The sequence below is a fragment of the Myxococcus sp. NMCA1 genome (assembly GCF_026810205.1).
GTDB lineage: Bacteria > Myxococcota > Myxococcia > Myxococcales > Myxococcaceae > Myxococcus > Myxococcus xanthus_A.
Window position 1 is genome coordinate 7,064,361 of sequence record NZ_CP113950.1, and the last position, 227,142, is coordinate 7,291,502.

General features: G+C 69.5%; 208 protein-coding genes and 2 pseudogenes (2 of these 210 running past the window's edge). 72 read left to right on the forward strand and 138 right to left on the reverse strand.

Going from position 1 to position 227,142, the window contains the following annotated elements; translation table 11 throughout:
* A protein-coding gene (locus tag OZ403_RS29060) for a hypothetical protein (RefSeq protein WP_140794564.1) crosses the window boundary here: on the reverse strand, positions 1–1,220 show its 5' portion. Its footprint begins 418 nt before the window's first position; 1,220 of the gene's 1,638 nt are visible here — the first part of the coding sequence; the start codon lies at positions 1,218–1,220; its stop codon lies off the left edge, out of view.
* A gap of 219 nt (positions 1,221–1,439) precedes the next feature.
* Here OZ403_RS29060 and OZ403_RS29065 point away from each other — a divergent pair, with 219 nt between their 5' ends.
* On the forward strand, positions 1,440–2,450 hold the full coding sequence (locus OZ403_RS29065) for a ChaN family lipoprotein (RefSeq protein ID WP_268784911.1): 1,011 nt from the start codon (positions 1,440–1,442) through the stop codon (positions 2,448–2,450).
* A gap of 62 nt (positions 2,451–2,512) precedes the next feature.
* The gene (locus OZ403_RS29070; protein WP_268782309.1) at positions 2,513–3,943 is read left to right on the forward strand and encodes a hypothetical protein; all 1,431 of its coding nucleotides are present in this window, start codon (positions 2,513–2,515) and stop codon (positions 3,941–3,943) included.
* A gap of 33 nt (positions 3,944–3,976) precedes the next feature.
* On the opposite strand, the pseudogene OZ403_RS29075 reads toward OZ403_RS29070, so the two are convergent.
* Positions 3,977–4,896: pseudogene (locus tag OZ403_RS29075) on the reverse strand (RluA family pseudouridine synthase).
* 353 nt (positions 4,897–5,249) lie between these two features.
* Between OZ403_RS29075 and OZ403_RS29080 the strand changes: the two are divergent.
* On the forward strand, positions 5,250–5,945 hold the full coding sequence (locus tag OZ403_RS29080) for a serine/threonine-protein kinase (RefSeq protein ID WP_237077526.1): 696 nt from the start codon (positions 5,250–5,252) through the stop codon (positions 5,943–5,945).
* Positions 5,946–5,956: 11 nt separating this feature from the next.
* On the opposite strand, the gene OZ403_RS29085 is transcribed toward OZ403_RS29080, so the two are convergent.
* On the reverse strand, positions 5,957–6,295 hold the full coding sequence (locus tag OZ403_RS29085; protein ID WP_228559395.1) for a hypothetical protein: 339 nt from the start codon (positions 6,293–6,295) through the stop codon (positions 5,957–5,959).
* A gap of 202 nt (positions 6,296–6,497) precedes the next feature.
* Between OZ403_RS29085 and OZ403_RS29090 the strand changes: the two genes are divergently transcribed.
* A complete protein-coding gene (locus OZ403_RS29090) occupies positions 6,498–7,571 on the forward strand; it encodes a serine hydrolase domain-containing protein (protein ID WP_174258917.1) in 1,074 nt (357 codons plus the stop codon).
* Positions 7,572–7,788: 217 nt separating this feature from the next.
* Here the strand turns inward: OZ403_RS29090 and OZ403_RS29095 are convergent, their stop codons facing one another.
* Positions 7,789–8,151: a DoxX family protein gene (locus OZ403_RS29095; protein ID WP_140796638.1), complete on the reverse strand. Its 363-nt coding sequence runs from the start codon at positions 8,149–8,151 to the stop codon at positions 7,789–7,791.
* Between the two features lie 236 nt (positions 8,152–8,387).
* On the opposite strand from OZ403_RS29095, the gene OZ403_RS29100 reads away from it, so the two are divergent.
* Positions 8,388–9,026 carry a hypothetical protein gene (locus tag OZ403_RS29100; protein WP_237077528.1) on the forward strand — a complete coding sequence of 213 codons (639 nt, stop codon included), beginning with the start codon at positions 8,388–8,390 and terminating at the stop codon, positions 9,024–9,026.
* A 12-nt stretch (positions 9,027–9,038) separates the two neighbouring features.
* Here OZ403_RS29100 and OZ403_RS29105 read toward each other — a convergent pair whose 3' ends face one another.
* Both OZ403_RS29105 and OZ403_RS29110 read right to left on the reverse strand, forming a co-directional pair.
* Positions 9,039–9,560: a DUF5872 domain-containing protein gene (locus tag OZ403_RS29105; protein WP_268782311.1), complete on the reverse strand. Its 522-nt coding sequence runs from the start codon at positions 9,558–9,560 to the stop codon at positions 9,039–9,041.
* 81 nt (positions 9,561–9,641) lie between these two features.
* The gene (locus OZ403_RS29110; protein WP_268782312.1) at positions 9,642–9,794 is read right to left on the reverse strand and encodes a hypothetical protein; all 153 of its coding nucleotides are present in this window, start codon (positions 9,792–9,794) and stop codon (positions 9,642–9,644) included.
* A gap of 410 nt (positions 9,795–10,204) precedes the next feature.
* Here OZ403_RS29110 and OZ403_RS29115 point away from each other — a divergent pair, with 410 nt between their 5' ends.
* Positions 10,205–11,131: a lipase family alpha/beta hydrolase gene (locus OZ403_RS29115; protein ID WP_174258918.1), complete on the forward strand. Its 927-nt coding sequence runs from the start codon at positions 10,205–10,207 to the stop codon at positions 11,129–11,131.
* Between the two features lie 23 nt (positions 11,132–11,154).
* Positions 11,155–12,207: a lipase secretion chaperone gene (locus tag OZ403_RS29120; protein ID WP_268782313.1), complete on the forward strand. Its 1,053-nt coding sequence runs from the start codon at positions 11,155–11,157 to the stop codon at positions 12,205–12,207.
* A 3-nt stretch (positions 12,208–12,210) separates the two neighbouring features.
* Here OZ403_RS29120 and OZ403_RS29125 read toward each other — a convergent pair whose 3' ends face one another.
* Positions 12,211–13,263, reverse strand: a complete 1,053-nt coding sequence (locus OZ403_RS29125; protein WP_268782314.1) for an alkene reductase — start codon at positions 13,261–13,263, stop codon at positions 12,211–12,213.
* A gap of 88 nt (positions 13,264–13,351) precedes the next feature.
* On the opposite strand from OZ403_RS29125, the gene OZ403_RS29130 reads away from it, so the two are divergent.
* Positions 13,352–14,269 (forward strand): LysR family transcriptional regulator, encoded by a 918-nt coding sequence (locus OZ403_RS29130; protein WP_140794573.1) that lies wholly within the window; start codon positions 13,352–13,354, stop codon positions 14,267–14,269.
* A gap of 11 nt (positions 14,270–14,280) precedes the next feature.
* On the opposite strand, the gene OZ403_RS29135 is transcribed toward OZ403_RS29130, so the two are convergent.
* Together OZ403_RS29135 and OZ403_RS29140 are read right to left on the reverse strand one after the other, a co-directional pair.
* Positions 14,281–14,679 (reverse strand): GFA family protein, encoded by a 399-nt coding sequence (locus OZ403_RS29135; RefSeq protein WP_090490125.1) that lies wholly within the window; start codon positions 14,677–14,679, stop codon positions 14,281–14,283.
* A 55-nt stretch (positions 14,680–14,734) separates the two neighbouring features.
* A complete protein-coding gene (locus OZ403_RS29140; protein ID WP_237077530.1) occupies positions 14,735–15,184 on the reverse strand; it encodes a hypothetical protein in 450 nt (149 codons plus the stop codon).
* Positions 15,185–15,489: 305 nt separating this feature from the next.
* Here OZ403_RS29140 and OZ403_RS29145 point away from each other — a divergent pair, with 305 nt between their 5' ends.
* The 3 genes from OZ403_RS29145 to OZ403_RS29155 all read left to right on the forward strand — a co-directional run bounded on the left by OZ403_RS29145 (position 15,490) and on the right by OZ403_RS29155 (position 16,805).
* Positions 15,490–15,756, forward strand: coding sequence for a hypothetical protein (locus OZ403_RS29145; RefSeq protein ID WP_268782315.1), 267 nt, complete (start codon positions 15,490–15,492; stop codon positions 15,754–15,756).
* Between the two features lie 33 nt (positions 15,757–15,789).
* Complete coding sequence (locus tag OZ403_RS29150; protein WP_140794574.1) at positions 15,790–16,251, forward strand: YaiI/YqxD family protein; 462 nt, start codon at positions 15,790–15,792, stop codon at positions 16,249–16,251.
* 71 nt (positions 16,252–16,322) lie between these two features.
* A complete protein-coding gene (locus OZ403_RS29155) occupies positions 16,323–16,805 on the forward strand; it encodes a VOC family protein (RefSeq protein WP_140794575.1) in 483 nt (160 codons plus the stop codon).
* A gap of 9 nt (positions 16,806–16,814) precedes the next feature.
* Here OZ403_RS29155 and OZ403_RS29160 read toward each other — a convergent pair whose 3' ends face one another.
* Positions 16,815–18,083 carry a DNA glycosylase AlkZ-like family protein gene (locus tag OZ403_RS29160; protein ID WP_140799608.1) on the reverse strand — a complete coding sequence of 423 codons (1,269 nt, stop codon included), beginning with the start codon at positions 18,081–18,083 and terminating at the stop codon, positions 16,815–16,817.
* Between the two features lie 169 nt (positions 18,084–18,252).
* Between OZ403_RS29160 and OZ403_RS29165 the strand changes: the two genes are divergently transcribed.
* Together OZ403_RS29165 and OZ403_RS29170 are read left to right on the forward strand one after the other, a co-directional pair.
* Positions 18,253–18,861, forward strand: a complete 609-nt coding sequence (locus tag OZ403_RS29165) for a 2,3-bisphosphoglycerate-dependent phosphoglycerate mutase (protein ID WP_140794577.1) — start codon at positions 18,253–18,255, stop codon at positions 18,859–18,861.
* 195 nt (positions 18,862–19,056) lie between these two features.
* Positions 19,057–19,725, forward strand: a complete 669-nt coding sequence (locus OZ403_RS29170; protein ID WP_140794578.1) for a DUF4476 domain-containing protein — start codon at positions 19,057–19,059, stop codon at positions 19,723–19,725.
* Between the two features lie 73 nt (positions 19,726–19,798).
* Here the strand turns inward: OZ403_RS29170 and OZ403_RS29175 are convergent, their stop codons facing one another.
* The 8 genes from OZ403_RS29175 to OZ403_RS29210 all read right to left on the reverse strand — a co-directional run bounded on the left by OZ403_RS29175 (position 19,799) and on the right by OZ403_RS29210 (position 29,178).
* Positions 19,799–20,377 (reverse strand): hemerythrin domain-containing protein, encoded by a 579-nt coding sequence (locus tag OZ403_RS29175; protein WP_174258919.1) that lies wholly within the window; start codon positions 20,375–20,377, stop codon positions 19,799–19,801.
* An 11-nt stretch (positions 20,378–20,388) separates the two neighbouring features.
* Entirely contained in the window at positions 20,389–21,762 is a 1,374-nt protein-coding gene (gene hemN, locus OZ403_RS29180) for an oxygen-independent coproporphyrinogen III oxidase (RefSeq protein ID WP_140856489.1), read from the reverse strand.
* 139 nt (positions 21,763–21,901) lie between these two features.
* The gene (gene ccoG / locus OZ403_RS29185; protein WP_140799611.1) at positions 21,902–23,320 is read right to left on the reverse strand and encodes a cytochrome c oxidase accessory protein CcoG; all 1,419 of its coding nucleotides are present in this window, start codon (positions 23,318–23,320) and stop codon (positions 21,902–21,904) included.
* 20 nt (positions 23,321–23,340) lie between these two features.
* Positions 23,341–23,892, reverse strand: coding sequence for a c-type cytochrome (locus OZ403_RS29190; protein ID WP_140876800.1), 552 nt, complete (start codon positions 23,890–23,892; stop codon positions 23,341–23,343).
* A complete protein-coding gene (locus OZ403_RS29195; protein ID WP_140794583.1) occupies positions 23,882–24,064 on the reverse strand; it encodes a cbb3-type cytochrome oxidase subunit 3 in 183 nt (60 codons plus the stop codon). Before OZ403_RS29195 ends, OZ403_RS29190 begins: the two co-directional genes overlap by 11 nt.
* Positions 24,064–26,451, reverse strand: coding sequence for a cytochrome-c oxidase, cbb3-type subunit I (gene ccoN, locus OZ403_RS29200; RefSeq protein WP_268782316.1), 2,388 nt, complete (start codon positions 26,449–26,451; stop codon positions 24,064–24,066). Before ccoN ends, OZ403_RS29195 begins: the two co-directional genes overlap by 1 nt.
* 4 nt (positions 26,452–26,455) lie before the next feature.
* The gene (locus OZ403_RS29205; protein ID WP_140794585.1) at positions 26,456–26,647 is read right to left on the reverse strand and encodes a cytochrome oxidase; all 192 of its coding nucleotides are present in this window, start codon (positions 26,645–26,647) and stop codon (positions 26,456–26,458) included.
* Positions 26,644–29,178 carry a heavy metal translocating P-type ATPase gene (locus OZ403_RS29210; protein ID WP_268782317.1) on the reverse strand — a complete coding sequence of 845 codons (2,535 nt, stop codon included), beginning with the start codon at positions 29,176–29,178 and terminating at the stop codon, positions 26,644–26,646. Before OZ403_RS29210 ends, OZ403_RS29205 begins: the two co-directional genes overlap by 4 nt.
* 49 nt (positions 29,179–29,227) lie before the next feature.
* On the opposite strand from OZ403_RS29210, the gene OZ403_RS29215 reads away from it, so the two are divergent.
* Positions 29,228–29,941, forward strand: a complete 714-nt coding sequence (locus tag OZ403_RS29215; RefSeq protein ID WP_268782318.1) for a sulfite exporter TauE/SafE family protein — start codon at positions 29,228–29,230, stop codon at positions 29,939–29,941.
* Between the two features lie 40 nt (positions 29,942–29,981).
* Here OZ403_RS29215 and OZ403_RS29220 read toward each other — a convergent pair whose 3' ends face one another.
* Positions 29,982–30,623, reverse strand: a complete 642-nt coding sequence (locus OZ403_RS29220; RefSeq protein WP_228559401.1) for a TetR/AcrR family transcriptional regulator — start codon at positions 30,621–30,623, stop codon at positions 29,982–29,984.
* A gap of 195 nt (positions 30,624–30,818) precedes the next feature.
* Here OZ403_RS29220 and trhA point away from each other — a divergent pair, with 195 nt between their 5' ends.
* From trhA to OZ403_RS29240, 4 genes are all read left to right on the forward strand, one after another.
* The gene (trhA, locus tag OZ403_RS29225) at positions 30,819–31,442 is read left to right on the forward strand and encodes a PAQR family membrane homeostasis protein TrhA (RefSeq protein WP_237078467.1); all 624 of its coding nucleotides are present in this window, start codon (positions 30,819–30,821) and stop codon (positions 31,440–31,442) included.
* A gap of 99 nt (positions 31,443–31,541) precedes the next feature.
* Complete coding sequence (locus OZ403_RS29230; RefSeq protein ID WP_140856495.1) at positions 31,542–32,165, forward strand: TetR/AcrR family transcriptional regulator; 624 nt, start codon at positions 31,542–31,544, stop codon at positions 32,163–32,165.
* Positions 32,165–33,055, forward strand: coding sequence for an alpha/beta hydrolase family protein (locus OZ403_RS29235; protein WP_140856497.1), 891 nt, complete (start codon positions 32,165–32,167; stop codon positions 33,053–33,055). Before OZ403_RS29230 ends, OZ403_RS29235 begins: the two co-directional genes overlap by 1 nt.
* A 23-nt stretch (positions 33,056–33,078) precedes the next feature.
* Positions 33,079–33,858 carry a crotonase/enoyl-CoA hydratase family protein gene (locus OZ403_RS29240; RefSeq protein WP_268782319.1) on the forward strand — a complete coding sequence of 260 codons (780 nt, stop codon included), beginning with the start codon at positions 33,079–33,081 and terminating at the stop codon, positions 33,856–33,858.
* Positions 33,859–34,019: 161 nt separating this feature from the next.
* Here the strand turns inward: OZ403_RS29240 and OZ403_RS29245 are convergent, their stop codons facing one another.
* The 13 genes from OZ403_RS29245 to OZ403_RS29305 form a co-directional block, all read right to left on the reverse strand.
* The gene (locus OZ403_RS29245; RefSeq protein WP_268782320.1) at positions 34,020–35,315 is read right to left on the reverse strand and encodes a YecA family protein; all 1,296 of its coding nucleotides are present in this window, start codon (positions 35,313–35,315) and stop codon (positions 34,020–34,022) included.
* Between the two features lie 77 nt (positions 35,316–35,392).
* Complete coding sequence (locus tag OZ403_RS29250; RefSeq protein ID WP_140794594.1) at positions 35,393–36,460, reverse strand: oxidoreductase; 1,068 nt, start codon at positions 36,458–36,460, stop codon at positions 35,393–35,395.
* Between the two features lie 128 nt (positions 36,461–36,588).
* Positions 36,589–37,785: a hypothetical protein gene (locus OZ403_RS29255; protein ID WP_268782321.1), complete on the reverse strand. Its 1,197-nt coding sequence runs from the start codon at positions 37,783–37,785 to the stop codon at positions 36,589–36,591.
* Positions 37,782–38,351 carry a c-type cytochrome gene (locus OZ403_RS29260; protein ID WP_140794596.1) on the reverse strand — a complete coding sequence of 190 codons (570 nt, stop codon included), beginning with the start codon at positions 38,349–38,351 and terminating at the stop codon, positions 37,782–37,784. The genes OZ403_RS29255 and OZ403_RS29260 overlap by 4 nt, the downstream gene beginning before the upstream one ends.
* Positions 38,348–38,872 (reverse strand): DUF3341 domain-containing protein, encoded by a 525-nt coding sequence (locus OZ403_RS29265; RefSeq protein WP_140799622.1) that lies wholly within the window; start codon positions 38,870–38,872, stop codon positions 38,348–38,350. Before OZ403_RS29265 ends, OZ403_RS29260 begins: the two co-directional genes overlap by 4 nt.
* Positions 38,869–40,347 carry an NrfD/PsrC family molybdoenzyme membrane anchor subunit gene (nrfD, locus tag OZ403_RS29270; protein ID WP_268782322.1) on the reverse strand — a complete coding sequence of 493 codons (1,479 nt, stop codon included), beginning with the start codon at positions 40,345–40,347 and terminating at the stop codon, positions 38,869–38,871. The genes OZ403_RS29265 and nrfD overlap by 4 nt, the downstream gene beginning before the upstream one ends.
* On the reverse strand, positions 40,344–43,322 hold the full coding sequence (locus OZ403_RS29275) for a TAT-variant-translocated molybdopterin oxidoreductase (RefSeq protein ID WP_268782323.1): 2,979 nt from the start codon (positions 43,320–43,322) through the stop codon (positions 40,344–40,346). The genes nrfD and OZ403_RS29275 overlap by 4 nt, the downstream gene beginning before the upstream one ends.
* Before the next feature lie 12 nt (positions 43,323–43,334).
* On the reverse strand, positions 43,335–43,964 hold the full coding sequence (locus tag OZ403_RS29280; RefSeq protein ID WP_140794600.1) for a cytochrome c3 family protein: 630 nt from the start codon (positions 43,962–43,964) through the stop codon (positions 43,335–43,337).
* A gap of 18 nt (positions 43,965–43,982) precedes the next feature.
* Positions 43,983–44,600 (reverse strand): respiratory nitrate reductase subunit gamma, encoded by a 618-nt coding sequence (locus OZ403_RS29285; protein ID WP_268782324.1) that lies wholly within the window; start codon positions 44,598–44,600, stop codon positions 43,983–43,985.
* Positions 44,597–45,406, reverse strand: a complete 810-nt coding sequence (locus OZ403_RS29290; protein ID WP_268782325.1) for a c-type cytochrome — start codon at positions 45,404–45,406, stop codon at positions 44,597–44,599. Before OZ403_RS29290 ends, OZ403_RS29285 begins: the two co-directional genes overlap by 4 nt.
* Before the next feature lie 216 nt (positions 45,407–45,622).
* Entirely contained in the window at positions 45,623–46,021 is a 399-nt protein-coding gene (locus tag OZ403_RS29295; protein WP_090490155.1) for a hypothetical protein, read from the reverse strand.
* Positions 46,022–46,062: 41 nt separating this feature from the next.
* Positions 46,063–47,172, reverse strand: coding sequence for a cytochrome-c peroxidase (locus OZ403_RS29300; RefSeq protein WP_268782326.1), 1,110 nt, complete (start codon positions 47,170–47,172; stop codon positions 46,063–46,065).
* Positions 47,173–47,407: 235 nt separating this feature from the next.
* Positions 47,408–48,220 (reverse strand): hypothetical protein, encoded by an 813-nt coding sequence (locus OZ403_RS29305; RefSeq protein WP_268782327.1) that lies wholly within the window; start codon positions 48,218–48,220, stop codon positions 47,408–47,410.
* A 71-nt stretch (positions 48,221–48,291) separates the two neighbouring features.
* Here OZ403_RS29305 and OZ403_RS29310 point away from each other — a divergent pair, with 71 nt between their 5' ends.
* Entirely contained in the window at positions 48,292–49,440 is a 1,149-nt protein-coding gene (locus OZ403_RS29310; RefSeq protein WP_268782328.1) for an acyltransferase family protein, read from the forward strand.
* A gap of 15 nt (positions 49,441–49,455) precedes the next feature.
* On the opposite strand, the gene OZ403_RS29315 is transcribed toward OZ403_RS29310, so the two are convergent.
* Positions 49,456–50,034, reverse strand: coding sequence for an FxsA family protein (locus tag OZ403_RS29315; RefSeq protein ID WP_268782329.1), 579 nt, complete (start codon positions 50,032–50,034; stop codon positions 49,456–49,458).
* Between the two features lie 48 nt (positions 50,035–50,082).
* The gene (locus tag OZ403_RS29320) at positions 50,083–50,613 is read right to left on the reverse strand and encodes a hypothetical protein (RefSeq protein ID WP_140856520.1); all 531 of its coding nucleotides are present in this window, start codon (positions 50,611–50,613) and stop codon (positions 50,083–50,085) included.
* Between the two features lie 29 nt (positions 50,614–50,642).
* On the opposite strand from OZ403_RS29320, the gene OZ403_RS29325 reads away from it, so the two are divergent.
* The 3 genes from OZ403_RS29325 (at position 50,643) to OZ403_RS29335 (ending at position 53,782) form a co-directional block, all read left to right on the forward strand.
* Complete coding sequence (locus tag OZ403_RS29325) at positions 50,643–51,953, forward strand: class I SAM-dependent rRNA methyltransferase (RefSeq protein ID WP_171410265.1); 1,311 nt, start codon at positions 50,643–50,645, stop codon at positions 51,951–51,953.
* Between the two features lie 10 nt (positions 51,954–51,963).
* Positions 51,964–52,452, forward strand: a complete 489-nt coding sequence (locus tag OZ403_RS29330) for a YkgJ family cysteine cluster protein (protein WP_268782330.1) — start codon at positions 51,964–51,966, stop codon at positions 52,450–52,452.
* A gap of 214 nt (positions 52,453–52,666) precedes the next feature.
* Positions 52,667–53,782, forward strand: coding sequence for a glycerate kinase (locus tag OZ403_RS29335; RefSeq protein ID WP_268782331.1), 1,116 nt, complete (start codon positions 52,667–52,669; stop codon positions 53,780–53,782).
* Positions 53,783–53,791: 9 nt separating this feature from the next.
* Here the strand turns inward: OZ403_RS29335 and OZ403_RS29340 are convergent, their stop codons facing one another.
* The 5 genes from OZ403_RS29340 to OZ403_RS29360 form a co-directional block, all read right to left on the reverse strand.
* Positions 53,792–54,943, reverse strand: coding sequence for a hypothetical protein (locus OZ403_RS29340; RefSeq protein ID WP_268782332.1), 1,152 nt, complete (start codon positions 54,941–54,943; stop codon positions 53,792–53,794).
* Between the two features lie 11 nt (positions 54,944–54,954).
* Positions 54,955–56,964 carry a LysM domain-containing protein gene (locus OZ403_RS29345; protein ID WP_140799628.1) on the reverse strand — a complete coding sequence of 670 codons (2,010 nt, stop codon included), beginning with the start codon at positions 56,962–56,964 and terminating at the stop codon, positions 54,955–54,957.
* Between the two features lie 48 nt (positions 56,965–57,012).
* Positions 57,013–59,514, reverse strand: a complete 2,502-nt coding sequence (gene tssI, locus OZ403_RS29350; protein WP_140794612.1) for a type VI secretion system Vgr family protein — start codon at positions 59,512–59,514, stop codon at positions 57,013–57,015.
* Positions 59,515–59,619: 105 nt separating this feature from the next.
* Positions 59,620–60,591, reverse strand: a complete 972-nt coding sequence (locus tag OZ403_RS29355) for a nicotinamidase (protein ID WP_140799629.1) — start codon at positions 60,589–60,591, stop codon at positions 59,620–59,622.
* Positions 60,592–60,598: 7 nt separating this feature from the next.
* Positions 60,599–62,044, reverse strand: coding sequence for a nicotinate phosphoribosyltransferase (locus OZ403_RS29360; RefSeq protein ID WP_268782333.1), 1,446 nt, complete (start codon positions 62,042–62,044; stop codon positions 60,599–60,601).
* Positions 62,045–62,680: 636 nt separating this feature from the next.
* Here OZ403_RS29360 and OZ403_RS29365 point away from each other — a divergent pair.
* Positions 62,681–63,676 (forward strand): energy transducer TonB family protein, encoded by a 996-nt coding sequence (locus OZ403_RS29365; RefSeq protein ID WP_268782334.1) that lies wholly within the window; start codon positions 62,681–62,683, stop codon positions 63,674–63,676.
* Between the two features lie 6 nt (positions 63,677–63,682).
* On the opposite strand, the gene OZ403_RS29370 is transcribed toward OZ403_RS29365, so the two are convergent.
* Genes OZ403_RS29370 through epmA form a run of 3 tightly spaced genes read right to left on the reverse strand, consistent with a single transcriptional unit; the run spans position 63,683 to position 66,155 of the window.
* On the reverse strand, positions 63,683–64,420 hold the full coding sequence (locus OZ403_RS29370; RefSeq protein WP_140794615.1) for an inorganic pyrophosphatase: 738 nt from the start codon (positions 64,418–64,420) through the stop codon (positions 63,683–63,685).
* Positions 64,417–65,154: a lysophospholipid acyltransferase family protein gene (locus OZ403_RS29375; RefSeq protein ID WP_140794616.1), complete on the reverse strand. Its 738-nt coding sequence runs from the start codon at positions 65,152–65,154 to the stop codon at positions 64,417–64,419. The genes OZ403_RS29370 and OZ403_RS29375 overlap by 4 nt, the downstream gene beginning before the upstream one ends.
* A complete protein-coding gene (epmA, locus tag OZ403_RS29380; RefSeq protein WP_140799632.1) occupies positions 65,151–66,155 on the reverse strand; it encodes an EF-P lysine aminoacylase EpmA in 1,005 nt (334 codons plus the stop codon). Before epmA ends, OZ403_RS29375 begins: the two co-directional genes overlap by 4 nt.
* A 30-nt stretch (positions 66,156–66,185) precedes the next feature.
* On the opposite strand from epmA, the gene OZ403_RS29385 reads away from it, so the two are divergent.
* Positions 66,186–67,922: a chromosome segregation protein SMC gene (locus OZ403_RS29385; RefSeq protein WP_268782335.1), complete on the forward strand. Its 1,737-nt coding sequence runs from the start codon at positions 66,186–66,188 to the stop codon at positions 67,920–67,922.
* Here the strand turns inward: OZ403_RS29385 and OZ403_RS29390 are convergent.
* From OZ403_RS29390 to OZ403_RS29415, 6 genes are all read right to left on the reverse strand, one after another.
* Entirely contained in the window at positions 67,919–69,121 is a 1,203-nt protein-coding gene (locus tag OZ403_RS29390; RefSeq protein WP_328285554.1) for a CotH kinase family protein, read from the reverse strand. The genes OZ403_RS29385 and OZ403_RS29390 overlap by 4 nt on opposite strands.
* On the reverse strand, positions 69,121–69,840 hold the full coding sequence (locus tag OZ403_RS29395) for a chitobiase/beta-hexosaminidase C-terminal domain-containing protein (RefSeq protein ID WP_268782336.1): 720 nt from the start codon (positions 69,838–69,840) through the stop codon (positions 69,121–69,123). The genes OZ403_RS29390 and OZ403_RS29395 overlap by 1 nt, the downstream gene beginning before the upstream one ends.
* Before the next feature lie 297 nt (positions 69,841–70,137).
* Positions 70,138–71,187, reverse strand: coding sequence for an SPFH domain-containing protein (locus OZ403_RS29400; RefSeq protein ID WP_140856542.1), 1,050 nt, complete (start codon positions 71,185–71,187; stop codon positions 70,138–70,140).
* 198 nt (positions 71,188–71,385) lie between these two features.
* Positions 71,386–72,186 carry an ABC transporter permease subunit gene (locus tag OZ403_RS29405; protein ID WP_268782338.1) on the reverse strand — a complete coding sequence of 267 codons (801 nt, stop codon included), beginning with the start codon at positions 72,184–72,186 and terminating at the stop codon, positions 71,386–71,388.
* A 3-nt stretch (positions 72,187–72,189) separates the two neighbouring features.
* Positions 72,190–73,107: an ABC transporter ATP-binding protein gene (locus OZ403_RS29410; protein ID WP_268782339.1), complete on the reverse strand. Its 918-nt coding sequence runs from the start codon at positions 73,105–73,107 to the stop codon at positions 72,190–72,192.
* Entirely contained in the window at positions 73,104–75,407 is a 2,304-nt protein-coding gene (locus OZ403_RS29415; protein ID WP_268782340.1) for an ArnT family glycosyltransferase, read from the reverse strand. Before OZ403_RS29415 ends, OZ403_RS29410 begins: the two co-directional genes overlap by 4 nt.
* Before the next feature lie 266 nt (positions 75,408–75,673).
* On the opposite strand from OZ403_RS29415, the gene OZ403_RS29420 reads away from it, so the two are divergent.
* The 3 genes from OZ403_RS29420 (at position 75,674) to OZ403_RS29430 (ending at position 78,850) form a co-directional block, all read left to right on the forward strand.
* Positions 75,674–76,885 (forward strand): hypothetical protein, encoded by a 1,212-nt coding sequence (locus tag OZ403_RS29420; protein ID WP_140794623.1) that lies wholly within the window; start codon positions 75,674–75,676, stop codon positions 76,883–76,885.
* Between the two features lie 6 nt (positions 76,886–76,891).
* The gene (locus tag OZ403_RS29425) at positions 76,892–77,770 is read left to right on the forward strand and encodes a hypothetical protein (protein ID WP_268782341.1); all 879 of its coding nucleotides are present in this window, start codon (positions 76,892–76,894) and stop codon (positions 77,768–77,770) included.
* Positions 77,771–77,851: 81 nt separating this feature from the next.
* Complete coding sequence (locus tag OZ403_RS29430; RefSeq protein ID WP_268782342.1) at positions 77,852–78,850, forward strand: RNA ligase (ATP); 999 nt, start codon at positions 77,852–77,854, stop codon at positions 78,848–78,850.
* A gap of 45 nt (positions 78,851–78,895) precedes the next feature.
* On the opposite strand, the gene OZ403_RS29435 is transcribed toward OZ403_RS29430, so the two are convergent.
* Both OZ403_RS29435 and OZ403_RS29440 read right to left on the reverse strand, forming a co-directional pair.
* Positions 78,896–79,216 (reverse strand): hypothetical protein, encoded by a 321-nt coding sequence (locus OZ403_RS29435; protein ID WP_237080668.1) that lies wholly within the window; start codon positions 79,214–79,216, stop codon positions 78,896–78,898.
* A 43-nt stretch (positions 79,217–79,259) separates the two neighbouring features.
* Positions 79,260–80,786, reverse strand: a complete 1,527-nt coding sequence (locus OZ403_RS29440; protein WP_268782343.1) for a rhomboid family intramembrane serine protease — start codon at positions 80,784–80,786, stop codon at positions 79,260–79,262.
* A gap of 135 nt (positions 80,787–80,921) precedes the next feature.
* On the opposite strand from OZ403_RS29440, the gene OZ403_RS29445 reads away from it, so the two are divergent.
* Together OZ403_RS29445 and OZ403_RS29450 are read left to right on the forward strand one after the other, a co-directional pair.
* The gene (locus tag OZ403_RS29445) at positions 80,922–82,643 is read left to right on the forward strand and encodes an FHA domain-containing protein (protein WP_140794627.1); all 1,722 of its coding nucleotides are present in this window, start codon (positions 80,922–80,924) and stop codon (positions 82,641–82,643) included.
* 74 nt (positions 82,644–82,717) lie between these two features.
* Entirely contained in the window at positions 82,718–83,311 is a 594-nt protein-coding gene (locus OZ403_RS29450; RefSeq protein ID WP_002634367.1) for a response regulator, read from the forward strand.
* 34 nt (positions 83,312–83,345) lie between these two features.
* Here OZ403_RS29450 and OZ403_RS29455 read toward each other — a convergent pair whose 3' ends face one another.
* Genes OZ403_RS29455 through OZ403_RS29465 form a run of 3 tightly spaced genes read right to left on the reverse strand, consistent with a single transcriptional unit; the run spans position 83,346 to position 85,741 of the window.
* Entirely contained in the window at positions 83,346–84,128 is a 783-nt protein-coding gene (locus OZ403_RS29455) for an enoyl-CoA hydratase/isomerase family protein (protein WP_140794628.1), read from the reverse strand.
* 2 nt (positions 84,129–84,130) lie between these two features.
* Positions 84,131–84,343 carry a biotin/lipoyl-binding carrier protein gene (locus OZ403_RS29460; protein ID WP_011555548.1) on the reverse strand — a complete coding sequence of 71 codons (213 nt, stop codon included), beginning with the start codon at positions 84,341–84,343 and terminating at the stop codon, positions 84,131–84,133.
* A gap of 45 nt (positions 84,344–84,388) precedes the next feature.
* Positions 84,389–85,741 (reverse strand): acetyl-CoA carboxylase biotin carboxylase subunit, encoded by a 1,353-nt coding sequence (locus tag OZ403_RS29465; RefSeq protein WP_140856551.1) that lies wholly within the window; start codon positions 85,739–85,741, stop codon positions 84,389–84,391.
* A gap of 137 nt (positions 85,742–85,878) precedes the next feature.
* On the opposite strand from OZ403_RS29465, the gene OZ403_RS29470 reads away from it, so the two are divergent.
* Positions 85,879–86,268 (forward strand): hypothetical protein, encoded by a 390-nt coding sequence (locus OZ403_RS29470; RefSeq protein WP_140794630.1) that lies wholly within the window; start codon positions 85,879–85,881, stop codon positions 86,266–86,268.
* 21 nt (positions 86,269–86,289) lie between these two features.
* On the opposite strand, the gene ftsZ is transcribed toward OZ403_RS29470, so the two are convergent.
* The 4 genes from ftsZ to OZ403_RS29490 all read right to left on the reverse strand — a co-directional run bounded on the left by ftsZ (position 86,290) and on the right by OZ403_RS29490 (position 98,329).
* A complete protein-coding gene (gene ftsZ, locus OZ403_RS29475; protein ID WP_140794631.1) occupies positions 86,290–87,507 on the reverse strand; it encodes a cell division protein FtsZ in 1,218 nt (405 codons plus the stop codon).
* Positions 87,508–87,840: 333 nt separating this feature from the next.
* Entirely contained in the window at positions 87,841–95,862 is an 8,022-nt protein-coding gene (gene agmC / locus OZ403_RS29480) for an adventurous gliding motility protein AgmC (RefSeq protein WP_442929636.1), read from the reverse strand.
* A 333-nt stretch (positions 95,863–96,195) separates the two neighbouring features.
* Positions 96,196–97,428, reverse strand: coding sequence for a cell division protein FtsA (gene ftsA, locus OZ403_RS29485; RefSeq protein ID WP_002634374.1), 1,233 nt, complete (start codon positions 97,426–97,428; stop codon positions 96,196–96,198).
* Between the two features lie 46 nt (positions 97,429–97,474).
* A complete protein-coding gene (locus OZ403_RS29490; RefSeq protein WP_174260097.1) occupies positions 97,475–98,329 on the reverse strand; it encodes a cell division protein FtsQ/DivIB in 855 nt (284 codons plus the stop codon).
* A gap of 500 nt (positions 98,330–98,829) precedes the next feature.
* On the opposite strand from OZ403_RS29490, the gene OZ403_RS29495 reads away from it, so the two are divergent.
* The gene (locus OZ403_RS29495; RefSeq protein ID WP_268782345.1) at positions 98,830–100,488 is read left to right on the forward strand and encodes a hypothetical protein; all 1,659 of its coding nucleotides are present in this window, start codon (positions 98,830–98,832) and stop codon (positions 100,486–100,488) included.
* Positions 100,489–100,611: 123 nt separating this feature from the next.
* On the opposite strand, the gene OZ403_RS29500 is transcribed toward OZ403_RS29495, so the two are convergent.
* The 14 genes and pseudogenes from OZ403_RS29500 to mraZ form a co-directional block, all read right to left on the reverse strand.
* A complete protein-coding gene (locus tag OZ403_RS29500; protein WP_237078468.1) occupies positions 100,612–101,496 on the reverse strand; it encodes a D-alanine--D-alanine ligase in 885 nt (294 codons plus the stop codon).
* A gap of 68 nt (positions 101,497–101,564) precedes the next feature.
* Entirely contained in the window at positions 101,565–102,497 is a 933-nt protein-coding gene (gene murB / locus OZ403_RS29505) for a UDP-N-acetylmuramate dehydrogenase (RefSeq protein ID WP_140794635.1), read from the reverse strand.
* Positions 102,498–102,501: 4 nt separating this feature from the next.
* Complete coding sequence (murC, locus tag OZ403_RS29510; RefSeq protein ID WP_140876840.1) at positions 102,502–103,920, reverse strand: UDP-N-acetylmuramate--L-alanine ligase; 1,419 nt, start codon at positions 103,918–103,920, stop codon at positions 102,502–102,504.
* Positions 103,917–105,068, reverse strand: a complete 1,152-nt coding sequence (gene murG, locus OZ403_RS29515; RefSeq protein WP_268782346.1) for an undecaprenyldiphospho-muramoylpentapeptide beta-N-acetylglucosaminyltransferase — start codon at positions 105,066–105,068, stop codon at positions 103,917–103,919. The genes murC and murG overlap by 4 nt, the downstream gene beginning before the upstream one ends.
* Positions 105,065–106,231 carry a putative lipid II flippase FtsW gene (ftsW, locus tag OZ403_RS29520; protein ID WP_140794638.1) on the reverse strand — a complete coding sequence of 389 codons (1,167 nt, stop codon included), beginning with the start codon at positions 106,229–106,231 and terminating at the stop codon, positions 105,065–105,067. The genes murG and ftsW overlap by 4 nt, the downstream gene beginning before the upstream one ends.
* Before the next feature lie 4 nt (positions 106,232–106,235).
* Positions 106,236–107,603, reverse strand: a complete 1,368-nt coding sequence (gene murD, locus OZ403_RS29525; RefSeq protein WP_268782347.1) for a UDP-N-acetylmuramoyl-L-alanine--D-glutamate ligase — start codon at positions 107,601–107,603, stop codon at positions 106,236–106,238.
* Positions 107,604–107,622: 19 nt separating this feature from the next.
* Positions 107,623–108,801, reverse strand: a complete 1,179-nt coding sequence (gene mraY, locus OZ403_RS29530; protein WP_140794640.1) for a phospho-N-acetylmuramoyl-pentapeptide-transferase — start codon at positions 108,799–108,801, stop codon at positions 107,623–107,625.
* The gene (locus OZ403_RS29535; protein ID WP_268782348.1) at positions 108,801–110,201 is read right to left on the reverse strand and encodes a UDP-N-acetylmuramoyl-tripeptide--D-alanyl-D-alanine ligase; all 1,401 of its coding nucleotides are present in this window, start codon (positions 110,199–110,201) and stop codon (positions 108,801–108,803) included. The genes mraY and OZ403_RS29535 overlap by 1 nt, the downstream gene beginning before the upstream one ends.
* 38 nt (positions 110,202–110,239) lie before the next feature.
* The gene (locus OZ403_RS29540; protein WP_140794642.1) at positions 110,240–111,763 is read right to left on the reverse strand and encodes a UDP-N-acetylmuramoyl-L-alanyl-D-glutamate--2,6-diaminopimelate ligase; all 1,524 of its coding nucleotides are present in this window, start codon (positions 111,761–111,763) and stop codon (positions 110,240–110,242) included.
* 51 nt (positions 111,764–111,814) lie between these two features.
* Positions 111,815–113,832 (reverse strand): annotated as a pseudogene (locus tag OZ403_RS29545) (penicillin-binding protein).
* Positions 113,829–114,248, reverse strand: a complete 420-nt coding sequence (gene ftsL / locus OZ403_RS29550; protein ID WP_140794644.1) for a cell division protein FtsL — start codon at positions 114,246–114,248, stop codon at positions 113,829–113,831. The pseudogene OZ403_RS29545 and the gene ftsL overlap by 4 nt, the downstream one beginning before the upstream one ends.
* Positions 114,245–115,159, reverse strand: coding sequence for a 16S rRNA (cytosine(1402)-N(4))-methyltransferase RsmH (gene rsmH / locus OZ403_RS29555; protein ID WP_140794645.1), 915 nt, complete (start codon positions 115,157–115,159; stop codon positions 114,245–114,247). Before rsmH ends, ftsL begins: the two co-directional genes overlap by 4 nt.
* 6 nt (positions 115,160–115,165) lie before the next feature.
* Complete coding sequence (locus OZ403_RS29560) at positions 115,166–115,552, reverse strand: STAS domain-containing protein (RefSeq protein ID WP_011555567.1); 387 nt, start codon at positions 115,550–115,552, stop codon at positions 115,166–115,168.
* 46 nt (positions 115,553–115,598) lie between these two features.
* Positions 115,599–116,051, reverse strand: a complete 453-nt coding sequence (mraZ, locus tag OZ403_RS29565; protein WP_140794646.1) for a division/cell wall cluster transcriptional repressor MraZ — start codon at positions 116,049–116,051, stop codon at positions 115,599–115,601.
* Between the two features lie 264 nt (positions 116,052–116,315).
* Here mraZ and OZ403_RS29570 point away from each other — a divergent pair, with 264 nt between their 5' ends.
* Entirely contained in the window at positions 116,316–117,026 is a 711-nt protein-coding gene (locus OZ403_RS29570; protein WP_268782350.1) for a PilZ domain-containing protein, read from the forward strand.
* A 20-nt stretch (positions 117,027–117,046) separates the two neighbouring features.
* Here the strand turns inward: OZ403_RS29570 and OZ403_RS29575 are convergent, their stop codons facing one another.
* The 4 genes from OZ403_RS29575 to OZ403_RS29590 all read right to left on the reverse strand — a co-directional run bounded on the left by OZ403_RS29575 (position 117,047) and on the right by OZ403_RS29590 (position 121,089).
* Positions 117,047–118,852 carry an acyl-CoA dehydrogenase family protein gene (locus tag OZ403_RS29575; RefSeq protein WP_140876848.1) on the reverse strand — a complete coding sequence of 602 codons (1,806 nt, stop codon included), beginning with the start codon at positions 118,850–118,852 and terminating at the stop codon, positions 117,047–117,049.
* A 224-nt stretch (positions 118,853–119,076) separates the two neighbouring features.
* Positions 119,077–119,430: an ArsR/SmtB family transcription factor gene (locus OZ403_RS29580; RefSeq protein WP_140794649.1), complete on the reverse strand. Its 354-nt coding sequence runs from the start codon at positions 119,428–119,430 to the stop codon at positions 119,077–119,079.
* Positions 119,431–119,438: 8 nt separating this feature from the next.
* Positions 119,439–120,098: an SRPBCC family protein gene (locus OZ403_RS29585; protein ID WP_140799635.1), complete on the reverse strand. Its 660-nt coding sequence runs from the start codon at positions 120,096–120,098 to the stop codon at positions 119,439–119,441.
* 166 nt (positions 120,099–120,264) lie between these two features.
* The gene (locus OZ403_RS29590; protein WP_268784913.1) at positions 120,265–121,089 is read right to left on the reverse strand and encodes a hypothetical protein; all 825 of its coding nucleotides are present in this window, start codon (positions 121,087–121,089) and stop codon (positions 120,265–120,267) included.
* A gap of 324 nt (positions 121,090–121,413) precedes the next feature.
* Here OZ403_RS29590 and OZ403_RS29595 point away from each other — a divergent pair, with 324 nt between their 5' ends.
* The 6 genes from OZ403_RS29595 to OZ403_RS29620 all read left to right on the forward strand — a co-directional run bounded on the left by OZ403_RS29595 (position 121,414) and on the right by OZ403_RS29620 (position 128,433).
* On the forward strand, positions 121,414–123,750 hold the full coding sequence (locus OZ403_RS29595; RefSeq protein WP_140794651.1) for a serine/threonine-protein kinase: 2,337 nt from the start codon (positions 121,414–121,416) through the stop codon (positions 123,748–123,750).
* A gap of 88 nt (positions 123,751–123,838) precedes the next feature.
* A complete protein-coding gene (locus tag OZ403_RS29600) occupies positions 123,839–124,045 on the forward strand; it encodes a hypothetical protein (protein WP_011555575.1) in 207 nt (68 codons plus the stop codon).
* Between the two features lie 82 nt (positions 124,046–124,127).
* Positions 124,128–125,078 (forward strand): CarD family transcriptional regulator, encoded by a 951-nt coding sequence (locus OZ403_RS29605; protein WP_140794652.1) that lies wholly within the window; start codon positions 124,128–124,130, stop codon positions 125,076–125,078.
* A gap of 58 nt (positions 125,079–125,136) precedes the next feature.
* Positions 125,137–125,649, forward strand: a complete 513-nt coding sequence (locus OZ403_RS29610) for a hypothetical protein (protein WP_140794653.1) — start codon at positions 125,137–125,139, stop codon at positions 125,647–125,649.
* A complete protein-coding gene (locus tag OZ403_RS29615) occupies positions 125,636–126,586 on the forward strand; it encodes a hypothetical protein (protein WP_268782351.1) in 951 nt (316 codons plus the stop codon). Before OZ403_RS29610 ends, OZ403_RS29615 begins: the two co-directional genes overlap by 14 nt.
* Complete coding sequence (locus OZ403_RS29620; protein WP_268782352.1) at positions 126,583–128,433, forward strand: ArnT family glycosyltransferase; 1,851 nt, start codon at positions 126,583–126,585, stop codon at positions 128,431–128,433. The genes OZ403_RS29615 and OZ403_RS29620 overlap by 4 nt, the downstream gene beginning before the upstream one ends.
* Before the next feature lie 36 nt (positions 128,434–128,469).
* Here the strand turns inward: OZ403_RS29620 and OZ403_RS29625 are convergent, their stop codons facing one another.
* A complete protein-coding gene (locus OZ403_RS29625; RefSeq protein WP_268782353.1) occupies positions 128,470–129,408 on the reverse strand; it encodes a hypothetical protein in 939 nt (312 codons plus the stop codon).
* A gap of 189 nt (positions 129,409–129,597) precedes the next feature.
* Between OZ403_RS29625 and OZ403_RS29630 the strand changes: the two genes are divergently transcribed.
* Complete coding sequence (locus OZ403_RS29630) at positions 129,598–130,476, forward strand: hypothetical protein (protein WP_268782354.1); 879 nt, start codon at positions 129,598–129,600, stop codon at positions 130,474–130,476.
* A gap of 202 nt (positions 130,477–130,678) precedes the next feature.
* Complete coding sequence (locus OZ403_RS29635) at positions 130,679–131,254, forward strand: hypothetical protein (protein ID WP_140794657.1); 576 nt, start codon at positions 130,679–130,681, stop codon at positions 131,252–131,254.
* Between the two features lie 49 nt (positions 131,255–131,303).
* Here the strand turns inward: OZ403_RS29635 and OZ403_RS29640 are convergent, their stop codons facing one another.
* Entirely contained in the window at positions 131,304–132,488 is a 1,185-nt protein-coding gene (locus OZ403_RS29640; protein WP_268782355.1) for an iron-containing alcohol dehydrogenase, read from the reverse strand.
* A gap of 23 nt (positions 132,489–132,511) precedes the next feature.
* Positions 132,512–133,975, reverse strand: coding sequence for a glutamine synthetase family protein (locus OZ403_RS29645; protein WP_268782356.1), 1,464 nt, complete (start codon positions 133,973–133,975; stop codon positions 132,512–132,514).
* Positions 133,976–134,178: 203 nt separating this feature from the next.
* Between OZ403_RS29645 and OZ403_RS29650 the strand changes: the two genes are divergently transcribed.
* From OZ403_RS29650 to OZ403_RS29665, 4 genes are all read left to right on the forward strand, one after another.
* Complete coding sequence (locus OZ403_RS29650) at positions 134,179–134,934, forward strand: glutamine amidotransferase (protein WP_140794659.1); 756 nt, start codon at positions 134,179–134,181, stop codon at positions 134,932–134,934.
* A 17-nt stretch (positions 134,935–134,951) separates the two neighbouring features.
* Complete coding sequence (locus OZ403_RS29655) at positions 134,952–135,440, forward strand: hypothetical protein (RefSeq protein WP_140876855.1); 489 nt, start codon at positions 134,952–134,954, stop codon at positions 135,438–135,440.
* Positions 135,441–135,455: 15 nt separating this feature from the next.
* On the forward strand, positions 135,456–135,914 hold the full coding sequence (locus tag OZ403_RS29660; RefSeq protein WP_140794661.1) for a hypothetical protein: 459 nt from the start codon (positions 135,456–135,458) through the stop codon (positions 135,912–135,914).
* Positions 135,915–136,032: 118 nt separating this feature from the next.
* A complete protein-coding gene (locus OZ403_RS29665) occupies positions 136,033–137,259 on the forward strand; it encodes an AI-2E family transporter (RefSeq protein ID WP_140856580.1) in 1,227 nt (408 codons plus the stop codon).
* Between the two features lie 3 nt (positions 137,260–137,262).
* Here OZ403_RS29665 and OZ403_RS29670 read toward each other — a convergent pair whose 3' ends face one another.
* Together OZ403_RS29670 and rho are read right to left on the reverse strand one after the other, a co-directional pair.
* Positions 137,263–137,577, reverse strand: a complete 315-nt coding sequence (locus tag OZ403_RS29670) for a hypothetical protein (RefSeq protein WP_140794663.1) — start codon at positions 137,575–137,577, stop codon at positions 137,263–137,265.
* 25 nt (positions 137,578–137,602) lie between these two features.
* Positions 137,603–139,231: a transcription termination factor Rho gene (gene rho, locus OZ403_RS29675; protein WP_268782357.1), complete on the reverse strand. Its 1,629-nt coding sequence runs from the start codon at positions 139,229–139,231 to the stop codon at positions 137,603–137,605.
* 529 nt (positions 139,232–139,760) lie between these two features.
* Here rho and ligA point away from each other — a divergent pair.
* From ligA to OZ403_RS29705, 6 genes are all read left to right on the forward strand, one after another.
* The gene (ligA, locus tag OZ403_RS29680) at positions 139,761–141,779 is read left to right on the forward strand and encodes an NAD-dependent DNA ligase LigA (protein ID WP_268782358.1); all 2,019 of its coding nucleotides are present in this window, start codon (positions 139,761–139,763) and stop codon (positions 141,777–141,779) included.
* A gap of 3 nt (positions 141,780–141,782) precedes the next feature.
* Positions 141,783–142,082, forward strand: a complete 300-nt coding sequence (locus OZ403_RS29685; protein WP_268782359.1) for an acylphosphatase — start codon at positions 141,783–141,785, stop codon at positions 142,080–142,082.
* Entirely contained in the window at positions 142,079–142,522 is a 444-nt protein-coding gene (locus OZ403_RS29690) for a DUF3052 family protein (protein WP_140794666.1), read from the forward strand. Before OZ403_RS29685 ends, OZ403_RS29690 begins: the two co-directional genes overlap by 4 nt.
* 551 nt (positions 142,523–143,073) lie before the next feature.
* Entirely contained in the window at positions 143,074–145,848 is a 2,775-nt protein-coding gene (locus OZ403_RS29695; protein WP_268782360.1) for an Rne/Rng family ribonuclease, read from the forward strand.
* Positions 145,849–146,236: 388 nt separating this feature from the next.
* The gene (locus OZ403_RS29700; protein ID WP_268782361.1) at positions 146,237–147,622 is read left to right on the forward strand and encodes a YhjD/YihY/BrkB family envelope integrity protein; all 1,386 of its coding nucleotides are present in this window, start codon (positions 146,237–146,239) and stop codon (positions 147,620–147,622) included.
* 125 nt (positions 147,623–147,747) lie between these two features.
* A complete protein-coding gene (locus tag OZ403_RS29705; protein WP_011555596.1) occupies positions 147,748–148,101 on the forward strand; it encodes an HU family DNA-binding protein in 354 nt (117 codons plus the stop codon).
* 11 nt (positions 148,102–148,112) lie between these two features.
* On the opposite strand, the gene OZ403_RS29710 is transcribed toward OZ403_RS29705, so the two are convergent.
* From OZ403_RS29710 to OZ403_RS29760, 11 genes are all read right to left on the reverse strand, one after another.
* A complete protein-coding gene (locus OZ403_RS29710) occupies positions 148,113–150,179 on the reverse strand; it encodes a flagellar biosynthesis protein FlhA (protein ID WP_268782362.1) in 2,067 nt (688 codons plus the stop codon).
* The gene (locus OZ403_RS29715; RefSeq protein WP_268782363.1) at positions 150,176–151,225 is read right to left on the reverse strand and encodes an EscU/YscU/HrcU family type III secretion system export apparatus switch protein; all 1,050 of its coding nucleotides are present in this window, start codon (positions 151,223–151,225) and stop codon (positions 150,176–150,178) included. The genes OZ403_RS29710 and OZ403_RS29715 overlap by 4 nt, the downstream gene beginning before the upstream one ends.
* Positions 151,222–152,016 (reverse strand): EscT/YscT/HrcT family type III secretion system export apparatus protein, encoded by a 795-nt coding sequence (locus tag OZ403_RS29720; RefSeq protein WP_268782365.1) that lies wholly within the window; start codon positions 152,014–152,016, stop codon positions 151,222–151,224. The genes OZ403_RS29715 and OZ403_RS29720 overlap by 4 nt, the downstream gene beginning before the upstream one ends.
* Positions 152,013–152,282, reverse strand: coding sequence for a flagellar biosynthetic protein FliQ (locus tag OZ403_RS29725; protein ID WP_268782366.1), 270 nt, complete (start codon positions 152,280–152,282; stop codon positions 152,013–152,015). Before OZ403_RS29725 ends, OZ403_RS29720 begins: the two co-directional genes overlap by 4 nt.
* A gap of 4 nt (positions 152,283–152,286) precedes the next feature.
* Positions 152,287–153,018: a type III secretion system export apparatus subunit SctR gene (sctR, locus tag OZ403_RS29730; protein WP_140794672.1), complete on the reverse strand. Its 732-nt coding sequence runs from the start codon at positions 153,016–153,018 to the stop codon at positions 152,287–152,289.
* Positions 153,015–153,437, reverse strand: coding sequence for a flagellar biosynthetic protein FliO (locus tag OZ403_RS29735; RefSeq protein WP_268782367.1), 423 nt, complete (start codon positions 153,435–153,437; stop codon positions 153,015–153,017). The genes sctR and OZ403_RS29735 overlap by 4 nt, the downstream gene beginning before the upstream one ends.
* Positions 153,438–153,445: 8 nt before the next feature.
* Positions 153,446–154,591: a type III secretion system cytoplasmic ring protein SctQ gene (gene sctQ / locus OZ403_RS29740; RefSeq protein WP_268782368.1), complete on the reverse strand. Its 1,146-nt coding sequence runs from the start codon at positions 154,589–154,591 to the stop codon at positions 153,446–153,448.
* A 147-nt stretch (positions 154,592–154,738) separates the two neighbouring features.
* The gene (locus OZ403_RS29745) at positions 154,739–155,122 is read right to left on the reverse strand and encodes a hypothetical protein (RefSeq protein WP_268782369.1); all 384 of its coding nucleotides are present in this window, start codon (positions 155,120–155,122) and stop codon (positions 154,739–154,741) included.
* A gap of 115 nt (positions 155,123–155,237) precedes the next feature.
* On the reverse strand, positions 155,238–156,041 hold the full coding sequence (locus tag OZ403_RS29750; protein ID WP_268782370.1) for a flagellar M-ring protein FliF: 804 nt from the start codon (positions 156,039–156,041) through the stop codon (positions 155,238–155,240).
* 10 nt (positions 156,042–156,051) lie between these two features.
* Positions 156,052–156,537 carry an ATP-dependent helicase HrpB gene (locus tag OZ403_RS29755; RefSeq protein WP_140794676.1) on the reverse strand — a complete coding sequence of 162 codons (486 nt, stop codon included), beginning with the start codon at positions 156,535–156,537 and terminating at the stop codon, positions 156,052–156,054.
* 15 nt (positions 156,538–156,552) lie between these two features.
* The gene (locus OZ403_RS29760) at positions 156,553–157,020 is read right to left on the reverse strand and encodes a hypothetical protein (protein ID WP_140794677.1); all 468 of its coding nucleotides are present in this window, start codon (positions 157,018–157,020) and stop codon (positions 156,553–156,555) included.
* A 224-nt stretch (positions 157,021–157,244) separates the two neighbouring features.
* Here OZ403_RS29760 and OZ403_RS29765 point away from each other — a divergent pair, with 224 nt between their 5' ends.
* A complete protein-coding gene (locus tag OZ403_RS29765; RefSeq protein WP_174258925.1) occupies positions 157,245–157,571 on the forward strand; it encodes a PilZ domain-containing protein in 327 nt (108 codons plus the stop codon).
* A 12-nt stretch (positions 157,572–157,583) separates the two neighbouring features.
* Here OZ403_RS29765 and OZ403_RS29770 read toward each other — a convergent pair whose 3' ends face one another.
* Positions 157,584–157,991: a response regulator gene (locus OZ403_RS29770; RefSeq protein ID WP_140794679.1), complete on the reverse strand. Its 408-nt coding sequence runs from the start codon at positions 157,989–157,991 to the stop codon at positions 157,584–157,586.
* A gap of 241 nt (positions 157,992–158,232) precedes the next feature.
* Between OZ403_RS29770 and OZ403_RS29775 the strand changes: the two genes are divergently transcribed.
* Complete coding sequence (locus OZ403_RS29775; protein ID WP_268782371.1) at positions 158,233–159,183, forward strand: tetratricopeptide repeat protein; 951 nt, start codon at positions 158,233–158,235, stop codon at positions 159,181–159,183.
* An 18-nt stretch (positions 159,184–159,201) separates the two neighbouring features.
* Here OZ403_RS29775 and OZ403_RS29780 read toward each other — a convergent pair whose 3' ends face one another.
* The 9 genes from OZ403_RS29780 to OZ403_RS29820 form a co-directional block, all read right to left on the reverse strand.
* Positions 159,202–159,570, reverse strand: coding sequence for a hypothetical protein (locus OZ403_RS29780; protein WP_237077545.1), 369 nt, complete (start codon positions 159,568–159,570; stop codon positions 159,202–159,204).
* A gap of 104 nt (positions 159,571–159,674) precedes the next feature.
* Positions 159,675–160,385 carry an SH3 domain-containing protein gene (locus OZ403_RS29785; RefSeq protein WP_140794681.1) on the reverse strand — a complete coding sequence of 237 codons (711 nt, stop codon included), beginning with the start codon at positions 160,383–160,385 and terminating at the stop codon, positions 159,675–159,677.
* Positions 160,382–162,271: a BatD family protein gene (locus tag OZ403_RS29790; RefSeq protein WP_268782372.1), complete on the reverse strand. Its 1,890-nt coding sequence runs from the start codon at positions 162,269–162,271 to the stop codon at positions 160,382–160,384. Before OZ403_RS29790 ends, OZ403_RS29785 begins: the two co-directional genes overlap by 4 nt.
* Positions 162,255–163,265 carry a tetratricopeptide repeat protein gene (locus OZ403_RS29795; RefSeq protein WP_140794683.1) on the reverse strand — a complete coding sequence of 337 codons (1,011 nt, stop codon included), beginning with the start codon at positions 163,263–163,265 and terminating at the stop codon, positions 162,255–162,257. Before OZ403_RS29795 ends, OZ403_RS29790 begins: the two co-directional genes overlap by 17 nt.
* Positions 163,262–164,323 (reverse strand): VWA domain-containing protein, encoded by a 1,062-nt coding sequence (locus tag OZ403_RS29800; protein ID WP_090490234.1) that lies wholly within the window; start codon positions 164,321–164,323, stop codon positions 163,262–163,264. Before OZ403_RS29800 ends, OZ403_RS29795 begins: the two co-directional genes overlap by 4 nt.
* Positions 164,320–165,330, reverse strand: a complete 1,011-nt coding sequence (locus tag OZ403_RS29805; RefSeq protein WP_140794684.1) for a vWA domain-containing protein — start codon at positions 165,328–165,330, stop codon at positions 164,320–164,322. Before OZ403_RS29805 ends, OZ403_RS29800 begins: the two co-directional genes overlap by 4 nt.
* Positions 165,305–166,294, reverse strand: coding sequence for a hypothetical protein (locus tag OZ403_RS29810; protein WP_140856604.1), 990 nt, complete (start codon positions 166,292–166,294; stop codon positions 165,305–165,307). The genes OZ403_RS29805 and OZ403_RS29810 overlap by 26 nt, the downstream gene beginning before the upstream one ends.
* The gene (locus tag OZ403_RS29815; RefSeq protein WP_140794686.1) at positions 166,291–167,172 is read right to left on the reverse strand and encodes a DUF58 domain-containing protein; all 882 of its coding nucleotides are present in this window, start codon (positions 167,170–167,172) and stop codon (positions 166,291–166,293) included. Before OZ403_RS29815 ends, OZ403_RS29810 begins: the two co-directional genes overlap by 4 nt.
* A gap of 30 nt (positions 167,173–167,202) precedes the next feature.
* Complete coding sequence (locus tag OZ403_RS29820) at positions 167,203–168,192, reverse strand: AAA family ATPase (RefSeq protein WP_140794687.1); 990 nt, start codon at positions 168,190–168,192, stop codon at positions 167,203–167,205.
* Between the two features lie 195 nt (positions 168,193–168,387).
* On the opposite strand from OZ403_RS29820, the gene OZ403_RS29825 reads away from it, so the two are divergent.
* On the forward strand, positions 168,388–169,278 hold the full coding sequence (locus tag OZ403_RS29825) for an alpha/beta fold hydrolase (RefSeq protein WP_268782373.1): 891 nt from the start codon (positions 168,388–168,390) through the stop codon (positions 169,276–169,278).
* A 219-nt stretch (positions 169,279–169,497) separates the two neighbouring features.
* On the opposite strand, the gene OZ403_RS29830 is transcribed toward OZ403_RS29825, so the two are convergent.
* Both OZ403_RS29830 and OZ403_RS29835 read right to left on the reverse strand, forming a co-directional pair.
* Positions 169,498–170,187 (reverse strand): helix-turn-helix transcriptional regulator, encoded by a 690-nt coding sequence (locus OZ403_RS29830; RefSeq protein ID WP_140794689.1) that lies wholly within the window; start codon positions 170,185–170,187, stop codon positions 169,498–169,500.
* Positions 170,188–170,199: 12 nt separating this feature from the next.
* On the reverse strand, positions 170,200–170,610 hold the full coding sequence (locus tag OZ403_RS29835; protein ID WP_140799652.1) for a DUF1761 domain-containing protein: 411 nt from the start codon (positions 170,608–170,610) through the stop codon (positions 170,200–170,202).
* A 298-nt stretch (positions 170,611–170,908) separates the two neighbouring features.
* On the opposite strand from OZ403_RS29835, the gene OZ403_RS29840 reads away from it, so the two are divergent.
* A complete protein-coding gene (locus OZ403_RS29840) occupies positions 170,909–171,256 on the forward strand; it encodes a hypothetical protein (RefSeq protein ID WP_026113776.1) in 348 nt (115 codons plus the stop codon).
* Between the two features lie 73 nt (positions 171,257–171,329).
* On the opposite strand, the gene trxA is transcribed toward OZ403_RS29840, so the two are convergent.
* The 3 genes from trxA to OZ403_RS29855 form a co-directional block, all read right to left on the reverse strand.
* On the reverse strand, positions 171,330–171,716 hold the full coding sequence (gene trxA / locus OZ403_RS29845; protein WP_268782374.1) for a thioredoxin: 387 nt from the start codon (positions 171,714–171,716) through the stop codon (positions 171,330–171,332).
* 144 nt (positions 171,717–171,860) lie between these two features.
* On the reverse strand, positions 171,861–172,223 hold the full coding sequence (locus OZ403_RS29850) for a hypothetical protein (protein WP_140876883.1): 363 nt from the start codon (positions 172,221–172,223) through the stop codon (positions 171,861–171,863).
* Entirely contained in the window at positions 172,157–172,837 is a 681-nt protein-coding gene (locus OZ403_RS29855) for a hypothetical protein (RefSeq protein ID WP_268782375.1), read from the reverse strand. The genes OZ403_RS29850 and OZ403_RS29855 overlap by 67 nt, the downstream gene beginning before the upstream one ends.
* 463 nt (positions 172,838–173,300) lie before the next feature.
* Between OZ403_RS29855 and OZ403_RS29860 the strand changes: the two genes are divergently transcribed.
* Both OZ403_RS29860 and OZ403_RS29865 read left to right on the forward strand, forming a co-directional pair.
* On the forward strand, positions 173,301–174,650 hold the full coding sequence (locus tag OZ403_RS29860) for a sigma 54-interacting transcriptional regulator (RefSeq protein ID WP_140796649.1): 1,350 nt from the start codon (positions 173,301–173,303) through the stop codon (positions 174,648–174,650).
* Between the two features lie 12 nt (positions 174,651–174,662).
* Positions 174,663–175,169: an ureidoglycolate lyase gene (locus OZ403_RS29865; protein ID WP_140794694.1), complete on the forward strand. Its 507-nt coding sequence runs from the start codon at positions 174,663–174,665 to the stop codon at positions 175,167–175,169.
* Between the two features lie 17 nt (positions 175,170–175,186).
* On the opposite strand, the gene OZ403_RS29870 is transcribed toward OZ403_RS29865, so the two are convergent.
* The 3 genes from OZ403_RS29870 to OZ403_RS29880 form a co-directional block, all read right to left on the reverse strand.
* Complete coding sequence (locus tag OZ403_RS29870) at positions 175,187–175,870, reverse strand: fimbrial protein (protein ID WP_268782376.1); 684 nt, start codon at positions 175,868–175,870, stop codon at positions 175,187–175,189.
* A 293-nt stretch (positions 175,871–176,163) separates the two neighbouring features.
* Positions 176,164–177,315: a hypothetical protein gene (locus OZ403_RS29875; RefSeq protein ID WP_268782377.1), complete on the reverse strand. Its 1,152-nt coding sequence runs from the start codon at positions 177,313–177,315 to the stop codon at positions 176,164–176,166.
* A gap of 169 nt (positions 177,316–177,484) precedes the next feature.
* On the reverse strand, positions 177,485–178,177 hold the full coding sequence (locus OZ403_RS29880) for a type IV pilin protein (RefSeq protein ID WP_268782378.1): 693 nt from the start codon (positions 178,175–178,177) through the stop codon (positions 177,485–177,487).
* A 136-nt stretch (positions 178,178–178,313) separates the two neighbouring features.
* Here OZ403_RS29880 and OZ403_RS29885 point away from each other — a divergent pair, with 136 nt between their 5' ends.
* The 5 genes from OZ403_RS29885 (at position 178,314) to OZ403_RS29905 (ending at position 182,108) form a co-directional block, all read left to right on the forward strand.
* Positions 178,314–179,327 carry a DUF2157 domain-containing protein gene (locus tag OZ403_RS29885; RefSeq protein WP_140794695.1) on the forward strand — a complete coding sequence of 338 codons (1,014 nt, stop codon included), beginning with the start codon at positions 178,314–178,316 and terminating at the stop codon, positions 179,325–179,327.
* Between the two features lies 1 nt (position 179,328).
* Positions 179,329–180,426, forward strand: a complete 1,098-nt coding sequence (locus tag OZ403_RS29890; RefSeq protein WP_140794696.1) for a DUF4401 domain-containing protein — start codon at positions 179,329–179,331, stop codon at positions 180,424–180,426.
* Positions 180,426–180,914: a GDYXXLXY domain-containing protein gene (locus tag OZ403_RS29895; protein ID WP_174260100.1), complete on the forward strand. Its 489-nt coding sequence runs from the start codon at positions 180,426–180,428 to the stop codon at positions 180,912–180,914. Before OZ403_RS29890 ends, OZ403_RS29895 begins: the two co-directional genes overlap by 1 nt.
* A gap of 139 nt (positions 180,915–181,053) precedes the next feature.
* Positions 181,054–181,308, forward strand: a complete 255-nt coding sequence (locus tag OZ403_RS29900) for a hypothetical protein (RefSeq protein ID WP_174258927.1) — start codon at positions 181,054–181,056, stop codon at positions 181,306–181,308.
* On the forward strand, positions 181,305–182,108 hold the full coding sequence (locus OZ403_RS29905) for a biliverdin-producing heme oxygenase (protein ID WP_268782379.1): 804 nt from the start codon (positions 181,305–181,307) through the stop codon (positions 182,106–182,108). Before OZ403_RS29900 ends, OZ403_RS29905 begins: the two co-directional genes overlap by 4 nt.
* Positions 182,109–182,128: 20 nt before the next feature.
* Here the strand turns inward: OZ403_RS29905 and OZ403_RS29910 are convergent, their stop codons facing one another.
* From OZ403_RS29910 to OZ403_RS29945, 8 genes are all read right to left on the reverse strand, one after another.
* The gene (locus OZ403_RS29910) at positions 182,129–183,856 is read right to left on the reverse strand and encodes a sigma-54-dependent transcriptional regulator (RefSeq protein ID WP_268782380.1); all 1,728 of its coding nucleotides are present in this window, start codon (positions 183,854–183,856) and stop codon (positions 182,129–182,131) included.
* A 339-nt stretch (positions 183,857–184,195) separates the two neighbouring features.
* On the reverse strand, positions 184,196–185,080 hold the full coding sequence (locus OZ403_RS29915; RefSeq protein ID WP_140794700.1) for a class I SAM-dependent methyltransferase: 885 nt from the start codon (positions 185,078–185,080) through the stop codon (positions 184,196–184,198).
* A gap of 9 nt (positions 185,081–185,089) precedes the next feature.
* Complete coding sequence (locus OZ403_RS29920; RefSeq protein WP_140794701.1) at positions 185,090–185,878, reverse strand: ZIP family metal transporter; 789 nt, start codon at positions 185,876–185,878, stop codon at positions 185,090–185,092.
* A 30-nt stretch (positions 185,879–185,908) separates the two neighbouring features.
* The gene (locus OZ403_RS29925) at positions 185,909–187,165 is read right to left on the reverse strand and encodes a COG3014 family protein (protein ID WP_140794702.1); all 1,257 of its coding nucleotides are present in this window, start codon (positions 187,163–187,165) and stop codon (positions 185,909–185,911) included.
* A 15-nt stretch (positions 187,166–187,180) separates the two neighbouring features.
* Positions 187,181–187,789, reverse strand: coding sequence for a penicillin-binding protein activator LpoB (gene lpoB / locus OZ403_RS29930; protein ID WP_090490447.1), 609 nt, complete (start codon positions 187,787–187,789; stop codon positions 187,181–187,183).
* A 14-nt stretch (positions 187,790–187,803) separates the two neighbouring features.
* Positions 187,804–188,631 carry a hypothetical protein gene (locus OZ403_RS29935; RefSeq protein ID WP_140794703.1) on the reverse strand — a complete coding sequence of 276 codons (828 nt, stop codon included), beginning with the start codon at positions 188,629–188,631 and terminating at the stop codon, positions 187,804–187,806.
* Between the two features lie 15 nt (positions 188,632–188,646).
* Positions 188,647–189,213 (reverse strand): hypothetical protein, encoded by a 567-nt coding sequence (locus tag OZ403_RS29940; RefSeq protein ID WP_140794704.1) that lies wholly within the window; start codon positions 189,211–189,213, stop codon positions 188,647–188,649.
* Positions 189,214–189,334: 121 nt separating this feature from the next.
* Positions 189,335–190,984, reverse strand: a complete 1,650-nt coding sequence (locus tag OZ403_RS29945; protein ID WP_140799659.1) for a mechanosensitive ion channel family protein — start codon at positions 190,982–190,984, stop codon at positions 189,335–189,337.
* A 180-nt stretch (positions 190,985–191,164) separates the two neighbouring features.
* Here OZ403_RS29945 and OZ403_RS29950 point away from each other — a divergent pair, with 180 nt between their 5' ends.
* The 3 genes from OZ403_RS29950 to OZ403_RS29960 all read left to right on the forward strand — a co-directional run bounded on the left by OZ403_RS29950 (position 191,165) and on the right by OZ403_RS29960 (position 195,373).
* Positions 191,165–191,548 carry a response regulator gene (locus tag OZ403_RS29950; protein ID WP_002634498.1) on the forward strand — a complete coding sequence of 128 codons (384 nt, stop codon included), beginning with the start codon at positions 191,165–191,167 and terminating at the stop codon, positions 191,546–191,548.
* A gap of 5 nt (positions 191,549–191,553) precedes the next feature.
* Entirely contained in the window at positions 191,554–193,107 is a 1,554-nt protein-coding gene (locus tag OZ403_RS29955) for a multiheme c-type cytochrome (protein ID WP_268782381.1), read from the forward strand.
* A gap of 151 nt (positions 193,108–193,258) precedes the next feature.
* Positions 193,259–195,373 (forward strand): LysM peptidoglycan-binding domain-containing protein, encoded by a 2,115-nt coding sequence (locus tag OZ403_RS29960; RefSeq protein WP_140799661.1) that lies wholly within the window; start codon positions 193,259–193,261, stop codon positions 195,371–195,373.
* Here OZ403_RS29960 and OZ403_RS29965 read toward each other — a convergent pair.
* Positions 195,360–195,749 (reverse strand): hypothetical protein, encoded by a 390-nt coding sequence (locus OZ403_RS29965; protein ID WP_237077549.1) that lies wholly within the window; start codon positions 195,747–195,749, stop codon positions 195,360–195,362. The genes OZ403_RS29960 and OZ403_RS29965 overlap by 14 nt on opposite strands.
* A gap of 52 nt (positions 195,750–195,801) precedes the next feature.
* Between OZ403_RS29965 and OZ403_RS29970 the strand changes: the two genes are divergently transcribed.
* A complete protein-coding gene (locus tag OZ403_RS29970; protein ID WP_268782382.1) occupies positions 195,802–196,794 on the forward strand; it encodes a L,D-transpeptidase family protein in 993 nt (330 codons plus the stop codon).
* Positions 196,795–196,853: 59 nt separating this feature from the next.
* Here the strand turns inward: OZ403_RS29970 and OZ403_RS29975 are convergent, their stop codons facing one another.
* The 11 genes from OZ403_RS29975 to OZ403_RS30025 form a co-directional block, all read right to left on the reverse strand.
* Complete coding sequence (locus OZ403_RS29975) at positions 196,854–198,305, reverse strand: DNA/RNA non-specific endonuclease (RefSeq protein WP_328285474.1); 1,452 nt, start codon at positions 198,303–198,305, stop codon at positions 196,854–196,856.
* Positions 198,306–198,374: 69 nt separating this feature from the next.
* Complete coding sequence (locus tag OZ403_RS29980; RefSeq protein WP_174260101.1) at positions 198,375–198,932, reverse strand: gamma-glutamylcyclotransferase; 558 nt, start codon at positions 198,930–198,932, stop codon at positions 198,375–198,377.
* A gap of 60 nt (positions 198,933–198,992) precedes the next feature.
* Positions 198,993–200,750 (reverse strand): ATP-binding protein, encoded by a 1,758-nt coding sequence (locus OZ403_RS29985; RefSeq protein ID WP_140794712.1) that lies wholly within the window; start codon positions 200,748–200,750, stop codon positions 198,993–198,995.
* Positions 200,751–200,825: 75 nt separating this feature from the next.
* A complete protein-coding gene (locus OZ403_RS29990; protein ID WP_268782384.1) occupies positions 200,826–203,351 on the reverse strand; it encodes a serine/threonine-protein kinase in 2,526 nt (841 codons plus the stop codon).
* Between the two features lie 100 nt (positions 203,352–203,451).
* Positions 203,452–204,231, reverse strand: coding sequence for a hypothetical protein (locus OZ403_RS29995; RefSeq protein WP_140794714.1), 780 nt, complete (start codon positions 204,229–204,231; stop codon positions 203,452–203,454).
* A complete protein-coding gene (locus tag OZ403_RS30000; RefSeq protein ID WP_140794715.1) occupies positions 204,228–205,511 on the reverse strand; it encodes an FtsX-like permease family protein in 1,284 nt (427 codons plus the stop codon). The genes OZ403_RS29995 and OZ403_RS30000 overlap by 4 nt, the downstream gene beginning before the upstream one ends.
* The gene (locus tag OZ403_RS30005) at positions 205,508–206,209 is read right to left on the reverse strand and encodes an ABC transporter ATP-binding protein (protein WP_140794716.1); all 702 of its coding nucleotides are present in this window, start codon (positions 206,207–206,209) and stop codon (positions 205,508–205,510) included. Before OZ403_RS30005 ends, OZ403_RS30000 begins: the two co-directional genes overlap by 4 nt.
* Complete coding sequence (locus tag OZ403_RS30010) at positions 206,206–207,861, reverse strand: hypothetical protein (RefSeq protein WP_140856631.1); 1,656 nt, start codon at positions 207,859–207,861, stop codon at positions 206,206–206,208. The genes OZ403_RS30005 and OZ403_RS30010 overlap by 4 nt, the downstream gene beginning before the upstream one ends.
* A gap of 120 nt (positions 207,862–207,981) precedes the next feature.
* The gene (locus OZ403_RS30015) at positions 207,982–208,785 is read right to left on the reverse strand and encodes a hypothetical protein (protein WP_140794718.1); all 804 of its coding nucleotides are present in this window, start codon (positions 208,783–208,785) and stop codon (positions 207,982–207,984) included.
* Positions 208,786–208,800: 15 nt separating this feature from the next.
* Positions 208,801–209,988 carry an ABC transporter substrate-binding protein gene (locus OZ403_RS30020; RefSeq protein ID WP_140856633.1) on the reverse strand — a complete coding sequence of 396 codons (1,188 nt, stop codon included), beginning with the start codon at positions 209,986–209,988 and terminating at the stop codon, positions 208,801–208,803.
* A gap of 10 nt (positions 209,989–209,998) precedes the next feature.
* A complete protein-coding gene (locus OZ403_RS30025; RefSeq protein ID WP_140794720.1) occupies positions 209,999–210,736 on the reverse strand; it encodes a PspA/IM30 family protein in 738 nt (245 codons plus the stop codon).
* Between the two features lie 261 nt (positions 210,737–210,997).
* On the opposite strand from OZ403_RS30025, the gene OZ403_RS30030 reads away from it, so the two are divergent.
* On the forward strand, positions 210,998–212,365 hold the full coding sequence (locus tag OZ403_RS30030) for a sensor histidine kinase (protein WP_140794721.1): 1,368 nt from the start codon (positions 210,998–211,000) through the stop codon (positions 212,363–212,365).
* 3 nt (positions 212,366–212,368) lie between these two features.
* Here OZ403_RS30030 and OZ403_RS30035 read toward each other — a convergent pair whose 3' ends face one another.
* From OZ403_RS30035 to OZ403_RS30050, 4 genes are all read right to left on the reverse strand, one after another.
* The gene (locus OZ403_RS30035) at positions 212,369–213,715 is read right to left on the reverse strand and encodes a 5'-deoxyadenosine deaminase (protein WP_140794722.1); all 1,347 of its coding nucleotides are present in this window, start codon (positions 213,713–213,715) and stop codon (positions 212,369–212,371) included.
* A gap of 20 nt (positions 213,716–213,735) precedes the next feature.
* Positions 213,736–214,140 carry a cytidine deaminase gene (locus OZ403_RS30040; RefSeq protein ID WP_140794723.1) on the reverse strand — a complete coding sequence of 135 codons (405 nt, stop codon included), beginning with the start codon at positions 214,138–214,140 and terminating at the stop codon, positions 213,736–213,738.
* Positions 214,141–214,174: 34 nt separating this feature from the next.
* Positions 214,175–214,540, reverse strand: a complete 366-nt coding sequence (locus OZ403_RS30045; RefSeq protein ID WP_237077551.1) for a TIGR02266 family protein — start codon at positions 214,538–214,540, stop codon at positions 214,175–214,177.
* A gap of 298 nt (positions 214,541–214,838) precedes the next feature.
* Positions 214,839–215,249, reverse strand: a complete 411-nt coding sequence (locus tag OZ403_RS30050) for an SET domain-containing protein-lysine N-methyltransferase (protein WP_140794725.1) — start codon at positions 215,247–215,249, stop codon at positions 214,839–214,841.
* A gap of 225 nt (positions 215,250–215,474) precedes the next feature.
* Between OZ403_RS30050 and OZ403_RS30055 the strand changes: the two genes are divergently transcribed.
* On the forward strand, positions 215,475–216,269 hold the full coding sequence (locus OZ403_RS30055; RefSeq protein WP_268782385.1) for a DUF4328 domain-containing protein: 795 nt from the start codon (positions 215,475–215,477) through the stop codon (positions 216,267–216,269).
* Between the two features lie 81 nt (positions 216,270–216,350).
* On the opposite strand, the gene OZ403_RS30060 is transcribed toward OZ403_RS30055, so the two are convergent.
* A complete protein-coding gene (locus tag OZ403_RS30060; RefSeq protein WP_268782386.1) occupies positions 216,351–217,655 on the reverse strand; it encodes a thymidine phosphorylase in 1,305 nt (434 codons plus the stop codon).
* A 75-nt stretch (positions 217,656–217,730) separates the two neighbouring features.
* On the opposite strand from OZ403_RS30060, the gene OZ403_RS30065 reads away from it, so the two are divergent.
* The 5 genes from OZ403_RS30065 (at position 217,731) to OZ403_RS30085 (ending at position 223,995) form a co-directional block, all read left to right on the forward strand.
* On the forward strand, positions 217,731–218,921 hold the full coding sequence (locus tag OZ403_RS30065) for a BMP family lipoprotein (RefSeq protein WP_268782387.1): 1,191 nt from the start codon (positions 217,731–217,733) through the stop codon (positions 218,919–218,921).
* Positions 218,922–218,986: 65 nt separating this feature from the next.
* Positions 218,987–220,444 carry an ABC transporter ATP-binding protein gene (locus OZ403_RS30070; RefSeq protein ID WP_268782388.1) on the forward strand — a complete coding sequence of 486 codons (1,458 nt, stop codon included), beginning with the start codon at positions 218,987–218,989 and terminating at the stop codon, positions 220,442–220,444.
* Entirely contained in the window at positions 220,437–221,552 is a 1,116-nt protein-coding gene (locus OZ403_RS30075) for an ABC transporter permease (protein WP_140794730.1), read from the forward strand. The genes OZ403_RS30070 and OZ403_RS30075 overlap by 8 nt, the downstream gene beginning before the upstream one ends.
* Complete coding sequence (locus tag OZ403_RS30080) at positions 221,545–222,474, forward strand: ABC transporter permease (protein ID WP_090490275.1); 930 nt, start codon at positions 221,545–221,547, stop codon at positions 222,472–222,474. Before OZ403_RS30075 ends, OZ403_RS30080 begins: the two co-directional genes overlap by 8 nt.
* Positions 222,475–222,831: 357 nt before the next feature.
* Positions 222,832–223,995, forward strand: coding sequence for a sensor histidine kinase (locus OZ403_RS30085; RefSeq protein WP_140794731.1), 1,164 nt, complete (start codon positions 222,832–222,834; stop codon positions 223,993–223,995).
* Here OZ403_RS30085 and OZ403_RS30090 read toward each other — a convergent pair whose 3' ends face one another.
* The 4 genes from OZ403_RS30090 to deoC all read right to left on the reverse strand — a co-directional run.
* Positions 223,996–224,640 (reverse strand): hypothetical protein, encoded by a 645-nt coding sequence (locus tag OZ403_RS30090; protein ID WP_237077553.1) that lies wholly within the window; start codon positions 224,638–224,640, stop codon positions 223,996–223,998.
* A gap of 65 nt (positions 224,641–224,705) precedes the next feature.
* Positions 224,706–226,433, reverse strand: coding sequence for a phospho-sugar mutase (locus OZ403_RS30095; protein WP_140856645.1), 1,728 nt, complete (start codon positions 226,431–226,433; stop codon positions 224,706–224,708).
* Positions 226,434–226,497: 64 nt separating this feature from the next.
* Positions 226,498–226,890 (reverse strand): TraR/DksA family transcriptional regulator, encoded by a 393-nt coding sequence (locus tag OZ403_RS30100; protein ID WP_140794734.1) that lies wholly within the window; start codon positions 226,888–226,890, stop codon positions 226,498–226,500.
* A gap of 15 nt (positions 226,891–226,905) precedes the next feature.
* A protein-coding gene (deoC, locus tag OZ403_RS30105) for a deoxyribose-phosphate aldolase (RefSeq protein WP_268782389.1) crosses the window boundary here: on the reverse strand, positions 226,906–227,142 show its final stretch. The gene runs 585 nt beyond the window's last position; only the last 237 of its 822 coding nucleotides appear in the window; its start codon lies beyond the right edge, outside the window; the stop codon is at positions 226,906–226,908.

Consider the following 227,142-nt stretch of genomic DNA (forward strand, 5'->3'; position numbering starts at 1 on the left):
TGCGGGCCGAATTCGTCCGTGCCTGTCGTCGTGCCCGCGTAGGTGACGAGGAACTTGTGGTCTCCGGCCGCCACGGCGGGCGCGATCTCCTGCTGGAAGTCCCCCGTGGAGATGGTGAAGCCCGACTTCGAGCCCAGGATGCTTCCGTTGTCCCCCACCCGGACACCGCGTACGCGGTGGATACCCTGCCGGGTGGCATCCCAGACGACGAGCGACTTGTTGCCACTGGGCGCCACCCGAGGCCCCGTCTGCTCGCCCTCGCCCGTGGCGATTCCGAAGGCCGCGGGCCCGTCCAACGCGAGGTTCTTTCGGAAACGGGCGCCGTAGACATCGGCGGTATCGTTCTTGTCGTCCTGCCACACGACGAAGAAGTGGTTGCCCGTCCACGTCACGTCGGGGACGGTTTGAGCGCCCTCACGGACGACGAGCGGGACACCGCCAGCCCCATCCAGCCGGATGCCGTCTTTCGTCACCCGGTTCCCAAAGATGTCCGGTGTGAGGACTCCACCGCGCTGGTCGCTCCAGACGACCAGGAACTGCTTGCCATCCCAGGCCACCGCCGGCTTGATGGCCATGTTGGATTCGGAAACGGAGAGCTGCGTGCGCTCGGACACGTCTCCGTCGGACGTCACACGGATGGCGTTGATGATGCTCTCCACATCGCCGATGAAGGGGAAGGCGAGCAGACACAGCTTATGCGCGCAGGCGATGCCTGGAGGCCCTCCCACCTCATCGGAGCCGAAGACGACGAACCGGCGGCGCACATCCCCGTCGCGCTCCACATGGGCGGCCACCAGACCGGAAGCGCTGACCCAGGTGACCAGGAAGAACTTTCCGTCCCAGGCCACTCGAGGCTGCCCGCCATCCAACCCGCTGCCCGCGTTGATGGGAAAGCCCCCCGGGTCCAGCACCTTCCCCTTGGGTGTCACCCGCGCGCCGAAGACGCCCCCCTCGCGTTCGTCCTGCCAGACGACCAGGAACTGTTTTCCATCAAAGGCCACGCCTTCTCCCGGCCGCCCCGTGGGCTGCTTCTTCCACACGGGCTTGCTCTCATCGGACGCGTTGGACGTTTCGGCACGACGGGCCAGCGCATCCAGGACCGCCTCTGGCACGGCTTCGGGCACTTCCTCCATCGCCCCACCGCAGGCAGACAGCAGCATTCCCAGAAACACGCCACCCCACCGCGCCGCCCGCGCGGGCTTCCACTTCCCCTGACGCATACGTTGCTCCCCTTTGGTTCGACAGGTGGCAACGTCATGCGCGGGAGGTGGCGCAACAATCCTCCCGGTGGGGAGGGAAACGCATCCGTCACGGCGCCCTATCCATCCCGTCGGGTCCCTCCCGGGGCGTCCCTCGCTCCAGCGGCTGTCACCGGTCCACCACCTCGCCAACCCGGGAGTAGTCCACGAGGCCTGCCTTGTGGATGAATGGCGCGCGTGATGCGCACGCTCCTCATCGCCTCCGTCCTGCTGGTCGCCACCGCCTGCTCGCGCGCCAGCGCCACGCGTCCTGATTCCACCGTGGAGCAGCTTGGCGTCCAGGCGCCGCTTCCCAACGAGTGGTCCTCCCCTCTGCACCGAGAGCATCCGCTCACGGGCCGCATCTGGGACGTGAAGGCGGCCCGATTCGTGGACGCGGACACCCTGCGCCGCTCGCTCGCCCAGGCCCGCTTCGTGGTGCTGGGAGAGCGGCATGACCAGCCCGACCACCACCAACTCCAGGCGTGGCTCGTCCAGGCTCTGACCGAGGGAGGCCGGAAGCCCGCGCTGGCCTTCGAGATGCTCGACGTGGGGCAACAAGCAGCGGTGGACGCCTCACTGGCCCAGGCCCCGCGGGACGCGGAGGCGCTCGCGCTCGCGGTCAACTGGGCGGGCAGTGGCTGGCCGGACTGGGCCCTGTATCGGCCCGTGTTCGCGGCCGGGCTGGAGGCGGGGCTTCCCATCGTCGCCGCCAACCTGCCGCGCTCGCAGGTGCGCGAACTGGTGATGCGCGGTCCGGAGGCCCTGGCTCCCGAGTTGCGCCAGCGCCTGTCCTTGGACACGCCGCTGCCCGAGCCGGTGGAGCAGGCGATGCGCCAGGAGCAGGACGAGGCGCACTGCGGTCATCTGCCCAAGGAGATGCTCGGCCCCATGGTGCAGGCCCAGCGTGCGCGGGACGCGCACCTGGCGGACCGGCTGTCGAACGCGGACACCGGCCAGGGCGGCGTGCTTATCACAGGCAACGGCCATGCACGGACGGACCGAGGCGTTCCCGCGCAGCTCGCGGCCCGTGCGCCCGGCAAGGACGTGCGCTCCGTGGGATTGCTGGAGGTCGACCCGAAGCTGCCCGAGCCGGCGGACTACGCGGCCTCTTTCGGCGCGCAATCCCTGCCCTTCGACTATGTCTGGTTCACGCCGGCGATGCCCATGGAGGACCCGTGCGCGGCGCTCCTCAAGCGCCCCAAAAAGTAACTCCCGGGGCGCGTGGCGTGACATAGCCAATATGTCAGCAATTGGGCTATGTCGGCGCGCCCATGACGTCCTCGCTCCTCGCCGCCTCGCTCATCATCGCTCTGGGACAGAGCCCGGAGTCCGTCTCCACGGAGCCCGCTGCGCCAGAAGGCTCCTTCCTCCAGACGCGCCTGTCCTTCCTCGCGGGAGACACCGACTTCGGCGCCCCTGATGCCACCACGCGGTTCCACGTCGCGCTGGACGCGCGCACGGCGGAGCTGGCGTCCGGCCTGCGTGCCGAAGCAGGACTGTCGTTGTTCCTCAATCCGGTCGCCGTCGCCGGCACCACGCTTCAGGACAACGCCAGCTTCTTCGGCCTCCGGTACCGGCCTTCCTCCTGGGCACCCGATGAGCGTCTGGCAATGACGGTGTTCCCGGTGAGAGCCAACCGGCTGTACATGGGCTACGAGAACCCGGTGGCCTGGGCACGCATTTCGACCATGACACGCACGGGCCTTGGCGGCGAACCGGGCATGGAGCTGCGCCTGTCGCGGCGGCGATGGGACGCCTTTGTCGCCGCCAAGATCCCCAGCCTGCAGAACGGCGTGACCACGGAGCGGGAGCGGCGCCTCATGCTCCTGGCGGGTGCCGGGGTAAACCTCTCCCAAGCCTTCCGGATGGAAGCCGCTGCGGCCAACCTCGACCTGGGCCCCGCGAGCGTGCCCTACGCGGATGCCCGGGAGCGCGACATCTACACGCGCGGCGTGTCCGGGCGGATGATGTGGCGCCATGGCGTCCCCGTCGGAGCGAACGTCGACCTGGAGCTCTACGAGGGAGACCCGACCTTCTTCGAGCACTTCTTCGCCCCCGACGTCTACCCCGGTGGCTTTGGAGCCCACGTCGCGCTGGAAGGGAGCTACGTCACCCAGCAACTCCTCGACAGTGAGTCGACCGTGTTGGAGGCCACGCGAAAGCAGGCCGCGCACGCCGCGGCGCTGGTGACCCGGGTCAAGTGGAACCAGCTCCGGCTTCACGCGCTCGCGTACTACAGGACGCCCTCGTTCATGGTGCTTTCGCAACCGGGCTTCTTCCCGGCGGAAAGCGCCCTGTTCGAACAGACGGAGGCGCTTGCCGAGCTGTCCGCGACGGTGGGGGCGGACTACTTCCTCCAGGACTGGGGGCTCACGCCCGGCTTCCTCGTCCGCGTCACCGCCCCGGCCACACTGAAGTCGCCGGTTCCGCGGCCGATGTGGCCGCTCATCACCCCCCTCATCGTTCGGGGCAACAATGGGTATTCCGCGCTGCCCGTGGGCGAAGAGCGGAGCCCCATCCTCACCGCGAAGGCCACGGCGCGGTGGGACCTGGGCGAGGTCGCGGGCGTCCTGGCCGAGCTCTTCTACACACGCGACCCGAACCGGACCACCTATGCCAACGACGACACGGGCGTGGCCACGGTCGTCTGGGATTCGCCGGACATCGTGGGCGGCAACCTGTTGCTCCAGGTGCGCTTCTAGGAACGGAGCCCCGGTAACGCGGCCCCGTGCGCGTCACCCGCCGCGCAGCGTCACCAGTGCTCGCTGGAAGTCCTCGGGCAATGGCGCCTCGACGCGGACGGGCTGGCCGGTAGCGGGGCTTGGCAGTTCCAAGGTGAAGGCATGCAGCGCCTGCCGTCCCAGCGCCCGCGCCGCGGCATGCGCGCGTGCCTCCGGGGGACCGTAGAGTGAATCCGCCAGCACGGGGAAGCCAGCCTCGGAGAGCTGCACACGAATCTGGTGCGTGCGGCCCGTGTCCAGGTCGACCTCCAACAAGGCGGCATCCGCGAAGCGCTCGCGGACCTCGAAGGAGAGCGCCGCGCGACGCGCGGATGGAACGCGGGTGGTGAAGCGCCGAGGGTCCGCCGGATCTCTGGAATAGGGCCCCTCCAGGCGCCCCTGTGAGGGAGGCTGCCCCAGCACCAGCGTCCAGTAGCGCTTGTCCACGCGCTTCTCCTGGAAGGCGCGCAGCAGCGCGGCGGCGGCCGTATCCGTGCGCGCGAAGGCCAGACAGCCACTCGTCTCCCGGTCCAGGCGGTGCACCACGCCGGGCTGAGCCAGGCCCTCCACGTCGAAGGGCGGACGCTGGGCGGCGAGCAGCCCCACCACCGAGGCCGCGCGCCCTTCCGGCTCCACCACGATGCCCGGGGGCTTGTTCACGATGACCAGGGCCGCATCGTCATGAAGCACCGGCAGCACCGCCCTTCAGCAGAGGCCACCGGCGCGGCGCGAGGCTCAGGCCTTTCGAGCTCAATCTCCTCACCGCCCCACAGCTTGCGCGTGGGCTGGCACTTCTTGCCCCGGATGCGAACCGCTCCCGAATCAATCAGGGCACGGGCCCGCTCCAGGTTGAGGCCTGGGACCTGCTTCGACAGGAAGCGGTCGAGCCGCTCACCGGCGGCCTCACGAGGAACCTGGACCTTCTGCTGTGCCATGCGCTTCCCGTCCCTCAACGCGGGGGGCGAGTCAACGTCCTTGGGCGGCGTCCCCGCCACGCCACACGGGAGCATGGCTTGCGGACGACGAGGACGACCCGGAAGATGGCGAAGAATCGACCCGGCCCGGCCCCGTGAATCCGACCTGCCCCACATGTCATACGCCCCACCCTGGTGCCGAGGCAGGTCCGCGACGCACCTGCGCCGCCTGCGGTGCGGACCTCACGCACGGCGCACAGACGCGAAGCACACCGCCGGAGCCGGACCTCACGGGTGAATCCCTGGCGGGCTTCCAGCTGAACTCCCGCCTGGGCACCGACGCCACGGGCCGGCTGTACGCAGCGGAAGGCCATGTGGGTCCATGCGTGGTGAAGGTGATGTCTCCCTCGGTGACAGCGGATGCGGAGGCGCGGGCGCGCTTCCACCGGGAGGCGGAGACACTGCGGAGCCTCCGCCACCCGGACATCGTCCGCGTCCTGGCGGTGGGCGAGGAGCGCGGCCACTGCTGGTACGCCCTGGAGCCCGTGATTGCGCCCGGCCTGGAGACGCGGCTGGACCGGGTGAACGCCCTGCCCTTCCAAGAGGTGGAGCAACTGGCGCTGCGATTGCTCGATGCGCTCGGCGCCGCGCACGACGCGGGCCTCGTCCACGGAGACGTGCGGCCCCAGAACATCCTGCTCGCGAAGGACGGCGCGATGCTGACGAACTTCGGCCTGTCGCTCGTGCCTCCTGGTGCCCATGGCTACCAGGCCCCCGAGCAACGACAGCGGGGCCGCGCCATCCCGCAGTCAGACCTGCATGCGCTGGGACGCGTCCTGCACGAGGCGCTCACGGGAGGCTTGCCGGAGACTCAGCCACTCCCCCGGGGCGTGCCCCGGCACCTGCGTCGGTTGCTGAAATGCCTGCTCTCGGAGGCCATCCAGGACCGCCCCGACAGCGCCATCTCCGCGCGGCGACTGCTGACCCAGCGTGCGCCGCTGGGCCCCTTGGCCGTGGGCATCGCGGCGCTGCTGGCGATGCTGATGTTCCTGCTGCTGCGCGCGGCGTGAGCGACCCCCGCTCAGATCCGCTGGAGCTGGTCGCTGGACATGCGGTGCTTGGGCTTGCGGCGGATGAAGCGGTTCGCATCGCCGCGCCGGTAGCAGGTGATGAGGCGCTCCTCGTCATTGAGCAGGACAATCCACCCACGCGCCTGCCGCGCCACATCCAGGCTCCGCCATGCACGAGGCAGCTCCCGCTCCAGCACCGTGACGTGCGTCATACCGGTCGCCCGGGTCCGGATGCCAAACTCCAGGATGAAGTCGAGCACATCGTCACGAAGCTGCCGAAGCGAGCTGCGCTCGACGAAGTGACGCGTGGCGGAAAACCCAGGGGATACGGGCGGACGGCAAACGGTCATGGCGTGGACCTCCTGTTGCCGGGAAGCCATTACACATGCCGTTCCAACGCTTCATTCCCAAGATTCCGCGCACTTGGTCGGCTCCGGCACGGCGGACGAATGACATTCCGTCAATTTCCGTGCAGGCGTGTGACAGCAAGGCGCGGACACCCGGCGCCGGCCCTCCCTGGCCGCTCCGGACACATGGTGTAGAAGGCCCGCCATGCGTTCCGTGCCGAAGCCGCCCCCCGGTGAATTGCTCCAGGATGCCACCCGCGCCTACGTGCGCGGATATCGCACGGCGTCCCTCTGCGCCGGCATCACCCAGGGAGGCGTGCATCACGTCGAGACGCTGCGGAGCAAGGGTGCGCCGCCCTCTGAAAGCGCCATCTTCGCGCTGGGCGAGCTGACCCCGGTCTTCACGGGGGCCCTCCTCGCGTTGCTCGTGGACCAGGGCAAGGCACGGCTCGACATGCCCCTGTCCGAGGTGATTCCCCGGTCGCTGCTCGCGGATGCCACGGCGGGCCGCATCACCCTCGAGCAGTTGGCGACACACACGTCGGGCATGCCCCACCTGCCTCCCAACCTGGAGCAGAGCGCCCAGATGATGGAGGACCCCTTCGGCCATTACGACGCGAGACACTTCGGAGAATTCCTCCAGACCTATCAGCCGGAATGGCCGCCGCCGCGCCGCCACGCGCCCTCCATCCTGGGCATGGGTGTGCTGGGCCACGCCCTCTCTCGGCGCGCGGGACTCAACTACGGACACGCGTTGAGGGACCTGCTCTTCAAGCCCCTGGGCATGGCCGACACCACGCTGCGCTTGTCCGAGGAACAGGAGCCGCGCCTGACGGCCGGCCACACGGCGCGAGGCAAACCGGTCCCCCAATGGACCTTCCCCGCCCTGCCGGGAGCGGGCGCCGCCTACTCCACCGCGCCCGACCTGCTCCGCTTCCTCGACGCGAACCTCGGCCGGGGCGACGCGGGCGTCGTGCGTGCCCTGCAGATGACACATGTGCCGCGCGCGGAGGCGAACCTTGGGAAGGTGGGGCTCGGGTGGAGCGTGACGCAGGTGCGCGGTCAGCCGGTGGTGTGGCGCTCCTCCGTCATCCGGGGCTACACCGGCTTCATGGGCTTCGCCGCCGGGGCGGACGCGGGCGTGGTGCTGCTGGCGAACCATGGCTGGTCCTTCTTCTCCGCGCTCCGTGGGCGCATCCCCCTGCAAGCCCCAGGGCTCGAGCTGCTTTCCCGTCTCCTCCCGACGGAGGCACAGGTTCGGCGCCCGATGCCGGGGTGAGTCCGCCACACGCGATTGTCTTTCTCTCGTCGGACGCGGCGAAGCTGAACGCGGTGCTGGACTTCGTGGGTTCTCGCGACACGCGTGCGTTCGTCATCCTCCATGAAGGATGACCAGAAGGTCTACGTGGCCCCAGAAGCCGGCGGGCGCCCGGAAAATGAGCGCCCGCCCTCAGACAACGAAAGCCTGCCTCCAGGAGAGGAACCGTTGCGCGTGCTCAGGGCAAGCGGCGCAGGGGCAGCAAGGCCCGGAGACGTGCGTCCCGCAGGAAAAGCCCCGCCCAGGCGAAAACGGCCACGAGGATGGGGGCGATGAACGGCTCGGACAGGCGCACGTGCGTCGAGGTGGCGCCGCCGAGGTAGCCCGTGACGAGGATGGCGCCCAATACGGCCGTCTGCGGCACCGCGTAGATCACCAGGCAGATGAGCTCGGCGATTCCAATGGCCAGCAACACCGAGCCAGGGTAGCCAGACTTCTCGATTCCCTGGATGGCTTCGGGTGACTGACCCAGCTTCATCGACGCGCTGAAGGCCAGCGTGGCGACGACGAGTCCGGTGAAGATGCGTCCCAGCCAGAGCATCCATCCCTTGGTGGCAGGGGCGGACTGCGTGGAGGCCGGAGAGACGGCGGAGGAAGTGCTCGACATGAGAGAGACGCCCTAGGTGGAAGTGGGACCTGGAAGCCTCGCCGATCTAACGGCCCCCCACACTTCTCGACAAGGGAGAGGGCGCAGCGAACAGGCCCATTCGGGGATGGATGCGCTGTTGACGGAGAGGTTGGCCGCGCGCTCCAATGGCCGTCACCGGGGGTTGTTCCATGACGGTGCTGTACGAATTGCGCCAGCGCATTGACTCACGCTTTCCACTCACCGCCTATGCGGACCCAGCGCCACGCGCATTCCAGCCCGCCGCCCTGCTGGCGTTCGCCACCCGGGTGACGGATGCCTATGCGGCCGACGCCCGGCACCTCGATGAGGGATGCAGCGGCTCCTGGCGAGCCCTGCTGGCCCACGCCTTCGACGTCTACGAAGCCGTCCGGCCCTGCCTGTCCATCCGCTATTCGACGCGCACCGTCTACTCCGGCCCGGAGGACATCGTCGCGGACCTGGAGCGGGGACAGCTCGAAATCAACACCGAGCACTGCGAGCATCCCTTGTGGACGCCAGAGGAGAACTGCGTCTTCCGCATCGTCCATGACGTGATTCCCCATGCCATGTACGCACGGCCCTTCTCGCTGGAGGGAGAAGTGCTCGCCTTCCATGACCACGTCCGCCGGGCCCCCGCGGAGGCGAAGCTGGCGCTGTTCACGGAAATCTTCGGCTATGCCGCCATCCGCTACTCCACCGGCGTGTATCCTGAAACGCAGAAGTGCATTGCCTTCCCGGAGCTGCTCGCGGACTACGAAGCGGGCTTCCTCCCGCCCGCGGGCAATCCCTCCACGCATCCCGGGACGTAAGCCCTTCAAACGTCAGCGGCGGGTCGTCTTCTTGCGCGCGGTCCGCGCCGCCGCCGTGTTGCGCACGAACTGCTTGCCGCGCCGGGTCCCTTCGCGCTTCTTGCGTTCCGTCGCGTGCTTCTGCGCGGGGCTCAGCTGCGCCCAGGCTTTCTTCGGCAGATAGCGGGACGTGGTGCCGCCTTTGCGCGCACGAGCGTCACCTTCTTGTGTCTGCCATTCCTCCTGCGTCCAGGACGTGAGCGACTTCTGCGTTCCGCCACGGCCGCCCCGGTAGCCCCCACCGGCCTTCTTGTATTCGGCCGCCACGAGCTGCGCCTTGCGAGCACTCCACTCCCCTGCCTCCCCACCCTTGCTGCCCCGGAGGATGCGCGCCTTGATGCGCTCGCGCAGCTCCGGCTCCGTGTACCGGCCGCGGGAAGCGGCCTTCCGAGCGGTGGAACGGGAGGCGGTCCCCGCCTTGCGGGTGGTACGGCCACGCAATGACGAGCGAGCCAGCTTCGCGGCAGGGGTGCGTGAGCGCTTCCGGGTGGCCATGTCGTCCTCCTCGCGGTCCGAATACCCGCTCAGGGTGGGAGCGGCACGAGCCATCCGCAAGCGCGCCGGCCCTCTGCCCCCTCAGCGCGGCAACGCCACCATGTCCTCTGGATTCACCGGGACGCCCAGCCGTGAGTACGAGAACACCAGGGACGTCTCGATGCGGCTCACCTCGGGACGGCTGGTGAAGGACGGGATGGTCAGCCGCCGGAGGTGTTCGGTATCGCGACACAAAGGCCGCCGCGCGCCTGCATCAGCACATCCTCTCCGTGGGAAACACCGTGGACCCTTACGAGGGCTACCGAGCCTTTCGCGGCCAGAACGCGGACGCCCGCGCGTTGATGCGTGAGTGTGCCTTTCCGTTGAGCATGGATTCCACAGCCAATGAGTCACCCGTGACACAGTGACTCAAGATTTCACCCCGCAGGAGCGACCAACGCACTGCGACACAGAGGCTCACGACGTAAAATCAGCGCACTGCGTCGTGAGCCCTTGACGCAATACGGCAAGAACATGTGACGACTGGCCTCACTCGTTTTGCCGATAATGCAGGAGGCGCCTTGATTCTGGTCTGTGATTGGCCTACGCGTTGATTCGCGGGTCAATCCGCAGTGGACCCGTCCCCCGAACAGGAGCCCCTCCTCATGCGAAACGCTGTCCGGACACTGGTTCTGGCTGTCGCGGCACTTGGCTTGTGGGCGCACCCCGCGCTCGCGAATACCCAAACACAGACCCGCTATCCCATCGTGCTGGCGCACGGCATGGCGGGCTTCGACTCGCTGTTTGGCGTCTACGACTACTTCTACGGCATTGGCTCCGACCTGCGCTCGGGCGGGGCGACGGTGTACGTGACGAGCGTTCCGCAGTTCAACACCACGGAGCAGCGTGGCGAGGCGCTGCTGGCGCAGGTGAAGGACATCGTCGCGCGCTCGGGCAAGGGCAAGGTGAACCTCATTGGCCACAGCCACGGCGGCCTGGACGTGCGCTACGTGGCGGCGGTGCGCCCGGACCTGGTGGCGTCCGTGACGACGGTGGGCTCTCCGCACAAGGGCGCGGACCTGGCGGACTACCTGCGCGGCAACCTCCGGGGCGGCTCCTTCACGGAGAGCGTGCTGGCCTACTTCGCCAACAACCTGGGCACTGTCCTGGGGCTGCTGTCGGGGAAGACGAACCCGCAGGACGCCATTGGCGCGCTGGCGGCGCTCAGCAAGTCTGGCACGGCGGCGTTCAACCAGAAGTACCCGGCGGGCATCCCCTCCAGCAGCTGTGGCCAGGGCGCCGCGACGGGCACGCAGGGCCAGCGCTACTACTCCTGGTCCGGCACGGACCCCTTCACCAACCTGCTCGACGTGTCCGACTACCCGATGAAGCTGAGCTCGTTCTTCTACAGCGAGGCGAACGACGGCCTGGTCGGCAAGTGCAGCTCGCACTTCGGCACGGTGCTGCGTGACAACTACGACATGAACCACCTGGACGAGGTGAACCAGGTGCTGGGCCTCACCGCCTTCTTCACCAACCCGAAGACGGTGTTCCGCAACCACGCCAACCGCCTGAAGGGGCTCGGCCTATAGACGGCCGCGCGCGAAGGACCGCCATGAAGAACCGCGCCGTCATTCCCGTAGCCGCGCTGTGCGCCCTGCTGGGTGCGGGCGTGTTCTCATGGTGGAAGGCCCAGGCGACGCCCACGCCGCCTGGGCCCGCTGTCGCCGCTGTCTCAGCGCCGGTGCCCTCCGCGCCGCGCGTGGGCACACCGGCGCCGCAACGTGCCGTGCCCACCGCGTCGCCCGCGGACACGACGTCCGCCGCGCCCGCCCTGCCCCCCATGCCGGGCTCGCTCCAGGACACGGAGGAGGATGGCTCGGTGCAGGTGGATGCGTCGGGTCACCTGGTGGTGTCGGCGGACCTGCGGCGCCTGTTCGACTACTACCTTTCCGCGATGGGCGAGGAAGGGCTGCCCGTCATCCGCGAGCGCATCCTCGCCTCGCTGCGGGCCAAGAATCTGCCAGCCGCGGCGATGGAGGAAGCCGTGCGCGTGCTGGATGACTACCTGGCGTATCGCGACGCGGCGCGCACCTTCGCGGCGAACCAGCGGGGCGCGGCGCTGGACGTGGGCGCGCGGTTGGAGTCCCTGCGCGAGCTGCGCCGCGAGCACCTGGGCCCCTGGGCGGAGGGACTCTTCGGTGACGAGGAGCGGGTGGATGCGGTGTCGGTGGAGCGGATGAAGCTCCAGCAGGACACCACGCTGTCGCCCGAGGAGCGCGAGCGCCGCATCGCCGCGCTGGATGAACAACTCCCCGCGGAATACCGCGCCAGCCGCGACGAGGCGCTGCGCCCCCTGCGGCAGCAGGCGGTGGAACGGGAGCTGGTGGAATCCGGTGCGTCGGCCGAGGACCTGCGCCAGCACCGGCTGGCCACCGTGGGCCCGGAGGTCACCGAGCGACTGGAGGCCATGGACCGCGAGGAGGCCGAGTGGAAGCGGCGACTGGCGGAGTTCCGTTCCCGCCGGGAGGCGCTGGGCCAGTCCGAGCCGAACCCCGCCGCGCGTCAGGCCGCCGTGCAGCGGCTGCTGTTCGACTCCTTCACCCCGGAGGAGCGCTTGCGGGTGGAGGCCCTGGACGCCATCGACGCGGCGGCCAAAGCTCCCTGAGCCTCACAGCGCCGGGTAGTCCACGTAGCCCTGCGGGCCCGGCGTGTAGAAGCTCTGGAATTGAGGCGCCGTGAGGTCGGCGCCCTTCCGCATGCGCGACACCAGGTCCGGGTTGGAGATGAAGGGCCGGCCGAAGGAGACCAGGTCGGCCTGCCCCGCGTCGACCGCCGTCTGCGCGCTTTCGCGTGAGAAGCCTCCGTTGACGATGATGGGCCCGCCGAACCCTTCCCGGATGGCCCGCGCCGTCGCCTCGAAGCCTTCGTGGGGATTGGACACCAGGTGCACATAGAGCAGCCCCTTCAGTGACTGGGCCAGTGTCGCGTACTGCTCCGCCACCGCGTCATGTGGCGGGAGGTCGTTGAACGTGTTGTAGGGCGACAACCGGATGCCCACGCGCTCGGCGCCAATAGCATCCGCGCTGGCCCGCGCCACCTCCGCGACGAAACGCGCCCGGTTCTCGGCGCTGCCCCCATAGGCATCCGTGCGCCGGTTGGTGTGCGGATGGAGGAACTGCTCCAGGAGGTAGCCATTCGCGCCGTGCAGCTCGATGGCGTCGAAGCCCGCCTCCACGGCGTTGCGTGCGGCCTGGACAAGCTCCTCGCGCGTGGCGCGCAGGTCCGCGTCCGTCATCGCCTCCGGCACCGGATACGGCTGCAGCCCTTCCGGGTCCGTGTACATCTGCCCTTCGGGACGGACGGCACTGGGCGCGACGATGCGGGCGCCCGCTGGCAGGTTGAGGGGGTGCGCGATGCGGCCCACGTGCATGAACTGGGCGACGATGCGGCCCCCCGCGGCGTGGACGCTCCGGGTGATGCCGCGCCAGCCTTCGACCTGCTCCGCCGAGAAGATTCCCGGGATGCGCGCGTAGCCCAGCCCATTGGGAGAGGGCGCGATGCCTTCGGTGATGATGAGTCCCGCGGACGCGCGCTGCGTGTAGTACTCCCGCATCAAGTCGTTGGGTACGCCGCCCACCGCGCGGCTCCGCGTCATGGGCGCCATCACGATGCGGTTCGACAGGGCGATATTTCCGAGCCGGTAGGAAGAAAAAAGGGCCATGGGGTTGCTCCGCGGAATGGGGACACCGACAATCTGCGCCCGCCAAGGCTGTTGGCCAATGTCATGATTCCGGAAGTACTGTCCGGTCATGCGGACAATGCGCCAGGCAGACCCCAACGCTGTCATCGCCTTCGTCGAGGTCGCCGACCGGAAGAGCTTTCGCGCCGCGGCGCTCGCCCTGGGAGTGCCGAAGTCCACGCTGAGCCAGCGCGTGGCGGCGCTCGAAACGCACCTGGGCGTCCGGCTCTTCTCACGCACCACGCGCAGCGTGACGCTCACCGACATCGGCGCCAGCTACCTGCACGAAGTCGCACCTGCCATCACCGCGCTGCGGGACGCCGAGGCCCTGGTCGGGAAGCTCCAGTCCCACCCGAGCGGACGCTTGCGGATGACCACGCCCTTCGAACTGGGACAAAGCGTGCTCGGCGAGGTGCTCTCCACCTACGCATCCCGCTATCCCGAGGTGCGAATCGAGGCCGACTGCACGGACCGCCGGGTGAACCTGGTAGAGGAGGGCTATGACCTCGCGGTACGCATCGGCCCCATGGATGACTCACGCCTCATCGCGCGCAAGCTCGGGGAGCCTCACCGGCTGGGGGTGTTCGCGAGCCGAGCCTATCTCCAGCGCATGGGCGTTCCTGGCAAGCCGCGCGACCTGGTGAAGCACCGCTGCCTGGCGATGACGGGCTCCCTCACGCCCACCACCTGGAACTTTCGCGGAGACACGCGCGCGACCTCCGTGGGCATCGTCCCCAGCCTGTCCGTCAACAGCTTCCGGGTGCTGGTGGCACTGGCGGAGGCGGACCAGGGACTCGTCCGCCTGTCGAGGATTCACGCCTCCTCCGCCGTCGCCGAGGGCAGGCTCGTCGAGGTGCTCCAGCGGTTCGCGCCGCCGCCCTTGCCCCTCTTCGCCATCTACCCAAGCGCCCGCAACGTCTCACCCGCGGTTCGCGCCATGCTCCAGGTGCTCACGGACTACTTCAAGCAGCCCCCCTGGTCAGAGTAGCGAGCCAGCGCTCACTTCCCAGGGAAGGTGTCGTACTCCACGAGGCCCGGAGTGATGTCGTAGTAGTCCCCCTTGCTGCCCAGGTAGATGTGCGCCTTCTCGCGAATGCCGGTGGGCGACTCCAACGTCCCGGCGCAAATCGACATCTTCGCGGAAGGCGCTTCATCGAACAGCACACTGGAGCCGCACTCGACGCAGAAGCCGCGCCGCACCGTGGGCGAGACGGTGTGCCATTTGAGGCCGTGCTCCTCCGTGAGCCGGAAGCCATCCCGGTCCACGGCCGCGTAGGCCCCGACGTGCCCATGCCATTTTCGGCACTTCGAGCAGTGGCAGTACGTCACCGCCGTCAGCGGCGCGCTCACCTCATACCGCACCGCTCCGCAAAAGCAGCCACCCGTGTTCTTGTTCATGCACTCGTTCTACGACACACGCCACGAGCGAGCGCGTGCAATCCATGAGTCGGGTTCAATCGTCATCATCATCGTCATCGTAGTCCCCGCCCAAGAAGCCAGCGGCCCGCTCCGGCGACGGCACGTTGAAGGTGCAAGTCAGCTCACTGCCATCCCTGTAACGATAGACGTAGCGGCCCGCGGCGAAGTCATCATTCACCGCGTCCAGGGTCACCGAGCCCGCCACCGGCGCGCCCGTCGTTTCGGGAAAGCCCGTCGTCGAGCGTGTCGCCACGCTGGCGAGCCAGTCCACCACCAGCGAGTCCGCCGCCGGCACCAGCCGCCGCCCGTCCTCGTTGGCCAACGCCACCGTCACCGGCCCGCCGCTGACGACGGCTCCACTCACGAGCCGGATGTCCACGCCGAACTGCGTCATGCCCACGGCGCCCTTGGGGTCGTAGCTCAGGTCAATCCAGGTGCCGTGCTGCCCATTCCCGCCGGAGCCATTGCGGATCCACCGGGACATTTCTCCATCGATGGGCCATTTCACACGGGTGCCCAGGAGAGTGCCTTGGCATTCCCCCGTGGCTTCGGTACCGCAAGCCGTGGTGAGCAGGGTGATGGCAATGATTGGAATGACGACACGCATTGAAAATAGAGGCATGGGCGCCATCATAGATGCGACCGCCAGTCCTTCCGAAAAGCGGCCCCCAGCCGCCGTCTTCCATCCGGGATGACGCATTGCATCCTGACGACCGCAAGGGATTGCCTCTCACGGTTTGTCCCCGTCGGCGTGCAAGGCATCCCTGTCGCCCGGTAGCCTTTCACGCCATGCACGAGCAGGAACCCGCAAGGCCCACCGAGGTCGCGCCCCTTCCAGCGTGGGCCGTGTGGCTGGGCGCCACCGGATGGTGGCTGGCGGACGCCCTCTTCTCCGTGAGCCAGGTGCAGCTCCTGCAACGCATTGGCGAGGCGGAGGTCTCCGGGGGCGAGCTGTGGCGCATGTCCCTGGCCAGCGCGCTGCTGCTGGTCGTGGGGGGCCGTGCCACCTTCGTGGTGCTGACCCAGGACCTCATCGGCTCGGCGCGCCGTGGGTGAGTCCGCGCGCGAATCCTGAGATAGTCGTCCCGTATGAAAATCTGGGTCGATGCCGACGCCTGCCCGGGCCCTGTCCGGGACATCATCCTGCGTGCTGGCCAGCGCGTGAAGGTCCACACCGTCTTCGTAGCCAACCGCGCGCTCTCCCTGCCACGGCTGGCCTATGTCTCCAGCGTGCAGGTGGGCGCGGGCCTCGACGTCGCGGACCAGCACATCGCCCAGCAGGCACAGCCGGGAGACCTGGCCGTCACCCAGGACATTCCGCTCGCCGCGCTGCTGGTGCCCAAGGGCGTCGTGGTGCTGGACCCGCGCGGAGAGGTCTTCACCGAGGAGAACGTCGCCGAGCGGCTCTCCGTCCGGAACTTCATGCAGGAGCTTCGGGAGAGCGGCGTGACGACCGGCGGCCCTGACGGCTACTCGGCCCAGGACCGGCAGCAGTTCGCCGCCGCCCTGGACCGCGAGCTGACCCGGCTGGTGAAAGCGGTGCCCAAGTAAAATTCATCCAACCCCTCCGAGCGCGGCGGAGGCATCCTCCTGGCATCCACACCCACCCAGAAAGGTGCTCGATGAACGACAAGAACCCGTCCGCCTCCGCAGCCGCGACGCTCCCCGAGGGCCCCCGCCTCTCCCTGGCCCTGGTGACGAAGGACGCGCCCGCCGCGCTCGACTTCTACACACGGGCCTTCGGCGCCCGGGAGAAGTACCGACTCACCGAGCCGAGCGGGCGCGTGGGCCACGCGGAGATGGACCTGGGCGGCGTGACGCTGATGCTCGCGGACGAATACCCGGAGTACGACATCCTGAGCCCCCAGAGCCGCGGGGGCACGACGTGCTCGCTGAACCTCCGGGTGGATGACGTGGACGCCGCCGCCCAGCGCGCCATCGACGCGGGCGCCACCCTGGAGCGCCCCATCCAGAACGAGTTCTACGGCGAACGCTCGGCGCACCTGAGAGATCCGTTCGGCCATCGCTGGGCCCTCAACGCCCGCATCGAGGATGTCTCCCCCGAGGAGATACAGCGCCGCTTCACGCAGATGCTCCAGGGCTGAGGCGCCGGCCTACTTCCCCAGCGACTTCACGAAGTCCGCGCGCTTCTGCACGGAGTCCTCGTTGTCCAGGCTGAAGCTGCGCGCGAGGCTGAAGTCCTCTCGAAGGAACGTGGCCGTGTCCTCGGCCAGGGCCAGCACGGCCTTGCGCCGCTTGGGCGCCAGCGGCTCGAAGGTGTGGAACACCACGTCGTCCGCCTTCGGGTCGAACTCCCACAGCCCCACCAGCCGCTCCGCGTCCAGCACGGGGCGGACGAAGATGTGGGCGGCCTCGCCCAGGGTGCCGCCCTTCGCGGAGCCCCACGTTGGAACCTCGATGCCATGGTGCTTGGGGTCCGTCACCCAGGCGGGCCCGCCATGCGACGAGACATACAGGTCATGCGCGGGCAGCAGGGACACGGACGTGGCCGCGGGGACCTTCTCTCGCAAGGCAGCCAGGACGTCCTCGGGCACATAGGCCGCCTCCGAGTACCCCTCCACGGCCACCCGCACCAGCCCCGCCCGCGCCACGGCCGCCTTCGCGTCCCGCTGCGAGAAGGCCGACCACGCCGCGAAGTCCTCCACCGTCGCCGGACCGAACTGGCGGAAGAAGATGGCCGCCAGCCGCGCGTTGCGCTCCTCCGCCGCGGCGGGCACCTTGGCCCCGGTGAAGGGGTTGCGAGCCGTCAGCCGCCAGAGGTAGCGCTCCGTGTCCAGCCGCCCCCCCTCCGTGCGGCGCTCCACCTTGCCCTCGAACTCCAGGTGGCGCAGCGCGGGCGGCAGCGTCGAGGACAGGCCCACCTTCTTGCCCACCTCGCCCAGGCTGCGCACCACGCCCGCGGGCATCGCCTTGCGCAGCGCGTCCGTGGACAGCGGCCCCTTGCGCAGCGCCACCAGCGCGGCCTCGGCCACGTCCGCCAGCTCCTTCGCGTCCAGGCCCACCTTCTCGTGCTCGCGGTCGGCCCGCTTGCGGTACGCCTCCTCGGCCACGCGCAGCACCAGGGGCACGTGGGCGCGAGGCACCAGGTAGATGCAGCCACGCACCGCGGGAACCACCTGGAGCTGGGACGCCTCCGCCGCCGCGTCCAGGTCCGCCCGCCGCAGCCCCGGCGCTCGGGCCCTCACCGCCAGGTACACGTCCACGCCACCCAGCGTCCGCACCCAGCCGGTCGCGGCGACCACCTCCTCCAGGCTCCCCTTCAGCGGCTCCGCGAGCCCCTGCGTCCGCAGCCAGTGCGCACGGGCGCGGGCCAGGGTGATGCTCAGAGCGGAATCAGCGGATGCGGCGGCCTTGCGAGCCATGGTGTCTCCTCCTCCGTCCCCTCTAGTGCGATGGGCCCCGGCTCCACCAGGGGCACCGCGTGCGAAACCAGCCTGAACGGAGCGCGAGACTGTAGAGCCAGGAACGCCCGGCCCCGGGTGAACGCGTACACCCCTGGCCGCCCTAGGGCTTCCGGATTACCTGGAGGCCATGCCTACCCTCGTCCTCGTCCGACACGGTCAGTCGCTGTGGAATCAAGAGAACCGCTTCACCGGCTTCGTCGACGTCCCCCTCACCGACCAGGGGCGCCAGGAGGCCCGGCGCGCGGCGGAGGCGCTGAAAGGGATGGAGTTCGACGTCGCCTATACGTCAGCGCTCATCCGGGCGCAGGAGACGCTGTCCATCCTCCTGGACTCGTTGGGACAGCAGGTACCCACCATCCGGGACGCCGCCCTCAACGAGCGCAATTACGGCGACCTGCAGGGACTCAACAAGGCGGACGCCGCGAAGCGTTGGGGGGACGCGCAAATCAAGAAGTGGCGCCGCTCCTTCGACGTGCCGCCCCCCAACGGCGAGTCCCTGGAGATGACGGCGAAGCGCGTGTTGCCCTTCTATGAGCGCGCCATCGCCGGGGACCTGCGCCAGGGAAAGAACGTGCTGGTGGTGGCCCACGGCAACTCCAACCGTTCCCTGGTGATGAAGCTGGACAACCTCACGGGGGAGCAGGTGGTGGGGCTGGAGCTGGCCACCGGGGTGCCGCTCGTCTACGAGATGTCGCCGGACGGAGAGGTGCTATCCAAGCGCACCGCGTCCCCCTGACTCAGGTGAAGGCACAGGGGGGCTACCCATCCCCCCTGGAGTCATGGGATACGCACGGCGGCGCGAGGACGGCTCAGGCCGCTCCAGGGGGAACTTCCGTGGTCCGGAGGCAGGCTGCACGCCCTACCGCGTCCGGTTGAATGTAACCGGCCCCGGCGCGTCAGATGCTCCGAGCACATGAAAGGACGCTCCCCCATGAAGGCCCTGATCACCTCCCTCGCTCTCCTCTTCGCCCTTCCCTCCCTTGATGCCCACGCCCAGGCGGAGATGCGCCGTCCGCACGGTCCGCCGCCGGGCCAGCCCATGCCGCAGCCGCACCATCCGAACCAGCCCAGCTACCCGCCGCAGCACTCCGGCAGCCAGGTGGTGGTGGACCGGCGGGAGTTGAACGAGCGCCTGGACCGGCTGGAGAAGCTGCTGAAGGAAGCCGAGCAGCGGATGAACCGGCAGGAGCGCAACAAGTTCCGCAACGCCAAGGAGACGCTGAACTCCGTGCAGGACCTGGTGAACAGGGCGCCGCTGCTGGCCACCGTCCTCCCGCCGCCGCCGCCCATGCCGCCCCCGCAGCCGGCGGTGCGGCCCATCTCGGACAGCGAGCTGCGCCGCATCCACTCTTCCATCTCCCTGCAGACCTTCGCCGAGGACAAGATGCGCGTGCTCGTCTCGGCGGCCCAGCACCACTACTTCCTGGTCTCCCAGGTGGGCCAGCTCCTGGGCAACTTCCAGTTCACCCAGGACAAGCTGGCGGTGGTGCGCGAGCTGAAGCCGTACATCCTGGACCCGCAGAACAGCCACATGCTCTACAGCCACTTCTCCTTCTCCAGCGACAAGAAGCGGCTGGACGAGATTCTCTCGCAGCGCTGAGCCGCGCGGGCCGACACGTAGACAGCAGGACTCCGGGCGTCGCGGGAAGTGCTCCCGCGGCGCCCGTCGCGTTCTAGAATGAGCACACCGGTCCGCGCGGGAAGAGACGTCCCGCCGGGACGGGCGTGAAGGCGCGCTCCATGGCCTCCGCGGCCTCCGCCAGCGAGCCATGCGACGCCTCGATTCGGGCGAAGCGCGTCCGCATCCGGTCCAGGATTCCCGCGGGCAGCAGCCGCCGCGCCATGGGGAACACCTGCGCCTCCTCCACCCCGGTGTGCCCCCGGTACAACCGCAGCCAGTCGTCGGCCGCGTCGAGCATGCGCGAGGGGTCCGTCTCCCCGCCACGCAGCATCGTCTCCGCCGCGCAGAGCATGGCCACCGCGTGCTCGCTGCCGGTGCCGTGCTCGCCGGACACCTGGGCCAGCAGCCCGGGCGCCAGCGGCAGCCGGTGCGCCACCATCGTCTGGAAGAGCACCATCTCCTTCGCGTGGTGGCTGCCATCAACGAAGGTGAGGAAGAAGTTCGCGGCGCGCAGGAAGAGCGAGGCCGAGACGAACTCCCCATCGCGGCCCTTCGCCACCGCCCGCTCCAGGACCTCCAGCACGCGCTGGATATGGCGGTGCTCCTGGTTCAACACGTCCAATGCATCCATGACCGACCCCTTCACACCGTGCGGGAAAAGCGGGGGCGCTCCGTCCCCGCGAGATACGCGTCGAACACCATGGCCACGTTGCGGACGAAGAGCCGCCCCATGGGCGTCAGCTCCAGCTGCGAGCCCGTGCGCGTCACCAAGCCGTCGTCCTCGAACGCGCGCAGCCGAGCCAGCTCCGGCGCGAAGTAGTCGGCGCCGTCCGGCCCCAAATCCACCCAGAAGTTGCACATGAGCCGGGTGATGACCGCGCGGCGGCGCTGGTCGTCCGCTGTCAGCGACAGGCCGCGCTCCGTGGCCAGGCAGCCCTGGGAGACGCGCTCGTAGTAGCGCGGCAGCGCGCGGACGTTCTGCGCATATGCGCCGTCCACGTCGCTGATGCCAGTGCTGCCAATGGCCACCACGTCCAAGGCGGCCTTGATGGTGTAGCCCTGGAAGTTGCGGCCCAGCCGGCGCTCGGCCTGCGCGCGCGCCAGCTCGTCCTCTGGCACCGCGAAGTGGTCCATGCCAATGGGCCGGTAGCCCGCGGAGACGAACGCCGCGTAGGCGGAGCGGAACAACTCCAGCTTGGCGCGCCCGCTTGGAATGGCCTCCGCGGGCATGCGCCGCTGGTGCTTCAGCACGTCGGGCATGAACGCGAAGGAGTAGACGGCCAGCCGGTCCGGCCGCATCGACAACACCGTGTCCAGCGTGCGGGCCCACCCTTCGGCGTCCTGGTGCGGCAGGCCGTAGATGAGGTCGAAGTTCACGCCCTTGAAGCCCAGCAGCCGCGCGTGCTCCAGCAGCGCCCGCGTCTCTTCCGGGGACTGGATGCGGTTGGTGACCTCCTGCACGCGCGCGTCGAAGTCCTGCAGGCCCATGGACACGCGGTTGAAGCCCAGGCTCCGAAGCAGCGTGAGCTGGCCGGGCGTCGTCACGGCCGGGTGGATTTCGATGGCCACCTCCGCGTCCTGCGCGATGCGGAAGCGGCGGGTGAGCGCCGTCCACAGCCGTTCGAGCTGCCGCTCATCCAGGAAGGTGGGCGTGCCTCCGCCCCAGTGAATCTGGGACAGGGAGCGCCGCCAGCCGAGCCGCTGCACCACCAGGTCCAGCTCCATCTCCAGATGGTCGATGTACTGGTCCGCCGCAGCCCGGTCACGGCTGATGACGACGTTGCAGCCGCAGTACCAGCAGAGGCTGCGGCAGAAGGGCAAGTGCACGTAGAGCGACAGCGGCTCGGCGCGCTCCCGGTTGCCTGCATGCTCGAGCCGCTCCACCAGATGCTCCGGACCGAAGTCCTTCCGCCACTCGGGCGCCGTGGGGTAGCTGGTGTAACGAGGGCCGGAGACGTCGTACCGGCTCAGCAGGGCTTCGGGCGGCGTGGGGACTTCCTGGCGGGGGGGCTCCATCTCACCGCGTCACCACTCCAAGCCTCGTGCCAGGATCATCCAAGGCGGGGGGGAGGAGGAAGTCGCGCAGGCCTTGCGGCCCCATCCACCCACGGCGCAACGCCTGCGCCGTGGCGCCCCTGAGCGGGGGCACCTTGCCCTAACCTCCCGTGGGGGCAGGTCCCAGGAAACGGGCTTCCATGCGCTTCACTTCACCGGAGGCCGAGTCCGCCACCTCGACGGTGAAGTGGAATGGAAGCTCCGTTCCGCTGCGGTCCACGGTGATGAACAGCGGCACCCGGAAGCTCTCCAGCGAGGCGAGCGTCACCTGCGCCTGTGGCACCACCACCTTCGCGGGCACGGGACTGTCCACGCGGATGGTGAGCACCGTCTCGGAGGGGTTCTTGTTCACCAGGTGCAGCTCGAACTGGTTGCGCACCGTGCCCTGCTCGACGACGTAGGGCATGCCCTGGAAGCGCAGCAGGTTCGCCTCGAAGGGCACGCGCCGCACGAGGCTCAGCGTGAGGCCCACCACCGCCACCAGCATCAACGCGCCGTAGATGAACAAGCGGGGCCGGAGCACCCGCCGTGGCTGCCCGTCCAATCCGTTGAGCGAGTCATAGCGGATGAGCCCACGCGGCCGGCCCAGCTTGTCCATGACGCCGTCGCACGCATCCACGCACTGCGCGCACGCAAGGCAGTCCATCTGCAAGCCATTGCGGATGTCGATGCCCGTGGGGCACACGGCCACGCACTTGAAGCAGTCCACGCAGTCGCCGCGCGGAGGTGCTGCCGCACCAGGAGGCACCTTGAGCAGCCGCCCCCGAGGCTCACCGCGCCGCGTGTCGTAGCCGACGATGAGCGAGTCCCGGTCCTGCATCGCGGACTGGAGGCGGCCATAGGGGCACACCACCACGCAGAGCTGCTCACGAAACCACGCGAAGTTGAAGTACAGCGAGCCCGTCACGGCCATGGCCCAGGTGAAGGCCACCGGCGAAGCCACCGGGCCATCGGCCACCATCGCGACGAGCCCTCCCGCCGAGACGAAGAGGCTCAACGCCGCGTGGGAGATGAGCAGCGACACCGCGACGTACGCGCCATGCTTGAGCACCGCCCGCGCCACGCGCACGGGCGTCCACGGCTCCTTCGCGGCCTTCAGCCGGCGCTCCCGGGGCCCATCGAAGAACCGCTCGATGGGGCGATAGAGCGCCTCCAGGAACACCGTCTGGGGACACGCCCAGCCGCACCACACGCGCCCCAGCCATGCGGTGAAGAACAGCAGGCCGAAGCCCACCGACGTCAGCAGGAACAGGACGCGCCAGAAGTCCTGCGCGTTGTACGTGCCACCGAAGAGGTAGAAGCGGCGCGCCGCCACGTCCAGGTGCACCGCCGGGTGGCCCCCCACCTCCACGAGTGGCAGGGCCAGGTAGATGGCGATGAGGACCGCGAAGCCCACCCGCCGCCGGGTGATGAACCGGCCGCGCACGTCCGCCGGGTGGAGCGCCAGCCGCGAACCATCCGCGTGGATGGACGTGAGCTGGTCGATGCGCGGGCCATCCCGCTGCGGTGCCGCCGACATGACTGCATCCTCTCCGTGAGCTATGGCTGCTCGGGCTCGCCCTGCGGCTCCTTGCCGCCGGGCGCATTGGTACCTTTGAGCGTGAGCAGGTAGGCAGTGACGGCCTTGACGCGCTCGGCGCCCAGGGTGCGCTCCCACGCGGGCATGCCCTTGGCCACCACGCCGTCCGCCACGACCTTGTGGATGGCCATGGGCCCACCACCGTGCATCCAGTACGCGTCCGTCAGGTTGGGACCGATGGAGCCCTGTCCCTGCGCGCCGTGACAGGCCGCGCAGTTCGCCTGGAACACCTGCTTGCCGCTGTCCAGGGAGGCCGGGTCCTTGGCCAGCGCGAGCAGCGTGTCGTCGGACGCCGGGGTGTTCCCGGACGCGCGCTTCGCCACCTCCGCGGACTCGGCGGCGTACTCACCGAGCTGCCCGGGCCCCGCCTCTGCGATGTGGTACCAGAACCAGTACCCCGCGCTGAAGATGATGGACGTCCAGAGGATGAACAGCCACCAGTTGGGCAGGTGGTTGTCGTGTTCCTCGATGCCGTCATAGACGGAGTGCAACAGCGGCTTGTCACTGCTCATGGCCGCCCTCCCCCTTCTCGCTCAGCGGCATCCGCGCGAGCGTGTCGAAGTCCCCGCTGCGCCGCGCCACGAACACCCAGGCGACGACGCCGAGGAACACCGCGATGAACAGGACCAAGGCGAAGAGGGGCAGCTCGGTGAGCGACATCCCCTGATAGAATTGCTTGTACATCAGCGGCCCTCCTCACTGGCGATGGTGGCGGCAGGCAGACGGTCCGGCGGCCCGGGCGACTTCTCCGGCGGCGCGGGCAGGTCCTGCGGCCCACGTCCCAGGCGCTGGAGGTAGGAGATGATGGCCACCATCTCCGAATCCCACGCCACCTGGACGCCCTGCGCCGCCAGGTCCGCGGTGATGCCCTCCGCCTGTGTCTTCTGTCGCGCCTCGGCGCTGTCCACGTCCGCGTTGCTGTACGGCACGCCCAGCCGCTGCATCAGCGCGAGCTTCTTCGGCGCGTCCTTCACGACGATGCGCTGCTCGGCCAGCCACGGGTACGGCGGCATGTTGGAGCCGGGGCTCGTCGCCCGAGGGTCCATCATGTGCGTGTAGTGCCAGAGGTTCGGGTACTTGCCGCCCAGCCGGTGCAGGTCCGGGCCGGTGCGCTTGCTGCCCCACTGGAAGGGGTGGTCGTAGATGAACTCCTCCGCGCGGGACACGTCGCCGTAGCGCTGCGTCTCCGCCACGAAGGGGCGAATCATTTGCGAGTGGCAGGTGTAGCAACCCTCGCGGACGTAGAGGTCACGCCCCTGGAGTTCCAGCGGCGAATACGGCTCCTGCGCCTGGCCGTGCGCCGGCACGGCCTGCTTGAGCATGATGGTGGGCAGCAGCTCCGCCACACCGCCAATCAGGATGGCGATGAGCGTGAGCACCGTGAACGCCAGCGGCTTGCCCTCGATGAGGCCAAACCACGACGGACGGCCTGCTTCACGGTCCCTGCGGGTGACAATCCAGGCGAACTCGCCCAACGCGATGATGGCGCCCATCAGCACCACCGCGCGCACTGGCTTCGCCCAGCCGAGGAACATCGTCACGGTGAGGATGGCGATGGCGAACACCAGCGGCCGGCCGGTGACGACCTGCACCCAGCCGGGCGTCGGGGCCTTGGCGGGGACGGGCTCGGCGACGGGCGTGGGCGCGGGCGGCTCCACGACGACGGTGGTCTCCCCGTCCACGGCCTTGCCAGCGCGGGCCGTCTTCCACAGGTTCCACGCCATCATGATGAAGCCCACCAGGTACATGGACCCGCCGACGAAGCGGACGATGTACATGGGCCGGATGGCCAGCAGCGTCTCCACGAAGTTCGGGTAGAGCAGCGTGCCGTCGGGGTTCGCCGCGCGCCACATGAGGCCCTGCGTGACGCCGCTGATCCACATGGAGACCATGTAGAGGAGGATGCCCACCGTCCCGAGCCAGAAGTGCGCGTCCGCCGCCTTGGGCGAGTGCAGCTTCGTGCCGTACAGCCTGGGCACCAGCCAGTAGAACATGCCGGCCGCCATGAAGCCGTTCCAGCCCAGCGCGCCGCTGTGGACGTGGCCGACAATCCAGTCCGTGTAGTGGCCCAGCGCGCTCACCGACTTGATGGACAGCAGCGGCCCTTCGAAGGTGGCCATGCCGTAGAAGGTGACGCCCGCGATGAGGAACTTGAGGACGGGGTCCTCGCGCAGCTTGTACCAGGCGCCCTTCAGCGTGAGCAGGCCGTTGAGCATGCCGCCCCACGACGGCGCCCACAGCATGACGCTGAAAATCATGCCCAGCGACTGCGCCCAGTCCGGCAGCGCCGTGTAGAGCAGGTGGTGCGGACCGGCCCAGATGTAGATGAAGACCAGGGCCCAGAAGTGGATGATGGACAGCCGGTACGAATACACCGGCCGCTCCGCCGCCTTGGGCAGGAAGTAATACATGATGCCCAGGATGGGCGTGGTGAGGAAGAAGGCGACGGCGTTGTGGCCGTACCACCACTGCACCAGCGCGTCCTGGACACCCGCGAAGACGGAGTAGCTCTTCAGCCCCGACAGCGGCAGCGCCAGGCTGTTGACGATGTGCAGCACCGCCACCGTGACGATGGTCGCGATGTAGAACCAGATGGCGACGTAGAGGTTCTTCTCGTGGCGCTTCGCCAGCGTCCAGAAGAAGTTGATGGCGAAGACGACCCAGATGACGGCGATGGCCACGTCGATGGGCCACTCCAGCTCCGCGTACTCCTTGGAGGTGGTGAAGCCCAGGGGCAGCGAAATCGCCGCCGCGACGATGATGAGCTGCCAGCCCCAGAAGTGGATTTTCGAGAGCAGGTCCGACGCCATGCGCGTCTTCAACAGACGCTGCGTGGAGTAGTAGATGCCCGCGAACATCATGTTGCCCACGAAGGCGAAGATGACCGCGTTCGTGTGCAGCGGGCGCAGGCGGGAGTAGGTCGTGTAGGGGATGCCCAGGTTCGCCTGCCACCAGGCGAGCTGACTGGCCACCAGCGCCCCTACCGCCATTCCCACGATGCCGAACAGCACCGACGCGATGATGAAGCGCCGGACCGTGGTGTCGTCATAGATGATTCGTTGCTGATGCACGGCTTCACTCCTGGGAAGCGGAGGGCGGAGGCTCGGGAGCGCCAGGCGCCGGAGCGGCGCTGTCGTCTTCGAGCGGGAAGAGCGAGAGCCGGTCGGCGTGCTCATGGTCGCGGTGGCGCACGCTGTAGACGAACAGCAGCACCGAACTGGCGACGAGCATCAGGCTCACGAAGACCTGGAGGACGAGGACGTTCATGCCGGCACCTCCCGGAGCGGCGGCGTGGGCGTGGCGGCGGCGCGCTCGCGTGAGGCGGACAGCCACCACACCGTGAAGAGCACGGTGGCCAGACTGGTGGCGGGCATGGCCACGGCGGCGCGCAGGGGCGTCATCCAACCCGCGAGGCACACGGCGACGGCCACCACGTTGTAACCCACCGCCAAGGCCAGCAGCCGGCGCACCACCTGGCGCAACCGGGCCGACAACCGCAGTGCCTCGCGGATGGCGCCCAGGCCTTCGCCCAGGAGGAAGAAGTCGCTCTTGCCCGGCATCACCGGCCGGTCGATGGCGGGTGTACCCGCGCAGAGGGCTCGCTCGAAGGCGAGGCTGTCGTTGACGCCGTCGCCCAGGTACAGCGTGTCCGCCGCGTCCAGCTTCGCGACGGCCTCGGCCTTCTCCTCTGGACGCTGACCACTCAGGGTGTGCTGGGTGGGAATGCCCAGCGCGGCTGCCATGTCATTCACGCGCCCCTGGCTGTCCCCCGAGATGAGCCACACCTCGCGGCCTTCATCCTGGAGCGCCTGGACCTCGCGGCGCGCGTCGGGACGTACCGACTCCCGGAGCTGGAAGAAGGCCACCGGCACGCCGTCCCGCGTGAGGACCGGGCCCGCCGCGAGGCCCGAGCCGGAGAGGAGTACCTCCACACGCGCGCTCGGCCTGGGGGGGCGGCTCGAGGCATTGCCCCACTCCCCCAACACGCCCTCCGTGGGCTCGCGCTCCGGCAGCCATGTGTCCACCGTACGCGCCTCGGTGGCCCAGTCCGCGCGGCCCAGCCGCCAGCGCACGCCGTCTCGATTCAGCTCCAGCCCCTGGCCCGCGAGCTCCGACACACGCGCCTCCGAGTTGAAGCGCGCGCCTTCCCGAGCCAGCGCGGCCGCGAGGCAGCGACTGGCGGGGTGGTTGCTGCGCGACACCAGGTCGAAGGCGATGTCGCGCGACGCGGGCGTCAACCCCGCCACGGCGGCGCGGTCCACCAACTCCAGCCGCCCCAGCGTCAGCGTCCCCGTCTTGTCGAAGAGCACCTTTCGCACGCGGGGCAGCCGGTCCAGCAGGTCCGTGCTCCGGATGAAGAAGCCGCCACGGCGCAGGCGCGCCTGGACCAACTCGTAGGCCAGCGGCGTGGCGATGCCGATGGCGCACGGGCACGTCACCACCAGCAGCGCCACCGCCACCTCCAGCGCCTTGTCCGGCCCAGCGGGCCACCACAGCGCGAGCCCCAACGCGGAGACGAAGAGCACCGTGACGACCCAGCGGCGCGACACGCGGTCCCAGAAGCGGGTGTGCAGCGCGGGGCCTCCCGCCTCGGTGGGCGCCCGGCGAAGCAACGCCACCAGCGGCGAGTCGGTGAAGGCCTGCTTCGCCTGGACACGCACGGCCTCGCGCCCGGCGTTGAACGCGCCGGCGGGCAGCGCACCACCCTGCCCCACCGCGCGCTCACCGGGCTCGCCCGTAATCCAATCCGTGGACACTCGGGCGCCCGAATCGAGAAGCAGCGCGTCCACCGGCACCAGGTCCCCCGGCGCAATCACCAGCACGTCGCCGTCGGCCACCTCGGCGGCGCGCACGGTGGCGAGCCGTGTGCCCTCCTCCCTGCGCACGAAGAGCCCTTCCGCCCCGTCGTCATCCAGCAGGAAGCGTCGGTTGCGCTCCAACACGCGCTGCTGGAGCCACCGCCCCACCAGCATCAAAGTGACGAAGGTATTGAGCGTGTCGAAGTACGCCAGGTCGCCGCGCCCTCCGCGCGCCTGCGCCAGCGACATGCCGAACACCAGCAGGATGCCCAGGGCAATGGGCAGGTCCAGGTGGAGCACGCCGCGCCGGAGTCCCTGGAGCGCGGAGCGGAAGAAGGGCCAGCCGCCCACCACCACGACGGCGGACGACAGCCACAGGCTCAGCCGCGTGAAGAGGCGGAAGACATCACCATCCTCCGGCGTGAGCCCCACGTAGAAGCTCACCGAGAACAGCATCACGTTCATCGACAGCGCGGCGCAGATGCCCAGACGGATGGGCAGGTCCAGGCTCGTGCGTTCCGGGCGCTTGCGGCTGGGTCCGAAGAGGTAGCCAAAGCCCTCCACGCCGCGAAGGAACTCCGCCACGTCGAAGGCGCCGCGCCGCCACAGCATTCGCACCTTGCCCAGGGCCGGGTCCACCGTCAGGCCTGCCCCGCCCTGTTGCCGGCGGAACAGCTCGTTCATCAGCCACACGCATGCGGCGCAGTGGATGCCCTGCACGTCCAACTCGAGCGCACACAGTGGACCGGGAATGGCCTCGGCGCGGCTGATGAGCGGCTCCAGCCACGCGAACGCGCGTTCCTTGCGCGGCTCAGGCGCCGGCGCCGTCTTTCCTTGCGCGAGCTGGTAGTAGCGCGTGAGCCCCTGCCCCACGAGCAGACCGTGCACGGCTTCGCACCCCACACAGCAGAAGTCGCGCGCCGCGCTCCCAGAAGGAACGGGACTGCCGCAGTGGAGACAGGCGGCCGGAGCAGGCTCCGATGGCGTGGAGGCAGGCATTCACGATGTCACCTTGCGAACGGCATGCCTGTTGCGATGCACCGCGTTCATGTCGCCCGAACCGGCCGCACTCGCCTCGCTGCTGCACACCACCGCCCCCACCGTCATCGCCGGCGCACTGGGCGCCTTCGTGGTGGGGCTCACGGGAAGCGTGCATTGCCTCCTCATGTGCGGACCGCTGGCCTGCGCGGGCCTGCCCGGTGTTCCAGGCCCGGAGCGGCGCCGGGCCGTCGTCGCCTACCAGGGAGCGCGCCTGGGCGCCTATGCCCTCGTGGGCGGCGCACTGGGCCTGCTGGGCGGAGGCGTCACCCAGGCCCTGGCGGTCTCCACGCGCCCCTACCTTCCCTGGCTGATGGCGGTGGCGCTGGTCGCGTCCGCGCTGGAGCTGGGCAAGCGCCTGCGCCCGCTGCCAGGCATGGCGAACCTCGCGCGGCATGTGACGCGCTGGGGCGCAAAGTTTTCGTGGACGGGCCGCGCGAGCGCAATGGGTGCGGTCACACCGCTGCTGCCCTGCGGCCTCCTCTATGGCGTCTTCGCGGTGGCGCTGGCGACGGGTTCCTTTGGAGGTGGAGCGCTGGTGCTCGCCGCGTTCGCGCTCGGCGGCCTGCCCGCCCTGCTGGGGGCGCAGCTTCAGGCGGCCCTGTGGAAGCACCGCCCGAAGTGGATGTCGCTGCTGCTCCAACGGGCGGTGCCCCTGGCCGCGGCCGCGGTGCTCATCTACCGCGCCGTGGGCACCACCAGCGGCGACCCGAGCTGCCATTGAGCGCCCTGCCACGGTCCCGCGCGCCACACCACGGCCGGTCTCAACCGCCGCGTCGCTTCGAGCCGCGCCGCCCACTCGAAGCAGCCGGCTCCTTCGGCAGGTGCCGCAATCCCATCCACCCGAGCGCCGCGACGTGGCGCGCGACGTGGTCAATGGTGAAGGAGCGCCCGTCCTCCGCCCACCACTGCCCCACCTGCGTCACCATGCCCACCAGCGCGTTCGCATAGATGGGCGCGACCTTGGGGTTGTAGCCGGCGTGCTCGAACTCGCTCTTGAAGATGTCCGCGACCCGCAGCGCGAGGTCGTCGATGACGCGCGTCAGGCCTCGCCGTCCAGCCGCGAGCGGTGAATCGCGCGTCATCACCGCGAAGCCCGCGGGCTCCTCCTTCGCGTACGTCATGAAGGCCAGCACCGCCCGTTCGAACCGTTCGCGAGGCGTACCCGTGGCGATGCTCTCCGACACGCGCGTCACCAGGTCATCCATCTCCCGGTCCACGATGGCCGCGTAGAGCCCCTCCTTCGCACCGAAGTGCTCGTAGACGATGGGCTTCGACACGCCCGCCTGGTGGGCGACCTCCTCGATGGAGGTCGCTTCGTAACCCTTCGAGGCGAACACACCTCGTCCCACCGCCATCAACTGGACCCGGCGGTCGGCACCCGACAGTCGCTTCTTCGTCGCCACGTTGACCTCTAACCTACCCAACAGTAACTTACTCAACCGGAACCTACCAACTGGTAACTCTCCGGTGGAGTTGGAGCCCCTCATGTATCCCGTCTCTCGCCGAGCCGTCTTGCCCGACGCAGCCGAGTTCAACGTCCTCGCCGTCCTCGAATCGCAGGTCCGGTCCTGAGCGCCCAGGTCGCGGAGAAGCCGAAGCTGCGGGGTGTCCTCCATCAGTTCGCCGCCACGGGGGCGCTTGGAGCGGGCCTGGTGCTGGTCTCGATGGCCCCGACCGACCGGGCCGCGACAGCCGCCGCCGTGTTCGCCGTCAGCCTGGTGGTGTTGTTCGCGGTCAGCGCGACCTACCACCGGGTGAACTGGTCCACGCGCGGGAGGACGTGGATGCGGCGCATGGACCATGCCTCCATCTTCATCCTCATCGCGGGCACCTATACGCCCGTCGCGCTGCTGGGCATCTCCGGGGCCGCGGGCAACCGCCTGCTGCTCCTCATCTGGGCGGGCGCGCTCGCCGGCGTCCTTCAGTCGCTGTTCTGGATACAGGCCCCCAAGGTGGTGACGGCGGCGTTGGCCGTCGCGGTCGGCTGGACGCTGGTGCCGTACTTCGATGAAGCACGGCAAGCCCTCACGGGCAGCAACCTGACGCTCATCCTCGCGGGAGGCGTCGCCTACACGGCAGGCGCCCTCGCCTATGCCCTGAAGCGGCCGAACCTCCGGCCCGGCGTCTTCGGCTACCACGAGATGTTCCACGCGTTGACACTGGTCGGTGCCGCGCTCCACTTCACGGTCGTCCTGCGGCTCGTCCGCGCCGCGACCCTGTAGACAGAGGAATGTCGAGGCCAGGGCGCTGGTCACCAGACAACTCGAGCCGGCTCGTCCGGCCGCTTGACTAGAATCTGGCTCTAGAATCAGATTCTAGTCATGGAGCGAAAACGTCGCAGCGCGACCGGCGAACAGAGCCGTCGTGCCATCCTGGATGCCGCGCTGGATTGCTTCTCCCGGCTTGGCTGGGCGGCGACGACCATCGAGGACATCCGCAAGGTCAGCGGCGCCAGCGTGGGCAGCGTCTACCACCACTTCGGTGCGAAGGAAGGCATCGCGGTGGCGCTCTATATCGACTGCCTGCGCCTCCATCAGGAGTCGTTGCGGGCTCGGCTGGAGCGGAAGCACGACGCGGAAGCCTTCGTGCGCACCATCGTCACCCACCACATCGCCTGGTCCCGGGAGCACCCAGAGGCCGCCCGCTATCTCCTGCGCATGCGCCGTGAGGAAGCCGTGGCCGCGGCCGAACAGGAGATTCAATCCGCGACGGGCGACTTCATCCGGGAAGGCTTCAGCCGGCTGAAGACCTACGCACAGTCGGGCGAGCTGCTGCCACTGCCTCCGGCCGTCTACTTGCCGCTGATGCTTGGCCCCGCCCAGGAGCTGCTACGTGCCTGGGCCAACGGCCACGTGGAGCTCAAGGCAGGCATCGAGAAGGTCCTCGCCGATGCCGCCTGGCGATGCCTGCGTCCGGAGACAGCCCCCTCCAGGAAGGTGCCGTGATGCAGGATGACGCCCTGCCCTCTCCCGTCACGACGTCCTCACCGGAGGTCGTCCAGATTCCCGCCCGGGATGGGCTTCCCCTCGCCGCGACGGTGTACCAGGGGCGCCAGGACAATGGCGTCGTCGTCCAGATCAATCCCGCGACGGCCGTGCCACGCAGGTACTACGACGCCTTCGCCCGGTTCCTCGCGGGCCGTGGCTTCACGGTCGTCACGTATGACTACCGGACCATGGGGGACTCGGTCGTCGACGCGTCCCTGCGCAACCAGGCCCGCTTCCAGGACTGGGGCGAGTTGGATACGCCAGCCGTCGTAGACTGGGTGACAGCCCGGTTTCCCGCGCACCGGCTCGCCGTCGTGGGCCATTCGGCGGGCGGACAGATGCTGGGGCTTGCGGAGAATGCCTCGCGCATCCAGGCCGTGTTGCTGATTGGCTCACAGCACGGCTGGTGGCGGCACTGGCCTCTCCACCAGGCGCTGCCCCTGGCGGCCATCTGGTACGTCGCGCTGCCCGTCTCCGTCGCGGTGCTGGGCTACTTCCCGGGCCGCGCCGTGGGCTCGCAGGACGTTCCGGGAGGCATCGCCAAACAGTGGGCGCGCTGGTGCCGCAACCCGAACTACGTCTCCGACGACAATGGCGCGCCGCTGCGGCCGTACAACGACCGAGTCCGGGCACGGATACGGCTCTACAGCTTCTCCGACGACGCCATCGCGCCGGAGACAGCCGCGCGTGCGTTGCTCGACTACTACCCGAACGCGACACGCGAGCACCTGCACCGCACGCCCGCGGAGCTCGGAATGAGGCGAATCGGCCACTTTGGCTGGTTCCGCGCCAGCACGCCCGAGGCCGTCTGGGTGGAAGCGGCGGATTGGCTTGAACAGACGAAGTGACTCCACCACCCAATGAGGGACTCATGAGCAACTTCATCACGGAAGAGACCGAAGGGTTCGTGCGGAAGATTGGACTGAACCGCCCTGAGAAGCGGAACGCGATGAACATCGCGCTCATCGAGCAACTCTCAGGTGCGCTGGGGCGGGCCGAGGCCGACGAGAACATTCGCGTGTGCGTGCTCTTCGCTCACGGCACCGTATTCACGGCGGGGCTGGACCTCATGGATGTGTTTCCCAGGCTCGGTGACGCCCAGACGCTGTTCAGCGCGGCGGGCATCGACCCATGGGCGACGCATGGCCCCGCGAGAACGAAGCCACTCATCGTCGCGGTGCATGGCAAGTGTCTCACGCTCGGCATCGAGTTGATGCTCGCGGCCGACATCACGGTGGCTTCCGAGGACGCCTCCTTCGAGCAGATTGAAATCGACCGAGGCATCTTCCCCTTCGGCGGGGGCACGGCCCGCTGGGTGCGGACCATGGGTTGGGGCAACGCGATGCAGTACCTGCTGACGGGCGATGCGCTCGACGCGCGTGAAGCGCACCGGTTGGGGCTCGTGCAGCGTGTCGTCTCGCGCGAGGCGCTGATGGAGACGGCGATGGGCATCGCGGCCCGCATCGCGTCGAAGCCACCGCTCGCCATCAAGGCGACCATCGAAAGCGCGAGGACGGCCGTCCTCGAAGGGGAGCGCGCCGCGGCGGCGAAGCTCCTGCCGGCCATCCAGCAGCTCGCGACGACCGAGGACGTACAGGAGGCGCTCTCCGCCCACTTCGAACGCCGGCCCGCGACCTTCCGAGGCCGATGACTCTCTCAGGAGGCCCGGAGCATGCCAGCGCATCCAGCGCCTCATCACGGGGAGCCCACCTCGCTCCGCGCGTCCGACGGATTCTCGCTCGGCGCGAGCCGCTTTGCCGCCACAGCGCCCCTTCGCGGGCGCGGCCGGCGTTCCACAGACCTTCTCCCGCCTCAGGCCTGCTCGGTGCGCAGCGTCACCGGATGCTCCTTGAGCCACGCCTGGCAGCGCTCGATGCGCGCGGCGGCGGCAGGCAGGCCCATGCTCAGCAGCAGTTCGCGATAGGGCTCGAAGGCTTCCGGCGTCCACGCGGTGAGCGCCTTGAGGTCGGCCAGCGCCACCATCTCCTCGGGCGTGCGCCCCTCCGCTTCCTTCCGCGCCGTGAGCAGCGCGGCGAGCGTCATCCGCGCGGGCTCCGCCTCGAAAGCGATGGCGGCATCCATGTACGCCGTGCGGCTGGCGTCATCCGCCGCCGCATCCTTCGCCTTCTCCCGCAGCCGGTCGAGCAGCCCCACGAGGAAGTCCTCGTCGAGCGCGTCCTTCACCGCCCGCATCAGCCCCGTCACTGCTTCCCGCCGCACCGCGGGCTCCGTGCCCGTGGGCAGGGACTTCAGCGCCTGCATCGGGTCCCAAAGCGCGCAGGTGAGCCACAGCTCCTCTTCGGGAGAGAAGACGGCCGGCGTCGTCGAGGCCCGCAGCCACGCCTCCACGCGGGCGGCGCGCTCCTTGGCCTCGCGGGCGATGCGCTCGGCCAGCTCCGGGTCCTCCTGCACGTACTTGAGCAACGCGCCCACGTCGCCGCCGCGCGCCTGCTGCAGGGCGGCCTTCGCCTCGTCGGAGAGGGACTCCTCCTCCAGCCCCTTCACCAGCGCCTCGTACTTCTGGGACAGCTCCTTGTGCCTGGCGCTCCACTCGCGGAACTGCACGTCGAACACGACGTCCAGCACGGGGATGTCCTCCGGCCGGGCCTTGCCCATCCGCTTGGACGCGGAGGCCAGCAGCGTGCCCACGCCAATCGCCCTCCGGTCCTCGGCGGACAGTCCAGGCGTGGACATCTTGGACATCAGCGCGGCGCCGAGCGCCTCCAGGAACGCGGGCGTGCCCAGCGCGCGCACCGTTCCCACCAGCAGCTCGCGCCGGGCGCTGGAGGCGTCCTGGTCCGCGTTCTCGGACAGCCGGGCCAGTTCCTTCCCCACGTGCTCGGAGAAGTCCTTCACGTCGAAGCGCAGGCCGGGCACCGGGCCCCAGCCCGTCATCAGGTCCGCCAGCCGCTCCAGGGCACCGGACAGCTTGGACACATCGGGGTCGCCCAGCACTTCCATCGCCGCTTCCAGGTCGGCCCTCAGGGGCGCGGCGGGGGCGGCGGGCGGCGAGGCCCGGGCCCGGTCCTCGGAGGCATGGCAGACCTTGTACTTCTTGCCACTGCCACAGGGACACGGGTCGTTACGGCCGGGCTTCTTCGAGCTCAAGGGGTCCTCAGGGGGTCGCGTGTGCGACAAGGAGAGTCCACGACGACGCTAGGAGTAGGCATCCCACCGGGCGGGAATCAAGCAGCGCCTGCGTCGAAGGCGACACGCTCCGCCTCCGTAAGCCCCAAACCCTGTGAGCAGCCACGCTCCTTCGCGCGGATGCCCGCTTCCAGCACGGCCTGGACGGCGACGGCCTGGATGGGCGTCACGGGGTTGCGCGCCCCTCCCAGCAGGGCATCCCGAATGCCCGCGTAGTACTGACGGTAGTCTCCTGCTGAAGCGACGGTGGGGGCGCCATCCCGCCCAGGAGCCTCACCCCACGCCGAGCCTTCCGGGGACTCACCCGTCACCAGACGCGGCACCTGCGGCTCCCTACCCAACGTGAGCCACGACCCCCGTGAGCCATGCACGGCGAAGCGAGGCATCGTGGCCGCGATGAGCATGGACGCCTGGAGCACCACCTGCCGCCGTGGATAGACGAGCGTGTACTGGAACCAGTCATCCACGAAAGCGCCCTCTCGCAGCGTCTCGCGCGTACCCGACACGGACTCCGGCAATCCAAACAGTTGCAGCGCCTGGTCAACGAGGTGCGGCCCCAGGTCGAACCACACGCCCGCCCCAGGACCTATCTGTTCCCGCCACTGGCTGCGAACCTCGGGACGGAACCGGTCGAAGCGTGACTCGACGTGCGCCACGTGTCCCAGGGTGCCTTCCGCTAGCAGTGCCCTCAATGCCAGGAAGTCGGTGTCCCAACGCCGGTTGTGGAACACCGAGAGCAGCAGGCCGCGCGACTCCGCCAGGGCGCGCAGCGCGCGGGCTTCCTCCAGGGTGATGGTGAAGGGCTTGTCGACGACGACGTGCTTCCCTGCCCGGAGCGCGGCCTCCGCCAGTGGCACGTGGAGTTCATTCGCCGTGGCGATGACGACCAGGTCCACATCGGGGTGCGTCGCCCCGGCTTCATGGGAGCCGCAGAAGGTGACGTTCGGCAGCGTGGAGCGCACCGCCTCTTCCTGGCGTGAGGCGACGACCTGGAGCACCAGCCCGTCCACACCTTGAATCAGCGGGGTGTGGATGTACCTGCCCGCGATGCCGAAGCCCAGCAAGGCCACTCGGAGAGGTGCTCGTCCAGGAGAGGAATCGGCCATGGCGCACCCTACCCTGGAAAGGGCAACGCCGCCCGTCGAGGAGGACGGGCGGCGTCGCGGTGGGGGAGCGGGCTTCCGGGGAGGCCTCGGCGCCGAGGCTTCCACCGCTCCCTTTCTCTGGAACAGGCTCAGGTGTGGTGGTGCAGGCTCTCCACCAGGTACGGGTCACCCACCGGCACCATGGGCGTGGAGCGCACGGTGCGCGTCACCGCCAGCGTGAAGAGCGCGGCCATGCCCACGAAGCCGGCCAGCTCGAACACGCCCAGGGCCACGCCGTCCGGCTGCAGGCCGGGCACCACCATCAGGTACAAGTCCAACCAGCGTCCCACCAGGAGGATGGCCGCCACGCGCAGCAGATGCGACGGATTGCGCTTCGCCGGCCGGGGCAGCAGCAGCACGAAGGGCAACGCCCAGTTGAGCGCCACGTTCACATAGAAAGCCACGGCCCAGGTGCCGTGCAGCCGCGTGACGAAGTAGACCGTCTCCTCCGGGATGTTCGCGTACCAGATGAGCAGGAATTGCGAGAACCACAGATAAGCCCACAGCGTGGCGAAGCCGAACATCAGCTTGCCCAAGTCGTGCAGGTGGCTGGTGTTGAGCTGCGGCAGCGCACCCGCGCGGTGGAGCAGAATCGCCGTCACGGTGATGGCACACACGCTGGAGCTGAGCAGGCCCGCCACGTTGTAGAGCGCGTAGATGGTGCTGAACCAGTGCGGCTCCAACGTCATCAGCCAGTCGAACGCGGCCAGACAGAAGGTCAGCGCGAAGAGCACCAGGAACACCGCCGACACCGTCACGTTGCGCCCGGCCAGCTCCGGGGAGCGCTCCGCGTCCTGCCGCAGGGAGATACGCCGCAGCATCCACGTGAAGCCCACCCACAGCGCCAGCATCACCACCATGCGCACCGCGAAGAAGGGCACGTTGAGGAAGGCGGCCTTCTCGTGCAGCAGGTGGTCCGTCTCCATGACGCCCGGCCTGGCCCACGGGTACAGCGAGGACACGAAGGGCAGCAGCGCCAGAATCGTCACCGCGCCCCAAGGCACGTAGGCCGCGAAGGCCTCGGGGATGCGCTTGAACACGGTGAACCAGCCCGCGTTGGCCACGTACATCAGCGCCAGGAACACCGCCCCGCCCAGGCCCAGGCAGAGGAAGTAGAAGCCGCTGGTGAGCAGGCTCGTCAGGGCACGCTCACGCGCGATGGCCAACCCCGCCACCAGGATGCCCAGGCCCACGCCGGCCAACACCTGCGCCGCGCGGTGCACGGCGGGAGGAACCTCGAAGCCGCGGGTCGAAACAGCGGCCTCCTCATGCGTCGAAGCACTCATGGCACGTCCTTCCGCGCCGTCCGCGCGGGGTCCTGCAAGGTCCGGACGTAGTGGACAATCTTCCACCGGTCCTCCGGAGCCACCTGCGAGCCATGGGCCGGCATCAGCCCCTGCCCGTGGGTGATGATGTGAAACATCTGTCCGTCAGGAAGCTGCTTCGCGTGCTCCGCCAGCAGCGACGGCGGCATGGGGAAGCGCGCGGTGACGAGCCCGTCTCCCAGGCCCTCCGTGCCGTGGCACGGCCCGCAGTAGCGCGAGAAGGTCACCTTCCCCCGCGCCAGCACCTCCGGCGATGCCGGGTACGGATTCTGGAGCTCCCGCCCCGCGCGTGCCGCCTCCTCGGTGCCCGCGGCCAGGTGCAGCGGCTGATGCCCACGCGGCACCGTCCCCTTCACCGGCGCCAGCAGCGTCTTGCCGTCCACGGTGACGGGGTTGGCCGAGAAGGTGTCGAACGGCACGGACGACACCATGTCCGGCGCGTATTCGAAGTTGGGCCGCGTCTCGTCCTGCTCGCAGCCCGCGACGGTCAGACTCAGGACCACCACGCCCAGGTGCAGCCTTCTCACGACGCCACCTCCTCCAGCAGGTCCGTCGCCACCGCGCCATGGCGGCGCATCAGGTCCTCGGCCGCGTCCAGCTCCGAGGGTGCCTCGCGCGGCGCCACCGCGATGGCGAACCGGTCATCCGTGACACGCGGGAGCACCGCGCGGCGGCTCCCCGGGAAGAGCTTCGCCCGCGCCAGGAAGGCCGCCACCGTCGCCAGCGCCGCGAACAGCACCGTCAGCTCGAAGGTCACCGGGATGAACGCGGGGAACGAGTTGAAGGGCTTTCCGCCCACGTTGAGCGGCCAGCTCACCACGCTGGTGTAGTACTGGAGCGACAGCGCCAGCGTGCAGCCCAGCAAGCCCGCGCCGAAGCACACCCACGTGAGGCGGCTGGGCTTGAGGCCCATCGCGTCGTCCAGGCCGTGCACCGCGTACGGTGTGTACACGTCGTGGAGGACGAAGCCCGCCTCGCGCACCGCGCGGGTGGCGTCGAGCACCTGCGCCTCACTGTCGAAGTAGCCGATGAGAACCGGGGCACTCATACAGGTGCATCCTTTCGGGTGGCGATGGCCAGCGGCACCGGCGACACGGGCCGGTGGGCCACGGGGTGCGGCTCCTCGGCGACCGGCTTCGCGGGCGGGCGCGGCTGCGTTTCATGACCTTCGCGAGCGAAGCCCAGCACGCTCTTCACCTCGCCGATGGAGATGATGGGCAGCACGCGGACGAAGAGCAGGAACAGCGTGAAGAAGAGGCCGAAGGTGCCGATGAAGGTCCCCACCTCCACCATCGTCGGCGTGTACATGGCCCAGCTCGACGGCAGGAAGTCGCGGTGGAGGCTGGTGACGATGATGACGAAGCGCTCGAACCACATGCCCACGTTGATGACCAGCGACAGGACGAAGATGGCTGCGGGCGAGGTGCGTATCTTCTTGAACCAGAAGAGGTGCGGCGACACCACGTTGCACGTCACCATGATCCAGTACGCCCAGGCGTTGGGGCCGAAGGCGCGGTTCATGAAGGCGAAGCGCTCGTAGGGGTTGCCCGAGTACCAGGCGATGAAGAACTCCGTCGCGTACGCCAGCGACACCAGGCCACCCGTGACGATGATGATCTTCGTCATGTTCTCCAGGTGGCGCAGGGTGATGAGGTGCTCGTAGCCCAGCACCACGCGGGTGATGATCATCAGCGTCAGCACCATGGCGAAGCCGCTGAACACCGCGCCCGCGACGAAGTACGGCGGGAAGATGGTGGTGTGCCAGCCAGGGATGACCGACGTGGCGAAGTCCATGGAGACGATGGTGTGCACGCTGAGCACCAGCGGCGTCGCCAGGCCCGCCAGCAGCAGGTACACCGTCTCGTAGCGGCTCCACGTCCGGTTCGAGCCCGTCCACCCCAGCGACATCACCTTGAAGACGGCCTTGCGAATCCCCGCCTTCGCCCTGTCGCGCACCGTGGCCAGGTCCGGAATCAGGCCCACGTACCAGAACACCGCCGACACGGTGAAGTACGTGGAGATGGCGAACACGTCCCACAAGAGCGGCGAGCGGAAGTTCACCCACAGGCTGCCGCGGTCGTTCGGATACGGCATCACCCAGAAGGCCAGCCACGGCCGGCCCATGTGGATGAGGGGGAAGAGCGCCGCGCACATGACGGCGAACAGCGTCATCGCCTCCGCCGCGCGGTTGATGCTGGTGCGCCACTTCTGCCGGAAGAGGAAGAGGATGGCGGAGATGAGCGTGCCGGCGTGGCCGATGCCCACCCAGAACACGAAGTTGGTGATGTCGAAGGCCCAGCCAATCGTCTTGTTGAGGCCCCACACTCCGATGCCCGTCGCCACCTGGTAGCCGACGATGCCGGCGCCCGTGCCGAGCACGGACACCGCGATGCCGAAGGCCACCCACCACTTCCACGTGGGGGCCCGCTCCATGGGGGCGCAGATCTCCTCGGTGAGCTGGCCCAGGGAGCGCGGCTCGGTGACGAGCGGTTCGCGCAGCGGGGACAGATGCTGGTTGCTCATGTGCCGCTTCCCGACCCGGTGTTCCGGATCTTCGTGAGGTAGGTGATGGACGACCCGATGTTCAGCTCCTCCAGCAGCCGGAACGCGCGCCCGTCCTTCGCCAGTCGCGCCACCTGGCTGTCCGGGTCGTTCACGTCACCGAAGTGGATGGCCTTCGCGGGGCAGCTCTGCTGGCACGCCGTCTGGATGTCCCCGTCACGCAGCGGGCGGCCTTCCCGGTTCGCGGCGGCCTTGGACTCCTGGATGCGCTGCACGCACATCGAGCACTTCTCCATGACGCCCCGGCTGCGCACCACGACGTCCGGGTTGAGCACCATCCGCTCCAACGGCTCGGCGTGCTCGTAGTCGAACCAGTTGAAGCGGCGGACCTTCGTGGGGCAGTTGTTGGCGCAGTACCGGGTCCCCACACAGCGGTTGTAGACCTGCTGATTGAGGCCCTCGCTGGAGTGCACCGTGGCCAGAGCCGGGCACACCGTCTCGCACGGCGCATTCTCACAGTGCTGGCACATCATCGGCTGGTGGACGACCTGGGGATTGGCTTCGTCACCCTGGTAGTACCGGTCGATGCGCATCCAGTGCATGTCCCGCCGGCGCAGCACCTCCTCGCGCCCCACGCTGGGGATGTTGTTCTCCGCCTGGCACGACACCACGCAGGCCGAGCACCCCGTGCAGGCGCTCAGGTCCACCGCCAGCGCCCACCGGTGCCCCTTGTACTCGTGGCCGGACCACAGGGAGAGCGAGTGCCCTCCCCCGCCGTGCCCCGCCTGCACCTCGTTGCCCGCGCGCGGGTTGGCCAGGAAGGCGGCCAGCTCCGCCTCGCGCACGTGCGGCCGTCCCTCCAGCCGGTGGTGCGTCTGCGTCAGCGCCAGGGGCTGCTGCTCGCCCGTGGCCTGCACCGTGACGCCGGGCACCGTGCGCCGCGCGCGCCCGTCCACCACCGCCGACAGCGGGTAGCCGTTGACGCCGATGCCGTCCGCGACGCGCCCGGCCTGCGTGCGGCCGTAGCCCACCGCCACCGCGATGACGGAGGGGTGCGTTCCCGCCTGCACCAGCACTGGCAGCGACAGCGTCGTGCTCCCCGCTCGGACCTGGACGACGTCGCCGTCCTTCAACCCCAGCGCCTTCGCGCGGGCCGGGGCGATGCACGCCGGGTTGCCCCACGTCACCTTGGTGATGGGGTCCGCCACCTCCTGGAGCCAGGCGTTGTTCGCGGGCGCGCCATCACGCAGCGCCACCGTGGGATACAGCACCAGCTCCCACTCCGCGGCATGACGGGCCACGCCGGCCAGCGCCTTCGCCAGCCCTTCCTCGCGGAAGGCGGGTGCTTCCGGCGCAGCGGCGCCGAGCGTCACCACTCCCCGGCGGAGGGCATCGTCCCAGAAGGCTATGAAGCCCTGCCCCAGGCCGCTGGCCCGGGGGAAGACCTCCGCCTCCCAGCGCGCGCGGAGGAAGTCGTAGTGCGGCTGGGGCGCTCCCGCCCACTGGAGCAGCGACTCCACGCCGCTGCGCGTCTCGTGTAGCGGCGCCACCGCGGGCTGGCGCAGTGACACGACGCCCCGGCGCACCTCCGCGTCGCCCCACGACTCCAGCGCGGTGGACTCCGGTGCATGGAGGCCCACGTGCACGGCCGTCTCGTCCCGCCGGTCGCTGGTGGACAGCGTGAGCGGCACGTCCTTCAGCAGCGCGGCCAGCTCCGCGCCGCGCGGGTCGCTGTAGACGGGATTGACGCCCATGAAGAGCACCGCGCCCACGCTGCCGGCGCGCAGCTCGGTCAGCAGCGTTCCCAAGGACAGCGCGTCCGCGTCCAGCGCCGTGCCGTCCGCCAGCGACACCGTGTGGCCCTCGTTGCCCAGCAGCGCGTTGGCGGTGTTGGCCAGCACCTGCGTGGCCACGTCATCACCGCCCGCCACCACCAGGGCGTCCTGGCGCTGGACCCACAGCGAGTCCGCGAGCTCCACCCTCGCGGCTTCGTCCAGCGCGGGCGGCGGCAGCGACGGCAGTCCGGGCACCTCGCGGCCCGACTTCACCGCCAGCCGCCGCACCAGGTCCGCCAGCACCAGCGCCACATCGGAAGGCGCCACCACGAAGCGGCGGTCCGCGGCGGCACCGGTGAGCGTCATCACCGGCTCCACCTGGAAGTGCCGCGACATCGTCCGGCGCCGGGCCGCGTCGCGCGACTCCGCGTACTGCCGGGTGAAGGCCACGGGCGACACCCACGTCCCCAGGAAGTCCGCGCCGAAGCTGGCGATGACGGCGGCCTTGTCGAAGCGGTAATCCGGCACGGCGCGCACGCCGTGCGTGACGCGGTGGGCGTCGGCGATGGCGGCCAGCTCGCCCAGGGCTTCATCGCGCACGGTGCGCGCGGTGGGGAACGCGGTCAGGAAGCGCTTCACGGCCGCCTCCGCCGTGGGCCCCAGGTGCCAGGGCAACACCACACGGATGCCCTTCCCCGCCTCGGTGGCCTTGCGCAGGGCCTGCGTGACGTCCGCGTCCAGGTCCGTCCAGGACACGCGCGTGGCGCCGCGAGTGGGGTAACGGGCGCGGCTCGCGTCGTAGAGCGACAGCACCGACGCCTGGCCCACCGAGCACACACCGCCACGCGACACGGGGTGCTCGTCGTTGCCCTCCACCTTGATGGGGCGGCCATCGCGCGTCTTCAGCAGCAGGCCGCACCGGGCGCTGCACCCGTTGCAGGTGGACGCGTACCAGAGCGCCAGCCCCGGCGTGACTTCATCCGGGCGCGCCACGTAGGGAATGATTTGCTGCACCGGCGCGCGCTGGCAGGCCACCATGGCCGCCGCGGCGCTCAGGCCCATCAGCTTGAAGAAGTCACGGCGGCTGTTCGCATCCGGAGGCGTGGCGGCGACGCCCACCGGGAGCGGCTCCGCGAATTCATCCTGCGTCTGTGCGAGAGCGCCAAGGTCGCCAGCGCGCTCCGCCAGGCTCTGCCAGTACTTGGGAAGTGGGTCGGACATGGATGGGACTCCTCAGCGGTGGCAGCTCGAGCAGTCCGTGGGGGGCTGCAGGATTCGAGGGGCCTTCAACGGCTCCGGCGCGGGCGCACCGGACGACAAGGCCAACAGCTCTCCAGCGCGGGGCGCGGAAGGCGGCGGCGCGGACACCTGCTTCGCCGCCGTGTCGCGGTGGCAGTCCAGGCACCAGCCCATCGTCATGGGCTCCTTCTGCTCCACGCGCACCATCTCCTGCACGGGCCCGTGGCACGTCTGGCAGTCCAGGCCCGCGCTCACGTGGCTGGCATGGTTGAAGTACGCGTGGTCTGGCAGACGGTGGATGCGAACCCACGCCAGCGGCTTGTTCTCCGCCACCGCGGCCGCGACCTTCTTGATTTCGGGCGAGTCCGTCTTCACCTGCGTGTGGCAGTTCATGCACACGCTGGTGGAGGGCACGCCGGCGTGGCGGCTCTTCTCCGCGCCCACGTGGCAGTACTGACAATCCAGGCCGTACTGCCCGGCGTGGACGGCGTGGGAGAAGGCCACGGGCTGCTCGGGCATGTAGCCCTGCTGGTTGTTCACCGGGCCGCTGCATGCCGTCAGGGACAGGGCCAGCCAGCCAGCGGTCAGGGCACGACAAGGGAAGCGAGTCGAGGCGTCTTTCATGACGGGTGTGCCGCCGCGTCAGCGGGCGGTCTCCTCCCGAGGCGTGACGAGCAGGGGCGCGGTGATGGGCTCGGGCCGCGCGCGGATGAAGAGAGCCAGCGCCAGCACCACCATCCCAAACAGGGTGTGGAACTGGACGATGAAGGGCGCCTGCGCCAGCAGCGACGCGTCCGGCTGGAAGGCCAGCACCGAGCGCAGGTACGGCACCACCACGTGGACGTACCAGGCAGAGCCCCAGCGCACCGCCACCGCCAGGTAGATGCCGGAGAGGGACTGCGCGAACAGCAACCCCAGCAGCGCGGCGGTGCTCCACTGCCCTTCCCGGACGCGGCGCACCGTCAGGCCCGCCAGGCCCCAGGCGAGCAGCAGCGCGCCGATGAGGCTCACCGCCTCCAGCGTGAAGAGGCGGCCCGGCGACGCATTGAAGGCCTGCATCACGCGCGGCGCCAGCAGCCCCAGCAGATGGTTCAGGCCCACGATGGCGCCCCCCGCCAGCACGGCCCGCCCAGAGAGCGTCCAGGGCGTGGGAGCGCTGGGGGCACTCGCGGGTGCGCGTGCCATCAGCCGGCGCGCAACTCCCGCCACGGCCGCGCCCGCCGCCACGTAGGGGATGGCGGAGAAGAGGGCTTCACTCACGGCTGACCTCGCTTGGTGTGCGCGTTGAAGGCAACGCCCATGAACCCGAGCACCGCGAGCATTCCGACGAGGCCCAGGTAGAAGAAATCCCTGTCCGTGCGAGGCTTGCTGCCATCGCTCGACACGTCCGCGAGGTACGACTTGAGGGCGTATTGCTCCTCCTCCTCCAGCGGGGCCTTCGCGTACAGCGCGGCCATCATCGGCGTGTCCAGCTTCGCCAGCAGAGGCCGCATTCCGCGCTCGCCCATGCGCGCGAAGGCGAAGGTGAGGTTGGGCCCCAGCGTGCCGCCGCCCGCCACGCCCAGCCCGCGCACGTCATGACAGCCGAAGCAGGCGGGACCGCCCTTCGCCAGGGCTTCCGTGCCCTCGAAGAGCCGACGGCCGCGCGCAATCTCTTCCGAGGTCGCGTCCGTGCCCATCTTCGCCGCGGGCGATGGCTTGCAGCCGCCCATCCCCTTCTGCGTGCAGTCGCGGAAGAAGGCGTAGAGGGCGCCGCGCTCCTCGGGGGAGAGCTGCTGGTCCGGCATGCGGATGCCGTTGAACTGCTTCAGCAGCGCGGTGGCCACCGGGTCGCCCTCGTCGATGACGGCGCCGGGGCTGGTGATGAAGCGGGTGACCCATGCCTCGTCGCGCCGCTCCATCACCCCGTGCAGGTCCGGCCCCACGCGGTCGCCCTCGCCCACCGTGTGACAGGTGGCGCAGCGCTGCGTGAAGAGCGTGGCCCCTTGCGAGGCGCTCTGCGCTCCCGCCACTGGCGCCGCCACCAGGGCCAGAAGCTGAATGACGGGGACGAGCCCCCGCGCCATGCGCGGTCGTCCTTCCTGGGCATGTGTCCGCATCGCCGCGTGCCCCTCCTCGAAGGGAGGCCGGGCTCACTGCCCGGCACGCACGACACGAATTGCAATGCGAGGGCCAGAATGACGAAAGGCCAACACCCAGGCGAACATGCGTGGGGGTTGGCCTGATGCGCGCAGCATTTGCGCCGCGCGCCGTGATTCAGCGCAGCATTTACCCGGCGCGGCTCACATCGCCGTCGTGGTGAACACGCCACGGCCAATGGCCATGATGCCGCCGATGATGAAGACGATGGACACCACCACGCCCACCAGCGGCAGCACGAAGGCCGGCTGCGGCTTGCGGCGGTTGATGGACAGCGTCGCCTGCGCCACACCGGCGGCGAGCACCATCATCACGATGTGCCCGATGAGCGCCGGGTAATAGAAGCGCGTCACCAGCACGCCGACGCCCAGCAGTACCTGGAGCTGGAGCAGCCCGGAGTAGGCCGAGCCCAGGATGCGCCCCAGCTTGTCGAAGGGCTTCCGGGTGGCGAGCCCGTAGGCGAAGTACGCGAGGGCCAGGATGCCAGCCAGCAGCACCAGATAACGGAGCCCGGAGTGGGCGTAGAAGAGCATTCGGTCCATGGACCTTGCTGCTTAGCAACGCGCGGGGCGCCGCGCACCTTTCAAGACGGGTCCGGCTTGGGCGTCTTCGCGGTACTGGGCGGCAGTTGGGGCGGAGCGATGAACTCCGCGGGGGGCAGCTCCCCCGTGAGGCTCTTGAGGAAGGCGACCAGGTCGTCCACCTCGGGGTCCGTCAGCGTGCGCGCCAGTTGGTGCTTCGCCATCAGCCGCACCATCTGCGGCAACTCCACCACGCTGCCGTCGTGCAGGTACGGCCCCGTCTTGTCCACGTTGAGGAGCGTGGGCACGCGGAACTTGCCCCGGTCATCCTCGTTCTTCGTGGCGTCGAAGCGGCCCGCGTCCTTCAGGCCCGGGTAGTCCTCGATGAGGCCCAGCTTCTGGAAGGAGGTACCGCCCACGGCGGGGCCGTTGTGGCAGGTGGTGCACCCGGTGGTGGCGAAGAGCTGCAGGCCCCGCTGCTCCTGCTCCGTCAGCGCGTCGTGCTTGCCGCCCACGAAGGAATCGAAGCGCGAGGTGGTGACCAGCTTGCGCTCGAAGGCGGCGATGGCGCGCGCGGCGTTGGCCATGGTCACCGGCTTCTTGTCGCCCGGAAAGGCCTCGCGGAAGCGCTTCGTGTACTCCGGGATGGAGGTCAGCGTGGCCACCACGCGCTTCTCATCCGGCATGGCCATCTCCACCGGATTGAGGATGGGGCCGGTGGCCTGCGCCTCCAGCGTGTCCACGCGCCCGTCCCAGAACTGCGCGATGTGCCCGCCCGCGTTGTAGACGGTGGGCGAGTTGCGCGTCCCCTTCAGCCCCTTGTGGCCGTCCGACAACGCCTTGTTGTCCACGCCGAAGGTCGTCAGGCCGTGGCAGGTGTTGCAGGACACGTCGTGGTTCTTCGACAGGCGCGGCTCGAAGTAGAGCATCCGCCCCAGCGTCACCTGGGCGTCGGTGTCCTCGGGGGGAGGCGGCGCGTCCTTGCGCATGGGCAGCGGCTTGAAGAAGTGCGCGAGCTGCTCGGCCGTCATCGGCTTGGGCGCCGGCAGCTTCTGGGCTTCCGGCGCGGCCACGGGCGCCTCAGCGGACGGCGGCGTCCGCTCACACCCCGTGAGCGCACTGACGCCCAGGGCGGACAGCGACAGCAGCGAGACCCACCGGTTCTGAATCATGGAAGCCCTCCATGGCCACTTCGATAGCGCGGCGCAACCTAGCAGCAAGCAGCCTGGGAGGAATGCCGCGTCGTGACATCCCTGCACGTCCGCTTTCAGGACCCATCAGCCACCGGGCTGCCTTCCCGCTCTGGAAGCACTCGAACAACCAGGGCGGCCTGCGGGATTCCTGACAGCGCGCTACCTCCCAGTCTCAGGCCGCCGTGCGTGCTTCGGCCAACAGGGCCCCTGTGCTTCAGGGCCGGGCGCGTGGCGCATCGAGCGGCATCGACGAGACGACGGAGGACGGATGCGGGACGACAGCGGCGGTGGACCGGTGGAGGACGTGGAGGTGCTCGTCTGCCGGAAGTGCCTGATGAAGGGCGGCGCGCGTGCCGGAGGACTGGACCTGCCGCGCTGGCTCCAAGGCACGCTCACCGAACGCGGCCTGGGGGAACAGGTCCGCGTGCTCCCCTCCGGCTGCATGAACCAGTGCCCGCGCGGCAAGGTCACCGTGCTCGTCTCCAGCGCCTCCGGCCGCGGCGGCGCCCTGGTGACGGTGGACCCGAGGCTGCATCGAGAGGAGCTGGTACAGCTCGTCGAACGCCATGTGCGTGGCGAGCCCGCTCGGGAGGCCCCCGTCCCCAGCGACGCGGAGGCGGAGCGCGACGGGGCGACGTAGCCGCGCCCGGCGGGCCACCTCGGATGGCGTGTCGTCACGGCGGAAGACGAGCCGGTCCACCACGTACGACACCGCGAGCCCGGACGCCGTGCCCACCGCGTCCCACGCCAGGTCCTTCATCGAGAACGTCGTCCCGCGCCCCAAGTCATAGAGCTCCTTGCCCACTCCCGCGCCCATCGCGAGCCCCGCGCCGGTGAGCCAGCGCGCGTGGGGATTGTCGAAGAGCAGCGCGCCACCGGCGTACCCCGCGCCCGCGAACATGAAACACGCCGCGAAGTGCTTGGGCTTGTCCGGCCCCAGCCACTCATCACCCGACGCGGCGCGCGCACCGAGAGGAGCCAGGAGGACAAGCAGCAGCAAGCTGGGAAGCAGGGCGTGCAGGCGCATGTCCTTCCCTGTAGCACCACACGACCCGTCAGGGCGCCCTGTCTCTCCGTGAAGTGGGGGCTGGCGGGTTCATGCGTTTTCGAGACGTGGCCCGAGTCACGGCCTATGCTGGGGACCTCGTGAGTCAACTCGGCCCTACCTTCACCTTCCAGAAACGAGACACCCGGCACCCCGGGCTCGACTGCGCGCGCGGGCTCGCGGTGATGGCGATGGTCATTGGCCACACGCTGGACGCGGTGTTGTCGCCGGCCGTGCGTGCGGACGTGTGGGTCCAACATTACTGGGCCTGCCGAGGCATCACCGCCCCGCTGTTCCTGATGGTCGCCGGGTGGGCCGTGGTCGCGGCGCTGGGTTCGAAACCCACGGCGGCCCGGGACACCTACGGTAAACGGGTGCGGCGCGCGCTGTTGCTCATCTTCCTGGGCTACCTCGTCCACTGGCCCGGGTGGTCCACGGTCATCCAGATGGGGCTGACCGAACAGATGCTGTCCAAGGTGCTCGTCTTCGACGCGCTCCAGTGCATCGGCTTCGCCCTCCTGGCGGGCGCCACCCTGCTGGCGGTGACGCCGGGACGCTGGGGACGCACGGTGATGCTGGCGGTGGTCGCGGTGGGCTTGCCGCTGGTGAGCGCGACCATGTGGACCCTGGGCGAAGGGTTGCCCGGGCCGCTGACCCAGCTCATCGGCAGTGGCGGCGCCAGCCGCTTCCCCTTCTTCCCGTGGGCCAGCTACTTCTTCGCGGGCGCCCTGGCCGCGAGCCTGCTGGGCACCCTGCGCCCCGGCGTGCCCCAGGGGCTGGCGCTGCTGATTCTGGGCGGCGGCCTCTTCTGGTTCATGCGCGGGCAGAACCAGGACTGGGGCACCGCCAGCGCGTGGCTGGTGGCCTACCGCGTGGCCCAGGGAATGATGGTGCTGGGCGTGGTCAACCTGCTGCCGCGGAAGGTCAGCGGCCTGCTGGCGCCCCTGGGCCGCCTGTCGCTGTGGGTCTACGTGATGCACCTGCCCATCGTGTACGGCTGGTCCAGCTACGCGGGCCTGTCCAGCCGCGTGGGTCCCACCCTGACGCTCCCGGAGGGACTGGGCATTGGCGTGTCGCTGCTGGTGGCCTGCGCCCTGCTGGCCCGCATCGGGACGTGGCTGAGGGACCAGGCCCGGCCGTGGCGCACCGGCTCCACCACGCTGGAAGCCAGCGTGGGCAGCCTGGGCTCGCGCGGGAGCTGACGTCCGGGCGGCGCGTCAGCTCCGCCGGGGCTCCTCCTCGGTGAACTCGGCGTCCACCTCCGACTGCGAGCCCTGAGGCCTACGGGCCACGGTGCCGCCGGCGTCCGGCTCCAGGACACCGGTTTGCGGCGAACGCGGCACGGGGCCTCCAGGAAAGGGGCTTCCCACGGAGGCGTGGAAGCCGCCACCAAACGCCCCGCCACCGAAGGTCGTGACGTGCATCGAGCCATCACGCACCTTGCGCTCCAGGGTGCGGCGCACGCGCGCGGAGATGAGGCGCCGCACGGGCGGCAGCAGGAGCAGCAGCCCCACGACGTCGGTGATGATGCCGGGGATGACGAGCAGCACGCCGCCGGCCAGCACCAGCACGCCACTGAGGATGCCTTCCTCGGGCACCTGGCCGCGCGCCATGGACTCACGCCAGTGGCGCAGCACCCGCCTGCCCTCCCGCCGGGAGAGCGCGGTGCCCACCAGGCCGGACACCAGCACCCAGGCAAGCGTGGGCATGGGCCCTATCTGCCGGCCAATGGCCAGGAGCAGGTAGAGCTCGAGGAAGGGCACCACGATGAGGGCGAGGAGGAGGTAGCGGAACACGCTCCCAAGGTAACTCTTCGAGGGGGGCCGTGCTCGTCTTCCGCCGCGTCAGCGCCCGCCGAGCTGCCCCACCAGGGAGTCCACCACCAGGTACAGGGCCACGAAGATGCCAATGGCGATGAGGACCATGCGCGTGGAGAGCTGGAAGCCGCGGGAGCCCTCTGTCTCCAGCGCGTAGCTGCCCGCGCCCATCGCCTCGGGCACGCCGGCAACCTCGCCCGCGTAGCGCGCCGTGCGGACGTATTGCTCCATCACTCCGGCGTCGTCATTGCCGGTCAGCGAGCGGCCCAGCTGCGGGTCCACCAGCCGGACACCGGCCTCGGAGGCCAGGGCCGCCGCGGCCTCCACGGCCTCGCGCATCAGGTCGGGGCGGTCCGACAGCGGCACGCGCAGCTCGGTGGCCACCACCTGGCCGCCCTCGCGCAGCTCGCCGATGTCGACGTCGCCGTTCTTGAAGGACCACCTGCGCACGCCGTCCGGCCGAGCGACCACACCCCGCTCGGAAAGGAGGGCATCCACCCGCGCCGCCTCATAAGGCGAACCCGGCGTCATCGTCTGGAGGAGCAACTCGTATCTCACGCGGGTTGCGAGTATACGCCGCGAACGCCATGTCCACCTCTTCCAAGCCCCCCTACCCGCGCCGAAGCGGAAACCGGCCCTCGGGCCCCTCCTCTCAGCAGCAGGGCCGGGGCCGCCCCCACGCCCGCCCCGAGAAGCCCGCCCCGGACCGAACCTCGCCCGAGCTGGGCCCGGACGGCCTTCCCCAGGTGTCGCTGCTGCGCCGCGGCGTGGAGCGCTGGCAGGGCGGCCACCCGTGGATCTACCGCGCGGACCTGAATGGCGACCCCGGGCTGCCCGGCGGCGAGGTGGTGCGCGTGACGGACACCCGGGGATGGTTCCTGGGCAAGGCCTTCTATTCGAAGCACTCGAAGATTTCCCTGCGCTGGCTCTCCTTCGACGACGTCGCGGTGGACGCGGACTTCTTCCGGGAGCGGCTCCTGGCCGCGGAGCGGCTGCGCCAGCTGGCGCTCCCGGGGGAGAAGACGTACCGGCTGGTGCATGGCGAGGCGGACGGCCTGCCCGGGCTCGTGGTGGACCGCTACGGCGACTTCCTCAGCGCGCAGTTCCTGGTCCCCGCCATGGAGCAGCGCAAGGCGCTCATCGCCGACCTGCTCCAGGCGCAGTTCAACCCGCGCGGCATCATCAACCGCTCCGACGTGGGCGTGCGCAACCTGGAGGGCCTCACCCCGGAGAAGGGCGTGCTGCGCGGTGAACACCCCGGACCGGTGTCCTTCGACGAAGGACTGGTGAAGATGCGCGCGGACCTGCTGGAGGGCCAGAAGACGGGCGCCTTCCTGGACCAGCGCGAGAATCACGTCATGGCCGCGCACTACGCCCACGGCGAGGCGCTGGACTGCTTCTCCTACGTCGGCGGCTTCGCGCTCCAGCTCGCCACGCGGGCCAGGCACGTCACGGCGATTGAAATCTCCGAAGCGGCCTCCGCGCAGCTGCGGGAGAACGCCGCGGCCAACAAGCTGAGCAACCTGGACGTGGTGGTGGCCAACGCCTTCGACTTCCTCCGCGACGCGGTGGACGACGGCAAGCGCTTCGACACCATCGTCCTGGACCCGCCATCCTTCGCGAAGAACAAGGACGCCATCCCCGCCGCGGTGCGCGGGTACAAGGAAATCAACCTCCGCGCCATGCAGCTGTTGCGGCCCGGCGGCATCCTCATCTCCGCCAGTTGCACGTACCACGTGGACGAGCAGGCCTTCGAGGACATGCTCGCCTCCGCCGCCGCGGACGCCCGCCGCCGCGTGCAAATCATCGAGCGCCGCGGCGCCAGCCGGGACCACCCCGTGCTGCTCAACCTGCGCGAGACGCGCTACCTGAAGTGCTTCGTGCTCCGGGTGCTCTGAGGACACGCCCATGCGGACGCGGGACTGGGACGACGAGGAGGACGACGCGCCCCTGGGTGGCACCCGCGAACGGGAGCGCGCGCTGAAGGAAGTGCGCGCTGTCTACCGCCAGGCGGACGCGGCCTACGCCCCCTACTCCTGCCCGGCCAGCGGCGAGTGCTGCCAACTGGCCATCACGAAGCGCCAGCCCTGGCTGTGGCAGCCCGAATGGGAGCTGCTGTCCCGAGGACGCCCGCTGCCGCCACCTCGCCCGGACGGCGGCTGTCCCTACCTGGACGCCACGGGCCTGCGCTGCTCGGTGTACGCGGACCGGCCCTTCGGCTGCCGGACCTTCTTCTGCCAGCGCATCCAAGGCCCCTCACGCCAACCAGCGGAGACGGTGGCCACGCTGCTGGAGCGGCTGGAGCGTGTGTCTCAGCGCGTGGCCCCTTCACTGAAGGCTCCGCGCCCTTTGCTGGACTGGCATGCGGAGACCTGGCGCGCGGCAACGAAAGCTTGAATTGCCACTTTTCAATTCAAGTCTTTGTAGGAATTCGCGGCGCCAACGTCCGGTTGATACACAGAAGTGATGAAACACGCATCACCCCAGGAGTGGGAATGACGCTGGGAGTGGTATGCCAGGGGTGGGGGCTCTCGCAGGTGGAGGACGCGGTACAGGTCCCCTGGCCTTCTGGAGTTCCCTGGACACCTCAGAAAGCGCCAAGCCCTTCACCGTGATTTCTCCTCGCTGGCTCGTCGCACCGCAAGAATTCAAGGGAACGCTGTCCGCCGCGGAAGCGGCTGAAGCCATGGCTCGCGGCCTCCGCGAGTCCTCGCCGGAAGTGGTGCTGGACGTGGCGCCGCTCGCGGATGGCGGGCCTGGGACCGTGGAAGCGCTGCTGACGGGCCTGCGCGGCGAGCGTCGTCAGCAGGTGGTGCGTGGACCGCTGGGCGCGCCCGTGGAAGCGCACTGGGCCCTGGTGGAGGACGGACGCACCGCAGTGGTGGAGATGGCCGCCGCGTCCGGACTGTCGCTGCTGGCGCCCGAGGCTCGCGATGCGTTGAAGGCATCCACCTATGGCACCGGCGAGCTGATGCACGCGGCGCTGGAGTCGGGCTGCGAACGCCTCATCGTCTGCCTGGGTGGCAGCGCCACCACGGACGCGGGCACCGGCGCGCTCAGCGCCCTGGGCTTCCGCTTCCTGGACGCGCGGGGACAGCCGCTTCCCCCAGGAGGCGCGGCGCTGGCCCAGCTCGCCCGCGTGGACGCGAGCGGCCGACATCCCCGTCTGGGCGCCGTGGAGCTGCTGGGTGCCACGGACGTCACCTCGCCCCTGTTGGGGCCGGACGGAGCCGCGCGGCTCTTCGGTCCGCAGAAGGGCGCGGACGCGGCCGGCGTGGAAGCATTGGAGGCGGCGTTGGCACACGCGGCAACGGTGCTGGGGGATACGTCCGCGGGCTGGCCCGGCGCGGGGGCGGCGGGAGGCTTCGGCTTTGGCCTGCTGGCCCTCGCTGGCGCGCGACTGGTGCCCGGCTACGAGTTGGTGTCACGCGCGCTGGGCCTGGAGCGGCGCGTGCTGATGGCGGACGTGGTGCTTACCGGTGAGGGGCGCTTCGACCGTCAGACGGCGCTGGGCAAAGGCCCGGGCGGCATCGCGAGGCTGGCCCGCGAGCACGGCACGCCGGTGGTGCTCTTCGCCGGACAGGTGCAGCGGGACGAAGGCCTGGCGCTGGACCTCTTCCACGAGGTGGTGGAGCTGAGCGCCCACGCCCAGCCAGGCGAAGCGGCCTCGAAGGTGCTGTGCGAAGCCGCCGCGCGGTGGGCGGCCCAGCGCCTCAAGGGACGCTGAGCCGGGCCGTCACTTCCCGTCTGGCTTGGGCGGCGACGCGGGAGGCTTCGCCGGTGCCGCCGCGCCCGCCAGCTTCCAGTGAACCAGCGCGTCCTTCGTCCCGTCATACATGACGAGCGACGGCGCCCCGCCCGTCCACAGCAGCGCCGCGCCCTTCTCCGGGACAGCCCCCAGTGACAGGGGCGGCTTGAAGGCCGCGCCCACCTGCTGCACGTAGAGGTGCGGGTTGCGGCCCGCGCTGTTCAGGACGCGGTAGTAGAGCCAGTCACCCTCGGGCGACAGCGAGCCCAGCGTCACCGACTCCCCGGAGGCATGACGCGCCACCCGCACCGTCACCGCGGGCGCGCCTTCCCACGACACGCGCCAGATGCCAGGGTCCTCGGGCTTCTCCTTCCCCTCCTCCCGCTTCGGCGCCACGTCACGGCCCAGGGCCACGAGCGCCACCGGCAACGAGGGATGCAAACGCAGCGACTGCAACGTGAGGCCATCCACCGCCAGCTTGCGCAGCGCGAGCGCCAGCGGGTGCTCCGGCTGGGGCCTGGCCAGGTCAGGTCCGTAGAGTTCCAGCGGCACGCCGGGCTTCTGCACCGCGACCAGCCCCGCCCCCGCGTCCCACTTCACCGCGCCGACGACGGAGCCCAGCTCCAGGGAGCCCAACTTCGCGCGCTTTTCGCCCTCCAGCCGCCAGGTGCGCAGTCGGAAGGAGATGCGGGAGGTGCGGGCATAATTCGTGGTGTCCTCCAGTTCCGCCGCCACCACCAGCGGGGCGTGAGAAATCCACGCGCCGCGGATGGCGACCTCCTCCAGTCGCTCGACCATGAACCACGTCTTGGCCAGTTGCCACTTGAGGTCGTACATCACCAGGCTTCGAGTCTGGAGGTACGCCAGGTGCGTGGGTGACGGAGGCAGCATCCCTTGCAGTTCGCCTCCTGAGACCTGCTCCAGGTACTCGTCATCCACCTCGATGCGGCGCACCTCGGAGCCGGACAGCTCCAGCCGCCAGAGCTTGTCGTTCAGCGTGAGCACCGACACCGAATCCGGCGCCGGCGATGGAAACACGAGCGCCACCTGATTCCAGGGGAACGGCGAGGGATGGCGCACGGGCGCCGCGGCCGCGGGCAGTTGAGGCGTCAGCAGGAAGGGGTCCTTGTTGGGCTCCATGGGCGGGGCTCCTACTTCGCCTTCGTCGTCGCGGTGAACAACATGGGACCGCTGGCCAGGCCGCCCGCCTTGTCAATCTGTTCCAGCGGGTGCTGCAGCCGCATCAGCGTCGTGAAGTTGTCCTCGAGCTTGTCCACCGCGGCGCCCGTCACGTTGAGGTCCGTTTGAAGCTTCTTGAGGCCCTCCTTCATCTTCGGGGCGACCTCCATCATGCGGTAGTAGCGCATGGGATTGACGATGGCGAACTGGGTGAAGAGGTTCACCTGCGTCGGCAGCTCCTTCTGGATGAACTCCAGCCCGCGGATGGTGCGGCTGTACCAGGCCGCGTACGCCACGGGCTCGGCGGTAATCATGTACCAGTCGGTGCCGAACATGACCTTCTTCAACATCCACGGACTGGACTTGAGGATTTCAGCCAGCAGCTTCCACTTCTGCTTCTCCATCAGGTCCAGATAGGAGATGTCCGTGTAGAAGTTGGGGAACTCGTTGCACAGCTCGACAATGGAGCCAATCCAGCTCTTGTCGTACTGAACCTTCTGGCCATCCTCCTTGACGGTGAGCCCCTTGCGGAAGTTCCAGAAGGTGCCGTCGCTGGCGAAGTGCGCCAGGCACAAGCGCAGCTTCGGATTGTCATTGAGCACCGGGCGCCACGCTTCTGGGTGCACGTAATTCTCATAGAAGTAACGCATCCGGCCCGGGTTCAGCAGCTTCTCCTTGGCCTCGATGGCGTCCTCCACGCCATTGCGCGCGCGGCGGAGCACGAGCGGGATGTGGCTCTTCCAGCTCGCCTCCAGCTCCGTCACGTGGTCGCGCGCCTTGGTGATGTTCGCGTCCGCGGTGGCGATGGATTCCTTCGAGGGCCAGTACTTCGGGTCGTTGCGGATGGCCTCGTCCGGCTCATGGTCCAGGTAGAAGCGCCGCTCGTGCGTGTAGAAGCCCGACGGCGTGCAGTGGGTCATCAGCGGGATGTCGTTCGCCGCGCACTCGGAGAAGAACCAGCTCAGGATGTCCTTCACCGGCGCATGGCGCTCCTTGGGCATGTAGCCCTGGGGCGTGTACATCTTGAAGCCGATGTAGGGAGCCGCCTTGGAGGCCGTCACCACCTTCTCGAAGGGGAACGACTTGTCCTCGTTCTTGATGAAGCGGCGCGGTTCGAAGTGATACATGGGCAGCAGCCGGAAGGGATTCTCCGCGACCACCTGCTCGGTGTGCCGGAGCTGCCGGTCCCACGTCTCGTGGAGCCGGATCTCATCGGACTTCGCTTCAATCAGCTCGCCAGGGTCGTCGGACTTCGTGCGCCAGCGGTAGGTGAAGCGGGGCTCGGCCCCATCAAAATCCGAGCTGTAGATAGGGTCCCCCTGGTAGCCAGCCAGGTGGCAGTAATCCATGTCCATGGTGAGGACGATGGACATGCCCATGTAGGAAGCGCTGGCCTCCGCGTGGCCCTGCGTGGACGCATAGGCTCGCAGGGGCGCGGGGATGGTGTACTCCTCCACGTTGCCCATTCCATCCGCGGCGTATCCCGTCCGGTCCTGGGCGAGGCTGTCATTGGAGCGCACGGCCTCTTCGCCAATGCGGTGCGTGTCGCGGTGGGACACATCACCAATGTCGGGCGCGAACGGGATTTTCGCCGCCCAGAAGCCCAGGCGGTTGATCTTCGTGCGGCTGGTGCCCGTGCCGATGAGAAAGCCCAGGCCCTTGTCCTTCATCATCTGCACCAGCGCGGGCATCGGCGTGCAGTTGCCGCTCATGATGTGCATGTGCGCGTCGAAGTGGACGGGCGGCAAGGTGAGCGGCGTTCCCGGCGTGGCGATGAGGTTCTGCGGCCCGCCGGCGGACACCTGGTTCTCAGGCAGGTCCGGGATGATGACCCGGTCATCGGCCTTCACTTCGTTGGCGCTACGCGTGGCGCGCAAGCCACCGTTGTCCGGATGTTCGTAGATGAGCTTCCATTCCTTGAACCCGTACTTCTGCGCGATTGAGTCGGGGGAGTCCCCGTCCTTGACGACGTACGTTTCCATCGCTGGCCTATCCGAAATGGCGCGTGTGCCCGCGCGGGCGGGTACGGCTCAAGAACCCTTGTTGATGCGGCCTGACATCTCCGGGAAGACGACGCGGTAGTCGCCGGGCGGAACCTTCTCCACCACGCCCTTCCCGCTCCCGTCCACGCGGCCCTTCTTGATGGTGCCGTCGGGCATGTGCAGCTCGAAGGGCTGGTCCTTGATGGGCTTGCCGTCCATGCCCTTGAGGTTGAACTCGACGTTGACGGGGTCTGGGTCCTTGAAGTGCTCCAGCTCCTTCGCCTTGCGCGAGTCGCTCTTGAGCGAACCGGCCGCCTCCATCTTCACCTTGCCGCCCTTGATCTTCACGTCCTTGCCATCGACGGTGAGCGTCTTGAGGGCGAAGGTCACCTTGCCGGACTTCTCCATCTTCAGGATGAGGTTGTCACCGACGAGCAGCGAGAAGGTGTCTGCCTTCAGCTCGAACTTCTTGGCCAGACCCGCCATGGCCTCGGTGATGTAGAGGCTGGTGGTCTTCCCGATGTCCTCTTCCCAGTCCTTGCCCACGGTCAGCGTGAGCTGGCCCTTGGTGCGCAAGTCCCAGTCCAAACCGACGTCCACCGACTTGTCCTTGCCGACCGTCTCCTGCCGCATGCCCAGCACGTGCTCGGTGTGCGCGCCGGCGACCTGGAGGGCGCGCGCGCCGCCGGTGGCCTCGTTGTAGGCCAGCGCCACGTTGACGCTGTAGGCGCCGCCAATGGTGGTGGCCTTCGCGGCCCCCACGTTCTCCATGGCGCCCTGGAGCACCAGCGCGGTGAGGTTGCCGCCCACCGTCATCGTCTGGTTGCCCTCCACTTCCTCGTCGTGGGACAGCGTCGTCCGAGTGGAGCGGTTGCCCTGCACCAGCAACGTCTGGTTCTGCTCGACGACGCCCACGTCGTCCAAGCCCACGCGCAGCTCCTGGTTGCCCTCCACCGTGCGCTTGCGGTCCTTCTTCACCAGCAGGTCCTCGAAGCCCGTCACCTGCTGGTCCTTGTCGTTCTCCGTGAGCAGGTCCTCGTCCTTCTGCGCGTGGGTGAAGACCTCCTCCTGGCCGGTCGCGTCCTCGATGCGGACCTCGTTGAAGCCGTCACTGCCCAGGCTGGAGGCGCTCTTGCGCGTGGACTTCGTCTTCTCCCCCGGCAGGCCATACGGCACCGTGTTGGTGCCGTTGTAGACGGCCCCCGCCACCAGCGGCCGGTCCGGGTCGCCTTCCAGGAAGCGCACCACCACCTCCTGGCCGATGCGCGGCAGCCACACGTCACCCCAGGCCGGGCCGCCCCACGGCTGGCCCACGCGCACCCAGCACGAGGCCTTCTCGTCGCGCTTGCCCTCGCGGTCCCAGTGGAACTGCACCTTGATGCGCCCGTGCTCGTCGGTGTGAATCTCCTCGCCCGCGGGCCCCACCACCGTGGCCGTCTGAGGGCCCGCCAGCTGCGGCAGGGGCGTCAGGCGCCGGGGCCGGAAGGGAATGGCCTTGGGCAGCAACTGGTACTGGTTGCGGTACAGGCCCTGAATCGCCTCGCTGCCCGCGCTGACGTCCGGCTGCGTGCCCGAATGCACCACCTCCGTCACCAGGTATTCGCCCGCGAAGGTGCCGTCCTCCGGGGACATCACCTCCAACAGGTACCCGGGCGTCAGGCGCGGCGCCACGCCCTGCCCCATCAGCGTGCGCCCGCCCATGCTGGCCGCTTCCGTGCGAACGTTGGTCGCGGCCTTGCCCACGCCCGGCGCCACGTAGCCCGCCGGATAGTCGTAGAGCTCCAGCTCCGTGACACCTTCGGGCGCCTGCGCCTTGCCGGAGATGTCCAGGCCGGGCTTCTCGAAGTCGAAGTCCTTCAGGTGCACGGCGCCGGGGCGCAGCCGGTGCACCACTTCCAGCGCGGAGAGGTACTCGCCCTCCACGGCCTCCTTGCCCAGGCTGGGACGCAGCGGGAGCTGCAGCCCCTGCGGCAGGGGCGCGTGCGCGCTGGGCTTGTCTCCCAGCACCAGGGTGTGCCCGTCCTCGGTGTGCTCGAAGAAGTAGAAGATGCCTTCCCACTCCATGAGGCGGCTGAGGAAGGCGAAGTCGCTCTCCCGGTACTGCACGCAGTACTCGCGGGGGGCATAGCTGCCGGACAGGGCCAGCCGCGTCTTCACGCCCGCCGCGTCCAGGACGTCCTTGAGGATGTCCGGCACGGACTTCTGCTGGAAGATGCGGCTGCGGTGGTGTTGGGTGAGCCGCCACAGCCGGGGCACCACGTGCGCCCGGTAGCGGCGGCGCCCCGTCTTCATGCCCAGCGATTCCACCTCGCGGACCCAGCCATGCACGTAGCGGGGCGCGCTGTCGCGGATGGAGAGGGTGAGCAACGCGTCCTGCTCCAGCAGCTCGCTGGTGGCGATGGGGTTGCCATCCTTGGCGAAGAAATCCACCCGGAAGTCGTACAGGTGGCTCAACGCCTCGGTGCCGGAAATGCTCGAGACACTCAGCGCTTCCGCGCCGTGTGAGCCGACCTGCACCGTGAACGCAGGCGGATTGAATTGAGCGGCCATGACTCCCCCTTCACCGACGCGGAGGTCCCCAGCCTCGCCGGGAACGAACGGGAGATTCTACCACACGCGGGGTACGTGGGCGCACTCGCTCGGAATGCCGCCCGGCTACCCTTCCATCGGGTCCGAGGTCCGAACCACCCGCATGCCGGCCGCCTGGAAGTCCCGGAGGGCCTCCTTCGCCAGCCGGGGGAAGTCCAGCGAGGCGGGCAGCGGCTCCAGGGGGGGCGCCGGCACCGGACTCATGGCGTCCTCCAGGATGTGGATGCGGCCCATCTTCGACGGGTCCGTCCGCTCGATGTGACGCCGCAGGTCCAGCAGCGTGTTCAGCACGCAGTGCGAGCTGGCCTGGCCGAACACGTAGACGCGGTCGAAGGACATCAGGTGCTCGAAGAGGCGCGTATTGAAGGCCCCTACCTGCTGCCCCTTCACCTCCGTCACCTCGGGTGAGAGCACGGAGTAGTTCTCCGTGAGCGGGTGCTCCCCCTTCAGCTCGAAGTGCGTGGGCACGTCGCGCACCAGGGCGTGGAAGAGGCTCGCCTCGAAGACGGACGGCACCAGCGCGTGACTCAGGCCGCCCAGCATCGCGTGGAAGGGCCAGACGGTGAGCACGTACCGGCCGCTGGCCTCCAGTTGCTCGCAGTAGGCCAGGCTCTCCTCGTGGAAGCGCGTGGCCCGCCAGCGGCCGGAGCGCACCTCCGCCGCGGTGATGGCCGTCAATGGCGGCGGCGGCCGGCCTTCCGCGTCACGCCACCAGGACGGATGGAACACGTGGTACGCGCGGTGGGTGTCCAGCGAGAACACCAGCTCCGTCACCCGGTCCAGGTTCGCGTAGAGCCAGCGCAGCGTGCGCTGGGTGTCCTCCACCGCGCCGGGCACGAAGAGGCTGGCGCCCGGCGTGCAGAAGGCCACCTGCACGTCGATGCCAAAGGCGGCGATGCGCGTCGCGTCCTCACGCGCGGGGCGGATGCGGTGCTCCGCTACGTAGCGGAGGGCCTCCTCAGCGACCTCCGCGCCACGCTCCAGGTAGAGCTGGCTGACGCGGGCGTCCTCGTGGAAGCGGGGAATGGGTAAGGGCATGTCGGACTCAGCGGTGCTGCTGGGGGAAGTGACGGCGGTGCAGCGCATCCACCAGCGCCTGCGTCGCGGCGGTGTAGGCGACACGCGCCTCGGCCGCCGCCTCCTGCGCGCCCACCAGCGATGGGGCTTCCGGCGCGCTCTCCATGAGCGGGAAGTAGCCGTCCGGGACGGACTCTCCCACCTGGCCGACCAGTCCGATGGGACCCGAGCCATGGCGGCGGCGGAAGAGGACGGGCTCGCCGGGGATGCTCTTCTTGCCCTCCGCCAGCTCGTTGCCGAACTTCATCACCGGCGTGTTGCCCGTGCGCGACAGCTTGTAGATGGCGGCGACTTTGTCCCGGGTGAGCGGGCAGTCCATGGTCCGCGCGATGATGTGGCCGCCGTAGCCGTAGAACTGGGCCGACGGCTCCCAGCCCACCTGCCGCCGCAGCTCCTCGAACTCCCGCGTGGCCTCCGCGTCCAGTCCGTCCTCCAGGATGTTGACGGGCCGAATCCCCAGGTCCCGCGCCCGCGTCACCGCGTAGAGGTACTGGAGCTTCTTGTTGCCGGAGTCGAAGCGGATGGAGTCGTTGTTGCCGGGCTCCTCCTGGATGAGCTGGAAGGCCGCGGGGATTCCGGACGTGAGCGTGTCGAAGGTGTCCAGCAGGTAGCTGGAGCGCTGCGGCCGGCGCTCGCGCATGGCCCGGAACGCGGCCTCATCCGAGCCATAGCGCTGGATGTGCTCGTGCCCCATGGTGCCCACGGGGACCATTCCCAGCTTCGCCGCCCCGGCTACGTTGGAGGTGCGCGTGACGCCCGCGTCCTTGCAGCTTCGCAGCGCCAGCTCGTGCTGCTCCAGACAGGTGGCGGCGCGCAGGCCCACCTCGAAGATGCGGGACGGGTCCTCGACGATGTCCACCAGCTCCTTGACGGTGGCGAAGACGCGCTTGGCGTAGCCCTCCGCGTCCACGGTGATGGGCACCGCCTTCACGCCCACCGAGTCGAGCGTCTCCAGCGCGATGGCCTTCTGCTCGTCGCACGTCACGGTGGCCAGCGCGCGGGCCAGCGCGTCCCGGTCCGACAGCGCCAGGGTGGCGACCTGGATGCGGAAGTTGAGCTGGAGCAGCAGCGGCTCCACCCAGGACACCAGGGCGGACGGGCCTGTCAGCGTGAGGATGGGCTCGCGCGGATAGAAGAGCGCGCCCTTGGGGATGGCGCGGATGCTGAGTTTCTCACGGCGGAGGATGGCCGCCTTGAACCCCACGCCCATCTCATAGTCGTACCGGCTGAGGTAGTCGTAGTCCTCCGCCTTGGGCTCCGGGATGAGCGACTTGACGAAGGCCGCCACGTCGAGCGGCATCACCTGGAGACCACCCCGCCGGTGCGAGTAGTAGAACGTTTCCCGACGAAGCGGCCAGCCGGCCTCCGCCATGCTGAACTTGTAGCCATCCGTCGCGAGCAGCGAGGTCGACATCTTGGGGTCCTTCCTCCGATGTCGCGAAGAGTAAACGCGTCAGGGTTGCGTTTCCTATCCTCCCCTCGCGGATTCCCAGGGCATGACGTGAAAGCGGGGTTAAATGGAGGCGGCATGCCCCGGGAGCCCACCAGACGCCTGCTGCCAGCGCTCGCCGCCAGCATGGGCGTGCATGGGCTCTTGTGGCTGGCCCTGGAGCGCGGGGAGCCGGTCGCGAGGCCCCCTCCGGCGACCTCGCCGCCTGCCCTGGAATGGGTCGATGTGGAGGTGGCGGAGGCCCGTGTATCGAGGGACACGCTGATACTGGACGAGGGCTCGGTCGCCGAAGCCGCCCAGCGGGTGTCGCCGACGCCTTCGGACAGCGCCCATGCGCCCCCTGTGCATGAAACGGCTGCGAAGCACCGGTCTCCGTCGGGGCAGGCAGCGCCTGATGACACGACACGCGTCCCTGGTATTTCCCAGACACCGTCACCTCGGCGTTCCCAGGAGGCACTCCCCTCGACGCCGGCTGTGCCGTCTTCAGGGACGCCGCCAGCTCGGGCTGAAACAACGCCCCCCGAGGCCCCGGACCGACGTATCGCGGAGGCACCGCCGGCGCTGGCTTCTGAGTCCCCGACGGAACCAGCCTCGCCGCCCATGGCCGCCGGCACCACGCCGCCTGAGCGCGACGCCGCGCCCGCCCACGACACGCAAGTCGCCCAAGCGGACGCGCGGCCTGAACGTCACGCGGAGGTCCTGGACTCGGCTCCGGCGATCCCCCGCTTCGCGGACGCGCCCCTGGCGGGGACACCACCCACGGACATGCCCCGCGCGGAGCACGGCGCCAACGCCGTCCCGGGCTCGCGGCTGTTGCCCGCGGCCCGTCAGGTCACCGCGCTTTCAGGAACGCATCGCGGTGTGGCGGCGGAGCTCGACGGCGGCGCCGTGGACCCGCATGCGCCTCCGTCAGCCCAGGGCCTGGTGGAAGAGCTGGTATCCGAAAGCGTGGGCCGAGGCCGGGTGGAACGCGGGCTGGTGCACCCGTATTACGGCCAGCTCGGCAAGGCGTTGATGAAGGCGTGGGACGCCGACCGCTCCGTGAAGGAGCACGGCCTCCAGGGCTACTTCGACATGGGCATGGAGCGCGGCCGCGCGTACTCCCGCATCTGGATGGAGCGCGCGGCGGACTACGGCGCGTCAGGCTCGTTCGCCGCGAAGAACGGCCCGGGCGAGGACCGGCGCAGGCCGCTCAGCACCGCCGGAGACCCCACGCTCAATGCCCGCCGCGAGATGCGCCAGCAGATGCGTCAGGAGTTCCGCACCACGCGCCGCGCCCTCATCCGCGTCGTCCAGGACGCACAGGGCCAGCTCGTGGACGTTCAGCTCCTGGAGCCCAGCCATCAGCCCGAGGTCGACAAGGAGGCCCTCAAGGACGTGCGCGCCATGGCGGAGAAGCTGCCCCCGCCGCCGGATGAGGCCGTGGGCGGCCGCTCGCGGCTCTCCAGTGTCTGGGAGTTCGAGCTGCTCATCTCCATCAGCCCGCCCATCCCCACCTTCAGCTTCGAGTTCGACGAAGCGCTCGGCTTCATCGACACCCGCCTGCCGCTGGACCGCCGCATCTACAAGCGCGTGCGGCTGGTCGAGGTCCGCTGAGCCGGCTCAGGACGCGCGCGACTTGCGCGCCGCCTTCGTCTTGGCCTTCGCGGGCTTGGCGATCTTCGCCTCCACCGCCGCGCCACGCGCGCGGCCGGAGCGCGCCGTCGTGGTGACCTGCGGGCCGTAGATGCGCTCGTAGTCCTTCATGCTGCGCTTGATGACCTCGAGCGCCTCCGGCTGGTCGTAGACCTCGGCGATCTCCACGCTGCGCTTCCCCTCACCGGGAATCTGCTTGTAGGTGAGGAAGTAGTGCTTGAGGCGGTCGAGCAGCGCGCGCGGAAGCTGCGCGAGGTGCTGCAGCTCGCCGTACACCAGGTCGGACTCCAGCACCGCGATGATCTTGTCGTCGGCCTCGTCGCCGTCGACCATCCGGAAGCCACCGATGGGAATCGCGCGCACCAGCAGGTTGCCGCTGGAGATGACCTTCTCCGTCAGCACGCAGATGTCGATGGGGTCGCCGTCGCCCTTGATGTCCTTCAGGCCCGTGCGCTCGGCGCAGCGCTTCGCCACCAGCTCGTCGCAGTACGTCTGCGGAATGAAGCCGTAGAGCGTGGGGCACTGGCTGCTGAAGCGCTGCGGACGGTCCAGCTTGAGGATGCCGGATTCCTTGTCCAGTTCGTACTTCACCGCATCGGTGGGGACGATTTCGATGTACGCGGTGACGATTTCGGGGGCGTCCTCACCCGGGGTGATGCCGTGCCACGGGTGCGCCTGGGATGTGGTCTGGATTGGCTTCTTCATGGCGTGTCTCCCGAGCGCTTGCAGGCCTCGGCATAGAGTTCTGCGACCGCGTCCTCCAGTTGGCGCGTGAGCGCGTCGCGGTCCTTCATCGTCAGTCCCTGGGTGGGGATGGGCTTTCCCACCACCAGCGCCACGCGCTGTCCCCACCGCACGGCACGGCCCCCCTTGGGAAGAATGAGGCGCGTCCCTGACACGGCCAGGGGCACCACCGGAACGCCCGCCTGGATGGCCAGCGTCGCGGCTCCCTTCTTGAACGGCCGCAGCCGCCCATCCGTGCTGCGCGTGCCTTCCGCGAAGAAGAGCACGCTCACCCGTTCCCGCAGCGCCGTGACGGCTTCCGACAGGCGGGCCCTGTCTCCCCCACCACCGGTGCGCTCCACCGGGATGTTGCCCGCGCGCCGGAGCGCGGGCCCGAAGACGGGGATGCGGAACAGCTCCGCCTTCGCCACGTAACGCGTGTGCTTGCGGATGTGGGCGAAGTTCACCAGCGCGTCGTAGTGCGACTGGTGGTTGCTCACGAAGACGACGTGGGTGTCGGTCGGGACGTTCTCGACGCCCACCGCCTCGTGCCGCACCCCCGCGGACGCCAGCAGCGAGCGCGCCCACAGCACCAGCACGCCGTCCGCGTCCTTGGCGTCTCGCAGCGACAGCGCCGACACCACGGGAGACAGCACACCGGTGATGCCCACCGCCGCCGTTCCAGCAAAGACCGTCTGCAGGAGCTTGCGAATCAAACGAACTCGTGGGCGGGGAAAAGGAGCACGTCCGAGATGCGCTGGACCCCGAGCAGCAGCATCAGGATTCTATCGAGCCCGACGGCGATGCCCGCCGAGGGTGGCATTCGCCCTACCGCGTCAAGGAACCGCTCGTCCAGAGGATACACGGCCCGGCCCAGTTGGCGCCTGAGCTCCTGTTCTTCTGTCAATCGTGCACGCTGTTCCACGGGGTCCGTCAGCTCGGAAAACCCGTTCGCCAGCTCCAAACCCTTGGCGTACAACTCCACCCGCTCCGCCACCGTCGCGTCACCGGGCTTCAGCCGGGACAGCGCCGCCATGGACGCCGGGTACTCGATGAGGAAGGTGGGCCGCTCGTGGCCCAAGCCGGTCTCCACCTTCTGGAGGAAGAGGTGGAAGAAGACGTCGTCGAACGTCTCCGCGTTCCCGGTGCGCACCCCGGCCGCCTCCGCTGCCCGCTTCAATGACGGGCCGTCCGAATGCTGGCGGATGTCCACGCCGGTGGCGCGCAGCACCGCGTCACGCACCGTCAGCCGCTCGTAGGGGGTGCGTGTGAAGAAGGCCGGGTCCGCCCCAGGCTCCCCTTCCGTCGCGCCGCGGCCGGCCTCCGCCAGCGCCCCTTCCAGGTCATCCATGATGGCGTGGTAGTCCGCGTGGGGCCGGTAGAACTCCAGCATCGTGAATTCCGGATTGTGGGTCGGGGAGACCTCCCCATTCCGGAACACCTTGCACAGCTGGAACAACGGCCCGGCCCCGTCCGCGAGCAGCCGCTTCATGGCGTACTCGGGGCTGGTGTGCAGGTAGAGCGTCCGCGCGGAGCCCACATCGGTCTCCGGGATGAAGCCGGCCTCGAACGCGTTGATGTGCGGCTCCATCCCCGGAGTGGGGATGAGCAGCGGCGTCTCCACTTCCAGGTAGCCGTGGGCGGCGAAGAAACGTCGCAGGGCGGAGTAGAGGGACTGGCGTCCCCGGGCGGCCCGCCATTGAGAAAGATTGGGCATGGGCAGCGCGCAAGTAACATGAGGAGCCACATGCACCCAAGGATTCCCCTGCTGCTGGCCTTCGCCTGCTGCCTCACCGCCTGCCCCAAGGGCCCGCCCGCCGATGGCCGGCAGGTCCTTTCTGAAAAGCAGCAGCTCGAGGCGGATGTCAGCGCCATGTCCTCGAAGGCTGAAACCCTCCTCGAAGCCCAGAGCCGCCTGGTGTGGGACTTCTGGACGGAGGGCCGCCACGTGGACGTCGCCGCCACCTACGCCGGCCAGGAGGCGCTCTTCACCATCGAGAACATCCGCAGAATCGACCGGCTGCGACAGCTCACGGACGACGCCCGCGAGGTGCGCGCCCTCACCGCGCTGCACTCGCACTTCGCCGGCGAGTACCTGTCCCACGCGCTGGCCGAGTTCAACGACGCGGCCGCCAATCTGGAAGCGTCCCTCACCTTCCCCGTGGACGGGAAGGACGTGCGCTACCGGGACCTGGAGCGGCTGCTCGCCAACGAACGCACGGTGGCGCGACGCCGGGCCCTGTACACCGCGGCCACGCCCGCGATTGAACGCCTCAACCAGACGCTGCGCCGCCGCGAGGAGCGCGCGGACGAACTGGTGCGGGAGCTGGGCTTCGCCTCCTACGAGGCCTTCGGCAGCGAGCTGCGGCAGTCGGACCTGGGACGGCTGAGCGTGCTGGCGGAGGAAATCCTCCAGGCCACGCAGGCCCCCTACCGCGTGGTGATGGAGCGGCTGAGCCAGCGCGAGCTGGGCATGCCCTTCAAGGACATCACCCGCGCGGACATCCCCCGCCTGTTCCGCTCGCGAGAGGTGGAGGACGCCTTCCCCAAGGGAGAATCCCTGCTCAAGGCCCATGGCACGCTGGCGGGCATGGGCCTGGACCTGGGGGAGTTGACCCACGTCACCATCGACGCGCGGGACGTAAAGGGCAAGAGTTCACGTCCCCTGGCGCTGGCGGTGCGCGTCCCCTCCGACGTGCGCATCTCCTTCAAGCCGGGCACGGGCGTGCTGCACCAGGCACGCGTGCTCCACGAGTTCGGCCACGCGCTGCACGCGGCCTTCACCACGGAGACGCGCTTCGAACTGGCGCGCCTGGGAAATCCCACCGTGGGCGAGGCCTACTCCGCCCTCTTCGAGGACCTGGCCGAGGACCCGGTGTGGCTGGAGGAGCACGCGGGCGTCAGCGGCGAGCAGCGCGCGCAGTACCTGGCCGCGTCCAGCGCGCACAAGCTGTTCCTCATCCGCCATGCCGCGGGCCGGCTGCTCTACCAGTTGGAGCTGCACCGCCGCGTCGAGGCCGACCCGAAGGCGCTGTACCGCGAAATCATGTCGCGCACCGACGACATCCCGATGACGGACGAGGACACCGAGCGCTACCTCGTGGACCAGGAGGACTTCTTCCAATCCGCGGACAGCTTCCGCGCATGGTTCCTGGCGGGTCAGCTGCAGGCGCAGCTCAAGGCGCGCTTCGGCCCCGCGTGGTGGCGCACGTCGCAGGCGGGCGAGTTCCTCAAGACGCTGTGGGCCAAGGGCAACGCGATGTCCGCGCGTGAGGTGGCCCAGGCCATTGGTGAGAAGGGCATCGAGCCGGACGTGCTGCTGCTGCGGCTGGGCACCACGCTCCAGGTGCCCATGAAGCTCAACCTCGAAGGCGTGGAGGACGCCATCCTCCCCGCCGCGCCGGGGCTGGAGGACTTCACCCAGCCCCCGCCCGCGCCGGGGCTGGAGGACTTCAGCACGCCCCCCACCCCGCCCGCGCCCTAGAAAGGACCGAAGCTCGCTTCCAGGTGCTGGCGCACGTGCGTGGGCCGCTGCGTGGCGAAGTCACGCATCGCGTCCACGTAGTAGCGCCACGACTCCACGGACACCGGATAGCCCCAACGCTCGATGTGCGCGGGAATCTCCGCGGCGACCAGGTCGGCCAGCGACTCCAGCTGCGCCGTCACGCGCTCCTCGCGGAAGGTGTTGTCCAGGTGCCACTGGAAGCGCGACACGAAGCGGCTCTTGAAGTCCGCGTTCGTCATCAGCTGGCGGATGAGCAGCACGGACCACTCCGGAAGTGCCTCGTCCGTCATCACCCGGGCCAGCGAGTCGTAGCCCGGGTCACCGAGGAAGGCGTTGTCCAGGTCGTAGAGCAGCCAGCGCCAGCGGCCGTCCTTCGCCGTGGCTCCGCCAGACTCCGGCTGGACGTAGCGCCAGAACTTGACGTTGTTGTGGGGCCAGTCCGTGTTCGCGAAGAAGATCTCCGCGATTTGATAGTCGATGAAGTCGTCCACATCCATCATCGACTCCACGTGGGCCAGGTTCTCCGGCAACGAGAGGTCGTTGTTCCGGACGAAGTCCAGCAGCGCCAGGTAGTGCGACTCGTCGCCTTCCGCGCCCGTGTCGAGCACCCCGTCCAGCTCCAGGATGGCCACCTTCTTGCGGTCGATGCCGTGGCGCGACGCGAGGTAGTACTCGTCATACCGCTCGCGCAGCTCGTGCAGGCCCCAGTACTCACCGTTGAGGTACAAGACGGTGGGGCGGCAGGCCTGCACGTTCAGCGCCGTCTCCCGCAGCAGTCCCTGGAGCGCACAGTCGCGAATCTTGGAGTACAGCAGGTCCTGGCCCGACGTGCGGACGATGAGCCGCGTGTACTCGTCCAGCGCCTGGTCGGGGAACACCGCCGCGCGGAACGTCTTCGGCCCGTAGTCCTCCTTCGCGTACAGGCGCAGGCTCTTGTGCGGCAGCGCCGCGCTGCCCGAGCCGTGGATGCGCACGCCCGCCCCCTGCGAAATCACCGGCTGGCCTTCCACTTCGAACCACTCCACGTGGAGGGGGCGCTCCCAGTCCTTGCCACTCTGGTGATAGTTGCCGTTGCCCCACATCCAATCCGGCAAGGGGTCCTCCGCGTGAATGCGCCCGGGGACGTAGATGCCGTGCTCGAAGCCAAAGAAGTGCTCCGCGTCCACCGTCAGGGACATCACCGGCAACGAACCATGTGACTTGTCGATGAGATAACTCCGCGTGCCGGAGGCTCCCACGGGCGTGGCGTCCTGGAATTGCTGGAACCGCACCACGGCGGCGCGACCACCGGCCCGCGAGGCGGCAGCCACCGCCACTCCTCCGGCGCCTCCGGCGGATTCGTGGGGATGAGGGACAGAGGCGCGGGCTCGCCCTGTGAACGCATCAGGACCAACGGCGAGGTGTAGATGGGCGAGTCGGCCGTCGGCGTCGAGCCATCCAGCGTGTAGCGCGTCGTCGCGGACTCGCTCGTGGGCAGCGTCAGCAGGGACGGGGGCTGGTAGAGCGCGTGCTGCGTGTCGAAGTCCAATGGCTGGAGCGCCAGCGACGCGCGGGCCGGAGTGCCGGAGCCGTCATGCGCCACCACCTCGATGGAGTGCATTCTCGCGCCTGGCTGCCATTGGATGCTCCACTGGTCACCATGCACCTCGGCCCAGCCGAGCAGCACGCCGTCCACGTGGACTTCCACGGCCCTGATGTCGCCCTGCCCCTGGATGGTCCCCCGCAGGAAGCCGGACGCGTTGTCCATGCCATCGATGGACACGTACGGAACGGACTGCTCTTCCCGCGGGTCGTCAATGGGTGGAACGACCGGAGCCGGCGGAACATCCTCACGGCAGGCGGACAGTGAAAGGGTGAGCCACAACAACGCCGAGCGGGACTTGAAACGAAGGGGCATCAACGCCTGTCTCCCTGGGAACGAGCGGCCAGCGCATGGCTGGCACGGGGACGTCCGGCCCGCAGGATTACGAACCTCCTGCGACACGTCCCACACGCGCCCGTGCACGGCGCACGCCATCTGAGTCCCCAGGAGGGGCGCCCTGAAACGCACACCGAATGACGACCGCGGCGACCCCTATGTAGCGCAGGGAACGTTTGAGGTCCATCCAACCCCAGTGCATGTCAGGGAAAGCACGAGAGCCCCCGCCCGGTGTCGGACGGAGGCTCTGGGTACCGCAGGGGTACACGAAGGGAACTACAGGAGCTTCATCAGCTCCGCGCGCTTCGCATTGTACTCCTCGTCACTGAGGACACCCGCGTCCTTCAGCTCCTTGATTTCCTTCAGGCGCTGCGCGGGGCTGCGCGTATCCGCCGGGGGCGCCGCGGGCGCGGGCTCCGGGGGCCGCTGCTGGTGCTGCTGCTGGTTCATGAACTGCTGGGCCATGCCGAAGCCCATGCCCATGCCCATGCCGCCCAGCGCGTTGCCCGCGCCGCCGCCGCCGTCACCGCCCTTGGCCATGCCCTCGGCCGCGCCGAGCATCGCCTGGCCCTGGGCGTACTGCTGGAAGCCACCGGCCAGACGCGAGTACGCCACGTCCTTGCCCAGCTTCTTCAGCGTCGCCTCGTCCTCCTCCTTGATGGAGACGTGGAAGTTCCCCATCCGCACCACGGTGAGGCCGTAGCCGTCCACGTGGGGCTTGAGCCCGGAGATGACCTCGGTCTCGATCTCCTCGGTGTACGCGCCGCTCGTCACGTCGAGCAGCGGCCAGCGCTTCTTGACGAGCAGCTCCGCGATGCGGTCGCGCGTCACCTTCAGCACCTGGTTCTTGAACCAGCCGAGCAGTTCCTCGTTGCCGGTGCGGCCCATGCCCACCAGGCCCACCACCAGGCGCTCCGGGTCCGTCACGCGGATGGAGAAGTCGCCGTACACCATGGTGCCGATGCCCAGGCCCGTCTCCGGGTCGCGCACGTCACCGATGGGGCCGCCGAACTTCACGCCGGCGAACTCCCGGGTGGAGACGAAGAAGATTTCAGAGATGAAGAGGTTGCCGCCCGTGAAGCCTTCGATGAGGCGGGACAGAAATGGGATGTTGTTCGTGTCCAGCGAGTGACGGCCGGGCCCCAGCTTGCCCTCCACCTTGCCGTCCTTGACGAAGAGGGCGACCTCGTCCGCATCGACGGTGAGCTGGGTCAGCATCCGGACGTTGTTCTCCGGATACTTGTAGATGATGTCGCCCTTCGCCGAGTCCGCCCGGGCGATGAAGTTGCGCTTCGTCTCACCCTTGATGCTGTCGAAGATACCCATTGCCGTCAGCGCCTCCGTGGCCGCGTTGGCAGCCGGTCAACCCGCGCCGCCACCCCAACCCTTTTAAGAGCATGGCATCCCGGACGAAAGCGCGCGCGCTCGCGTACCGGCACCTGCTCGCAACATGCCAGTTTCACTGGCGAAAGCCTAGCCGCTCGGCAGGCTGGATGCCCTGGAAAGCGACGGCCGGCGTCCGCGCTAGCCCCAACGGCTCACCAGCCGCTCGCGGTCCAACAAGCGGATACTGGCCCACAGCAGGAGGGCGTCCAGCACCAGCACCACCGCGCCCTGGAGCAGGTAGTAGCCGAAGCCCGCCTTGAGCACGCCCGCCACCTGTCCACCCACCATGCCCACGATGGGCAGCACCACCAGCGCGGACAGCTGCTGGGCCATGCGCGCCTCGCTTACCCGGGCGGAGATGAGCACCGCCACCCCGTTGCCGAAGAAGGCGAACAGTGGCGCGATGACGAACACGCCGAAGGTCCACAGCGCATTGGGCATCAGCGGCATCTTCACCAGCGGCCACGCGACGATGTCCACGCCCACACAGAACAGGACGAAGGCCGTCCACGTAATCGCCACGGAGGGCACCAGCGCCGCCAGGCTCTTGCCCGTCACCAGCTCCGCCGCCGTCACGGGCGAGGCCAGGAGCGGCTCCAGCGTGCGCCGCTCCTTCTCCCCCGCCACGCTCTGGGACGCGATGAGGATGGGCACGAACACCGGCATCACCAGGAACATGCCGAACCAGTCGGTGAGCGTCTTGTCGATGAGGAAGCGCGCGGCGCTGGCGCTCAGCGGCAGCGTGGGGTCGTAGAAGAGCGCCACGCTGCGCAGGTCCGCGTGGTCCGGCGTGCGCACGTACGTCCACACCACGCCAATGGGCACCAGCACCATGACGGCCGGGAGCACCATCATGGACACCAGCAGGCCCACGTTCTTTCGCAGGTCCAGGAAGTCCTTCCAGAACACCGCCAGGGCCCGCTTCGGACGGAACGCCATGGGCTACCCCCTCCCCTCGCGCAGCAGCTCCAGATAGACCTCTTCCAGGGGACGCTGCGTGGGCACCGCGCTGTGCACGCGCGCGCCCGCTCCCACCAGGCACGCCACCACGTCGGGCGCCTGCGCATCGTCCGCCAGCATCACGCGCAGCTTCGGCCCTTCGGCCAGCACGTTGGGCGCGAAGGGGAGCTGGGCCAGCGCGACACGAAAGCGCTCCGCCTCCCCTTCCACGCGCACCTCCAGCGCCTGCCCCGCGTGCCGCAGCTCGCGGACCGGGCCCATGGCCAGCAGGCGGCGCTTCACCACCGCCACGCGCTCACACAGGCGCTCCACCTCCGCCAGGTTGTGCGAGCACAGGACGATGGTGCGCCCCTCCGACGCCAGCTCCGCCACGGCGTCGCGCACGGTGCGCGCGGACTCCGGATCCAGGCCGCTGGTGGGCTCGTCCAGGAAGATGACCTTCGGGTCGTGCACCAGCGTCCGGACGATGGCCAGCTTCTGCCGCATCCCCTTGGAGAAGCTGCCCACCGGCTCCTCCTCGCGCCCACCCAACCCGAAACGCTCCAGGTAGTGCCGGGCCCGAGGCCAGGCCGCGGCTTCATCCAACTCATGCAGCTTCATGAAGAAGCGCAGGTTCTCCCGCGCGGTGAGCCTGTCGTAGAGGCCGGGCTGCTCGGTGAGCAAACCCACCACCTTGCGCAGCGGCTCGCCGTCGCGGTCCACCCGGTGGCCCCACACGGTGGCCTCGCCCTCGGTGGGCTGAAGCAGCCCCGTGAGCATGCGCACCGTGGTCGTCTTCCCCGCGCCGTTGGGCCCCAGCAGGCCGAATACCTCGCCGGGCCGCACGTGGAAGGACAACGCCTCCACGGCCACCCGGTCTCCGAAGCGCTTGCCCAGGTCCTGGACGTGGATGCCGCTCAATCGATGGTCACCAGGAGGAACTTGTTGTTGATGTCGCGGTCCACCGGCGTCACGACCTTGTCCGAGCCCACCGCGGTGCGCAGCAGGTTGAGCCGGTTGTGCTCCACCAGTGCCCACTCACGCCCCGGCCGCTGCGCCAGGGCGCGCATGCGCGCGTTCGCGTCCGACACGCGGTACTGCTCCACCGTGTTCTGCGAGTAGAGCGTCTCGCCGCGCCAGTTCATCATGTACGCGACGATGGGCTCGCCCGCCTGACGCTGCGCGTAGTAGCGCCAGAAGAGGTCGCGCTGCGTCCATTGGTGGGACAGGTCCACCCAGTGGCTCCAGTTGAACCAGAGGGCCATGCCCGCCGCGAGCACCCAGAAGGTGCCGAACAGCATCGCCCGCGCCCGCATCAGCGACGCCACCACCGCCATGCCGCCCGCCACCGCGAAGGTGAAGCCTAGCGTCTTCTTGATGTTGACGGGCTCCGACAGCGCCTTGAGCAGCGAGTCCTCCGCCGCCGGCTGGCGGAAGCCCCGCACCGCGAACGCGATGCCCACCACCGCCAACACGCCGGCCAGTGTCTGGAGCGACGCGCGGCCTTCCGCGCCCGGCCGCATGGACTCCCACGCCAGGTAGCCAGCCACCGCCAACACCGCCACGCCCACCAGCGCCTTGGCGGACACCTGGGCCTGGGCGCTCACCGCGCCCAGCGTCGCCACGCCGCCCAGGAGCAGCATCAGCGCCACGGCGCGCGCGCTCGGCGTCGTCCGGGCCCGCCCCTTCGCGGAGAAGGCGTCGAAGGACAGGTAGACGCCGAAGGCCAGCAGCACCAGCGTCACCAAATCTCCCGTCCACAGCGGACGCGAGGTGAAGAACGCGATGGGCTTCGTCACCAGGTCCTGCGGATAGGCTCGGTCGTAGTTGTAGACGAACAGGTCGGTGAAGATCTTCGGATTCTCCGCGATGTTCTTCCCCACCAGGACGAAGAGCATGAGCCCGAAGATGAGGCTCACCGCGTGCGCGGAGATGCCCTCCTCCCACAGCCGGTCGATGAAGAGCGCCAGGAGGACGGCCACGCCCGGCAGCACCGGGAAGACGTAGTGGTGGAACTTGGTGGCGCTGGACGACAGCAGCCAGAAGGAGAAGGCCACCCACAGCACCGCGATGATGGCCAGGTGGTCCGCCGCCTTCTCCGAGCGCAGCTTCAGCCGCGCCACCACCGAGAAGGCGCCAGGCAGCAGCGCTACCCAGGGGAAGATGGCGAAGCCACCCTGCTCGATGAAGTAGATGAACGTGCCGCCCGGCGTGGTGGTGTGCACGCCCGCCGTGAGGCGGTTGAGGTGGTCGTGGACGAAGAAGCGGTACCAGAAGAGCTTGCCCTCATCGTCCACGGAGCCGAAGAGGGACAGCGTCAGGTACCAGGGGCCCGCCACCGCGAAGAACACCAGGATGCCCGTGCCCAGGTGCATCTTGAACATCTGCCCCCACAGCACGGGCATGGGCTGACGGCCCTCGCGCACGTCCTTGCGGAAACGGGCCTGCGTGAGCCACTTCAGGTGCGCGTCCAGGCTGTCGCTGTCCCAAGGGATGACGGACAGGGCCGCGTACAGCACCAGGATGACGGCGGGCAGCCCCACGCCCAACAGGCCCTTGGCCAGCGCGGACAGGCCGGCGAAGAAATAGAAGCCGTACCACCAGGCGGCGCGGTGCTTCGTCGTCGCATCCAGCTGACCGATGAGCGCGCACGCCATGGCGCAGATGAAGGTGGTGACGAAGGGCGTGTCCGTCACCGTCTGCCGCGTGAGCAGGAAGTACAGCGGCATGGTGGCCAGCACGAAGCCGGTGGCCAACCCCGCGCGCCGGGACACCACGCGCGCCACCGTCAGTGACAACAGCGCCACCGCGGTGATGCTCAGGAGCGCGAAGGGCATCCGCATGCCCCACTCCGTGTAGAGGCCCAGCATCCCACCCGGATTCGCCGCACCCACCACGTTCATCCCCAGCGCCTGCATCCACATCGTGAGCGGCGGCTTGGAGAAGAACCACGAGCCTTCCCAGAAGGGATACACGTAGTCCTGGCGGACAACCATCATCCGCGCGACTTCGCCGTAGTGCGTCTCCCAGGGGTCCCAGAGCCCCACCGCGCCCAGGTAAGGAATGAAGAGCAGGGCCGCGAAGCCCGCCGTGGCCGTCACGACGCGCAGACTGAAGGACAGCTCCAGCCACCGCTTCGCCCACTTCGCCTGGAAGAAGTCCTTGCCGAGGATGGCCTCGGTGAAGGTCTGCTCCCGCTGCTGTTCGACTTCGCTCTCCACGGACTGAAGCTCCTTGAGTCGTTCCGGGCGGTGGGCGGCCCACCCTCGGCAGGACGCGGCGTTATATCCCCGCGGCCCCCTCCGGTCGACCACCGCCGCCGGCCTCTGCCGTGAGCCTGACTGCGCGTCGCTGTGCAGGGGGATGTACACGGCGGGGCCGCCAACCCCGCGAAAGCACGGCTCCTTGGCAGAGGCACGGCGCTTGAAACGCCCGGGCCCGGCGGTGCTTCCCGAGGCCGACGGGAAGTGGCCGCCGAGGAGACATCATGCTCGCCCCCGCAGTGTCCCTGGCTTGCGCCTTCTTGCTCGCACAGCCAGGAAACGAGGCCCCCGTCCTTCAGCCGCCCACCACCCCGCTTCCTTCCCAGACCTGGCACGCCCCCACGGTGTGCTTGCGGCTGCCACCAACGAAGGATGTTCCCTCCGGCGAGTGGCGAGCCCAGTGTGACGACACCGCCCAGGTGTGCCGGGTGTCCCCGCTGCGGGAGTTGGACGACGAGGGCGTGGAGACGGACCGGCAGCAAGCGCGGGTGACGACCTGCTCCATCGCGTTCGACGAGGAGATGGCGGAGCGGGTGAAGGGTTATCGAATGGAGCCGGCCCGCGCGGCGGCCCCACCCGGCTGGTACCGGGACGAGCGCGGGAGGGTGATGCAGTTCAACTTCGACCTGAACCGGCGCGTCTGGCTCGGCGGCGCGTGGGCTCCACTGTGGCAGGACGGCCAGGTGCAGGGCCGCATGCGCGCTGACTTCGGCATCGCGGTGGAGGCACCATCCAGCCAGGGGAAGCGGCTGCACCGGCTCCGATTCCTGGAGACGGAACTGCACCTGGGTGTGCCCTCGCTCGACCTGACGGTGGGGCGCTACGACTTCAGCGTCGAGCGTGACGACCCGCTCTTCCGCGTGACGACCTTCTTCGGCAAGCCGCGGCGGCATGACCTCCACCTCAACCTGGGCTTGTGGATGGAGACGCTCCGCGTGGAGGAGCTCGAACGCGGCGGCGAAGTGGGGCGCTTCCTCACCTGGGGCACGCTCCACGCCACGGTGGACCTGTGGCATTCGAAGGACCTGGTGTCCTACGTGCGCGTGCGCGCTGGTCCATCCTTCGAGCGGGACTATGAGAATGGCTTCAACACCTTCGTCCCCGGCGCGGCGCTTGAAGCAGACCTGACGCTGGACCGGGACGGCTTCCACCACCTGCGGCTGGGGGTGGAGGCGGAGAAGGTGTTGCTGGCCCCGGCCGTCGCGGGCCGCCCGCTGAGGCCGGAGCGGCTGCGGCTCCAGGCCGGCTACGAGGTCATCATCCTGGCCATCAACGACCAGCCGTTGAGCCTGCTCGTGGATGGCCGCGGCATGAAGCGTGGCGACATCGCGGGCGTCCCCGAGCAGTGGGAATGGTCCGCGTCCGCGGGCCTGCGCTTCTCCCTCTGGGCTCCCGCGCGTCGCTCCGCGCCCATGGCCACGTCCGTGAAGGAGTAGACCTCCATGCTGATGCTCGGACTGGCGCTGCTGCTGGCCACCGCCGCGGACGTGCCGCGGGGCGTGCCCGATGACGAAGCCTGCGTGGCCCTGGACGAACGCGGCGAGCGCTACCCCATCTGCTTCGACCCCGGCGACGGCTTCGTGGTGGGCACGCGCATGCGGCTCAGCGGCTCGGCGATGGCGCAGGCGGTGCGCACGGGCGTGCACATCCGAAGCGGACGCAGCAGCCGGAGCAAGGGCTCGCCCTGGTTCAACAACCACCGGCTGCTCGGGCTGGAGGCGTGGGATGGGGAGCAGCGTGGGCTCACCTTCACCGCGTATGACGGGACGCTGCGCCGGCACCTGGAGGAAGGATTCATCCTGGTGCCCACGGCGCGGCCGGCGCGCATTCCCTTCCCCTTCGACGTGACGGTGGCGCTGCGACTGGGGCACCTGGAGCGCCGCGTCTGGGAGGGCCCCGGTTGGACCTTGGAAACGGGACGGCTGGGCCTGCTGCTGGACCCGGTGCGCTCGGAGACGGAGCGGGTGTGGTTCGGCGTGGGGCCCGTCGCCGGGCACGCAGTGCGGCGCTCCCGGGAGGGCGTCTCGCACACGGTGGCGCCCTTCACCGAGCTGATGTTCGACGCGGGCGTGGAGTCACGGGACGGGCTGTGGGCCCTGCGCGCATCCGGGCTCGCGGGTTGGAGCATCGGAATCGAGCGAGGGCAGTACTTCCGCGCCAGGACGGACGTGGGCATGGAGCGCGTCGTGCTCGCGGTGGCGGACCAGCCCGTGGTGCTCCAGGTGAGCGGGGCCTATGTCCACCGGGACGCGGGGCTGGACCGGCGCAGTGAGTGGACCGCGAACGTAGGGCTCGCGGTCCGTGTTTTCGGCGCCCGGTGATGCGCGGAAAGAGCCCCTGTCAGTCCACCCGAAGGCCAGCGTCTCCAGGGCCCCGGCCTGTCGCCGTGGGAAGGAGGGCACATGGAGAGAAAGCTTGTTTCGATTCAGCGCATCGACCACCTGGAGCCCGTTCCTGGAGCGGACACGCTCCTCAAGGCGCGGGTCATGGGCTGGGACGTCGTCGTGAAGAAGGGCGAGTTCGCCGTGGGTGACGCCTGTGTCTTCTTCGAAATCGACAGCCTCCTGCCAGAAGGACGGCCCTGGGCCGAGTTCCTCCGGCCCCGGGGCTTCCGCGTGAAGACGGCACGGCTCCGGGGGGTGCTGTCCCAGGGGCTCGCCCTGCCGACATCCATCCTCCCCGGCGAGGTTCCCCCCGTCGGAACGGACGTGCGCGACGTGATTGGCGTCGTGAAGTTCGAGCCGGCGCTGCCTGACACACGAGAGGTCGCCGGGCCCTTTCCGGGCCAGGTGCCGAAGACGGACGAAATCCGGCTGCAGTCGGCCCTCGGAGTCCTGGACGAAATTCGCGGCCACGACTTCTTCATGGCGACGAAGCTCGACGGGACATCCGGGACCTTCTTCCGCACGCTCGAGGGGGAGCTGGTGGCGTGCTCGCGCAACTGGGCCTTGAAGCGGGGGCCGAACCCGGTCTGGCGGATGGCCGAACGGTACTCGCTCGACACCGTGCTGCCCCCGGGCTTCGCGGTGCAGGGCGAGCTGTGCGGTCCCGGTATCCAGAAGAACCGCCTGGGCCTGGACGCGCTGGAGTTGTTCGTGTTCAGCGTGCATGACACGCGAACGGGCTGCTTCCTCGCGTACGCGGACTTCATCGCGTTCTGCGCGGAGCACGGCCTGCGCACGGTGCCGGTGGAGCACGTCGTCACCGGCGAGGCGGCGCGCACTTTCGACCACGGTCTGGCGAACTACCTGAAGCTCGCGCAGGGCCACTACGCGGGCACGAAGCACCGGAAGGAAGGCATCGTGGTGAGGCCGCTCGTCGAGCGGCCCTCGCCCACGCTCGGCGGCAGGCTGTCGTTCAAGGTCATCAACAACGACTTCCTGCTCAAGGACGAGGACTGAAGCCCGGCGCCCGGGCGCTCCCCCCAAGGAGCGCCCGGCGCTGGCTCACTTCGGCTCTGTCGGAGTGACGGCGCCGTTCAACACGTTCACGAGCGTCGCCCCCAAGGCCACAGGCGGGTAAGGCACTGCGGAGAGCACGGAGGTCGCCGAGTCGATGACCGCGTGCGCCTTCTGCGACGGCGTGGACGTGGGGTTGGTGAACACGTCCCGCGTGTTGGACAACGAGGACAGCGCACCGAAGACGTTCAGGAACGGCACGGCCTTGCCCACCGTCTTCGCGACGGTCGTCGAGGGCATCGACGAAGGCATGTTGCCCTGCAGCCCATCCTTGATGACGCGGACGCCCGACTCGAAGGTGTCCGCCACGTTGATGGCGTTGTTCGCCGTGCTACATTTTCCGACCTGATTTTCAGCGGGGCGGCGCAGCCTCCAGCACCGTCCGAAGCGCGAGTTCCGCCGCGCGCAGCCGGGCATCCTGAGGATCCACCCGGCGCGCCTCCACCAGTCGCTCCAGGGCCCGCGCGACGTTGCCGCGAGACAGCTCGCAGCGCACGCCGGCCTCCAGCGCGCCCGTGTCCCAAGGCCCGTACACCCGCGCCTCCGCGGCCGCGTGACACCCTTCCTCCACTCGCGAGGCATCCAGGAGTGCGCGCGCCAGCTCCACGCGCGTCTCCACATGGGCGGGCGCCAGCCGCACGGACTCGCTCAACGGCGCCACCGCTTCCTTCGGAAGGCCCAGGCGGCGCAGCACGCCGCCCAGTGCGCGCAGCGGCCCCGGCGCCCCCGGAACGAGCAGCGCCCGAGCCCGCGCCTCGCGCAGGACGGACGGCTCGTCGAAGCGCAACTCCGCCACCATCCGGTCCACCACCTCGCGGTAGGCGGGGTACGTCGCGGGCCAGGTGAACACCAACCGGTACACCCACTCCCCCCGTGGCACGAAGAGCGCCATCAGATGAGTGGGCCCCCCTGGCCCCTCCAACTCCGCATGCAGCCGCTGCGCGCTCCGCCCGCCCACGCGCGCCGCCACCAGCCCCGTCACCTTCAGCGTCCGCCCCTCGGGGCCCGGAGCGCCCTGCACCAGCACTTCCTGCTGGAACTGCCGCGCCTGGACCGAGCCGTCTCCCGGCTCTCCCGTCTCGATGGCCTCCGCCGAGAAGGTCGCGCGGCCACGCCCCGGCAGTCCGTTGGAGAAGGCCCGCCGGCCCTGCCCGTCCACGTCGCCCCGCCAGTCGCGTGGCAGCGCCACGGAGATGCCAAAGCCGTCATCCCGCTCCGTGCGCCAGACGGAGCGCTCCGCCACCACGCCCCCCGCCAGCACCACCGCCGCCACCACCATCCCCACCGGGCGCAGCCAGCCCGTGTCCGGGTGCCAGCGCGGCTCCAGGAAGACGCCGGCCAGCAGCCCCGCGAGCAATCCGCCCAGGTGCCCCGCGTTGTCCACGCCCACCGACGTCCACCCCATCCATAGGAAGACGAGCACCGTGGGCACCGCGGCCTCGCCGGACATCCACCGCGCCGGCAGCTTCGTCCGGTGACGCCGGCCCAGGACAAGCAGCGCCCCTACACAGGCGTACACGAGCCCGGAGGCCCCCACGCTCACCGCCCCGGAGCTGCCGAGCGAGCCCGCCATGGTGGCCAGCCCCGCCGCCACCAGCAGCGCCGCGTAGTCCCGGCGCCGGCACAGGCGCTCCAGCCCGCTTCCCGCCGCCAGCAGCACCAGGACATTGAGGGCCAGGTGGAGCAAGTCCCGGTGCAGGAAGTTGGCGGTGACGAGCCGCCAGACCTGGCCCGCGTCCACCACCAGAGGCCCCGCCTTCGCGCCCCACCGCAGCAGGGTGTCCAGCCCCACCGGCCCCGCCGCTCGCGCCGCGCCGTGGATGCCCACCAGCACGGTCGCGAGGATCAAGGTGAGCCAGGGCGCCCCCCCAAGTCGCATCCCACCGGCCGATTGACCGATGGACAACAGCCTCGCCTGCCCCTCTTCCTCGGGAGAAAGTCGTGTCTTTTGAGGGGGATACATGGCTTGTACAGGGAAAGGCCGTTCTGCTATGACTGTACGCGGATCGGACCCGTGCTGAAGCTCATCATCGAAGACGACGAGGGGCGCAAGACCGTTGTTCCCTTCGTGCGTGACGAGATCACCATCGGCCGTCAGGAGGGAAACACCATCCGCCTGACGGAACGGAATGTGTCTCGGCGTCACGCACGATTGGTGCGACTCAATGGCCACGTCGTAGTGGAAGACCTGGGGAGCTATAACGGCACCCGGATCAACGGCGAGCGAATCGCGGGTCAGTCGCCCCTGAAAGAGGGCGACCTGGTCCAGATTGGCGACTACGACCTCGCGCTCCAAGCGGAGGGCGTGGCCAATGCCGTAGGCCCCATCACCACCAAGGTGCCCGCCCGCCGGCCGGAACCCGAGCCGGAAGAGGACGACTCCGACGACGAGGAGCCGGAGGAGAGCGAGCACACCCCGCCCTCCCTCAGCGCCGCGGACGCGCGCCGTCACTCCACCTCCATCATCCGGTTGGATCAGGTGGAGGCGGATCGGCCGCGCAAGGTGGTGGACGTGCCCGCCGAGGACGCTCCCCGCCTGCTCGTGCTGTCCCCGGACGAGCTCAAGGGCCAGGAGTTCGCCTGCATCCGCACGGAGCTGCGGATCGGCCGCACCGACGACAACGACATCACCTTGGATCATCGGTCGCTGTCGCGCACCCACGCCAAGCTCGTCCGCGAGGACGCTGGCGAGTGGCGCGTCATCGACATGCAGTCCGCCAACGGGATGACGGTCAACGGTGAGAGCTACGCGCAGGCCACGCTCGCCACCGGTGACATCATCGAGCTGGGGCACGTGAAGCTGCGCTTCGTCAACGCCGGTGACGCGTCGGACGACGTGGCCGCGGGTGGCGGCTCGCGCTCGAAGCTGCCCCTGGTGGCGGGCCTCGCGGCCCTGCTGCTCGGCGGAGGCGGCGGAGCCTTCTGGTACATGAACCAGCAGGGCACCCAGCCGACGGCGCCCCCGGTCATCGCGCAGACGCCCACGCCCCCTCTGGACGAGGATCCGCAGCCGACCATCGACGAACAGGCCGCGGCCAACGCCCCCTCGCCCACGACGGCAGCGGCGACGCAGACACCTGAAACGCCTCCGCCCCCGCGTGGCCCCTCCATGGAGGAGCAGCGCGCGGTCGCCGACAAGGCGATTGCGGCGCGTGACTTCGACACGGCCGTGGACGCGCTGGAGCGCATCAAGGATGCCAACGGCCAGCGCCCCCGCGACGTGGAGACCCGGCTCGACGAGGCGCGCGCCGAGCAGTTGATGAAGCGGCGGCTCGACGACGTCCGCAAGGCCCTGGGCGACGGCAAGCTGCCGGAGGCCGAGGAAGCCCTGCGCGAGAGTGCCGCCACCAAGGCGTTCGCCAAGGAGTACGCGGCGCTGAAGACGCAGGTCGCCGAGGCTCAGAAGAAGGCGGCTCCGCCCGTCACGGTTCCCACCTCCGGCACGGAGAAGGCGCCGCCCGCCGCGCAGTCCGCGGCAGCCAAGGCCCAGGCGGACGGCTTCGAGCACATCAAGGGTCTGCGCTACCGGCAGGCCATCGAGCAGCTGAACAAGTGCCTCGACCTGGACCCCACCCGCGCCGAGTGCCACCTCTACCTCGGGTCCGCCTACGCGAATGACAACCAGCCCGAGAAGGGCGCGGTTCACTACAAGCGATTCCTGGAACTTGCGCCCAATCACGCGTACTACGAGCGCGTGAAGGGTTTGGTCGAGAGTTACGAGAATCCCAAGAAGTAGTGGTCTGCCGGAATCACCCTCGCCCCCCGGGGGTATTCCGGTCCCATGGCACTGAACTGCAGCGAGGAGACGCTGTGCAGATTCGCATCCTGGTAGTTGATGATGAGCAGGACAACTGCGACTACCTCAAGCTGGTCCTGACCCGTGAAGGCTACGAGGTCGTGACCACGACGGACCCCACCCAGACGGTGGAAATCCTCCGGGGCTCCGACTTCCACCTCGTCATCCTCGACATGATGATGCCGCAGATGTCGGGCACCGAGGTGCTGGAGCAGATTCGCAAGTACGACACGGACGTGGCCGTCATCGTCGCCACCGCATACCCCACGGTGGACACGGCGGTGGCCTCGCTCAAGGCGCAGGCTTCCGACTACGTCAAGAAGCCCATGGAGCCGGAGCAGTTCATCACCGCGGTCCGCAACGCCCTCCAGAAGAAGGGATTGTCCCAGGACCCGGAGGCGGACCTGCACCGCGCCATTGGCCGCACCATCCGCGACGCACGCAAGACGCAGGAGCTCACGCTCAAGCAGCTGGCGCGGCGCACGGGCCTGTCGGTGTCGCTGCTGTCGCAGATTGAGCGCGCGGAGTCCTCCGCCTCCATCTCCTCGCTGTACAAGATTGCCTCGGCGCTGCAGCTGCGCATGGGCGAGCTCTTCGGCGATACCTGATGTCGCCGTGGCAGTGCCCCGCCGGCCGCCCTGACTAGCGGCCGGAGAAGCGGGGCGGGCGCTTTTCAAGGAAGGCCGCCCGCCCCTCCTTCGCGTCCTCGCTCCCGAAGGCCGCCGCGCGCAAGCCGCGCAGCCGCGCCCGGTCCGCCTCCTCCAACGGGGCCCGAGCCAGACGCCCGAAGGACTCCTTCATCCCCGACACCGCCAGCGGTGCATGGCTGGCCAGGGTGGCGCACAGCGCCAGCGCGCGCGTCTCCGCGTCCGCCAGGCAGTCATCCAGCAGCCCCCACTCCAGCGCCTCCCGCGCGCTCAGCTTCCGCGCCGCGAGGAAGAGCTGCTTGGCGCGCGACACGCCCACCAGGCGCGCGGCCCGGGCCAGCCCTTCCGGGGAGTAGACGATGCCCAGGCGCGCGGGGGGCATGAGGAAGACGGCGTTGGGCGTGCCGATGCGGAAGTCGCACGAGGCCGCCAGGTCGAAGCCGGCGCCCACCGCGGGGCCCTCCACCAGCGCCACACTGGGCGCGGGGTGGGACTCCAGCTTCAGCAGGCACTCCACCAGCAAGTCATCCGGCAGCCGCCCGTCCGCGCCCGGGGGGCCCAGGTGCGTCAAGTCATAGCCGGAACAGAAGGCCCCGCCCGCGCCGCGCACCAGCAAGGCGCGCACATGCGGGGCCGGTTCCAGCGCCGCGTCCAGCCGCGCCAGAAGGCCGTCATCGAGCGCGTTGCGGCGGGCCGGGTTGGACAGCGTCAACACCCGGACCCCGTCGTCGCGGTCCTCGACGTTCAGCGAAGCACCTGTCGCGACGACGGGCTCCACTGCTAGCCGAGCACCACGAGGACATCGCCCTCGTTGACCGACTGCGCCTCCTTCACCCGAATCTCCTTCACCGTCCCGCCATCCTCTGCCTCCACGGGCATCTCCATCTTCATGGATTCGAGGATGACGAGCGTGTCGCCCGCGTTGACCTGCTGGCCGACCTGAACCTCAATCTTCCACACCGTGCCGGTGATGTGCGCCGCTACGTCCGCCATGAATCCGTGCCTCCTCAGGGGTGGGTGGGGCTGGAGCGGGCCCCGCTACGCCGGCTTGGCGTGGTGCTCCAGGAAGTGCGTGTCCAGCTCGCCGGCCTGGAAGGCCGCATCCTGCACGATGCGCAGGTGGAGCGGGATGTTCGTCTTGATGCCTTCGATGCGGAACGACTGGAGCGCCGTCACGGAGCGCTCAATCGCCTGCGCCCGTGTCTCACCGGTGACGATGAGCTTGGCAATCATCGGGTCGTAGTTGGGCGTGACGGTGTTGCCCTCGCCGTAGCCCGCGTCCAGCCGGACGCCCTCGCCCGTGGGCGGCTGGAACACCTTCAGCGGCCCGGGGGACGGGAAGAACTTCACCGGGTCCTCGGCGTAGATGCGGAACTCCAGCGCCGCCCCGCGCCGCTTCACGTCCTCTTGCTTCACCGTGAGGCGCTCGCCCGCGGCGATGCGCAGCTGCCAGCCGATGAGGTCCAGCCCCGTGGTCAGCTCCGTCACCGGGTGCTCCACCTGGAGGCGGGCGTTCATCTCGATGAAGTAGACCTCACCGTCCGAGTACAGGAACTCCACCGTGCCGGCGTTGGCGTAGCCGAAGGCCTTCGCCGCGGCCACGGCGGCCGTGAAGAGCTTCTGCGCCAGCTCCGGGTTGCGCCCGTCCGCGAACAGCACGGAGGGGGCTTCCTCCACCACCTTCTGGTGGCGCCGCTGGATGGAGCATTCCCGCTCCAGGCAGTGGATGAGGTGGCCGTGCTGGTCCCCCAGAATCTGGACCTCGATGTGCCGCGGCGCCGGGAAGTAGCGCTCCACGTACACGCCTTCCTTGCCGAAGGCGGCCTTCGCCCGGTCCGTGCACTGGCGGTAGACCTTCTCCATCTCCGCGGGATTCTTGGCCACCGCCATGCCAATGCCGCCGCCGCCGCTGGCCGCCTTGACGAGCACCGGGTAGCCGATGCGCTCGGCCTCCGCCAGCGCGCTGGCCACGTCGGGCACCACGCCCTCACTGCCGGGCACCACCGGGACGCCCGCGGCGGACACCAACTTGCGGGCCTGGCTCTTGTCCTTCATCCGCGCCATGGCCTCCGGCGGCGGTCCCACGAAGATGAGCCCCGCGTCCGCGCAGGCCTGGGCGAACTCGCCGTTCTCCGACAGGAAGCCGTAGCCCGGGTGGATGGCCTGCGCACCCGTCTGCTTCGCGGCCTCCAGGATGGCGGCGGTGTTGAGATAGCTGTCCTTGGCCGGTGCGGGGCCGATGCGCACCGCCTCGTCGGCCTCCTTCACGAAGGGCAGCTCGGCGTCCGCGTCCGAATAAACGGCGACCGTCTTGAGCCCCATGCCCCGGGCCACCACGCCGATGCGGCGGGCAATCTCTCCCCGGTTGGCGATGAGCAGCTTCTGGAACATGGCGAAACCCCTGGGGTGCGGGTGCGAAAGGGCGGCGAACCTAACCCTCGCTCCCTCCCAAGACAAGGGTGCGGACGGACGTGCAACAGGTCCCTACAGTCCAGTAAATTTGCGGGTCTACGAGGCGGTGTCGTACCTTGCTCCCCGTGACGCCCCCCTCTTCCTCAAGCCCTGGCGGCGTGGTCAATCTGCACCACGCGCGGCGCGCCAAGCGCCTGGACCTCTACCGTGGCCGGCACACGGACCGCGTGCGCTTCGTGCGTACCACGCTCGAGACTTTGACGCAGAGCGGAACTCTCTTCACCGAGGAGGGCACGCGCCGCGGCCTCTCCTTGCTGAAGGCGCTCCAACTGCTGCAGCGGGCCCACGCGCGCCTGGAGGAAGTGTCCGGCGACGGCGTGCTGCCCGCGGCCCGGCTCCCGGAGCGCGTGGACGCGCTCTATTCGGAAGTCGACGGCCTCTTCGCCCGCGCGGACACCCTGTCCGCACGCGACGAAGCCAGCGTGGCCCAGCTTCCCGCTCGCTGAGCTCCGCTTCTCCCCTGCCCCTTACGGCAGTTCCGTCTGGCCCTGCCGCCGCAGGAAGGTGGGGATGTCGAACTGGTCCTCGTCCAGCGGCAGCGGCGCGTCCTTCACCACCGCGGTGCGGGCGCTCACAGACTTGCTGCTCTCCACGGTGAGCGGCCGCGAGCCGCTGCCCTTCGCGGGCACCAGGCTGGCGACTTCCTCACGCGCGTTGGCGAGCACGGACGGAGCCGGTCGCGACAGCGGCACCTGCACCACCGGCGTCACCGTGCGGACCTTGGGCGCGTCGCGGTGGACGAAGCCCGTGGCGATGATGGTGATCTTCACCTCGTCAGCGATGTTCTCGTCGATGAGCGAGCCGAAGATGATTTCCGCCTCGCTGTCGGCGGCGTCGTGCACCAGCGTCAGGGCCTCGTTGACCTCCTGCAGGGTCATGTCGCGGCCACCGGTGATGTTGATGAGCAGGCCCGTGGCGCCGTCGATGGAGACATCCTCCAGCAGCGGGCTGGCGATGGCCTGCTGCATGGCAATCAGCGCGCGCTTGTCTCCGGTCGAGTGGCCCGTGCCCATGAGCGCGATGCCCTTGTCGCTCATGATGGTCTTCACGTCGGCGAAGTCGACATTGATGTAGCCGTGGTACTGGATGAGGTCGCTGATGCCCTGCACGGCGTTCAGCAGGACCTCGTCCGCGCGCTTGAAGGTCTCCAGCAGCGGCATCGGCTCGTTGGAGAGCGACAGCAGGCGCTGGTTCGGAATCGTGATGAGCGTGTCCACCGCGGCCTTGAGCTCCACGATGCCCTGCTCGGCCTGCTTGCGGCGCTTGTTGCCCTCGAAGAGGAAGGGCTTGGTGACGACGCCCACCGTGAGGCAACCCAGGCTCTTGGCGATGTCCGCGATGATGGGCGCGGCGCCCGTGCCGGTGCCGCCGCCCATGCCGGCGGTGACGAACACCATGTCGGCGCCCTCGAGCACCGCGGCAATCTGGTCACGCGACTCCAGGGCGGCCTCGCGGCCCATCTCCGGGTTGGCGCCCGCGCCCAGGCCCTTCGTCAGCGTCTGGCCCAACTGAAGCCGGGTGGGCGCCTTGCTCGCGGCGAGCGCCTGGACATCGGTGTTGGCGGCGATGAAGTCCACCCGGTCCAGCTTGGACAGGATCATCGTATTGACGGCGTTGCAGCCGGCCCCACCCGCCCCGACGACCCGAATCTTGGCGGCCTGCTTGTTCTGATCGAACTGGTCCATGGTGGTCCTCTCGCCCGGAGTGGCGCGATGCAGCGCGCCTGCTCCCAACCTCCACAATCATCAGCAAGTCCCACGCTTTGGCAAGTATTCCGCTACGAGCCTGTAGCGGGATGCTGCGCGTCCGAGTCCTGACGCGCACTTACGCCAACGCCAGGACGTGCAGGCGTGCGGCGCGGTGGGTGAACTTCGCCCCTTGACTCGCGATACACGGCACTGCTTAGCGGGTGGGACGCAGCATGCCCCAAAAAACGACGGGTGGCCCCGAAATCTCTTTCGGAGCCACCCTCGCTGAAATCACCCGGTGTGTTTCACCTGGGATTCAGAGCCCGTGGGTCAGCGCGCCTCGCGTTCCACTTCCACCTTCCCCACGCGGAGGATGGTGAATCCCACGCGGCGGTTGTTCTCACGGCCCGTCGCCGTCTTGTTGGTGTCCACCGGCTTCGTCTCACCGTAGCCCACCGCCTCCATGCGGCCCTCGGCGATGCCCTCCTTCACCAGGAAGGCGCGCACGTTGTTCGCGCGGCGCTGCGACAGGTCCAGGTTCTTCGCGTCGTTGCCCTGGTCGTCGGTGTGGCCCTCGATGCGGAGCAACTCCACCTGCGGGTTGGCGCGCAGCACCGCGGCCGCCTGCTTCAGCAGCGGAAACGAGCGGGCCAGGATGACGTCCTTTCCGGTCGCGAAGTAGACCTTCTCCAGGATGACGATGCGCTCGCCTTCCACGAGCACCTTCACCGTGCCCTTGTCGGGGCAGCCGTCCTCGTCCTGGAAGCCGTTGATGGTCTCCGGCTCGTTCGGGCACTTGTCCGCCGTGTCGGGAATGCCGTCCCGGTCGTTGTCCGGGTCGGGGCAGCCGTCCTCATCCTGGAAGCCGTCCTTGTCCTCCGGGTCGTTGGGGCAGCGATCATCCGGATCCATGATGCCGTCGCCATCCGTGTCCACCGGCGGCGGAGGCGGCGCCACATCCGGGCAGCCATCCGAGTCCTCGAAGCCGTTGACCGTCTCCGGCTCGTTCGGGCACGTGTCCGCCGTGTCGGGGATGCCGTCCGCGTCGTTGTCCGGGTCGGGGCAGCCGTCCTCATCCTGGAAGCCGTCCTTGTCCTCGGGCTCCGTCGGGCAGGCGTCGTCGATGTCCAGGATGCCGTCGCCGTCCGTGTCCACCGGCGCGGCCTGCTTCGGCTCGCGGGACGGCTCCGGGCTGTAGCTGAAGCCCGCGAGCAGCCGGAAGCCCGGCGTGCCGTAGCCGCGGGTGAGCCCCGGCCCACCGCCGACGTGCGCGGAGAATCCGCCCAGCGCGCGGTACTTCAGCGCCGCCAACAGCTCCAGCGGGCGCTCCTCGGTGTCCTGCTGCTCCAGGTTCACCGCGCCCACCAGCGTGGCCGCGAGCGCCAGCGGCACCTCGCTCACCGTGAAGGGCAGCTCGGCGCCCACGCCGTAGGACACCGCGTTGCCCAGGTTCAGGTTGCGCAGCTGCTGCTTCTCCCGGAAGTCCACGCCCACGTTGGCGGCCACGCGAAACCGCTCGCCGTATTCGGCCACCAGGCGCGGCTGCACGCCCACACCCGAGCCCCCGAGGAAGTCGGAGCCGCCGCCCGTGGGCAGCACCACCGGCACCGTCAGGGCCAGGCCGAAGGAGCCCTCCTCCAGAAGGCGGGCCTTGGGCACCAGGCGCAGGTCACCGATGCCGCCCGAGCCCACGCCCTGGGCGAAGGACGGGTCCACCATGGGCGCCGCCTGCGAACGCTGGAGCGTCACCGGCAGCAGCACGCCGAGCTCGAAGCGGTCGAAGAGGCCCACCGAGCCCATCAGGTCCACACCCACCTGGCTGCGCACCAGCGCGGTGATGAACCGGCCCGAGCGCGGGTCCATGAAGTTGAGCGGCTTGTCCGCGTAGTTGACGGACACGCCCACGTTCCAACCCAGGTGGGAATGCACCTGGGCGCTCTGGACGCCCAGGATGTCCTTCGAGCTCGGCCCCGGCTTGTACTGCTGCACATCGATGGACTGGGACGCGGACAGCGTGGGCACCTGCGCCACGGCCGGCCGCGACACCATCAGGACCGCCAGCGCCAGCACGGCGGCGGCGGCCACAGGGGCCCCACCGGCCCGCCCCGCCGAGCGGCGGAAGCGGCCCAGCAGGGGCAGCCCGAGCAGCAGCAGCGCCAGCGGAGCGAAGGTGCCCGCCCCACTCGTGCTGCACCCACGGCCGGAGATGACGAAGTCGTCGTTGCCGTCCAGCGGGTTGGTCCCACCGGTGACTTCCTCGCCGTCATTCACGCCGCCGCCGTCCGTGTCGGCGTTGTTCGGGTCCGTCTCGCCGTTGTCGAAGGAGCCGTTGCGGTTGGCATCCTCCGCGCCGTCCAGCAGGCCGTCACCGTCCGTGTCCGGGTCGAGCGGGTTGGTGGGGTTGTTACCGCGCACCTCCACGCCGTCCGTCAGGCCGTCATCGTCCGTGTCAGCGTTGTTCGGGTCCGTCTCCGTGGAGTCGACGCGGCCGTCATGGTTGGCGTCCTCCTCGCCGTCGCGCAGGCCGTCACCGTCCGTGTCCGGGTTCTTCGGGTCGGTGGTGGTGCTCGGGTCCGCGTCCGGACGGAAGTTGGGCGAGTTGCGGTCCGTATCCGCCGGAGCGCTCTCCAGCGTCACGCCCATCTCCGTGCCGTCCAGGATGCCGTCGTTGTCGCTGTCCGGATCCAACGCGTCGATGAGGCCGTCACCATCCGTGTCGGTGATGCCGTCGATGCCGTCCGGCACGCCGTCGTCGTCGCTGTCCGCGTCGTTGGGGTCCAGGCCCAGCGCGATTTCGGTCGCATCATCGATGCCGTCACCGTCGGAGTCGACGTCGTCCGCGGGGTTGAGCGGATCCGTCTCGTCCGGGTCCACCCGGCCGTTGCGGTTGGCGTCCTCGATGCCGTCACGCACGCTGCCGCCGTCCGTGTCGGGGTTGAGCGGGTCCGTCGTCGTGGTCGGGTCGGAGTCCGCCACGAAGCGCGTCATGTCCGTATCGGTGCCCTGGGGCTCGGTGAGGCCCAGCTCCAGACCGTCCGACAGCAGGTCGCCATCGGTATCCCTGTTGTTCGGGTCCGTCTCACCCTCGTCGACGATGCCGTTGTGGTTGGCGTCCTCGTTGCCATCCAGGATGCCGTCGTCATCCGAGTCATCGTCGAGCGGATCCGTCCCAGCGACATTCACCTCGATGCCGTCCGGCAGTCCGTCACCGTCCGTGTCGGGGTTCTCCGGGTCGGTGCCCAGCACAACCTCCTCGGCGTCCGTCAGGCCGTCGCCATCCGTGTCGACCGCGACCGACCAGGTGTAGGTCGCCGGCGTGTCGTCCACGTTGCCCGCCTCATCCACCGCGCGGACGCTCAGCGTGTGGCTGCCTTCCGCCAGGCCCGTGAAGGTGACCGGGTCCGTGCACGGCACGTACGCCGCGCCGTCCAGGCTGCACTCGTACGTCACCGGGGACTCGTCCGAATCGAAGTCGAACGTCGCGGTGCCGGGCGCGTCTGCCAGCGGCGGGCCCGAGATGATGAGGGTGTCCGGCGCGGAGATGTCCACCGTCCAGGTGTAGCTGGCCGGCGTCGGATCCACGTTGCCTTCCCCATCCACCGCACGGACCTCCAGGGTGTGCTCGCCGTCATCCAGCCCCGTGAAGGTGACCGGGTCCGTGCACGCCGTGAAGGCCGCGCCGTCCAGGCTGCACTCGTACGTCACCGGGGATTCGTCCGAGTCGAAGTCGAACGTCGCCGAGTCGCTGTTGGACAACGCGGGCGGCGTCGAGGTGAACATCGTCTCCGGCGGCTCCGCGTCCACGGTGAAGGTGTGCGTCACCGTCGTGCCGGTATTGCCCGCCTCGTCCTCCGCCGTGACGGACACCGTGTGGGGGCCCTCCGACAGCGTGTCGCCCACGGGGAGCGACCAGTTGCCGGACGGGTCGGCCACCACCGTCCCCACCGTGACGCCATCCACCACCACCGTCACCGTGCTGCCCGGCTCCGTCGTACCGGAGTACGTCACCACCGGCACATCGAGCACCGCGCCGTCCGCGGGCGTGGTGATGACCACCACCGGCGCCTCCGTATCCACCGTCCAGGTGTACTCGGCGGGCGTCGGGTCCACGTTGCCCGCCGCATCCACCGCGCGCACCGCCAGCGTCTGGGCGCCGTCCGGCAGCGGGCCGAACTGCGCCTGGGCCGGGCACGCCGTGAAGGGCGCGCCGTTCAGCGAGCACTCGTACGTCACCGGAGACTCGTTCGAGGAGAAGACGAAGTCCGCGGTAGCCACGTTCGTCAGCACCGCCGGGCCACTGTCGATGGCGGTATCCGGCGCCGCCGTGTCCACCGTGAAGGTGGAGCTCGTCGGAGCGCTGGTGTTGCCTGCCTCATCCGTCGCCGTGACAACAACCGTGTACGGGCCGTCCGCCAGCGTCACCGGCGGCGTGAAGGTCCAGTTGCCACCCGCATCGACCGGGATGGGGCCGTAGGTCGTCCCATCCAGCGTCAGCGTCACGAACTCGGCGCCATCCGCCGTGCCGGTGATGGCCACCACCCCGTCATCCAGCACCGCGCCATTCGCGGGCGAGGTGATGAGCGGCGCCACCGGCGGCGTGAGGTCCACCGTCCAGGTGTGCTCGGCGGGCGTCGGGTCCACGTTGCCCGCCGCGTCCACCGCGCGCACCAGGAGCGTGTGCTCCCCTTCCGCGAAGCCTTCGAACGTCACCGTCTCCGTGCACGGCACGTAGGCCGTACCGTCCAGGCTGCACTCGTAGGTGGAGCCCGGCTCGGAGGCCGCGAACTCGAACGAGGCCGACGTCTCCGAGGTCACCGCCGACGGGCCGCTCACGACGAGCGTGTCCGGCGACGTCGTGTCCACCGTCCACGCGTACTGCGCGGGCGTCGGATCCACGTTGCCCGCCGCATCCACCGCGCGCACCAGGAGCAAGTGGTCCCCATCCGCCAAGCCCGTGAAAATCGCGGGGTTGGTGCAGGCCACGTAGGCGCCCCCATCCAGGCTGCACTCGTAGGCCACGCCGCCGCCCTCCGAGCGGAGTTCGAAGGTGGCGGACGTCGCGTTGGTGACCAGCGCCGGCCCCGAGTCGATGAAGGTATCGGGTGCCGACAGGTCGACGATGAAGGTGCTCGTCACCGGTCCCGCGGAGTTGCCGGCCGGGTCGACGCTGGTGATGCTCACCTGGTGCGGGCCCTCGTCGAGCGGCTCAGGCACGGTGAAGGTCCAGTTGCCGTCCTCGTCGACGGCGATGGGACCGTGCGTCGCACCACCGACCTCCAGGTAGATGCTGCTACCCGGCTCACCCGTTCCCGTCAGCGTCGGCGTCGCGGTGGAGACCTCCTCCTGGTCCGCGGGCGAGTCGATGGTCGGCAGCGTCGGGGGCGTGAGGTCCACCGTCCAGGTGTACTCGGCGGGCGTCGGGTCCACGTTGCCCGCCGCGTCCACCGCGCGCACCGCCAGCGTCTGGGCGCCCTCGCTCAGGCCCGTGAGCATCTGCGGATCCGTGCAGGCCGTGAAGGGCGTGCCGTTCAGCGAGCACTCGTACGTCACCGGGATCTCGTTCGAGTCGAAGTCGAACGTGGCGCTGGTGGCGTTCGTCACCGCTGGCGGGCCAGTCACGATGGTGGTGTCCGGCGCGGTGGCATCCACCGTCCACGTCCGGGTGGCGGGCGTCGAGTCCACGTTGCCCGCCGCGTCCACCGCGCGCACCGCAAGGGTGTGCGCACCGTCCGCCAGGCCCGTGAACGTCTGCGGGTCCGTGCAGGCCACGAACGGCGCGCCGTCCAGCGAGCACTGGTACGTCACCGGGCTCTCATTCGAGCTGAAGTCGAACGTCGCGCTGCTGGACGTCGTCGTCCCCGAAGGGCCGCTGACAATCGTCGTCTCCGGCGCCGTCGTGTCCACCGTCCACGCATACGTCGCGGGCGTCGGGTCCACGTTGCCCGCCGCATCCACCGCGCGCACCGCCAGGGTGTGGTTGCCCTGGCTCAAGCCGGTGAACGTTTGCGGGTCCGTGCAGGCCACGAACGGCGCGCCGTCCAGCGAGCACTGGTACGTCACCGGGCTCTCGTTGGAGCTGAAGTCGAACGTCGCGCTGGTGGAATTCGTTACCGCCGGCGGGCCGCTGACAATCGTCGTGTCCGGCGCCGTCGTGTCCACCGTCCACGTCCGGGTGGCGGGCGTCGAGTCCACGTTGCCCGCCGCGTCCACCGCGCGCACCGCAAGGGTGTGCGCACCGTCCGCCAGGCCCGTGAACGTCTGCGGGTCCGTGCAGGCCACGAACGGCGCGCCGTCCAGCGAGCACTGGTACGTCACCGGGCTCTCATTCGAGCTGAAGTCGAACGTCGCGCTGCTGGACGTCGTCGTCCCCGAAGGGCCGCTGACAATCGTCGTCTCCGGCGCCGTCGTGTCCACCGTCCACGCATACGTCGCGGGCGTCGGGTCCACGTTGCCCGCCGCATCCCGCGCGCGTACCGCCAGCGTTTGATTGCCCTCGCTCAGCCCCGTGAACGTCTGCGGGTCGGTGCAGGCCACGAACGGGCCGCCGTTCAGCGAGCACTCGTACGTCACCGGGCTCTCGTTGGAGCTGAAGTCGAACGTCGCGCTGGCGGAATTCGTCACCGCCGGCGGTCCACTCACGATGGTGGTATCCGGAGGCGTGGTGTCAGTGACCACGGTGAAGGAATTGGTGTTGCTCAGCACGGACGACACGCCCTGGAGCTGGGCGTAGGCATTCACCGTGTGCGCGCCGACGGACAGATCCGCGGTCGGCGTGAAGCTGAAGCTCCCCAAGGCGTCCGCCGTCGCGCGGCCCACTTCAACGCCATCCACGAAGATGACCACCGTGGAGTTCGCGGGGGCCGTGCCGGTGATGACCGGGCGAACGCCGGTGGTAGAGCCGTTGGCCGGCGTCGTCACCACGGGGGCCGCCACGCTCGCCGGGAAGGCACCCGGCAGGATGGCGACGACACCGGGGTTGCCAGGGGCGGCACCATACGTGAGCCCGTCCGGAGCGCTGGCCGTCGGCTGCGTGCCCGCGACGCCGCCCGTGACGACCGGCGTGCATCCGACCGTCGCGCCCTGAATCAGCACACGACCACCACCGCCACCGCCACCCGTTCCGTGCTGGTCGTACGTGGTGCTGCCACCAGCGCCACCACGGGCCGTCACAGTATTGGCCGAACAAGCCAAGCCTCCGGTGACGCGCAGGTACACAGTACCGCCAGCGCCAGCGCCGCCCGCGGCGTCATTGCCGATCCCCACGGCGTTGACTCCCGCCAACCCGTTCGCCGACACGCGACCGGCCCCCGAGAGCGAGGCCGCGCGGAAGAACACGACACCGCCACCCGCGCTTCCCCCGCCCGCCGCGTCGTCGTTGCCGTGCCCCGCGCCGCCACCACCGCCGAACACCGCATAGGACACCGCATCGAAGGTCAGCGCGGCGCCACCGAGACCGCCCATCGCGCGGGATGCGGGAGGCTCTTCACCCACCCACGTCCGTCCGCCGATGCCGCCCGCACCCGCGTTGCTGCCGCCACCGCCACCCGAGTTATGGCAGACGCCGCCACCACCGGCGTTCGCGATGTTGCCCCGGCCCGTCGTCCCAGAGGCAGGCGGGAAGGCCCCATTGCCAAAGCGCCCAGGCACCAGGCCTTCACCCTTCTCCGTTCCACCCGGCCAGGCCTGGTCCATGGCCGTGCAGCCGTCTCCGTCACCGTTCCAGGCGAAGCCACCGCGGAACCCCTGGCCATCCGCGTGGATGGCGCCCGCGTTGCTCACCGGCCCCTGCGACAGGAAGGCCAGCACACCGCCCGTCGCCCCATTCCAGGGCTGCGCCACGATGCTGCCCGCGGCGTTCACCGTTACGCTGGTGTACTCGGGCACCCGAATCGCCTGCGTCCCGGTGACCGCGAAGGCCACCGTGAGCGGCTGCGTGAAATTGAGCCGCGTCGCCGTGAGGCTCTGAATCCGCGCGAACTCCCAGCGGCCCACCGGGCCTCCCGCCAGGTTGATGGGCGTCTGACTCCCAGACACGGGCGCCGCGAGCCCCGTGGCCTGGTGCACCATCACCAGATTCCCCACCGCGAAGCCCGTGGTCGAGGCCACCGTCACGAAGCTCTGCCCCGCGGGCACCGCGGCCGTCACGGGCGTGTAGGTATTGATGGGCGTATTGGCGATGTTGACGGTCAGCGCGCCGCTGCTCCCGTTCCCCAGGCTGACGGTGTCCACTGCGGCCATCGCCACGGGTCCCAGCAGCGCCGCGCACAGCAGCACCAGGGGTGCGACGGCCAAGCCGAGGCGTCCTCGGGAAACCCGACTAAGCAGGGGGACGTAAAAGGTCTTTCGAGTCATAAACCTGGGGTCGCTGGGGGGTGTGGGCCCAACGGCAAATGCCGCACATAGCAATCCGAGAGCCAGCCTCTGTCCAATCTACGACCCTCGGTATTCCGAGGATTTCAGCGCCCAGCTTGAGGGGTAGAGCCCGCCCCATCCGAACCACGGATCCAGATTCCGGAAACTGGACCTACTCGCGCATTCGAGAGGGCAACCCACCAGGTCGGCTGACGCGTCAAACCAGGACGCTGACGCGTCAGTCGGGACGCAGGGTGTGGCCCACGGCCAACAAAAAAGGGCCCTCCTTTCGGAGAGCCCTTTGGCAACGCGGTGGGCGCTCGGCCCGGCGCGTCAGAAGATTTCCTCGAGCCACTCACGCATGCGGCCCTTCACCTTCTTGTACACGTTCTCCTCGCGGATGCGGAACATGCGCCGGTCCAGGTGGCGGGCACCGTAGACGACCAGACCCACGCCGGTGGCGTACATGGGGCTCTTCACCACATCCACCAGACCGCCAATGCCGCGCGGCATACCGCGGCGAACGGGCAGGCCCAGGACTTCTTCCGCCAGCTCCGGCATGCCGGCCAGCAGCGTGGAGCCACCCGTAATCACCACGCCCGAGGCCAGCAGGTCCTCGTAGCCGCACTTCTGGATTTCGCGGTGCACGAGCTGGAAGATCTCCTCCACGCGCGGCTCCAGGATTTCGCAGAGAATCTGCCGCCCGAGCACGCGGGGCTGACGGCCCCCGACGCTGGGCACTTCAATGGTGTCGTCCTTGTTGATGAGCGACGACAGCGCGCAGCCGTACTTCTGCTTGATGCGCTCGGCCTCGTGCGCGGGGGTGCGCAGGCCAATGGCGATGTCGCTGGTGAGGTTGTTGCCGCCCAGCGCAATCACCGCCGTGTGGACGATGGAGCCGCCGGAGAAGATGGCGATGTCCGTGGTGCCGCCGCCGATGTCGACGAGGCACACGCCCAGCTCCTTCTCGTCCTCACCCAGCACCGCCTCCGCGCTGGCCAGCGGCTGGAGAACGATGTCGGAGACGTTGAGCCCGGTGCGGTTGGCGCACTTGACGATGTTCTGCGCGCTGGACACGGCGCCGGTGACGATATGGACCTTGGCCTCCAGACGAACGCCGGCCATGCCCAGGGGCTCCTTGATGCCGCCCTGGTCGTCGATGATGAACTCCTGCGGGAGGACGTGGATGACCTCCCGGTCCAGCGGAATCGCCACGGCCTTGGCCGCATCAATGACCCGGGCGATGTCCGCCTCGCGGACCTCCTTGTCCTTGACGGCGACGATGCCCTGGGAATTGAAGCCCTTGATGTGGCCTCCGGCGATGCCCGTGTAGACGTGGGAAATCTCCGCCCCCGCCATGAGCTCCGCTTCTTCCACCGCGCGGCGGATGGAAGAGACGGTCGCCTCGATGTTCACCACCACGCCCTTGCGCAGACCCTTCGACGGATGCGTACCGATACCGATGATGTCGATGCCGCTGTCGGTCAGCTCTCCGACGATGGCGCAGATCTTCGTCGTGCCGATGTCGAGGCCGACGATGATCTCCCCCGACTTCTGCTTCGCCATGACAACCCTCCCAGGCCCCCCACTCTCGTGAAAGGGGCGCGTCCTCTTACCGCATCGAAGCCCCGCTCCTCTCGGACGCGGGGCTCGAAATCTTCACCGCCACCCAGCCGGGCCGGGCACGGTTATCCAGGTGAATGATCTCCGCTGCAAGCCCCCTCGCACCCAGTTCGCGCCGGACACGGGCAAGACGTTGCAGCTTGACCTCGGAATCTCCTTCACCCAGGCGCACTTCCTGCCCGGACGCCGTCACCAGCGCCAGGCTCTGCGCCTCCAGGCGGACCTCCGACAACTGTTCGGCCTTCTCGGGTGACAGCCGCGCGTACGCGCTGGCCACCGTCAGCGCCGAACGGAGGCGCTCCCGCGCCGCCGCCGGGTCCGCTACATAACCCTCCCGGTCCAGGCCTGTCACCAGGGGCAAATCCAGTCCGTCCCCGGGTGTCACCCGCTTGAAGGGCTCGCCTTCGTCGTCCAGGACGTACAGCTCCCCCAGCACGGCCATGGCCACCGGCACGTGCTCCGTCACCTCCACCGACACGCGGTTGGGGAAGCGCCGCGTCACCTCCACCGTGCGCAGCCAGGGGTGCTGGTGCATGGCGCGCTCCAGTGCGTCCACGTCCAGCATCCACAGATTCTGGCCCTTCGTCAGCGCCGCCAGCCGCAGCAGCTCCACGCGGGAGGCGCGCTGGAGGCCGGAGAAGGACACCGCCTCCAGTTCGAAGCGCGGCGACGTCAGCGCCCACTCCCGCAGCGCCACCCCACCCCACACCAGCAGTCCGGTGCCCAGGGTCAACCCCAGCATCTTGAGCACCCCCGGCCCGTGCGAACGCACCGCGCCCCGGACCGCCTCTTTCTGCTGGGCGGCGTCCTGACGGCGGCGGTTCTTGGATTTACCGAAGGCCATGGGGAGAAAAGGGTTGACGCATGCTGTGCGCGGATGCGGCGTCACGCCAGTTTTTGGCTACAGGCACGTCGCTGTAGCGGGCGCGTTCGTCCATCGGGTCCGGGGCTGGTTGTTTCTCACGGGGCTCGCGAAAGGCGCAGCGCACATTCCTTCTCCCTCCCCCCTAATTTCAAGGGTGTTCCCCTCGAGTTGAGGGAGCGGGCCTCCTTCCTTGCCGCCGCGCGGGCGCTTCATCCCGGTGGGCCATGGGCTCGGACAGGCGCACCAGCGACGCCCCAGCCCCTGCCGAGCACCGTTTTGGATGAACGGCATCGCGAAATGGAATCTTCAATTTCAGGAATTCCGAAATTATCCATGATTAGATGAAAATTGGCGAGAGGCTTCACTGCAGGAAGGGTGTTGGCCGTGTAACCCGCGGGCCATGCAGCCCTGGACGTCACAGCCGGCGGGTTGACACATCCACTGAGTTGCAAAAGTCATCCACATGCACGTCGTGCACCGTGGGACGCAGCCACGGGCTGCGAGAGGGAAGTATGCAGAAGCTGACCATGACGGTCGTCATGCTGTGCGGAGCACTGGTGTCAGGGTGCCAAGGCGAAGAGGGGGAGCAACCCGCCCACGAGCAGCCCGGAGTCACCGTCACAGAGGAGGCCATCGCGTCCTCCAGGCAGGCGGTCGTCTCATCGTCGCTGGAAGCGGCGCTCTCGTGCATCGCGACGTACGTGAACACGGGGACCTGTGACTGGGAGCACTGGAGCGAGATGGAGGACACATGCAGGTTCTACGAGCACCCGGAGCTCGATGACGGCACCTTCCTCGATGAGGTTCAGTCCGGAAACTGCACGGCGGCCAACTGGCCCACGCTGCGCGCGCAGCTCATCGGCGTGAACACGCCGCTCGTCCGCATGCGTGAAAACTGCGACGGCGCCTCCCAGGTGATCCAGGAGACCGAAGCCAGCGGCTGCCACACACTCCCGGAAACCATCGGCGCATCCTACGTCGACGTGCCTTTCGGGAAGACCGTGACACTCCATGCCGGAGCGAACTGCACCGGAGACTCCGTCTTCGTCGCTAGCGACACGAACCTCTGCGAGACCTCGTTCGCGAGCGGCGCCAGCGCGAACGACAACGTGCGCTCGTTCCAGATTCAGGGCTTCGCGGCGCGCCCCTCTCCGTTCGACTACGACTGCGCCCCCAACGAGTTGACCTGCGTCAAGAACTTCAACGCCAGGGTGGGCGACGTCAACCAGGCGCACAGCGTCAAGGTCGTCCGCGTCTCGCTCGCTGGCAAGACGACGCCCAGTTGGGGGGCCATCCAGAATGCCCTGGACGTCCTGCAAGCCAAGACATCCGTCATGTCTCGAAACCGGCTGCACCTGGGATTCATCAGGCAGAACGTGACCGTGACCAGGACTGCCTGCAGCGCGGTGAAGAACGATGCCGCGCTGCGAGCCGGACATAAAGCGAGCGACTTCCTGACCATCTTTGTGCTGCCCAAAGGGGTGTGCCCCTCCTCGAACGCCGGCTCGAACAGGGCCAACCTCATCAGCACCGTGCCCCGGGACTTCATCCACGAGGTCGGGCACGTCCTCGGCCTCGCGCACAGCAGCGTGCTCAACTCCGCGACCGGCAAGATCAACTCGTCCGGCGACGCGAGCTCGTACATGAGCATCTTCGCGTCGGACAACTACAGCCTCGCGCAGCTCCACTGGCTCGGGTGGACGAAGAAGGAGGATCTCTTCAAGGTCAACTCGGCCCTCGACAACACGGGCTTCACCACTGTCACGCTCCGTCCGCTGGACAACAACGAGGACAGCACCAGCCCCCTCCCGCTGGGGGCAGTCTGGGAGATGCCCTTGAGCGGCAAGCCGGATGAGAAGCCTCAGCAGTTGTTCATCTCGGTACCGAAGCGGAAGACCAATGGGACGAACCAGATTGAGGGCGGCACGGTGTTCGTGCACCTCGCACCCATCTGCCAAAACTGCACGGGCATGGCCATGCACACGACGCAGTTGGCGAGATTTGGCCCCAGGTCCACCAGTGAGCACTGGGCGAACGCCCTCTACATCAAACCGGTGAGCTTCGAGAGCACCCGCGTCCAGGAGAACGGGCAGACCGTCGAGGTGTTCACCTCCGTCACGGTGCAAATCAGGAAGTAAAGAGGCCCGCCAGCCGAAAGCGCCGCGGCGTCTTCATCCGCCGCGGCACCTTCCCGAAACCCGGTCGCGGTGTCATGGGCGCGTCTCGCAGGTGAGCGCGAGGTTCGCAGTCCCCCAAGACGCTCAGGCCTTGAGACACGCGCCCAACAGCAGGCGCTCGCACAGGGAGGGGAAGTCGATGCCGCGCCCCGCGGCGATCTTGGGCAGCAGGCTCGAGGCCGTCATGCCCGGCAGCGTGTTCGTCTCCAGCAGGAACACCTCGCCTCCGTCGGTGACGATGACGTCCGACCGCGAGCCCCCGCTACAACCCAGGGCCTGGTGCGCGGCCAGGCACACCTCGTTCACCCGCGCATACTGATCCGGAGGCAGGGGCGCGGGGAAGAGGTACTGCGTGCCGGTGCCCGCTTTGTACTTCGCGTCATAGTCGTAGAACTCGCGCGCGGCGCGGACCTCGATGACGCCCAGGGCCTCATCGTCCAGCACTCCACCCTGCACTTCGCGTCCCTTGACGAACTGCTCCACCAGCAGGGTGCCCGCGTACTTCGCCGCGTCCGTCACGGCGGCCTCGTAGGCGTCCCGCGTCTTGCAGATGTGCACGCCCACGCTGCTGCCTTCGCGGCTGGGCTTCACCACCACTGGAAACGGGAAGGGCAGGCTGTCCGCCGCCGCCAGCGCCGACGCGGCGTCCCGGAAGGAACGGTACGCGGGCGTGGGGATGCCGTGGGCCACGAAGACCTGCTTGGCGTACACCTTGTCCATGCCCAGCGCGGAGGCCAGCACGCCGCTGCCGGTATAAGGAATGAAGAGCGACTCCAGCAGTCCCTGGAGGCAGCCGTCCTCGCCATAACGCCCGTGGACGGCCAGCCACGCCACGTCCACCTTCTCCGCCGCCAGGCGCGCGGGCAAGTCCCGGCCCACGTCAATCTCCACCACGTCATAGCCCAGCCCGCGCAGCGCCCCGGAGACGGCCTCACCGGTGCGCAGGGACACGTCGCGCTCCGCGGACATTCCGCCCAACAGCACGCCGACACGCTTCTGCTTGAGCTCGTCCTTCGTGAAGGCACCGCGGTTTGGAGTCACAGGAAGTCTCCCAGGCGCTTGACTTCGGGTTTCATGTCGACGCCGGACTGCTCGCGCACCCGCTGCTGCATGAGGGTGACGAGTCCCAGCACGTCGCGGGCGGTGGCACCGCCCAGGTTCACAATCCAGTTGGCGTGCAGGGTGGACACCTGCGCGCGCCCCAGCGAGTACCCTTTCAGGCCCGCCAGTTCAATGAGTCGCCCGGCATGGTCACCTGGCGGGTTGGTGAAGACGCTGCCGAAATTGGGCTGACTGAGCGGCTGTGTCCGTTTCCGGTAACCCAGGTCCGCGTCCATGACGGCCTTGGAGGCCCCTACGTCCCCCTTGCGCAGTGCGAAACGCACCCGGGTGACGACGCCGCCCGGCGGCAATTCGGAGTGACGGTAGGCGTGCGGCACCTGCGCCTTCGTCAGCCACCCCACCCCATCCGCCGTGGCCACCTCCACCGCCTCGATGACGCGGAAGGCCTCGCCATTCTTGGTGCCGGCGTTCATCGCCACCGCGCCGCCCAGCGTGCCGGGGATGCCGGCCAGGAACTCCGCGCCGACCAGGGCGTGGGCCCGCATGACGTTGATGAGACGGACGATGGCCGCCCCCGCGCCCAGGGTGAGCCGCCCTTCCTCGGGGCCCACGTCGGCCACCTCCGGGAAGAGGTCTCCGGGCAGCTTCAGCGTCAGGCCGGGCACCCCGCCGTCCCCCACCAGCGTGTTGGCGCCGCCGCCCAGAATCGAGACGGGGATGCCTTCCTCGCGCGCCAACTTCAGCAGCGCCACCAGGGCGTCCGGCGAGCGCGGGCGCACCAGGGCCTCCGCGGCGCCGCCGGCCCGGACGCTGGTGAGGGGCGCCAGCGGTTCGCCCGCCTTCACCTCACAGCCCCCCAGCGACTCCACCCGCGCCGCCAGCGCCGTCTTCACCCCCGCTTCCACCATGGCGCTAGTCCTTCGACAGGGGGGTGGTGCGCAGCAGTTCGAGCAACTCCGGCCCCACGTGGGTGATGTCACCCGCGCCCAACGTCAGCACCAGGTCACCCTCGCGCAGACGCGGCAGCAGCGCCGCCGGCAGGTCGGTGCGCTTCTCCACGAACGTGACGTCGCGGTGGCCGTGGGCGCGGACGGCGTCCGCCAGCGCGTCGCCCGTGGCGCCATCGATGCGCTCCTCACCCGCCGCGTAGACGCTGGTGACGAAGAGCACGTCCGAATCATTGAAGGAGGTGGTGAACTCCTTCATCAGGTCATGCGTGCGGGTGTAGCGGTGCGGCTGGAAGGCCACCACCACCCGGCGTCCGAAGGCCCGACGCGCGCCGGCCAGCGTGGCCAGCACTTCCGTGGGGTGGTGCCCGTAGTCGTCCACCACGGTGATGCCCTGGGCCTCGCCGCGCACGGTGAAGCGCCGCTGCACGCCGCCGAACTCGGCCAGCGACTCGCGGACCGTCTCCAGCGGGATGTCCATCTCCTCCGCCACGGCGATGACGGCCAGCGCGTTGAAGGCGTTGTGCGCGCCCACCATCCGCACGCGGAACTCGCCCAGCGACTCCTCCCGGCGGTAGGCGTGGAAGCGCGTGGTGAAGCCGTCCAACTGGATGTTCTCCAGCCGGTAGTCCGCCATGTGCGAGCTGCCGTAGGTGACGAAGCGCTTCTCGATGCGCGGCAGCAGCGCCTGGACGTTGGGGTTGTCCAGGCACAGCACGTTGAGGCCGTAGAAAGGCACCCGGTTGCAGAACTCCACGAAGGCGGACTGGAGCGTGTCCAGGTTGCCGTAGTGGTCCATGTGCTCCGGGTCGATGTTGGTGACGATGGCGATGGACGGGTGCAGGTGGAGGAAGCTGCCGTCGCTCTCGTCGGCCTCCACCACCATCAGCTCGCTCTTGCCCAGCTTGGCGTTGGAGTCGAGCACGTTCACCTTGCCGCCCACCACCGCCGTCGGGTCCAGACCCGCCGCGCTCAGCACGGTGGCCACCATGGACGTCGTCGTCGTCTTCCCGTGGCTGCCGGCCACGGCGACCGCGTACTTCAGGCGCATCAACTCCGCGAGCATCTCCGCGCGGGGGATGACAGGAATCTTCCGCTGCCGGGCGGCGACCACCTCCGGGTTGTCCTTGCGCACCGCGGAGGAGATGACCACCACGTCCGCCTGGACCAGGTTCTGCGCGCGGTGGCCTTCGAAGAAGGTCGCGCCCATGCGCGCCAGGCGCCGGGTGATGTCGCTCTCACGCAAGTCGGAACCGGACACCCGGTAGCCCAGGTTCAGCAGCACCTCGGCGATGCCACTCATGCCGATACCACCGAGCCCCACGAAGTGGACCTGCGCCGCGTGGCGCGTCTTGAAGAGGCTGGGGGGCTTGTTACGCGTCACGAATGGCTCCTGGGGGCCTTCTTCTCGGCTTCGATGGGGGTGCGCTCGCGGCCGTTGGGGCCCCACGTCTGGACCATCAGGTCCACACACACGTCCGCCAGCTCCTTGGCGGCTTCCGGACGGCCCAACAGGCCCGCCTTCTTCTCCATGCTCTTGAGGCGCTCGGGGTGGCCCTTCAGCTCACGAATCGTCTGCGCCAGCTTCTCGCCGGTGAGCTCCGACTCGCGGAACATCAGCGCCGCGCCCGCGTCCACCAACGCCCGCGCGTTGACGGCCTGGTGGTCGTCGGTGGCGTGCGGGAAGGGAATCAGGATGCTGGCCTTCTTACAGACGGTCAGCTCCGCGAGGGTCGTCGCGCCGGCGCGACATACAACGAGGTCCGCGCGGGCATAGGCGCTGGACATGTCGTCGATGAACTCCACCACCTCCGCCTGGAAGCCCTTGTCCGCGTAGCCCTTGCGCACCGACTCCAGGTCGTTCTTCCCCGTCTGGTGGACGAAGTGCAGGCTGTCCTTCAGGTCGCCCAGCGAGTCCAGCGCATCCGTCATCCGCTGGTTGATGCCCCGCGCGCCCAGGCTGCCGCCGAAGACGAGCACGGAGAAGCGCTCGTGCGCGACGTGGCTGCGCAGGTAGTTGTCCATCAGCTTGCGACGGATGGGGTTGCCGATGAGCTGGACCTTCTTCTCCGGGAAGAAGGCGCGCGCCTCCTCGAAGGCGATGAACACCACGCGGACAATCCGGCCCAGCACCTTGTTGGTGAAGCCGGGCAGCGCGTTCTGCTCCTGGATGGCGGTGGGGATGCCCATCAGCCACGCGGCCAGCACCACCGGCCCGCTGGCGTAGCCGCCCACGCCCACCACCACGTCCGGCTTCTGCCGGGCGAGGATGCGAAAGGACTCCATGAAGGCCAGCGGCAGCGCGAAGAGCGCCTTGAGCAGGGACAGGAAGCCCTTGCCCTTGAGTCCCTGCACCTTCACCAGCTCCAGCGGATAGCCCTCCTTCGGAACCACGCGCGACTCGATGCCGCGCTCGGTGCCCACGAAGACGACCTCGTTGCGGTGATGCCGTGTCACCACCTCTTCCGCCAGGGCGATGCCCGGAAAGAGGTGTCCGCCCGTGCCCCCACCCGCGATGAGCACTTTCATCATGCCGCCACCTCCCGCATGTCTGTTCCCACCCGGCTGGGCCTCGCGGCCCCCTGGGTGTTCGCGCTCAACGACAACAGCACTCCAGCCGCGCCCATCAGCACCACCAGCGATGAACCTCCGTACGACACGAAGGGCAGCGTCAGCCCCTTCGTCGGCAGCAACCCCATGGCCACGCACATGTTGACCGCGGCCTGGAACGCGATGATGGAGCTGATACCCAGCCCCAGGTACGTGCCGAACGTCTCCCCCGCCGCCAGGCTGGCCCGGACGCCGCGCCACAGCACGACGCCGTACAGCACCACCAGCAGGCCCACGCCAATCAGGCCCGTCTCCTCGGCGATGATGGAGAAGATGAAGTCGGTGTGGGCCTCTGGCAGGAAGAAGAGCTTCTGCCGTCCGTCGCCCAGCCCCAGGCCGACCACGCCGCCCGAACCGATGGACATCAGCGATTCGGCCACCTGATAGCCCACGTCATGCCGGTGCGCCCACGGGTCCATGAAAGCCAGGATGCGCTTCATCCGGTACGGACTGGAGGCAATGGCCACATAGGCCAGGGGCAACGCCAGCAGCACCATGCCCACCAGGTAGCTCAGCTTCGCGCCGGCCGCGAACAGCAGCACGAAGAGCATGAACACCAGCAGCACGCTGCTGCCGAAGTCCGGCTGCATCATGCAAAGCAACACCAGGATGCCACACAGCGCGAGGTGCGGAACGAAGCCCACGGAGAACTTCGCCACCTTCTCCCGCTTCTTCGCCAGCGAGTAGGACAGGTAGACGACCCAGGCGAACTTCGCCACCTCCGCCGGCTGCAGGCCGAAGCCCGGCAGGCGAATCCACCGCCGCGCGCCACCCGCCGTGCTGCCGATGCCGGGGATGTTCACCAGCACCAGCAGGACGATGGCCGCCAGCAGCAGCGGATAGGCCCAGCGCGCCAGCCGGCGCCAGCCGACCTTCATGGCCACGGCCATGGCGCCCAGCCCCAGGCCCGCGGCGACGAGCTGACGCTTGAGGAAGTAGAGGCTGTCGCCCAGCTTGTCCTGCGCCAGCACCGCGCTGGCCGAGTACACCATCACCAGCCCGAAGCTCACGAGCCCGAGCACCGCACAAAGCAACACCGGGTCGAAGCGCACGAGGGCGGAGGACGGAGGAAAAGGGTTCTTCATACCGTCACAGCGCCTCCACCAGGCGCTTGAACGAATCGCCCCGGTCCTCGAAGTTCTTGAACTGGTCGAAGGACGCGCACGCGGGCGACAGCAGCACCGTGTCACCCCGCTCCGCCAACTCCCGCGCCCGCGCCACCGCCTGGGCCAGGGTGCCGCACGCGTGGACTTGCGCCGCGCCAGCGTAGGCCCGGGCCAGCGTGTCCGCGTCGTCGCCAATGGTGAGCACGCCCTTCACCTTGCCCTGCCCCGCTTCCACCATGGGCGCGTACGGCGCGCCCTTGCCCTTGCCGCCGGCAATCAGCCACACGCCGCTGGAGAACGCGCGCAGCGCCACCAGCACCGAATCCACGTTGGTGGCCTTCGAGTCGTTCACCCACTCCACGCCATCCAGCACGCGCACGCTCTCCAGCCGGTGCGGCAGGCCCGGGTAGCCGTCCAGCCCCGCCTGCACCGCGCCGGAAGTGACGCCGCCCAGGCGCGCCAGCAGCGCCGCCGCCATCGCGTTCTGCGCGTTATGGGCGCCGCGCAGCGCGCGGTTCGTCAACGTGTAGTGCTCGCCCAGGAACTCCAGCCGGAAGCCGCCCGGCTCCGCCACCGCCAGGCCCGCCAGCGCCGGGGCGTCCGCCACCGGCTTGCCCGTGAGGCTGAAGCCGTACACCGACGACTTCGCGCCGCGCGCCAGGCCCAGCACGTCCGCGTCGTCCGCGTTGACCACCGCGAAGTCACCGGCCTGCTGCTGCTGGAAGATGCGCGCCTTCGCCTCGCCGTACGCCGCGTGGCTGGGGTACCGGTCGATGTGGTCCGGCGTCAGGTTGAGGATGGCCGCGCCCCGGGGGCGCAGCGTGCGGATGCCCTCCAACTGGTAGCTGGACAGCTCCACCACCAGCGCGTCCCAGTCGCCCGGGGCCATGGCCGCCTCGCTGAAGGGCCGGCCCAGGTTTCCGCCCACGAAGGTGCGCTTGCCGCCGCTGGCGAAGAGCGTGCCCGTGAGCGCCGTGGTGGTGCTCTTCCCGTTGGTGCCGGTGATGCCGAACAGCGGCACACCAGACAGCAGGCGGCCCGCCAGCTCGACCTCGCCCCACACCGAGACACCGGCCGCGCGCGCGGCTTGGATTTCCGGCAGCGCCAGCGGCACGCCCGGGCTCACCACCACCAGGTCCTGCGACGCGAGCAGCCCCGGCGGCGTGGGTCCGGACACCAGCGTGGCGCCCAGCGACTTCACCTCGTGGGCCACCGCGCCCAGCGCGTCGTCGCCCCGTGCGTCCAGCGCCGTGACGTCCGCGCCCTGCCGACGCAGCAGACGCAGCGCGGCCACGCCGCTCTTCGCGAGCCCGAACACCAGCACCTTCTGACCGGACAGCGCCAACGTCATGGCCGTGCCACCTCCGGGTTCAGCGGAGCTTCAGGGACAGGAGCGCCACGCCACCACAGAGGATGGAGACGATCCAGAAACGGACGATGATCTTCGGCTCGGCCATTCCTTTGAGCTCGAAGTGATGGTGCACCGGCGCCATCTTGAAGACGCGCTTGCCCGTCATCTTGAAGGACGTGACTTGAATCATCACGCTCAGGATTTCGGCGAAGAAGATGCCGTGGATGATGGCGGACACCACCTCGTTCTTGGACAGCACCGCCAGCCCGCCCAGCGCGCCCCCCAGCGCCAGCGAACCGATGTCGCCCATGAAGACGGAGGCCGGGTAGGTGTTGAACCACAGGAAGGAGATGCCCGCGCCGACGATGGCCGCGCAGAACACGGCCAGCTCCGCGCCGCCCGGCACCTGGAGGATGCCCAGGTACTGGTACAGCGGCGTGGCCACCAGCTTCGACACGCCGCCCACCGTCTCCGAGTCCGCGATGCTCAGCGTGGTGCCCGCCACGTAGCAGAGCACCGCGAAGGTGATGGCGGACACGATGGTGGGGACGATGGCCAGGCCGTCCAGGCCGTCCGTGAGGTTCACCGCGTTGGACGTGCCCACGACGACAATCCACGCGAAGAAGACGTAGAACCAGCCCAGGTCCGGGTTGAACCAGCGCGTGGGGATGAAGGGCAGCGTCAGCTTGGTGTTGATGAGCAGCGTGGGCCCGAACGAGCCGTCCGGCAGCGTCCACGTCGTCAGCAGGCCGAACACGGCGACGAGGAAGAAGAAGGTCTGCAGCACCATCTTCTTGCGCCCGGCCAGGCCCTTGGAGTTGCGCTTGGACAGCTTGAGCCAGTCATCCAGGAAGCCGATGAAGCCGTAGCCCAGCGTCAGCAGCAGCATCACCCACACCGCGCGGCTCTTCAGGTCCGCGAACAGCAGCGTGCCCGCCGCGATGCACAGCAGGATGAGCGCGCCGCCCATGGTGGGCGTGCCCTTCTTCTTCTGGTGCGAATCCGGCGTGTCCTCGCGCACGTTGCTCTGGCCGTGCTGCTTCAGCCGCAGCCGGGCGATGAGCTTGGGCCCGATGAGCATGCCCAGGAGGAGCGCGAAGACGCCCGCGGCGATGATGCGGAAAGTGGGGTAGCGCAGGAAGTTGAGGACGCGCCCCGCCTCGGAGTTCTGGATGACCTCGTAGAGGAGGTACAGCACTAGTGGTTTCCTCCGGGGACGGCCGTGCCCGTCAGGGCGGCCACCACCCGCTCCAGCCGCATGCCGCGGCTGCCCTTCACCAGCACCACGTCACCTTCGCGAAGCCGGGGCGCCAACCACGCCATCAGCGGCTCCACGTCGGTGAAGTGGGCGGCGGATTCACCCATGGAAGCGGCCTCCCACCCCTTCACGGAGCGGGGACCGAAAAATGCCGCCAGCGTCGCGTGCGAGGGAATCTGGCCGCCCAGGCGCGCGTGCTCCTCGAGCTCGCCCGGCCCCAGCTCCAGCATGTCCCCCAGCACCACCACGGCCCGGCCACCCGCGGGCACCAGCGTGCTCAGCGTCTCCAGCGCGGCGTCCATGGAGGCCGGGTTGGCGTTGTAGCAGTCGTCGATGACCGTCACGCCGTGCTGCCCGTCCACCACGTTGAGGCGCCGCGAGTACGGCCGCGCCGTCTCCAGGCCGCGCACGCACTCCTCCGGCGTGTAGCCCAGCGCCAGCGCCACCGCGAAGGCCGCCGTCGCGTTCTGCGCGTTGTGCGGCCCCACGAAGTGCAGCCGCACCGGCCACTCGCGGCCCAGGTGCCGCACCGTGGCCACCATGCCCTCGCGGCCCAGCGTCTTCACGTCCGCAAGCCGCACGTCCGCGTGCTCCGCCCGGCCGAACGTCAGCCGCTGCGCTCCGCTGCGCTCCGCCTGCGCGGGGATGAGCGCGTCGTCCACGTTCACCACGATGGTGGTGCCGTGCCCCATCTCCTGGAACAGCTCGCCCTCCGCCGCCGCCACGCCCTCGATGCTGCCCAGCCCTTCCAGGTGCTCGGGCTGGACCACCGTGATGACGCCAGCGTCCGGCTGGACAATGCGCGCCAGCCGCTCGATTTCCCCCGGCTGGTTCATCCCCACTTCGATGACCGCCGCGACGTGGCGCGGCTCCAGCCGGAAGAGCGTCAGCGGGACGCCAATCTCATTGTTGAGGTTGCCCTCGGTCTTCAGCGCCGGCCCGCGCGTGGCCAGGATGGCGCCCACCATCTCCTTGGTGGTCGTCTTCCCGTTGGAGCCACCCACCGCGCACACCGGAATCCGGAAGCGCTGACGGTGGTGCCGTCCCAGCGCGCCCAGGGCCCGCAGGGTGTCATCCACTTCATAGAGAACCAGCCCAGCGGGCAGCGCGGGCAACGGGCGCCCGCGCGCCACCACCGCGCCGGCCGCCCCGCCCTTCGCCGCGGCGTCCACGAAAGCGTGGGCGTCGAAGCGCTCACCCACCAGGGCCACGAAGAGGCACCCGGGGGTGAGTGCCCGCGTGTCCGTACAGACGGTAGCGTAGGCGGCCCGGGCCGGGCCGCCACGCCGGGTTGCCCCGGTCGCCTGCACCACCTCTTCGTCGCTGAAGGAAGCTGCCATGGTGTGAGAGATGGGCGGGTCGACGGGGCTCGGGAGGCTCAGCCAGCGGTGCGGTTGGCCAGCGCCTTCGCGGCCACCTGCCGGTCGTCGAACGCGTGCTTCTCCGCGCCGACCTGCTGGTACGTCTCGTGGCCCTTGCCCGCGATGAGGACGACGTCGTCCGCGGACGCCAGGCTGATGGCCTGCTCGATGGCCGCGCGGCGGTCCGCGTCGACCAGGTAGCCCTTCTCACCGCTCTTCGCCTTGCCGGCGGAGATGCGGCGCAGGCCGCTCTTCTCGATGCCCGCGGTCACCTGGGAGATGATCTCCTCCGGGTCCTCGGTGCGGGGGTTGTCGCTGGTGATGACGGCCAGGTCGGCGCCCTCACCCGCCACCGCGCCCATCAGCGGACGCTTGCCCTTGTCGCGGTCCCCGCCGCAGCCGAACACCGCGATGACGCGGCCCTTGGCCAGCGAGCGCGCCGCCTCGATGGAGCGCTTGAGCGCGTCATCCGTGTGCGCGTAGTCCACCAGCACCGCGGGGGCGCCGGACGGACCGTAGTTCTCCACGCGCTCCATGCGGCCGGCCACCGGCATCATCCGCTCGATGCCTTCCTGCACGTCGCGCCGCGCGAAGCCCGCGCCCAGGCCAATGCCCACCGCCAGGAGGATGTTCTCCAGGTTGTGGGGCCCCAGGAGCTTGCTCTTGAGCGGGATGTCACCGGCGGGCGTCTTCAGCACGCCCTTGATGCCCTGGAGCGAGAAGCTCACGTCGGCCGCGGAAATCTCCCCGGAGCCCTGACGGCTGAATTTCCACGCCATGCGCTTCTGGCCGCGCTGCTCGTTGTAGATGCGGCTGGCGTAGGTGTCGTCGCCGTTCACCACCGCCACGCCCGTCGCGGACAGGTTCTCCGCGAAGAGCTTCCGCTTGGACTGGAAGTAGTCCTCCATGTCCTTGTGGTAGTCGAGGTGGTCGCGGCTCAGGTTGGAGAAGCCCGCGGCCTTGAAGGTCAGCCCGTGCACGCGCTCCTGCGCGAGCGCATGGCTGGACACCTCCATGATGACCGTCTCCACGCCCGCCTCCACCATCTCCCGGAGGATGCGGTGCAACTCCAGCGGATCCGGCGTGGTGTTGGCGCACTCCACCGTGCGGCCAGCGAACTTGTAGCCCAGCGTCCCGATGACGCCGGTGGACGCGTACGTCGCGGTGCTCATGGCCTCCAGCAGGTAGCTGGTGGTCGTCTTCCCGTTCGTACCGGTGATGCCCAGCAACGTCAGCTGGTCCGCCGGGCGGCCGTAGAAGTTGGCCGCGATGAGCGCCAGCGCCTTGCGAGCGCTGCCCACCTTGAAGAAGGGCACCTGCGAGGATGGCACCGGCTTCTCCGACACCACCGCCACGGCGCCACGGGACACGGCCTCACCGATGAACTGGGCCCCATCCTCCTTCGTGCCAGGAATGGCGACGAACAGGTCTCCCGGCTTCACGCGCCGCGAGTCCTGCGTCACACCGGTGACGTCAACCGCGGAACGGCCGCCCGAGGTCTGCTCGGCACCACATCCTGCGAGGACATCCGTCAGCTTCATCTCTTCCCCTTCACACGCATTGCAAGAGCGGGGCCTGGAGCGGACGCGGCCTTATTGCCGCGCGGCGAGCTCCAGCGTCACCCGGGCCCCCTTCTCCACCAGTGAACCGGCGGCGGGGGTTTGAGATACCACGCGTCCACTGCCCAATACCTGTGGCTCCAGCGCCGCGGCGAGCAGCTTCACCACGGCCTCACGTCCTACTTCTCCCTGAAGGTCCGGCACACGCACCGTGCCGGGTTCAGGGGTCTCCGTCACCGCGTCCACCAGCGCCGTCCGGGCGGCGCCGGAGGCATTCGCCCCCGGCTTCGCCGCGGCAGGCGCGGGGGACTCGGCGGCCACGGCCACCTCGGGTGCCACCGTCCGGGACGGGGGCACGGCCAGGTGAGCCATGGCGGCGGTCGCAATCTCCTTGAAAGCAGGGGCAGCCACGGTCCCCCCGTATACGTCCGTCTTGGGTTCGTCCACTACGACAAGAATCACTGCTCGCGGAGACTCGGCCGGTACCACCCCAACAAAGGAGGCGATCCGCTTGTCCGAATACCCCCGCGCCACCGGGTCTGCCTTCTGCGAGGTGCCCGTCTTTCCGGCCACCCGGTAGTCCTCCATGGCGGCCCTGGTGGCCGTCCCTCCCTTGACCACCACGCTTTCGAGCATGCCCACGACCTGCCGGGCGACCTTCGCGGAGACCGCCCTGCGCAGCTCCGTGGGACGGTTTTCCAGCAGAACGACACCGTCCGGGTCCACCACCTTCGATACCAGATAGGGCCGCATCAGCACCCCATCGTTGGCCAGCGCACCATAGGCGGCCGCAATCTGCACCGCCGTGGCCGTCATCCCCTGTCCAAAGGACTGGTTGGCCAGGGAGATCTCCGCCTTCGGGAACGGCAGGACGCCGCGCCCCTCGCCCGGCAGGGACAGGCCGGTGCGCTCGGCGAAGCCGAAGGTCTGGTAGCCCTTCACGAACTTCTCACGTCCCATGGCCTGGGCAATCTTCGCCATGCAGATGTTGGAGGACTTCTGGAGGATGCCCTGCGGGGTGAGCCAGCCGTAGGAATGGGTGTCGTTGATGGTGTGGCGGCCCACCCGCCAGGCGCCGTTCTCACAGAAGAAGAGGCTGTCGGCGGTGATGGCCTTCTCTTCCATCGCCGCGGCCACCACGAAGGCCTTCAGCGTGGAGCCCGGCTCGAAGGTGTCCAGGGCGGCGCGGTTGCGCATGCCCGAGCGCGAGCTGGACTCCGGCGTATTGGGGTTGAAGCGCGGGTGGTTGGCGACGGCGAGCAGCTCGCCCGTGCGCGGATCCAACACCACCGCCATGCCGGCCACGGCCTTGGCGTCCTCCACCGCGCGGCTCAGCGCCTTCTCCGCGACATACTGGAGGTGGCGGTCCAACGTGAGGGTGACGGCGGCGCCCTGGCGCTGGAGCGGATCCAACGCGCCCTGCACCAGCAGCTTGCGGCCCTTGGCGTCACGGAAGCCGGACGTGGAGGAGTTCTGCCCGGACAGCTCGTCCTGGAAGGCCAGCTCCAGGCCCTCCAGGCCGCGGCCGTCCATGCCCACCGTGCCCACCACGTGGGCGCCCAGCTCGCGCTGGGGGTAGAAGCGCTTGGGCTCCTTGGAGAAGCCCATGCCCGGCAGCGCCAGCGCCTTCACCGCGGCGACCTCGGCGGGCTTGGCCTGGCGCTTCACCCAGGCGAAGCGCCTGGCCCGGGCCAGGCGCGCGCCCAGCTCGTCGGGGTCCAGCTTCAGCGCCTTGGCCAGCGCCCGGGACGCGGCCTTCACGTCGGGCAGCATGGAAGGGTCCACCCAGATGGAGTCCACCTCCACGCTCTGGGCCAGCGGCGCGCCGCGCCGGTCGAAGATGTCGCCGCGGCGGGCCGGAATCTCGATGTGCCGGACGTACTGGTCCTGCGCCATGCCGCGCAGCTTCTCCTGCTCGAAGACCTGGAGCTGCACCGCACGACCAAAGGCGACGCCGAGCAGCATCAGGAACAGCCCGAACAGCAGCCGCACCCGCACTTCAGCCACTTCGCGTTGGGCTCGGGAGCCCGCGCCGCCTTGAAGTCTCTCACCGGCCCGCTCCGGCGCGGCCCGCCACGCGGACGGTGGGCTGCGTGGCGTCCGGGACTTCCGCGCGCGCCCCGCTGTCACGCGCCGGCTTCTCCGCCGACAGCGACACCACGGCGCCGCCGCGCGGCATGGCCATGTTCAGCTGCTCACGCGCCACGCGCTCCAGCCGGCCCGGCGCCTTGAGCGTGGCCAGCTCCAGCTTCAACCGGTCATTCTCGCGCGTGAGGATGCGGCTCTCCGCCTCCTCGCGCGACAGGCGGTAGCCCATGTCCACCACCAGCACCCGGCTGGTGACGTGGAGAATGCCCACCGCGACGAAGAGGGCGAAGAGGCACACGGCCGGCAACAGGTGCAGCAGCACGCCGCCCACCGTCACGGAAGAACGCAACGCCGATACCCGGGAGTGCACCTTGCTCATCGGAGTTTCTCCACCACGCGCAGATGCGCGCTGCGTGAACGGGGATTGGCCTCGACCTCCGCCTCGGAGGCGGCCACGGCCTTCTTCGTCACCAGGGCGAAATCACCCACCCCGCGGCATACGCACACGGGCAGGCCCGGCGGACAGGTGCAGCGCCCCGCGAGCGCGCGGAACGCCTCCTTCACCTTCCGGTCCTCCAGGGAGTGGAAGGCGATGACGGCGGCGCGGCCCCCCACCTTGAGGAGCCCGGGGATGGCGGCCAGCAGCGCGTCCAGCGCCTCCAGTTCACCGTTGACGGCCATGCGCAGCGCCTGGAAGGTCCGGGTGGCCACGTGGATGCGGTTGGGCCACGCCTTGCGCGGCACCGCCCGCTTCACGACCTCCGCGGCCTCCAGCGTGCGCGTGGGCAGGGCCTTCTTCAGCTCGCGGGCAATGGGCCGGGCGAAGGGCTCTTCACCGTAGTCCTTGAGGATGCGGACCAGCTCGCGCTCATCGGTGGTGGCGATCAACTCCGCCGCCGTCGGGCCGTCCGGCCCCATGCGCATGTCCAGCGGGCCATCCTTGGAGAAGGAGAAGCCGCGCTCGGCCACGTCCAGCTGCGGCGACGACACGCCCAGGTCCACCAGCACGCCATCCACGGGCAGCAGGTCCGCGGCGACGCGGGGCAGCTCGGCGAAATTGCCGGCGCGGCCCTGGAAGCGCGGGTTGGCGCCCAGGCGCGCGGTGGCCGCGGCGAGCGCCACCGGATCCCGGTCCACGCCGACCACCGTGGCGCCCGAGGCCAGCAGCGCCTCCGAGTGGCCACCGCCACCCAGCGTCCCGTCAATGATGACCCGCCCATCCGCCGGCCGGAGCAGTTCCACTGCTTCCCGCAGGAGGACGGTCTGGTGCTGGAAGTCCGAAGCCGTCACGGGCCGTCAGACGAAGGGTGCCCGTGCCAGCGCGAAGGCGGCTCGGGCATCGTTCATGTGCGGGTAGATTTCGAAACAGTCGTGCGCGCCGGCCGCGCGGAAGATGGCGGCCAGGTACGGCGACAGTCCGGACAGCTTCACGTCCCCGCCGGCGCGGCGGAAGGCATCCGTGCGCGCCATCAGCGGCTTGACGCCGCGGTAGTTCAGGTGCCCCACGTCCCCGAAGTCCAGCACCACCTGACGCGTGCCGCGCTGCAGCTTGCGGCCCAGGTCGTCGCACAGCTCGAGCAGGTCCTGCTCGCTCAGCTCGCCCTCCAGCATGAGCGTCTCGACACGGCCGGCGGCAATCGCCGCGCCCGCCAACCCTGGCCGAACCTCCAGAACCTGGTTCATACGCTTGCCACCCTCCCGGTACTTCGGGGTCCTGTCGACTTTCCCGTCATGCTTGCCGCAGCTCGGCGAGCACCTTCATCACGTCCGCGGAGGTCGCTTCCTGGCGCGCTTCTTCCTGCGCCTTCGCCCACCCCTCGCAGCTCCACAGCTCGATGACCTTCACCATCCCCGCCCACACCACATCCTTCTCCAGCCCCGCATAGGAGCGGAGCGTCGGAGGGATGAGCAGGCGTCCCAGCTTGTCCAGCGGGCACTCCTGCGCGCTGGCCACGTACAAGCGCATCAGCGTCTTCACCCCAGGCTCCATCGGGTTGCGCTTGGCCAACGACAGCTCCAGCGCTTCCCACTCCCGCACCGGGTAGGCGTGGAGGCATCGGTCGAGCGCCGTCGTGAGGATGAGCCTCTCGTCGTAGGCGCCCACCAGCGTGTCCCGGAGCTTCGCCGGGAGGCTCGTCCGCCCCTTCGCGTCGATCTGGTGCTCATAGACGCCTCGGAACACTCGGGACGATCCACCTTTTCAACCCACTGAGGGATGAAGCTCCACTCCTTCCCACTCCTTGCCACTTCCGGGCGGCATACATACGCGCCCCACCTGGGGGGGTCAAGAAACCGCAACAGGTTGAAACAGCGGTTTGTCCGCGCCCGACGTCCGGAAAGGCCGTCACACCTGGAAGGTCCAGTGGTTGGCGCCGTACGACGCCCTACCTATTGCGCTGGGGTAAACTTGAGTTCCCCCCTGACCCAGGCGCAAAGTGTCAGTCGCGTGAACACGAACGTTCGGCTGAAGGTGGCCTACAAGACGCCGCAGTCCCTGGTGGGGGAGTACACGCGCAGTGTCGGACTGGGGGGGGTCACCCTGGAGACGCGCCGCAGCCTGCCTCTGGGGACTCGCTTCACCTTCGAGCTTCATGCGGGCGGTGTGCCTCGGCCCGTGGAAGTGCTGGGGGAAGTGGTCCAGGTCGTCCCACACGAGGAGTCCCAGCGCTTCCTCCTCACCGTCCGCTACGGGGTCGGCGAGGACCGCAGCGCGTTGGACGCCATCCTCCAGCGCATCTACTCCGCCGAGGAGCACGCCGGCCTGCGCCGCTTCCCGCGGCTGCCCCTGTACCTGCGCGCCATCGAGGCGGCGCCCCTGTCCCCGGGCTTCGTCGTCCGGGACATCTCCCGGGGCGGCGTGGGCCTGGAGGTACAGGCCCCTGCCCTGCCGCGACAGGTGAAGGTGGGCACGCCCTTCCTCCTGGAGATGGACTTCCGGGAGGGGCCCATGATGCTGCACGGCGAGGTGGTGTGGACCTCCACGGTGCCCCGGAAGAACTCGGGGACGGTGACGCCGGGCTTCGGCGCCACCTTCGGCCGCCTCCGGCCGGACATGCAGCAGCGGCTGGACGGACTGCTGTCCCTGGCAACGCTGCCGCCCGTCCCCTGGAAGGCCCGGGTGAGCTTCGGCATGGAGGCCGTCGCGCGGATGCCGTGACGGCCCGGGCCCCCCGCGGGCTACACCGCGCCCAGGGGGTAGCCGCCCGCGGACTCCAGGGCCGCCACCACCGTCTCCCGCAGCGCCGCCGGGTCATACGGCGTGAAGACGTCCAGCGTGCCCAGGCGCTTCAGCTCCTGGTCGAGCGCGTCCCCCTTCAACGTGGAGCACAGCGCGCGGCGCGTCCTGTCGTAGGCGCGGGGAATGGCGTCCAGCGCGTAGAGTTGCGTCATCGCCACGCGCACTGGGTCCAACGCGCCGGACGTGGCGGCCTGGCGCGTGCGCGTCACCATGGAGTCCAGGGCGAAGGCGTCCATCACCACGTCCGACAGGGCCGCGAGCACCTCCTGGTGCTGCTCCAGCTCCGTGCCGAACGTCTCCGCCGCCACGCGCAGGCCGTGCAGCGCCAGGTGCTTGGCGGCCTCGGCGGCGACCTCCTGCGGGGCCAGGGCATCCTTCACGCGGGCCGTGGGCCGCTCACCCCGGGCCAGTTCCTCCGCCACGTCGCCGGCCATGGCGAACAGCGGCAGGTCTCCCTTCACCGCGCGCTTGAGAAGCATGCCCGTAATCAGCATGCGGTTGATTTCGTTGGTGCCCTCGAAGATGCGGTTGATGCGCGCGTCGCGGTACGAGCGCTCCACCGGGTACTCCTCGATGTAGCCCGCGCCGCCGTGGAGCTGGACGGCGTCATCCACCAGGTGGCCGAAGGACTCCGAGCCGTGCACCTTCATGATGGAGGACTCGATGGCGTACTCCTCCACCGCCGCCAGGAGGCGCGCCTCATGGTCCGGGGCGCCCTTGTCCCCCTCCGCCAGGCGCGTGTCCACCAGCCCCGCGGTGCGGTACGTCATGCTCTCCACCGCGTAGACGAGCGCGGCCATGCGGGCCAGCTTCTCGCGCGACAGCGGGAACTGGACGATGGGCGCGCCGAACTGCTTGCGCTCCTGCGTGAAGCGCAGCGCGTTCTGGAGCTGGAGCTTCATGCCGCCCAGCACGCCCGCGCCCAGCTTGAGACGGCCGTAGTTGAGGATGTTGAAGGCAATCTTGTGCCCCTTGCCCACCTCGCCCAGCTGGTTCTCCACCGGGACGCGCGCGTCCTCGAAGTAGAGCGGGCAGGTGGAGGAGCCACGGATGCCCATCTTGTGCTCCTCCGGCCCCACGGTGAGGCCGGGCGTGTCCTTGTCCACGATGAAGCCGGTGAACTTGTCCCCGTCCACCTTGGCGAAGACGACGAACACGTCCGCGAAGGCCGCGTTGGTGATGTAGAGCTTGGAGCCGTTGAGAATCCAGTGCTTGCCGTCGGGGGACAGCACCGCCTTCGTCTTGGCGCCCAGCGCGTCACTGCCGCTGCCCTGCTCCGTGAGCGCGTAGGCCGCCACCCACTCACCGGTGGCCAGCTTCGGCAGGTACTTCGCCTTCTGCTCGGCGTTGCCGAACCAGACGATGGGCAGCGTGCCGATGCCGGTGTGCGCGCCGAACGTCACCGACCATGAGCCGTTGAGGCTCATGGCCTCCGCCAGCAGCAGCGACGTCGTCTTGTCCAGGCCGGTGCCGCCGTAGGCCTCGGGGATGTCCACGCTCAGCAGGCCCAGCTCCCCGGCCTGTCGCAGCAACTGGCGCAGGAGCGCGTTGTCCTTGGCCTCGATATGCTCGGACCGGGGGAGGACCTGCTCGCGGGAGAACTGGAGCGCCGTCTTGAAGAAGAGGCGCTGCTCCTCCGTGAAGGTCTCCGGAGTGAGGATGCGGGCCGAGCCCACCTCCTCGAAGAGGAACGCGCCACCGGGAGCAAGCCCCTGCTGCGAAGCGGCCTTGGATGCGGCATCCATGAGTATCCCTCCAGCGGGCGAGCGCACCCGCCCTGGGGCCTGAATCTAATCCTCCGACTGGAAGTCGCCTGCGAAGACCCGGCGAGTCCTCGCCAGCCCACTGCCCTGCTTCGCTTCAGATGAGGCCCGCTGTCCGGTAGGCAGCGCCTTCCCGTAAGCGAAGGGGCGAGCGGTGCCCTTCAAGTCAGCCGAAGCAGGCGGCCCTGGACACCGCGCACGCCAGGCTACGGACCGCCGCCTTCGTTGTCGGCCTTGGCCCGAGCCCGCTTGCCCCGCGCCACCTCGGTGGCGAGCGCCTCCAGGCGCGGTGTCCAGAACACGCGAAACTGTTCCAGCCACGCGTCGACCTGCTGCAACGGCGCCGGGTCGACACGATAGAGGCGGCGGGTCCCTTCGGCGCGAACCTCCGCGAAGCCGCTGTCGCGCAGCACCTTCAGGTGTTGGCTGACCGCCGGCTGACTGATGCCGAACTCCGCCTGGATGGACTCGGTCACCTCGCCAGAGGGGCGTTCCCCCTCGGCCAGGAGCTCGAGAATCCGTCTGCGCACCGGATCACCCAGGACGTCGAAGGCATGCATCGTGGCTATCAGGTCCCTGGATGCCGCACGTCGGGCGGCGGCGCTCCAGTATAGAAGGCCGTCGTCCGCGCCGCGCGAGCCTTCGCCGCCGCGGCGTCCTCTCCCCGCGTCACATCCGCTTGCCCCCAGCCCTCGCTGCTGGCCGTGATGAACGCCTTGCCTTCATCCGAGGTCGTCCAGGCTTCCACCGCCGCGCTGTCGACAGCGGCGCCGCCGGACTCCAAGTGCATGCCCAGGCCCATCAGCCCCAGCTCCCAGCCGACTCCGGTCGCGCCAGGGCCGTAGTCGTCCCAGAAGGGGCTCACGTGGGCCATGTGCTCCAGCCGCAGCCGGGTGCCACCGCCAGGCGCGTTGGCCAGGATGACCTCCAACCAGCTCACGGCCCCTCCGAACTCCCACGTCAGCCCCAGGTGCCGGGGAGCCTCACAACGGGTGACCGTGCCGCTGGCATTGCCCTTGAGCTCGTAACGCCCACCCAGCTTCAGGTCGCCGGACACCGGAAGGAACCAGCGGGGGATGCGCTCGGGGTTGGTCAGCGCGTCCCAGAGGTCCTCCACCGTCGTGTCGTAATCGCGCGTGGCGACGACGACGCGTGCGGGCTTGCCCTCATGCTCACGGCTCTCCACCTCCCGCACGACGGCCCCCAGGTACCGCTTCACATCAATCATGTCGCCTCCAAATATAAGTACAAACTTATATAAACGGCGATTTATTGAAGATGTCAACGCTCAAGGCGGTGACACGAGAGCGCAGCCACGGTGGATTCCACGGTGTGTTCGCCAGGACGCCGGGCACTCATGAGGCGTGGGCACGCGGGTCCTCCACCCAGCTGGTTCACCCTCCGCCCGGGGCCTTGTGCGGCGTGGGATAGACGAAGCACAGGGTGTCGAACACCGCCTCACTCGGCGCGGTGTAGTTTCCGCCGAGCGCCCGCGCCGCCTGCGCCACCTCCGTGCCGAACGAGGGCACGAGGCAGATGTCCTCGGACGTCTTGAAGCGCCCCTTGAGCAGGCCCAGCCCCCGGCGGAGCGTGACGATGTCCTGCCGCCCCGCCCGTACCGGCACCGAGGGGCCATTCGGATCCGGCCCCGGCAACTTGCCCACGCTGGTGGTCAGCTCGAAGCCGTCCGCGCGCATGATGATGCGCAGCTTGCCTGGCGCGACCTCCTCCAGCCACGCGCGGAAGCCCGCTTCGTCCCGCAGCACCACGGGATAGGCCACGGGCCCATCCGGGTGCGCCAGCCACACGGACTCCGCCGAGTCCCGCAGCACGGTGAACAGCTCCGACGTCTGCACCAGGAACGTGTCCGCGTCCGGCACCACCAACACGGCGTGCCCTTTCACGCGCTGCGCCAGCCGCGCGGCGTCATCCGGGCGCGCCGGCTCGAAGGTCTCCTCGCCCACGCGCACGCGCTCCCCCGCCAGCGCCACCCGGAGCGCGGAGGCCGGAAGCGGCTCTCCATGGATGGGGCCCGCCACCTCCACTTCGGACGGCGACGCGGGTCGCGGTGATTCCGGCGTCGCTTCGCCCGGCACGGCGAGCGAGGGCAAGGGCTCGGGCTTCAATGACTTGAGCGGCTCGGCCTGCTTCTCCTCACGACAGCCGGCGCCCACCACGACGAGCAGCACCACGGCGAGCGCCTGGGTGGCCGCATACATGCCCCGCACCGTCCTCACGTGACTTTCCACCCAAGTGGCCGCCATCCAACGTCGCTGGTGATGACGCATCGATACGTGGCGCGCCGAGCGGGCATCCTTCGGCGCCCGGCCCTGCCCCCCGGCACCCACAACACCTCGGGCACCGCCATGGCGGTGGCTGTCACGAGACGTAGGAAGAGGCACACCCACCACCCAATCACAATCAACGGATTTTTCCCGTAATGGCGTTTTGCCTACCCCATGATACATTCAGGTGCCCCTGCCAGGACAGCGCGGGCCCCCTTGGCGCAGCGGCCACCTGCACCCGAAGGAGCCGGAACAAACGTGCAGCAGCCTTCCGAAAGGCTTCATTTCGGTAAATACAAGCTGCTCGAGCGCATCGCGACGGGCGGGATGGCGGAGATCTACCGCGCTCGGATGACAGCGGCGGCGGGTGTCACCAAACCGGTGGTCATCAAGAAAATCCTCCCGGGCTATGCGGGCAACAGCGCCTTCCTGTCGATGTTCGTCAACGAGGCCCGCATCGCCGCGGGGCTGAGCCACGGCAACATCGCCCAGGTCTTCGACTTCGGCGAGGTGGACGGCGAGTACTTCATCGCCATGGAGTGGGTGGACGGCCGCACCCTGTCGAGCGTCATGCGGCGCGCGCGGGAGAAGGGAATGTACACCCTGCCCCAGCCGCTGGCGCTGCTCATCGCCGTGGAGATGCTGGAAGGGCTGGCCTACGCGCACACGCGGCTGGATGAACGCGGCCGGCCGCTCCACATCGTCCACCGCGACGTCAGCCCGCAGAACGTGCTGCTCAGCTACGAAGGCCAGGTGAAGCTGGTCGACTTCGGCATCGCGCGGGCGCGGCTGGCCGGCAGCGCCGAGCCGGTGGAGCACGACCTCAAGGGCAAGTACACCTACTTCGCGCCGGAGCAGGTCCGCGGGCGCGAGCCCGACGCACGCTCGGACATCTTCGCCGCGGGCGTCGTCATCTACGAGATGCTGTGCGGCCGCCTCCCCTTCGAAGGGAAGATGCCGGACGTGCTGCGCAAGCTCGCCCTGGGCGACTTCCCGCGGCCCCGCGACCTCAACCCCGGAATCCCCACCGCACTGGAGCGAATCCTGCTCACCGCGCTGGCCGTGGAGCGGGAGCAGCGCTACGCCACCGCGGAGGCCTTCGCCGAGGCCCTCACGCGCCACCTCCACACGGCCGCGCCCGACGTGTCCTCCAGCGCGCGCGCCCACTTCATGGGCTACCTCTTCGAGGCGGAGCTGGTCGGCGAAGGCCGCCCCGTGCTGCTGCCCCGCGAGTTCCTGGCGCAGATGGCCCGGTGGATCCAGTCCCCCGTGGAGCGCCGCGCCCTCCGGGAGATGGCGCCGCCCGTCCGCGAGCCGGCCGGTGACGAGGAGGAGCGGACCCCCATCGCCGAGTTCGAGCTGCCCCCCTCCCAGGCCTCCGCGCCCGTCGAAGGGCGGATGGAGCGCACCACGCTGCCGCTCCCCGCGCTGCCCGGCCCCGGAGCGCCACCCGAGCCCGGTGTCCCGCCCCTGGACGCGGCGGCATCGCGGACGAGGGGCATGCCCCGGGCCGTCACCCTGGGCGCGCCCATCATCGTGGCGCTGACGGCCACGCTGGCCCTGCTGGTGTCGAACAGCACGGGCACCTTCTCCGTGGAGCTGAGTTCGTCCCCTCCTGGCGCCGCCATCCGGGTGAACGGCCAGCAGCAGACCGCGCGCACGCCGGCCCTGCTCACGCAGCTCCCCGCGGACGCGGAGCACCTGCTGGAGGTCCAGGTCCCGGGCATGGTGGCGTGGAGTCAGACGGTGCGCGCCGAGCGCGGCACCACCCTGGCCGTCCATGCCCGCCTGCTCCCCAAGCGGATTCAAGGCCCCGCCCAGCAGCCACACCGCGCCCCGCCTCCTCATGAGGTGCGGATGCCCGCCGAGCGGATGTCCCTGTCCAGCGTGGTGCACGCCTTCCGCGTGCCCTACCTCTCCACCGCGCAGATGCGGCTGGACCCGTCGCGCACCTACAGCGTCCGGGTGGAGGGCTGGGCCTCGCTGGGCCACGCCAGCAGGGTGGAGCACGCCGGCTACTTCCTGGAGGGTGACTCCCGGCTGGCGGCGCATGAGTCCTTCGGCGTGCTGGACGGCGAGGAGCGGCTGGTGCGCCACGCCTCGCGCCTCCACGTCTTCCTGCTGGACGCGAACCGCACGGACAACCACGGCACGCTGCTGGTCCGCGTGCGCGAATGGGACAACGACGGCGCCGTCACCACCCTGCGGGTGGACGCCCGGACGCACGCGGTGAAGCTGTCGCGCGTCGACCGCTTCCTGCTGCGCGGGCTGGAGCCGGACACGCACTACGACGTCGTGCTGCGGGACACCGCCGAGTCCGCGCGCACACGGGGCTTCGACGGGGGGCCGGTGGGCCGCGTGCTGGGCCTGTACGGCGCCGGCGAGGGCCCGGAGAGCGCGTCCGGCCTGCTGACGCTGCTGGAGGTGGGCCGCCCCCTGCGCCTGCGGGGCGCCACCTGGCTGCAGCTCGCCTTCCCCGACGACCACCTGGCCGACAACACCGGCAGCCTGGTGCTTGAGGTTTCGCCCGTGGCGGCGCCCGGCACCTCGCCCGCTCCCCCGCCGGGGCCTCCCTCTCCCGCTCCCAACCGGTAACGGGCCGCTACAGCGGTGCAGCGACCTGTTGCCGAAAAGTTGATCACCGGAGGCTGCCCCCTACCCTGGGCGCCACGGAGGACTCACCATGAAGAAGCTGGTGGCGGTGGCCGTGTTCGGCCTGATGGGAACCTTGGGAATGGCCGCGCGCGTGGACGCCCGGCCGGGAGTGGACGGGATGGAGCCAACGGATGCACAGGTCGAGGCGGCGCTGGACGCGCGGCAGAAGCTGGTGCTGGGCAACCTCCTCAGGGTTCAGCAGACGGACGCACGTACGGCGGCAATCCACCGGTAAACTCGTGGCGTCCGACGTGGCTCGGTGCTAAGCCCGGGCCTGTTCCGACGTTCAGCCCACCAACCTCACCCGTGAGGGGGACATGCCTGAAGGGTCCGCGTCACTCCAGCTCGCGGTTGGCGACCGGGTCGTCTATCCGAACCAGGGGGTCTGCCGAGTCTCCGCCATTGATGTGAAGGAAGTGGCGGGACAGAAGCTCACCTTCGTCACGATGCGCCGCGAAGAAGATGGCGCCGTCGTGATGGTGCCCGAGGGCAAGGTGCTCGCCATCGGCGTGCGCAAGGTCGCATCCGCCGAGGACGTGGAGGCCATCTTCGCCTTCCTCCGCTCGGACAGCGACAAGGCCGACCTCGACTGGAAGCAGCGAGCCCGCACCAACCTGGACCGGATGACCCAAGGCGGCATCATGGGTCTGGCCGAGGTGGTGAAGGGGCTCCAGGTTCTCAGTGAGTTGCGCCCGTTGCCGACCAAGGAGCGCGAGCTCTACGACAATGCCCGGCACCTGCTGGTGACGGAGGTCGCCGCCGCGCTGGGCACCGCCGAGGTCAACGCCGAGGACGCCATCGACATCGTCCTCTTCCCGCCCGGCCGCGAGCGCCCCAAGCGCACCGCCGCCGAATTCCAGCGCGAGGAAGGCGACCTGGACCTGGACAGCGACCTGCTGGGCCTGGACAGCGACCTGGACCTGCCGTCCGACGAGGAGCCCTCCGAGCCGTCCGAGGAGGAATCCAGCGAGGAAGGCGAGTCCGAGGAGGCCGAGTCCTCCGAGGAAGGCGCCCCCAAGAAGCGCGGCCGTCCGCCCAAGGCCAAGACGGAGGCGCCCGAGGGCGCCGAACCCGCGGCTCCGAAGAAGCGCGGCCGTCCGCCCAAGCCCAAGCCGGAAGCCACGGCCGAGGGCGCCGAGCCCCCTGCTCCGAAGAAACGCGGCCGTCCGCCCAAGCCCAAGCCGCCCGAGGCGGAAGGCGCCGCGCCCGCCGCGCCGAAGAAGCGCGGCCGTCCGCCCAAGGTCAAACCGCCCGAGGGTGAGAGCTGACAGCCCCATGGACCGACGGGCCCCTGCCCATGGGGCCCTTCCGCCGAGGTGACGCCCCGTGATTCGCGTCGTGACGCTGGACCCCTTCGACGACAAGCAGCTCGCGAAGTTCAACCGCACGCTCTACACGGCGTTCGGCGTGGGCAGTGAGCACTCCGGCAGCGCGGAGGTGCCCGCGGGCATGTCCGAGCCGCTGGATGCGGAGAAGCTGATTGATGAGGTGAAGGGCATCCGTTCCTACAAGGACGACAAGGTGCTGCTCCTCACCACGCGCAAGCTGAAGGACCGCGAGCTTCCCAGCGGCGTGGCGCCCACGACGGGCTTCGCGCGCCAGGGGAAGGACCGCGCCATCCTCACCATCGCGCCCCACAAGGATTTGGAGAGCGCCTTCAAGGCCGTCACCCGCCACGCGCTCCACCAGTTGGGCCACCTCTGGGAGCTGCACCACTGCCTGGACCCGCGTTGCTCGATGTACCCGCCCTGGACGCCGTCCTTCGCCCAGGGTGAAGCCATCTTCTGCACCTTCTGCCGCGAAAAGAGCGAGCAGAAGATTCGCCTTGCGAAGTCCTAGCATCACGCGCGCGCTGCCCCTCATGGAGCTGGGGGGCCTGCTCCTGGTCGCGCTCCTGTGCCTGCTCTTCCACCTGCGCCTGCCGGGCCGCCTCCCGTCGGAGGCGGACTACCGCGCGGTGACGGAGCGCCTCCAGGCGGAAGCGCAGCCCGGCGACGCGGTGCTGCTCTTCCCATGGTGGACGGAGCGCGCCCGCATCTTCGTCCCCTCCACGCTGCCGGTGTACGGCTACCTGGGCTCGGACCAGGATGACTTGTCCGCGCACCCGCGGGTCTGGGTGCTGGGCCAGCCGGAGCTGCCCCGCTCGGACGAGGCGGGCTTCCTCGAAACCTTCCTGCGTGGCCGCCGCGCGGTGGGCGCCACGTCGCGGCATGGCACGCTGACGCTGACGCTCTATGAGAACGGCCGGCACCGGCCCCGGCGCTTCACCGCCACGGAGGCCTACGCCCGTGCCCGCGTGTACCTGGAGCAGCCGGATGGCACGCGCCGCGACTGTCCCTTCGACGGCAAGGTGCACCGCTGCCCCGGGCCCGCGCACCTGTACGTGGCGCCGGAGTGGCACGAAATCCTCTACGAGCCGCGCCGCTGCCTGTGGATGCACGCGCCGGGCGGCAAACAGCGGCTGGTGGCGGAGCTGGACGGCGTGCCCGGTGGCCTGGGCCTGCGCCTGGAAGGCGGCATCATCTTCGAGCACGCCTTCCCCAAGGACTCGCGCTTCTCCACCACGCACCTGGGCGTGGATGACGCGGCGAACGGCGCGCGGCTGCTGTCGCTGGCGATACCGCCGGGCCTGGAGGGCGTGCAGAAGGCCGAGGTCCGGCTCCCCGAGGGCGCGCCACACACGGTGAAAGTCTGGGTGCAGGCGGACAACGCGGACCGGCGGCAGGTGTGCCTGAACGTGCTGGCCGTGGAGCCCGAAGTGGGAGTGCGGGGATGATGCAAGGACGCGCCCCCACGCGCGACGAGAAGTACCTGGCCTGGGCCCTCTGGGTGCTGGCCTTCGCGGCGCTGTGGCTGACGGAGTCCGCGGTGGGCTACACGCGCGACGAAAGCGTCTACTTCATCGCGGCGGAGGGCTACTCGAGCTGGTTCCGGCAGCTCTTCAACGCACCGACCCGGGCGCTGACGGACGCGGCCATCGTGCGCGCGTGGGACTACAACCACGAGCACCCGGTGCTGATGAAGACGCTGTTCGGCCTGAGCCACCTGCTCTTCCACACGGGCCTGGGGTGGGCGCGCTCGGCGACGGCGTTCCGCATCCCCGCCTTCGCCATGGCGGCGCTGATTCCCGCGCTGTCCTTCCTGCTGGGCAGCGCCATGTACGGCCGCCTCGCGGGGCTGTTCGCCGCCTTCGCCTTCATGCTGGTGCCGCGGCAGTACTTCAACGCGGAGATGGCGTGCTTCGACGTCCCCGTGGCCGCCATGTGGCTGCTCGTCGTGTACTGCTTCTGGCGCGCCTTGGAGGACGTGCGCTGGGGCCTGTGGTGCGGCGTGGCCTTCGGCCTGACGCTGGCCACCAAGCACAACGCGCTGTTCCTCCCCTTCGTGCTCACGCCCTTCGCGCTGTGGCGCGCCTACAGCGCCAGCGAAGGTCAGCCGGAGGCCCGTGCCTGGCTGGGCCGCTTCGTGGGCGTGTTCACGGCGGTGGCCGTGTTCTACGGCCTGCTGGTGCTGTCGCTGGGCGGCGGTGAGGGCTTCCAGCGGAAGTTCCTGCTGCTCAGTCCGCACACGCTGCTGTTCGCCGGGCTCGCGGTGGGCGGCGCCTGGGTGCTCAAGGGCGTGGACAAGGTGAACGCGCAGGTGACGCGCGCGCTGGTGCCCATCGCCGCCATGGCGGTGCTGGGGCCCGTCATCTTCTACCTGCACTGGCCCTACCTGTGGCACCAGCCGGTGGACCGCACCGCGTGGTACCTGGCCTTCCACGCCAAGCACAACCACTACGCCTGGTTCTATCTGAACCAGCTGCTGCGCGAGCCGCCCTTCCCGCTCGCCTATGTCGTCGTGAAGACGGCGCTGACGGTGCCCACCAGCATCTTCGTCCCCATGGTGACGGGCCTGGCGGCGCTGGTGGCGCGCATGGTGCTGGGTGCCTTCGCGCGGACGCGCGCGTGGGTGGAGCGCCCGGTGACGATGACGGAGGCGCTGGTGTGCGTGAACGCGGTGGCCTCCATCCTCATCATCAGCCACCCGCAGGTGCCGCACTTCGGCGGGGTGAAGCACTGGTTCCCGTCCATGGTGTTCCTGGGCATCCTCGCGGGCGCCGCGGTGGCCCGGGGCTGCACGGCGCTGGGGGAGCGGCTGAAGGTGAAGTGGCCCTCACTGCCCCAGGCCGCGGTGGCCGTGCCGGTGTTCGCCGTGCTGCTGGCCCCCGCGCTGGTGTACTCGGTGCGCGTGTTCCCCTACGGGACGGCGGCGTATTCGGAGCTGGCGGGAGGACTGCCAGGCGCGGCCACGCTGGGCATGCAGCGCCAGTTCTGGTCCAGCCACGTCACTGGCGTGCTGCCGTGGATCAACGCGAACGCGAAGCAGGGCGCGCGCCTGTTCCTGCACGAGGTACACGGCGGCTCGTTCCGCGACTACCAGCGCAACGGCATGCTGCGGAAGGACCTGCGCGCGGTGGGCAGCCCGGCGGACGCGGACATCGTCGCGTACCAGTACCACCAGGAGTTCCGCGAGCACGAGTTCCTCACGTGGCAGGCCTTCGGCACGCGCACGCCGGTGACGGGCCTCTACCTGGATGAGACGCCCCAGGTGGTCGTCTACGTCCGGCCGGAGACGCGGTAGCCCCTCGAGGCCACCGAGTCCGCCGGGACGCGGGGCTCAGGTGTCGCCGCCGCTGCTCCCCGCCTTCTTGCTGAAGTTCATCAAGTGGGCGGCCCCGCGCAGGAGCTCCGCGTCACTGAGCGGCGCCACCTGTTCCTTCAGCTGTTTGTACTCGCTCTGGGTGACCTTGGGCCGGTCCCCGTCGATGCGCTGCTGGAAGAAGGGCTGGTCGGGGAAGTCCTTGTGGAAGAAGCGCTGGTCCACGTACTCGGCGCGCTGCGTGCCCGGGCGCATGGCGAACTTCGTGTCCACGATGACGTCCGGGTTGCCGGAGATGGCCTTGTCCGGAGGAATCATGGCCGTGTTCGCGCCATGGGACGCCGAGGCCAGGTTGTTGGGCGACTGCGTCTTCTTGCCACCCTCGCCGTGGCCCATGCCGTGGAGGATTTCGTAGTCCGTTCGCGGCCCCGCCGTGCCGAGCTTCTGCTGGTACTTCGTGGAGCTCGTCTCCCCGCCCGTCATCTTCCCGAAGACCTTGGTGTGCTCGCCCTTGTCGCGGTCCGGCACCGAGGCCTGCACCTGCTGCGGCCCCAGGCCCCTGGGGTCGAGCGGCCCCGACGCGAAGATGCCCTTCTTGTCCGCCGCCTGGCTCCCGTAGTGCGCCAGCATGTTCAGGTTGTCATTGGGACCGTCCTTCTCCGTCCGGAGCGCCTCCATGTTGGCCGGGCGCGCCGCGTGCGTGTCCTGGAGTCCCGCCGCCTGCGACTGCTTGAAGATGTCCGCGGCGGAGGGGGGTGGCCCGCCCGTCGCCGCCGCGCGCTGGGGCCGCGTTCTCACCGGCCCTCCGTCGAAGCTGTCCGCCTGCGACGGCGACTGCGTGCGATTCGAGGACGAGGGCGATGGCGAGGCAGACGTCCGCTGCGTGGGGCTGGCGTACGGCGAGAAACGATTCGTGGGGGTGCTGGGCTTGGGACTCCGGGAGCCGACTTTCTTCATGGAGAACTCCTTCGGGGGATGAGGAATTGAATCCCAATCCCTGACGCCGTCGAGCCCGTCTTGCAGAAAGGCTGCTCAGCGGGCCGCAACCAGGGGAGGTGTCTATCACTCATCACTCACCCCCCCTTTTCGACAAGCCCGCACAACCGCTCACTTGCCTTCTCAAATCCTGTCAATTCGTATCGCGCGATGCGAATCCCACTTCATGCCTTCATCGCAGCGACGCTCGTGGCCTCGGCTTGTGGAGGCGAGGCTCCGTCCCAGGACGCATCCGGTCCGGACGAAACCTTCACTTCACAGGAGCAGACGGCGTTCTCCGGTGTGAACGGCACCTACTGCCTGGTCAGCCCCTACAACTGCAAGCTGCAAGCGTCTGGAGGAAACCGCGTCCCCACCAACGCGCCCGAGGACGACAACTGGGGCCTGGTGACAGGCGTTCCCATCCGGGACGGCCATGGCACGGTGGTAGGCACCAACACGCGGACGAGCGCCGCCTTCAACTACGGCCAGACGCGCACCTTCGCGGGTGAGAAGCATGCCTTCGCGGTATCGACGTCCAACTCCAGCGCCGGGTGGCTGCCCATCTCCAGCATCCTGGGGAGCACTTCCTTCGAGCAGAAGGTCGGCCACGTCTCCGCGCTGGGCGCCGGCCTGGGCAAGCTGGGGTGCTACGCCGTGCGCGACTGGCACGACACCACGCTCGAATTCAAGAAGGTCGTCTACGACAGCACGGCGACGCACGAGCGCGCGGGGGACTACCTGCCGTTGGTGCGCGCCAATGGCCTGCGCTCGGCGAACCTCGTCTTCAACGTGCCGGGCTTCGCGCTGGGCGGCCCCGCGGTGGACCACTTCCCGGTGGGCACGAAGTTCCAGCGCCTGGACGTCCCCACCGACCACGGCGTGCCGTCCATCGACATTCCCCTGTGGGTCCAGGACAGCGCGGGACGCTACCGCCAGCAGTCCGGCACCATGAAATTCCTCTACGGTTACGTCATCGCCGCCACGGGAACGAAGCGCAACGGGTGGATGGCCTATGACGCCCTCCAGGTCAGCTCCGGCTGTCCCTGAGTCCCGTCAGGAGCGCGCCCACGTCGCGCGCGGAGGACATGACGCCGTGCATGCGCGCGCCCGCCCGGTCGCGGTGTGCACTGGCGGTCGTTGCAGTTGGCGCGACCTGTCACAGGACAACCCCTGACCTCCCCTCAGGACGAAGCTCCGAAGTAGGCTGGGGGTGGCAGGTGAAGGCTCTTCCACACCCCGGGAGGGACACATGAGGCGCTGGACTGGGTTGTTGGCGGTGGCCGCGCTGTGTGGCGCGGCTTGTGACGGGAAGAAGTCGACGGACAGGCCCACGCGGGCCCAGCTGCGGAAGACGGGCGGGGCCACGGTGGAGGTCATCCCCTCCGACGGCCAGCTTCCCTACTGCATGCTGTACACAGTGTCGGAGAAGGGCGTCATCCGGCAGCTCACGCTGACGCGGGAGAACCGCTCCATCCGCTGTGATGCGAACAAGCCCGTGGCGCACACGAGCTTCCGCATCCCCGTGCAGGAGGGGAAGGTCCGCATGTACATCTTCTTCTCCGACGACCGCATCCCCGCGGGCCCGGTGGCGCAGCAGCTCTACGAGCTTCGAAGCCAGGAGCGCATCAACGCCATGGACCTGCGCCTGCCCGGCCGCGTGTTCGTGGAGACGCTGGAGTTCACCCCCGAGGAAGGCGGCACGCCCGTGACGGGCACCGTGGTGGGCGCGGGGGGCGACACCGAACCGGAAGGCACGGGTGCCCCGGTGCTGTCGGATGGTGGCACCGAGGGCGGCGGCATGGGCGCCATGGACGAAGCGCCCTGAACCATGAAGCGGCGCGCCGGGGGAATCCCCTCCCCCGGCGGGCGGCGGCTCAGTAAGCCTCGCGCGCCATGGCCAGGAGGTCCGCCTGCGACACCTTCCGCGGGTTGCTCAGGTGCGAGGCATCCTGGAAGGCCTTTTCAGCAATCCGCTCCAGGTCCTTCTCCTGGACGCCCGCGTCGCGCAGCCGCGCGGGAATGCCCACCGCCGCGTTGAGCTTGCGCACCCGGTCGATGGCGTTGCCCGCGAGCACCTCTTCGCGCGCCTGCGTCGTGTCCCCCAGCGCCACGGCGACCCGGGCCAGCCGCGCCGTGCAGACCGCGCGGTTGAACTCCATCACCACGGGCAGGACGATGGCATTCGCCAGGCCGTGGTGCACGTTGGACACGGGTGTGAGCGCGTGGGCCAGCGCGTGGCAGGCCCCCAGGCCCTTCTGGAAGGCCATGGCGCCCTCCATCGCCGCCACCATCATGTCCGTGCGTGCGGCCAGGTCCTTGCCGTCGCGCACCGCCGTCTCCAGCGAGCGGCCCACGCGGTAGATGCCGTCAATGGCCACCGCGTCCGCCAGCGGGTGGAAGCCATTGGCCAGGTAGGCCTCCAGGCAGTGGGTGAAGGCATCCATGCCCGTGGCCGCGGTGACGCCCGGCGGCAGCCCCAGCGTCAGCTCCGGGTCGCAGATGGCGGCGCGCGGCAGCAGGTGCGGACTGAAGATGACCGTCTTGCGGCCCGTGTCCTCCAGCGTCACCACGCCCGAGCGCCCCACCTCGGAGCCCGTGCCCGCGGTGGTGGGAATCGCGATGAGCGGTGGCAGGTCGTCGCGCACGTACTGGTCGCCGCCCTTCGCGTCGTCGTAGCGACTGAGCGGCGGCTCGTGCGTGGTGAGGAGCTGAATCAGCTTGCCCGCGTCCAGGGCGCTGCCGCCCCCCAGCGCGACGATGCCGTCGCAGGAGTGGCTCCGGTACGCCTCCAGACCCGCGAAGACGTCGCGCTCGGTGGGATTGGGCTCCACGCGGTCGAAGACTTCACAGGCCAGTCCCGCCGTCTTGAGCACGTCCGCCACGCGCGCGGCCAGTCCCGCCTTCACCACACCCGCGTCCGTCACCAGCAGCGGACGCTGGATGCCAAGACGCTGGGCATGCGCGGGCAGGCGCAGCAGCGCGCCGGCGCCGAAGACGATGCGCGTGGGCCAGGCCATCTCGGTGACGCGCGGCTCGGAGGGAATGTCGAACGGCTTCATGGCGGCTGCCTCATTTGCGCTCATCAGATGAGCTCCAGGTAACGCTCCAACTCCCAGTTGGTGACGGCGCGCTCGTACTGACGCACCTCCCACTCGCGCGTGCGCACGAAGTGGTCCACGAAGCCGTCGCCCAGCAACTCCCGCGCGCGCTCGCTGCCCTTCAGCAGCGCCACCGCGTCCTTGAGGTTGCGGGGCAAGGGCGGCGCGTCGTTCTTCGCATAGGCATTGGCCTCACAGGGCGCGGGGGGCTCCACCTCGTTCTCGATGCCCCACAGGCCCGCGGCCAGGCTGACCGCCATGCCGATGTACGCGTTCATGTCCGCGCCCAGCTGCCGGTACTCCAGGCGCATCGCCTTGGCGCTCTCACCGATGACGCGAATGGCGGTGGTGCGGTTCTCCAGGCCCCACGTCACGGTGGTGGGCGCCCAGGTGTTCTCCACGCTGCGCTTGTAGCTGTTGATGGTGGGCCAGTAGAGCGCGGTGAGCTCCGGCATCAGCGCCACCTGCCCGCCGATGTAGTGGCGCAGCTGCTTGCTCATGCCGTGTGGCGCCTTCGCGTCGTGGAAGAGGTTCTGCTCCCCGTCCAAGTCCCACAGCGACTGGTGGACGTGCCCCGAGCACCCCGGCAGCTTCGCGTTCACCTTCGCCATGAAGCACGCGGTGACGCCGTGGCGGGCGCAAATCTCCTTCACCACCGTCTTGAAGAGCGCGGCCTTGTCCGCCGACTGCTCGATGTCGTCGTAGCGGATGGCCGCCTCGAAGACGCCCGGCCCCGTCTCCGTGTGGAAGCCTTCGATGTCCAGGCCGAAGGCGTTGCACCCGTCGATGAGCGCATGCACCAGCGGCGCGTTGAGCGACGTGCGCAGCCACGAATAGCCGAACATGCCCGGCGTCAGCGGCGTCAGCCCCTGGAAGTCCTTGTCGCGCAGGCTCTGCGGCTGCTCCTTGAAGATGAAGAACTCGTACTCCGCGCCGAAGCGCGGCAGGTACCCCAGCGCGCGCGCGCGGGCGGCCACCTTCTGGAGCAGCTGCCGGGGGCTCGCCTCGAAGGGCGTGCCGTCGGGGTTCTCGAAGTCGAGCAGGAACGCCGCGGTGTCCGGCTCCCAGGGAATGACGCGGCCGGTGGACAGGTCCACCTTCGCGTGGGCATCCGGGTAACCGGTGTGCCAGCCCGTCACCTGGGTGTTGTCGAGCAGGTCGTCGCTCAAGTCCCAGCCGAAGACGACGTCACAGAAGCCCAGGCCGCCCTTGGCGGCGCTGAGGAACTTCTCCAGGGAGATGTACTTGCCGCGCCAGACGCCATCGACGTCCACCGCGCCCACCTTCACCTTCTGGATGCCCTTCTCATCCAGCCAGCGGCGCAGCGTGTCCACGCTCGCCGCGTCCCGCACCGCCGGGCCTCGCCCCGGTGCACGCGATGCCTTGCCGCGAACCCGGCGGGCCATGGCAGGGTGGGTCAGGACCTTCGCCTTGGGTCGGGTCGGCATCGATTCAATCCCCTCTCTTGCTGGAAACGCCCGACACCTGGGGCTCCACCCGCCGCCCGGCCATGCGCAGACTGGGGACGGTGGATGAGAAGGTGAGCCAACGGGCGCCGGTCATGTGGGTACCTCGAAGCACACGGGCGCGTTCCACTGCGACTGGCCAGGAACGGACACGCGGGGCACGACACGGTAGGAATGGGGATGCAATGCGGCAACCTACGGCGGTGAAGAACGTCCTCTTGCTGAAAGCCGGTGACGCGGCCGAGCCCGTGCGCGTCTCCGTCGGCGATTACGACCGGTGGTTTCTGCAAACCATTGGACTGTCCGGCTACCACTTCGACATCGTGCTGGCGCACCGGGGCGCCCCCTTGCCCACGCGCGCGGATGGCTACGACGCGGTGATGATGACGGGCTCGCCGCTGTCGGTGACGGCGCTCGAGCCGTGGATGAAGCGCGCCGCGGACTTCATGGTGGAAGCCGGTGAGCGGGGCACGCCCGTGCTGGGCGTGTGCTTCGGCCAGCAACTCCTGGCGCATGCGTATGGCGGCCGCGTCTCGCGCAATCCCCAGGGGCGGGAGACGGGCAGCGTCGAGGTGACGCTCACCGAGGCCGGAAAGCAGGATCCGCTCTTCGACGGCGTGCCGGAGCGCTTCATCGCGCAGGCGACGCACGAGGACATCGTCTCGCACATCCCCGACGGCGCGCAGGTGCTGGCGGGCAACGCGAACACGGCCGCGCAGGCGCTGGCCTTCCGCCCCAACGTGCGCGGCGTGCAGTTCCATCCAGAGGCCGGCGTGGACACCCTTCGCGCCGTCATCGAGGCCCGCCGGGAGGGCCTGGAGCGGGCCTCCGTTGCGCGAGGCGCCGCGCCCGGCGAATACGTCCGTCAGCTGCTCGCGGGCCTCACGCCCTCTCCCGCTGGCCGCAGAATCCTGCTGAACTTCCTCGAGCGCTTCACCTGACCTGACAGAGGCCCTCCGTGTCCCGTCTTGCCCTGCCGACCCTGCTCCTCGCCCTGCTCACCACCGCGTGCTCGGAAGACCTGTGCACCCAGGCGCCCCGCTGTGACGACTCGGAAGCGCTCAACTGCGAGCCGGAGTGCACGGTGGGCCCGTGCTCCAGCGGCCCCATCCTCCAGGCGTGCACCGAGAACACGACGTGCACCGTCGTCCCCGGAGACCGCAACGACGCGCGCTTCTACCGCTCCCGCGCCGTGTGCGCCGTCACCCTGGAGGCCTGCGACCCAACGACCGCGGCCCCGCCCACCTGCGGGAGCGACCGCTTCGTCACCGGCTGCAGCGCCTACCGCCGCGACATCCGCGTATCCTGCTCCCAGTCGGCGCTCTACTTCGCGCAGGTGCCCGCCTGCTGCCAGGGCCTGGGCACGGACGACGGCGGCACCGACGCGGGCACCGGCGTCGGCGACGGGGGCGTCGCCGACGCGGGTACGGCCGACTCCGGCATTTGAGGTAGAGAAGAAGCCATGGCGTCGCGCTGGGACCACCTCTTCGACCTCAAACCGGTTTCCCTGCTGGAGCACCTCCTGGAAGAGGTGGCGAAGCTGCTGCACAAGGACCTGCAGCAGTGGCCACCGCCCGTCGAGGAGCTGGACCTGGACACCGGTGGCCACTTCGCGCCGCTCTTCACGGAGCCACGGCCACGGCCGTCCCGAGCCGTCTACACGGAGGCGTTCCGGCTGGCGCAGTGGGAGCTGGCGCGCGAAACGGACGCCTACGACGACTACATGCGCAACAAGCGTTACCTGGAGCGGGGCCTGGTGCCGGGCGACCGGCTGCCCCTGCTGTTCCTCAGCCGCTGGCTCACCGAGCAGATGCTGGGCCTGGGCGAGTCCACCCAGGGCCGGGTCAAACGCAAGCACATGCGCGACTGCCTGGAGCGGCTCCAGTCGAAGCTCGGTGCCTTCCAGGTGCCCAGCGCCTGAGCCGCCGCCGGGTGGCCCGGTGAAATGTTGAACGGGCACCATCCCCTCCCGGGACGGGGGCGGGGCACTCACGTGGCGGCCCTTGTCACCGGGAAGGCACTGCCGTAAGCCAGACCGCATGTCGCAGCAGCCTTCGGACTCCACCGCCTCCGCCAACCGACGCAAGCGCCTGCTCCTCCTGGGAGTGCTGTGGCTGAGCATGGCGCTGGTCCTGTTGGCCTTCCGCTCGGTGGTGATGCCCTTCGCGGGCGCCGCGCTCATCGCCTATCTGGTGCAGCCGCTGGTGGGACGCATCTCCCGGGTGAAGGTGGCCGGCCGTCCGGTGCCGCGCTGGGCGGCGCTTCTGCTCATCTACGCCGGCTTCTTCGTGGGCGTGTACCTCTTCATCGTCGCGCTGGCGCCGCAGCTCTACCGCGAGCTGTCACGCGTCAGCCGTGAGGCGGTGACGTTCGCCAACACGCTCACCCCGGAGCACGTCCAGGAGCTCGCGCAGCGCGCGGAGACGTGGCTCAGCACGCGAGGCATTCCGGTGGCGCTCTCCAACCGCGCGCTGGAGGGCGCGGACGCGGGGAGCAGCAACGGCACCTTCGGCTTCGCGCTGGATTTGGAGCAGTTCCTGGGGGACGCGGTGAAGCGCGTGTCCATCCTGGTGCAGGAGAACCTGGGCGACATCGTCAACGTGTCCCGCAGCATCGTCACCAGCGTGGCCGCGGGCGTCTTCATGCTCTTCTTCGTGCTGATGGTGGCCGCGTTCTTCTCCATCGACGCGCACGCCATCCGCCACTACTTCGGCACGCTGATTCCGCCGGAGTACGCCACCGACGCGCGGCAGCTCCTGGAGCGCATCGACCGCTCGCTGTCCGGCGTGGTGCGCGGGCAGGTCACCATCTGCATCGTCAACGGCATCCTGACGTTCATGGGGCTGCTGCTGTTCGGCGTGAAGTTCGCGTTCCTGCTGGCGACCATCGCCACCTTCTTCAGCCTCATCCCGATTTTCGGCACCATCCTCAGCTCGGTGCCCATCGTCCTCATCGCGCTGGCGGACGGCTTCCAGAAGGGGCTGGCGATTCTGGCGTGGATCATCGGCATCCACGCCCTGGAGGCGTACTTCCTCAACCCCAAAATCATGGGGCAGGCGGCGCACCTGCACCCCGTCATCGTCGCCTTCTCCCTCATCGCCGGAGAGCGGCTCTTCGGGCTGATGGGCGCCCTCTTCGCGGTGCCCGTGGCGTCCGTCCTGGTGGCGTGCTTCGACTACGCGAGGCTCAAGGCCCAGCCCACGCCCGCGGTGGCCCTGGCCACGCCTGGCCCGCTGCCCGCTGAACGTCAGCCGCCCGCCGCCTGAGCCCTACTGGCAGGCGGCGGCGCAGCGCGCTTCACGGCAGGTGGGGATGCAACGCCCACAGTCGATGGAACCCTCCGGGCAGCCACTGGTACAGGGGGCGCGGCAGGTCGGACCTTCGTCCGCGTGCGTGACGGCGGTTCCCAGCCCACAGCACGCGTTGGCCACGCAGTCGTCGTCCGTGTAACACGTCTGGTCGGACAGCACCGGGGGCACGTCCCCCAGCGGCAGGTCTCCCAAACCGTCACACCCCACTCCACCACCGCCCAGCGTCACCCCCAGCACGAGGGTGAGCAGGCGGAAACGTCCGTGTCTGAGCAATGGACACTCCTTGCTCAGACAATCTCTACCGGTTCATCGACCCGAGGAAGTCCGCATTCGACGCGGTGGGCCGCATGTGTTTGAGCACGAACTCCATCGCGTCGATGGGGGTGAACGGGTGGAGCACCTGCCGCAGGGCGGTGATGCGCACCAGGTCGCCCGGACCGAGCAGCAGCTCCTCCTTGCGCGTACCGGACTTGTTGATGTCCAGCGTCGGGAAGATGCGCTTCTCCATCAGCTTCCGGTCCAGGACGATTTCGGAGTTACCCGTGCCCTTGAACTCCTCGAAGATGACTTCGTCCATGCGGCTGCCGGTGTCGATGAGCGCGGTGCCGATGATGGTCAGCGAGCCCCCCTCTTCGATGTTGCGCGCGGCGCCGAAGAAGCGCTTGGGCTTGTGGAGCGCGTTGGCGTCCACGCCGCCGGACAGAATCTTGCCGGACGCGGGCACCACCGTGTTGTAGGCGCGCGCCAGACGGGTGATGGAGTCCAGCAGGATGCAGACGTCGTACTTCTGCTCGACCAGGCGCTTGGCCTTGTCGATGACCATCTCCGCCACCTGCACGTGGCGCGTGGCGGGCTCGTCGAAGGTGGAGGAGACCACCTCGCCGCGCACGCTGCGCTCCATGTCCGTCACCTCTTCCGGGCGCTCGTCCACGAGCAGCACGATGAGGTACACGTCCGGGTGGTTGCGGCTGATGGCGTGCGCGATGTTCTGCAGCAGCACCGTCTTACCGGCCTTCGGCGGCGCCACGATGAGGCAGCGCTGGCCCAGGCCGATGGGGCAGAACATGTCGATGATGCGCGTGGTCATCTCCGACGACTCATGCTCCAGCTTGAGCTTGCGCGTCGGATAGAGCGGCGTGAGGTTGTCGAACAGGATGCGCTCGCGCGCCGCGTCCGACATCGGGTCCGTGAAGTTGACCTTGTCCACCTTCTGGAGCGCGAAGAAGCGCTCGCCCTCGCGGGGCTGGCGGATGGGGCCCGTCACCGTGTCGCCAGGGCGCAGGTTGAAGCGGCGCACCTGCGACGGGGACACGTAGATGTCGTCCGGGCTGGGCTGGTAGTCGCTGTCCGCGCTGCGCAGGAAGCCGAAGCCGTCGCTGAGCAGCTCCATCACGCCTTCCGCGTGGACCTCGAAGCGCTTGTCGGCGATGCCGCCCAGCAGCGCGAAGATGAGGTCCTGCTTCTTCAGGCCCTGATACCCCTCGATGCCCACGTCGTGGGCCATCTTCGAGAGGTCGGTGATCTTCATCCGCTTCAGGTCATTGAGCTTGATGACCTGCATGGGCTCGCCGTCGCGGGTGACTTCCGTGATGGCGGGGGCCTCGGGCGGCTCCGGAGGAGGCGGCAGGGAGGCGGCCGGCTCTTCGGACTCGCCGGAGATGCGGGCCTCCTGGAGGTCGTCGTCCCGCACCGGGCGGGAGATGGGGGTGAGCACCGGACGGGGCGGCTCGGCGGGGGCCTCCTCGACCTCGGCGCCGGACTCTTCGTCGCGGCGGGCGGCGCTGCGGCGAGCGCGCGGGGCGGGCTTCTCGGCCTCGTCCCGCTCCACCGTCTTCGCGGCGCGCTTGCGGCGTGGCTTCTCCGTGTCGGCCTCGACGGCGACATCAGTGTCGGCAGCCTTCTCTCTCGAAGTACGGGCTTTACGCATGTCTGTAACGCTTGGGAGGAATGAAGCGCCCGAGGACTCGGACGGGTGAAATGGCGGGGGGAGATGTCCGCGCTGCCCTCGGAAGCACCTTCCAGGAGGACGGCCCCGCCGGAATCCCAGGAAGGGACTGCGCGGGCGTGAGCCTTGTGGTTGGGAGAAGAGTCGGCGCCGTCGGATACGCCTGCGCCATGAACCGCGAGGGACGTTATTGACCCCCTCCTGGCCTGTCAAGGCATCTTGAGGGCCACGGTTGCAACGCTTCCAGCTGAGCAACACGCGCCCCCGGGGCCCCATTTCCAGTCGGCCGTGCGGGCCTTCTGGAGTCCCCTGCCCCGGACTTGAGGACCCGGCGGGTCGGCGCGCGGACAACGCCACTGCCAGCGACAACACCGGACCCTCCAGGTCCGCTTCCCCTCAGGGCGGGGTTCACGCGGAGACGACGACCGACCTTGTCAGTCGGGAACCGTAGAGTGGCCGCCTTTCGAGGCACGCGCCGCCGCGCCGTGTTTTGGAGTAAGGACCGCGAACCGTGGACGACTTCCAGAAAGCCGCAGCCCGAGCCCGTGAGCTCCACCGTGAGCTGGCGCACCACAACTACCGTTACTACGTCCTCGACTCGCCCGAGGTCAGCGACGCGCAATACGACAAGTTGATGCGCGAGCTACAGGACCTGGAGGCGAAGCATCCGAGCCTCCAGACGCCGGATTCGCCCACCCAGCGCGTGGGCGGCGCGGCGGCCGAGGAGTTCGGCGAGGTGGTGCACCGGGCGCCCATGCTCTCGCTGGCCAACATCTTCGAGGACCAGGGCCTCATCGAGTTCGACGAGCGCATCCGCAAGCTGGTGGGCCTGCCGGGCATCACCTACGTCTGCGAGCCCAAGCTGGACGGACTCGCCATCGCGTTGCGGTACGAGAAGGGCGCGTTCATCCAGGGCGCCACCCGGGGCGACGGCACCACCGGCGAGGACGTCACCGGCAACCTGCGCACCATCCGCAGCCTGCCCATGTCGCTGTTCCCCCAGGACGGAGTGAAGGTGCCGGACGTGCTGGAGGTCCGCGGCGAGGTCTTCATCCGCAAGAAGGACTTCCAGAAGCTCAACGAGAAGCGCGAGGAGGAAGGCGAGCCGCTCTTCGCCAACCCGCGCAACGCCGCCGCCGGCAGCCTGCGCCAGTTGGACCCGCGGATGACGGCCGCCCGGCCCCTCTCCGTGTTCCTCTACGAATGCGTCCCGGGCGAAGGCGTGCCCGTCTTCAAGACGCACATCGAGAAGCTGGAGTACCTCAAGACGCTGGGCCTGCCCATCAACCAGTACCGCCGCGCCGAGGGCCTGGAGGGCGTGCGCGAGGCCTATGACGCCTCCCTCAAGGGCCGCCACGAGCTGCCCTTCGAGGTGGACGGTATGGTGGTGAAGGTGGATGACGAGGACCAGCGCAAGCGCCTGGGCCAGGTCTCCAAGAGCCCCCGCTGGGCGGTGGCCTACAAGTTCCCGCCCGAGGAGGAGTCCACGGAGGTGATGGACATCGGCATCCAGGTGGGCCGCACGGGCGCGCTGACGCCGGTGGCGCACCTCAAGCCGGTGAAGGTGGGCGGCGTCACGGTGGCGCGCGCCACGCTGCACAACGAGGACGAGCTGCGCCGCAAGGACGTGCGCAAGGGCGACACCGTCTTCGTGCGCCGCGCCGGTGACGTGATTCCGGAAATCGTCTCCGTGGTGCTGTCCAAGCGCCCCGCGGACTCCGCGCCCTTCGAGTTCCCCAAGCACTGCCCCGTCTGCGACGCGGTGGCGACCAAGGACGAGGACGGCGCCATCATCCGCTGCACGGGCGCCTCCTGCCCCGCACAGCTGGTGGAAAAGATTCGCCACTTCGCCAGCCGCCTGGCCATGGACATCGAAGGTCTGGGCGACAAACTGGCCGCGCAGCTGGTGTCCACTGGCAGGGTGAAGGCGTTCGCGGACCTCTACGCGCTCACCAAGGAGAACCTGCTGACGCTGGAGCGCATGGGCGACAAGAGCGCGGACAACCTCATCGCGTCGCTGGAGCGCTCCAAGCAGACCACGCAGCGCCGCTTCCTCTATGCCCTGGGCATCCGCCACGTGGGTGACGCCACCGCCAAGGCGCTGGCGGAGGCCTTCCCCCAGTCGGAGACGCTCTTTGAGGCCAGCCTGGAGGACATCTCCCGCGTGAAGGACGTGGGCCCCATCATGGCCCAGGTCATCCACACCTTCTTCCAGGAGCCCCAGAACCAGAAGGCCATCCGCGCGCTGCTGGCGGCGGGTGTCCAGCCCGCGGCGCCCCAGGTCGCCACGGGAGGTCCCTTCGTGGGCAAGTCGGTGGTGCTCACCGGCGCGATGACGGGTATGACGCGGGAGCAGGCCAAGGAAGAGGTCGAGCGCCGGGGCGGCAAGGTCGCCGGAAGTGTCTCGCGCAAGACCGATTTCGTCGTGGCCGGTGAGGATGCGGGCAGCAAGCTGAAGAAGGCCCAGGAACTCGGGGTAAGAATCCTGGACGAGCAGGCGTTCCTGCAGATGTTGCAGACGAACGCCTAGAGGATGGGGCGGTCCATGAGTGGCACGCGGCGAGCCTCGCTGCGCATCGAAGGCAAGGTGCAGGGCGTCTTCTTCCGGGAGAGCGCCCGCGTTGAGGCCACACGCCTGGGTCTGACAGGCTGGGTGCGCAACCAGCCGGACGGGGCCGTGGAGGCCGTCGTGGAAGGGGAGCCCGCCGTGCTCGAGGAATTCATCCGTTGGTGTCATCGCGGTCCGACGCAGGCCCGGGTTTCGGGCGTTCAGCGCACGGACGGCGAAGCCACCGGCGAGTTCAGTCACTTCAACGTGGAGCGCACGTCATGACGCCCTACGCGCTGGCCTCCCTCCCGGCCATGCTGGGCATCCGGGCCGGGTCCAAGGTCTCCGTCATCAACCCGCCGCGGGGCTTCGTTCAGAAGCTCAACCCGCTGCCGGATGGGGTGGAGTTCCTCATCACCGCGGTGACGGGTCTGGATGTCATCCTCTTCTTCACCGAGGACCCACAGGAGTTGGTGCAGCGGCTGCCGGCCCTGGCCCGCGCCATGGCCCTTACTGGTGGCATCTGGGTGTGCTGGCCGGGGGGCGAAAGCGCCCGCCGGGGCCTCTCCGAGGACTTCGTCCGCCACGCGGCCCTGGACATCGGTCTGGTGGACAACAAAATCTGCACCATCGACGCCACCTGGACAGGCCTCCGGCTGGTGAGGCGGCCCCGAGGGCGACTGGACAAGCCAGGGGAGCGCAAGCAAGCCCCCGCCCAGGCCTGATGCCCTGCCGGGTAGCCGCCCGGCATCTGCCTGACAGTGGATGGAAGCCGTTTCTCGGCTTTACACACCCGGGGGGCCGTGAAAAACTCCCCGTGTTTCTGGACGGTTGTGTGACGCCCCGCGTTGTCGGGGGTCGACGTCTGGTAGGGATTTTGACGGGTTGCGTTCCCGGCTCCTCCGGGCGCGTCAGCCGCACCGAGGCTCCAGTCGCCCCCCCAAGGTGGCCCACGATGGGCACCGACCGGGTGTGGATAGAAGAGCGGGCGGCACGCGCGTCGTGGGGAAGCTCGAACGCGTTGTGAAGACAAGGCCTCGCCCGGCACGGTGCCGGTCGCAATGCGGGGCGCCAATGAACTCGGAGGAGCAGGCGGTGGTCCCCTCGGTCCTCGACAGCGCGCCCCCAGCCGCACCCGGCATGCCCGGGCCGGCGTCGCTCGCTGTAGGCCCGCCGGAGGCCGCCTCTCCCTTCGCAGCGCGCTCGGAGGCGCGGCGTCTCGCCGCCGCCCGTCCGGTGAGGTCCGCCCTACCGCGCGCGCCAGCAGGATTCATCCATGAGCAGCATCCTGGTCATCAACGCCGCGGGTCGCGAGACGCGCGTCGCGCTCGTCGAGGGCGGACACATCGCGGAGTTCTACCTCGAGCGTAAGAAGGACAAGGGCGTCGTCGGGAACATCTACAAGGGCCGCGTCGTCCGGGTGCTCCCCGGCATGCAGGCCGCCTTCGTGGACATTGGCCTGGAGAAGGCCGCGTTCCTCTATGTCAGCGACGTCGTCTACGACCCTGACTTCGCGCGCGCGCAGTTCGAGCTGACCGAAGGTGAGCACGAGGATGCGCCGGACGTCCCGGACGAGTCCGAGGCCGAGGCCGCGGAGGCCGCCGCCCGGCACGCGCCCCCCCGTCACGTGGAGCCGGAGCCGGAGGACGCCCAGTTCGAGCCTGTCGCGGCGCCCACCGAGTCCCTGCCGCGCGACACCGCCCTGGAGCTGGCCGCCAACGCCCCGACGGTGATGCCGCCGGGCGCGGAGACGCCGGTGGCGCCCGCGGAGGAAGCGCCGGCCGCCGGGCCGGCCGCGCAGCCCGTCACGCCCGAGCAGATTGTCGCCGTCGAGCCGTCCACGGCAGCGCCCGTGGAGGCCGCGCCTGCTCCGGCGGGTGGTGAGGCCGAGGCCGCGCCCTCCTCCGAGCCTCAGGTGACCGAGGCCTCCGTGGAGCCCGCCGCGAAGGTGGAGTCGCCCGAGGCGGCGCTGGCCGTTGCCGCGGCGTCCGAGCCCGCCGCGGCCGTGGTGGAGACGCCCGTGGAAGCGGCCGAGGGCGAGGCCACCGGTCTTCCCGTCGAGCCCCCTCCGCCCGCGGCCGCCGCGCTGGGAGACATCATCCCCTCGCCCGCCGCGGAGGGCGCGCAGGCCGCAAAGCCGTCCGAGGTCTCCGGCGAGCGCCGCACGCCGCGCGAGGCCCGTGAGGCGCGTGAGCCCCGGAGCCGGGAGAAGGAGCGCGGAGAGAAGGACAAGGGCCGCCGGCCGCAGGAGGAGAAGCGCCGGGGCGACAAGCGCGACGAGGACAAGGAGAAGGCCAAGCCGCGCCGCACCGACAAGATTGAGGACCTGCTGAAGGTGGGCCAGGAAGTCGTCGTCCAGATTTCCAAGGACCCCATCGGCACCAAGGGCGCGCGGCTCACCTCCCACATCTCCATCCCCGGCCGTCACCTGGTGTTCATGCCCACGGTGGACCACGTGGGCATCAGCCGCCGCATCTCCAACGAGAAGGAGCGCCGGCGTCTGCGTGAAATCGTGGACCGCCTGCGCCCGCCCGGAACGGGCTTCATCGTCCGCACCGTCGCGGAGAACGTGCCGCAGGAGAAGCTCGAGAGCGACATCCGGTTCCTCATCGAGGTGTGGAACCAGGTGGTGCGCAAGAACGAGAAGCGCGGCGGCCCCGGCCTGCTGCACCCCGACCTGGACCTCATCCTGCGCGCCACGCGTGACCTCTTCGCGCACGACGTGGAGAAGCTCGTCGTCGATGACCGCGAGGAGTACGAGCGCATCCTCGGCTTCGTCACCGCGCAGGACCCGGCGCTGCGAGACAGGGTGGCCCTGCACGAGGGCGATGACACCGTCTTCGACGCGTACGGCATCGAGCAGGAGCTCCAGCGCGCCACCCAGCGCAAGGTGTGGCTGAAGAGCGGCGGCTACCTCATCATCGACCAGGCAGAGGCGCTCACCGCCATCGACGTCAACTCGGGCCGCTACGTCGGCAAGAAGAGCCTCGAGGAGACCATCACCAAGATCAACGTCGAGGCGGCCAAGGAGATTGTCTACCAGCTCCGGCTGCGCAACATCGGCGGCATCATCATCTGCGACTTCATCGACATGGAGAAGGCGCAGAACCGCGACAAGGTCTTCAAGGCGCTGCAGGAAGCGCTGGGCCGAGACAAGGCCAAGACGAACGTGCTGCGCATCTCCGAGCTGGGCCTCGTGGAGATGACGCGCAAGCGCGTGCGTGAGTCCATTGGCCGCATGCTCCACGAGGACTGCCCGTACTGCGACGGCAACGGCTTCGTGAAGACGGCCACCACCGTGGCCTACGAAATCTTCCGGGAGATTCGCCGCGAAGCGCCGGGCTACAAGGACTCCACGCTGGTCATCAACTGCAACGCGGAAGTGGCGCGCCTGCTCCAGGGCGAGGAGCGCAACGAGCTGCGGCACCTGATGGACCGGTACAACAAGTCCATCCAGGTCAAGGCGCAGCAGAACTACCACCGCGAGCAGTACGACATCTACGGCCGCTCGGCCTCCGGCCCGGAGCACAAGGTGGCCTCGTCGCCCGGCTCGGGTGATGGCGAGCTGGCCATGCAGCAGCGCAAGCCCGACAGCAATGGCGGAGGCTACGGCCGCCAGGAGCAGGGCCGGCGCGGCGGTGGTGGTGGTGGCGGCGGCGGTGGTGGCAGGGACCGGGGCGGTGAGCGCGGCGGCGAACGCTCCGAGCGCAGTGAGCGGGGCGGAGACCGTCGCGAGGGCCGCCGCGAGGGCCGGGGTGGTGGAGACCGTCCTCGGGGTGGCGAGCGGGGCGACCGTTCCGAGCGCGGTGGGGAGCGTGGCGAACGCTCCGAGCGCGGCGGTGAACGGGGCGAACGCTCCGAGCGTGGCGGCGAACGGGGTGAGCGCGGCGAGCGTCCCGAGCGCGGCGAGCGGCGTGGCGACCGCGGCGAGCGTGGAGAGCGCGGCGGTTCGCAGAACACGTCTGGTGGAGGCGAGAACGCGGGTGGCTCGACGCCGCCTCCGCCTCCAGCCTCGGGTGGTGGGTCGGAGCCTTCGGGCGGCACGACCTGAGTTCTTTCCGCCGGTCAGTCGTCGGCGCCCTGCCCTGCCGGTGGTTTCAAGGCCGGGGCTGGGAGCCGGCGGCGCTGCACGCCTCGCGCCTTCCAAGCCGCCGGCCGAGGGCAAGCGCCCGCGGCACTGGCCGGTGCATACGAAGCCCCGCACCGTGTCGGCTTGTGTACGCTGGCAAGCCACCTCAAACCGGGGTGGGCTGGCCCTGGCGGCCGCGGATTGGCTAGCGTGAGCGTCCAAGCCCCAAGGCGGTTCCCGCCTCGCGGCCCGGCCATGTCACACGGATGATGTCCTCGCGCTCCGAGCACGTATCGCCCCGTCTGGGGCCACGTTCCCTCCGCCTTCGTCAGGCCCGCGCCTGGCGCGGCCGGGCCTCTTGAGGGAATCGGTGAAGCTGACGCCCCTGCCGTGGCTCCGTCACTTCCACGAGCGGCTGGCCGCCCAGGCCACCCGGCTCTGGGCGCCCCTGCAGCACACGCCCGTGGGGCTGTTCGCGACGGACACCTTCCTGGCCGCGAAGACGGTGGCCCAGGGCTTTCGCGGGGAGAATCTCCGGCTTCGGGCCGCCGCGCTGACCTACGTCAGCATGTTCTCCCTGGTGCCCCTCCTGACGGTGGCGCTCGTGCTGCTGACCGCCCTCCACCAGGAGGAGTTCAAGGAGAAGCTGCGCTTCGTCGTCAGCGAGGTGCTCAACCCCGGGGTACGCGGCAAGTCCTCCCAGTTCCTCGACCGGTTCCTGAACCCCACGAACACCGTCGCCATTGGCAGCGTGGGCTTCCTGGCGGTGCTCCTATCCGCCGGCTCGCTGCTGCGGCAGCTCGACGGCGCCGTCAACGAGCTGTGGGGCATCCGGCGGCAGCGGCCGTGGCGCATCCGGCTGCTCATCTACTCGGGCCTCTTGCTCGTGGGCCCCTTCTTCCTCGCGCTGTCCTTCTCCGGGACGGGCAAGGTCCGCGTCTTCCTTCAGAGCCACGCGCCCTACGCCAGCGCCTTCATCCTGCTGGGCACCACGCTCGTCACCGTGGCCAGCCTCACCCTGCTCTACTACTGGACGCCCTACGCGCATGTCCGCGTCCGGTCCGCGCTCGCCGGAGGCCTGGTGGCCGGCCTGGGGTGGACTTTCGCCAAGCAGGTGTACGCCGCATTCGCGGAGCGCAGCTTCCAGTACAACCCCCTCTACGGCTCGCTCGGCGCGCTCCCGTTGTTCCTGGCGTGGGTCTACGTGAGCTGGCTGTTGGTGCTCTTTGGCGCCCGGCTCTCCTATGCCGTGGAACACACCGCCTTCCGGCACTCCCTCTTCGCTTTTGGAAGCCACCCGCGCGCGCACGAACTGGTCGCCGCCCGTGTCGCCCAGGAGGCCACCCTGGCCTGGGTGGACGGCCTGCCGCCTCCCTCGCCCCGCGAGCTGGCGACGCGGCTGCGCGTCCCCGAGTCGCTCGTCCACGAGGTCGTCGACCGCATGGTGGCCGCCGAGTTGCTGGAGCGCCTCCGCAAAGGGGGCCTGCGTCCCGCGAAGGACCCGGCTGCCCTCACGCTGGCGGACACCACGCTCGCCGTGCACGGTGTGATGCTCACCGGCGGCGCGGAGGGATGGAACGGACCACGGGCGCCCGGATTCGAACAGATGGAGCCCATCTTCCAGGCAGCTGACTGCGCCGGTGTCGACCTGCTACGTCGCACCCGATGGCTGGACCTGGTGGTGCCGCTCCGCCCAGGACTGGCCGAGCCTGCTCCCGCCCCACCACCCAGGGTGGCCGCAGGGGGAAATCCGTAGAGGTTCTGGGTGGTTGGAAGCTCACCCTGCTTGCACGAAGGATGCGTTCTGTTATGTTTTCAGGATTCAACCACGGGCCAGAGCGCCCTGTTTCCAAGGGGTCACCGGGTTTGCGGGAGCGTCCGATGCTCAAGTCCGATCTGATCAACATCCTCGTGGCCAAGAGGGGCGTGACGCAGAAGCAGGCTGAGGCCACCATCGAGACGATTTTCGAGTCGATGAAGGACGCCCTCTGCCGCGGCGAGAACATCGAGATTCGCGGGCTCGGTGCCTTTCACGTGAAGAACTACCAGGGCTACCAGGGCCGCAACCCGAAGACGGGTCAGGTCATCCCGGTGAAGCCCAAGCGCGGCCTGCTCTTCCGCACGGGCAAGGAGCTGCGCGACCGCGTGAACCGTCCGGCGCCCCAGCAGGCCCAGACGGAGCTGCCCCCGCTTCCCGAAAGCAAGGGGCCGGGCAACACGGGCACGGGGCTCTAAGCCCACCTCCGTCAGCGCCCCACCGCCACCGGTGACAGCCGTCCGATGGGGCGAATCTGGAGGGCCCCATCCAGCTCGCCATAGGTGAGCACCGCGACGTCCGGGAACGCGCCCTCGCACAGTCTGCGCAGAGGCCGCCGGACATCCGGAGCGGTGAGCAGCACGGCCCGTCCCTCGGTGGCCACCTGCCGCACGCCTTCGAGGATTTCCGCCACCCGCTCCGGGTCGGGCGCCAGCCCTCGCGGCCCCATGCCGCGCAGCACCTCTTCCACCTCCGGGTCCACGAGGTACGCGTACAGCGGCCCGGTGGGCGCGAACTTGTGGCTGAGGTACCGCCGCAGCGCCTGCCGGCAGCGCTCCGCGAGCGCGACGGCATCCCCTTCCGTCGTCGGCGACACCAGCGCCTCCAGGATGGCTCGCAAGTCCCGGATGCTGACGCCCTCTTGGAGCAGCTTGCGAAGCACATCCGTGAGCAGCGGCAGCGGCACCTTCTGCAGCGCCTCCTTCACGAGCACGGGTGCCTGCGCCTCCAGTCCCTCCAGCAGTCCCTGGACGTCCTGCAGCCCCAGCAGGTCCGCGGCGCGGACACGCAGGATGGCGCGCACGTGGTCCGAGACCAGCTCTCCCGGACGCCGCAGCGGCACTTGCGCCGTCTCCAGCAGGACCCGAGCCGACTCTGGAATGCGGCTGATGACCTTCCCGCTCGAGGGCTCCGTCGCGGCCTCCGCGCTCACCTGGAGGAACGCCAGTTCGTCCGGAGGCGCCAGCGCGTAGAGCGCCCCCGGCAGCACCTGCCCCCCCCCCGCTGGCACTTCGTCCACCAGGACGCGGTACTCGCCCGGGCCCAGGTAGGCGGCCTGCGTGCGCACCCGGATGCCGGGCACCCGAACCCCCAGTTTGAAGAACAGCTCGTCCCGCACGCCGTTCAACGTCTTGTGGACAAAGGCAGCGCCCTCCGCTTCGGCCAGCACCGTCAGGTCGGGCGCCAGGTCCAGCGTGAGCGGGGAGACCCCCACGGGCGACGCGGCACTCTCCGGTGGGGCTCCAGTCGCGCCAGGCGCCACGCCTTCCGCGGGCGCGCCTGCTTTCTCTTCGACCTTCGAAACGCCCGCGCGGCTCAGCACATGGCCAAGCCCGCCCAGGCCTCCCGCCAGCAGAAGGAACGTCACGTGCGGCATTCCCGGCATGAGGGCCAACGCGACGCACAGGCCCGCCACCACCCAGAGCGTCCGCGCCTCTCCGAAGAACTGGGCCCCAATCTCCGCCCCCAGTGTGTCCTCTTCCTTCTCCGAGGCGACGCGCGTGACGACGAGGCCCGCGGCCACCGCGATGCACAGCGAGGGAACCTGGGACACCAGCCCGTCACCAATGGCGATGAGCGCGAATGTCGACGCCGCCTCGGCCAGGGGCATGCCTCCCTGCAGCACACCAATGACGGTGCCTCCGAGCAGGTTCACGGCGACGATGACCAGGCCCGCAATCACGTCCCCCTTCACGAACTTCATCGCGCCGTCCATGGCGCCGAACATCTGAGACTCGCGCTCCAGGTCACGCCGCCGGCGCCGGGCTTGCGCCTGGTCGATGGCGCCCGCGCGTAGATCCGCGTCGATGGACATCTGCTTGCCGGGCATCGCGTCCAGCGTGAACCTCGCGGACACCTCCGCCACCCGCTCCGCGCCCTTGGTGACGACCAGCAACTGCACCAGCGTGAGGATGGCGAACACCACCGCGCCCACGACGTAGTCGCCGCGGACGACGAACTCACCGAAGGCCTGGATGACGTCTCCCGCGTGCCCCTCCGCGAGCGCGAGCCGCGTGGAGGACACGTTGAGCGCCAACCGGAACAGCGTGGTGAACAACAACAGCGTGGGGAACGACGTCACCTTCAAGGCGTCCCGGGCACGCAGCGCGGCCACCAGCAGGGAAACCGACGCCGCCAGATTGACGGCGAGCCCCGCATCCAGGAGCCACGCGGGCAAGGGGATGATGAGCGCGCCCAGGACCGCGGCCATGGCGATCGCCAACACCACGTCCGAGGAGTTTCGCGCCTTCAGCAACACCTTCATGAGGGGGTTCATGACGTCTGTCTCCGTGGATGGCCGTCCAGCTCCCGCGCATCCATCGCCGTGCGCAGGACAACCGCCGCCGCCTGGTACAGCTCCTCCGGAATGGGCTCGCCCACGTCGTAGTGGATGAGGCTGCGTGCCAGCGGGATGTCCCGCACCACCGGAATGCCAAGTCGGCGTGCCTGCTCCCGCATGGCGAGCGCATCCCCTTCCCGGGCCTTGGCCACGAGATAGGGCGCCTCACATTCGTCGACGTCGTAGCGGAGCGCGACCGCGATGTGCGTGGGGTTGACGACCACGGCGGTCGCCTTTTGCACCCCGCGTGCCGCACCGCCCTGCGAAAGCTGGCGATGCAGGGCCTTCCGCTGCCCCTTGTGCCGGGGGTCGCCTTCACTCTCCTTGTACTCGCGCTTCATCTCCTCGCGAGTCATCATCAAATCCTTGATGTGGCGCCGCCAGGCCAGCGCGTAGTCCCCCACGCCCAGCACCACCAGCAAACAGGCCAGGCGGCTCGCGAGTCCGGACACGTGCGCGACCACCAGGCTCAAGCCCTCCGTACCGCCCAGCCACGCGGTCTTCATCGCATCCGGAGCGGCCTCCTCCGCATCGCTCCAGACGAGCGCCCCCACCAGACAGACAATCAGCAGCGTCTTCGCCAGTTCCACCCAGGGGCGCCAACTGAAGAGCCGCTGCATGCCCGCCACGAGACTGATGCGCTCCAGCTTCGGCTCGACATGCTGGAGATCGGCTTCCAAACCCACCGTGGCCACGGACACGAGCAGCGCCGCGGCGAACGCGCCCCCCAGCACCGGGCCACAAAAACGCGCGGCAATCCAGAGCCCTTCCTGCCACGCCCCAAGGTCCTGCTGTCCCAGGAAGAGGTGCTCCGTCCATGCCTGGAGCCTCGCCATGCCCACTGGCGCGGCCGCCGTGAGCCCGAACAAGCCACCCGCCGTCACCGCGCTGGCGTTCAGCAAGCGGCTGCGGGGAATCTGGCCTTTGTGCCGTGCTTCACGAAGGCGCTTCGCGCTGGGCTTCTCTGTCTTCTCCCCACTCACCGCGCCACCTCACCCAACAGCGCCAGCGCGCCTTCCACGGACAACACACCCGCCAGCAGCCGCTCACACAACACGCCCGTCCCCAGCCACAACAAGGCGCCCCCCCCCAGAATCTTCAGCGGCGTCCCCACCTCCTGAAGATTCACCTGCGGTGCCGCTCGCGAGGCCAGGCCCAGGAAACAGTCCACGGTCAGCACCGCCGCGGCGATCGGCGCCCCCACCGCCAGCCCCGTGGCCATGGCCGCGCCCGCCAGCAGGACGACATGCAGCGTGGCCGCCTCGGTTGGAACGAAGGCGCCGAGCTTCACCACGCCGAACCCACGCAGCACGCTGGAGATGACGAGCGGCCACATGCCACCGGAGACCACCAGCGCCACCAGCAGATGGTAGAGCCCCTCCCCTGCCGCGGACTCACGGCTCCCCGCCAGGGGCAGACTCGCCTCGGCGGAGGTTCCACGAAGCAGGTCGATGAAGCGGCCTCCCATGCGCGCGGCATCGAAGGGGAGTGCCGCGACCAAGCCCACGGACGTGCCGAAGAGCAGCTCGCGAATCACCAATCCGCCCAGGGCCACCGACGACGTGACAGGCGCATCCAGCACCATGCCCGCCTCCAGCCGGAGGAAAAGCGACAGGGACAGCACCAATGCCAGGCGGACCATCGTCGGCGTGGCCTGTCCACCCAGCAGCGGACACAGGAACGTCATGGGCAGCAACCGCGCGGCACACAGAGCCACCACGATGATGTCCGGCCCCAGTGACTCGAGCCAGACGCGGAGCGGCTCCAGATTCATGCCGCGACCTCGGAGATGAGCATCAGGAGCTGGTGGGTGAAGCGCGTGAGCTGCCCGGCAATCCAGGGCCCGGCGAGGACCAGTGCCAGGACGGCCGCGCACAGCTTGGGCACCACCGACAACGTGGCCTCCTGAAGCTGGGTGGTGGCCTGGAAGAGGCTCGACAAGAACCCCACCACCAGGCTCGCGCCAATTGGCGGCAGCGACGCCATCACCATCAACAGCAGGGCCTCACGTCCCAGGGTGAGGAAGACGTCCTGGGTCATGGCGTCACCGGTAGCCGAGGATGAGGCCCCGCGCGAGCAGCGACCAGCCATCCACGGCGACGAAGAGGAGAATCTTGAAGGGTAGACTCACCTGGCTGGGTGACAGCGTCTGCATGCCCAGCGCGAGCAGCACGTTGGCAATCACCATGTCCAGCACGAGGAACGGGAGGAAGACGAGGAAGCCAATCTGGAAGGCTTCCTTCAGCTCGGTGATGACGAAGGCCGGAATGACGACGAAGAGGTCCGTCTCCCGCACCACGTCCATCTCCTCCACCGGCCGCAGCTCCCGCGCCAGGTCCACGAAGCGCGCTCGCTCCTCAGCGCTCCCGTGCTTGACCAGGAAGGCGCGCAGCGGCTCCGACACGCGGCTCGCGGCGGAGAGCATCTCCGCGCCGGAACCCGACGCCACCTCCGCGTAGGCCACCTGCCCGGCGTCGTACATGCGTTCCATCACCGGGGCCATGATGTGCCCGGTGAGCACCGCCGCCAGGCCCGTGAGCACGATGGTAGGCGGCGCCTGCTGCGTGCCCATGGCCGAGCGGGCCAGCGACAACACGACGGCGATCTTCGAGAAGCTCGTCAGCATCAGCACCGCGAACGGCAGCAGCGACATCACCGCGAGCATGCCCATCATCGACAGAGGGCTGCCCGCGTACGACATCCGCGACAGTGAGCTCTCCGCCGCGGCGGCCACGGCAGGAACCAGCAGGAGCGCTCCCAGCAAGCCGTGGCTCATGGCCCCTCCCGCCTGCCCCGAATCGTGCGGGACCTGGGCATGAGCCGCCGGGCCTGCGCCAGGACATCGCCAAACTCCGGCGCTGGCGCTGCCGTCTCGCGAATCTCCGCGAACGCGTCACCGAAGGCCACCAGGTAGCTGCGCCCATCCACCTCCACGAGCGCCACACCGCACCGCTGCGACAGTCCCGCTCGCGATACGACATTCAGCCGTGGCGCCATGGGTGCGCCCGTGACGACAGCGCCGCGCCGGTGCAACCACCACCCCAACGCGGCCAGCGCCACGACGCCCAGCAACCACCGCGCGGCCACCGTGGTGGACACCCCAGCCACCGGGCCGATCACCGCCAACCCCAGCACCAGTGCCCCCGCCAACAGCAAGCGCGAGCGCGGCGAAGGAACGAAACGCTGTGCATTCATGACGGGGCTCACGGCAGCAGCGCCAGGACGCGGGCTCCAACCTCGCCCTCGATTTCCACCAACTCGGCGCGGGCCACCGCGCGGTCTCCCACGCGCAGCACCACTGGCTCACTGACGTTGATGTGCAGGGGAAGCAGCGCGCCAGGCTTGAGCGCCGCGAGTTCCGACAGGGGAATCATCACCCGCGTCAGCTCGATTTCCACATCCACGGGCAGCGGAGGCATGCCCTCCTCCTGCTTGTTCACGGCCACCATGTCCGACTCCTGGGGAATCCCGCGCCCCTGCGCGCGGGTCAGTGAAAAGCCCTCGGCGAGGAAGTCTCCCGAGAGCGCGAATCCGCGCGTCACCAGCCGCCCCGGCCCGAAGAGCTGGCCGGCCTGCTTGTGCACGCCTTCAAAGACGACGACGTCCCCCACCACGAGCGCGTCCAGAGCGTTCGCGGACAGCGGTGTCTGGCCTACGAGGCACCGGGCCTCCAGCGAGGCGGCCAGCACCTCTGGCGCGATGCCCGGCGCACGCTCCATCGGAAGCGCTTGGAACACCGTCTGGACCACCTGTGACGGCAGCAGCAACCGCGCGCCCGCGCGCGACTCGCCCACGGCCACCATCAGCTCAATGCCAACCAAGGGTTCGCGAGGGTCCAAGCGCGCCACCACGTCCGCCCTGGACATCGTCACGCCCGCGAGCCGTGGACCGAGCCACGGGTACGCCCCGCCCGCCGCCCTCACCGCGGAGAGCGCGACCAGCAGGACATAGGCCAACGTCGACTCTTCCAACCGGGCCAACTCCGTCACCACGCCGGGCCGCTGCCCCGCGCCAGCGATGCGCTCCAGCCCCATGAAGGCGAGCGAGGGCTCCAGCTCCAGCACCGCCGTGCCTCCCACCGCCGACAGCTCCAGCAGCGCGAAAATCGCGGGCTCGCCCAGTCCGACCGAAGGCGAGACGACGGACTCCAGGAAACGGGCCTCCGCGTTCACCAAACAGCCGAGTTCCCGAGTCAGTGCCGTCGTCACCGCCTCCAGCGCAGCCCGTCCGAGGCTCGCGGCCTGGGGCCGCTCCGCGAGCACGAGGTGCGCCCGGGTCAGCCGGCGCGTTCCCAAGCGGCGCAGGGGGCGGACCTTCCGGCTGGAGGCGTATTCGATTCGGGTATTCATCGGTGGCTCCGCTGCTGCAACAGGACGCACCCCAACCGTGCAGGGCCCCCGCCAGGGGCCGGGCTCGTGGAGTCGCGGGGTTGGGAAGGCATGGCATCCGTGCGCGGGACGCCGGGTACGCGGGCCGGGACGGCGCCGCCTCCAGACTCAGCGCGTGGCCTCGCGAATCAGGCGCTCGGCCAGTGCCCCCAGCGAGGGAGGCACCTCTGACGCCTGATGCGCCAGACTTCCGTCGGGAAACAAGGTCCGGTGGTACGGAGGCAGACGCCGAAAGATTTCCCGGCGAAGCATGGGAGGCGCGTCACTCATGAGGCGCCGCAGCCGAGCAGCGGCATCAGCTCGCTCCCCGAACTCCACCGCCACCTTCGCCTGTCGCTGCGCGGAGGGCAGCGCGGACAGACGCTGGAGGTGCTCCCGCGCACGCACCGCCGATTCCTCGCCCAGTTCGCCCAGCAGGGTGCCCGCCCGCTCCCGCCCCAGCACCCACGCGACGAGCGCGAGGCGTTCGAGTGGAATCGGCAAGGGGCCCACGAGACGGGGCACCTCCTCGGTCGGTGCAGCGGCCCGGACGGACGCGGAGCTCCGGCCGGGCCGAGGCTTGCGCCCTACGCGTGTCGCATCCATGCGTTCGCTCTCCATGGACACCTCACGCCACCTTGCGCGCCGGTCCCGGTGACAACACGGGCCGCGCGGGTCCAGGCGGCGCGGACGGAGTCGGCGTCCGGTCGCGGTAGTGCCGCATCCGGAGCGTCACCAGCACCAGCGCCACCGACAGCCCCGTCACCATGAGGCTCAACACCGCCAGGAGGGCACGCAGTCGGGTCAGCGGAGACACGCCCACCACCGTCGGAGCCTCCACTCGGGTGGAGACCTCGTCCACCAACAGCGAGACGGCTTCTGGCGACAAGCCCTCCACACCCCCCGCGAGGAGGACCTTCAACGTCTCGGAGGATTGTCGCACCCGTGCCGCATTGCCCGGCGCCACGCGAAGCATGGCCGATGCCTTCGATGGACCCGGGGCCTGTCCCACTCTCGGCGGCGCGGGCACCACCAGGTGGACGCGCGCGAGCAGCACCCCTTCCACGGATTGGAGCGTCTTCTCCAGGCTCCGCTCCATCACCCTCACTCGGCAGACGCTCTCCTCCACCGGCGTGCGCACCAGCCCGCCACCGCCGAAGACGTCACACCCCACTTCCTCCTTCAGCCTCGGCAGCCCCAGCTCCGACAGGATGCGGACCGCGTCCGAGGCGTGCTCGTCCGCCACCTCGATGGACCACGTGGGCTTCTTGCCCGCCTCGGGGACCTTGCGCGCGTCGAGCCCTCGCTCGACGAGCACGGATTGAAGCTCGTTGGCCTGCCGCTCATCCAAGCCATGCTGGATGCGCTCGCGGCAGGCCGTGACGCTCACGAGTAGGAGGACGAAGACAGCGCGACGGAAAAGCAAAAGCATCGGGTGCTCCTCAAACCTGGGTCTGGAGGACCTGCTTGACGCCGCCAGTCGCCTTCTCGACGACCTTGCCGGCGAGGTCGAGTTCCTGGCTCGCCCGGTAGACATGGGCCTGCAACGCGAGCAACTCCGCGGGCGTGAAGCTGCGGCCGGACTGCGCCAACTGAAGGATGTGGTCCAGCCGCTTTTGCGCCTGCCCCACCCGGTCCAACACCTGCGCCGCCTGCTGTGCTCGCGCCGCCTGCACCGAGTCCACGCGAGTGCCCGGCTTCACGTCCGCGCAGCCCGGCGCCGCGGGTCCCACCCCTTCGGCCCGGGAGACACCCCGCGGCGCCGCCGTGGGCGCGGGCTTCGGCGGCCCCTCCGTGGCCACCGGAACCCCTGTGCCCTTCGCAGGCCCCTTCACCTCGTCCAACACCTTGCTGAATCGCTCCCGGCTGGGCTCCACCGCGGGCGACGCGCCCGCTCCCCCCACCGGCCCCAACGTGTCCATGGCCATGGCTGGTGTCGCTCCTCAGCGGATGTTGTTGATGGCCGCCTTCGCGGAGTCGTGGCGGACCTTCATGATGTTGGAGACGGCGGTGTGCTCGCGGCTCTCCTTCTGCATCTCGTTCTGGAGCTGCAGGTAGGCCATGTTGAACTTCTGGCCCTCCGCGGCGAGCACCTTCTGCGCCTCCAGCAGGTCCCACGCCTCCTGGTTGCCCGCCGCGGCCCCCGCGCCCGCCGCTCCCCCCGTCTCCGCTGTGGCGGGCATCCCCGCCCCCATCGTCTTCGGCGCCACCGCCGACACCACCGTCTTCGCGCTGGAGACGGCCGCGCTGACGATGGGCCCACCCGGAATCATGCCGCCCACCAGGCCCGCTCCCGAGCGCACCACCTCGTTCGCCGCGCGCGCCAGCACCGTGCCGAAGTCGTTCTGCGGCGTCTGACGCGGAACCGTATGGGTGATGGTCAGTGTGGGAATCCGACTGTCATTGGACACGGGCAGCCTCCTGCGGAGAGTTGCCCGGCCCCATTTCAGCCGCCGTGCCAGGGATAACCCCCGGCAATCCCAGGCGATGAGCCGCCACGGCGGGTCCGGAAGCGCTCCGCGAACCGGGAGGAGCGTCCGGGAGGCTGGACGGCGGCCCTGGCTGGAAACTTGCGTCCGCTCCGGAGTGCCTCAGAGTTGTTGCACCCTGTTGTGTGGAGAAGAGGAGAAACCCGGTGCGGACGACCGATGGCGGCCCCCAGATTGCCGAGCGCTTTCACCCGCGCGTCGACGCCAACCTCCCCGTGAAGGTGCTCCTCAAGGGACGCTCGGTGATGGTTCGCGCTCGAGACGTGTCCATGGCGGGCCTGTTCCTGATGGCCCACCCGGCCGACACCGCGCGGGAGCTCGCCATCGCGGTGCCGCTGCCCGGCGACCGGGAAATCGTCACCACCTGCCAGATTCGCCGCCGCGAAGTGGACGGTGTGGCGCTGGAGTTCGGCGAGCTGGACTGGGACGACCTCATCGCCCTGGCGCGCTACCTCCACCCGCGCCTGCCCTGAAGCCCGCCTGACTCAGGGCAGCTCCGGCTTCGGCCCCGCTTCGCGCAGCCGCTCCACCAGCGCCATCAGCTCGGCGCCCCGGAAGGGCTTGTGGATGTAGCCGTCCGCCCCCGCCTGGGTGGCGCTCTCCATATCGGAGCGCTTCGCCTTCGCGGTGAGCATGTAGAGAGGCACCCCTGCGGTGGCCGGGTCCCCCTTGAGGATGCGGCACACGGAAATGCCGTCCAGCTGCGGCAACACCACATCCATCAGGATGAGGTGGAACGTCTGGCTCTTGGCCAGCTTCAGGCCCTCCAGCCCCGTGGCGGCGCACACCACGTCCACGGTGCCGTCACTCAGCATGGAGCGCACCAGCTCCCGGATGACCGGCTCATCCTCGACCAGAAGGATGTGGAAGGGTGCCTGGGAATTGCCAGCCATGGTTCTCCGGACGAAACACGATGCCAATGCCACCCGCCGCGCGCGGTATAGCCCTCCGGGGCGTAGCCGCACCAGGGAGGATGCAACGGATTGTGCAATGGCACCCGTCTCCTCCATACGTAAGCGGGACACACACTGGATGCCTTGCTTTTCGATTAGGAGGGCTGACAGGCGAGCGTAGCCAAGGGGGGCACTGCCCCGTCCAACACGGCCAGAAACCGGGCGCTATGATGACCCGGGAATGACTGCGAAACTCGAATGTCCCGAGTGCCGGGCGGCAGTGGGTGGAAACGACTTCCAGTGCACACAGTGCGGGTTGTTGCTGGACCCGCAGCAGGCCAGCGGCGAGTACATCATCACCGAGCCCACCATCGTCCGGGCGCTGCTGTCCCCGCCGCAGCGAACGCGCACCATGGAGCTGCCGAGGCCCCCGCCCCAGCACCCCACACCGCATGACCTGGCCACCGCGCGCTTCACGGTTCCCATGGACGCGCACACCGTGCCGCACCTGCGCGCCGGGTTGGACATCGCGCTCCAGCCGCTCCACCCCTTCGAGGCGCACATCGCCTCCTTCATCGACGGGGACCATGCCGTGCCGGAGCTGGCCCAGGCGGCGCGGCTGCCCGAAATCGAGGTGAAGGTCGTCCTCAAGGCATTGCTGGAGCGCGGCGTCGTGGAGCTCCACCGCCTGCCTGGCGCGCCCGCCATGCGCACGATGACGGACGAGTTGCCCATCCTGGACGGGCAGGACTTCCTCGTGCCAGAGCCCATGGCACTCGGGGACGAGGAGCCTCCCACGCGGCAAGTGCCCCCGAGCCCGCCCATCATCCCACCGCGCACCGTCCGGCGGCTCGGAATCGAGCCAGGGTCGGCGGAGGACTTCCTCCAGCGCGCCGTGCGGTGGGAGCGCGAGGGCCAGGTGGACCGGGCCATCGACGTGCTCACCCGCGCCATTGCCCGGGTGCCCGAAGCCGCGGTGCTCTACAGCAAGCTGGCCCTCATCCTGGTCCACCAGCGCAAGGACTACCGGCGGGCCGTGGAGCTGCTGAAGCGCGCGGTGGCGCTGGAGCCGAACCATCCCGTCTTCCAGCAGAACCTGCTCAAGGTGACAGGCCTCGCGGCGGCCTCCCCGAGCCCTCACAAGGAAGAGAAACGCGGCCTCTTCGCGCGCCTCACGGGCCGCCGGAGCTGACCGGCGCCGTGCCGCGGCTCACGTCCAGCCGCCCTCCAGCAGTTGCTCCGCCTCTTCGAGGGAGAAGGCCAGGTAGGCCTCGTGCCCCACGTTCCGGCTGCTGCGCTGGAACCGCACCGCCGCCAACGCGGAGCGCCCCACCACGCGCACCACCCGGCGAAAGCCGCGGACCCGGGCCGCTTCGACAACGCGCTCAATCTGCCCCGAGCCCGACTCCGGGAGCTCCGTCACGCCCGTCAAATCAGACAGGATGTCGAAGCCCGGCCGGAGCCGCTCGAGCGCGCGCAGCGACGCATCGCCAATCTGGAGCGCTTCCTCCTCCGTGACGACACCCCAGAGGCGGATGACCAGCCGGTTCTTGCCAACGAGTGCCTCGACCGAAAACACAGGGCCACGACCTCCTGGCAATACCCGCCATCCCTCCGGAGGCAGTCTACCCTCCAAATGGCGGGCATTTCCAGGCTTTCGCGTCCCTGTCCTCCGCGCACGCCTCAGATTTCGGCCACGCCTTCCCGCTCGGCCCAGCCCTCCAGGCCGTTGGGCAGACGGATACGGACGAAGCGGCCCGTCTCTTCGAGCAGGCGCACCTTGAGGCCGGCGTGCACCTCGAAGATGGAACGGGCGCCGGGCTGAGGCAGCTCGCGCGCCACCAGCGTGGGCGCCAGCACCACGGCCTCGTGCACCGTGGCCCCCACGTAGGCGTGCGTGGCCACCAGCAGCCCTGACGGCACCGCCACCGCGAAGAGCAGGACCGCCAGCACGCCCACCGCCGTCCGCCGGCCCCGTCCCAGCAACCGCCAGAGCAGCACGAGGACGAAGGCCGCCACCCAGGTGCCCAGGAAGGTCCACGCCACCACCGGGCCATCCGTGGCCGCGGCGACGCGAGGCAGGAAGGCGTCCTCGGCGGTGGCGCCCACCACCTTGTCCACCTGTCGCGCCCGGGCCACCGCGAGGTTGGCTTCCAAATCTGGAGCCTGGCCCCCTTCCTTCCGGGCCTGCTCGAGCGACAGCACCGCGCGGCCCAAATCGCCTTGCGCCAGGTGCGTGGTGCCCAGGTTGTAGAGCACGTCGGGGCCGCCCTGGCCGTTCGCCAGCAGCTTCTCGTAGCCCTCCTTGGCCGCCGCGTAGTCCTCGCGCGCGTAGGCCTCGTTGGCCTTGAGGAAGATGTCCTGCGCCTCTTCCGGCGTGTAGTAGCCGCTCACGCCCAGCCCTCCATGGCCGCCGCGGCGGCATCCATCACCTTCTGTCGCTCGGCCGGGTCACCCCCGCCGCCGTAACGCCCGAAGTCGCACGCCTCCAGCACGAAGAGCACCTTGGCGCGCCGCTCCTCATTCGCGCCCGCCGCTGTCAGCTTCTCGGCGAGCACCTCACGGGTGAGGCCCACCACCGGCATGCCCAGCCGCGCCTCCAGGAAGCCGTGCAGCGCCTTCTCCACCTCGCCGTAGAAGGCCCCCACGTCCCCGCTGGACTGGAGCTTCTCCGCATCCGCCAGACGCTTGCGCGCGGCCTTCGCCTGCTGACGCCCACGCCCCGCCTCGCTGCGCAGCGCCAGCCGCCCGCGCACGCCGCCCATCAGCGTCACGCCCAGCAGCAGCCCCAGCGGGGCCAGCACCGTCGGGACAAAGAAGCCCCGCTTCCACACGGGCACGCCCGGCGCCTCGAATTGGGCCTGGTAGCGCACCGGCCGCAGGCCTCCCGCTGTCAGCACGTTCTTCTGCTCGTTGGCCTGGTCCGACGAAGACTGAGGCGACGCCGAGGCGATGGACGATGCTCCGCCCGCGCCCGCCTCCACCGTAATCGTCACCGGGTCGGTGCGCGACACCTCGTACTTGCGGGCGCGCGGGTCGAAGTAGGTGAACTCCAGCGCGGGCAACGTGAAGCTGCCCGTGCGCTGCGGCATCACCAGGTACTCCATCACCCGCCGGCCCTGCACACGGTGGCGCTGCGGCGACACCTTGTCCGTCGTGGTGGGGTCATAAATCTTGAGCGCGGCGGGGCCCTTCAGCGCGGGGGGCGTGACGTTCTTCACGTTGCCCACCCCTTCCAGGCTGACCTTCACCGTGACGGGCTGGCCCAGCTCCACGCGCGTCTGCGAGACGTCCATGGACAGCTTCCAGTTGCCCACGTGCGCGTTGGGCATGTCCTCCGGCCCACCGGGCGGCAGCGGCTTCACCTTCACCTTGAGCGCGTTGGACACCCGGTGCACGCGGTGGCCGGCGAAGAGGAAGCCGGTGGTGATGTCCGCCTCCGCGGGGGTGATGGACAGCGTGCCGGACTTCACCGGGAAGATGGCGCGGCGGCGCAGCAGGTAGGCGCGGTACGGGATGCCGTCCACCACGCGCTGCTCGCCCGACAGCTGCGTGGGGCTCTCCACCTCTTCCGTCCAGAAGCCCTCCAGCTTGGGCATGGTGACGGCGTCCACGCTGGACAGGTCCACGCGCGAATAGATGTAGAGCGACAGCGTCACCTGCTCGCCCACGTACACGTTGTCCCGGTCCAGGCTGGCGCGCAGGAAGAGGTCGGAGTCCCCACGGGGAATCGTGGGCCGGTCCGGCTCCATCATGTCGCCGAAGGCCTCTTCCATCTGCTGCATCTGCGACTGGATGCTGGAGAAGGGATCCGGCTGCCGGCCACTCCCGCGCCCCGCCTGGCCGGACGGCGGCGCACCGCCCACCCGGCCGGCCTTCACCGTCAACTCCACGGGCTGCGTGCGGTACGTCTTGCCGCGCACCGTGATTTGCGACGGTGGAATCTTGAGCCGCCCCGCGCGCGTGGCCTGCATCACCAACACGTGCCGCGTGACGTCCTGGATGACGGCGGGGCCACCGCCCGACAGGGAGATGGAGCGCTGGCTGCTGCGCGAGCTGGAGAGGATGGAGAAGTCCCCCGACTCCGGCAGCTTCACCTGCGCGTTGGCGGGCGCGTCCACCACCACCACCGTGAGGCGGAAGGTGTCCTCGGTGCCCACCTCCTCACGGTCCGCCGTCTGGTAGAAATCGAGGTCGTCCGAGGCCGCCCACGCCGGCGCGCTGGCCAGCAGGGCGAACACGGCGAACACCACGCCGAGGGCGCTACCAGTCCTTCTCATTCGGCTTCCTCTGCTTCTTCTTCTGCTGGAACCGCCAGAGCTGGAGGTTCTTCTCATTCTGCTTCATCGCATCCAGCAGGCGCTCCGCCTCCTGCCGGTCCAGGTCCGACTGGCTGGAGCCACCGTCCGCCTCGGATTCCTCCGAGTCTTCTTCTCCCGCGCTGCCGCCGTCGCTGCCACCGTCCTGGGGCTCGCCCTCTCCGTCGTCCTGTCCACCATCCGCGCCGCCGTCCGCGCCCCCGTCGCCCTTGTCCGGTGGGCCCTGGTCGCCGCCGTCCGCGCCTCCGTCGGAGCCGCCGTCGCTGCCACCATCACCGTCGCCACCGTCGGCACCGCCGTCCATGCCGCCATCGCTGGCGCCGCCATCCGCGCCTCCGTCGGCACCGCCGTCCGAGCCACCATCGGTGCCACCGTCCTGGGGCGTGCCGCCGTCGCCCTTCGTGCCGCCGTCCTCGCCGGCATCCGGGCGCCCACCATCACTGCCGCCGTCGTTGCCACCGTCCGTGCCGCCATCCTGGCCCTTGTCCTGCGGCGGCGGCAGGTTGCGCAGCACCACCTCGTAGTTGTGGCGGGCCTGCACGTCCTGCGGGTCCAGCGTGAGCGCGCGCCGGTAGGCCTTCAGCGCTTCCTGCCGGTCTCCGGTGGTCGCATGCAGGTTGCCCAGATTGTACCAGGCCTTCTGCCGGAGGTCGGCGCGGTTGGACTCCGTCACCGACTGGAACAGCGCCTTCGCATCCGCGATGCGCCCCAGCTTGGCCATCGCGTCCGCGCGATTGAAGTCCACCGTGACGTCGTTGGGGCGCTCCTTCTTCGCGGCCTCGAACGCCTCCAGCGCTTCCTCGAAGCGGCCCGCCGTGTACGCCTCGCGGCCCTGCTCCACCAACGGGTGGTCCCGCTCCAGCGGCCCCGCGGCCCACACGGGCGACGGCAACGCCAGCGACGTCACCAGGCCCCACGTCAGCCACCGCGCCGCGCGCGTCTTCACGGCGCTCATGGCGACGGCCTCCGGCGCGACGACGGCAGCAGCAACATGCCCAGCGCCAGCAAGGCCAGCCCCGGAATGGCGAACGACTGGAAGCGCTCGTCGTAGCGGACCGTCACCCGGCTCTCCAGCTCACTCTTCTGCATCTGGTCGATGCGCTCCACCACCTGCGACATGGCCACGCCACGGGGCTGGAAGTAGAAGGTGCCCCCGGTGGCCTCGGCGATGGCCGTCAGCCCCGCCCGGTCCAACCGCGTAATCACCGTCTCCCCCGCGGCGTCCTTCTTGTAGTCCACGAACGCGCCGCGCCGGTCGAAGACGGGGATGGGCTCACCGGACTCCGAGCCCACGCCCACCGCCAGCACCTGCACGCCCGCATCCTTCAGCGCCTCGGTGGCCTCCGCCACGTCGCCCACCAGGTCCTCGCCGTCCGTCAGCAGGACGACCACGCGCTCCTTCGAGCCGCGGTCCGCGTTCTCCAGCACCTGCCGCGACAGTCGCAGCGCCGCGCCCACGTTGGTGCCGCCCTGGGGCATCACCTCCGGGTCCACCGCGCGCAGGAACAGCTTCACCGCCGAGTAGTCCGACGTGAGCGGGGACTGGATGAACGCATCCCCCGCGAACACCACCAGGCCCACGCGGTCGCCCTTCAGCTCGTCCAGCAGCGTGGTCAGTTCCAGCTTCGCGCGCTCCAGGCGGCTGGGCTGGATGTCCCGCGCCAGCATGGACTTGGAGGCATCCAACGCCACCACCACGTCGATGCCGCGCCGCTTCGTCAGCTCGCTCTTGGTGCCACACTGCGGCTGCGCCAGCGCGAAGCCGAAGAGCGCCAACCCCAGGCCGTACAGCCCGCCCTGCGTGGCCGGACGCCACACCGACACGCCCGGCGTGAAGCGCTCCGCGTGGCGTTCATGCAGCAGCGCCCGCACGCGCGAGCGGCGCCGCAGCGCCCCCACCAGCGCGAGCAGGCCCAGCGTCATGCCCGCGAGCACGAACAGCAGGAAGAGGGGCTGCGCGAGCCCCGCCTGGTAGCCGAGCACGGTGAAGCGCCAGGGTTCCACGGGCGTCACGGGAAGACCCTCAGGAAGGAGGCGCGCAGGAGCAACTCCAGCGCGGCGAGGCCGAAGGCGGCCAGGAGGAAGGGATGGAACTCCTCGCGGTAGGTGGCGCTGGCGCCGCCCTCCATCAGCTTCGAGCGCTCCAGCGAATCGAGCACCTTCTGGAGTCCCTCACGCAGCTGCTCGGGGTCCGTGGCGCGGTAGTACTCGCCGCCGGTGCGGTCCGCGATGTCCTGCATCAGCTCCGGGTTGATGGGAATCTCCGTGTCACGCCACACGGTGTTGCCGAACAGGTCCGTGCCTTGCGGGAAGGGCACCTTGCCGCCCTTGCCCACCAGAATCGTGTAGATGGGCACCTTCAGCGCCTGGGCCATGTTCGCCGAGTCCATGGGCGAAATCTTCCCGGAGTTGTTGTCGCCGTCGGTGATGAGCACCACCACCCGGCTCTTCGCCTCCGAGTCCCGCAGGCGATTGAGGGACGTGGCCAGCGCGTCACCAATCGCCGTGCCGTCCTCCAGCACGCGCGTGCGCAGCTGCTTCACCACTTCCTTCAGCACGCCGTAGTCCAACGTCAGCGGCGCCTGCGTGTACGCCGCGCCCGCGAACACCACCAGGCCGATGCGGTCGTTCACCCGGTTGGCGATGAACTCGCTCAGCACTTCCTTGGCGACGTGCATGCGGTTCTGCGGACGGAAGTCACCGGCCTCCATCGACGTGGACAGGTCCAACGCCACCACGATGTCGATGCCCTCCACCGACAAGTCCCGCACGCGCGAGTCACGCACCTGCGGCCGAGCGATGGCCAGCACCGCCGCCGTCACCGCCGCCACGCGCAACAGCGGCAACAGCGGCAACAGGTACGTGCGGAAGCCGCGGCCACCCCGGGCGAAGACGTGCGCCGCGGAGAAACGCAGCGTGGCGCGGGCACGCCGCTCCCGCCAGGCCTGCCAGAGCAGCAGCGGCACGAGCAGCAGTCCCCAGAGCGCCTCGGGGTTATTGAACGCGGGGAGCGGCGGCATTGTCGGGAGCCTGGGGCGGCGGTGGCGGAACGTACGTCGTGTCGATGAGCGAGTAGCCGAAGGCCAGCGCGTCGCGGCAGGCGTCGGCGGAGGCATCCGCGCGTGCGTACTTCACCATGTCCGACTCGGACACGAAGCGCATCAGCGCGTCCTCCGGCAGGCCCGGCGTGGACATGCGCCGCAGCGACGCCATCAGCTCGGAGCTGGTGCACTCCAGCGCCTCGAAGCCGTAACGCTCGCCCAGATAACCACGGACGATTTCGGACAGCCGGAAGTAGAAGTCCTTCACCCGGCCGCGCGAAGGCAGGTCCTCCGCCTTCAGCGCGTCCAGCGCCTTGCGGGTGCGCACGTCCAGGGGCAGCGCCGGCACTACCTCCACGTGCTTGGGCCGGTTCCTCCACCAGCGGATGAGCACCCAGGCCAGCAGCGCCGCCGCCAGCACGCCCAGCACCGTGAGCACCAGGCGCCACGAACGGATGGGCACCTCCTCCGGCGGCTTGTAGTCGAAGAGGTCCGCGCCCTGCCCTTCCGCTTCCGGCGGCAGCGTGGACGTCACATCCACCGTGCGGCCCGGCACCGTGAACGCCTTGGGCCCCTCCGGCGTGGCCACGTCGAAGGGCAGCTCGGGCACCGCCACCGAGCCCAGGGCGAAGGCGGACATCCGCACCCGGAACGTGGTGGTCGCAGAGTCCGGCCCGTCCTGGCGCTGGCGCGTCTGGTCCAGGAACTCGAAGTCCCCCGTCTCCTGGGGCACCTTCAGTTCGTAGCGGTGGTCCTTCGGATGGGTGATGACCACCTCGTAGACGAAGGGGTCACCGATGCGGACCTGCTGCGGCTCCAGCCGCACGGACAGGTTCCGCGGTTCGACCTGGTCCGTCGTCGCGGCCGCCGGTGCAGGGGGCTGGGCCCACGCCGGAGCCGCCACCACGAGCCACACCGCCAGCAGGGGGAAGAGCCGGTTCATGCCGCCATCCTCCGGGCCCGCGCGCGGAAGAAGTTCGCCAGCGCCTTGCCGTGGTCATCACCCGCGCGCAGCTCCACGTGGTCCAGCTCCAGCTTCTTGAACAGCTTGCGCCGCTCGTCGCGCGCGGCCTGCATGGCCCGGGCGAAGCGGCCCCGCACGCGCGGGTCGCTGGTGTCGACGACGAAGCGCTCGCCCGTCTCCGGGTCCTCCATGTCCACCAGGCCCAACCGGGGGAAGGCCTCCTCCAACGGGTCCGCCACCACCACTGGCACCAGGTCGTGCTTGCGCCCCACCAGCCGTAGCGGCTTCTCGTAGTCGCGCGCCTGGAAGTCGGAGATGAGGAACGTCACGGCCTTCCGCTTCGCCACCTGCGTCAGGTAGTTGAGCCCCGCGGCCAGGTCCGTCCCACGCCCCTGCGGCTGGAACGTGAGGATGTCGCTCACCAGCCGCAGCACGTGCGTGCGGCCCTTGCGCGGCGGCACCACCTTCTCCACCCGGTCCGAGAAGAGGACGAGCCCCACCCGGTCGTTGTTGGCGATGGCGCTGAACGCAATCTGCGCCGCCACCTCCGCGGCAATCTCCGACTTGGTGCGCTCGCGCGAGCCGAACTCCTTCGACGCGGAGACGTCCACCACCAGCATCACCGTCAGCTCGCGCTCCTCGGTGAAGACCTTGACGTAGGCCTCGTCCATGCGCGCGGTGACGTTCCAGTCGATGATGCGAATCTCGTCACCGGGCTGGTACTGGCGCACCTCGGAGAAGGCCATGCCCCGGCCCTTGAAGACCGAATGGTACTGGCCGGCGAGCATGTCGGAGACCACCTTGCGGGTGCGAATCTCCAGCTTGCGGATGCGGCGGATGAGGTCCTTGGGAAGCACGGGGCGCCTGGCGGGCTCGAGGAGGAAGGGTCAGGGGACTTCGACGCGGTCGAACACGCGCTGGATGATCTTCTCCGGCGTGAGGTCCTCGGCCTCCGCCTCGTACGTCATGGCGACGCGGTGGCGGAGCACGTCGAAGGCAATGGCCTTCACGTCTTCGGGGGTGACGAAGCCGCGGTGGCGCAGGAAGGCGTGCGCGCGCGCCGCCTGGGCCAGCGCGATGGTGGCGCGCGGCGAGGCGCCGAACTGGATGTAGTCCGCCAAATCCTTGAGGCCGTACTTGCTGGGCTCACGCGTGGCGAACACCACGTTGAGGATGTACTCCTTCACCTTCTCGTCCATGTAGATGTGGTGGACGAGCTCGCGCGCACGGACCAGGTGCTGCAGGTCGATGACCCGCTGGGCGCGCGGCGACGAGCCGCCGGACATCCGGTCCATGATGACCTTCTCTTCATCGCGCGTCGGGTAGCCCACCTTCACCTTGAGCATGAAGCGGTCCACCTGCGCCTCGGGCAGCGGGTAGGTGCCTTCCTGCTCGATGGGGTTCTGCGTCGCCAGCACCAGGAAGGGCGAGGGCAACGGGAAGGACTGGTCGCCGATGGTGACCTGGCGCTCGGCCATGGCCTCCAGGAGTGCGGACTGCACCTTCGCCGGGGCGCGGTTGATTTCGTCCGCGAGCACGATGTTGGCGAAGATGGGACCCTTGCGGACGGTGAAGTTCGCCGCCTGCTGGTTGTAGATCATCGTGCCCACCACGTCCGCGGGCAGCAGGTCCGGGGTGAACTGGATGCGCATGAAGGTGGCGCTGAGCGAATCCGCCACGGTGCGCACCGTGAGCGTCTTGGCGAGGCCGGGCACGCCCTCCAGCAGCACGTGTCCGTTGCACAGCAGGCCAATGAGGATGCGCTCCAGCATGTAGCGCTGCCCGACGATGACCTTGCCGGTTTCCTGGTTGAGGACCTCGACGAAGCTGCTTTCCTGCTGCACGCGTTCGGTGAGCGCGCGAATGTCGGTGTTCATGTCGCCTCGTGTCGGACTGGCGGCGGGCAGCCTAGGGTTTACAGGGTATCCGGCTCAACACCGCTGAGGGCCGCGCATTCCAGTATGTTGCCCGTCCGTCCGCCCCTCCTGGAGTGTCCTCCCCATGTACCACTCACAGCCGCCACGCCAACCCCTGTTCCACTCCCGACGGACGGCGGTGTCGAGGAAGCCGGCATGAAGGCCCCCTCGGTGGGGCCGGTGGAAGCCGCGCTGCTGGCCCAGCTGGCCCCGGCGGTGGTCGCGACGGTTCACTGGTTGCCGGGCGGCGGGGCCCTCCGGGTCCTGGAGGCGGGCGCCGGCCCCACGGTGGTGCTGCTCCACGGACGCGGCGGCGCGGCCTCCCAGTGGTTCACCTACCTGACGGTCCTCGCCCGGGGACACCGCGTGCTGGCGGTGGACCTGCCGGGCTTCGGCATGTCGTCCGCCCCCGAAGGCCCGCTGGCCACCGGCGAGGACGCGGCGGCCTTCTTCACCGCCCCCATCGAGGCGCTGCTGTCCCAGCTCGCCCCGGGCCCGGTGGCCGTGGTGGGCCACTCGCTGGGCGGGCTCGTGGCGCTGGAGCTCGCGCTGCGCGGCCGGGTACCGGTGGAGCGGCTGGCCCTGGTGGATGCCATGGGCCTGGGCCCGGAGATGGCGCGAAAAGCCCGCCTCTTCTTCCGCGCCGGTCCCGAACGGCTGGCGCGCTCGCTGGGGCCGTGGGCCTGGGCCCAGATGATGCCGCCGCCCCCGACGCCGCTGGGTGAGCGGCTGGGCGCCCTGGAGTACGAGCTGCTCACCCGCCCGGGCGCCAGCCTTGACGCCACGCGGGCCTTCAACCGGCTCGTGCCCGTGGTCGGCCCTGTCTTTCATCGCGCGGAAAAGCTCGGCGCCGTAACGGCGCCGGTGCTGCTCGTCTGGGGCGAACACGAGGACACCCTGCCCGTCTCCATCGCCGAGCAGGCGGCACAGCGCCTTCCCCAGGCCCGGCTCCTGCGCCTGGACGCAGGCCACAGCCCCCACCAGGAACATCCGGAGCGCGTGCTCCCCGAATTGAAGGCGTTCCTCGCCGCGCCCCAGGAGGGCTAGACCAAGGATTGTGATTCTCGAACGGCTGCCTATGACAGGCTGCCCGCTCGCGATGGTGGCGACCGGCACCAGCGTCCAGGACTCCCTTCGAGGATGTAGCCTCAGCTGGAGTCCGGGCCGCTAACTGCCTGGAACTACGGCAGAGGCCGGCGGAGAAGCCCAGCAGCCGCAAGGTCGCCCGGCCTTTTCCTTGGCCTCGAGTCCTGATGTGCCCCCCTTCTACTTCGTGTGACGCAGCTGGGCTTCCCAGCGCCGGCGCAATGTAGAACGGCGCTCGGGGTAGAGCGCGTCGAGGAAATCCACGCTGAGCAATCGCTCCGTCCTGAAGATCCGAAAGTCCCGACGCAGCTCACACCATGCGATCAACACGCGAACGCCGGTCACGTAGCCTACGAGAATCGGCCACACCGTGCGCTTGCTCGTCGTGCCTTCCGCATCGGCGTAGTGAATGTGGAGCTTCAATTGCTTCCGCGACCACTCACGCAGTCGGCTCAGGTCGACGGTTCCGTCCGGATGCCTCTGCTTCGCCGGCGGAGTGCCCACCACCGGGTCGTCGACCAGCTCGCGCAGGTGCTTCGGTACGATGGCGGCGACCTTCGCCAACACATCTCCCGCTGCTGCCGACAACGTCCTGTCTGCGTTGGCCGCCACCCACTGTGCGCCGAGCACCACTGCCTCGATTTCGCTCGGCGTCAGCATCAACGGCGGCAGGTCGAAGCCGCGCTCGAGCACGTAGCCGACACCCGCTTCTCCTCGAATCGGCACGCGACGCGCCATCAACGCCGCGAGGTCCCGGTACACCGTGCGCTGACTCGTCTCGAGTTGCTCGGCGATCGCGCTGGCCGTCATCGGCCCCTTTGCCCGCCGCAGTACCTGCAGAATCTCGAACAGCCGGTCAGCGCGTCGCATGCGTCCTCTGCGCTATGCCATCGCGGTAAGAATAGCGCAGCTCACGAGGTTGCTGAGCAGGAAGTAGGGAGCGTTGATGACACCGTACAGAACCGGCCGCGGGATGTTCGGGTTGATGGCCACGTTGAACACCGTGGCGACGAGATAGCCGACTCCGCTGATGGCTCCAAACACGAGCGCATTCGACATCGCGTCGATGTGAAACGTTCGCAGCAGAATCGCGTTCGCCACCGTCACCACGAGTCCGCAGAGCAGGGGACCTGCGATGAAAATCGGCTCCGGCTTACGGCCCATGAGGTCGGTGCGCCCGAGCGCCAGCGCATACGGCTTCGGGATGACCCCCATGAACCACGCCGCGCCGAGCATCTGTAGCGCCACGGCCGAGAGAAGAACCGCGAACCAATTGATCGAAAGAGTGAACATCGTGTGCGTCCCCGACTGAGGTGAGACGCATGAAGTACTGCCACCCTGTTGCCACCGTGGTGGCAGCAGAGAATCGCTTGCTTCACGCCGCCGTCGGTCACCACGTACTGGCCCACCAAGGAACGTGATTCACGAACGGCCGCCTGGCGGGCGCCCGGCAGGCAGGCGCCCGACGGCGTTCGGGTGACACGGGCTGGTCCGGCGGTCGGAGCTCGTCCTGGCGGCGCTTGTCCTGGCCTTCCTGGATGGCAACCGTCCCACCGTGTCACCCACGGACACCACCGCCAGGGAGGCTGCCATGAATCACAAGACGCACGAGCGCCATGACCACGTCCACGCCAAGGGCTGTGGCCATCCCGCCATCCAGCACCAGGACCACGTGGACTATCTACACGACGGGCACCTGCACCACCCGCACTCGGACCACACGGACGAATGCACGCTCGCCGAAGACGCGCGCAATCCCGCGCAATGCACGCCGCAGCATGCCTGTGGTGCCCATGAAGCCACGCACCGCCACGGTCCCTCGTGTGGCCACGCGGCCGCGCCGCACGGGGACCATATGGACTATCTCGTGGACGGCCACCTGCATCACCCGCACGACGGCCACTGCGACGACCACGGCAAGGTGCAGGTCCTGAGCTGAAACGAAGACGTGACGGGAGACCTCTCCCCCGGGAGGCCCCGCCCGTCTTCACGCTGGACGGAGGCGTGCCGTCTCAAGCCTGGGACGGCGCGCCCTGCTGTGCCTGCCGGTCCACCAGCTGCTTGCGCACCTCATTCATGTCGAGCGCGCGCACCTGGCGGATGAGGTCATCCAGCGCGTTGGCCGGCAGCGCTCCCGCCTGTTCGAACAACATGATGCCGTCACGGAAGACCATCAGCGTGGGGATGGAGCGGATGGCGAAAGCCCCCGCGAGTTCCGCCTCTGCGTCGGTGTCGAGCTTGCCGAAGACGAGGTCCGGATTCTTCGTGCTCGCCTGTTCGAAAACAGGTGCGAAGGTGCGACACGGCGCGCACCATTCGGCCCACCAGTCGAGGAGGACGATTCCCTCCTTCGAGACGATTTCCTTGAAGTTGGCTTTGGTGATGTCGGTGGTTGCCATGCCCTGACACTGGGCCCTCCCCCCCGGAGGCGCCAGTGTCAGGATGAGGCCAGCCAGGCTCCCCCCAGGGCCCGACTCCCAGTCACCTTCAGCTCAGCGCGGCGGCGGCCCATGACGGGTGGGCCGCCGGGACAGCGGGCGGGCTCAGCCCCAGACGCTCGCCCGGCCCATGAACTGCGCCAGGTCCAGGCGGTTGGACTGCGTCTCGCGGCGGGGGGCCTTCGCCGTGAAGGACTCCAAATCCTGGAGACTGATGTGGACCTCCTTGCTGGACTTGGACTTGCTGGCGCCCTGGTCCACCGAACGCAGCGCCGTGGGGTGGTTGATGAGGAACTGCGCCGCCTCACGGAGCTCCTTCGGCGCGCCGCTGCTCGGGTCCGCCACGCGCTTGAGCTCCGACATGCCGATGTTGTTGTCCCCAGCGCCCTTGCCGCTGGCGTTCATGCCCACGCCCTCGGCGAAGTGGAAGTGGTCCTTGAGCGTCTGGGCCGCCTTGTAGACGTCCATGGGCTCCTGGCGGCCCGCGCCGAAGGGCGGGCGGGACGGAGGGCCGAACGAAGGGCCACACAGGTCCAGCCGCGGCGGCAGGTTGGGACGGTGGGGGTTGGGCAGGCCGCCCGGCCACCGAGTCCGCCGCCGAAGCCGCCGCCGAAGCCCCCTCCGAACCCGGAGCCGAACAGCGACGGACGCTGCGGGAAGCCAGGCCGCTGCGGAGCCCCGGAGTCCGACGCATTGCCCGCGCGCGCCTGGAGGTCCGCCTTGCTCAGGTGCACCTCATTGTTGCCGCCATGGGCCTTGCTGGCGCCCTGGTCCAGCGAGCGCAGGGCGATGGGGTGGTCGAGCACCCATTTCGCGGCGGCGCGGACCTCGGGCGGGAAGCCGCTGTTCGGGTCCGCCACGCGCTTGAGTTCCGACGTCCCGATGTTGTTGTCCCCGGCGCCCTTGCCGCTGGCATTCATGCCCACGCCCTCGATGGCGTCGAAGTGCTTGAGCACCGTCTGCGCCGCCTTGGACGGGTCCATCGACTGATAGGCCGCCTGGTAGCGGTCCGTGGGGCCGCAGCCGCGGGTGTTGCTGGAGAAGCCGCTGCACTGGATGGACTTCGCGATGGACAGGCTCATGGTCGTGACTCCTGATAGCGATTGCTACGATGGTTTGGATTGGGGGCAGGTGGCCGTTTCAGCCGAAAGCCCCGCGCGCTGACTACATGAACATTCTCTGTCGGATACGCACGGTGTTTCGTGCGGTGTTTTTATTTGTTTTCGCGCGCTTCCGAGGGAAACGAACACAAAGCAAAGACAAACAAGCCCACCCGCGAAGCGTCTGGCCATTCAAGGCAAGACATCGCGGGTGGGCGGCTCGGTGGTGTCGTTCTCGAAGCGGCTCCAGGCCACTGCAGTGGGTGTGCCAGGGCCCTCCAGCGCCTCCGGAGCCGGGGCGAGGCGCACGCTCAAGAGGAGGACGCCCGGAAAGGCGCTCCGGCGGGCCTGGTAACCGCGGTTGTCAGGTGGCAACAACAGTTGTCACCCCCCTCCCCCGCGTGGGCGCGGTGGTAGCCTGCCCGCCGTGGCGGACCCAGGTGACATGGACACGGAGGTGGACGCGCTGGTCCAGACGGCGCCCGTCCCGGTGGCGCGGCGCGGCCCCTTGCGGCTGAAGCTGCTGGTGCTCTCCGGGGAACAGGCGGGACGGAGCCACGTGCTGCGCCCAGGGGTGGTCCGGCTCGGCACGTCCTCGACGAGCGACATCGTCTTGACGGACCGCGTCGTGTCCCGGCAGCACCTCCAGTTGGAGGTGACGGATGAACGGGTGGTGGCCACGGACCTGGGCTCGCGCAACGGCTCCTTCCATGAAGGGGTGCGCTTCACCGAGTTGGAGGTACGGCCCGGGGCGTCGCTGACGCTGGGCACAGTCGTCCTCAAGGTGGTGCCGGAGGATTCGCGGGAGCGGCCTCTACCGCTGTCCTCTCGGCGGAGTTTCGGCGCGCTCGTGGGCGCGAGCGTGAAGATGCGCGAGTTGTTCACCGTCCTGGAGCGGGTGGCCGCGGGCGGCGGAGACGTGCTCGTCCAGGGCGAGACGGGGACCGGCAAGGAGCTGTGCGCCGAAGCGATCCATCACGAGAGCACCCGGACCAGCGGCCCCTTCATCATCGTGGACATCGCCGGGATTCCACCCTCCTTGATGGAGTCGGAGCTCTTCGGGCACGTGAAGGGCGCCTTCACGGGGGCCCACGGAGAGCGCGCCGGGGCCTTCGAGCGTGCCCAGGGAGGCACCGTCTTCCTGGATGAGGTCGGCGAGCTGCCGCTGGAGCTGCAACCCCGGCTCCTGCGCGTGCTGGAGCGCCGGCAGGTGAAGCGCGTGGGCGCCAACGACTACCGCACGGTGGACATGCGCGTCGTCGCGGCCACGCACGTCGACCTGGAGCAGGCCGTGCAGCAGGGCCGGTTCCGCAAGGACCTCTATCACCGGCTGGCGGTGCTCAAGGTCGTCCCGCCGCCGCTGCGGGAGCGGGTGGAGGACCTGCCGCTGCTCATCGACGCCATGCTGGAGCGGCTGCGCCGCCCGCCCAGCGCACTGTCCGAACAGACGCGCGCGCTGCTGGCCCAATACCCCTGGCCCGGCAACGTGCGCGAGCTGCGCAACGTGGTGGAGCAGGCCATCCATCTGGGCGAGGACACCCTGCCGCCCATGGAAGCCCCCTCTGGTTCGACCCGGATGCCGCAGGGCGCGCTCGATGCGGAGCTGCCCTTCAAGGAGGCCAAGGAGCGACTCATCGAGGTCTTCGAGCGGGACTACCTTCAGGGCCTCATCGCGCGCTGCGACCGGAACATCTCCCGCGCGGCCCGCGAGGCGGGCATCGCCCGGGTGTACCTGCGCAAGCTGCTCACGAAGCACGGAATGATGCTCGTGGACGACGACGACTCACGGGATTGAGGAAGACACGCCATGCGACCGACCATCCGCGCACGACCGCTCACCCAAGAGGCCTTCGCGCCATTCGGCGACGTCATCGGGCTGGAGCTCGCGGGCGGCAACAGCGCCAACCAGGGCACGGCCACGCGGTATGACAAGGTGGCCCACCTGACGGGCACGCGTCCCCAGGCAGAGCCCAATCTGGCGGTGTTCCGCTCCGTGGCGAAGTCCCTGCCCTTCGAGGTGCGCCTGCTGGAGCGCCACCCCTGCTCCACGCAGATGTTCGTGGCGCTCGCGTGCCAGCGCTTCCTGGTGGTCGTCTGTCCGGACGACACCCGAGGCGAGCCGGACCTGGACCGGCTGCAAGCCTTCGTGTGCGGCCCGGGCCAGGGCGTGAACTACCGCCCCGGCCAGTGGCACCACCCCATCATCGCACTGGATGGCCCCGCGGACCTGCTGATGCTGGCCTGGGAGGACGGCTCCGCCCTGGACTGCGAGGAGCGCCCCCTCACCACGCCCTTGCTCGTCACCAGCGACTGAACGGCGCTGCGCGCGCGTCAGTCCTTCAGGTCGTTCATGAAGTGGAGGGGCTCACCAGGCTCCACGGGCTGCCCATCCGGCCCGGTGAGTTCCTTCGAGGAGATGAGCCACACGTCCAGGTCGCCATCCCGGTCGAGATTGGCGACACAGGCGGCCGTGATGGCACACTCAGGGCACTCTCCCGAAAGGCCGACCTGCTTGGCCACGAGCACCGGCAGGTCGCCGACCTTGATGGCCTTCAATTCCGGGTTCGTCGCCACGTCCACACCCACGGCGACGGCGTCCTCCACCGCGGCGGCCCCAGCCGCGTCGCGAGCATCCGCCGGCTCGACACCCGCCAGGAAGGCGAAGTGATTGCCCCGCGGAATGTCATGGTTCAACTTCGCGAAGACAGGCTCATAGGCGTCGTGCTCGGCGTAGTGAGTCATCTGGGCGATGTACCACTGCCTCAACTGCAACTTGCACATGGCCTGCTTCGCCCGGTGCTTGGAGCCCTGGAAGCCGCTGATGGCGCCAAGGCTGACGAAGAAGCACGGGATGAGCAGCAAGGCGAAGACACCCGCCACGATGAGGTAGACCTTCTTCCGGCTGGAGCGCGGCACGGAAGCCGTGTTTCCGCATGAGCACTGGATGGTTGAACCCGACTTGAGCCCCGTCACGTCGAGCTTCGTGCCGCATGCCGGACACTTGATATCTGCCATCGAAGAAGAATCCCCCTGTGAATGTCCGCACCCCAATGCGCGGAAGGCGCGGAAGGCGCGGAACCCTATCACCCCCATCTCGCCAACGAGTCATCAATCACAACTTTTTCATCAATAGCAGCGAGTATCCCTTGTGCCCCATTCGATGCGAACAGCGCATGCGCGGTCCCCTCACCGCGCCGGATGCCTTCGCGGACCTGCGGATGCTCGCCAGGGAGGACGGCTCCGCCTGGACTGCGCGGAGCCCCCTGTTCACGCCCCAGTTCGGCCCCAACGGCCGAGCCCGTCACCGCTCAGCGCGTCTGCTGCTCGCGGCTGGACTCGCGCGTCGAGTGGATGCTCTGGAAGCCCGCGATGCACAACTCGGCGCGCAGCGGCGCGGAGTTGTAGTACTGGCCACCGTCATACGGCGTGTCGATGCCGTCGCGGCGGTCCGGATGCGAGTAACCGGCGATGTGCATCATCTCGTGGATGAGCGTCTGGGCAATCTCCGTGTCCCCCTGCGGGAAGAGCACGCCGAAGTTGATCCAGACATCATCTCCACCCAATTCCGCCCGCGCGTTGATGCCGGCCTCGTTCGTACCCGAGTGGTGGATGGACTTGCGGTAGGCATTGCGCAGCGCGGACTTCTCCAGGTTGGTCAGGTGGGTGCAGGTCTGGATGGCGTCCTGCGCGGCCTCGTGGCGCCGCAGCGTCCGGGCCCAGTTGGCGACCGTGACGGTGGCGGTGTCAGAGCTGAAGCGGTCCTGCATCGCCAGCACGTCCGCGAGCACGTCCCGCGTGTCGGCGTAGCCCGCGTGGATGAGGTGCATGCCGTACACCTGCGTGCCGCTGTACGTGGTGGAGTGGAAGGTGGGCAGGCCCGCGGCGAAGCCGTTCGCGGAGGCGTAGTCGTTGGCGGCGCGCATCATCGCCCCAGCGTCATTCACGTTCGGGTAGCCAATGGCCCAGCCCGGGACGTCGCGGAACTCGACGACGCTGGGGTGGAGGAAGTTGATGCCGTACTCCACAACAGAGCCGTTGAGGCCCTGCTCGAACGCGGGCAGCGCGATGCCCAACCCGTGCGCGTTGCCGTAGTCCTGCGCGCGGCGGAACAACTCCGGGATGTTGCTCAGCGCCGTGTTGCCCAGCGAGGAGCGGGGCACCGCGCGGTAGTGCGCCACGGTGCCCGGCTTGAGCAGCATGGTGCCACGCACCACGCCCGCGCCGTAGTTGGCCTCGTGGAAGTTGCCGAAGCCCGCCGCGTAGCCGTGAATGCCCGCGTAGCGGTTGGCGGTGCGAAAGCGGAAGTCACTGGCCGTCTCCAGCGAGGACGCGGTGGTGCCCACGGCCTCCTCGGGCAGCGCCATGTCCGCCATGGCGTCGGCGTCCATCATCTCGCCGCCGCATCCCAGCAACGCCATCGACGTGGAAATGCACACACCCAGGGAGAGACGCTTCATCATCGAGCGCACGGTTGAAACCTTTCTGTGGATTGGCGAGCGAGGCGGAACGGGACTCAGGCCCGTCCATCCGTCGCTCTCAGAGTCAGATACGAAAAGCGCGGGATTTCCGGGTCGTCCGCCCACGGCGATTTCGCCGGGCGAAGCGACAGCTCCCGGCGGACCGGGTTCGTCAACCGTCGACGTCGTTCACGACATTCGTCGGGGTGCCGGGAGGAACGGCCTCGCCGGACTCATCCTTGAGCGTCCCCGTGGAGATGAGCCAGACATCCACCGTGTCATCGATGTCGATGTTCCCCGCACAGGCCATGGTGACGTAGCAATCCGGGCACGTCCCAAAGACGCCCACCTGCCGGGACACCCACGCGGGGAGGTCCGCCAGGGTGATGGCCCGGCGGCTCGCGTCCCGAGAGCGGTCCACGCCAATACCACCGGCGTCCGCCGGGACCTCGTCCTCCTCCGCGTCGCGCGCCACCAACGGCCCCGTGCCCGTGAAGTACGCGTAGCGGTTGCCACGCTCGGGGATGAAGCCCGCCTTCAGGATGCGCGGCTCGAAGGTGCCGTGCTCGGCGTTGTGGCTGCGCTGGGCGCTGAAGAGGCCGCGGAGGTTCGTCTTGCACTCCTGCTGCTTGGAGCGCACCGGAAGCTTGTTGTAGTTGGGGATGGCGATGGCGGCCAGGACGCCCACACAGGGGCAGAGAAAGAACAGTCCCAGGGCCAGCACCACGCCGCGTGGGCTCCCCCAATAGGAGCGCTTCGGGACGGACGACAGGTTCCCGCAGCCACAGCGGACGATGGCGCCCGGGCCCCGCCCCGTCACGTCGAGCTCGCTGCCGCACTTCGGGCACTCCAGGTTTGCCGCCATGGACAGGGCCCCTTGGCACACGTGCGAGCCACACACGAGGGCGGGCAGCCTAGCATGACCCACGGGCCGACCTTCGGACAGGCGCGGCAGGCATGCGGATGGACGCGCCACCCGGCCGGACCGCTAGACTGCGCCCGTGCTGAAACCCTTGCTCGACCTTGACGCGACGCCTGAACGACTCCGGGCACTCGCGGACGCTGGCGTCCTGACGCCGACCACCCTGGAGCGCGCGCTGCACCTGTCCGTGGCCACCCCGCCGCGGCAGGACTGGCGGCGCTTCCTGTCCACCACGCTGATGGGCCTGGGCGTGCTGCTGGTGCTCGCGGGCGTCATCTACTTCTTCGCGTACAACTGGGCGGACATGCACCGCTTCGCGAAGCTGGGCCTCATCGCGGCGGCCATCACCGGCGCGACGGTGGGCGCCTGGAGGCAAGGCGCGACGCTGGGAGGCCAGCTGTCACTTTTCGCGGCCTCCGTGCTCGTAGGCGCGCTGCTGGCCGTGTACGGACAGGCGTATCAGACGGGCGCGGACCCGTATGAGCTGTTCATCGGTTGGGCCGTGCTCATCCTTCCCTGGGTGGCGGTGTCCCGTTTCGCGCCCCTGGGGCTGCTCACGCTGGTGCTGGTCAACACCGGCATCATCCTCTTCTGGGACCAGGTGCTGGATACGGAGATGGACCAGACGTACTGGCTGGCGGTGGTGCTGGGCGGGCTCAACGGCTTCACCTGGGCTACCTACGAGCACTTCGCCAACCTGCGCGTGTCCTGGCTCCAGGCGCGCTGGGTGCCCCGGGTGCTGGCGGTGATGGCGGTGGCCCCGGTGCTCGTCGCCTCGGTGCCACTCATCATGCACCCGTCGCGAGCCCCCACCGGCGCCGTGGTGGCGCTCCTCCTGGTCCTGGCCTCGCTCGCGGCCGAGTACGCCCTGCACCGGCACCTGAAGGGCGAGCTGTTCATGCTCACGCTCGGCGCGGTGAGCGTGATGACGCTCCTGACCTCCGGCGCCGTCAGCATCGTCTTCGATTCCTACCAGGACGTGGAGGTCCTGGGACTCTTCCTGCTGCCGCTCTTCGTCATCGCCCAGGTGGCGCTCGCGGTGTGGTGGCTCCGGCATGAAGCCCGTGTCACCGGCGCCACGGAGGAGTCCTGACATGGCCCTGCGTCCCTCGTTGCAGGACGTGCTGAACTCGCTCCAGGCCGAAGGCCAGCTCGATCCCGACGCCGTGGACCGCGCCCGTGTGGCCCTGGAGGCCCATCAGCGCCAGTCCGTGGCCGTGCCCTGGTTCGTGAAGGCCTTCGCCGGCGTCGGCGCCTGGCTGTCCGCCATCTTCGTGCTGAGCTTCTTCGCCTGCGCGGGCCTTTGGGAGGAGCAGGTGGTGATGGGCGTGGTGGGCCTGGGCCTGTGCACGGGCGCGACGATGCTGCGTCGCACGTTGCGCGGCGTCTTCGTGGAGCAGCTCACGCTGGCCCTGTGCCTGGCCGGCGCCGCCATGGCCTCCGCCAGCTTCGGCATCGAAACGGAAAGCGAGAACGTCGGCGCGGTGGTGGCGCTGGTCATCAGCTGCGTGCTGCTCATCGCCTACCCGGACGCCATCCTCCGCTTCCTGAGCACGTTGGGGGTGGTGGGCGCGGCCGGATTCCTCGCCTGGCACGTGGTGGGCGGCTTCGCACTGGACCTGCTGATTCTGGGCTGCGCCGCGCTGATGTACTTCCTCTTCCTGGAGCAGGCCCGGCTGCGACGGGGAGCCACGGGCGAACTGGTGGGGCCGGTGGCCTTCGCGCTCGCGTGCGCCATCCCCGGCGTGCTGCTGGCGCGCGGCATGAAGGACGTGGCCCGACACTTGTTCGACACCGTCTCCGCGCTCCCGGATGCCGTGCTGACGTTGGGACTCACGGCGCTGACGCTGTACACGGCGTGGCGGGTGCTGCGTGAGCTGGCGCTGGAGCCCACCGGCGTGGCGGGCGCGGCGGTGTTCGCGGCGCTGACGCTGGTGGCCGTGCTCACGCCCCATACTCCGGCGGTCATCACCGCCGTGGGCATGCTGGTGCTCGGCTTCCACCGGCGCAGCAGCGTGCTGCTGGGGCTGGCGGTGGCGTACCTGCTCGCGTCGGGCAGTTGGTACTACTACGACCTGGGCCTCACGTTGCTGGCCAAGGCGCTGGCGTTGATGGGCAGTGGCCTGGTGTTCCTGGGCCTGCGTTCGTTCCTGCTGCGGCGCTTCCCCGCCCCGGCGACGGAGGTGCGGTGATGTCGCGCACGGCGGTCATCTTCGGCGGGCTGGCCTTCGCGCTGCTCGTCCCCACGGGGCTCGTCGTCCAGAAGGAGCATGTGCTGCGCTCGGGCACGCCGGTGCTGCTGGAGCTGGCCCCCGTCGACCCGCGCTCGCTGATTCAGGGCGACTACATGGTGCTGGACTACGCCATCAGCCGCGAGCGGGACGCGAACCCCGCCACCACCGCGACCGACGGGAACATGGTGCTGCGGCTGGACGCGAATGGCGTGGGCACCTTCGTGCGCTTCGACACGCCCGACACGCCGCTGGCGCCCGACGAACTCAAGCTCCGGTACCGTCTGCGCAAAGGCCGCTACCGCCTGGGCGCGGAGGCCTTCTTCTTCCAGGAAGGCCACGCCGACCGCTACGAGGGCGCCCGCTACGGCGAGTTGCGCGTGGCGGACAGCGGCTCCAGCGTGCTGGTGGGTCTGCGGGACGCGCAGCGCCAGCCCCTGGGCCGCTGACGCCCTCCTCTGTCGGACGCCGGTCTACCTCCCCACACCCGCTGCAGGTCGAGAAAAGGCCGGGGCTTGCTCTCCGCCGGCCTTTGGCGCATCATCAATTTGATTTCGATACTCAAAATCAAAATCAGGGATGGCGACGATGCCCGGTCAGGGATGCGGCAAGACGGTACTGGCGCGAGGTCCATGCGCTGAAGTGACGCAGTGCTCGTGCGGGCACATCCACCTGGCCATGGGGCCGGTGACGATTCGCGTGGAGGAGGAAGTCCTCCGCGCCATCGGGATGACGCTGGCGGAGGCGCTCCAGCAACTGGGGACACCGCTGGAGTCCCTGTCGAACGAGGACGCCGGGCCCCTGGCGATGAGCGCGCTGGCCGGCGGCGGGTGGAAGCAGTGAGCGCCACCGGCACACGGCGGCTGCCGCGGACGGATGTGTCCGCGCGTGTGAAGCGGTGGGTGGAGCCCCAGCCCCCTGCGTCCCCGCAGCAGCCCCAGTCCACCCCCCCGGCGCCCCTGTCCGTGTTGCTGGCGGAAGGCACGGCGAAGCTGGCCGAGCAGGCGGAGCGCTCGCTGTTCATCCAGTCCCTCTTCTTCGACGCGTGGGAGGGCGGCATCTACGGCCAGTACGTCCGGGCGCAGCACTACGTGAGCCACCTGCGGCAGCTCCACACGCTCTACACGGCGTTCGAAGCGGCGCTGCCCCACGTCATGGGCACCACGCTCACCACCGCGCTGCTGCTGCCCGAGCTGCGGCTGGCCTCCGGGCTGGAAGCGGACCTGACGTACTTCTGCGGCGAGTCCCGGACGGACACCTTCGCCTGCGTGGAGACGCGGTTGCACGCCGAGCGCATCCGGGAGGTGGCCGAGGACGCCCCTCACCTGCTGGTGGCGCACGCCTACGCGCGCTGCGTGCTGGACGTCTTCAGCGGGCACCGCCGGGCGCGGCGAATCACGGACGCCTTCGAGCTGGCGGAAGGCCAGGGCACCACCTTCTACGGCACGGTGCCCGAGGCCGGGCTGGCGGCCTTCCGCGTCCGCTTCCACTCGCGCATCGACGGGCTGGAGCTGGACGAGGACGAGGCGCGCGAGGTGGTGCAGGAAGCGCGCATGGCCTTCCGGCTCCACGCGCTCGTGTGTGACGAGCTGGCCCGGGGCGCCACGGGCATCGCCGCGGGCCCCCACGCCGACGCCCGGTAGTTCCCGGGCGCCGCGGCGGCTCAGACGGCGTCAACCTCCGACAGCAAATCGGAGAAGGGCGAGTTCTCCTCGCCCAGCGCCTTGTAGAGCGAGTCCACCTTCTCCAGCTCGCGCTTGAGCGCCTTGTGGTGGTTGCGGTTCTTCACCAAGCTCTCACGGCCCAGCAGCTTGAAGCCCTCGTCCCGCCCCACCTGGCGGATGGCCAGCCCCAGCACCATGCCGCGGAAGGCATCTGCCAGGTCCAAATCCAACGGGGCATTGCGGCGGCGCGCCTCCGCGACGAAGGCCTGGGCGGCCGCGCGCAGCGCCTCCGGCAGCGGCCGGGCGCCGGGGGCCTGCTCATAGTCGAGCGCCCGCGCGACGTGCTTCTCGTGCAGCACCAGCTCGCCCGTGGCGCCCGCGTGCTCCACCATGGCCAGCGTGTAGGCGCGGCGGACGATGTTGTCGAGCTGCCGCAGGTTTCCCGGCCAGGGGCTTCCCACCAGCAGCCGCTCCGCCTCCTTCATCAGCCGGGCGTGGCCGTCCGGCGAGCGCTCGCGGTGCCGGCGGTTCACCATGTACTGCGCCCACAGGGGGATTTCGTCCTGGCGCTCCTGCAGGGCCGGCATGCGCACCGGCAGCACGTTGACGCGGTAGTAGAGGTCCTCGCGGAAGCGGCCGGCACGAACCTCCGCGTGCAGGTCCGCGTTGGTGCCGATGATGAAGCGCACGTCCGCCTGCCGCTCACCGGTGCCCTCGCCCAGCGGCCGGTAGCTGCGCGACTCCAGCAGGTGCAGCAACCCCGCCTGGGCCTTGAGCGACAGCTTGTCGATTTCGTCGATGAACAGCGTGCCGCCCTCCGCGCGAGCCACGCTGCCGGGGGCATCTCGCACCGCGCCGGTGAAGGCGCCCTTCTTCCAGCCGAAGAGCTCCGCCATCTGGAGGTCCTCGGGCACCGTCACCAGGTCCAGCGTCTCGAAGGGTTTGCCCCGGCGGTTGGAGCGCTCGTGGCACCAGCGCGCCAGCCGCGACTTGCCCGCGCCGGTGGCGCCGCTGATGAGGATGGTCTCATCCTGAAGCGCGAAGACGCGGAGGATGGGCAGCAGCTCCGCCATGGAGCGCCCCACCACCGGCAGGAATTCATCCACCTCCGGCCGGGCCACGGGCCGCTGCGGCAGCCGGGTCAGGTACGGCGCCGCCACGTCCGCCAGCAGTTGGAGCCGGTCCCCCGCGTCCAGCCAGACGAAGTCCTGCCCCATCGCAGCCAGGCAGTCCGCCTCCAACGAAATCATGCCCTCGATGTCGCCGCCTGGCGTGCGCAGCGGCAGCACGCAGACGTGCGTCGCGTGACGTCCCAGGAAGCGCTGCCGGCTCTCATGGCTGTTGAAGCCCGCCAGGCTCGGGTCCCCCGTCACGGGGGCGTTGGGCGCATGGGGCTGCACCGTGCCGACATTCACGTCGATGGACACCGCGCACCGGTGCTCCACCACCGCGCGCCACGCCGTGGCGGACGTGAAGAAGGGCGTGCCTACACTGGCATCCGCAATCTCCGCTGCCCCTACCTCTAGCGCGGCCAGACTGCGGTAGGCCTCTCCCGGGCGGAGGTGGACGATGCCTCGCAACACCCGGCCCCGGGCTGCGTACCGACTGGACGCAACGGCCTCCTGGGCGACAGCCTGCAGCCTCCGGAGTGTTGCGGCAGCCGCGGCCTCGAAGTCCCTGGCTCCCCGCAAATCCGTGAGGAGTTGTGCCATCTCGTCTTGCTGCATCCACTCGCCTCCGTCCAGTGCCCTCCGACAGGCTCCGTCAGGAACCACATCAGGGGGACGGAGTGTAGCGGAGATGAAGAACGCGGAAGGAGCGGCCCCTCCTTCCGCGTTCCCGAAACTCCGATACTGCGGGGCAGCCCGGTCTCCCGAAGCGCCACGGCAGAACGTCATGCGCGTCCCGTGCCAGACGCGACATTCGTGTGATTCCAGGGGGATGGGTGAACGCGGCCACCACGGAGGGGCCTGACTTGCGTTCCAGCAGGACGCGCCTGCGTCCCATCAGAACGCAGGCCACCTGAAATTCACCACGAGTATCTCTTCCGCCCTCTCAAAACGCCCTCATCGTGAAACCTTGGGCGATTTTTGGGGCGTCGAGGCCCTCTTGGGCGCTTTCCGCGTGGACGCACGCTTGGGCCCGGCAGGGTCCACGGGCTGAGACTCGGGGTCCGGCTGGAGGACGAAGACGCGATCCAACCGGAGGCTTCCCCGCTCCACAGGTGCGTTGATGTCGTAGTCGAAGGTGTACCCGGCCAGCACCCGCATGCCCGCGTCGCGGAACAGCTTCGCCGCCTGGGCATTGCTGTACGTGCGGAAGTGCCACTGGGTTTCGATGAGCCAGTCCTTGTCCGGCCCGGTGACGCGCAGGCGGTTGCGCATGGGCGAGCGCCGCGCCCGCTGCTCCGGAAGGCCCTCGTTCGTGTTGCAGACGACGCGGTCCTCCCCCACCTGCCCCACCCAGCGCTCGTGTTCGGGCCGGGCGCGCGCGTAGTCCGTGAGGTGGAAGCCGAGCACGTAGATGCCGCCCGGCTTCAAGAGCCGCCGCGTCCCCAGCAGGTGCTGGCGCGCCGCGGCCTCACTGTCCAGGTAGCGGAAGGTCGACACCAGGCAGTGCGCCAGGTCCACCTGCCCCTCCAGCGACGGGTCGGCGAAGGACTCCATGCGTGACGGCCCCAGCTTCACGCGCCGCCGCTGCGCCGGCGTCAGGCGCTTCCGCGCATGGGCCAGCATTGCCTCGGAGATGTCATAGCCCACCACCCGCAGGCCCCGGCTCGAGGCCTCCTCCACGAGCCGCCCCGCGCCGCAGGCGGGCTCGAGCCACAGCTTTCCGCCCGTGCCGAAGCGCTCGCTGAGCGTCTGGAGGAAGTCCACCTCGCGCACGGTGTCCGTGCCGAAGATGGCTTCGTAGTACTGCGGGTGTTCGTACCAGTCGGTGCGTTTTTCCATGAAGGGCGCTCAGTGGCCGGGGTGCTCGGGGTGCCCCATCAGCCGCGCGAGCAGGAACATCAGCAGCAGGCCCGCGAAGAGCGCCAGCACGTTGCGGCCCGGCTGGTCCTTGCCGTGCCGGTGCACGTGCGGCAGCAGGTCCGACACGGCGATGTAGAGGAACGTGCCCGCGGAGAAAGCCAGGGCCTTGGCCGCGAGGCTTTCGAACTGCAGCATCGCGTCGAAGAGGAAGTAGAGCAGCGCGCCGGCCGGCACCATCATCCCGTACAGCGTGGACAGCGACAGGATGGAGGTCTTCGAGCGCCCCTCCGTCTTGAGGATGGAGGCCAGCGACAGCGCGGAGGGCACCTTGTGCGCGACGATGGCCAGCAGCGCCATGCCCCCCACGCCCTCCTCCACCGCCGAACCCAGGGCAATCCCGTCGAACAACGTGTGCGTGGACAGCCCCAGGAAGGCGGTGAGCCCCAGCACGTGGCCCGGATGCACCGAGTGCCCGGTGCCCGCCATGGTGTCTCCGTGGGAGATGTCCTCGCCCGCGTGCGCGACGAGGTAGCGCTCCAGCACCAGCAGGAAGGCGAAGCCCGCGGGCACCAGGGCGAAGGCCCACCATCCGCCACCCAGATACGCCTCCGGCAGCATGTGGAAGAAGGCGGCGCCCAGCATCACGCCCGCGGCGAAAGCCAGGAAGCGCACCAGATGGGTGGGCCGGTCGTTCAAGACGACGACCACGGCGCCAGCCAGCGCGCCGAGGACGATGATGAGGGAATACAGGGCCACCGTGGCCAGGACCGGCGACATGGGGCGCGCACCCTACATCAAAAAACCAAATCAGTAGCGCCGGAGCACCAACAACCCCACCCGGCCCGGTTTCACCTCCACCGGATGCTCCGTCACCTGCCCCCAGCTCGTCACACGCACGGTGTGACTTCCCGCGGGCACGCGGAAGCGCGCCACCTGGAACTCCGCGGGCAGGGAGAGCCAGGAGCGCAGGTCTGGCGCATTCATCGCGTTGAGGACGAGGAAGGTCAGCACGCCCAGTTCATCGCTCTTCGTCAGCGCGCCCACGCCCGCCGCCACGCCCGCCTTCACGGCCACGCCCGCGAGCTGCTTCGCCAGCATGCGTCCAATCCGGTCATTCAGGTGGACCACGGCCACGTCCGCCAGGGACGTCACCGTCACCGCCTGCTGGGACTGGCCCTCCAGGGCGACAGTCACGGGCGGCGCGAGCCCCCGGTTCCGGTAGGTGGGGACTTCAATCAGGTCGCCACCGCCGCCCGGGTCCCTGGAGCCGCGCTGCTTCTCGGGAGACAGGCCCGCCTCCACCACGACGACGAGCTGCCCTTCGTCCGGCGCCAGCGGCGCGTGCGGGACGTCCGGGTACTTCGCCAGCAGCTCCGCGTACATGTCGTCGCGGCCCACCTTCTTCGCCAGCCGCAGCAGGGGCTCGGCCAGCGCGTCCTTGCGGGGCGCGATTTCATAGGCCTTCGCGTAGTCGATGTAGGCCGAGTCCCAGTCCCGCTGGTCCTCCCGGATGACGCCGCCCAGGTAGCGGGCAATCGCGAGCTGCTCGTAGGGCTTCTTCTCCTCGGCGATCATCTTCTCCAGGCGCTCGTTGACCTGGCGGACCTCCACCATGGCGGCTTCGTCGTCGCCCAGTTCCGCGTAGTTGAGCGCCTGGAGGACGGAAATCATCAGCTTCTCGAAGTCCTCCCCACGGTAGGTGCGCTGACGCTCGTTGGTGACGAGCGTCTTCGCCTCCTCGCTGACGGAGACACTGTCGATCTGCTCGCTGAGCCGCTCCGCCTCCTCGAGCACGGCGTTGCTCTCCGCCCACTGCCCGGCGGCGTGCAACACCATGCCCTTGTCCATGAGCACCAGCAGGCGGTCCTGCGCGGGCCCCTCCTTCGTCGCGGCTTCCAGGGAGGACAGCGCGCGCGAATAGTCCCCCTGTTGGTACGCGGACCGCACGCCCCGGGTGCGCGCCACATAGTCACCCGCACAGCCCGACGACAGGAGGAGCACGCTCGCGAGCGCGAGCGCGCCCCACCCGCTCAGGCGGACCGGGCTGCGGGAGTGGATGGACATGGAAGGGTGCGCCCGTTACCAGCTCACGCCGCGCTTCTCGAACTTCTTGCGGATCTGCTTCTCGTCCGTCCACTCGATGAGGCCGGTCCGCACGTTGCTGAGCTTCGCGGTCATCTTGTAATAGACGAGCTTGTCACGGCCGACCTCCTGGATGATGGAGGCGAGGTCGCCCGTCATCAGGAAGTCCACCGACGTCTGCTGACCCGGGCCCTTGGCGGTGTTCGGGTCGACGTAGCCGGACTGCTGGTACTCGTACTCCTCGGCGATGTCCTGGCGAGCCTGCTGGTCCACCAGGGCGAAGCGGCCCGTCTGCGCCAGCGCCGTCTGGATCTTGTCGCCCAGCGAGCGCATGTCGATGTGCTCGGAGGTGCTGTTCTTCAGCTTGCCCACCAGGACGATGGGCAGCGAGCCATCCGGCCGGGGCTGGGAGAAGCGCGGCGAGGTGGCGAGCGACTCCGCCATCTTCTTCGCGATGAGCTGCAGGTCGTTCTCGTTGAAGCGGTCCGACAGCATCTCGATGGTGTTCGGGTCCTCGTACGTGCCACGCGTGAAGGCGCGCGGGCCCGTGCAGGCGGACAGCGAAGCGGCGAGGCAGGCGGACAGAAGCAGGCGGCGGGTGTTCATGGTGCGGGTCACTCCTAGTTCCATTCGCATTCGAAGCGGCTGCCTTCGAAGTTCCACTTGTAGGCGAGCACCGCGTCGCGGCGGTACCCGGCCGTCAGGCGGCAGACGTTCTGCAGCGACGCACGAGGATAGTCGAAGGTGTAGCGCTGCGACCGCGACAGCTCCTGCGCGGTGAGCTGGGACGGATGCGTGAGCGTGGGGCTGGCGCTGGCGACCACCAGCACGTTGTGCTTGCCGTAGGTGCGCAGCGGCACCTCGCCCGCCAGCTGGACACGGCGCACGGTGCGCGCGACGAGGATGTCGCTGCGGTCCACCGTCGTCTCGTGGCTGTTGCGGCGGCGCAGCAGCTCCGGGATGTTGGCGGTGAAGACGCGGGTGATGTCTCCGTCGTCCACGAAGAAGTAGAGGAACGCCTCGCGCGCGGTGCGGCTCTCCCCGGTGAAGTCCAGCGTCACCAGCAGGTTCAACCCGCGGTTGGGCGCCAGTCCGTGCCGGGACACCGCGGCCAGCACATCCTTGTCCACGCCGGCCTTCTTGAGCCGGATGAGGCCGTCCGCGCTGGCGTCGCAGGCGCAGCGGCGCTCCTCAATCATCTTCACGATTTGCGCGGGCTCGAAGCCTGCCTGGGACAGCTTCGTCAGCTCCTCGTCGGTGAGGGGGAGCTGGTCGGAGCGCTCGTAGATGCGCGGGAGCTGGTTGGGGTCCCACTGGATGATGTTGTAGGTCTGCACGTCTCCGGCCGGAAACGGCAGGTTCACCTGTGGGCTTCCCCGGCCGGAAACAGAGACGGGCGCCTGGCTGGAGGTCAACGCCAGCGTGGCGGCAAGCAGCTGGGCAATCATGTCGAAGCCTCCTTGCTAGAACTTGTAGCCCACGGACATGCCCAGCCGGTGCGTGACGCCGCCACCGCCAATGGGGATGTCCGGGGTGTAGTTGAGGGCCATGAGGATGTTCTCGTGGTCACCCAGGAGGATTTCGGCACCCAGCTGCGGCGAGATGCCGAAGCGCAGGCCCTCTCCCTCCGGGATGACGATGGCACCGGCCTTCAGGCCCGCGGTGAACACCAGCGGCCAGCCCCAGGTCCGGAAGCGCGGACCCACCATGCCGACGAAGCGGCCCCCGTCGAACACGTAGGCACCACTCACGTCCAGCTGGTACCAGTCCGCGCCCCACAGCGACAGCGTGGCACCCACGAACAGCGGCGGGCCTTCCGGCGCGCCCCGAGGCGGCTTGCGGGAGTTGATGGCCGCGCCCCAGTCGAGCTGGAGCGACACGCTCCGGCCGCCGGGGCCGCTGTAGCCGCCCTTGCCGTACTCGGACTCCTCTGGACCGTCCGTGCGGCCTCGGGATTGGGCACTGGCGGTCAGCGGCACGGTGGCGGCCACCATCGCAAGGGCCCCACACAACCTGACATGACGCATCATCTCGAAGACTCCCCCGGGCGGTAGGTGCGAATTTCCAGCGCTATGACGGCGCGGCGCGCCGACTATTCAAAACCCCATGCCCCCAGGCAAGGGCTCACTGCGCCTGGGGGGCAGCCAGCCTTCACGCCCGAGGCGGCGTGGGCGGCGAATCCGGGGAAGCGGACAGCCGCACCGGATCCAGCTCAGGCGGCGGGAAGGGACGCGCCTCCGTGCGGGTGACGGGCAACCACAGCGGGTGGGCGCGCAGGAAGGCCACCAGCTTCTCGCGCACCAGGGCCCGCAGGTCGAAGAGCTTGCTGAAGTCCGACACGCTGACCAGCGCACGCACCGTGAGGGTCCGGTCCAGCACGTCCAGGACGACCACCGTCGCCACGCGGCCGTCCCACATGGACTTGCCCTCGTTCTCCAGGATGCGGCGAAGCTCCGCGCGGAGCGCGTCAATGTCCGTCTGGAAGTCCACCTGGAGGATGACGGGCCCCAGCATCTCCGGGTTCCCCTTGCTCCAGTTCTGGAAGGGCTTGTCCAGGAACTGAACGATGGGGATGACCAGCCGGCGCTGGTCCCATGTCCGCAGCACCACGTAGGTGAGCGTGATTTTCTCCACCGTGCCCCACTCGCCCTCGGTGATGAGGGTGTCGCCAATGCTGATGGGCTGGGTGATGGAGAGCTGGATGCCGGCCAGCAGCGTACCAATGGACTTCTGCGCCGCGAGGCCGAGCACCAGGCCGGCGATACCAGCGGAGGCCAGCAGTGACACTCCGACGTTGCGCACCACCTCGAACTGGATGAGCAGCAGCGCCGCGGCGATGACGTAGGTGGCCACCTCGAAGATGGCGCGGAGCACCACCAACTGCGTGCTCACGCTGCGCGCCCGCGCCGCGTCCTTCATCTCCGACGACACGCGGCTCTGCACGAAGGCGACGGAGACGTGGAGGATGCGCAGCACGGCCCAGGCCAGCGCCACGACGCTCAACGAATAGCCGATCCGGATGAACAAGCCCTGCGCCGGACGCGGCAGCCGCAAGAGCAGCGTGCCCACCACCAGCAGCGCGGAGAAGGTGAGCAGCTTCAACGGCCCCTTCCCCGAGGAGACCACATCCTCCTCCCAGGTGAACCGGGTCCACCGCGCCACACGGCGGGCGAAGGCCAGGACCAGGCGCTCCAGCAGCACCGCCAGGCCCAGGCTGCCCAGCACCGTCACCAGCAGCCCCAGCCACTGCCAGGGCTCCAGTCCCAGCACCGTGTCACTGAAGAAGAAGGCCGGCAGGAGGCCCACCAGCCGGGGGCCATACTCCGCGAAGAGCGGGTCCACCTGCCGCACCGTGGACTCGCTGAAGACCCAGACCTGCTCCCCCTCAGCAGAGGAGACACGCTGGACGCGGACGGGGACGTTGTTCCCCTGCAACGGAATGGTGCCCAACTGGTCGTAGCGCGCGTCGGCCGGGTCGCCCTCCTGCTCCTTGCTCAGCGAGCTCACGTCCACGGGCAGCTTGCGGTCCAGCACGAACTTGAGCGCGCGGGCCAGCTGGAAGCCCCGCTCCGCCTGCTGGGCGCGGGGGATGTAGTCCAGGTCCAGGTAGTGCGCCGCCAGGGCGTAGTCCCCCCGGTGCGCGGCGGACAGAAAGCCCTGCACGGTGGCCTGCGGCGTCTTCCGGTCCACCGAGGGGGGCGGCGGGTTGAGGCCCGCGTTGAGCGCGGCGGCAGGAAGGCTCCACAGCAGCCCCAGTCCCAGGACGAGTGCTCTCAGGGTCCAACTGTCACGGTGCATCATGGCTGACTTCCATATCCCTTTTCGGATGTCTCACTGGAAAGAAGTCGTCCCCGGAGACCCAGCGGGCGAGCGTGCGGCGGTGGACATCCGAAATCAGGGAAACGCCGGCCCCGGGAGCGCACGGGAAAGCGTTGGTGCGGCGCGTGGGGGTAGGATAGAACGGAGTGAAGGAAGGTCGCCGTGTCCGAGAAGCGAAGAATCCTCCTGATTGATGACAGCGAGATTACGCTCGCGATGGAGAAGGCCGTGCTCGAAGCGCGCGGCTACGAGGTCATCGCCACCTCCACGCTCATGGAGTTCGAGAAGACGCTGCAGACCTGGCGCCCGGACCTCATCCTCACCGACATCCACATGCCCGAGGCCAAGGGCACGGATATCTGTCGCACGCTGAAGAACGAGTACGGCACGCAGGACATCCCCATCGTCCTCTTCTCCAGCCTCCCGGACGACGAGCTGTCCAAGCTGGCCGAACAGGTGGGGGCAGACGGCTCCCTGTCCAAGGTGAATGGACTGGAAGCCATGGGCGAGAAGATCGACGAACTGGTGCAGAGCATCCTCTGGTGAATCCCATGCGTGCCTTCCTCGCCGCGGCCCTGCTGGCCGCGTCGCTCGCTGGCTGTGCACGCAAGGACCCGCCCCCCAAGCCCGCGGAAGCGGACGCTTCGTCATCATCGGCCACCGCCGCCGCGAAGCCCGCCGCGGCAGCCAGCCAGGGCTCGGGCGCCATCCTCTTCCTCTCCGCCGACACGCGTGGCTACCTGGGCCCGTGCGGCTGTAGTGAGAACATGCGAGGCGGCATTGCCCGCGCCGCCGCGCAGGTGCAGTCGGCGCGCAAGGGCTCGCTGCCCGTCCTCTATGTGGATGGCGGCAACAGCCTCTTCGGCGAGCAGCGGCTCAAGCCGGGACAAGTGCCCCAGGAGGAGCGCAAGGCCAAGGCGCTCGCGGACGCCATGCGGCACATGGGCCTGGCGGTGCGCGCCACCGGCCCGCTGGACGACACGCAGGGCGTGGACTTCCGCAAGGGCCTGGGGCTGCCGGAGCTGGCGCCGGGCGCGGTGAAGCTGCTGCCCGCGGGCGAACGGAAGGTGGGCGTGGTGGCGGCGACCACGGCCGCGCAGCTCGCGGAGGCCAGCGCCCAGGCCCGCGCGCAGGGAGCGGACTTCGTGGTGGGCCTGCTGGACGTCACGCTGGACGTGGCCCAGCAGGCGGTGGAGCAGCCGAGCCTGAAGGCCGACGTGGTGGTGGCCACCCGCACCGCCACCGAGTTCAGCGGCGAGCAGAACCGGCTGGTGCGGTCCGCGGTGCCGGTGGTGGCGCTGCAGAGCAAGGGACGCTCGCTGCTGCGCGTGGACCTGGCCTATGCGCCCCAGGCGGGCCCATTTGCGTTGCAGAAGGGTCAGGATGACCTGGAGCGTGAGGCCGCCGCCCTGGAGCAGCGCACGGCGCTGCTGGACAAGGACATCAACCTCCCCGGCACGGACCCGAAGCTCAAGGCGCTCAAGCAGGGCAAACGCGACGAACTGGTGGCGCGCCGGCAGTCCCTGCTGGACGCTCCGCCCGTTACCCCCGACGGCGTCAACGCCTTCACGCTGCGCTTCGTGCCCCTGGAGTCCAGCCTTCCCTCCGACGCGGAGGCGGTTGCGCTGGTGTCCGCCTACGACGCGGACGTGGGGAAGATGAACCTCGCCTGGGCGAAGGCGCATGGACAGGACTGCCCGCCTCCGGCGCCGGGCCGCGCGGGCTTCGTGGGCAACGAGCCCTGCCGCACCTGCCACGAGGACGCCTTCCCCGTCTGGGAGAAGTCCAAGCACCACCACGCCTGGGAGACGCTGGAACAGGTGGGCAAGCAGTTCCACCTCAACTGCGTGGGGTGCCACGTCACCGGCTGGGAGCAGCCCGGCGGCGTTTGCCGGCTGGACAAGGTAGCGGGCCGCGAGGACGTGGGCTGCGAGAGCTGCCACGGTCCGGGCTCGGAGCACGCGGATGCGCCTGGCACCAACAACATCATCGCCTCGCCGGGCGAGAGCGTGTGCGTCACCTGTCACAACCCGGAGAACTCGCCTCACTTCGATTTCGCGACGTACCTGCCGCGCATCGTGGGGCCGGGGCACGGGAAGCCCTAGTCATCCAGGAATCCGGGCCCTCGCCTGGGCGGTTGCTCTTACCGGAGGTCCGAACAAGACGCGCACGCAGCGACTCCTTGTTTGACTGTCAAGGAAAAGGGCGAATACTCCCCCCTTTCGCCCGCCTCCGGGCGCCCGTTCCCGCGACTGTATGCCGCCTCTACCTCTGCTTCTGCTCGCCCTGGCCTCAGCCCCTGCCTCGGGGCTCACCCCACCGCCCGTGGGGCCCGTTCCAGCCAAGGCACAGGTGGTGGCATCCGATGGAGCACACGCACCCGCAGCGCAGTCACCGGTCGAGAAGGCGCCCACGGCCAGCCTGGAAGCAGCACCCGTTGCCGTGAAGCCGGCAGGCGAGGCTCCGTCGCCGGTGGCTGGTGGCGCGAAGGCACCAACGGCCGCCCCGGAATCTGGCGCCGCGGATACCGCGACCGATGATGTCGATGAGCCCGGTTTGGAGCCGCTGGAGCCCGGCACACCGATGGTGGCCGAAGACGCCTCCGAGCAAGACGAGGCCACGCGCGACGCGGTTGAATCCGAGTCCGCCGAGTTAGAGGAACTGCGCGCCCTGGAGGGCGCCGCGCTGGACCCCGCGTCGCGCTCCACCGCCGAGGTGATGCAGTCGCTGCGGCGGCTCGGGCTCGCCAACCCGCTGCGGATGCGCATGCTGGACGCGCTCGACGAGCACACCTTCCGCGAGGACGAAGAGCTGCCGGAGATTCCGCTCATCACGGACCTGGCCACCTTCGACGTGGGGCAGATTCAGGACCGTTACGACATCCCGGTGGAGATGCAGCCGCTGGTGGCCCAGTACGTCCAGTTCTTCCAGGGGCCCGGGCGACGCTGGTTCCGCAAGTGGATGTCGCGCGCGGCCCGGTACGTGCCGGTGATGCACCCCATCCTGGAGCAGTACGGCCTGCCGAAGGACACGGTGTACCTGGCGATGATTGAGAGCGGCTTCTCGGCGCATGCCTATTCGTGGGCGCACGCGGCGGGGCCGTGGCAGTTCATCTCCAGCACCGGCAAGCAGTACGGACTGAAGCAGGACTTCTGGGTGGACGAGCGGCGGGACCCCATCAAGGCCACCCACGCCGCGGCGTCCTATCTGAAGGACCTCAAGCGCGAGCTGGGGCACTGGTACCTGGCGTGGGCCGGCTACAACACCGGCTCCGGGCGCGTCCGGCGGATGGTGGAGCGGCACGGGACGACGAACTTCTGGCTCCTGTCCGAAGAGCGCGGCCTGGCGAAGGAGACGAAGCACTACGTGCCCAAGCTGATTGCCGCGGCACTGGTGGCCAAGCACCCGGCGGCGTTCGGCTTCAACGAGAACGAGTTCGACCCCGAGCCCGTGCTCGACTTCGACGAGGTGCAGCTCACCGACGCGGCGGACCTGGACGTCGTCGCCCGCGCGGCCGGCGTGCCCGTCAAGGTGGTGCAGGACCTCAACCCCGAGCTGAAGCGCTGGTGCACCCCGCCGGCGACGGCCAAGAAGCCCTACACGCTCCGGCTTCCCAAGGGAGCGGGGACGCTGTTCGCGGACAACTACAAGCGCATCAGCCCCGCGGAGCGACTCACCTTCCGCATCCACAACGTGAAGCGCGGCGACACCCTGTCCCAGATCGCGGAGAAGTACGGCACGGCGTCCGAGGCCATCCTCCAGATGAACCAGCTGAAGTCGGCCCGGACGTTGCGCGTGGGCGGAGAGCTGGTGATTCCGATTCCCGCCGGCAAGAGCTCGGGCGGCGCGCTGGCGACGAAGGTGGCGCAGGCCCGCCGCAGCGGCGTGGTGGTGCGGCCCGAGGACGAGGTACCGGCGGGCACGCCCAAAGGCCCGGTGGCCGCGGGCCCCGTGAAGAAGGAGACCATCAACGGGCGCACGCGCGTGACATACGGCGTGATGTCCGGCGACAGCCTCTGGGTGATTGCGAACAAGTTCAACGTGTCGGTGGACTCGCTGAAGCAGTGGAACAACCTCAAGCGGCGCAACCCCACGCTCCAGGTGGGCTCCACGCTGTTCGTCTGGCCCGATGGCAACACGGCCACCGCCAGCGTGCAGGAGCGCGGCGGCACGGTGCTGGCGAAGCACTCGGTGAGCGTCGCCAAGCCCGCGGGCAAGGCCGGCAAGGTCCACGCGCTGGCGGAGGGCGAGACGCTCTGGTCCATCGCGCAGCGCTACGGCGTCAGCGTGGACGACATCATGCGGTGGAACAAAATCAAGGACCACCGCACCCTCCCCACGGGGAAGGTGCTGCTCCTCAGCGCGCCGTAGTCTCCGGCGCGTACACGGTGAAGGCGAGCTCCGCGCCCACACTGGCGAGTTGCCGGACGACGCGTTCCGGCACAGAGAAGGCGCTCGAATGCGGCTCCAGCCCCGCCTGAATCCCGATATCGAAGCGCCGCTGCGTACAGCCGTCCCACGCCGCGCGCGCCTCTTCGTTAAGGGCCTGGATGCGCCCCGCGAACTCCATCAGCGCGGACTCCACGCTCGTCGGCCAGGAAGACAGCTCCAGACAGGCGAAGTGGGGCTCCTCGTGAAGCGCGAACGCGCCCGGAGCCAGCGCGCGGACCAGGCCCTCAAGCCGGTGCGGGCTTCGGATTTCGAGGTCCACATTCAGGAACGTCGTGGCGGAAGGTGCAGTCCTCAAAGGCAGGCCTCGCGTGGTTGCGCCGGGCGAGCGATTTGCACTGAGGCCGGGGATGACCTCATCCATCTCGCCACCGGAATCACGCATCTCGTTCCTTCCGCCTGACGTCCCGGACGCGGCATCAACACCCGCCCTGGGGAAGACAGCACGCAGTCCCAAGCCTGCCTCCCGGGTCACCGTCGACCAGGGTCCTCAGCCCGCGCTGGATGCACGTCCACCGCCCGGGACGCCCTTGCCTCCGGAGGGCGTGGACCGGCCCGCGCGCACTCCAGCGCCCCCTGCCAACGCGCGCTTCACCGGACTGCCCCAACTGGCGGACGTCACGTCAGGGGCCCAGGTCCTCGGCCCCGGCAGCCAGGGCGAGGGCCTCCGCGCTGTACAGGCCGCCCTGCTCGACATGGGCTTCGCCCTGCACAGCGGCGCGGACGGACGCCATGGCCCGCACACCGCCCGAGCACTGCGGAACTTCCAGCTCCACGCCTCGCGCACCTTCCCCGCCGTCCTCCCCACGGGCGCGCTGGATGCCGCCACGCTGCGCGCGCTGGATGCACTGGCGCCAGCGCCAGGGACGCGTGGGCAGACACGGGGATTGCCTTCCGCCTTCTTCGACGGACAGCAGGTCCGCGTGGTGGTGGCCCTCCGGGAGCACCGGACCTTCCTCTTCGACACCCGTGGGCAACTCGTGGACATCTTCCCCAACGCCACGGGCGCCGCGGCCTCCCCTACCCGCACCGGGCTCAAGGTGGTCCGCACGAAGTTGGATCAACTGGCTACCGAAGCGGCCGGCGCACGGCTGTGGAACGACCGCCATGTCTTCGGCGTGCGCATGCTCGACCTCTCCTGGGCGGATGGCCGGCACTCCGGTGAAGAGCTGCACGGAACGAACGCTCCGTCCTTCCTGGGCACCGACGTCTCGCACGGCTGCATCCGCCACTCGAACGAGGCCGTGCGCGTGCTGCACGACGCGCTCTCCGTGGGAGACCGCGTGGCCGTCGTCGAGCACGTGGACGACCCGAACCTGGGCGTACCGCGCCCCGTGGCGTGAGCCCGTGCACCGTGGCCGTGCTTCACCCGGAAGCGAAGCCCAGGCCGCGAAGCCCCGCGTCAGTTGCCGGGCGCGAAGCGGAACAGGCTGGCGGCGAAGTACAGACTGTTGCGCTGGAAGACGCCCTCGGCCGACGTGCCCTTCTCCAGCTTGTCCTGCACCCGCTTGGGCAGGTTTGCGTAGAGGTCCTGCCCCAGCAGCTCCTCGATGCGATCCACGGGCACGCGGTGCGAATCGAGCAGCGGAAGGATGTCCTCTTTCTTCGACGGCCCGTCCTTCATGTTGGGCACGAGGTACGCGTACATCGTGAGGCTGCCGTTCGGCAGCTCGTGGAGGACCGTCTTGAAGTTGTGCGTGGGCACGGCGAGGCGGCGCTCCCCCGCCCCCGTCGTCTCCCGCTTCTCCGGAGGCAGCGGCTGCCCCTTGTCATCCAGGTACAGGTTGCCGGTGAGGATGTACGCCTTGCCGCCCAACGAGTTCACGAGACCCGAGACGCCCTGCTCCAGCGTGCGCCACACCTGCTGGTTGTGGTTGCCATGCTGGGGAGCGATGTTGGTCATCAGGTGGCTCTCGTTCATCGCCTCCTGCGTGGGCGAGTCCTCCGCCGGCTTCATGTGGCCCCGGTCGAAGCCCGTCCGCGTGTAGTCAGAGTCGGTGACGCCGTTGCGGCCCAGCTCGGGGTCGCGAACGAAGGTGCTCTCCAGCCGGGACACCGTCGCGGGCGTCTCGCGGATGTCCGACGCGGACAGCATGTAGCTCACGAAGGTGGGGACGTTGGCCCCCTGGTCCAGCGCCAGGCGCGAGTACTCCTTCACCAGGCCGAGCCCCTCCGAGCCCAGCGCTCCGGCGGGGCGCAGTGGGTCCAACTCTCCGGCCGCTTCGGCCACGCGGCTCTGGAACGCGGCCATCTGCTGGTCCGGCACCCAGCGGGTGTCCGCGTGCTTGCCCGCCTTCGACGCCTGGATGAATGCGTCCAGCTCCTCCGCGCTGAGCTGGCCGTCTGCATTGCCCCCCAGCAGGTCCGCGCGCCGGGCCACCGTGGCCTGCCAGCCACGCTCGAAGGCGTCCACGTCCACCGCGGAGCCATTTCCCTGCGCGAGCTTCGCGTCCAGCGCGGAGCGCTTCTGCTGAAGCGCGGTGGACGTCAGGTATTGCCCGTCCTCGGGCGCGGCCAGGTAGCGCTCCAGCTCCGCCGCGGACACCTGCCCGTTGCCACCGCGCGTCTTGCTGCCCGCCGCGTCGGCGGCCTGCATCAACCCCACCTGCCAGCTGTCATCCTTCCAGCCGAACTTCTCCTGGAGCTCGTTGATGGGCACCTCGCGGGCCGTCGAGCGTCTCCAGCTTCCTCCCGGCGTGGTGACGGCATTGAGGGGCGAAGCGGCCGATGCCGGGCGCGGGGGAACGGCTCGCGTCGTGGTGGGTCGCAGCGTCATCCTGAATGTCCTCGGGGCCGACGAGGTGAAGCACGAGGTGGGGCCCCGCCTCTCATCGTCGGCCGTTCGGCGCGCCAAGTTGCGTCACGGCTCCGTTTTCTTACGAAGAAAAAGAATCCGGGGGTCGTTTCGCACCTGGATATCCGCCTAACCCTTCTTTCCAGGGGCTTTCGACGGGCTCAGGGCCTCGGGGCCCGCCTTCTGGAGGGCCTGGACGATACGCGCCTCCGCCTGGAGCCGCTCCACGTAGTCAGGGGACAGCCCGGCCTCCTCGGCCGACAGCGCCAGGGTGACGAGGAAGGCCTCACTCACGAGCCCCTGAGCGGGCGTCGCGGGCGCCGCGGGCGTGAAGACATGGGCGCTGAGCACGGCCCCGGTGAAGGTGCGCACCTTCACCTGCCGGACCTCGGTGGCGCCCGCCATCGCAGACTCCAGGCGGACCAGCGCGTCCCAGGCGTTCGCGGGAACGCGGCGGAACATGCCGGGGAGCTTGCGGCCCGGCGCATCCACCAGCCGGGCCACCTTCCCGCCCCAGGCCGCCGACGCCACGTCGTAGACGACGTCCACGTCGAGCGCCTCGGCCAGCTCGCCCTCCAGCACGTCGGGAATGGGCGGGAGCCCCGGGAGGCGCTCGTGCGCAATCACCGGGGCCAGGTCGAGGGAGTACGCGAACCAGGAACGCGGAGCAGTGGGGCCAGCAGCCATGCCCCCAGTCTCAGCGGGCCGTGCGCCCAGGACAAGCACCTGGGCGTGAGACGGCACCGGCTACTGCGACTCCAGCAGCGCCTTCAGCTCGCGCACTCGCCGGGTGATGTAGTCCCGGTCCAGTTGACGGAAGCCCTCGGGCAGCAGCTCGCGGCTGGTGCACTCCTGCACCGCCACCAGGTTCTGCAGCTCGATTTCCAGCGGGTAGCTGGGGGGCACGAAGTCCGCGAGCACCGCGGCCAGGTCGTCCTTCGTCACCGTCTCGCGGCCCTCCGCCAGCGCGCGGAACTTCGAGCGCACCATGACGGCTTCGATGTCCGCGCCGCTGAAGGCGCGCACGCCCTCCGGAATCAGCGTGGAGAAGGAGTCGATGCCGTCCACGGACACGCCCGTCTTCTTGGACATGACCTGGAACAGCTCGTCCCGCTCCGCGTCCGTCTGCGGATAGAAGAGCGCCAGGTGCTCCTCCGCGCGCCCCTGCCGCTTGAGGTCGATGGGCAGCAGGTCCGGCCGCGCCGTCATCAGGAACCAGACAATCTTCCCGCGGTAGAACGTGTTGCCCATGAACGAGGCGATGGAGCCGAACACGCGGCTGCTCGTCCCGGAGTCCCCGCCGGAGTCGCGGTTGCCGAGGAACGTGTCCGCCTCGTCAATCATCACCGCCACCGGCCACAGGGCCTTGAGCAGGTTGAAGATCTTCTCGAGGTTCGCCTCGGTGACGCCCTGCCACTGGCTGCGGAAGTTGAGGAACTTCACCACGGGGATGCCAATCTCCCCGGCGAAGCAGCTCACCATGAACGTCTTGCCCGTGCCCACGGGGCCCGACAGCAGGTAGCCCATGGGCATGACCTCCAGGCGCCCCTTCTTCAGGGCCCCGGCGGCCTGCCGCAGCATCTGCTTGGCCTTGGCGTGTCCCGCCACCGCGTCCAGCGTGTGCACCGGCTCGATGAACTCCAGCAGGCCGTGGCACTCCGCCTGGATGATTTCGCGCTTCTTCTCCTTGAGCAGCTCGGAGGTGATGCGCACCTCGCGCTCCAGCGCCTCGGTGAGCACGCGGTCCAGGTTGATGCGGGACAGACCCGCCGTCATCTTCGCCAGGCCCGCCAGCGGCACGTCCGACACGGACTGGAGCCGCTTGCCCTCCAGCTTGTAGCGCACGTACTCCAGCCGCTCCTCCTCCGTGGGCAGGGGCAGCTCGATGGGCGCCACGTACGGGTTGCGGCTGATGCGCGGCGACACGTCCGCCAGGTTCTCCGCCAGCAGCACCACGGACACGTCGGACGCGAGGAACTGCGGGTCGTGCGCCCACTTGTCCAACGTGGCCACCACGAAGCGGTCCTCGCTGGAGAGGTGGCTCATCTCTCCGCCGGGGACGAGCGTCTCCGCGAAGTCGACGATGAGCGCCAGCGAGCGGCCCTCGCTCAGGCGCATGCGCATGAAGTTCTCCAGAATCTGGAGCGCGCGGCCCGGGTCTCTCGGCATGACCTTGGCGTAGTCGGTGCCGTACATGGCGTCGTAGCCCGCCATGGCCCGCTGCAGGTCCTTCTGCGTCTCCGGCGTCGCGGAGCGGATGCCGGACGACCGGTCATAGAAGATGACGTGGTCCCGGCCGCCGAAGAGTTCCTCGGAGAGGAACGTCTTGAGCGTGCCGAAGCCGCGGCCGCCATCCTCCAGTTGCAGGGGCTGCAAGTCCCGCACGGCCCCGTACAGCAGGAAGGCGCTGACCGTCTTCGTGTAGTACTTCCGGGCCAGTTGCTGGGCCCAGCGAGGAAGATCCGCCAGTGGATCCGCCCTGTTCACCTTGCGCACCTTGCTCACGAACTCCCGCCTCCTCTCGCTCCACCCACAGGGGAGCTGGCGCGCCCGCCCCCTGCTCGGGAGGCGGGCCTTCGGCTAACGGCAGCGCGGCTGCCGCTTGAGGGAAACGCTCGCCGTGGCCGGCTCATTGCCTGGCGCCGCGTCCGGGACGTCCACCTCGGCCTCGTTGTGGCACTTCAGCTTCAGGGTGAGCTGCCGCGCGCTGGGGGGCACCTGCACGACGGCGGGCGTGGTGGCGCCCATGTCCTTGCCGTCCACGAAGATGGTGGCACCGGCCGGCTTGGACTCCACCTTCACCGACACCCGCGTCACCGACGGCTCCAGCGTGAGCGACACCTCCACCGGTCCGCCGCCGGACACCGGAACCCGCTTGGACGCCGGCTTGTGGCCAGGCGCACTCACCTCCACCACCCACTCCGGCCCGTTGAGGGGCACGTCCTTGATGTAGGCCGCCGACTTGCCCTGCTCGCGCACCACCCGGCCATCCACCTTCACCTCGGCCGTTGCGGGCTCCGTCGTGAGCACCAACGCCGCGGTGCGCACCAGGCTCTCCAGCACCGCCTGCACGGGCGTGACGTCCTTGCCCGCGGCGACCTCCACCGTCTTCGTGAAGGTGTTGTAGCCCTCCGCGCTCACCACCACCATGACCTTGCCGGCGGGCACCTCGCGCAGGAGCGTCGCGCTGCCACCCTCCAGGGGCACCAGCTGCGTGTCCAGGCGCACCTGCAGGCGGCTGCGAACCTCCGAGGGCACGCCCTGCAGGTCCACCAGCACGTAGCCCACACCGGGCCCCGACACCGCCCAGCCGATCAGCGCCATCACGAGCACCGCGGCCGCGCCGATGCCGCCGAAGAGCACCTTCCTCGGAATGGGCGCTCGGCCACCCACGGGCGGCATCGCGCCGGTGGGCCGCTCCGGGGCGTCCACATCGTCTTCATCGTCGTACGCGGGGGCCACCGGCGCGGGCGGAGCCACGGGGGCAGGTTGCGGCAACGGGCGGGCCGCGGCCTGCGAGCCGTCGAGCACCGGCACGTCTCGAGTCATCCGCGGCAGGCCCCCACCCCGGCTCGTCCGAGGCGTGGGCCCCGAGGCGGGCGGCGGCGGCGCGTCCGCGGGCGACAGCGAGGGCACGGACATGGACGGCCGCACCACGGGGATGTTCGCGTGCGACAACCGTGGCGGGCCAACGGGCGGCGACAGGGGCGCGGGCGGCGAAATGACCGCCGTCCTGCCGCTGACGGGCTCGTCGTCCTCGTCGTGACCCGGCGTCGACGGCACCTCCAGCGGGGTGATGGCACGCCCGACGGCGGCCCCCGGCTGCGTGGTGGGCTCTGGCGTGTCCGCGAACTCGTGGTCGCTGGAGACGAGCTGCGTCGCCCCGCCCTCGTCCTCGTCGGGCGGGGGCGCGGCGGTGGCGGCCGTCAGCTTCGGCAGCGCGGCCAGCGTGGGCGAGCGGCGCACGCCCCCGGGCGGCACCGTCGGCATGGAGCCCGTCATCCGGGGCTGCGGCGCCACCGGCTGCACCACCGGCACGGGCGCCGGAGGCGGCGCGGACGGCATGATGGGGCTGTTGAAGGACGCCGCTTCCAGCGCGGCCTGCATGCCTTCGGGCGGCTTGATGTCCGCGTAGTCCAGCAGGCGCTGCTTCTCGCGCTCCACGTCCTCCGCGAACGTGGACTTCATGTACTGCGCGAGGTCCTTGCGGCTGAAGATGGTGTCGCTGGTGATGAGGAAGCGCTGCAGGTCGTCGCCCAGCTCGCTGGCGTACTGGTAGCGCTCGTCCACGTCCTTGGCCAACGCCTTGAGGACGATTCGCTCCAGCGTCTCCGGGATGCGCCGGTTGTACGTGGTGGGCGACGGCACCTCCGCCTTGCGCACCTTCTCCAGCACGCTGAAGTCGCTGTCGCCCACGAAGAGGCGCTCACCGGTCAGCATCTCGTAGAGGCACACGCCAATGGCGAACACATCCGAGCGCCGGTCCAACGGCAGGCCGCGGATCTGCTCCGGGCTCATGTAGCCGAACTTGCCCTTGAGGATGCCGGCCTGCGTCTTGGTCGCCTTGCCGGCCGCCTTCGCGATGCCGAAGTCGATGACTTTGACCTCACCCTCATAGGAGATGAGGATGTTCTGCGGCGAGATGTCGCGGTGGACGATGTTCATGTCCCGCCCCATCCCGTCCTTCTTCCGGTGGGCGTAGTCCAGGCCCTCGCACATCTTGGACACGCAGAAGGCCACCAGCGGCACCGGAGCGGGCTCCCCCTTCTTCCGGCACCGGTCGAAAATGGCCCGCATGTCCTTGCCGGGGATGTACTCCATCGAGATGAAGTAGCTGCCGACGATGTTGCCCAGCTCGTAGATGGACGCGACGTTGGCGTGGGTCAGCTGGACGCTGATCTTCGCCTCGTCGATGAACATCGAGATGAACTCGTCGTCCTCCGCGATGTTGGGGAGGATGCGCTTGATGGCGACGAGCCGCTCGAAGCCGCTCGCGCCGAACTGCTTCCCGCGCCACACCTCCGCCATGCCGCCAATGTTGATGCGGTCCAGAAGGAGGTACTTCCCAAACGGGATGGGCTGCCGCTTCGGTTGAGTGGTCGTCACGTGGGGGAGGGTCCGTTCTCGGCGAGCCTATCGACCGGGGCTCCAAGGGGTCAACCTCGTGAAAGCCCCGCCCAAACTGACCAGGCAGGCAAGCGGCGGATCAGGGCCCCGCCCGAGGAGAACCCGCGTCCGTGTCACCGGCGGGTGACGGTGGGGCAGCAAGGCTGTCGCGGAATGCGGCTCCTGGCTCTGCCTCATCGGGTGGAACGGGGCGAACCAGCAGGAAGCGCGCCTCGCCCGCGACGGACACGACGGCCGGCGGGCCGAAGCGCTCCTCCGCGGGGAGGCCCACCATCGTCACCCAGGCGCCCTGCCGCTCTGGCGCTACGCAGTAGAGAATCGTCCCGGCACGCACGCCGGGTGCATCTCGCACGGGCCCCTCGCAGTCCTTTCTGACCTGGAGGGTGTACGCCGGGAGTGGCTCCCCCCGCACGAGGTACGGCGGCCGGCCCAGTTCCTCCAGCAGGGACTGGAGGAGGCGCGGGTCATCCGGTACCTCCAGCGCGGAGGTACGTTCCTGCGCCGATTGGTGGAAGCGCTGGAGCGCCATGGACGCGATGTCCGTGGACGTCAGCGGCGTGCGGCTCTCCGACAGCACGAGGTCCACGAAGAGCGCGCCCACCAGGACGATGGGCAGCAGCCGGTAGCCCTTGAAGCCCTCCTCCTTGCGCTGGAGCAGGCCCATGACGAACGCGAGCGCGGCCACCGCGGCCACGGCCAGCACCACGGCGGGCCGCTCCAGGGAGGGAACCGTCATGAAGGCGGACACGTCCGCGGTGCGGGCGCGCACGGCGTCGGAGAGGTCGCCTCCGTAAATCCAGGCGATGGCCATCAAGCTCAGCGCGTTGCCGAGCAGCGTCTTGCGAGAAGGAAGTGTCATCCGGCGAGCGTGCGTGCGGGGTCGGTGGCGGCGGCGCGGCGGCTGGGGAAGTACGCGCCCGCGAGCGCGGCGACGAGACCCAGGACGACACCGCCGACCACCACCGGCCAGGGGAAGGAGAAGAAGCTGTCGGGCTTGAAGGGGAAGTTGGGCAGGTAGCCCGCCGCCAGGCGGTTGACGCCCAGGGCCATCAGCAGCGCGGCGATGGTTCCCGCGGCGCCGCCCGCGAGCCCCACCACGGCGGCCTCGGCCAGGACGATGGCGCGGATGTCCGCGCGCGAGGCCCCCACCGCCTGCATGACGCCAATCTCCTTGGCGCGCGCCCGGACGGAGGCGGACAGCGCGTGGGCGATGTTCACCGCCGCGAGGATGCAGATGAGCAGGGACAGCAGCGCCAACGCGGACGTGGTGAGCGCCACGGCCGCGCCCGAGTTCTCCGCCATCCGGCGCTCCTGGTCGTCGATTTCCAGCCCCATGCCCTTCACCGCGTCCACGATGACAGGCACCTGCGACGGGTCCGTGGCGACCAACGTGACGCCGGAGTAGTTCTCCGCGTCCACGCCGAACGCGCGGTTGAGGCGGATGGCCGCGTCCAGCGGAATGGTGATGCCGGCCAGCAGCGCCCGGTCGGACGCCCCCACCACCTGCGCCTGCCCGGGCTGCGTGGGCCCCGACGCGGACGCCGCGGCCACGTAGGAGCGGTTGAACTCCACCGGGAAGCCGAAGCCCACCAGCATGTTGGCGGAGAGCTGGGGCAGCTTGCGCGCCGGGGCGAACGTTTTGTTGTACAGCTCCAGAAGCCGCGTGGACACGAGCGCCGGAATCGGCTGCCCCTCCCCCGCGTCCTTGAACTCGCCCATCTGCACGTCGCCCTGCACCAGCGCCGGCTCCACGCCCAGGGCCAGCACCTCCATGCCCATGCGGAGCCTGGTGCCGAAGAAGACGCCGTCGTAGCGCGTCACCGCGGGCACGCGCACGTTCATCTTCCGGTAGGCGGCCTCCACGCCGGGCAGCTCGCGCAGGCGCTCCACCGTGGGCGCGTCCAGCTTGCCACCGCCCAGCAGCGAGCCCAGCGACACCGCCGGAGGCACCACGTCCACCAGCCGCGCGTCCGTGGGGAAGACCTTCTCCCGGATGACGTGGCCAACGCCCAGGCCCAGGCCCACGAAGAACACCAGCGCGCCCACGCCCATGGCCACGCCGAAGGCGGAGAAGAAGGCCCCCTTGCGCTCGCGGGCGAGGCTCAGCCGGACCAGCCGGGACAGGGCGTCCAGCCTCATGGCGAACCTCCCGTGGCCACCTGAAGTCCCGCGCGCTCCTCCACGAGCTGCCCGTCCTTGAGCCGCAGCACGCGTCCGGCCGCCGCGCTCATCCGTTCCTCATGGGTGACGCACAACACGGTGAGCCCTTCGCGGTGCAGCTCCTGGAACAAGGCGATGACGCCCGTGCCCGTGGCCGCGTCCAGGTTGCCCGTGGGCTCGTCGCACAGCAGCAGGCGGGGCTTGCCGAACAGGGCGCGGGCAATGGCCACGCGCTGCCGCTCGCCGCCGGACAGGCGCACCGGCGCGCGGTCCTTCTTCGCGCCCAGGCCCACGCGCTCCAGCAGCGCCTCCGCGCGCTTGCGGGCATCCGGGGGCGCCGCGCCGAAGTGCGACGGCAACAGCACGTTCTCCACCGCGGAGAGGTTGGGGATGAGGTGGAAGGACTGGAAGACGAAGCCCACGTGCGTGTTGCGGAAGTGCGCCAGGGCCTTGTCGCCCAGGCCTCGCAGCTTCACGCCGCCCACGCGGATGTCGCCGCGGTAGTCGACGTCCAGGCCGCCCAGCAGGTGGAGCAGCGTGGACTTCCCGCTGCCGGACGAGCCCACCACCGCGACGAACTCCCCTTCCGCCACGTCCAGCGACATGCCGTCGAGCACGCGCACCTGGGTGCCGTCGCCGTCCACGTACGTCTTCACGACGTCCCGGGTTTGAATCACGGCGCGGCCGACGGGCTGGAGGTGGCGGCGGAGGGCGCCAGGCGCAGGGACAGCTCCGCCTGGAGCGCCTTCTCCTTGCGGGACACGGCCAGCGTCACGGCGCGCAGGTCATCCACGGCCTCCAGCCAGCGCACGGTGGTGGCCTTGATGGCGAAGCCGCCAATGCCCCAGGCCTCCGACGGCAGGTTCTTCACCGCGTCCGACAGGCGCCGCAAATCCAGCACCGCGCTGAAGGCCGCGTCCTTGCCAGCGTCCTTCAGGTCCGCGGCCACCGGCCCGTCGCCCGAGGGCTTCGCGAGCGAGGCCAGCGTGGACTCCAGCCGCGCCTTGGGCGAGGCCACCACCAGCCGGCCGTTGGGCGCGAGCGCGAAGTGCGCGCCTTCGCCCGCGCGGTAGGACGTGAGGTACACGCGCTGACCGCTCAGCTCCGACGCCTCCACCTTCGCGCCGAAGTTCTCCGCGATGCGCGGCAGCTGCTCCAGCGTGGACTGCATCTTCGGAGCGTCCCCGGCGTCCGCGAGCGCCACCAGGTGGACGAAGCGGAAGGGGTTGGTGCGGCGCAAATCCAGCACCGGCATGCCCGCGCCCAGATTCACGGTGGGCGACAGGGACAGGCCCAGCACCGTGCCCGGCTTGAGGTTGTCGAGCAGCTCGGCCTTCACGTTGAGGCCGCTGTTCTGCACCGCCCGGGTCAGGTAGCCGCCGGCCAGATAGGGCCACACGCCATCGAGGTGCGACGCGTCCCCGCGGAACTGGGCCACCAGGAAGCTGTCGGCGGGCAGCGAGGTGAGGAGCGTGCTCGCGGAGGGCGCCACCGCGTCCAGCGCCGCCAGGGACGCCTGGGTATCCGGCCAGGGAGCGTCCGCGTTCAGCGTCACCGCGCCGTCCTCGATGCGGCCCGTGAGCGTGACGCCCTGGACGGTGCCCGGCGGCACGAGCCCGGCGCCGCCCGGGAGCCAGACGTGGAAGTCGCGCTGGGCCGGGAGCCGTTGCAGCGACGCCGCCATCACCGGCTCCTTCGCGAGCGAGCGCTCCTCCGGCTGCGTTGCCAGCGTCCCCAGCGTGGCGGCGGTGGGCCCCGCGCCGAGCAGCGCGAAGCGCGTCCCCTTCACGAAGAAGATGCCCAGCGCGGGCGAGGCGCTGCCCGGACGGCTGAAGGTGACCAGGTCACCCCCGTCCACGGAGGACTGCTTCTTGTCGGACGCGCCCAGGCGGCTGCGCGCGAAGTTGCCGAACGTCTCCTCGAGCTTGCCCGCGTCCTTGACGCCCACCACGGAGATGGCGCGGTTGCCGCCGAGGAACGCCGCGCCCGCGCCGAGCTCCGGCGCGATGCCGGCCGTCTCGAGCGCCTGCCGGCTGCGCAGGTCCACGCCAATCTGGCGCATCACCGCGGAGACGTAGCCTTCCGCGGTGGAGAAGTTCTGGAGCTGCGCGGCGAACGAGGCGGCCTTCAGCTTCTGGAAGCGGGCGAGCTTCTCCCCCAGCGCTCCCAGGTCATGGATGACCACGGCGGCCTGCGCGTCGCGCGGCAGGTAGCGGGCCACCCCCACGGTCGCGGCCGGGGCGGCGGGGTCCACGTCCTTGCCACAACGGGAGCAGCCCGCGACGGCGAGCACGAGGAGGAGGGACGGAAGCCAGACTCGGCGGAGCATGCGGGCACCTCAGGCTGCCTGGGGCGGAGAGTCAACCGATTCGTGGAGGCCCCAGAGCCAGTCCGGGAGCCCGGAGGATGGGCAGGCGACGGCCAGTAGACGGCCCCCGGCCCTGGAGCTTCAACGCACCCGGCTGCCGTGGGGCAGCGGGCCCCGCGTCTCCTCGGAGAACTCGAGGAACTGCTCCATCTGCCGCACGGACTCCTCGGTGGCCTCCGCCTCCGCGCTCAGCATGGTGAGCTGGCGGTTGACGACCTCCGGGTCGCGGATGGCCACGGATTGCTCGTGCGTCAGCCGCATCAGGTCCTCGATGCCCGCCAGCTGGTGGCTCACCACCTCGCGGCTCTCACCGGCCTGTTCGAAGCGCGCCAGCCGCTTGCGGAGGATGTCCACACGGTTCTGCTTCACGTCCTTCAGCCGCGGGTTCGTCTCCCGCGCCACGTCCGCCTCCAGCTCCGCCACCTCGCGCTGCAGGTGCTCGCGGTCGGAGCTGTTCAGGTACGTGCGGTACTGGTTCAGCGTGGAGATGAGCCGCAGGAAGGACGTCAGCAGCGCATCCAACCGGGGCTCGCTGTCCGCCTCCAGCACCTTGCCACCTGGCAGCTTCCGGTAGTTGGCGAGAATCTTCTCCTTCAGCCCGACGAGCTGCTGGTAGTGCTCGCGCTGAGAGGGCGCCAGGTCCGCCTGGAGCGCGTCCAGCGCCTTGCGCGCCGCTTCCGGGTCGTCGAGCGTGTTCGCCCGCACCGCCCGCTGGAAGCGCTTCATGGACGACATGACGCCCAGGTAGAGGCCTTCCAGGCCCAGGGCCACCAGCATGGGCAGCGGCTCGCCCGTCATGGCCGCCGAGGCAGCCGCCGTGCCCAGCCCCACCAGGTTGGCGGGCATCATGAAGGCGGCCTTGATGTAGTTCGGCGACTTCGCCACGTCCGTCCTCCAGCGTCAGGGGCCGCGAGCCTCCGACACGTACTTCAAGGCCCCCAAATCCTTCGTGTCCTCCGCGGGAGGCACCGGAGGCCCTTGCTTCAACTTCTGGAAGAGCGCCGCCGCGCTCTGGAAGAGCTCGTCATAGGTGACGGGCGCCTCGCCGGAAAGCCCGAAGAAGGCCCGATTGTCCGCCAGCGTGGCCGGCGGCGCGCTGCGGATGGCTTCAATGGGGTCGCCCAAGTACGGCGCCACCTCCCCCAGCATCCGGGCCCCCGCCGTCGGGTCCTTCAAGACACTCTGCCCCGCGTCCAGGAGCCCCCGCAGCACCCGCCGCACGGCATCCGGGTAGCGCGCGGCGAAGTCCCCCCTGGCCACCAGCACCGTGGCCACCAGGTGCGGCGCATCCGCCGTCGTCGCCAGCACCGCGCCTCCCCGGTCCCGAGCCGCCAGCTCCACGTCACCCCACAGCCCCACCACGGCGTCCGCCCGGCCCTCGCGCAGCGCCCGTCCCGCATCCAAGGTGGTGGGTAACTCCACCCAGCGCACGTCCGTGATGCGCAGCCCCGCGCGCGACAGCAACCACAGCGCGAAGTAGTGCGACGAGCCATACGGATACACGCCCAATCGCTTGCCACGCAAGGAGGCGAGGTCCGGCACACCCACCGCGGCCAGGGCCTCCTGCCCCCGGCTGCGCCCCACCAGCAGCAGCGTGCGAGGCGCCGCGTCCCGCAGCAACGGCGCCCACGCGGCCAGCCGGTCCACGGACAGGGTGGCCATGTCCACGCCGCCGTTCTCCGCGCCAATGGACAGCGCGTGGCGCAGGTCCTCTTCCTTGGCGAAGAGCACCGCCCGCGCGTCCAGCGCATAGGCCGTCTTCAGCAGCCCCTGCGCCGCGCCGGGCGGAGGCACCGGGTTGTCCAGGGTGGTGGCCCCACCCGTCGCCACCAGCAGGCCCGCGGAGGCACCGCGCGGGCTGAAGCCGATGAGCACCGGCCGCAGGGGCACGGAGGCCACGTCCGCCACCGGGGCCGCCACGCCGGCCGGGAAGTCTCCCGGCGACAGGCGAACCGCCTCACGCGTGGACGGGAAGTACCGCTCCTGCAAGCGGTCCAGGTACCCCATGCGCGACGCGAGCGCATAGCTCGCGCCGAGCACACAGAGGAACAGGAAGAGGAAGAGACCTGGACCGCGGTGGAGCTTCATTCAAGGCGGACTACTCGACGCCGACCTTCTTGCCGATGGTCTTCTCCGGACCGCTGCCCACCTCGGACACCGGCGCCGGGCTGCTGACGAGCCCCATCTCCATCTTGAACTGCTTCACCAGCTCGTTGGCCTGGATCTTCTCGGCCTCTTCCTCGATGGACGCCGCGGTGTGGTCCACCGACTCGAGGGCCATCTGCATGCGGGCCTCGTTGATGGCGGACTTCTCCTGCACCTTGCGCAGCATCTCATCGTGGGTCGAGTCGATGCCCGCCACGGTGAAGGACTCCATCGTGTCGGCCACCTTGGCCTGCCACTTGGCGCGGCGCGCCTCGCGGATGGCGTTCATGGCCTCCTGCGTCTTGCGCTCCTTCTCGCGCATGAACGCCTTCTTCACCGACAGGGCCTTCTCGTACGCCTGGCGGGCCGTGGCCAACTGCTGCTCGTTACGGCCCAGCGCGTCCTTCTCAATCTGGAGCTTGGAGGCGTACTGCGCGGCCAGGTCGTCACGGCCCGCCTGGATGGCGGCCTTCACCTTGGCCGTCAGCGAGCGCACGTCGTCCTGGTACTTGGCGTTCTCCTTCTCCAGCAGCGTCACGTTCGCCCGGACCATGGCGATGGACTCGTTCATCTTCGGGACCTGGTCGTTCAGGTCACGGACGTTCTGCTCGAGAATCAGCTCAGGGTCCTCGATGGAGGAGACGAAGAACCCGGCGAAGCTACGCATTGCTCTCTTGAATCGTTGCCACATATCGGCGGTCTACCTCCGTCCAGACCTACTTGCAGCCACCTTACACGATCCCCGGGGCGAGCAAGCAGACACAGTCCCAATGTCTTCTCAGTGCTTACGCGCTTCTACCTAAGGCGATTGCGGCGAATCCAAAAGCGTGACGTGACCGTTCTCCGTCGGAAAATGGAGCCCGTCCGCGCTACGCCCGCCCGTCCGTCCGCTTCCGCACGATAGGCGGCAGGGCTTGCAAGCAACGAAGGAAGCAGGGAAAACCCACGCCTCGTGACGTCTCCGCCTCCCGTGCCCGGCCCGCTCGAAGAGACGATGTCCCGGGCCATGGACGCCCAGCGGAGGAGCGTCGTCGGGGCGGGCGCGGCGGTGCGGCTCGTCGGCGCGGCCCTGTTCCTGGCCATCAGCACCACGCTGTGGCTGGCCGGAGGCCGGGACTGGGGCGTGTACCCACCCGCGCTGGGGCTCTACGCCGCGGTCGCCGGCGTGCTGTTCATGCTCCGCCAGCGGCGCGTGGCCCGGGGCCTGGGCGCGGTGCAGTCCCTGGTGGACGTGGGGCTCGTGTACTGGCTTCAGTCCACGACCCTGCCCGTCTCGCCCTTTCCCGCGGGTGTGGCGGGCTTCAGCCTGGGCTTGTTCACGCTCGTCGTCGCCCTGAGCGGGCTGGGCATGCGAGGCACCGTCGTCTACGGCACCGCGCTGTTGTCCGCCATGGCCCAGGCGACGCTCATGCGGCAGGTGGACGTGGGCTGGGGCGCGGTGGCCATCGCCGTGGTGGCGCTGGTGCTGGTGGCCGTGGTGAGCCACTACGGCACCGGGCGGCTGCGCAACCTGGCGGTGACGCTCTCCCACCTGGAAGTGGACCGGGCGCTGGAGGCCCGCCGCTTCCAGGAAGTGGAGGAGGCGCGCCGCACGATTGAGCGCATGCTGGCGGACGCCCAGGCACAGAACGCCGAACTGCAGCGGCTTCAACGGGACAAGGAACAGCTGACCGAGTTCCTGGTCCACGACCTGCGCTCGCCCCTGTCGGCGCTGATGCTGTCCTTGTCGTGGATGGAGCAGGAGGTGCCCCAGCAGGGCATCCTCGGCGAGTCCGTCCGCACGGGACTGGCCGTCACCGCGCGGTTGGACCGGATGATTTCCGACCTCCTGGACGTGCCCCGTCTGGAGGAAGGCCGGCTGGAGCCGCAGCGGGCCACCTTCCCCGCCACGCGCATCGTGGAAGACGTGCGCCGCTCTCTGGAGGGCGTGGCCCGCGCGCGCAAGCTCACCCTGGACGCGGAGGTCCCCGTCCAACTGGAGCTGGAGGGCGACGCCGACCTGCTGGTCCGCGTCCTGGAGAACCTCACCACCAATGCCCTGCGCTACGCCCCGTCGGGCGGGAGGGTGCGCCTGGAAGCCGGCGCGGATGTGGACGGCCGCTGGCTCGCGGTGCGCAACGACGGCCCGCCCATCTCCGAAGAGGCGCGCGGGCGCATCTTCGACAAGTACGGGCAGGCCGACGCGGAGCGGGACAGCCGCCGTGGCTACGGCCTGGGGCTCTACTTCTGCCGGCTCGCCGCGGAGGCCCACGGCGGGCGGTTGGCGGTGGAGGACGCGCCCGGCTGGTCCACGTCCTTCGTGCTGCGGCTGCCGGCCTGAGCCTCAGCCGCTGCGCGCCTTCTTCTGGCGGCGCTTGAGGATGCGCGCAACCTGCGCGTTCGCGTTCGCCAGGACGGAGGGCGCGTCCAACGTGGTGAGCACCCCATCGCGCAGCACCGGCTGGCCGTCGATGAAGACGTGCGTCACGTCGCTGCCCCGCGCGGAGTGCACCAGCGGCACCAGCACGTCCTCGGGCGTGGGGCCCGCGTGCAAGCCACTGACGTCCACCACGGTGATGTCGGCGCGCTTGCCGGGCTCCAGCGAGCCCACCTCATCCTCCAGGCCCAGCGCCCGGGCGCCGTGCAGCGTGGCCATCTCCAGCACGCGCATGGGCGTCATCGCGCACGGCCCCACGCGCGGGTTGTGCATCACCGCGGCGAGCTTCATCTCGTAGAAGATGTCGAGCGTGTTGTTGCAGGGCGCGCCGTCCGCGCCCAGCGCCACCGCCACGCCGGCCTCCAGCAGCTCCGGCACCTTGGCGATGCCCGACGCCAGCTTGAGGTTGGAGCCGGGGCAGTGGCACACCACCGTGCGGGTGTCGCGCAGGATGTCCTGCTCCTCCTGGGACAGCCACACGCAGTGGGCCATCGTCACATGCGGGCCGGACATCCCCACCGTGTGGAAGAAGGCCACGTTGTCCTCGCCACCGGTGTACTGGCGGACCGCGTCCGTCTCCTTCGCGTTCTCACTGGCGTGGGTGTGGATGCGCAGGCCGTGCTCCTTGGCCAGTCGCGCCACCTCGCGCAACAGCTCCGGGGTGCAGGACAGCACGAAGCGCGGGGCGAAGGCGTAGCGCAGCCGGCCGTCGTGCGTGCCGTGCCAGCGCTCCTTCAGCGCCAGGCTCTCCCGCAGCGACTCCTCGGTGCTCTCGCGCAGGCCCGCGGGCACGCCCGCGCCCGCGTCCATCATCGCCTTGCCGCCCACCAGCCGGAAGCCGGAGTCCCGCGCCGACTCGAAGACGGCGTCGTAGTGGTACACGCTGCCCATATCGAGCGCCGCCGTGGCGCCCGAGCGGATGAGCTCCGCGAAGGTCAGGTCCGCCGAGGCCCGCATGGACGCGGCGTCGTGCGAGGCCTCGAAGGGCCAGATGCGCTCGCGGAGCCAGTCCAGCAGCTCCAGCCCGTCCGCGCGGCCACGGAAGAGCGTCTGACAGGCGTGGAGGTGGCCGTGGATGAGGCCCGGAAGCACCACCTTTCCCGTCACGTCCACCACCCGCCGGGTGCCGCGAGGCTTGAGGCCCCGGCCCACCTTGGCGATGCGGCCATCCTGGACGAGGACGTCCGCATCCACGAGCACCTCGCGCTCGCGGTTCATCGTTACAACCGTGCCACCAGTCAGGAGCAAATCCACGGCGTGCTCAGGCTCTCTCGCTAGAAGAAGTCTTTGGTGAAGGCATGCGGCAGCAGGCCTCCCAGGGTGTAGCGCGCCTCTCCGCCCTTCGGCGTCCGGCTGCGCACGGGCAGCTCCTGCCCGCCAAACTCGGCCATGACCTGCCGGCACATGCCGCACGGAGGACAGGGCTCGGGGGTGTCCACGACGATGGCCACGGCCACCGGCTGGGTGTGCCCCTGGGCCACGCCCGCTGCGAAGGCATTGCGCTCCGCGCAGACGGTGAGCCCGTAGGTGGCGTTCTCCACGTTGCAGCCGGCCACCACGGCGCCGTCCGCATAGAGGACGGCGGCCCCTACGGGGAACCGCGAATAGGGCACGTGGGCGCGCGCTCGCACGCGCGCGGCTTCCTCGAACAGGCGCTCCCAGGGAATCTCGTCCACCATGACGCCCTCCTACACAAAGCCGGATTGAGGTCCGTTACGAGCGGGCCGTGCCGCTCTGCACATCATCCAGGTGGCGCGCGATGGCCAGCTCGGACTCCACCGGCAGGTCCACGAAGCGGACCCGCGCCGCCGGACCGTTGGCGCCCGGGGCGACCTGGAGCACCTCGCCCTTCGCTTCCACCTCATCGGGAAGGATGGGCAGCCGGAAGCGCACTTCCACGCGCGTCCCCTGCTCCCAACCGGAGCCCTGCCAGGCGCAGCCGCCCAGGGACAGGTCCCCCTCATGCTGCTCGAAGTCCCCCGAGCTGCCTTCCCGGCGCACCTTCAGGCGCATGGGGACCCGGGGCGAATCCCGTCGGTCCTCGGCCTTGTCGCTCATCGAGTCGTTCCTCTCGGCCATCGCCGTTACCTCCCTGCCGCTCATGCTCGCGCCACCGCCAGTCATTGAAAACCCACGTGGGTCCTGGCCCGCGAGCCCATACCGTAGACGCGTGCCGCCGTCTCGTGCGAGGCGACGCCCACCCCTCCGACAGCCCTCTCCGCCATGACACGACGTCCCGTCACCCACGCATCATACGGGGGAACACGGGCCCGCGAGGCCGGGAAAATGGGGCCCCCAACCGTTCCAGGCGGGGCCACCTGGCGGATTGCCCGCGCCCCCCGCCCGGTGCTGGCCCCGTGATTCCTGGGGGTGGCGCTCAGGCTGGAACGCCCTGATCCCGGGACGCCCACCAGTCCTCGCCGTAGCTGATGAAGAGCTGCTCGCCGGGGTGGATGTCCCGCAGCGCGTGGTAGCAGAAGACGTCCCGGGTCGCCTCGCGGTGATAGGACGTGTTGGGCTCTCGGGCGTGGTTGTAGATCATCCCATACCCCAGCACGAGCGCCACCCACTCCCCCTCCCGGGGCACCTCGTGCTCGGCCCACTGGAGCAGGAAGACGTAGTCCTGGAGCTGGGGGTTCTGGGAGAGGGCACGCGGCAGCTTGAGGTAGTGGCATTCCTCGATGAGGGCGCCCGCCTTGATGAAGGCGTCGGTGAAGACGCCGTAGCCCCACTCGCACGGACGGACCTTCACGCCCGGATGGATGTACAGCGCCGCGCCCTGGTTCATGGCCCCCTGCTCCGCATGGCTCAGAGCTGAAGGATGGCGCCTTCCCGGTGCGGGGTGAAGCCACAAGTTGCCGCCGTGCTAATGGCGGAAGGGCGGGTCCGGACCACCTCTGTGCGACGGTGCGCCAGGCCGCTAGAGTGCGCGTCCGAAGTTCCTCCCCGCCCGCCCCCATCCCATCCAACGCGCGATGCGTGCGCGGCGGCCTGCCCTTGCCCTGACAACACCATGCTGACCGAATCCGGCGTTTCCGAAACAGCCCCCGTCTGCCCTGACCATGCTGGCGAACCATCCACGGGGACGTGTGAGCGGTGCGGGCGCTTCTTCTGCGCGAAGTGCCGAACAGCCCAGGCGGGTGTCTGCGCCGCCTGCTTCGCCCGGCAGGTCCAGGCACTGCCCTTCACCCGGGCCCGGACGCGGTGGGCGAGCGTGGCCCTGGTGGCGAGCGCGGTCCTCGCCGTCCCTGTCGCCATCCTCAACCTCTGGCTCTACCTGAGCTTCGACAATGGGAGCCCCAGCCTCGAGGACGCCGAGTCCTTCGACCAACTGAACGCGCTGCTCGCGCTCCCCGCCCTGCTGACGATGCTCGCCACCGTGGTCCTCTACCTGCGCTGGCTGCGCCTGAGTGTGAAGACCGCCAATGCCCTGGGCTTGAGCAACGAATCGACGGGCTGGGCCACGTTCTGCTGGTTCATTCCGTTCGCCAACCTCATCAAGCCGCTCGAGGTGGTGAGAGGCCTCTGGCAAGGCTTGGGCGGCCCCCCTGAGAGGCGGTCCATGCTCACGGCCTGGTGGGCGACGTGGATCCTCAGCAACATCATCAGCAACGTCGGCAACACCTTCGCCAGGGCGGATAGCACGAGCGCCACTTCGCTGTCCGTGTCGCTCCTCGCCGGGATTCTGTCAGAGGGCCTCTCCATCGCGGCGGCGGTGCTGTGCATCCGCGTCATCGCGGACATCGAGTCGCTGCTCGTGGCCCGCAGGGCGGAGGCGGAGGCGGCCATGACCGGCGCCCCCCCCTGAGGCGCCACGTGAAAGGAGCCCCGCGCCGCGCCCAGGCAGGGCATCGACGGGGGCTCCCAGGTCACCACACGGCTCGGCGCCCTACTCCACCCGCTCGCGGATGAGCGGACGGGCCGCGGGGGCCGCATCGCCGAACTGGTACGAGGCCAGCAGGCGCGCCTTCACGTTCTCCAGCGAGGCCGCGTCGTTGTAGTGCACGCGCACCACGGGCTCGCCCTGCTTCACGGCCTCGCCCGTCTTCTTCAGCAGCGTGAAGCCCACGGCCGGGTCGATCTTGCTGTCCGTCCGCTGCCGGCCCGCGCCCAGCGCCACCGCCGCCAAGCCCACGCCCTCCGTGTCGATGCCGGTGACGAACCCGTCCCGGGGCGCCACCACGTCCGTGGTGGACTTCGCCTGCGGCAGCAGGGAGTAGTCATCGATGGAGCGCGGGTCTCCGCCCTGCACCTGGACAATCTCCTTCAGCTTGCGCACCGCGCTGCCGTCCTCCACCACCTTGCGCAGCTTCTCGCGCGCCTCCTCCACCGTGGCGGCCTTCTTGCCCAGCACCAGCATCTCCGCCGTGAGGGCATACGTGACCTCGGTGTAGTCCTCCGGCGCGTTGCCGCGGAGCATGTCCACCGCCTCGATGACCTCCAGCGCGTTGCCCACCTTGCGGCCCAGCGGCTGGTCCATGTCGGTGAGCAGGGCCACGACCTTCTTCCCCATCTCCGCGCCCAAACCAATCATCGTCTTCGCCAGCGTGCGCGCGTCCTCGTCGCGCTTCATGAAGGCGCCGCTGCCCACCTTCACGTCCAGCACCAGCGCGTCGATGCCCTCCGCCAGCTTCTTGCTCATGATGGAGGACGCGATCAGCGGGATGCAGTCCACCGTCGCCGTCACGTCCCGCAGGGCGTAGAGCTTCTTGTCCGCCGGGGCCACCTGCGCCGTCTGGCCAATCAGGCAGCAGTTCACCTCGCGCACCAGCCGCCGGTACTCCGACGTCGGCAGGTTGACGTTGAAGCCGGGGATGGACTCCAGCTTGTCCAGCGTCCCACCCGTGTGCCCCAGGCCCCGGCCCGAAATCATGGGCACCGGAACCCCACACGCGGCGGCCAGCGGCGCCAGGCTGAGGGAGACCTTGTCACCCACCCCGCCCGTCGAATGCTTGTCCACCTTCACACCCGGCGTGTCGGACAGGTCCAGGACCTCGCCGGACTCCAGCATGGCGCGGGCCCAGGCGCCCAGCTCCCGGGAGTCCATGCCCCGGAAGAAGATGGCCATGCTCATGGCCGCCATCTGGTAGTCCGCCACCGTCCCCGCCGTATACGCCTCGATGAATGCACGGATGTCCGCCGGATCCAGCCGGCCGCCATCCCGCTTGGCCTTGATGAGTTCGTAGGGTTGCACGAGGCGAGCCCATAGCAGGAACCCACCCCTTCATGCACTCCGGGAAAGGGCGGGCATCTGGTAGATAGGCGCCTCATGATGCTCCGCCTCCACGTCCTTGCCCTCACCGCCCTCCTGTGCGCGTGCTCCAAGCAGAAGGAAGAAGCGCCCCCCTCCGGCGCCCAGACCCCCGCCGCCGGGAGGACGGAAAAGAAGGCCCTCCCCGTGGGGCTCGTCATCGACGTGGGCGGTCGCGGAGACCACTCCTTCAATGACGCGGCGCTCCGTGGCCTGGAACTGTGGGCCGCGGGCAAGCGCTACGAGGGCGGCAAGTATGTGGACGCCACCCCCGATGAGGTCCGCCAGTCCCTGCCGCCCCACCTGTCCTCGGACGCAGCCAGCTTCAAGTCGCTGGCCATCCAGCCCATCGTCCTGCAGAGCAAGGCCCAAGAGGACTACGTCCCCAATCTCCAGCTCCTGGTGGACCAGGGCGCCCGGCTCACCGTGGGCAATGGCTACATGCTGGCCAACGCGGTGCGTACCTCCGCCCAGGAAAACCCAAAGGCCCAGTTCCTGCTCATCGACAGTCAGGTGCTGGACGCGCAGGGCAAGCCCATGAAGCTGCCCAACGTGCGCACCGTCCTCTTCAAGGAGCAGGAGGGCAGCTTCCTCGTGGGCGCGCTGGCCGGGCTGGTGACGAAGACGAACAAGGTGGGCTTCGTGGGCGGCATCGAGGTCCCCCTCATCCAGCGCTTCGAGGTGGGCTACCGCGCGGGCGTGAAGACAACCAACGCCCAGGCGTCCCAGGCGCTCATGTCCGTCTACACGGGCAGCTTCAACAACATGGCCGCCGGCAAGCAGGTGGCGCAGGACCTCATCTCCAAGGGCGCGGACGTCCTCTTCCACGCCGCGGGCGCGGACGGCATCGGCGTCATCCAGGCGGTGAAGGAAGCGCGCGCCGCGGGCAAGAGCGTGTACGCCATTGGCGTGGACTCCGACCAGGCGCACGTGGCGCCGGACGCCATCCTCACGTCGATGATGAAGTACTCCGACCTGGCCGTGTACCAGGCGGCGAAGGACCTGGTGGACGGCACGTTCTCCGCGGGCGAGCAGGTGCTCGGCCTCAAGGAGAACGGCGTGGGTATGGCGCAGGTGCGGGTGGACTTCCCCGGCAAGGCGGAGGCGCTCCAGAAGGTGGAGGCGCTGCGCCAGCGCATCATCTCCGGGACGATCCAGGTCCCGGCCGTCCCGGCGGACCTCGCCTCCTTCCAGGCTGCCGCCCCCTGATTTCCCTCCAGAACATCCACAAGGCCTTCGGCACCTGCGTCTCGCTGGCGGACGCGTCGCTGGACGTGCACCGTGGCGAGCTGCTCGCCGTGGTGGGTGAGAATGGCGCGGGCAAGTCCAGCCTGATGAACGTCCTCTACGGGCTCTACCAGCCGGACGCGGGCGTGCTGTCACTGGACGGCCAGCCCGTGCGCTTCAAGAGCCCTCGGGACGCGATTGCGCGGGGCATCGGCATGGTGCACCAGCACTTCATGCTCGTGCCCACGCTGTCGGTGGCGGAGAACGTGGTGCTGGGCCGCGAGCCCACCCGCAACGGACTGCTGGACCTGGAGCGCGCGGTGCAGGAGGTGTCCGCCACCTGCGCCCGCTTCGGCTTCCAGTTGGAGCCCCGGGCACGTGTGGACACGCTCAGCGTGGGCTCGCAGCAGAAGGTGGAAATCGTCAAGGCGCTGCACCGCGGCGCCCAGGTCCTCATCCTCGACGAGCCCACCGCCGTCCTCACGCCGCAGGAATCCGACGAGCTGGCCCGGGTCATGCGCGGACTCGTCGCTCAGGGCCACACCGTGGTGCTCATCAGCCACAAGCTGAAGGAGGTGCTCGGCGTGGCGGACCGCATCGCCGTCATGCGCCGGGGCCGCTGCGTGGCGGAGGTCCGCGCCGCCGACACCACGGCCGAACAGCTCGCCGCGCTCATGGTGGGTGAAGGACAGCGCGCTCCGGCCGCCGCCACTTCCACCCCGGCCGTGTCCCAGGCCACCGGCGAGTCGCTGCTGGACGTACGAGGGCTCCAGGCCACCGGCGACAACGGGCGCCCTGCCCTGCGCGGCGTGGACCTGGAGGTGCGCGCGGGTGAAATCGTCGGCATCGCGGGCGTGGACGGCAACGGGCAGCGCGAGCTGGCGGAGGTCCTCACCGGCCTGCGCCCGCTGACGTCCGGAAGCGGCACGCTGCTGGGGGGGCCCTTGAGCGGTCTCACTCCAGCCCAGGCGCGGACGCGCGGCGTGGGACACATCCCCGAGGACCGGCTCCACCGCGCGGTGGTGAAGGCGCTCAGCGTGGAGGAGAACGTGGCCCTGGGCCGGCACACGCGGCCGCCCTTCGCGAAGGGCCCGTGGATTGATTTCAAGGGCCGCCGCGAGCGCACGCGCGAGCTGACCGTGGCCTACGACGTGCGGCCTCCCGACCCGGAAGTCGCTCTGCGGGCCCTGTCCGGGGGCAACCAGCAGAAGGTGGTGGTGGCGCGCGAGCTGGATGCGCGACCCCGGTTGCTGGTGGTGGTGCAGCCCACGCGCGGGCTGGACGTGGGCGCGGTGGCGCAGGTCCACGCGAAGCTGCGCGAGGCGCGCGACCAGGGCACGGGCGTGCTGCTGGTGTCACTCGATTTGGAAGAGGTGCTGGCCCTGTCGGACCGCGTCTATGTCTTCTTCGAAGGCCGCGTGACGGGCCACTTCCTCCGTCACGAGTTCGACGAGCGCGAGCTGGGACGGCGCATGCTGGGGACCACGGAGCCGGGCCATGCCTGAGCGCGTCAGACAGATGCTGCCGTCGGTGCTCTCCGTGCTGCTGGCGCTGGGCGTGTGCTGGGCGCTCATCGCGCTCACCATGGAGCCGGGCACCGCGACGGACGCCTATCTGCAGATGTTGTGGGGTGGCATCGGCAACTGGCCCGCGTACCTGGACGGCGCCGCGGCCACCGTCATCACCCGTCCGCTGGGCGAGTCCGCGATGAAGGCCGCGATTCTCACCCTCACCGGCCTGTCCGTGGCGGTGGCGTTCAAGGTGGGCCTGTTCAACATCGGCGCGCAGGGACAGATGCTGCTGGGCGCGCTGGCCGCCGCGGTGGTGGGCGCCCAGGTGTCACTGCCGGGCGTGCTGCACGTGCCCGCGGCCTTGCTGGGCGCGGCGCTCGCGGGCGCGGCGTGGGCAGGCATCGCCGGGCTGCTGCGCATCTACCGGGGCGTGCACGAGGTCATCTCCACCATCATGCTCAACTGGGTGGCGCTGAGCCTGGTGGACAACTGGCTGGTCGTGGGCCCGCTGCGCGGCGCGGCCGAAGGCGGCCAGTCCATCACCGGCACCGCCGAAATCCAGGCCACCGCGGTGCTGCCCCGGCTTCTGGGGGAAGGCTCGCGGCTCAACCTGGGCTTCCCGCTGGCGCTCGCCGCGGCGCTGGCGGTGTGGGTGTGGCTGACACGCACGCGCTCCGGCTTCGAGACGCGCGCGGTGGGCATGGGCGCCGAGGCCGCGCGCGCCGCGGGCATCCCCGTGGCCCGGCGCATGGGAATGGCCATGGCGCTCGCGGGGGCCATGGCGGGGCTGGCGGGCGCGGTGCTGGTGCTGGGGACGGAGGGGCGCTACCCCGGCACGTTGGGCGCGCCCTACGGCTTCGACGGCATCGCCATCGCGCTCATCGGCAACAACCACCCGCTGGGCGCCACCGTGTCCGCGCTCTTCTTCGGCGTGCTGCGCGCGGGCGGAACGCGCATGCAGCTACTGGGCGTGCACAAGAGCTTCCCCGAGCTCATCCAGGGCCTGGCGCTACTCTTCGTCGCCGGGCGCATGGTGTGGCTGGCGCTGCTGCGCCGGCGGAGCGTGGCGCCCGCTGCGTCGGCGGAGGTGCCCCGTGCTTGATGTCCTCCACTCGCTGCTGTTCTCCACCCTGGACGCGGCGCCGGCGCTCATCTTCGCCGCCCTGGGCGCGGTGCTCTCCGAGCGCGCGGGCGTGATTGCCGTGGGCATGGAGGGGATGATGCGCGTGGGCGCCTTCTGCGCGGCGGTGGCGGCGCTGACGATGCCCACGCCCCTGGCCGTCGTCATGGGCATGCTCGCGGGCGCGGCCCTGGCCGGCGTGCATGGCTTCCTGAGCATCCGCTGGCGCTCGGACCAGGTGGTGTCCGGCATCGCCCTCAACCTGGTGGCCCTGGCCGGCGGCACCTTCCTGCTGGAGTCGCTCTACGGCCCCAACGGCACGCCGCCCATCCAACAGCTCACCCGCTGGAACATCCCCGGGCTCGGCTCCGTGCCGGTGCTGGGCGCGCTGTCCGGGCACTCGGCGCCCACGTATCTGGCGCTGCTGCTGCCCTTCGCCTTCCAGGGCCTGCTGACCCGCACGCCCCTGGGCCTGCGGCTGCGCGCGGTGGGCGACAAGCCCCAGGCCGTGGCGACGCTGGGCCTGTCGGTACCGGGGCTGCGCTGGGGCGCGGTGCTGGGCAGCGGGCTGCTGGCGGGCCTGGGCGGCGCGGTGCTGTCCACCGCCGTGCTGGACCGCTTCGAACAGCACACCCCCGCGGGCCTGGGCTTCATGGCCCTGGCCGCCATGGTGTTCGGCCGGTGGACGCCCGTGGGCGCCTTCCTCGCCGCCACCTTCTTCGCCTTCGGTAACGCGCTGCGCATCGGCCTGGTGTCGAGCGCCCCCGGGCTGGTCGAGCTGATCCCCCAGGGCGTCCTCCTGGCCCTGCCCTATCTCCTCACGCTGGTGGTGCTGACCCTCCAGGGCCAGCGCAGCAGCGCCCCCGCCGCGCTCGGAACGCCCTACGAACAAGAGTCGCGCTGACACTTTGCGCGCAAGCGAGGTCATTTCACACCCGGGTGAAAATCGATTTCGGGTCGGGAGTGACCTCGCCTTTCGTTGGCCGGATTCCAGTTGAGATAACTTTCTCCAGTGTCGCAACGATTCAAACCCCTGACGTTACAGGGCTACCACCGTTGGAGGTGCAATGGGCGGCTCCGACGCGCCGGGACGAAGCGCGGCATGAGCCTCGCATAGACACAGCGCGGTATCGGATCACGTACCGGACTGGACGCAAGCGCCCGGGGGGGAGCTCCATCCAGGGCGAGAGGGGTCCGTAGGACGGCCTGGAACACCCGGGTGAAGTGAAGGCTCACCTGGTCACCATGTAGGGGTGGCGTGATGCTGGAGACGACGGAGACCGCGACGTATCGGCCCCGAGTTCTGGCCGTGGACGTGGAGTCGGGCGGCATGGAGCGGCTGTGCTCCATCCTCGCGCCGGCGGGTTATGACGTGCTGACCGCGAGCGGACTGGCGGCGGCCGCGGCGGCGCATCAATCCGCGGACCTGGTGCTGCTCGACGTGGAGCGCCCTGGCACGGACGGCCTCGCGACGTACCGGCGCCTTCAGGACGCGCTGGGAAGCCCGGCCCTCCCCGTGCTCATGCTGACGCCCAGCGCGGACCGGGAGACGCGCCGCGAGGTGCTCGAGGCGGGCGTGGATGATCTGCTCATCACGGAGCCCCTGGACCCGCTGGAGCTGAAGGTCCGCATCCACACGCTGCTGGAACTCAAGGCGCACCGCGAGCGCGGTGGCCAGCGCGCCGAAGCCCTCAAGGACCCGCGCGCCCGCTGGGTGGAGATGGAGCGGCTGGCCCGCGTGGGCACGCTGGCCGCGGACGTGGCGCAGAACCTGGGTCGCGTGGGCGAAGGCCTCCAGCGGGCGCTGGAGCACGTGCGCACGCGCGCGCTGCAGGGCCTGCCGCCAGACGCCGACGAGCTCAAGAAGCTGGGCGTGGCGGGCGAGCAGATGCGCCTGCACGGCCAGCACCTGCTGTCGCTGGGCACCACCAGTCCGAAGGACATCCAGCGCTTCGACCTGCGCGACCTCATCCCCGCGGTGGTGGAGCGGATGCGTGACGCCGGCCGCCTGGGCACCGCCGAGGTGAAGGTGCAGCTGCCGGACGAGGCCATCGCCGTCGTCTTCAACCGCCGCCAGCTGGAGCAGGTGCTGGTGGAGCTGCTGGCCAACGCGGTGGACGCTGTGGAGGACGTGACGGACCGCCCGCGTCGCATCCACGTGGGCGTGGAGCTGCCGGACATCTTCGGGGACTTCGGCCCGCGCCTGTACGTGAAGGACACGGGCATTGGCATCTTCGAGGACGAGCTGCAGGCCGTCTTCGAGCCCTACTACACGACGAAGGCGCCCGAGAAGGGCGCCGGGTTGGGCCTCACCGTCGCGCGCACCCTGGTGGAAGCCATGGGCGGCGCGGTGACGGTGCAGAGCCGCGTCAACCTGGGCAGCACCTTCACGGTGGAGCTGCCCGAGCAGACGTCGTCCTGGTAGCTAGAAGCGGTAGGCGACGCCGAAGAGCGCTTCCAGCGTGAACTCGGTGTCGTCGATGTCCGGGATGACGGCGGGCCCCAGCCGGACGTTGAAGGTGACGCCCAGCTGGCGGTTGACGAAGTACTCCAGGCCGCCGCCCACGAGGACAGGGAACACCGGACCGATTCCCTCGCCGAAGTAGACGTGGAAGGGGATGTCCAGGCCCAGGTTCACCATGACGGCGCTGCCGGCGGGGATGCCCACCACCAAGCCCACGGGCAGCGCCAGGCCCACGTCGGTGTCATGCCGGTTGAAGTAGAAGAACGGGCCCGGCTGGAAGGTGAGCGCCAGCGAGAAGTTGCGCTCCTTGACGAGCTGCAACCGCATCCACGCCTGGAGCTTGATGCCCGGGTCCGTGTAGCGGACCCAGCCCTCGCGGCCCCAGTTGAAGCTGAACTTGCCGCCGATGTCGAAGCGCTCCGAGCCACCGTGTAGCAGGCCCAGGGAGATGCCGGGCCAGCCAATCTGGCCATGGAAGGCGGTATTGCCCCGTCCCAGCGTTTCACCGGCGAGGACAGACCAACCCTGTCCCCCGCGCTGCGCCAGCGCGGTGGCGGGGAGGGCCAGGAAGCAAGCGAGGAGGACTCCGGGGAGCAGTCGCTTCACACGGTACCTTTCTGCGAGGGCCGCCGAGGAGGGCGGGCGGCGGGTGTGGTGCTGCGTCTCTAGACTCACGCCGGCTGCCCGCGCTCACGCGCGAGGCCGAGGAAAGCATCGATGAAGCGGGCCAGCCGGGACTCGGCGCGCGCACGGGCCTGAGCCAGGGGCTCACCGTCGGCGAGCGTCTCCTTCAGCTCGAAGTAGTATTTGATTTTCGGCTCGGTGCCGGAGGGACGCAGCGTGACGCGGCCGCCGCTCTCCAGCTCGAGCGCGACCACGTTGGAGGGAGGCAGGCCCCGCTCGCCCTTCTTGTAGTCACTCACGGCGCGGACGGCGTCACCGCCGATGTGCTTCGGAGGCGAGGCACGGAACGCGTCCATGATGCCGCGGATGACCTGCGCGCCCGCCGCGCCGGGGAACGTGAAGTTGCGCTGCGCGCCCACGTACAGGCCATGCGCGCGCTGAATCTCCTCCAGGTAGCCCAGCACCGTGGTGCCGCGCGCCTGGCACCACGCCGCCAGGTCCGCCATGACGAGCGCCGAGCCCACGCCGTCCTTGTCGCGCGTCACCGTGCCCACGGTGTAGCCCAGCGCCTCCTCGTAACCGAAGACGAAGCGGGTGCCCTCGGCCTGCTCGCGCTCCAGCGCGCGGTTGGCGATCCACTTGAAGCCGGTGAGAACCTCGTCACACGCGGCGCCCAGCGAACGCGCGATGTCCCCCAGCTGCGCCGAGGAGACGATGGTGGTGACGACGTGTGGCTTCCCCTGCTTCGACCCCTGGGTGAGGACGTAGTGGCCCAACAGCACGCCCACCTCGTTGCCCGTCAGCAGCCGCAGCGCCCCATCCGCGTCGCGCGCCATGACGGCCAGCCGGTCCGCGTCCGGGTCATTGGCCAGCACCACGTCCGCCTTCACGCGCTCGGCGGTGGCGGTGGCCAGGTCCATGGCGCCCGGCTCCTCCGGGTTGGGGAAGCGCACGGTGGGGAAGCGGCCATCCGGCTGCTGCTGCTCGGCCACCGGGGTGACGCGCGGGAAGCCCGCCTCGCGCAGGGCCCGCACGGCCCAGTCGCCGCCCACGCCGTGCATGGCGGTGTAGACGATGGACAGCGAGTCGGAGCCCTTGCCCACCACGCGCAGCCCCAGGATGGCGCGCACGTAGGCATCGCCGATGGCCGCGGGCAAGTCCCGCCACAGGCCCTTGGCGCGGGCGTCGGCCGGGGTCAGCAGCGGCACGCGGTTGGCGGGCTCCACCCGGGCGATGGCGGAGGCAATGCCCGTGTCATGCGGCGGGATGATCTGCGCGCCGTTGCCCCAATAGACCTTGTAGCCATTGTACTCGGGCGGGTTGTGGCTGGCCGTCACCATGACGGCCGCGGCGGCGTTCAGGTGCAGCGCGGCGAAGGCCACCAGCGGCGTGGGCACCGGCTCCGGGAAGACGTGGGCGGGGATGCCCTCGGCGGCCAGCACCGCGGCGGTGTCCTCGGCCAGTTCGGCGCTCAGGTTGCGCGCGTCGCGGCCCACCACCACGCCCCGGGTGGCGACGTCCGGCACCTGCTCCTTGAGGTAGCGCGCCAGGCCCGCGGTGGTGCGGCGGATGACGGCGCGGTTCATCCGGTTGGGACCGGCGCCCAGCACGCCGCGCAGGCCCGCGGTGCCGAACTCCAGGTCCTGCGAGAAGCGGTCCTCCAGCTCGGCCCAGTCCGCCTTCGCCAGCAGCGCCGCCAGCTCCGCCGCGGTGGACGGGTCCGGGTCCGCCTGACGCCACGCCTCCGCCCGCTCCTTCAGTCCGGTGGTGTCCATGAGCCCTCGAAGCCTCGTGTAGCCGTTGAGGGCGCGCGAGGCACGGGGCTCGCACGCCGGTTGTTCAGGTGTAGTCGGTCAGCTTGCTGCGGGTGGCGCGGCCCTTTGGGCCGTCCTTGTTGCCCTGGCACGTCACGCAGAACTCCGCGTAGGGCATGGCGCGCAGCCTGCCGAGCGGAATCTCGTCGCCGCACTCCTCGCACTCGCCGTAGCCGTCCGGGTCCTCGCGCAGCTTGCCCAGCGCCTTGAGCACGCGGGCCAGCACGCCGTCCATGTTCCGGTTCCGGTTGGAGGCGATGGCCTGCATCATCTCGTTGAGCGGCTGCTCGTCCTCGTCGCCGCCGATGCGCGCGTCATCGGTGCGGTTGGGCTCGATTCTCGACGGCGTCTTCTCCGTCAGCTCCGAGTGGAGCGCGAGCAGCAGCGCCTGGAGTTCCTCTCGCTGTTTCGCGTTCACGGTGTCCGCCTCGGGTCAGTACTTCGAGGTGGAGGTCTGCCCGGAGACGATGGCCACCGACGCGGACGCGCCCAGGCGGTTGGCCCCCGCGCGCAGCATCTTCATCGCGTCCTCGGCGGAGCGGATGCCGCCGGACGCCTTCACGCCCACCGTGTCCCCCACCACCCGGCGCATCAGCGCCACGTCCGCCTCGGTGGCCCCGCCCGGACCGAAGCCCGTGGACGTCTTCACGAAGGCGGCGCCCGCGGCCTT

Bases quoted from the DNA above. Each gene is read 5' to 3' on its own strand.
- OZ403_RS29360 (WP_268782333.1), bottom strand. From the start codon at position 62,044: ATGTCGACCTCGCTGCTCGCGACGGATGGCTACAAGTTCAGCATGGCG.
- OZ403_RS29705 (WP_011555596.1), top strand. From the start codon at position 147,748: ATGCTCAAGTCCGATCTGATCAACATCCTCGTGGCCAAGAGGGGCGTG.
- OZ403_RS29150 (WP_140794574.1), top strand. From the start codon at position 15,790: ATGAAAATCTGGGTCGATGCCGACGCCTGCCCGGGCCCTGTCCGGGAC.
- ftsL (WP_140794644.1), bottom strand. From the start codon at position 114,248: ATGAGCAAGGTGCACTCCCGGGTATCGGCGTTGCGTTCTTCCGTGACG.
- OZ403_RS29825 (WP_268782373.1), top strand. From the start codon at position 168,388: ATGAAGGCCCCCTCGGTGGGGCCGGTGGAAGCCGCGCTGCTGGCCCAG.
- OZ403_RS29100 (WP_237077528.1), top strand. From the start codon at position 8,388: ATGACGGTGCTGTACGAATTGCGCCAGCGCATTGACTCACGCTTTCCA.
- OZ403_RS30050 (WP_140794725.1), bottom strand. From the start codon at position 215,249: ATGAACCAGGGCGCGGCGCTGTACATCCATCCGGGCGTGAAGGTCCGT.
- OZ403_RS29090 (WP_174258917.1), top strand. From the start codon at position 6,498: ATGCGTTCCGTGCCGAAGCCGCCCCCCGGTGAATTGCTCCAGGATGCC.
- OZ403_RS29915 (WP_140794700.1), bottom strand. From the start codon at position 185,080: ATGGAAAAACGCACCGACTGGTACGAACACCCGCAGTACTACGAAGCC.
- OZ403_RS29830 (WP_140794689.1), bottom strand. From the start codon at position 170,187: ATGCGACGCGCTGACCGGCTGTTCGAGATTCTGCAGGTACTGCGGCGG.
- OZ403_RS29865 (WP_140794694.1), top strand. From the start codon at position 174,663: ATGCGACCGACCATCCGCGCACGACCGCTCACCCAAGAGGCCTTCGCG.
- OZ403_RS29630 (WP_268782354.1), top strand. From the start codon at position 129,598: ATGCGAATCCCACTTCATGCCTTCATCGCAGCGACGCTCGTGGCCTCG.
- OZ403_RS29535 (WP_268782348.1), bottom strand. From the start codon at position 110,201: ATGGCAGCTTCCTTCAGCGACGAAGAGGTGGTGCAGGCGACCGGGGCA.
- OZ403_RS29665 (WP_140856580.1), top strand. From the start codon at position 136,033: ATGTCGCAGCAGCCTTCGGACTCCACCGCCTCCGCCAACCGACGCAAG.
- OZ403_RS29720 (WP_268782365.1), bottom strand. From the start codon at position 152,016: ATGAATCTGGAGCCGCTCCGCGTCTGGCTCGAGTCACTGGGGCCGGAC.
- OZ403_RS29640 (WP_268782355.1), bottom strand. From the start codon at position 132,488: ATGAAGCCGTTCGACATTCCCTCCGAGCCGCGCGTCACCGAGATGGCC.
- OZ403_RS29970 (WP_268782382.1), top strand. From the start codon at position 195,802: ATGACCTCATCCATCTCGCCACCGGAATCACGCATCTCGTTCCTTCCG.
- OZ403_RS29890 (WP_140794696.1), top strand. From the start codon at position 179,329: ATGGCCCTGCGTCCCTCGTTGCAGGACGTGCTGAACTCGCTCCAGGCC.
- OZ403_RS29625 (WP_268782353.1), bottom strand. From the start codon at position 129,408: ATGAAGAAAGTCGGCTCCCGGAGTCCCAAGCCCAGCACCCCCACGAAT.
- OZ403_RS29695 (WP_268782360.1), top strand. From the start codon at position 143,074: ATGAGCAGCATCCTGGTCATCAACGCCGCGGGTCGCGAGACGCGCGTC.
- OZ403_RS29265 (WP_140799622.1), bottom strand. From the start codon at position 38,872: ATGAGTGCCCCGGTTCTCATCGGCTACTTCGACAGTGAGGCGCAGGTG.
- OZ403_RS29125 (WP_268782314.1), bottom strand. From the start codon at position 13,263: ATGGCCCTTTTTTCTTCCTACCGGCTCGGAAATATCGCCCTGTCGAAC.
- OZ403_RS29775 (WP_268782371.1), top strand. From the start codon at position 158,233: ATGACTGCGAAACTCGAATGTCCCGAGTGCCGGGCGGCAGTGGGTGGA.
- ftsZ (WP_140794631.1), bottom strand. From the start codon at position 87,507: ATGGACCAGTTCGATCAGAACAAGCAGGCCGCCAAGATTCGGGTCGTC.
- trxA (WP_268782374.1), bottom strand. From the start codon at position 171,716: ATGGCAACCACCGACATCACCAAAGCCAACTTCAAGGAAATCGTCTCG.
- OZ403_RS29340 (WP_268782332.1), bottom strand. From the start codon at position 54,943: ATGGAGCCCAACAAGGACCCCTTCCTGCTGACGCCTCAACTGCCCGCG.
- OZ403_RS30025 (WP_140794720.1), bottom strand. From the start codon at position 210,736: ATGTGGCAACGATTCAAGAGAGCAATGCGTAGCTTCGCCGGGTTCTTC.
- OZ403_RS29440 (WP_268782343.1), bottom strand. From the start codon at position 80,786: ATGCGACTTGGGGGGGCGCCCTGGCTCACCTTGATCCTCGCGACCGTG.
- OZ403_RS29980 (WP_174260101.1), bottom strand. From the start codon at position 198,932: ATGGCTGCTGGCCCCACTGCTCCGCGTTCCTGGTTCGCGTACTCCCTC.
- OZ403_RS29160 (WP_140799608.1), bottom strand. From the start codon at position 18,083: ATGGCTCGCAAGGCCGCCGCATCCGCTGATTCCGCTCTGAGCATCACC.
- OZ403_RS29175 (WP_174258919.1), bottom strand. From the start codon at position 20,377: ATGGATGCATTGGACGTGTTGAACCAGGAGCACCGCCATATCCAGCGC.
- OZ403_RS29210 (WP_268782317.1), bottom strand. From the start codon at position 29,178: ATGCCTGCCTCCACGCCATCGGAGCCTGCTCCGGCCGCCTGTCTCCAC.
- OZ403_RS29370 (WP_140794615.1), bottom strand. From the start codon at position 64,420: ATGAAGAAGCCAATCCAGACCACATCCCAGGCGCACCCGTGGCACGGC.
- tssI (WP_140794612.1), bottom strand. From the start codon at position 59,514: ATGGCCGCTCAATTCAATCCGCCTGCGTTCACGGTGCAGGTCGGCTCA.
- nrfD (WP_268782322.1), bottom strand. From the start codon at position 40,347: ATGAGCAACCAGCATCTGTCCCCGCTGCGCGAACCGCTCGTCACCGAG.
- ftsW (WP_140794638.1), bottom strand. From the start codon at position 106,231: ATGAAGAACCCTTTTCCTCCGTCCTCCGCCCTCGTGCGCTTCGACCCG.
- OZ403_RS29880 (WP_268782378.1), bottom strand. From the start codon at position 178,177: ATGGCGGCAAACCTGGAGTGCCCGAAGTGCGGCAGCGAGCTCGACGTG.
- OZ403_RS29065 (WP_268784911.1), top strand. From the start codon at position 1,440: ATGCGCACGCTCCTCATCGCCTCCGTCCTGCTGGTCGCCACCGCCTGC.
- OZ403_RS29305 (WP_268782327.1), bottom strand. From the start codon at position 48,220: ATGCGCCTGCACGCCCTGCTTCCCAGCTTGCTGCTGCTTGTCCTCCTG.
- OZ403_RS29420 (WP_140794623.1), top strand. From the start codon at position 75,674: ATGCTCGCCCCCGCAGTGTCCCTGGCTTGCGCCTTCTTGCTCGCACAG.
- OZ403_RS29935 (WP_140794703.1), bottom strand. From the start codon at position 188,631: ATGATTGCCCAGCTGCTTGCCGCCACGCTGGCGTTGACCTCCAGCCAG.
- lpoB (WP_090490447.1), bottom strand. From the start codon at position 187,789: ATGAACACCCGCCGCCTGCTTCTGTCCGCCTGCCTCGCCGCTTCGCTG.
- OZ403_RS29960 (WP_140799661.1), top strand. From the start codon at position 193,259: ATGCCGCCTCTACCTCTGCTTCTGCTCGCCCTGGCCTCAGCCCCTGCC.
- OZ403_RS29895 (WP_174260100.1), top strand. From the start codon at position 180,426: ATGTCGCGCACGGCGGTCATCTTCGGCGGGCTGGCCTTCGCGCTGCTC.
- OZ403_RS29385 (WP_268782335.1), top strand. From the start codon at position 66,186: ATGCACCCAAGGATTCCCCTGCTGCTGGCCTTCGCCTGCTGCCTCACC.
- OZ403_RS29145 (WP_268782315.1), top strand. From the start codon at position 15,490: ATGCACGAGCAGGAACCCGCAAGGCCCACCGAGGTCGCGCCCCTTCCA.
- OZ403_RS29795 (WP_140794683.1), bottom strand. From the start codon at position 163,265: ATGAGCGCCGTGAAGACGCGCGCGGCGCGGTGGCTGACGTGGGGCCTG.
- OZ403_RS29170 (WP_140794578.1), top strand. From the start codon at position 19,057: ATGAAGGCCCTGATCACCTCCCTCGCTCTCCTCTTCGCCCTTCCCTCC.
- OZ403_RS30045 (WP_237077551.1), bottom strand. From the start codon at position 214,540: ATGGCCGAGAGGAACGACTCGATGAGCGACAAGGCCGAGGACCGACGG.
- OZ403_RS29860 (WP_140796649.1), top strand. From the start codon at position 173,301: ATGGACACGGAGGTGGACGCGCTGGTCCAGACGGCGCCCGTCCCGGTG.
- OZ403_RS29590 (WP_268784913.1), bottom strand. From the start codon at position 121,089: ATGTATGCGGCCACCCAGGCGCTCGCCGTGGTGCTGCTCGTCGTGGTG.
- OZ403_RS29955 (WP_268782381.1), top strand. From the start codon at position 191,554: ATGCGTGCCTTCCTCGCCGCGGCCCTGCTGGCCGCGTCGCTCGCTGGC.
- OZ403_RS29685 (WP_268782359.1), top strand. From the start codon at position 141,783: ATGGGGCGGTCCATGAGTGGCACGCGGCGAGCCTCGCTGCGCATCGAA.
- murG (WP_268782346.1), bottom strand. From the start codon at position 105,068: ATGATGAAAGTGCTCATCGCGGGTGGGGGCACGGGCGGACACCTCTTT.
- hemN (WP_140856489.1), bottom strand. From the start codon at position 21,762: ATGGAGCCCCCCCGCCAGGAAGTCCCCACGCCGCCCGAAGCCCTGCTG.
- OZ403_RS30010 (WP_140856631.1), bottom strand. From the start codon at position 207,861: ATGCTCCGCCGAGTCTGGCTTCCGTCCCTCCTCCTCGTGCTCGCCGTC.
- OZ403_RS29650 (WP_140794659.1), top strand. From the start codon at position 134,179: ATGCGGCAACCTACGGCGGTGAAGAACGTCCTCTTGCTGAAAGCCGGT.
- OZ403_RS29330 (WP_268782330.1), top strand. From the start codon at position 51,964: ATGCGGACGCGGGACTGGGACGACGAGGAGGACGACGCGCCCCTGGGT.
- OZ403_RS29585 (WP_140799635.1), bottom strand. From the start codon at position 120,098: ATGATTGATGTGAAGCGGTACCTGGGGGCCGTCGTGCGGGAGGTGGAG.
- OZ403_RS29300 (WP_268782326.1), bottom strand. From the start codon at position 47,172: ATGATTCAGAACCGGTGGGTCTCGCTGCTGTCGCTGTCCGCCCTGGGC.
- OZ403_RS29835 (WP_140799652.1), bottom strand. From the start codon at position 170,610: ATGTTCACTCTTTCGATCAATTGGTTCGCGGTTCTTCTCTCGGCCGTG.
- OZ403_RS29940 (WP_140794704.1), bottom strand. From the start codon at position 189,213: ATGATGCGTCATGTCAGGTTGTGTGGGGCCCTTGCGATGGTGGCCGCC.
- OZ403_RS29430 (WP_268782342.1), top strand. From the start codon at position 77,852: ATGGAGAGAAAGCTTGTTTCGATTCAGCGCATCGACCACCTGGAGCCC.
- OZ403_RS29070 (WP_268782309.1), top strand. From the start codon at position 2,513: ATGACGTCCTCGCTCCTCGCCGCCTCGCTCATCATCGCTCTGGGACAG.
- OZ403_RS29465 (WP_140856551.1), bottom strand. From the start codon at position 85,741: ATGTTCCAGAAGCTGCTCATCGCCAACCGGGGAGAGATTGCCCGCCGC.
- OZ403_RS29735 (WP_268782367.1), bottom strand. From the start codon at position 153,437: ATGAATGCACAGCGTTTCGTTCCTTCGCCGCGCTCGCGCTTGCTGTTG.
- OZ403_RS30095 (WP_140856645.1), bottom strand. From the start codon at position 226,433: ATGGACACCACCGGACTGAAGGAGCGGGCGGAGGCGTGGCGTCAGGCG.
- OZ403_RS29395 (WP_268782336.1), bottom strand. From the start codon at position 69,840: ATGCCCCTTCGTTTCAAGTCCCGCTCGGCGTTGTTGTGGCTCACCCTT.
- OZ403_RS29710 (WP_268782362.1), bottom strand. From the start codon at position 150,179: ATGAACCCCCTCATGAAGGTGTTGCTGAAGGCGCGAAACTCCTCGGAC.
- OZ403_RS29945 (WP_140799659.1), bottom strand. From the start codon at position 190,984: ATGATGCACCGTGACAGTTGGACCCTGAGAGCACTCGTCCTGGGACTG.
- OZ403_RS29540 (WP_140794642.1), bottom strand. From the start codon at position 111,763: ATGAAGCTGACGGATGTCCTCGCAGGATGTGGTGCCGAGCAGACCTCG.
- OZ403_RS29365 (WP_268782334.1), top strand. From the start codon at position 62,681: ATGGCCGCCGGCACCACGCCGCCTGAGCGCGACGCCGCGCCCGCCCAC.
- OZ403_RS29095 (WP_140796638.1), bottom strand. From the start codon at position 8,151: ATGCTCTGGCTGGGACGCATCTTCACCGGACTCGTCGTCGCCACGCTG.
- OZ403_RS30040 (WP_140794723.1), bottom strand. From the start codon at position 214,140: ATGGTGGACGAGATTCCCTGGGAGCGCCTGTTCGAGGAAGCCGCGCGC.
- OZ403_RS29310 (WP_268782328.1), top strand. From the start codon at position 48,292: ATGCGTTTTCGAGACGTGGCCCGAGTCACGGCCTATGCTGGGGACCTC.
- OZ403_RS29645 (WP_268782356.1), bottom strand. From the start codon at position 133,975: ATGCCGACCCGACCCAAGGCGAAGGTCCTGACCCACCCTGCCATGGCC.
- OZ403_RS29280 (WP_140794600.1), bottom strand. From the start codon at position 43,964: ATGAAAGACGCCTCGACTCGCTTCCCTTGTCGTGCCCTGACCGCTGGC.
- OZ403_RS29250 (WP_140794594.1), bottom strand. From the start codon at position 36,460: ATGGCCGATTCCTCTCCTGGACGAGCACCTCTCCGAGTGGCCTTGCTG.
- OZ403_RS29135 (WP_090490125.1), bottom strand. From the start codon at position 14,679: ATGAACAAGAACACGGGTGGCTGCTTTTGCGGAGCGGTGCGGTATGAG.
- murB (WP_140794635.1), bottom strand. From the start codon at position 102,497: ATGGTGGAAGCGGGGGTGAAGACGGCGCTGGCGGCGCGGGTGGAGTCG.
- OZ403_RS29790 (WP_268782372.1), bottom strand. From the start codon at position 162,271: ATGAGAAGGACTGGTAGCGCCCTCGGCGTGGTGTTCGCCGTGTTCGCC.
- OZ403_RS29215 (WP_268782318.1), top strand. From the start codon at position 29,228: ATGTCGCCCGAACCGGCCGCACTCGCCTCGCTGCTGCACACCACCGCC.
- OZ403_RS29390 (WP_328285554.1), bottom strand. From the start codon at position 69,121: ATGTCCCTGACGGTGGACGCGGAGCACTTCTTTGGCTTCGAGCACGGC.
- OZ403_RS29140 (WP_237077530.1), bottom strand. From the start codon at position 15,184: ATGTCCCGGTGGATCCGCAATGGCTCCGGCGGGAATGGGCAGCACGGC.
- OZ403_RS29605 (WP_140794652.1), top strand. From the start codon at position 124,128: ATGCCTGAAGGGTCCGCGTCACTCCAGCTCGCGGTTGGCGACCGGGTC.
- ccoG (WP_140799611.1), bottom strand. From the start codon at position 23,320: ATGTCGGCGGCACCGCAGCGGGATGGCCCGCGCATCGACCAGCTCACG.
- OZ403_RS29255 (WP_268782321.1), bottom strand. From the start codon at position 37,785: ATGAGTGCTTCGACGCATGAGGAGGCCGCTGTTTCGACCCGCGGCTTC.
- OZ403_RS29750 (WP_268782370.1), bottom strand. From the start codon at position 156,041: ATGCTTTTGCTTTTCCGTCGCGCTGTCTTCGTCCTCCTACTCGTGAGC.
- OZ403_RS29190 (WP_140876800.1), bottom strand. From the start codon at position 23,892: ATGAGCAGTGACAAGCCGCTGTTGCACTCCGTCTATGACGGCATCGAG.
- OZ403_RS30085 (WP_140794731.1), top strand. From the start codon at position 222,832: ATGCTGGAGACGACGGAGACCGCGACGTATCGGCCCCGAGTTCTGGCC.
- OZ403_RS29085 (WP_228559395.1), bottom strand. From the start codon at position 6,295: ATGACCGTTTGCCGTCCGCCCGTATCCCCTGGGTTTTCCGCCACGCGT.
- OZ403_RS30055 (WP_268782385.1), top strand. From the start codon at position 215,475: ATGCTGACCGAATCCGGCGTTTCCGAAACAGCCCCCGTCTGCCCTGAC.
- rho (WP_268782357.1), bottom strand. From the start codon at position 139,231: ATGCGTAAAGCCCGTACTTCGAGAGAGAAGGCTGCCGACACTGATGTC.
- OZ403_RS29400 (WP_140856542.1), bottom strand. From the start codon at position 71,187: ATGGGTATCTTCGACAGCATCAAGGGTGAGACGAAGCGCAACTTCATC.
- OZ403_RS29295 (WP_090490155.1), bottom strand. From the start codon at position 46,021: ATGGACCGAATGCTCTTCTACGCCCACTCCGGGCTCCGTTATCTGGTG.
- OZ403_RS29810 (WP_140856604.1), bottom strand. From the start codon at position 166,294: ATGAACCGGCTCTTCCCCCTGCTGGCGGTGTGGCTCGTGGTGGCGGCT.
- OZ403_RS30020 (WP_140856633.1), bottom strand. From the start codon at position 209,988: ATGAAGCTCCACCGCGGTCCAGGTCTCTTCCTCTTCCTGTTCCTCTGT.
- OZ403_RS29275 (WP_268782323.1), bottom strand. From the start codon at position 43,322: ATGTCCGACCCACTTCCCAAGTACTGGCAGAGCCTGGCGGAGCGCGCT.
- OZ403_RS29855 (WP_268782375.1), bottom strand. From the start codon at position 172,837: ATGAGCCTGTCCATCGCGAAGTCCATCCAGTGCAGCGGCTTCTCCAGC.
- OZ403_RS29155 (WP_140794575.1), top strand. From the start codon at position 16,323: ATGAACGACAAGAACCCGTCCGCCTCCGCAGCCGCGACGCTCCCCGAG.
- OZ403_RS29560 (WP_011555567.1), bottom strand. From the start codon at position 115,552: ATGAACCAGGTTCTGGAGGTTCGGCCAGGGTTGGCGGGCGCGGCGATT.
- OZ403_RS29820 (WP_140794687.1), bottom strand. From the start codon at position 168,192: ATGAACACCGACATTCGCGCGCTCACCGAACGCGTGCAGCAGGAAAGC.
- epmA (WP_140799632.1), bottom strand. From the start codon at position 66,155: ATGCCCAATCTTTCTCAATGGCGGGCCGCCCGGGGACGCCAGTCCCTC.
- OZ403_RS29195 (WP_140794583.1), bottom strand. From the start codon at position 24,064: ATGTACAAGCAATTCTATCAGGGGATGTCGCTCACCGAGCTGCCCCTC.
- OZ403_RS29910 (WP_268782380.1), bottom strand. From the start codon at position 183,856: ATGCAGCAAGACGAGATGGCACAACTCCTCACGGATTTGCGGGGAGCC.
- OZ403_RS29725 (WP_268782366.1), bottom strand. From the start codon at position 152,282: ATGACCCAGGACGTCTTCCTCACCCTGGGACGTGAGGCCCTGCTGTTG.
- OZ403_RS29635 (WP_140794657.1), top strand. From the start codon at position 130,679: ATGAGGCGCTGGACTGGGTTGTTGGCGGTGGCCGCGCTGTGTGGCGCG.
- OZ403_RS29230 (WP_140856495.1), top strand. From the start codon at position 31,542: ATGGAGCGAAAACGTCGCAGCGCGACCGGCGAACAGAGCCGTCGTGCC.
- OZ403_RS29660 (WP_140794661.1), top strand. From the start codon at position 135,456: ATGGCGTCGCGCTGGGACCACCTCTTCGACCTCAAACCGGTTTCCCTG.
- OZ403_RS29290 (WP_268782325.1), bottom strand. From the start codon at position 45,406: ATGGCGCGGGGGCTCGTCCCCGTCATTCAGCTTCTGGCCCTGGTGGCG.
- OZ403_RS29770 (WP_140794679.1), bottom strand. From the start codon at position 157,991: ATGGCTGGCAATTCCCAGGCACCCTTCCACATCCTTCTGGTCGAGGAT.
- OZ403_RS29165 (WP_140794577.1), top strand. From the start codon at position 18,253: ATGCCTACCCTCGTCCTCGTCCGACACGGTCAGTCGCTGTGGAATCAA.
- OZ403_RS30075 (WP_140794730.1), top strand. From the start codon at position 220,437: ATGCCTGAGCGCGTCAGACAGATGCTGCCGTCGGTGCTCTCCGTGCTG.
- OZ403_RS29355 (WP_140799629.1), bottom strand. From the start codon at position 60,591: ATGCCCTTACCCATTCCCCGCTTCCACGAGGACGCCCGCGTCAGCCAG.
- OZ403_RS29105 (WP_268782311.1), bottom strand. From the start codon at position 9,560: ATGGCCACCCGGAAGCGCTCACGCACCCCTGCCGCGAAGCTGGCTCGC.
- OZ403_RS29580 (WP_140794649.1), bottom strand. From the start codon at position 119,430: ATGCATGCCTTCGACGTCCTGGGTGATCCGGTGCGCAGACGGATTCTC.
- OZ403_RS29995 (WP_140794714.1), bottom strand. From the start codon at position 204,231: ATGACACTTCCTTCTCGCAAGACGCTGCTCGGCAACGCGCTGAGCTTG.
- OZ403_RS29235 (WP_140856497.1), top strand. From the start codon at position 32,165: ATGCAGGATGACGCCCTGCCCTCTCCCGTCACGACGTCCTCACCGGAG.
- OZ403_RS29130 (WP_140794573.1), top strand. From the start codon at position 13,352: ATGCGGACAATGCGCCAGGCAGACCCCAACGCTGTCATCGCCTTCGTC.
- sctR (WP_140794672.1), bottom strand. From the start codon at position 153,018: ATGAGCCACGGCTTGCTGGGAGCGCTCCTGCTGGTTCCTGCCGTGGCC.
- OZ403_RS29240 (WP_268782319.1), top strand. From the start codon at position 33,079: ATGAGCAACTTCATCACGGAAGAGACCGAAGGGTTCGTGCGGAAGATT.
- OZ403_RS29620 (WP_268782352.1), top strand. From the start codon at position 126,583: ATGATGCAAGGACGCGCCCCCACGCGCGACGAGAAGTACCTGGCCTGG.
- OZ403_RS29920 (WP_140794701.1), bottom strand. From the start codon at position 185,878: ATGTCGCCGGTCCTGGCCACGGTGGCCCTGTATTCCCTCATCATCGTC.
- OZ403_RS29805 (WP_140794684.1), bottom strand. From the start codon at position 165,330: ATGCCGCCGCTCCCCGCGTTCAATAACCCCGAGGCGCTCTGGGGACTG.
- OZ403_RS29345 (WP_140799628.1), bottom strand. From the start codon at position 56,964: ATGGAAACGTACGTCGTCAAGGACGGGGACTCCCCCGACTCAATCGCG.
- OZ403_RS29425 (WP_268782341.1), top strand. From the start codon at position 76,892: ATGCTGATGCTCGGACTGGCGCTGCTGCTGGCCACCGCCGCGGACGTG.
- OZ403_RS29690 (WP_140794666.1), top strand. From the start codon at position 142,079: ATGACGCCCTACGCGCTGGCCTCCCTCCCGGCCATGCTGGGCATCCGG.
- OZ403_RS30000 (WP_140794715.1), bottom strand. From the start codon at position 205,511: ATGAGGCTGGACGCCCTGTCCCGGCTGGTCCGGCTGAGCCTCGCCCGC.
- OZ403_RS29600 (WP_011555575.1), top strand. From the start codon at position 123,839: ATGAAGAAGCTGGTGGCGGTGGCCGTGTTCGGCCTGATGGGAACCTTG.
- OZ403_RS29575 (WP_140876848.1), bottom strand. From the start codon at position 118,852: ATGGATGCCGCATCCAAGGCCGCTTCGCAGCAGGGGCTTGCTCCCGGT.
- OZ403_RS29900 (WP_174258927.1), top strand. From the start codon at position 181,054: ATGCCCGGTCAGGGATGCGGCAAGACGGTACTGGCGCGAGGTCCATGC.
- OZ403_RS29490 (WP_174260097.1), bottom strand. From the start codon at position 98,329: ATGGCCTTCGGTAAATCCAAGAACCGCCGCCGTCAGGACGCCGCCCAG.
- OZ403_RS29205 (WP_140794585.1), bottom strand. From the start codon at position 26,647: ATGAACGTCCTCGTCCTCCAGGTCTTCGTGAGCCTGATGCTCGTCGCC.
- OZ403_RS30065 (WP_268782387.1), top strand. From the start codon at position 217,731: ATGATGCTCCGCCTCCACGTCCTTGCCCTCACCGCCCTCCTGTGCGCG.
- OZ403_RS29870 (WP_268782376.1), bottom strand. From the start codon at position 175,870: ATGGCAGATATCAAGTGTCCGGCATGCGGCACGAAGCTCGACGTGACG.
- OZ403_RS29850 (WP_140876883.1), bottom strand. From the start codon at position 172,223: ATGGACGTCTACAAGGCGGCCCAGACGCTCAAGGACCACTTCCACTTC.
- OZ403_RS29875 (WP_268782377.1), bottom strand. From the start codon at position 177,315: ATGATGAAGCGTCTCTCCCTGGGTGTGTGCATTTCCACGTCGATGGCG.
- ftsA (WP_002634374.1), bottom strand. From the start codon at position 97,428: ATGGCGAAGCAGAAGTCGGGGGAGATCATCGTCGGCCTCGACATCGGC.
- OZ403_RS29925 (WP_140794702.1), bottom strand. From the start codon at position 187,165: ATGTCCATCCACTCCCGCAGCCCGGTCCGCCTGAGCGGGTGGGGCGCG.
- OZ403_RS29500 (WP_237078468.1), bottom strand. From the start codon at position 101,496: ATGTCCGCGGAGCGCGACGTGTCCCTGCGCACCGGTGAGGCCGTCTCC.
- agmC (WP_442929636.1), bottom strand. From the start codon at position 95,862: ATGACTCGAAAGACCTTTTACGTCCCCCTGCTTAGTCGGGTTTCCCGA.
- murD (WP_268782347.1), bottom strand. From the start codon at position 107,603: ATGACGTTGGCGCTGTCCGGTCAGAAGGTGCTGGTGTTCGGGCTCGCG.
- OZ403_RS29460 (WP_011555548.1), bottom strand. From the start codon at position 84,343: ATGGCGGACGTAGCGGCGCACATCACCGGCACGGTGTGGAAGATTGAG.
- sctQ (WP_268782368.1), bottom strand. From the start codon at position 154,591: ATGAATACCCGAATCGAATACGCCTCCAGCCGGAAGGTCCGCCCCCTG.
- OZ403_RS29325 (WP_171410265.1), top strand. From the start codon at position 50,643: ATGTCCACCTCTTCCAAGCCCCCCTACCCGCGCCGAAGCGGAAACCGG.
- OZ403_RS29755 (WP_140794676.1), bottom strand. From the start codon at position 156,537: ATGGCCATGGACACGTTGGGGCCGGTGGGGGGAGCGGGCGCGTCGCCC.
- OZ403_RS29120 (WP_268782313.1), top strand. From the start codon at position 11,155: ATGAAGAACCGCGCCGTCATTCCCGTAGCCGCGCTGTGCGCCCTGCTG.
- OZ403_RS29405 (WP_268782338.1), bottom strand. From the start codon at position 72,186: ATGGCGTTCCGTCCGAAGCGGGCCCTGGCGGTGTTCTGGAAGGACTTC.
- OZ403_RS29840 (WP_026113776.1), top strand. From the start codon at position 170,909: ATGAATCACAAGACGCACGAGCGCCATGACCACGTCCACGCCAAGGGC.
- OZ403_RS29115 (WP_174258918.1), top strand. From the start codon at position 10,205: ATGCGAAACGCTGTCCGGACACTGGTTCTGGCTGTCGCGGCACTTGGC.